The organism is Anoxybacillus mongoliensis (genome assembly GCF_014201515.1).
GTDB lineage: Bacteria > Bacillota > Bacilli > Bacillales > Anoxybacillaceae > Anoxybacillus > Anoxybacillus mongoliensis.
Genome location: NZ_JACHEQ010000002.1, coordinates 113,791 through 300,763, shown reverse-complemented (window position 1 = coordinate 300,763; position 186,973 = coordinate 113,791). Strand labels below are relative to the sequence as shown.

Genomic DNA, 186,973 nt, shown 5'->3' with positions numbered 1-186,973 from the left:
TCATAAGGGAGGTAATGAAAATTGGAAATCAGGTGGCTCATTTTTTATGTGATCGAACCCTTCAAAAGTGGCTCAACTTTAAATTATCAAATACACTTTTAACGCTGTAGACGGAGAAAGAACCTCGACAATGAGTGTCGGTGCGTCTAAACAGCCGTTTGGTGTTAAGTTGTTTCGATTGCAAATGACTGAAATATCTGGTTGCACAACATGTTTTGCATACGTGTAGTCGTCGCTTTCGGAGAGACGAACATCAAACGGAGCTATGGCAACGTAGCAATTTTTATTTTGAAAATGCGAACGAAACGCAAACGATAGTTCCATGACGGCAAATTGATGCTCCCATGTTGGTGAAGGGCTCATGTTGTAAGCTTTCCCGTCAATGAGCTCCCAACGCCCGTCCCATTGAACATAATCGGCATACGTATACAGTTTGGATGATTCTGGATTCATCGCGTATCCCTCGCTTTTTTCACCATTATATCACACATCACTTCATCATTGACCATTCCGTGTTTTATCGTTATATTATTAAATAGTTAAACAATTGAACTATTTTGACAGGAGGCATGAAGTGTTGGAGAGAAGCATACAACAATTTATTGAACGTTATTTATCCGTTTCGTTTCTTGTTCATAAACGAGGGGCTGCGTTGATGAAATGTGAATTGGACGATATTACGCACGATCAATATTATGTATTGCGCTACATACATAAGCGTGGGGTGTGTACATCGACGGAATTGGCGGACGTGTTTGCGGTGAATAAAAGCGCGATTACGGCGATGACAAACCGTCTTGTCGAAAAAGGAATGATTGCACGTGGCAAAGATGAAGATGATCGTCGTGTTATTGCACTTTCGCTGACAGAAAAGGGAAGGAAATGGCTTGAAGAAACAGAGCAAAATGTGTATGAACTTGTGGAAACAATTATGACAAAACTTTCACATGAAGAAATTGAGCAGTTTATTCAAACGTATGAGAAACTAGCGATGATTTTACAAGAAATGGAGGAAAACAAATGAAAACGATTATTCGCGGAAAATGGGTCGTTTTACTCGCGTGGGTTGTCGCCACTGTCGTGCTCGTTATGACTGCTCCGAATATGGCGCAACTTGTGCGCGAAAAGGGGCAAATTACCGTTCCAGACGGTTATTCGTCTTCGCTTGCAAGCGAGTTATTAAAAGAAGTACAAAAGCAAGAAAATAAGGAGGGGGAAATGAGTGCCGTCCTCGTTTTCCATCGCAAAGAGAGATTACAAGAAAAAGATTGGAAAGAAATAGAGAAAGCTGTTGAACAACTGCAAGCGAAAAAAGAAGCGCTCGGCTTAATACAAATTGTGTCACCGCTTGATGACGGACAGCTAAAAGAAAAACTGGTGTCAAAAGACGAGACAACAGCGCTTGTTTCACTTCAATTAGAACGAAATGGGCGAACCGCGAAAGAAATGAGCACAGCGCTTTATGATGCCGTGAAACATATTCAAGTGCCCCACTATTATACAAGTAGCTGGATGATTGATGAAGATGTTATTGAAAGTTCACAAGAAGGATTGAAAAAAACGGAAGGCATTACTGTCGTTTTTATTTTAGTTGTTTTATTTCTTGTGTTCCGTTCGCTCGTTGCTCCGTTTGTGCCGTTATTAACGGTCGGATTGACGTATATCGTGTCGCAAGCGATTGTCGCTTTTCTTGTTGATCGTGTTGATTTTCCACTTTCTACGTTTACACAAACATTTTTAGTTGCTGTTTTATTCGGAATTGGAACAGACTATTGCATTTTACTGCTTAGCCGTTTTAAAGAAGAGCTGGCGAAACGAGAAGATCGAATCGAAGCGATTATTGCGACGTATAAAACAGCAGGAAAAACGGTGATTTTCAGCGGACTGGCGGTCATGATCGGCTTTGCGTCCATTGGCTTATCGACGTTTAAATTGTATCAGTCTGCTTCAGCCGTCGCGGTCGGTGTTGTTGTGCTGCTTGTTGCTCTTGTGACGCTTGTGCCGTTTTTCATGGCTACACTAGGTGAAAAGTTGTTTTGGCCGATGAAAGGTGCACTAGAGCATAAACCGAGCAAATTGTGGGATGTGGCAGGTCGTTTTTCTTTCGCTCGTCCGTTATGGGCGCTTGTGGTTGTCGCCATCATCACATTGCCGATTTTATTGACATATGACGGAAAACTTTCGTTTAACTCGATGGCGGAAATTGGCGATCGTTATCCTTCCGTCAAAGCGTTTAACATCATTTCTTCTCACTTTAGCGAAGGAGAAGCAATGCCGACGAAAATCGTCATGAAAAATGACGAAGCGATGGATGACGAGCAATACTACTATTTAATAGAAAAAATTAGTCGCGAAGTAGCAAACATTGATGGTGTGAACGCTGTTCGTTCGGTGACCCGCCCGCTCGGAGAGCCGATTGATCAATTGTTTGTCACAAAACAAGCGGAACAGTTAAAAGAAGGGCTTGGAAAAGGAGCGGACGGCATTGGACAAATTCGGTCTGGTTTAAGCGAAGCGAGCAGCGAAATGGCGAAGTCCGCTCCAAAGCTAGCGCAGGCGACGGGTGGCATTCAGGAGCTTGTCAACGGAACGACAAAATTGAAAACGGGAATGACTGATTTACAGCAAGCGTTAAAGCAATTAGAAGATGGGGTACGAAGCGGAGCGATTGGTGCCGCTGATCTTGAAAAAGGATTACAGACGATACAAACGAATATGAAAAAGCTGCATGATGGAGCGGATGAATTACGAAAAGGATATGAGCAAGCAACCGGTGGACTGCGTCAACTCGGCGAACAGTATGAACAAATTGAAAGTGGATTGCAAGCCATTTCTGAACAGTTGCCGCTTCTTTCTCAGTCGTTAAACCGTATTGAAGAACGTCATACGGGCTTGCGTGAAGATGCGGAGTATGCCCATGTGAAGCAAGCTGTTCAACAGATGAGCGCACAAATGAATACGTTATCTAATGCACTTGTTCAAGTGAACGACGCGTTACAAAATGTTCAATATGGTTTACAACAAGCGAATGAATCGTTTGTGACAGTAGTAAATGGACAGCAAGCGCTTATTACGGGAATGGATCAAGTGGTCGTTGGACTTGAAAAGCTTCGTTCTGGATTAGAGCAAGCAGCAAATGGGCAAGGGCAAATCGTTCAACGTTTGCCGGAAGTGACAAACGGGCTAGCGAAAGTAAACGACGGACAACAGCAATTGCTTACAGGTTTTTCACAACTAAATAGTCAAATGGATCAACTCATTTCAGGACTAAATCAAAGCGTCAATGGATTGCGACAAGTAGAAAATGGATTGCAGTCCGCAAAACAGTACGTTTCTGACTTAGCGAATGCGCCAGATGAAGAAATGGCAGGATGGTATATGCCGCCACAATTGTTGACGAGCGAGGAATTTGCACAAGCGAAGGAAGCGTATATGTCGAAAGACGGGAAAGTCGTGACGTTTGATGTTGTTTTCTCATCCAATCCGTATGAAACGAAAACGATGAAAAAAATCGCGGAAGTGAAAGAAGCGATTGCTCGAGCGGTAAATGGTACAAAACTTGAGCATGCGAAAGTAGGCGTTGGCGGCGTAACAAGTATATATTCGGATTTAAATGATATTTCTGCTGCCGATTATGCTCGAACATCGGTATTTATGCTTGCAGGGATTGCGATCATTTTAATTGTTCTTCTTCGTTCGTTTATTATGCCAGCGTATTTAATGTTATCGCTTATTTTAACGTATTATACGTCGATGGCATTTACTGAACTTGTGTTTGTGAATATGCTTGGATACGAAGGAATAAACTGGGCGGTTCCGTTTTTTGCGTTCGTCATTTTAATGGCGCTCGGCATTGACTATAGCATTTTCTTAATGGATCGCTTTAATGAATATCGCGATAAAACCGTTCAAGAAGCGATGCTTGAAGCGATGCGTCATATGGGGACGGTCATTATTTCCGCGGCGATCATTTTAGGGGGAACGTTTGCGGCGATGTATCCATCTGGCGTATTATCGCTATTGCAAATTGCGACGATTATTTTAACAGGTCTTTTCTTATATGCACTTGTCGTTTTACCGTTATTCATTCCGGTGATGGCAAAAACGTTTGGACGGGCGAATTGGTGGCCATTTATGAAATAAGAGCGGGTGTCGATGCCCGCTCTTTTGTGATATAATGTGAAAAATAGTTGTTGGAGTGAAACGAAGTGAGAAAAATGAATATGTCTGAACTAAACGATTGGATTTTTTCACGCAAAGGAAATGTGGAACGAGATATATTAAAAGATGGAAGAGAGCAACATGTACGTTTACGTCCACGCGACAAAGAGGAAATGCGTATATTAGATGAATTATGCATAAAACGATGGAAAAAAGCGGAGCAAGAAGGAAAAATTAAATATTTGAACGAACGAGTGTGGTATTATGAGTTCGATTAAAGAGGCGAAAGAAAAACTTCAGTCGCTTCGAACGAAAACATCGTTTGAAAAAATGGTTCAAGTTACAGCCATTTTAACGAAGCTGTTGGAGCCACACCGCATACGTCCGATTATTGTTGGCGGGCTTGCGGTTGAAATATATACTCGTGGAGATTACACGACCGTAGACATCGATTTAATTGTTAGTGATCGTGAAAAAGCGGGACAATTGCTTCACCAACTTGGTTTCACTCCGTCAGGAAGACATTGGTATCACGATGAATTGTTTGTTAGTGTGGAAATTCCAAACGATGTACTAGAAGATGCTGATGATGATAAAGTAATTGAGTTGAAGTTAGAAGATGGGTTGCATGTATATGTCATCGGAATTGAAGACATTATATTAGATCGCCTGCGCGCATGTGTCCATTGGAAATCGAAATCTGATTGCGAATGGGCAAAAAGAATGGTTCTTCTTCATAAAGAGCGGCTAGATTGGGCATATATGAAACAAGTAGCGAAAAAAGACGGAACGAGCGAACAACTGGAGCAATGGTTTTAGATGAGAGCGGGTGTTGATGCCCGCTCTTCTTTTCGTATATCTTTTCATGTATCTACAAATCATGTTAAGATAAAAGGTAGAATTTTGCCGAAACGGGAGATCGGATGAATGGGGGAAATAGTTTGGCGGAGCAGAAAAAAACGCGCATTACGGTAGATATATACGGACAGCAATATTCGATTGTCGGAACAGAAAGTTCAAGTCATATTCGGCTCGTTGCTTCCATTGTTGATGATAAAATGCGTGAAATTAGCGCGAAAAATCCGACGCTTGATACGAGTAAACTTGCTGTATTAACGGCTGTAAATATCGTTCATGAATATATTAAACTAAAAGATGAATACGAACGCCTTTTGCGAAAAATGAATAAAGAAAAGGATGATGACAGCGATGATTGATTTGCTCATTTGTTTCATCCTTCTTATGGGACTGATGATTGGATTGAAACGAGGATTTATTTTGCAATTTATTCATATGACAGGTTTTTTGATCGCGTTTATCGTTGCATACAACTATTATGATCAACTAGCACCAAGACTAAAATTATGGGTGCCGTATCCGAGTTTCGGTGATGGCGAAACGATGAAATTGCTCATTGAAAGCACAAATTTAGATGAAGCATACTACCGTGCGATTGCATTTGCTGTTTTATTTTTTGCTGCAAAAATTGTGATGCAAATGATCGGTTCGATGTTAGATTTCGTCGCTCAGTTGCCGCTTTTAAAAAGCGTCAACCGCTGGGCAGGTGGAGCGCTTGGATTTATGGAAGTGTATTTGCTTTTATTTGTGCTTTTATATGTGAGTGCACTTGTTCCTGTTTCTGCAATTCAACAACCGCTTCACAACTCATTCATTGCTAGTTTCATCGTCAAGCACACACCGATTTTATCAAATTTCGTAAAACATATGCTTGTACAATATATGGCGTGAAAACTTCTCCGTTTGTGAGAAGTTTTTTCGTCGAAAGGAAGGGGATAAAATGGAAAAAAGTAAAAAAGAAGCGATTCGTTTGCTTGAAACAATCGCTTTATATATGGAGATCAAAGGAGAAAATCCGTTTAAAGTGTCCGCCTTTCGCAAAGCAGCTTCAGCGCTAGAACGTGATGAACGTGCCTTAACAGACATTGATGATTTTACATCGATTGCAGGCATCGGGAAAGGAACAGCAGCCGTTTTACAACAATGGCTAAAAACAGGAACGAGCGACGTGCTTGAACAATTAAAAAAAGAAATTCCCGCAGGGCTATTCCCACTTTTAAAATTGCCGGGACTTGGCGGCAAAAAAATTGCTAAACTGTACCATGAGCTAGGTGTGACCGATATCGAAACATTAAAAGAAGCATGTTTAGCCCAACGTGTGCGACAATTAAGCGGCTTCGGTGCGAAAACAGAAGAAAATATTTTAGCTGCACTTGCCCACATGAATGCACGCCCTGAGCGGTTGCCGATTGCGTTTATGTTGGAAGTTGCTTCCGACATCGAGCGTCAGCTAGAAAACTTCGCTGGCATTATTCAGTTTTCACGAGCAGGTAGTTTACGGCGCGTATGTGAGACGATCAAAGATTTAGATTTTATTATTGCAACAACAGACGATGCGCTCGTTCGTAAGCAGTTGTTGCAACTCGAACATATTTATGACGTTGTCGCAAACGGTGAAACGAAAGTATCATTGCAATTGCAATACGATTATGTTGTCAATGTCGATTTTCGTCTCGTTTCTCCTAAACATTTTGCTACAACGCTTCATCATTTCACCGGATCAAAAGACCATAACGTCCGCATGCGCCAATTAGCAAAGGAGCGCGGTGAAAAAATTAGTGAGTACGGTGTTGAAAACATTCAAACAGGCGAAGTGAAAACGTTTACGACAGAGGAGCAATTTTTTGCCCACTTTCATTTGCCATTCATCCCACCAGAAATGCGTGAAAGTGGAAAAGAGGTCGACGCATATGATGGGACACCACTCCTTTCTTTAGCTGATATACGCGGGGATTTGCATATGCATACGACGTGGAGCGACGGGGCGTTTTCAATTGAGCAAATGGCAGAAGCATGTCGACAGAAAGGGTATCGGTACATTGCGATTACCGATCATTCACAGTTTTTAAAAGTAGCAAATGGATTAACTGTTGAACGACTAAAACGCCAACAAGAAGAAATTGCTCGCTTGAACGAACAATACGATGACTTTGTCATTTTATCAGGCATTGAAATGGATATTTTACCAGATGGAACGTTGGATTTTCCAGATGATGTATTACGAACGGTCGATTTTGTCATTGCGTCGATTCATTCTGCTTTTTCGCAACCGCAAGAAACGATTATGAAACGATTGAAAGAAGCGCTTATGAATCCATACGTTCATATGATTGCTCATCCGACAGGAAGATTAATTGGGGAACGAAGCGGATACGATGTAAATATAGACGAATTGTTGCAGCTTGCGAAAGAAACAAATACGGTGCTAGAACTAAATGCAAATCCACATCGTCTTGATTTAACATATACCTATTTACAAAAAGCACAGCAGCTTGGTGTGAAAATTGCGATTAATACAGACGCACACAACGTTCGTATGCTTGATGATATGGAGCTTGGTGTGGCGTTTGCTCGAAAAGGTTGGATTCGGAAAGAAACGGTCATCAATACATGGGATATCCAACAACTCATGTCTTTTTTGCGAAAATAAACAACTGGAGGGTTCATCGGTGCATGCCAAAACATTACATATTCTTGAATTTGATAAAGTGAAAGCACAGCTTGCGGAATATGCGTCTTCCTCGTTAGGAAAAGAAAAAGTTGTGGCGCTTACGCCGTCATCATCTGTTGAGGAAGTTGTACGTTGGCAAGAAGAAACGGATGAAGCAGCAACGGTTCTTCGTTTGCGCGGTCACGTTCCGCTTGGTGGTATATTTGATGTTCGTCCTCAGACGAAACGCGCAAGCATCGGGGGAACGCTCAGTCCACATGAGCTACTCGATGTCGCGAGTACGATGCGAACGGCAAGACAGTTAAAAAAATTTTTAGAAGCGATGGAGGCCAACCTGCCACATATCATCGCATATGCGGAGCAAATTGTTCCTCTAAGCGAGCTCGAACAACATATATATCATTGTATCGATGAAAGCGGTGATGTACTCGACGAAGCAAGCGACCGGCTTCGTTCGCTGCGCCACCAACTGCGCACGATTGAAGGACGAGTGCGCGATAAGTTAGAGAGCATTATTCGCTCATCATCCGCGCAAAAAACATTGTCGGATGCAATCATTACGATTCGTAACGACCGGTACGTCATCCCGGTTAAACAAGAATATCGTCATACGTACGGTGGAATTGTACATGATCAGTCCTCATCTGGGGCTACGTTATTTATTGAGCCGCAATCGGTTGTAGAACTAAACAATGAACTGCAACAATTGCGCGTTAAGGAAAAGCAAGAAATCGAACGCATTTTAAGCGAATTATCCGCTTTTGTCGGTGAGCAGGCGACAACAATTACACAAAATGTCGAGTTGCTCGCTCACTTTGACTTTTTATTTGCAAAGGCGAAATACGCGAAAACGATCAAAGCAACAAAACCAGCGATCAATGAGCGCGGATATATTCGTCTTATGCAAGCGCGTCATCCGCTCATCCCACCTGATCAAGTCGTTCCAAATGATATCGAACTAGGAAGCGATTATACGACGATGGTGATTACCGGACCAAATACGGGGGGAAAAACAGTCACGTTAAAAACGATCGGCTTGTTTACAATTATGGCACAAGCAGGATTGCAAGTGCCAGCGTTAGACGGATCACAATTAGCGGTATTTCGTGCGGTATATGCTGACATTGGGGATGAACAATCAATCGAACAAAGTTTAAGTACGTTTTCGTCTCACATGGTCAATATTGTTGATATTTTAAAACAAGTGGACGAGCATAGTCTTGTGTTGTTTGATGAGCTTGGAGCAGGAACGGATCCGCAAGAAGGTGCAGCTTTAGCGATTGCTATTTTAGATGAAGTGCACAACCGCGGAGCACGCGTTGTAGCGACGACGCATTATCCCGAATTAAAAGCATATGGCTACAATCGACAAGGTGTCATGAATGCCAGCGTCGAATTTGACATCGAAACGTTAAGTCCAACGTATAAACTGTTGATCGGTATTCCTGGTCGAAGCAACGCACTTGATATTTCTCGCCGCCTCGGATTAGACGAACGTATTATTGCCCGTGCCCGCACATATATTAGCGCTGAAAGCAATGAAGTTGAAAATATGATTGCTTCATTAGAGCGAAGTAAAAAGCGAGCTGAAGAAGAATGGGAGCAAGCAGAAAAACTTCGTGAAGAAGCAGAGCGGTTGAGAAATGAATTAGAGCAACAGTGGAACGAACTAAACGAACAGCGCGAGCGTTTGTTAGAAAAAGCGAAAGAAGAGGCGGAACTCATTGTAAAAAAAGCGATGAAAACAGCAGAAGAAGTCATTCAAAACCTTCGTGATATGCAAAAACAACAAGCAGTTGCGATGAAAGAACATGAACTGATCGCTGCGCGTAAAAAGCTAGAAGAAGCCATACCGCAAATCGACACGAAAAAGAAAAAGCGAGTGCAGAAAGAAAAGCAACTTTTACATCCTGGTGACGAGGTGAAAGTCACTCATCTCAATCAAAAAGGACAACTTATTGAGAAAGTATCGAACAACGAATGGCTCGTGCAAATTGGGATTTTAAAAATGAAAGTGCATGAAGAAAACTTGGAGTATGTAAGCAGTCCAACGCCAATGGAAACAAAACCAATCGCGACTGTAAAAGGACGCGATTATCACGTTCCGCTTGAGCTAGATTTGCGTGGCGAACGATATGAAGATGCGTTGCTTCGCGTTGAAAAGTATATTGATGACGCAGTATTAGCAGGGTACCCACGCGTGTCCATTATTCATGGAAAAGGGACAGGAGCACTTCGCAAAGGGGTGCAACAATATTTGCAAAATCATCGCTCAGTAAAAAGCATTCGATTTGGTGAGGCGACTGAAGGGGGAACAGGCGTCACCATTGTCGAATTACAATGACGGGAGGAACTATGAGCGCTTTTTGGGAAAACGAAATGATTCATATTGCTGCCAATTTTAGTGTCGTGATTTTATGTTTAGTTTTATTTTTAGCTATTTTTGAACTTGTGACGAAATATAAAAATTGGGAAGAAATTAAAAAAGGAAATATGGCCGTAGCGATGGCGACAGGCGGAAAAATATTTGGCATTGCGAATATTTTTCGTTATTCGATCGATCATCACGATTCGCTGTTAACGATGATCGGTTGGGGCGTTTACGGCTTCGTTTTATTGTTAATCGGTTATTTTATTTACGAGTTTTTAACACCAAAGTTTAACATTGACGATGAAATTGCTAACGATAATCGAGCGGTAGGATTTATTTCCATGGTTATTTCGATCGGTTTGTCGTTTGTCATCGGAGCAAGTATACGGTGAGGAGAGAAAAAATGGAAACGCTAGCGAAAGTATTGCTCGTATTGTGCGGTGTATTTTTGCTTATTGGTGTCATATATCTCACATTTTTTGCATAAAAGGATGTCAGTAGACGTCCTTTTATATTTTTTTGATACAAAAATTTCTGAAAATATTATAAAATATAAATAATCTTATAGAAAAAGGGGGAAACGAAATGGAGAAGCCATGGCTAGCGTTATATCCTCAGCAAGTTCCTCATTCGATTGATTATCCGCGCAAGCCGTTGCAACAATTTTTGCGGGAAGCGGCGGAGCAGTTTCCGCACAAAACAGCCATTCACTTTTTAGGAAAGGAGCTGACATATAAAGAAGTATATGAACAAGCACTTAAGTTAGCATCGTATGTGCAACAGCTCGGTTTACAAAAAGGTGATCGTGTATCCATTATGTTGCCGAACTGTCCACAAGCGGTCATCAGCTACTATGCTGTTTTATTTGCAGGTGGTATTGTCGTACAAACAAACCCATTATATACCGAGCGAGAGTTGGAATATCAGTTAAATGATAGTGGTGCGAAAATCATTATCGGTCTTGATTTACTCTATCCAAGAATCATGAAAGTGAAAGCGCATACAAAAATTGAGCATGTGATCATTACAAGTATAAAAGATTATTTACCGTTTCCAAAAAACGTGTTATATCCGTTTGTACAAAAGAAACAAACGGGGATGATTGTACGCGTCAAACATGAAGGATATTGCCATTTATTTACCAAAGCATTATCGCTTGCGAGTGGGAAAGTAAAAGAGACGAATGTGGATCCAGTCGAAGATGTTGCGCTTCTTCAATATACAGGCGGAACAACTGGATTTCCGAAAGCGGCGATGTTGACACATCATAATTTAACGTCCAATACGCTCATGTGCACGAAATGGATGTATAAATGTGAACGCGGGAACGAGTCGATTCTGGGTGTGCTTCCGTTTTTCCACGTATACGGGATGACGGCCGTCATGAACTTATCCATTATGGAAGGATATAAAATGATTTTGCTGCCGAAGTTTGATGTGGAAACGACGTTAAAAACGATCGAAAAGCAACGGCCAACGCTATTTCCAGGTGCACCAACGATTTATATCGCGCTACTCAATCATCCAAATTTAAAAAAATATGATTTATCATCAATTAAAATATGTATTAGCGGCTCAGCCCCGCTTCCAGTTGAAGTGCAAGAACAATTTGAAACAGTAACAGGTGGAAAAATCATTGAAGGATACGGCTTAACTGAAGCATCTCCGGTAACGCATTCGAATTTCATTTGGGATGGAAAACGAATCAAAGGAAGTATCGGTGTGCCTTGGCCAGATACAGAGGCGATGATCATCTCATTAGAAACAGGAGAAAAAGCTAACGTAAATGAAATCGGTGAAATCGTTGTACGTGGTCCACAAGTAATGAAAGGATATTGGAACCGCCCAGAAGAAACTGCTGCAACGCTTCGTGATGGTTGGTTATATACGGGCGATTTAGGGTATATGAATGAAGAAGGCTATTTCTTTGTCGTCGATCGAAAAAAAGATATGATTATCGCAAGTGGCTATAACGTATATCCACGTGAAGTAGAAGAAGTGTTGTATGAGCATCCAAAAGTGCAAGAAGCAGTCGTCATTGGCGTACCAGATGCTTATCGCGGTGAGACGGTAAAAGCGTTTATTGTGCTCAAAGATGGAGAACAGTGCACAGAAGAAGAACTTGATCAATTTATGAGAAGTAAATTGGCTGCTTACAAAGTGCCACGCATTTATGAATTTAGAAAAGAATTGCCTAAAACAGCGGTCGGTAAAATATTGCGTCGAGCCCTTGTTGAAGAAGAAAAAGAAAAACAAAAATAACCTTTGTACGTTTTTTCTTGACACGCTTTTGGCCTCTCTTTAAAATAAAAATATGAATGATTGTTCATTCATATTTTTGAAAGGGAGAATGCGAAGTTGAAACGCGATAAACCGAAGTTTAAACAAATTATTGATGCAGCTGTGATCGTCATCGCTGAAAATGGTTACCATCAAGCACAAGTATCGAAAATTGCCAAACAAGCAGGTGTAGCTGACGGTACGATCTACTTGTATTTTAAAAATAAAGAAGATATTTTAATTTCACTGTTTCAAGAAAAAATGGGTTACTTTATCGAAAAAATTGAAGAAGAAATAGAAGGAATTTCGAGTCCGTCGGAGAAATTGTTTTTGTTGATTCAAAAACATTTTCAAATGTTAGCGGCAGATCCTCATTTAGCGATCGTTACCCAATTGGAACTTCGCCAGTCGAATAAATCGTTGCGTCTGAAAATTAATGAAATTTTGAAAGGATATTTAAAAGTTGTGGATCGTATTGTGCAAGAAGGGATTGACAAAGGGGAATTTCGTTCAGATTTAGACGTACGGCTTACCCGTCAAATGATTTTCGGGACGATTGACGAAATGGTAACAACATGGGTAATGAATGAGCAAAAATATGATCTCGTTGCATTAGCGAAGCCAGTTCATCAATTGTTAACGAAAGGTTGTTGTGTTTAAAGCACAACAACCTTCCGACATACATGAAGGAGGGAGAATATGTTTTCCGTTCAACAAGAGGGGTATGTGACGATTTTGACACTTAACCGCCCGCCAGCGAACGCTTTGGCATCTTTTGTTTTGAAAGAGCTTTCAGAACGACTTGATGCATTAAAAGAAGATGGCGAAGTCCGTGTTATCGTTCTCCATGGAGAAGGAAGGTTTTTCTCAGCTGGTGCGGATATTAAAGAATTTACGGCAATTGAGGCAAGCGAACAAGCAGCTGAACTCGCTCGAGCGGGACAGCGAATAATGGAGAAAATCGAACAGTTTCCAAAACCGATTATCGCAGCTATCCACGGTGCTGCGCTTGGCGGAGGGCTCGAGTTGGCGATGAGTTGCCATCTACGTATCGTAGCGGAAAACGCCAAACTCGGTTTGCCAGAATTGCAGCTTGGCATCATTCCTGGTTTTGCAGGAACACAACGATTATTGCGCCATGTCGGCATGGCAAAAGCGCTAGAAATGATGTGGACGGGCGAGCCAATCACAGGTGCAGAAGCTGTTCAATGGGGACTAGCGAACAAAGCGGTTCCAGAAGAACAGTTGCTTGATACAGCCAAGCAGCTTGCACAGAAAATTGCTCAAAAGAGCCCGATTTCCGTTCAAGCAGTATTGCAACTTGTCAACGAAGCACGAACAAAAACATTTCATGAATGTGTTGAAAAAGAGGCGCAACTGTTTGGACAAGTATTTGTGACGGAAGATGCGAAAGAAGGTATTTCAGCATTTATCGAAAAACGGACACCACAGTTTCAAGGAAAATAAGAGGGGGAGAGAAGCATGAACATTTTCGTATTAATGAAACGTACATTTGATACGGAAGAAAAAATCGTCATTCAAAACGGAAAAGTAAGTGAAGAAGGGGCAGAATTTATCATTAACCCATACGATGAATATGCGATTGAAGAAGCGATTCAAGTGCGCGATCAGCACGGCGGTGAAGTGACGGTTGTTACAATTGGGAACGAAGATGCAGAAAAAGAGCTTCGCACGGCACTTGCGATGGGAGCAGATAAAGCAGTGCTTATTAACATTGAAGACGATGTAGAAAATCGTGACCAATATACAACGGCAAAGGTGCTTGCGGAATATTTAAAAGATAAAGAAGCCGATTTAATTTTAGCTGGAAATGTAGCGATTGACGGCGGTTCTGGGCAAGTTGGACCGCGCGTTGCGGAATTGCTAGGTATTCCTTATGTAACAACAATTACGAAGTTAGAAATTGACGGAACAAACGTAAAAGCAGTGCGCGATGTTGAAGGTGACGAAGAAGTCATTGAAACATCGTTACCGTTACTAGTTACGGCGCAACAAGGGTTAAATGAGCCGCGTTATCCGTCATTGCCGGGGATTATGAAAGCGAAAAAGAAACCGCTTGAAGAGCTAGAGCTTGATGATTTAGATTTGGAAGAAGACGACGTAGAAGCGAAAACGAAAACGATTGAAATCTTTTTGCCGCCGAAAAAAGAAGCGGGAAAAATTTTGCAAGGAGACATTGCGGATCAAGTAAAAGAACTCGTTTCACTTCTTCATACAGAAGCAAAAGTCATTTAATAGGGGGATGGGGAGCATGGCAAGAAAAGTATTAACATTAGCAGAAGTACGCGATGGAGCATTGCGTAACGTATCGTTTGAGGCAATTTCTGCTGCGAAAACGATCGCTGAAGGCGGAGAGGTTGTTACTGTCGTTGTCGGAGCGAGCGTTCGCTCATTCGCTTCTGAGCTTATTGCTTACGGTGCAGATCGGGTTATTGTTATCGAACATGAAAAATTAGCTACGTATACACCAGATGGTTATGCTCAAGCGTTGCAAGCTGTTGTAGAACAAGAGAAACCAGAGGGAATCGTTTTTGGTCACACAGCGCTCGGAAAAGATTTATCGCCGAAACTTGCTGCTAAATGGCAATCTGGTCTTGTGTCCGATGTTGTTGCTGTTGAAGAAACGGGAGGAAATATCGTCTTTACAAGACCAATTTATTCGGGTAAAGCGTTTGAAAAGAAAATTGTTACAGATGGTCTCATGTTTGTTACGGTTCGTCCGAACAACATTGCTCCGTTTGAAAAAGATGAAAGTCGTACAGGTGCCGTTATGGATGTACAAGTTGATATAAAAGATTTACGCACAATCGTTCGGGACATTGTGCGAAAAACAGCGGAGGGCGTAGATTTATCTGAAGCGAAGGTGATCGTTGCAGGCGGTCGCGGCGTGAAAAGTGCGGAAGGATTTGAGCCGTTGAAAGAATTAGCAAACGTGCTTGGCGGTGCAGTTGGAGCATCGCGTGGGGCGTGCGATGCAGGATATTGCGACTATTCGCTTCAAATTGGTCAAACAGGGAAAGTCGTTACGCCAGATTTATATATTGCGTGCGGTATTTCAGGAGCGATTCAACATTTGGCTGGTATGTCTAACTCAAAAGTCATCGTGGCGATTAATAAAGACCCTGAAGCGAATATTTTCAAAGTAGCAGATTACGGCATCGTTGGTGACTTGTTTGAAGTCGTTCCGCTTTTAATTGAAGAATTTAAAAAATTAAAAGTTCATTCATAAGGCGAGGCATGATGCTTTGCCTTTTCTTTTCAGCATATTTTTTTGCGACATGGAAATAGTAGAAGCGAAGCAAAAGATTGGCGTAATGAATACGTTCAATGGTATACTATGTGCATGGAACTGAAATGTTTAAGGAGGAATGAACAATGGCAATTGTCAATGCAACAGATCAAACGTTTGTGAATGAAGTAAAAGAAGGGGTTGTGCTCGTTGATTTTTGGGCACCTTGGTGCGGACCTTGCAAAATGATTGCACCTGTATTGGAAGAAGTAGATCGCGAGCTTGCTGGTAAAGTGAAAGTAGTAAAAGTTAATGTAGATGACAACCCAGAAACGGCTGGAAAATTTGGTGTGATGAGCATTCCAACATTATTTGTCTTTAAAAACGGTGAAGTGGTAGATAAAACGGTTGGCTTCCAACCAAAAGAAGCGCTTGTTGGTCTTTTAAGCAAGCATTTATAATCGACATGCCTCGGAGAGATCCGAGGTATTTTTTTTGAAATTTTATATTGACATTGAAAATCGTTCTCTACTATAATGGTAACGGTTAATGATAATCGTTATCAAAAAGGGGGATACATACGAAATGAAAAAACGTCAATTAAAAGCTGTATTTGCCATGTTTTTATTAGCAGGTGGTGTGCTTGCTGGTTGCGGAAATGCGGAGAAAACAGAAACGACAGAGAAGAAGGAAGAAACAAAAGTAGAAGAAAAACAAAAAGAGCAACAAGCTGAAACTGAGCAAGTAGAAGAGCAAGTAAACGTTCAAGCGTTCATTGATGCTTATAAAGCGATCAAAGCTGAAACAGAAAAGGCGAAAGAAGGACAATCGGTTGATTGGAACCTTGTAGAAAAAACATATACAGAGCAACTGCAGAAGCCAATTAACGAACTAGATGGTACATTTGCTCAAACGATTGAAGCGGCGATTCAAGGTGGAAAAAGCGGAGAGCTAAACGTGCATCCAGCGCGCCAAATCGTAGATAAAGTGACGCAATCATATTTTTATCAGTTGCAAAAGAAATTGCAAAAAGATGTTGTAGCTGCACTTGAAGCTGGCGACCAACAAAAAGCGACAACATTGTTCGAACAAATTAAGTTGCTAGCAGCGGAAATTTTCGTCCCAACAGCGATGAAACGTGATGAATATTATCAATTAACAGGAGAATCTAGCCTTGAACAAAGCATTAACGCTGGTTTAACAGCGCAAGAAGAAGCGTTAAAAGCAAATAACGTAGATGATTTTAAAGTGTACATTCAGTTAACGGATAAGTCGATCTATCGTAGCTACTATTTAGCGTCAAAATCATATGCTGAAAAAATTGAAGCAGGTGTGAAAGAAGGGAAGGCAGAAGATGAGCTAAAAGGTCAACAAGCTGAAGCATGGGGCTTTTTACAAGCGATCAAAGGCTCTTTAGCTGAAGGAGATGAAGCTGCGACAGCACGCTTAGATGAAATTTTATCATTAAATAATGATTACAAAAACATTAAAGCAGAAGAAGTAGGGGCATTATTTGCAAAAGCGTTGTTTGGTAAAATGAAAGGCTATCATGAAAAAGCACCGGCACAGTTAGACGAAAATAACGTTGTCGAAGCGAAAGTAAAAGCGTTAGAAGGAAACATGTTCTTAAAAGCGATTGAATTAGATGTGAAAGCAAAATTAGGCGATGAAAAAGCAGCGGAAGTATTTGCGACAGCAGAAAAATGGTATAGCGCAATTGCAGAAAATAAAAAAGATGAAGCTGCTCAATATAGCAAAGCTGTGCTTGATGCTGTAAGTGCTATTGTTCAATAAACATAAAAAAGCCGCGCATGACAAGCGGCTTTTTTGTTGTGATACAATAGTAGGGCGATGAACGATGAAGGAGTTATACAAATGGCAAAAGTATGTATCACAGGTGGAGCAGGATTTATTGGTAGTCATCTAGGAAAAGAATTGCTTAAACTTGGGCATGAGCTTGTTGTGATCGACAACTTCCACTCATATTATTCAATGTGCCGAAAACAACGCCAGCTTCAACAAATAAAAGACGTCGGTTTTTTTCATTTTTATCATGTAGATATTTTACAGTCAGATGCACTCAAGCAAATTTTTTTACATCATCGCCCTAATGTTGTATTCCATCTAGCTGCGTTACCAGGCGTACAACCATCGCTATCGGAGCCATTAGCATACATTGATTACGATGTGAAAGCGACAGTAAACGTATTACAGGCATCAGGGGAAGCAGGAGTTCAGCACGTGCTATTCGCCTCTTCTTCGTCTGTGTATGGTGACCGAGCGTTTCAACCATTAAAAGAAGAAATGGCAAATGGACAAGTCGTTTCCCCGTATGCAGCGGCAAAATATAGTGCGGAATCGTTTTGTCATGCGTACGCACATATGTATGGGTATACGATGACGATTTTTCGTTATTTTACTGTATACGGACCGTGGGGACGGCCGGATATGGCGATTAGTAAATTTATTCGTCAATTGTTGCGTGATGAGCCGATTACCGTTTACGGCGATCATACGGCACGCGATTATACGTATATTGATGACATTGTTGCTGGAATGATTCAAGCGCTAGAACGAAAAGAAAGTGACGTATTTAACCTTGGGGCTGGTCAGCCTGTGACGATGAAGCAATTGCTTGCGGAGTTGCGTACTCATTTTCCACATATGCGTGTTCATTACGAATCACCTCGCCTTGGTGATGTTGTTGCCACATGGGCTGATATTACGAAAGCGAAAGAGAAAATCGGGTACGAACCGCGCATATCGTTGCGAGAAGGATTAGCAAAGACAATTGAATGGGCGAAGCAATATGAAAACTAAACGAATAAAGATTTTGATGCGACTCATTAGCTTGATATGTATTGTAGCGTTTATATGGATGACGATTCACCATTTTGATGCACGACTGTTGTTTGAGCTTATGCACAGGCTTGTTTCGCAACCGTGGCATGCGAGTTATATGTTCATTATGTATGGGCTCGCCTTTGTGTTACGTGCTATAGCATGGAAATCGTATTTGCCTCAGGCTCGCTTTCAAACGTGTATCGATGGATTATTTGCTAGTTTATTTATTAATCACATTTTCCCGATTAAAATGGGCGATGTTGCTCGCATTGGTATATGTGCAAGGAGAGATCGCATCCCATTTATGATTGTTGCCGAGTCTGTTATTATATTACGCCTTCTGGATTTGATCGTTTTGTTTTTCTTTGCTTCTTTTGGTGCAATCGTTTATATGCACACCGTTATTCGTTCCGCCATAATTGTCCCCCTCATTTTTGGTGGGGGCGTTGTTTTGTTTTTCGTCCTTCGACGCATCGATTTGTCATGGTTACAAAAATATAAACAACATTGGAACATGATATGGAAAAGCCGTCGCTTTGTACCGATTGTTGTTGCTATTGTTTTTAGTTGGGTATGTGAAGCGGTCGTTTTGTTTGAAATGACGAAAATGATTGCTTTTCCTCTGGTATTTACTGAGGCGTTATGGGTAAATAGTATGGTCGTTGGTGGACAAGTATTTCAAATGACTCCAGGGGGATTAGCGACATATGAGGCTGTCATGGCGTTTGCATTAACGCGCATTCACTCAGATTGGGAACAAGCATATGCTCTTGCGCTAGCAACCCATTTATTTAAATTTTTATTTTCCTATGTCGCTGGGCTATACGTATGGTGGCGCATCCCGACATTATGGACATTCATTCGAAAGGAGGACGTAGCGTGAAAAAAGCATCGAAGTTTGAAAAAATAGCAGCAAGGTGTTGGAATTTATTAAATGAAGGAAAACCATTTACTCCAATTTTTGTTATCGGAACGATGGTTCTTTTCCATTTATTTGATGGCATCACGTTGGAAGAAATAAAGCGATTAGGGAGTAGCTTGTTGTTAACGATCCCTCTTTTCGTTTTATACTATGTATACGACTACCCGTTATTTTTACGCAACTATTTGTGGATTCCGTACATCATTTTTTTAATGATTTGGTCGTTCGTACCGACGAATTTACTTTTACTTGCTGTTAGTCTTTACTTCTTTTTTACCGTTTTCTTCTGGGGAACATTATACTATCATTTACGTATTGGAACGACATGGTTGAATTTTACTCGTTTTTGGAAACTTGTGCTGAAAAATAGCGACTCAACGAGCGGGAATGCGCAAGAGCAATTGCCAAAAGCATTACTCCTTCTTTCTGTATGGGAATACGGGGTACACCATGATGTACATACTCCGTCATTTATCGCTTTTTACGTATTCGTTTTTGTATGGTCGTTTATTTTGCATCGTTATTTATTTGATTGGAAACCAAAAATAATCGATCATTACACAAATAACGTGCCGCCAAATGAGAAACCGTTAAGCGATCGCGTCATCGTGCTCGTTGTTGATGGAATGAGAAAAGATCGTTTTGAACAAGCAAACGCCCCATTTTTAAAGTCGCTTCGTGCCAATGGAACGGATTTTACGCAAATGGAAACGGTATATCCAGCAAGAACGGTTGTATGCTTTACATCGATGCTCACAGGAACATATCCGTTTGAACACGGCATTCGTTCAAATATGGTATGGAAACTAGGGATTCGTGTCGAAAGTATTTTTGATGCTCTCCGAAAAGTAGGAAAAAAAGGAAAAGTTCTCGGTATCGCTCATCTTGTCGATTCCCTAGGAAATGATGTCGAAACCGTTACAGCTGTCATGCATAACGATGTCGCAGACCGTAACATTATGGAGCGAGCGAAACAAATCATGACAGAACAAGATTTACATTTATTCGTCGTTCAATTCATTGGAACGGATCAAACAGGACACAGCCGCGGTGTACATTATGATGAGTATGTGCAAAAAATTGAAGAAGTGGATCAATTGATTCAACAATTTGTTGAATGGTTGCATGAACAAGGGAAAATGGACAACACGACGCTTATCGTTTGTGCGGATCATGGACAAGCGGACGGAATCGGTGGACATGGTCATTTAGATGAAGGAGAACGATACGTTCCATTTTTCATGTACGGTCCGATGATCGAAAAAGGAAAGCGGATTGATGAAAAATATAGCCTCGTTTCTCTTGCTCCAACGATCGCTTATTTGTTAGGAGCGCCATATCCGAGCCATAGCCGTGGCCCTGTGTTAGTTGAAGCGCTAAAGAAAGAGGGGGAGCGATGAAAGTAATTGTATTTTTACCTGCACACAATGAGGAGGAAGCAATTGGGGAAGTCATTCGTCGTATTCCAAGATATATTCACCCGAATATAGAAGTACAAGTTCTTGTTGTAGACGATGGATCAACGGATCGTACTGTTGATGTAGCGAAACGAGCGGGAGCGGATTTTATTTACCGACACGAACAAAATCGAGGGCTAGGTGCAGCTGTGCGTACCGGTTTACAACAATGCATTAAACTCGGTGCGGACATTGGTGTAATGATTGATGCCGATAACGAATATCCACCAGAGCAAATTCCTGACCTTATTATGCCTATTTTACGTGACGAAGCGGATTACACGATGGGGTCCCGTTTTTTAGGAACGATTTATGGGATGAAATGGCATCGCCGCATCGGAAATTATATATTTACGTTCCTTCAATCGTTGTTATTAAAAACGTGGATTTACGACGGTCAATCGGGCATGCGAGCATTTTCGCGTCAAGCGATGGAAGAAGCAGAAATTATTCATGATTACAACTATGCACAAGTATTGACATTAAATTTAGTGCGCAAAGGATTTCGATTAAAAGAAGTGCCGATTGTATATCAAGTGCGAACGACAGGTCAATCGTTTATTAAGTTTACAGCTTATCTCAAACATGTCGTTCCTGCGATCGTGAAAGAAATGTGTCGCCCGGTGAAACGAAAACAAATACGTTCTGTTCAGCAACGCTAGAGAGATTCTCTAGCATTTTTTCTTGACAACATTTATGATAATTATTATCATTATCATCGAAGGAGGAGATCGGTTTGAGAACGATATTATTTTTTTGTTTGTCATTGATATTAATTTTCACTTCGGCCCCTATGTCTTCGTTCGCTTATTCGTACGGCGACCCGAACGAAGAAGCAGTTGCTGAAGCGTATAAAGAAATGGTCGCGAAAGTGCAAGAGAAAAAATTTGATGAAGTGAAAGTGATTTATGAAACGGTGCAAAAAGAAATCGATATGCATATGGGACCTGAACCGTCCACCATCATTTTAGAGGCGATTGAAAATAAAGATGCAGATACAATTGTTTCAGCGATGCAAAAAGTGCTCGTGCTCAATGTAGCACGCCGTTTAGAAAATGTAGAGAAAAATTTCGATCATTACGATACGAGCAAGCGATTATTAGCGAAAGCATTTGCTACATATAAAGCCCTTTCCCCAATCGTGCAACAAAAAGATGCGGAGCTAGATAAAAAATTAAAACAACAGTTTGATGTTGCCCTTCAATCGCTCGGAAATCCTGGATTGTTTGGAGTAGGGAAAAAAGAGTCAAATATCGATCAATTCAAAGAAAGTAAAAAAACTATTTTACAAGCGTTACAAGATCAATTTGAATTAGAGGATGTTGAAACAGGTCATTTTACAGAAGAGGATTTAGACCGATTAGCTGCAGCGAAAAAGAAGGAATGGACAGATTTGTCTGATTTAAAAAACTGGATACCGATCATTGTAATTATCGGAGTTATTATTGCTGTTGTAGTGTACGCGATAAGAAAACGAAAGTAAAGAAAGGGGTCGTGTAGATTGGAAGTTCAAGCACTGCTCATTACATTTCGTGAAGCATTAGAAGCACTATTAATCGTAGGGATTATTACATCGTACTTAAAACGCATTGATCAATCACGCTATGTGAAATATGTTTGGCTCGGTGCAGGATTAGCTGTGTTTGCAAGCGCGATCGTCGCTTTATTATTCCAAGTTGTGCTAACCGGCTTTTCAACGATGGCGAGTGAAATGTATTTAAAGGTAAGTATTATTTTCATTTCTTCCATCTTGTTGACACAAATGGTTTTTTGGATGGCGGAACATAGTAAAGACATAAAAAGTAGTATGGAAGGAAAAATGAGCAAATACGTATCCAAAGGGGACGTATTTGGCATGGTGATGCACTCATTTTTAGTTGTTTTGCGCGAAGGGGTCGAAACGGTCTTTTTCTTTGCGGCGATTACAGGGGGAAATATCGGAGCCGCAGTACAAGGATGGGGGGCAATCACAGGGTTAACGATTGCAGCTATTGTAAGCTACACGTTCTTTAAAGGAACGATGCGCGTGCCGTTAAAAACGTTTTTTAAAGTGACTGGTGCGTTTATTATTTTGATTGCGGCCGGCTTGCTTGTGCAAGGTGTTTCGATGCTACAAGATTTGAAAATCATTGGTAGCGTCATGCCGCATGTATACGACATTACGTGGTTTATGCCGGAACATCCGATTGACCATGAGCATTTTGTACGCGACACAGGACATGAACCAATTATTTCTGGCGACGTAGGCATTTTTCTTAAAGCATTATTTGGTTATTCGTCGATGCCATCCTTGGAAGAAGTATTAGCATACGTTGGTTATTTCGTTGTTATTTATTTACTCGTAAAAACACGTTATGGTGCAAAAGAAGGAAAAAAAGAAAAGAGCGAAAAAAATGAGCAGGTGCTTGAACAACAAGTGATGTAAAGTACAAGGGGAAGCCTTGTACTTTTTTGCTTAGGAGGGTTTTGATTGTGAGAATGGTTTCCATTGTTTTGTTGCTTATTGTCTATATATCATACATCGTATATGCTAGTCCATTCGCTGCAACATGGGACGAAGTAGATTTTGCTTTAGCGCTTGATCGGTATGATTTGCTTGCGATGCAACCGCATTTTCCGGGATATCCGTATTTTATTTTTGGAGGGATGCTCGTTCATTCACTTGTCGACAATCCTGCCAAGGCACTGGCGATTTGGAACGGTTTGCTTATGATAAGTGCCACAATTCCAATATATTTGCTTGCAAAAACATTTGTGAAAAAAAAATACACGTGGGTTGTTACTGCACTTGTTCAATCGCTTAGTTATGTCACGCTTATCGTTTCACAACCGATGTCGGAAGGAAGCGCACTCGCTGTTTTATGGTGGTATGTATGGAGTTTACAACGTGCGATTCACTCGGATCGGCTTTATGCGCAGTTGCTACCGCTATGGCTATTTAGCGTTATGCTCGGCATTCGTTTATCTTACGTTCCTTTTGGCATCGGTATTTTATATGTTTGGTGGAAGCGGAAGTATCGTGTAAAACAGCTTTTGCTATACAGTTTGGTAGCGATTGCTTTTCAATTCATTTGGATTAGTGCAGTCGCTGCAACAGAAGGTACAGGGTTTTGGCAGTTGGCTCTTTCATTCACAACAGGTCATTTTACGCAATGGGGGGGAACGGTGTCGACAGATGAAGCGCCGTTTTGGCAACGAGCTGTTGTGCTTATCTTTTATAATATCATTTGGACAGGCATGGCGAAACAGTCGATATGGCTACTAAGTTGTTTTGTTATTTTGTTAGCTATGATGTGGAAACAAATAGCGATTCCACCTTTATATCGTCTACTTTTACTGACGTATTTTTTATGGGCGTTGTTTGCACAAAACATTGAAAAACCAAGACATATATTGCCGATTATCGTTATTGTTTCATTCTTTTTGTTCGTTAGTGCCCTTCAATCGCCATCACGTCTACGGCTTACCGTGGTGTTTGTTTTGCTCCTCTCACAAACGATGCTCGGCATGCAAGCGGTCAAGCATCAAGCGACACAGTTGCCAGCGACGTATCAGTTGGCGTATGATTTTGAACAGAAAGAAAAGCCTTTTATTATATTCACATGGGAAGAGACGCGTGTTTTTGAATATTTAAGCGTTTCTTTTCCACATGAACGCGTATTTTCATTTGACGTTTTCCAGCGAGAAAAAGCGGCATTCCCACATGCGAAAGTGTATGTCACCGATCATGTCATTAAAGGGTTTCAAGCGCAAGGAATAGACGTTCGACCATATATTCACCCAGTTCGAACGTATGAATCGAGCTTATTATCTGATCCTGTGTATGGGCACATCACCGTATATGAATGGCGAGAGGGGGAAGAACGTGAATGAGCGATTGAAAGAAAAGTTAGCTATTTTGCCCGATCAACCGGGATGTTATTTAATGAAAGATGCCAATGGAACGGTCATTTACGTCGGAAAAGCGAAAGTGTTGAAAAATCGTGTCCGTTCTTATTTTACGGGTACACATGACGGAAAAACGCTTCGGTTAGTCAATGAAATTGCTGATTTTGAATATATTGTGACGTCTTCCGATTTAGAAGCGCTTATTTTAGAAATGAATTTAATAAAAAAATACGATCCGAAATATAACGTCATGTTAAAAGATGATAAAAGCTATCCGTTTATTAAAATTACTGGAGAAACGCATCCGCGTCTTATCATCACCCGAACGGTGAAAAAAGATAAAGGGAAATATTTTGGGCCGTATCCGAACGCTCAAGCCGCGCACGAAACGAAAAAACTGCTCGATCGTCTATACCCATTAAGAAAATGTGAGAAGATGCCGAAAAAAGTTTGTTTATATTATCATATGGGGCAATGTTTAGGACCGTGCGAATATAAAGTGTCAGAGGAAGAAAATAAACAAATTGTTGAACAAATTACTCGTTTTTTAAACGGTGGGTATAAAGAAGTAAAAGAGGCATTGACAGAAAAAATGATGGAAGCGGCCGAACAGTTACAGTTTGAGAGGGCGAAAGAATATCGGGATCAAATTGCGTATATTGAAACATTAATGGAAAAACAAAAAATGATTTTGCACGATTTCGTGGATCGCGACATTTTTGGATATGCATATGATAAAGGATGGATGTGCGTACAAGTATTTTTTATTCGCCAAGGAAAGCTCATCGAACGAAACGTGTCGATGTTTCCTTTGTATCAAGAACCAGAGGAAGAGTTTTTAACGTTTTTAGGTCAGTTTTACAGCAAAGAGTATCATTTAAAGCCGCGCGAAGTTGTATTGCCACGCGACATCGATGGCGAAATGGCGACAAATTTGCTTCAGGTGAACGTCACACAGCCGAAAAGTGGCAAAAAGAAAGAGCTCGTTGATTTAGCTTGCAAAAACGCACAAATTGCTTTGCAAGAAAAGTTCTTTTTAATTGAACGTGATGAAGAACGGACGATTCGTGCAGTTGAACGATTAGGTGAAGCGATGGGGATTCAAGCTCCCCATCGTATTGAGGCGTTTGACAATTCAAATATTCAAGGGGCAGACGCTGTTGCAGCAATGGTCGTATTTATTGACGGAAGACCAGAAAAAAAAGAATATCGTAAATATAAAATAAAAACGGTGCAAGGAGCAGACGACTATGAGTCGATGCGGGAAGTGATTCGCCGACGATATACGCGCGTGTTGCGCGAACGTCTACCGCTTCCTCAATTAATCATTGTCGATGGTGGGAAAGGACAAATGCAAGCCGCAAAAGAAGTGTTGGAATGCGAACTAGGGTTGTCGATTCCTGTTGCAGGTTTAGTGAAGGATGATAAGCATCGCACATCACATTTATTGTTTGGTGATCCACCGAACGTCATTCCGTTAGAAAAAAACAGTCAAGAATTTTATTTGTTGCAGCGCATTCAAGAAGAAGTGCATCGTTTTGCGATTACATTCCATCGACAAGTTCGTTCCAAATCTACATTTCACTCCATTCTTGATCAAATTCCAGGGGTTGGTACAAAAAGAAAACAAGCGTTATTCCAACATTTCGGATCGATAAAAAAAATGAGAGAAGCAACGGTTGAACAGCTACAAGAAGCAAACATCCCAAAACATGTCGCGCAAAAAATTTACGAAGCGCTCCGAACGTATGAAAGCTGACCATCGTCGGTCAGCTTTCATCTTTACGATCCCATTTGACAGTGAATAAAACGGTTTTGACGCGTCGCTTTTGCTGTTCAAACGCTTCCGTTACATATCCTTTTTGCTGTTCGAACTGTTGAGCAAGAAAACCCGCTTCAAGTTGAAACGTGCACTCTCCACCATAATCGAACCGCATGGCAACGAGCGGACCATCGAGTTGGAGCTCGCATTGATCTTTTTTCTCCTCAAGTAGTGATAAATTCCCCCAACCAGCTTGTTCGAAAAAAGTAATGACATCATCGATTGTAGCTAGCGGGTACTTTCTCGCTAACTCTTTTCCTGCCCAATATAAAATAAATGGAGTTTCTTTTCCAAATAAATTTGGTAGTAGTTCTTGCCGAAACAAAAAGTCGCTAAAAGCAGAAATATTCGTTTGTTTCCATTGTTCGTATCCGCTCACGATCAATTCCCCTCTCTATTTTTCATTATAGCGATCAACAACGTGAAAAACAGTATTGACTTTTCTCTTATTTCGGACTTCACTAGAAGTGTAGTTATTTTAAAATTTGAAATGATTGAACATTTCGTGAACACCTTTTCTTGACGCTCCTACATTCTGGGAGTACAATGAATGTGACAATGATCAATGGAAATGGAAGTGTTTACACCTCTGTTGATCATAGTCTAGTAGATGTGGATGGGAGCGCATAGAAAAGGAAGATGAAAAATTTAAGGGGGGTTATGTATGGCACAAAATCGCGAGTTTTTTTATCGTCGACTCCACTCATTGCTCGGAGTCATTCCAGTCGGGCTGTTCTTAACACAGCATTTAGTAGTTAACCATTTTGCAACAAGAGGAGCAGAATCGTTCAACAGAGCGGCAGAGTTCATGGAGCAACTACCGTTTCGGTACTTTTTAGAAATTTTCGTTATTTTTCTTCCGCTATTGTTCCATGCCATCTACGGACTGTACATTGCATTTACAGCACAAAACAATGTAAGTCGCTACGGATATTTCCGTAACTGGATGTTTATGTTGCAACGCTTAACCGGGATTATTACGCTCATTTTCGTCGTCTGGCACGTATGGGAAACGCGCGTTCAGGCTGCGTTTGGTGCAGAAGTAAACTATGACATGATGGCGAACATCGTTGCGAACCCGTTTATGCTTGCATTTTATATTGTCGGAATCGTTTCTGCAGTATTTCATTTTGCGAACGGGTTATGGTCGTTTTTCGTTAGCTGGGGTATTACAGTGACTCCTCGTTCACAACAAATTTCTACATACGTGACAATGGGGATTTTTGTCGCGCTTTCGATCGTTGGTATACGCGCGATTTTAGCATTCGTTTAATCCACAAGAAGGAGTGAGGAGACATGAGTAAAGGAAAAATTATTGTCGTTGGTGGAGGTCTTGCCGGTTTAATGGCAACCATTAAAATCGCCGAAGCAGGTGTAAAAGTAGATTTATTTTCATTAGTTCCCGTGAAACGGTCTCACTCTGTTTGTGCACAAGGTGGCATTAACGGTGCGGTCAACACAAAAGGGGAGGGAGACTCTCCGTGGGAGCATTTCGATGATACAGTATATGGTGGGGACTTTTTAGCTGACCAACCTCCGGTAAAAGCAATGTGTGAAGCTGCCCCTGGCATTATTCATTTGCTTGATCGCATGGGCGTCATGTTCAACCGTACGCCCGAGGGCTTGCTTGACTTCCGTCGTTTTGGAGGCACACAACATCACCGTACAGCATATGCAGGAGCAACAACAGGACAACAGCTTCTTTATGCGCTTGATGAACAAGTGCGCCGTCATGAAGTGGCAGGTCTTGTAACAAAATATGAGGGTTGGGAGTTTTTAGGTGCTGTTTTAGACGATGAGCAAGTATGTCGCGGTATTGTCGCACAAAACTTGACAACAATGGAAATTAAAGCATTCCCTTCTGATGCAGTCATCATGGCAACAGGTGGTCCAGGAATCATTTTTGGTAAGTCAACAAACTCCATCATTAACACAGGTTCGGCAGCGTCGATCGTTTATCAACAAGGGGCATATTATGCAAATGGGGAATTTATTCAAATTCACCCGACAGCCATCCCGGGTGACGATAAGCTTCGCTTAATGAGTGAATCAGCTCGTGGAGAAGGTGGACGAGTTTGGACGTATAAAGATGGGAAACCTTGGTATTTCTTAGAAGAAAAATATCCAGCTTACGGAAATCTCGTTCCACGCGACATTGCAACGCGTGAAATTTTCCATGTTTGCGTAGACTTAAAACTCGGCATTAACGGCGAAAACATGGTTTATTTAGACTTGTCACATAAAGATCCGAAAGAGCTGGATATTAAGTTAGGCGGTATTATTGAAATTTATGAGAAATTCATGGGTGAAGACCCAAGAAAAGTGCCGATGAAGATCTTCCCAGCAGTTCACTACTCGATGGGTGGATTATGGGTGGACTACGATCAAATGACAAATATTAAAGGATTGTTTGCGGCGGGTGAGTGTGACTTCTCAATGCACGGTGCCAACCGTCTCGGTGCAAACTCGTTATTATCCGCCATTTATGGTGGAATGGTAGCAGGTCCAAAAGCAGTTGAGTATATGAAAGGGCTTGAAAAATCAGCCGATGCGATGCCTTCTTCCTTATACGATCGCTATTTAAAACAAGAAGAAGAGAAATGGGCGCAAATTATGGCGATGGATGGTACAGAAAACGCATACGTCTTGCATAAAGAGCTTGGTGAATGGATGACTGATAACGTCACAGTCGTTCGCTATAACGATAAACTATTGAAAACAGATGAGAAAATTCAAGAATTACTTGAACGGTATAAAAATATTAACATTAACGACACAGCGAAATGGAGCAACCAAGGAGCATCGTTTACACGCCAACTTTATAACATGTTGCAACTTGCTCGCGTCATTACGCTTGGTGCTTACAACCGTAACGAAAGCCGTGGAGCGCATTATAAACCAGAGTTTCCTGAGCGAAATGATGAAGAATGGTTAAAAACAACGATGGCAAGCTTTACACCGGATGGTCCATCGTTCCATTATCGCGAAGTAGATACATCACTTATTAAGCCGCGCAAACGTGACTACACGAAAAAGAAAGGGGAAGTGAAATCATGAGCGAAAATAAAACGATTCGGATTATCGTCACAAGACAAGACCGTCCGGATACAGCCCCTTATGAAGAAGAGTTTGTCATCCCGTATCGTCCGAACATGAACATTATTTCGGCGCTCATGGAAATTCGGCGCAATCCGGTCAATGCAAAAGGGGAAAAAACGACGCCTGTTGCTTGGGAAATGAACTGTTTAGAAGAAGTGTGTGGTGCTTGTTCAATGGTGATTAACGGAAAACCACGCCAATCGTGTACCGCACTAGTTGATCAGCTCGAGCAACCGATTCGTTTAGAACCGATGCGCACATTCCCTGTTATTCGCGACTTGCAAGTGGATCGTAGTCGCATGTTTGACTCGTTGAAAAAAGTAAAAGCGTGGATTCCAATCGATGGAACGTATGATTTAGGTCCGGGACCGCGTATGCCAGAGCGCAAACGGCAATGGGCATATGAGTTATCAAAATGTATGACGTGCGGTGTATGTCTAGAAGCTTGTCCAAACGTCAATAGTAAGTCAAACTTCATCGGTCCAGCACCGCTTTCGCAAGTACGTTTATTTAACGCGCATCCAACAGGAGCGATGCATAAAGCGGAGCGCCTTGAAGCGATTATGGGTGATGGTGGACTAGCGAACTGCGGAAATTCACAAAACTGTGTGCAATCTTGTCCGAAAGGCATTCCGCTTACAACATCGATTGCGGCATTGAACCGTGCAGCAACTATTCAAATGTTTCGCAATTTCTTCGGTAGCGATGAAGTGTAACAACAAGGTCGACTCTTCAGGAGTCGGCCTTACGTTTCATATATGATATATGATAATAAGTCGCTTTTATAGAGGGGGAGAAGGAAAGTGAAAATATCGTATATTAATGACATAAAAGAATGGGGACAACGTTTTTCTTTTTTTCATCCGGTACGTGTCCGCTTTTCAGAAACAGATATGTTTGGTCATTTGAACAATACGGTACCTTTTGTATATTTTGAAGAAGCGCGCATCGCATTTTTTGAACATCTCGGCTTTATGAACGACTGGTTAGGAAAAGAACATGATGCGATTCCAGTCGTTGCGAATTTACAATGCGATTTTTTACAACAAGTGTATTTTGGTGAACAGCTACAAATCGGTGTCAAAGTTGCACACATCGGCAACTCTTCTGTTGATTTACATTATGTTGGAAAAAAGCAAAATGGAGCAATTGCGTTTACAGGGCGTGGGACGATGGTGCAAATGTCAAAAACGACAGGAAAAGGAGTGGCATGGGACGAAGAAGCGCGAGCGCGATTAATAGAAAACATGTAACCGTTAACGCCCTTCTTGCATACGATATGTTGACTAAATATATACCCATCCGTTTCGGTCTGGTAAAAGCAAGGAGGGTTATTCACTTGAATCAGAAGCCGCTGCTTACAAAAAGAGAACGAGAAGTATTCGAACTGTTGCTGCAAGACAAAACAACGAAAGAGATTGCTAGTGAACTATTCATTAGCGAAAAAACAGTTCGCAACCACATTTCGAATGCGATGCAAAAGCTTGGAGTAAAGGGGCGTTCCCAAGCTGTTGTTGAATTGCTTCGAATGGGGGAACTTAAACTATAGAGAGAACCGGCTCGCCTTTTCGTTTTAGGCAGCCGGTTTTCTATTGATTTGATATATGTTATAATGAAAAATGTTTTGTCATACATCAACAAAGAATGAGGCGAATACATTGGAAAGACCAATTGGAGTGATTGATTCAGGTGTTGGTGGATTAACGGTCGCAAGGGAAATTATGCGCCAGTTACCAAAAGAACAAATTGTATACTTAGGAGATACAGCACGCTGTCCGTACGGACCGAGACCACGGGAAGAAATTCGGCAGTTTACGTGGGAAATGACGAACTATTTGCTCGGTTATGATATGAAAATGCTTGTTATTGCATGTAACACCGCCACAGCTGTCGCTTTAGAAGAAATTCGCGATACGCTCAACATCCCTGTGGTTGGTGTCGTCCATCCGGGTGCACGCACGGCGTTAAAAATTACAAAAAACTATCATATCGGTGTCATCGGCACGATCGGAACGGTAAAAAGTGGGGCATACGAGCAAGCATTGAAATCCATTAATAGCGACGTGATCGTGGAAAGTTTAGCTTGCCCAAAGTTCGTCCCTTTAGTTGAAAGTGGACAATTTGAAGGGGAAGAAGCAAAACAAATTGTTGCTGAGTCCCTTGAACCATTAAAAGACCGACCGATTGATACGCTTATTTTAGGATGTACGCATTACCCACTTTTAAGCCCATTGATTCAACAATATATGGGAGAGCATGTCAAACTCATTTGTTCTGGTGATGAAACAGCACGCGAAGTGAGTACGATTTTACATCATAGCGGTCTGCTTTATACGGGAACTAAACGCCGCGAGCATATATTTTTCACTACTGGATCGAAAGAAACGTTTCAACAAATTGCTTCGAAATGGTTCGGTCACCCCATTGAACATGTCGAAACCATTCAATTATCTTAAAATCCTTCGCATTAGCCGAAGGATTTTTTGTTCTATTTTTTTGGACGGCTCGTATACATAGTAGTACAAACCGTATGAGGAGGGGAGTCCATGCGTCGCGTATGGGTTATTGCCACAATGTTTATATTTATTCTTTCAGGATGTGGGCTGTTCGGAGGTGAAAAAGCAACGAAAGAAATTGACCCACCAAAAGATGTAACGTATGTAGAAGATGAGCAAGCGTTGCAAGAAAAAGAAGCAGCGGAAAAAGAAAAAGCGACAGAAACGGTGCAACGCGAACTGTATTTAATTGATAAAAACGGCTTCGTCGTTCCACAAACGTTTGCCTTACCAAAGACAAACGCAGCAGCCAAACAAGTACTTGAATATTTAGTGGAAAACGGCCCGATTTCAGAGTTGCTCCCGAACGGATTTCGTGCTGTGCTTCCGGCAGATACGCAAGTATTGAGCGTCAATTTAAAACAAGACGGCACACTTGTCATCGATTTTTCAAAGGAGTTTGCGAACTATCGTCCAGAAGATGAAAAACGTATTTTACAAGCAATCACATGGACAGTGACGCAATTTGATAATGTAAAGCGAGTGAAAATTCGTATGAACGGCCATGATCAAAACGTTATGCCGGTCAATGGAACGCCAATTAGCGAAGAACTAAGCAGAGATGACGGAATTAACATTGAAACGAACGGTGTGGTCGATATTACGAATACGCATCCTGTTATCGTCTACTTTTTAGCACAAGACGGAAAACAAACGTATTATGTGCCGGTAACAAGACGCGTGCCGAATAGCGAGCAAGATGAGTTAGCTGCAGTTGTGAAGGAACTTATTAAAGGACCAAGTTACGGCTCCGGGTTGTTAAGCGATTTTCAAGCAGATGCGAAATTGTTAGAAGCGCCAAAATATGAAGATGGAAAAGTGACGTTGAACTTTAATGAAGCGATTTATGGTAGCGTGGAGAAAAATGTCGTGTCTACGCATGTGCTCAATTGTTTAGTTTTGTCTTTAACAGAACAGCCAGGGGTAGAGAGCGTCGCCATTACAGTCAACGGAAAAGCAGAATTGGTCGACGAAAGTGGAAAACCGTTATCAGAACCTGTCACCAGACCGCAAAATGTGAACACAGGTAGTTTTTGAAACCAATTTTTTGCTATACTATATAAAGATTCATCGTCGAGAGGCAGTGTTCCTGCCTCTTATTTCGTGAACATATATTGAGGAGGATTTTGTGTGAGAGTAGATGGTAGAACAAATGACGAACTTCGTCCTGTACATATTGAGCCGAACTATTTAAAACATCCGGAAGGGTCTGTACTTATTTCGATTGGCGATACGAAAGTCATTTGTACAGCAAGCATCGAAGACAAAGTTCCACCGTTTATGCGTGGAGGTGGAAAAGGGTGGATTACCGCAGAATATGCGATGATTCCTCGTGCGACAGAGCAACGAAATATTCGCGAAGCAAGTAAAGGGAAGTTGTCAGGACGAACGATGGAAATTCAACGATTAATTGGTCGTGTACTCCGTTCTGTTGTTGATTTGCAAAAATTAGGGGAAAAAACAATTTGGATTGATTGCGATGTCATTCAAGCGGATGGTGGAACGCGTACAGCATCAATTACAGGGGCGTTTGTTGCCATGGCATTGGCGCTCGGAAAAATGGTTGAAGAAAAGAAATTGTCGGCAATTCCGATTACAGATTTTTTAGCTGCTACATCTGTCGGAATCGATGAAGAGCATGGCATTATTTTAGATTTAAATTACGTTGAAGATTCAAAAGCACATGTCGATATGAATATTGTCATGACAGGATCGGGGCGCTTTGTTGAAATTCAAGGAACAGGGGAAGAAGCGACGTTCTCTTATGAGCAATTGCTCGATTTATTAACGGTTGCTGAAAAAGGCATTCATGAGCTTATTATCCTTCAAAAAGAAGCGCTTGGCCCGATCGCTGAACAGATTATGCAACATCGTTCGGAAGGGGAGAAGACGAAGTGAAGCGAATGATTATTGCCACAAAAAACAAAGGGAAGGTAGCGGAGTTTCAGCAGCTCTTTGCAAAAAAAGGAATCGAACTTCTCTCTCTTCTTGACTATAATGACATACCAGATGTTGAAGAAACGGGAACGACGTTTGCAGAAAATGCTATACTAAAAGCAACGACGATCGCCAATATGCTTCATGAAACAGTGATTGCAGATGATTCTGGATTAATCGTTGATGCGTTAGACGGTGAGCCGGGCGTATACTCGGCTCGTTACGCCGGCGAAGGAAAAAATGATCAAGCAAACATTGAAAAAGTGCTTAAAAAACTGCAAGGCGTGCCTTTTGAACAACGAACAGCTCGTTTTCATTGTACGCTCGCTGTTGCCAAACCAAACGGAGAAGTGACGACAGTAGATGGCGTATGTGAAGGATATATAACAGAAGAACCGATAGGGGAAAATGGTTTCGGGTACGATCCGATTTTTTTTGTTCCTGAAAAACAACGAACAATGGCCCAACTAACAAAAGAAGAGAAAAATGAAATCAGCCATCGGGCAAAAGCGTTACAACATCTTTTACATATATGGGACAAGCTGTTTGAAAAGGGGAATGAGTCGTGAATGTATTAATTTTAAGCGATAGCCACGGATTGACAAACGAATTACAAACGATCGTTTCACGTCACAAACAACATGTCGATGCAATGATTCATTGTGGTGACTCCGAGTTAACAAGCGACCATGCAGCTTTGCAAGGCATGCTTGTTGTGCGAGGAAACTGTGACTACGAGCGTCGTTTCCCAACGGATCTTGTTGAAGAAATCAAAGGCGTTCGCTTTTTCGTTACACACGGTCATTTATATAACGTCAAAATGACGCTTATGAACGTATATTATAAAGCGAAAGAAGTCGGAGCTGGCATCGTCTGCTTCGGTCACTCACATATTGCAGGATGTGAACAAATCGATGACGTCCTTTTCATCAACCCGGGGAGCATTTATTTGCCGCGCATGCGCCGTGAAAAAACATACGCCATGCTCCACATAGATGAAAAAAATACAACCGTACATTTTTACAATATCGACGGCCAACTGCTTCATGATTTAACAACGACATACACAACACAATAGGGGCAAGAAAATTCTAATGCCCCTATTGACTTTTTTTATAAACATCATTACAATAACAATTGTCCAAACCACGATAATATGTCCCAGTAGCTCAGCTGGATAGAGCAACGGCCTTCTAAGCCGTCGGTCGGGAGTTCGAATCTCTCCTGGGACGCTAAAGATCCTCTTGCTTGGGCAAGGGGATTTTTATTTTACATGCTCAGCTGGATAGAGCACGTCTGATTCCGCTTCATCGAATAAACATCAGCGTACCGCACGAGCTGCATCGTGGATAAGCAAGCTGAGTGCGGGATGACAAAGCCTTCTAAGCCGTCGGTCGGGAGTTCGAATCTCTCCTGGGACGCTAAAGATCCTCTTGCTTGGGCAAGGGGATTTTTATTTTACATGCTCAGCTGGATAGAGCACGTCTGATTCCGCTTCATCGAATAAACATCAGCGTATACACACGCTAACAAACCTCTTGCATAAGCAAGGGGATTTTCTTTGGTCAAAAAATGTTCAAAAATTTTTACATCTTTTCTTTTCCTTGATATATCAATTATGTAAGCGGATACATAACGTTTAAACTAATCTAAATAATCAAAAAATTCAATGAAATAGTATTGACTGTTTTGGTAAATGGGCGTATGATAATTTTCAAATAAATCTAACAAAAGTCGCAATCAACAGAAGAAGCAAGAGACGGCGAACAGGGGAAGAGGGGAAAAACATTGAGTGAACAGTGGATTTTTCTAAACGATGAATTTGTTACAAAAGAAAATGCAAAAATCTCTGTATATGATCACGGTTTTCTTTATGGGGATGGAGTGTTTGAAGGCATTCGTGTGTATAGCGGCAACGTGTTTCGCATGAAAGAGCATATTGACCGTTTATACAATTCAGCGAAATCGATTTTATTAAACATTCCGTACACAAAAGAAGAATTAACAAATATTATCGTTCAAACGGTACAAAAAAACGGCTTTGAGGATGCATACATTCGCGTCGTTGTGTCACGAGGGGTTGGCGATCTTGGGCTCGATCCATACAAATGCCCAAAGCCACAAGTTGTTGTTATTGTTGAACCGTTAGCAATCTTCCCAAAACATTTGTATGAAACGGGCATCGAAGTGATCACTGTAGCGACAAGACGAAATCGTCCAGATGTATTAAGCCCGAAAGTAAAATCGTTAAACTACTTAAACAACGTATTAGTGCGAATTGAGGCGCATTTAGCAAACGTCAGCGAAGCGCTTATGCTCAACGACCAAGGTTATGTCGCTGAGGGATCAGCAGATAACGTATTTATCGTCAAAAATGGCGTGTTATATACACCACCAGGATATGTCGGGGCTCTTGAAGGTATTACGCGCGATGCGATCATCGACATCGCCAAAGACCTCGGCTATGTCGTCAAAGAAGAGCCGTTTACTCGTCACGATGTGTACACAGCAGATGAAGTGTTTTTAACAGGAACTGCAGCAGAAGTCATTGCCGTCGTCAAAGTCGACGGTCGAGTGATCGGTGACGGTGTGCCTGGTGAACATACGAAACGATTGTTAGAACAGTTTCGCAAACGAGTTGTTTCTGAAGGCGTAAAAGTATATGCTACACAAAATGTTAATGCTGGATAACAAACGAATAAAGAAAAAGCGTTGAAGAGGATAAGTAGCGAACGGGTTAGACATCTACAGAGAGCCGGGGTAGCTGGGAGCCGGTGATGTCTCCGTTCGTGAACTCCCCTCGGAGTGCCGTCCTGAACGATACAATCCAGTAGGGACGGACGGGTGCACGTCACTCGTTATTAAAACGAGCGTTGCGACGATAGTTGCACGCTCCTGAGGTGGCTTTGCCACGAAGAAGGGTGGTACCGCGGGAAGGATGCAAGCCTTTTCGCCCCTTTGGTCCACATGGACCGATGGAGGGGTGAGAAGGCTTTTCTTATTTCACATTTTTTTAGGGGTGAAAAAATGGCAGCGAATATGAAAGTGAAAGAAAGAGTGGCAAAAAAGCAAACGTTATGTGGAGCACTTATGTTGATTGAAGCGCTCAAAGCAGAAAACGTGAAAGTGATTTTCGGTTATCCAGGAGGGGCTGTATTACCGATTTACGACAAGCTGTATGAGTCAGGTGTGTTTCACGTGCTCACACGTCATGAACAAGGTGCCATTCATGCAGCGGAAGGATATGCGCGCATTTCTGGAAAACCTGGTGTTGTCATTGCTACATCAGGACCAGGCGCGACAAATATCGTGACAGGTTTAACGGACGCGATGATGGATTCTATTCCGCTCGTCGTTTTTACAGGGCAAGTAGCATCAAATGTCATCGGTTCAGATGCCTTTCAAGAGGCTGATGTATTAGGAATTACGATGCCAATTACGAAGCATAGTTACCAAGTACGCGATGTACATGAGCTGCCAAAAATCATTAAAGAAGCGTTTCATATTGCAACGACTGGACGTCCAGGCCCTGTATTAATCGACATCCCAAAAGATATGTCTGTCGCAGAAGCGGAGTTTGATTATGAACAGGAAGTCCAGTTACCAGGTTATCAGCCCACAACCAGACCGAATCATTTACAAATTCGCAAGCTTGTCGAGGCAGTTAGCCAAGCGAAACGGCCGGTCATTCTAGCTGGAGCAGGTGTTCTTCATGCGAATGCTCATGAACAGTTGAAACAATATGCTGAACAACAACATATTCCGGTGATCCATACACTCTTGGGACTTGGCGGATTTCCTGCCGATCATCCGCTATTTCTTGGAATGGCAGGAATGCATGGAACGTACACTGCAAACATGGCGTTGTACGAATGTGATTTACTCATTAATATTGGTGCACGATTCGATGATCGGGTGACTGGAAATTTGGCTCACTTTGCACCAAAAGCGACAGTGGCTCATATCGACATTGATCCAGCAGAAATCGGAAAAAATGTACCGACAAAAATTCCGATCGTTGGCGATGCGAAAGAAGCGCTTATTCAGTTAATTGAACAAAACGGAAAGCGACCAGATGTATCAGAGTGGCTTAACAAGCTAAATGAATGGAAAAGAGAATATCCGCTTATGTATAAACGAGAACCGGGCGTACTAAAACCACAGCGACTCATTGAAATGATTCATGAATATACAAATGGTGAGGCGGTTGTCACGACAGATGTGGGTCAACATCAAATGTGGGTTGCTCAATATTATAAATTTAAACATCCGCATCGTTGGGTCACATCAGGCGGACTAGGGACGATGGGATTTGGGTTGCCAGCGGCAATCGGGGCGCAATTGGCACAACCAGAAGCAACGGTCATATCGATCGTTGGCGACGGAGGATTCCAAATGACTTTGCAAGAGCTATCTGTTATTCAAGAGTTAAATTTGCCGATTAAAATCGTCATCGTCAACAATCAAGCGCTCGGTATGGTTCGTCAATGGCAAGAAATTTTTTACGAAAAACGATATTCTCATTCACTCATTCCGAATCAACCCGATTTTGTCCGTTTAGCGGAAGCATACGGCATCAAAGCGATGCGGGCGACGACGGAGGAAGAAGCGGAATACGTACTGAAAGAAGCGCTTGTGACGAACGCACCGGTTTTACTCGATTTTCACGTTCATCCAGGTGAAAACGTATATCCGATGGTTGCGCCAGGAAAAGGATTACATGAGATGGTGGGGGTGAAATGGTGAAGCGCATTATTACAATGACGGTCAATAACCGTCCGGGCGTATTAAACCGTATTACAGGTTTATTTACAAAACGGCATTACAACATTGAAAGCATCACAGTTGGTCATACCGAATCGGAAGGCATTTCACGCATGACGTTTGTCGTCAATGTAGATGATGAACGCATTGCCGAACAAATTACAAAACAGCTAAACAAACAAATTGACGTATTAAAAGTTGTCGATATTACCGATCAAGCAATTATTGTTCGAGAGCTGGCCTTAATTAAAGTGGCGGTCACGCCGGCAACGCGCGGGGAAATTTATACGCTTATTGAACCGTTTCGTGCCGCAATTGTCGATGTAGCACGCGATAGTCTCGTCGTTCAAGTGACAGGTGAGCCAGAAAAAATTGATGCGCTCATTGACTTATTAAAGCCATACGGATTAAAGGAAGTTGCAAGAACAGGAACAACGGCGTTTCCGCGCGGCTCACAACGCGCATCATCAACAAATAAATCACTATTTATTATTTAAAAGGAGAGGATTTTATTATGGTAAAAGTATATTACAATGGCGATGCAAACGAAGCTTACATTCAAGGGAAAAAAGTAGCAATTATCGGATATGGTTCTCAAGGTCATGCCCATGCACAAAATTTACGCGATAGTGGTGTTGATGTCATCATTGGATTGCGTAAAGGAAAGTCATGGGAAAAAGCAGAGCAAGATGGATTTGTCGTCTTACCGGTTAGTGAAGCAACAAAGCAAGCCGACATTGTGATGATTTTACTTCCAGATGAACATCAACCGAAAGTATATAAAGAAGAAATCGCACCAAACTTACAGCCTGGGAACGCGCTCGTGTTTGCGCACGGATTTAATATTCACTTCAATCAAATCGTTCCGCCAAGCGACGTTGACGTCTTTTTAGTTGCACCAAAGGGTCCTGGTCATTTAGTACGTCGCACATATACAGAAGGAGCTGGTGTGCCGGCGTTAATTGCCATTTATCAAGATGTGACTGGTGAAGCGAAAGAAACGGCGCTGGCGTATGCGAAAGCGATTGGTTCTGCTCGAGCAGGTGTTATTGAAACGACGTTTAAAGAAGAAACAGAAACGGATTTATTTGGTGAACAAGCGGTTCTTTGCGGTGGATTAACTGCTCTTGTTAAAGCAGGATTTGAAACGCTCGTTGAAGCGGGATATCAACCAGAAATTGCATATTTTGAATGTTTACATGAGCTAAAGCTGATCGTTGATTTAATGTACGAAGGCGGTTTAGCAGGTATGCGTTATTCCATTTCTGATACAGCACAATGGGGCGACTTTGTGACAGGGCCACGCATTATTAACGACGCAGTAAAAGCGGAAATGAAAAAAGTGCTTGAAGATATTCAAACAGGCAAGTTTGCGAAAGGTTGGATTTTAGAAAACCAAGCGAATCGTCCAGAGTTTAACGCGATCAACCGTCGAGAAAACGAGCATTTAATTGAAATTGTTGGTCGCGAATTACGAAAAATGATGCCGTTTGTCAACGCTAAACAGAAAGATGTGGTGACGGTCGGTGCGAAAAATTAACATTTTTGATACGACGTTGCGTGATGGCGAGCAGTCTGCGGGTGTCAACTTAAACTTGCATGAAAAGCTAGAAATCGCTCGGCAGTTAGAACGCCTCGGTGTTGATATCATCGAGGCGGGATTTCCTGCCGCATCCAAAGGTGATTTTCAAGCCGTTCAAGCGATCGCGCAAACGGTTCGCAATTGTTCGGTTACAGGTCTTTCTCGCTCTGTTCAGTCGGACATTGATGCGGCGTGGGAGGCGCTAAAAGATGGGGCGGAACCACGATTACACGTATTTATCGCAACGTCACCTATTCATATGCAATATAAATTGCGGATGACACCGGAACAAGTTATTGAAACAGCTGTTGAGTCTGTTCGTTACGCGAAAAAATATTTCCCGATTGTACAATGGTCAGCAGAAGATGCATGTCGAAGCGATCTTCCGTTTCTTGCAACGATTATTGAGAAAGTCATTGAAGCGGGAGCGAACGTCATTAACATTCCAGATACAGTCGGTTATATTACTCCAAAACAATATGGTGACATATTCTCTTTTTTAAAGAAAAATGTTCGGAATATTGAAAAAATTAGTCTATCTGCCCATTGTCACGATGATTTAGGTATGGCTGTCGCGAATTCGCTTGCTGCTATTGAAGCAGGAGCGACGCAAATTGAAGGAACGATTAATGGCATTGGCGAACGGGCTGGAAACGCAGCAATTGAAGAAGTGGCGGTGGCGCTTTATATTCGAAAAGATTACTACCAAGCAGAGACGCGTTTGAATTTACAAGAAATTAAACGAACGAGCAATTTAGTAAGCAAATTAACAGGAATGATTGTGCCGCCAAATAAGGCGATCGTCGGTAAAAACGCTTTTGCTCATGAGTCAGGCATTCACCAAGACGGTGTGTTAAAAGAAAAAACAACGTACGAAATTATATCCCCACAACTTGTCGGGGTGCAATCAAATTCGATGGTGCTCGGAAAACATTCGGGACGCCATGCGTTTCGCACGCGCATTCAAGAGCTTGGCTACTTATTGACGGAGGAAGAAGTGAATCGTTTATTTGTTCGTTTTAAAGATTTAGCAGATAAAAAGAAAGATATTACGGATGATGATTTAATTGCACTCATTTTAGATGAAAAACTAGATACGTATAAAAATTTTTATCAATTATGTTCGATTCAAGTGCAATACGGAACAAATCAAATTCCAACAGCCGTTGTTGTATTAAAAGATGGGGAAGGAAACGACATTCAAGAAGCGGCGACAGGGGCTGGTAGTGTCGAGGCGCTATATAATGCTTTAGAAAAAGCGTTGCAATTACCGGTGACGTTGCTTGATTATCGCATTGAATCTGTCGGAAGCGGACGGGATGCGTTAGCGCAAGTATATGTGAAAGTATCGCTCGACGGAAAAGAAGCAAGCGGTCGGGGAACGGCACAAGATGTGCTAGAAGCATCAGCAAAAGCATATATTCATGCAGTCAATCGCATGTTTGTCATCGAAAAAATGAGAGAAGAACAAGCGCTCGCTGCGCAATAACAAAGGGGGATGTTTTTTATGTATCGTATCGCTGTGTTACCTGGGGATGGCATTGGAAAAGAAGTGACAAAAGGAGCGGTAAATATTTTACAGGCGATTGGTGATCGTTTCGGTCATACGTTTCACTTTTCATACGGATTGATTGGCGGAGAAGCGATTGACCGTGAAGGAACGCCGCTTCCAGAACAAACGCTTCATTTATGCAAACAAAGCGATGCGGTATTGCTTGGTGCAGTTGGGGGACCGAAATGGGATAATAATCCACCTCACGTTCGGCCAGAAAAAGGGCTATTGCAAATTCGGAAAGAAATGAATTTGTTTGCCAATATTCGTCCTGTTACGTTTTATGAGAGTCTAGCCGCTTCTTCTCCGCTTAAACCACATGTTATTGAAGGAGCAGATTTTGTCATCGTACGTGAGTTAACCGGAGGCTTGTATTTTGGGAAACCGAGTGAGCGACGCATAGAAAAAGGCGAAGAAGCTGTTGTTGATACGTTGTTTTATAAACGAGCAGAAATCGAGCGGATCATTACGTTCGCTTTTACACTTGCACAAAAGCGGAAGAAAAAAGTAACTTCTGTTGATAAAGCAAATGTGTTAGAGTCAAGTCGGATGTGGCGGGAAGTAGCTGAGCAAGTGGCTAAACGTTTTCCAGACGTTCAACTTGAACATATGCTTGTCGATAATGCTGCGATGCAACTCGTCCGCTCGCCAAAACAGTTTGACGTCATTGTCACAGAAAACATGTTTGGTGATATTTTAAGCGATGAAGCATCGATGTTAACCGGTTCGCTTGGCATGCTTCCATCGGCAAGCTTATCTGTTGACGGACCTGCATTATATGAACCAATTCATGGCTCTGCACCAGACATTGCAGGACAAAACAAAGCGAATCCGCTCGCAACGATTTTATCAGCAGCGATGATGCTTCGTTTATCATTTGGACTTACAGAAGAGGCGGATATCGTTGAACGAGCAGTCAAGCAAGTGTTAGATGCTGGGTATCGCACAGCTGACATCGCTAAACATGGCGATTGTGTATTATCAACGACAGAAATGGTCGAAAAAGTAAAAGATGCGATTTTAGATGATGTAGCGATTGAACGCATTATGCAAGTGTATGTGTAGGAGGGATGATGGTGGCGCCAAAGACGATTATTGAAAAAATTTGGGATGAACATGTTGTTTATCGTGAAGATGGAAAACCGGATTTATTATATATTGATTTACATCTCGTTCATGAGGTCACATCGCCGCAAGCGTTTGAAGGATTGCGGCAAAAAGGGAGAAAAGTGCGCCGCCCAGATTTAACGTTTGCGACGATGGATCATAATGTGCCAACGGTCAATCGTTTTGTCATTGAAGATGAAGTGGCGAAAAATCAAATGACGGCATTAGAGCGAAACTGTCGCGAGTTCGGCGTTCCGCTTGCCGATTTAAATAGTCCTGAACAAGGTATTGTTCATGTCATCGGTCCCGAACTTGGGTTGACACAGCCGGGGAAAACAATTGTGTGTGGGGATAGCCACACGTCTACACATGGCGCTTTTGGGGCATTAGCGTTCGGTATCGGAACGAGTGAAGTCGAACACGTATTAGCGACGCAAACGTTATGGCAACACCGTCCGAAGACGATGCAAGTGAACGTTACAGGCTCGTTAGCAACGGGCGTATCAGCAAAAGATGTCATTTTAGCGATCATTGGCAAGTTTGGTGTAGATTTCGGCACAGGATACGTGCTTGAGTTTACAGGCGATGTGATTCGTCGTATGTCGATGGAAGAGCGGATGACAATTTGTAACATGTCGATTGAAGCGGGTGCACGAGCTGGGTTAATTGCCCCAGATGACGTGACGTTTGCATATTTACGAGGAAGAAAATACGCTCCAAAAGGAGAGGCGTTTGAACAGGCGGTTGAAAAGTGGAAACAATTACGTACGGATGAAGGAGCGGTATATGATCGAGTCGTTCATATCGATGGAAGTGAAATTGCTCCAACAGTGACATGGGGAACAACGCCAGCGATGAGCTCTCCAATTGATGGAACGGTCCCTTATCCAGAACAGTTTGCGACAGAAACGGAACAAAAAGCGGTGCAGTTAGCGTTGGAATATATGGGGTTAAAACCAGGAATGAAAATGACGGATATTGCGGTGCAGCATGTGTTTATCGGATCATGTACAAACTCACGCATGAGCGATTTACGGGAAGCGGCGCAAATTGTAAAAGGAAAAAAAGTCGCACCAGGCGTCAGAGCGCTTGTCGTTCCGGGCTCGCAACAAGTAAAAAAACAAGCGGAAGAAGAAGGAATTGCGCAAATTTTTATTGACGCAGGTTTTGAATGGCGTGATTCGGGTTGTAGCATGTGTCTTGGAATGAATCCGGATACTGTTCCAGCCGGGGAACATTGCGCTTCAACGTCAAACCGCAATTTTGAAGGGAGACAAGGAAAAGGGGCGCGTACGCATCTTGTCAGTCCAGCAATGGCAGCAGCAGCTGCGATTTACGGACATTTTGTCGACGTGCGCACGTTATATCAAGAAGTGGTGAGATAGGAGGGGGAAAATTGGAACCATTCGTCGTTCATAAAGGAAAAGTAGCTGGATTAGATCGAGCCAATGTAGATACCGATCAAATTATTCCGAAACAATTTTTAAAACGCATTGAACGCACCGGATTTGGTCGATTTCTTTTTTACGATTGGCGTTATTTGCCGGACGGAACGCCAAACCCACATTTTGAGTTAAACCGTCCTGAAAACGAAGGAGCGACGATTTTAGTGGCAAACGAAAATTTCGGATGTGGTTCATCGCGCGAACACGCCCCTTGGGCGCTTGCGGATTACGGATTTCGTGCTATTATCGCGCCTTCGTTTGCCGATATTTTTTACAATAACTGTTTAAAAAATAGTTTGCTCCCTATTAAACTTCCAAAAGAAGATGTTGCTTATTTGTTAAAACAGGCGGAGCGGTCAGACTACGAGCTGACGATTTCGCTTGAACAACAAGTTGTTTTTGATGAAGAAGGATTTACGAGCTCGTTCGATATCGATCCGTATCGAAAACAGCTCCTTTTAAAAGGCTGGGATGAAATTGATTTAACATTCGTGTATGAGCCATATATTATCGCTTACGAAAAAGCACGCTCTTGACGACTCGTCGAGAGCGTTTTTCGTTGAGTTTGTCGGCAAACATTGCTACACTTAAAGACAAATGTGAACGAAGGTGAGTATATGTGAAAAATCGAAAAATCGTCCCGCATCCTTATTTAAAAGAGCGGTTGTTAGCGGAAGGAATGGATGCGTTAAAAGGAAAGCGATATAAAGAAGCGTATACGTATTTCGTACAGTTAGAGCAACTGCAATTGCATGATGATGATGTGGAAATGGCACTTGTCGTTTGTTTGTTTGAAATGGGACAGGCAGAAGAAGCGAAAGAAAGATGTGAACAGCTGTTAGAGCGTGGCAAAGGGGATTGGGCGATATACATTTCGATGCTCGTCCATTTACAACAATACGACGAGGTGGTTGCAGTTATTCACAAACTTCAACGAAAAGGAATCGATTGCACTCCGTTTTTACCGCTCTTACAGTTTAGTGAAAAAATGATTCGTTCGCATGACGATCATCTGACAAAACAATACGAATCGATTTTTCAAGGCAATGAATGGACGAAACAACTTCGTATCCTTCAGCAACTTGATTTGCGTCTCGTTTCACACCTAGCGCCAATATTCGTTCGTTATTTGCGTGATGAAACGAAACACCCGATTGTGAAAACGACAATGTTACACATATTAAAGAGAGAACAAGTGACAGAACCGATGACCGTAAAAAAATTCGGTCAAACGATGACTGTTGTTCCAGCCGGAATTGATGAACAAAAACAAAAACAATGGACGAAACAAGTGCTTGACATTGTTGAACAAACGTGGTCGAAGCAAAATCCGACAATGTATGAATGGTGTGAACAAATATGGCTTCGTTATATGTTTGTGATGTATCCATTTCTTCCAACAGAGTCGGCACAACAATGGGCGAATGCGCTATATACATATGTTGAGCAATGTGAAACAGGGCAAACGATATGGACAAATCCGCTCGTTTCCAAACTTTATGAAGCAGAAAAATTATGGCTCTCTGTTGAAAGTATATAATTGTATGGTATAATATAGTGGTTGTATTACACATAAAACCGTGTATGCCTACATATATGTAGTTCATTTACATGAATTTTTGAAGTTGGAGGGAAAGAAGCATGTCGGCGAAATGGGAAAAACTCGAAGGCAACCAAGGCGTTCTTACAGTAGAAGTAGACGCTGAAAAAGTGAATGAAGGATTAGATGAAGCGTTTAAAAAAGTAGTGAAAAAAGTACAAATTCCAGGATTCCGTAAAGGTAAAATTCCTCGCTCTTTATTTGAAAAACGTTTCGGCGTTGAATCATTGTACGCAGATGCGTTAGATATTTTATTGCCAGAGGCATACGCAAAAGCTGTTGAAGAAACAGGTATTGAACCAGTTGATCGTCCGGAAATCGACGTCGAGCAAATGGAAAAAGGAAAAAGCTTAATTTTCACTGCGAAAGTGACTGTGAAGCCAGAAGTAACACTTGGCCAATATAAAGGGCTTGAAGTTGAAAAGTTAGATGACACTGTAACAGATGAAGATGTAGAACAAGAATTAAAACGCTTGCAAGAGCGTCACGCTGAGCTTGTTGTGAAAGAAGAAGGAACAGTAGAAAACGGTGATACAGTTGTCATCGATTTCGAAGGATTCGTTGACGGTGAGGCGTTTGAAGGCGGCAAAGCGGAAAACTATTCCCTTGTCATCGGTTCAGGCACATTTATCCCAGGATTTGAAGAGCAATTAATCGGCATGGCTGCTGGGGAGGAAAAAGATATTGAAGTAACATTCCCAGAAGAATATCATGCAGAGCAATTAGCTGGTAAACCAGCGGTATTTAAAATTAAATTGCATGAAATTAAAACAAAACAACTTCCTGCGCTTGACGACGAATTTGCAAAGGATGTAGATGAAGAAGTCGAAACATTAGATGCGCTAAAAGAAAAAATTAAAGAGCGCTTAACAAAAGAGAAAAAAGAAGAAGCCGAAGCAGCACTTCGCGATGCGGTTGTTCAAAAAGCGACAGAAAACGCACAAATGGATATTCCAGAAGTGATGGTGAAAAATGAAACAGATCGCATGATTCGCGAGTTTGAACAACGTTTACAAATGCAAGGATTAAACCTTGACTTATACTATCAATTCTCTGGACAAGATGAAGCTGCACTTCGCGAACAAATGAAAGAAGAAGCAGAAAAACGTGTTCGCGTAACATTGACGCTTGAAGCGATCGTCAAAGCAGAAAACATCGACGTCACAGAAGAAGAAGTAGAAAAAGAATTGCAAGAAATGGCGAACTTATACAGCCTATCTGTTGATAAGTTAAAAGAGCTTTTAGGCACAGTGGACGGCTTAAAAGAAGATTTAAAAATGCGTAAAGCGATCGATTTCCTTGTCGAGAACAGCAAAGTTGTTGCATAATGAGAAGAGAAAGAACAAGGTGCATGATGTGCCTTGTTCTTTCCACATATAGTTGCAGTAATGGAAGTTTTCTAACTTTTCGTACACATTTACGTTTTTATTGGCATACTTTTAAAGATTTATGATAAAATGACGAATACATAACGTTTTTCTTTTTCGTGTACATATGATCGTAAAGAAATAAGGGGTGAAATCATGTTTAAGTTTAATGATGAAAAAGGGCAGTTAAAATGCTCGTTTTGCGGCAAAACGCAGGAACAAGTACGCAAACTTGTTGCTGGCCCAGGTGTATACATATGCGATGAGTGTATTGAATTGTGCACAGAAATTGTGCAAGAAGAGCTTGGATCGGAAGAAGAAGTAGAGTTTAAAGATGTACCAAAGCCAAAGGAAATTCGTGACATTTTAGACGAGTACGTCATCGGACAAGACGAGGCGAAAAAAGCACTTTCTGTGGCGGTATACAACCATTATAAGCGCATTAATTCAAACAGCAAAATTGATGATGTCGAATTATCTAAAAGTAATATTTTAATGATCGGACCGACAGGAAGCGGAAAAACGTTGCTCGCTCAAACGCTTGCGCGCATTTTAAACGTACCGTTTGCGATTGCGGATGCAACATCATTGACAGAAGCAGGGTATGTCGGTGAAGACGTCGAAAATATTTTATTAAAGCTCATTCAGGCGGCCGATTATGATATTGAACGGGCAGAAAAAGGAATTATTTACATTGATGAAATTGATAAAATTGCGCGCAAATCAGAAAACCCTTCCATTACGCGCGACGTATCAGGTGAAGGTGTACAGCAGGCGTTATTAAAAATTTTAGAAGGAACAATTGCAAGCGTGCCGCCACAAGGAGGACGAAAGCATCCGCATCAAGAGTTCATTCAAATTGATACGACGAACATTTTATTCATTTGTGGTGGAGCATTTGACGGATTAGAACCGATTATTAAGCGCCGTCTCGGTAAAAAGGTGATCGGCTTTAGCTCCGATGTGCAAGCGGAAGTTGAAGAAAAAGATTTATTGTCTAAAGTGTTGCCAGAAGACTTATTAAAATTCGGATTAATTCCAGAGTTTGTGGGACGTCTTCCTGTGATTACAAGCTTACAACCGCTTGACGAAGACGCGCTTGTCGATATTTTAGTCAAACCGAAAAATGCGCTCGTAAAGCAATATCAAAAAATGCTCGAACTTGACGATGTCGAGCTTGAATTTGAAGAAGAGGCGCTTCGTGAAATTGCGAGACGTGCGATTGAGCGAAAAACAGGAGCGCGCGGTTTACGTTCAATCATTGAAGGCATTATGCTTGATGTCATGTTTGAATTGCCGTCGCGTGAAGATGTACAAAAATGCGTGATTACAGCAGAAACGGTGCGCGGAGAAAAAGCGCCGCTGCTTATTTTACAAGATGGAACAATTGTCGAGTACGAACGAAAAACATCTGCGTAAATGGAAAAAAGGTCGATTTTCCGAATCGGAAAGTCGATCTTTTTTTGTTTATTTCTCTCTCTGCTCGGAGATACTATGCGTACAATACATATGCAGGAGGAACGGCCATGAACTGGACAAACATTGCGCTACTTATTCAGTTGTTTTTTGGGATTATTATCGGCCTATATTTTTTGAACCTGTTAAAAAGTCAACGAACGCAAAAAATTTCGATCGATAAAGAAGCGAGAAAAGAGATGGAACAACTTCGGAAAATGCGTTCCATTTCACTCACGGAGCCGCTTGCTGAAAAAGTGCGTCCAAAAACGTTTGATGATATTGTTGGTCAAGAAGATGGCATAAAAGCATTAAAAGCGGCATTGTGTGGACCGAATCCGCAACATGTCATTATTTATGGACCACCAGGTGTCGGGAAAACAGCAGCCGCTCGTCTCGTGTTAGAAGAAGCGAAAAAAAATCCGTTATCTCCATTTCGAAAAGATGCTGTTTTTATTGAATTGGATGCAACGACAGCACGCTTTGATGAGCGTGGTATTGCTGATCCGCTGATCGGTTCTGTGCACGATCCAATTTATCAAGGAGCGGGTGCGATGGGACAAGCTGGCATCCCACAACCGAAGCAAGGAGCGGTGACGAACGCGCACGGTGGCATATTATTCATTGACGAAATTGGTGAATTGCATCCGATTCAAATGAACAAGTTGTTAAAAGTGTTAGAAGACCGAAAAGTATTTTTTGAAAGCGCGTACTATAGCGAAGAAAATCCGAACATTCCAAACCATATTCATGACATTTTTCAAAACGGATTGCCTGCTGATTTTCGGCTCGTTGGTGCAACAACGCGAACGCCAAATGAAATACCGCCAGCGATTCGGTCACGCTGTATGGAAGTCTTTTTCAGAGAGTTAGAACAAGAAGAAATTGCTAAAATTGTGGAAAAAGCAGCAGAAAAAGTAAACGTTCCGATTGAAGAACAAGCGGTTGATGAACTGGCGATGTATGCTCGCAACGGAAGAGAAGCGGTCAATACGTTACAAATCGCAGCTGGTATTGTCATTTCTGAGAAACGCTCTAAAATTTTACGTCAAGATATTGAATGGGTCATTCAATCAAGTCAATTATCGCCACGTTATGAGAAAAAAGTGGGACAGGAAGCGAAAGTTGGGTTAGTAAACGGATTAGCGGTTTACGGTCCGAATAGCGGATCGCTGTTAGAAATTGAAGTTGTAGCATTGCCAACGAAAGAAAAAGGGTCGATCAATATGACCGGTATTGTCGAAGAAGAACAAATTGGTGGTCAAGGCAAGTCGATTCGCCGAAAAAGTATGGCGCGCGGCTCGATCGAAAACGTCATTACTGTTTTACGTTCGCTCGGTGTGCCGGCAGATCAATACGATATTCATGTAAACTTTCCAGGTGGTGTCCCAATTGATGGTCCTTCTGCTGGTGTGGCGATGGCGGTTGGTATTTACTCTGCCATTTATCATTTACCGATTAATCCAACCATAGCGATGACAGGAGAAATTGGTGTACATGGGAACGTGAAGCCCGTTGGCGGCGTTTTTCCAAAAGTGAAGGCAGCAAAACAAGCTGGGGCGAAAACGGTCATTATTCCACGCGAAAATATGCAGTCGATTTTAAGACAAGTGACAGGCATTGAAATCGTTCCAGTCGATCACATTGGCGACGTTCTTTCTTTTTTATTTCACGAACACGTTCGTTCTATCCCGATGCGTCATCATTTACCGAAAACAGAACTCATGTAAAGGCAATCGGCTTCAACCGAGCGTTGAAGTCGATTTTTTACGATGAAAGATTTTACAAACGCTATAATGTACTATACAATAGGGCAATAGAAGTATGATGGAGGTGCGGGGTTGTGGCGAAAAAGAAAAATAAAGTCATTCCACTCTTGCCGTTAAGAGGATTACTTGTGTTTCCGACGACAGTATTACATTTAGACGTTGGGCGAGAAAAATCCGTACAAGCGTTAGAAAAAGCAATGGTTGAAGAAAATCTTGTGTTATTAACATCGCAAAAAGATGTACAAATTGATGATCCAGAACTTGAAGATGTATACGAAATGGGAACGATTGCACGTGTGAAGCAATTGTTAAAGCTACCGAACGGAACGTTTCGTGTGCTCGTTGAAGGGGTCTCGCGCGGAAAAGTAGTGAAGTGGGTAAGCGAAGAGCCGTGTTACGTCGTGCAAGTGGAGCCGTTTGTTGATAACGAAAAAGAAGATATAGAATTTGAAGCGTTGCGCCGAACGATGCTTGAATATTTTGAGCAGTACATAAAGCTGTCCAAAAAATTATCTGCAGATATTTATACGTCTGTCATGGACATTCAGCAAGCGGGACGCATGGCGGATATTATTGCGTCACATTTGCCGTTAAAGCTTGAAGAAAAACAAAAATTGCTTGAAGCGGTCGATGTGAAAGAGCGTGTCCATCAAATCATTCAAATTCTTCATAATGAAAAAGAAATTTTGCATTTAGAAAAACGAATTAGCCAGCGCGTTAAACAATCGATGGAACGAACGCAAAAAGAATATTATTTACGCGAACAAATGAAGGCGATTCAAAAAGAGCTCGGTGAGAAAGAAGGAAAAGCTGGCGAGATTGATATGTTGCGTGAAAAAATTGAGCAAGCAGGCATGCCGGAACACGTGAAAGCAACGGCATTAAAAGAACTAGAACGATATGAAAAAGTGCCAGCTGCCTCTGCTGAAAGCGGAGTCATTCGCAACTATTTAGATTGGTTGTTGGCGTTGCCGTGGACAAAACAAACAGAAGATATTCACGATATTCATCGCGCTGAAAAAATTTTAAACGAAGAACATTATGGACTTGAAACAGTAAAAGAACGCGTGTTGGAATATTTAGCTGTTCAGCAATTAACACATTCATTGCGAGGACCAATTCTTTGTTTAGTAGGTCCACCTGGTGTTGGAAAAACATCTCTTGCTCGTTCGATCGCAAAAACGTTAAATCGAAATTTTGTTCGTATATCGCTTGGTGGCGTGCGCGATGAATCAGAAATTCGTGGTCATCGTCGCACGTACGTTGGTGCTTTGCCAGGTCGTATTATTCAAGGAATGAAAAAAGCAGGAACGATTAACCCTGTATTTTTACTTGATGAAATTGATAAAATGTCGAGCGACTTTCGCGGTGATCCGTCTGCTGCACTATTGGAAGTGTTAGATCCGGAACAAAACCATTCGTTTAGCGATCATTATATTGAGGAGCCATATGACTTATCTAAAGTCATGTTTATTGCAACAGCGAATACGCTCGCAACAATTCCGCGCCCGCTGCTCGACCGAATGGAAGTCATCACGATTCCAAGCTATACGGAAATTGAAAAGCTGCATATCGCAAAGGAACATTTATTGCCGAAACAAATGGAAGCGCACGGTTTACAAAAACGAATGCTTCATATGCGCGATGAGGCGATTATGCAAGTTATTCGTTATTATACGCGTGAAGCAGGTGTGCGCAACTTAGAACGTCAGCTCGCTTCCATTTGCCGCAAAGCAGCGAAAACAATCGTATCAGAAGGGCGAAAACGAATTGTTATCACAGAAAAAAATGTGAGCGAGTTTTTAGGAAAACCGAAATATCATTACGGACAGGCGGAGAGCGAAGATCAAGTCGGCGTAGCGACAGGGCTTGCATATACGGCAGCTGGCGGAGATACGCTAGCGATTGAAGTGTCAATTGCGCAAGGAAAAGGGAAACTGACGTTGACGGGGCAATTGGGAGATGTGATGAAAGAATCTGCTCAAGCAGCATTTACATACATTCGCTCGAAAGCAAAACAATTAGGCATTGATCCAGAGTTTCATGAAAAACTAGACATTCACATTCACGTGCCAGAAGGGGCGGTACCAAAAGACGGTCCATCTGCAGGGATTACGATGGCAACAGCGCTCATTTCTGCTTTGACAGGGAAACCGGTCAGCCGCTTTGTCGGTATGACAGGAGAAATTACGTTGCGCGGTCGCGTGCTTGCGATTGGCGGCGTGAAAGAAAAAGTGTTGAGCGCTCATCGTGCCGGATTAAAGAAAGTCATTTTACCGAAAGAAAACGAAAAAGATTTAGAAGATATTCCAGAGATCGTAAAAAAACAATTGCAGTTTGTTCTCGTTTCACATATTGATGATGTACTTGAACATGCTTTGGTAGGTGGAGATAAATGAAAATTACAAACGTAGAAATGGTCATTAGCGCTGTGAAGCCAGAACAATACCCAGCAGGCCAACTCTCGGAGTTTGCGCTTGCTGGGCGCTCGAATGTCGGAAAATCATCGTTTATTAACAAAATGATTAACCGAAAAAATTTTGCGCGCACATCGTCAAAACCGGGGAAAACACAAACGTTAAACTTTTATCGTATTAATGATGCTTTTTATTTCGTTGACGTACCGGGGTATGGCTTTGCGAAAGTATCTAAAACAGAACGTGAAGCGTGGGGGAAAATGATTGAAACGTATTTTACGACGCGCGAACAATTGAAAGCCGCGTTGCTGATTGTTGATTTGCGTCATCCTCCGACGAAAGATGATGTGATGATGTATGAGTTTTTAAAGCATTACAACATTCCGACGCTCGTCATTGCGACGAAAGCGGATAAAATTCCGCGTGGAAAATGGCAACAACATGCGAAAATAGCAAAAGAAACATTGCGTCTCATTCCAGAGGATGAACTCATTATTTTTTCAGCGGAAACAGGACAAGGGAAAGATGAGGTATGGGGCGCACTACAAAAATGGATATAGAGAAAAAATGTGGGTGAAATTGCCCACATTTTTTGTATAATTATCCTTTTTTCACGAACAATAAGTACAATCCAAGTAAAATGAACGCCAATGGCCAAATGTGGATGAGTGAATCAAACGTTACGGATGTCACCGCTTGTTGTAACGGATGAGAAAATAAAAAAATGAATGATAAAGCAAAAAGTAAAATGGTAGGAAGTAAAGCTTGTTTCGTTTTTACGTATTGTAAAAGCAACCCAAGCGCCACAATTAACGTCAATACGCTTACATCATCTGGCCACGACGAAAGGCGAGAAGAAAGATAAAAATGAACGCCAACCCCTGTAAACACAACACCGGATAAAATGGCGGAATAATCTTTTCCGATATACGCCTGACCTAAAAAAGCGATCCCGATAATAAACAGCAATGTTGACCACGTATGAAAAGATGGAAAAAGCAAAAAGCGTTCAAGTAAAAAGTATGTCCCAAAACCAATTAAAATGATGCCGGAAAAAATACCACGTTTTTTCATTGAAATTCCCCCAATTCCGTGCGACACTTAAAACAGCATCTGTTCACTAGTTTACTAAATGAGCGCCATTTAAGAAAGATCGAAAGTTGTCAAATTGTATTCACACTTTATAAGGAAAAAACAACATAGACGTGCTATAATGAAATGAGATGACTTAAAATTCGGGGTGATGGGAAATGTATGTCGTTGTTGTCAGCGTGAACTATCGTACAGCCCCTGTCGAAATTCGTGAGAAATTGACGTTTAATCAAACGGAACTTGCTGAAGCGATGAAAGCGCTACAAAAGCAAAAAAGTATGTTAGAAAACGTCATTGTATCGACATGTAATCGAACGGAAATTTATGCGGTTGTCGATCAATTAAACACAGGGCGTTATTATATAAAAACATTTTTAGCGGATTGGTTTGGGCTCGATAAAGAACAAATCGCTCCGTATTTGCGCATTTATGAAGAACGTGAAGCGATTGAACATTTATTCCGCGTTGCCTGCGGTCTTGATTCGATGATTTTAGGCGAGACACAAATTCTTGGGCAAGTGCGCACAAGTTTTCTTTTAGCGCAACAAGAAAACACAATAGGCACGGTGTTTAAACAACTATTCAAACAAGCGATTACGCTCGCTAAACGCGCGCATGCGGAAACAGAAATCGGTGCAAACGCGGTATCTGTCAGCTATGCAGCGGTGGAACTGGCGAAAAAGATTTTTGGCGATTTAAAAAATAAACATGTGCTTATATTAGGTGCCGGAAAAATGGGAGAATTGGCATTGCAAAACTTGTACGGTAGCGGTGTCAAACGCGTGACGGTAGTGAACCGCACGTTTGAAAAAGCACAGCAGCTTGCCGAACGATTTAATGGGGATGCTAAGCCATTATCACAATTGCAATGCGCATTATTAGAGGCGGACATTTTAATTAGTTCTACGGGTGCAAAACAATATGTCATTACAAAAGAAACGATGGCAGTCATTGAAAAAATGCGCAAAGGTCGCCCGTTTTTTATGATTGATATTGCCGTACCGCGCGATTTAGATCCTGCGCTTGCTGAGCTAGATAGCATCTTTTTATATGATATTGACGACTTACAAGATATTGTTGAAGCGAACTTAGCCGAACGGAAAAAAGCAGCGGAGCAAATCGAGCGCATGATTGCTGAAGAAATGGATGAGTTTCAACAATGGCTGCATATGCTTGGTGTTGTGCCAATTATCGCAGCTTTGCGTGAAAAGGCGATGCTCATTCAGGAAGAAACGATGAAAAGCTTAGAGCGAAAATTACCGCATTTATCAGAACGAGATAAAAAAGTGTTAAACAAGCATACGAAAAGTATCGTCAACCAATTGTTGCGCGATCCGATTTTGCGCGCAAAAGAATTGGCTGCAGAGGACAATGCAGAAGAAGCGCTTCAGTTGTTTATGAAAATTTTCAATATTGAACAACAAGTGAAGCAGCAACAAAAAGAGATGAGCTGTGTTCATGAGCGAGCAACAGAACCATCTTTTCAATCGTAAGGAAGATCGTATATGTTTGATATGACGAGATGGTACGAACTCTCGCTTCTTTTACATGCATCGTCCGTTTTGTTTTATTTTATCGATTTTCTTCATCACAACCGGAAGGCAAATCGTATTGCTTTCGGGTTGCTTTCTATTGTTTGGGGGATGCAAACATTTTTCTTTTTTGCGAGAATGGTCGAGACGGGGAGATTTCCTGTTTTAACGCTTGCGGAGGGGCTATCGTTTTACGCGTGGCTGCTTATTACGTTGTCGCTTGCGATTAACGGATGGTTGCGCGTTGATTTTCTCGTCTTTTTTACAAACGTCTTAGCGTTTTTTATTCTTTCATTGCACACGTTCGCACCGACGCCGTACACCGTTGGCATCGCGGAACAATTGATGTCTGAACTGTTATTTATTCATATTACGATGGCCATTTTATCGTATGGAGCGTTTTCAATTTCGTTTATGTTTTCCCTTCTATATTTACTTCAATATGAGTTATTGAAGAAAAAAAAGTGGGGAAAACGATTATGGCGGCTTGGCGATTTAGCCAAGTTCGACGATCTTTCCTATGTGTTAAACGGTGTCGGCGTGCCAGTATTATTATTAAGTTTAATTTTAGGTATTGTTTGGGCATATATGAAAGTAGATCATTTCGTTTTATATGACGCGAAAGTGCTCGGTTCGTTTACTGTATTTGCAACATACAGTTTTTATTTATATAAGCGAGCTGTCAAAGGAATACAAGGAAAAGAAATGGCATTTTGGAATATTGGCTCCTTTCTTATTTTACTAATTAACTTCTTTTTGTTTGGTACGTTATCGCAATTTCATTTTTAGCGATTGTTGGAGGAAAGAAAAATGAGAAAAATTATTGTTGGTTCGCGCCGGAGTAAGTTAGCGCTAACTCAAACGAATTGGGTCATTGAACAACTGAAACAACTAGGTGCCCCGTTTGAATTTGAAGTGAAGGAAATCGTTACAAAAGGCGATCAAATTCTACATGTGACGTTATCGAAAGTCGGGGGGAAAGGACTGTTTGTAAAAGAAATTGAACAGGCGATGTTAGACGGAGAAATTGATTTTGCCGTTCATAGTATGAAAGATATGCCTGCTGTTTTGCCTGACGGATTAATGATCGGATGCATACCGAAGCGTGAAGATCATCGTGACGTGCTTATTTCGAAAGGGCATATTCCGTTTGAGCAATTGCCAAGCGGAGCGGTTGTTGGAACGAGCAGTTTACGCCGTTCCGCGCAACTGTTAGCCGTTCGTCCGGATTTACAAATTCGATGGATTCGCGGTAACGTCGATACTCGTTTAGCTAAATTGCAAACAGATGAGTACGATGCGATTATATTAGCAGCTGCTGGGTTGCATCGCATGGGTTGGGAAAAAGAAGTGATTACACAATATTTACCAACAGACATATGTGTTCCAGCCGTTGGACAAGGGGCGTTGGCGATTGAGTGTCGAGAAAATGATGAGGAACTATTGCATTGGCTAAACAAGTTAACCGATGAACAAACAGAACGTGCTGTTCGTGCTGAACGGGCATTTTTACAGCGCATTGAAGGTGGTTGTCAAGTACCTGTTGCTGGATATGCATATGTTGATGGAGATGTCGTCGTCCTTACAGCCCTCGTTGCTACGCCGGATGGAACAGAAGTGTTAAAAGAAATTGTGCGCGGAACAGAGCCAGAACAAGTGGGGATCGAAGCGGCACAACGTTTAATTGAACGTGGTGCAAAACAATTGATTGCTCGTGTGTTAAAGGAGATGCAATAAATGCTTAAGGGGAAAAGGGTGCTTGTAACGCGTGAGAAAGCGCAAGCAAAAGCGTTATCGCAAACGTTAGAACGATACGGTGCGATTCCGATTGAATTACCATTGATTCGCATTGGACGAGCGAAACAAGTGGATCAACACTTATTGCATGAATGGCATACGTTTGATTGGATCATTTTCACAAGCCAAAACGGTGTAAAATATTTTTTTGAACTGATTGGGGAAATAAATCCGCCAACGTGGCCGAAAGTGGCTGCAGTAGGAGAAAAAACAGCGAAAGCATTGCAAAAACGAAACGTTGTTGTCGATTTGATTCCAAACGACTTCGTTGCCGAGAGCTTAGCGGAAACGTTACAACCTTTGCTTTCTACCGATACGCGCGTGTTGCTTGTGAAAGGAAACTTAGCGCGCGATACGTTGCGAGAACAATTAAGTAACATGGCAGACGTGACAGATTGGGTCGTGTACGAAACGACGTACAATGAAGAAGCAAAGCCACAACTTATTCATTTTCTTCAGCAACGAATGATTGATGCGATCACATTTACAAGCTCATCGACGGTACATAGTTTTGCACAAGCGATCGCAGGGGAAAACGTTGATTTGTCTTTCGTCACAATCGCATGTATCGGTCCGATTACGAAACAAACAGCCCTTGATTTAGGCATTTCTGTTCACGTTTGTCCACATACATATACGATAGATGCAATGATTGAAGAACTTAATCAATACTTTACAAGGGGTGAATAATATGCAATTTGCACGTCATCGCCGTCTGCGCCAAACGGCTAATTTACGAGCTATAGTACGTGAAACACATCTGCATATAGAGGATTTGATTTATCCGATCTTTGTCGTCGAAGGGGAGAAAATAAAAAATGAAGTTCCTTCGATGCCTGGCGTGTATCAACAGTCGCTTGATTATGCGCTTGAAGACGTGCGCGAGGCTGTTCAATTAGGCGTGCGTTCTATTATTGTGTTTGGTGTACCAAACGAAAAAAACGAGGTCGCTTCACAAGCATATTGCGAACATGGAATTGTTCAACTCGCTATTCGAGCTATAAAAAATGCGTTTCCGGAACTTGTCGTTATTGCGGATACATGTTTATGCCATTATACGAGCCATGGGCATTGTGGTATCGTAGAAAACGGAACGATTGTCAATGACGATACGCTTGAATTGTTGGCGAAAACAGCAGTAAGCCAAGCGAAAGCCGGAGCGGACATTATCGCACCGTCTAATATGATGGACGGATTTGTCGCGGCGATTCGCCAAGCGTTAGATGAAGAAGGATTCACATATGTACCGATCATGTCTTATGCGGTCAAATATGCTTCGGCATTTTACGGCCCGTTTCGTGATGCTGCTCATAGTGCCCCGCAGTTTGGCGATCGTAAAACGTATCAAATGGATCCGGCTAATCGTCTAGAAGCGTTTCGTGAAGCGCAAGCGGATGTAGATCAAGGAGCCGACTTTTTAATGGTGAAACCGGCACTGTCTTATCTAGATATTATTCGCGACCTCAAAAATCATTTCCATTTGCCGATCGTTGCTTACAATGTGAGCGGAGAATATGCGATGGTAAAAGCAGCCGCTCAAAATGGTTGGATTGATGAAAAAGCAGTTGTGCTAGAAATGTTAACAAGCATGAAACGAGCAGGAACGGATTTAATTTTAACGTATTTTGCAAAAGACGTTGCTCGTTGGTTAAAGGAGGATAAATAATGCGTAGCTATGAACGTTCAAAAGCGGCATATGCCGAAGCCGTAAAGCTTATGCCTGGTGGTGTAAACAGTCCAGTGCGCGCATTTAAAGCGGTGAAAATGGATCCAATTTTTATGGCGCGCGGAAAAGGGTCAAAAATTTATGACATTGACGGCAACGAATACATTGATTACGTCTTATCTTGGGGACCGCTTATTTTAGGTCACGCAAACGATCAAGTTGTCGAGGCGCTCAAACGGGTAGCAGAAACAGGGACAAGCTTTGGGGCTCCAACGTTAATTGAAAATGAACTCGCTAAACTTGTCATGGAGCGTATGCCGTCTATTGAAATCATCCGCATGGTAAGCTCAGGAACTGAAGCGACGATGAGCGCTCTTCGCCTAGCGCGCGGTTATACAGGACGAAATAAAATTGTAAAGTTTGAAGGCTGCTATCACGGGCATGGAGACTCGCTTTTAATTAAAGCAGGGTCAGGTGTTGCGACGCTCGGTTTGCCGGATAGCCCAGGGGTGCCGGAAACAGTTGCCCAACATACGATTACTGTACCGTACAACGACTTACAAAGTGTGCGTTATGCGTTTGAAAAGTTCGGTGAAGATATTGCGGCAGTTATTGTCGAACCTGTTGCAGGAAACATGGGAGTCGTTCCGCCAGAGCCAGGCTTCTTACAAGGTTTACGGGATGTGACGAACGAATACGGTGCGCTTCTTATTTTTGATGAAGTGATGACAGGTTTCCGTGTTGACTATTATAGCGGCCAAGGATATTACGGTGTCACCCCTGATTTAACATGTCTTGGAAAAGTCATCGGTGGTGGGCTACCAGTCGGTGCGTATGGTGGTCGGGCTGATATTATGGAGAAAATTGCGCCGAGCGGTCCGATTTATCAAGCGGGTACGTTATCAGGAAATCCGATGGCGATGACAGCAGGGTATGAAACGTTGCGTCAGTTGACGCCAGAAACGTATGAGCAGTTTAAGAAAAAAGCGAATCGCTTAGCGGAAGGATTAAGCGAAGCGGCAAAAGCATATAACATTCCACATACGATTAACCAAGCTGGTTCGATGATCGGCATGTTCTTTACAAATGAGCGTGTCATCAATTACGAAACAGCGAAAACATCCGATTTAGACTTATTTGCTCGTTATTATCAAGAAATGGCGAACGAAGGCATTTTCTTGCCACCGTCGCAGTTTGAAGGCATGTTTTTATCGACTGCACATACCGATGAAGACATTGAAAAAACAATTGAAGCAGCACGCCGTGCGTTTGCGAAACTAATGTCTTAAAAGGGAAGCAAATGGTTACAAGAAGCAGAGAGCGTAAGTAGCTCTCTGTTTTTTATCAAAAATATAGAAGGATAGAACAAAATTTTTATTGACAGAATTGATGTTTTTTTTTTTATTATTCAATCATCATTCGATTACATGCGAAAGGAGTGGTTTTTTTCATCGAGCATGGCTTATCAACGAACGTTGTTTTAACAAAAGGACAGCGTCAAAGGAGCGGGAGAGATGTCTTTTTGGAGTTCATTAAGCAAATTAGGACATTTTGTCGAGAAAAAGGTAGAACAGACGGTAAAGCATGTCGCAAATGACGTCAAAAAAGTAGAGAAGACCATTCAGCAAACCGCTCAGCAAGTAGAAAAGAAAGTCGAGCCAGTGGTGAAACAGGTCGTAAAAGATACAGTACACATTAGCCAAAAGGCAAAGGAAGCTTTTCATCAAGCGGAAAAGAAAGCGGAACAAGCGGTAAAGCACGTTATCCACGAGGTGAAACAAACGGAGAAAGCAGCTCAAAAGATCGAAAAGAAAGTGGAACGTTCCGCGAAACAAGCAGTGAAAGATACGGTACATATTAGCGAGAAGGCACAAAAAGCGTTTCACGAGGCGGAAAAGAAGGCGGAGCAAGTGGCAAAGCACGTCGTTCACGATGTGAAAAAAGCTGTGTCCGAAGTGGTTTATCCGATTGGACATAAGATAAAGCAAGAGATCAAAGATACGGAGAAAACGATCGAACGCGGTGCACATCAACTAGAAAAGAAAGCAGAGCATGCCGCTAAGCAGGCGCTTCATGGTATAATCAATGCAGGACAAAACGCCGAGCGAACGGTTCGGCAAGTAAGAAAAAACATCGAAAAATCCATCCACGAGTTTTCAAAACACCCGATCGACAGCACGATAGAGTTTGTTAGAGGCGCAGGCGATGCAGCGTTGGCGGATGTAACATTTAATGCTGTGCAACAAAGATTTTACGATCGCAAACACCCTGTCGCATACGAAGCAGGTCAGATGGTAGGGCATGCGGTATGGACGATAGGTGGGATGAAAGTAACTGAGATATCCTCTGTGATCGGAGCAGGTGGAGCAGTAGTTAGTTTGAGCGGAGGTGGAGCGTTTGCTGGGGTTCCTGCAATGGCTGCCGGTGCTGCAGGAATGACTGTTGGAGGAGTGATGATGAAAACAGGAATCACAAACTTCTCCAAAAGTGCAAGCGATTTGTCCCAGCAACTAAGTCGGAATGAAGGTGTTTCAGAGAAAGCTTTCAAGGGAATAGAGAATATTAAATATGGTGAACAATACACAAGGATCAATCGTAAAAAGGCGTTAAAGTCAAATGTAGAGTACGCAACAAAAGAAGGATATCGATATACTACGGATGATAAGGGGCGTATTTCTAGCGTTGAAGCTAAATTAGAGTTAGGAAAAGCTGGCCGAAATTCATACGCCCAAAAAGTAGTAGGAAGGGAAGATAGATTTCCAAACGATGAGGGTGGTCATTTAATAGCAAGTATATTTAAAGGGTCTGGCGATATTGATAACTTAGTACCAATGAATGCTACGCTAAATAGGAGTGAGTATAAGACCCTAGAGAATACTTGGAAAAAAGCTTTAGAAGAGGGGAAAACGGTTGAAGTAAAAATTGAACCTATTTATAAGGGAGATTCTTCGCGTCCTGCTAAATTCGAAGTGGAATACAGGATTGATGGAAAGAAATACGAAGTTACCTTAACTAATTATGCAGGGGGGAAATAGATTTGGAAACTAAAAATATGGAAGTATTATACCAAAAAATTGCGAATATCTTAATTGATATGATTCCAGAAGACTGGGAAAAAATATTGCTGTACGCTGAAGTTAGGGAAGGATTTTCTCAAGTATATTTTTATTACTATCCAGTAAATAGAGCAGAGCCTGTATATAGCTTAGATATCCCGGATATTTTTCAAGTAGACAAACGCTTTTATAAAGAGTTAAAGCGAGAGCTCAATGAATGTTTTGAAGAACTCTGGAATGAGTTCAGAGTGCAAAACCAAGAACCATGGACAAATTTAACTTACATTTTGGATAACACAGGTCGAATGAGAATCAACTACGGATATGACGATCTTTCAGAAATGAGCCCTGTAGAAAAACAAGAAAAGTGGGAAAATGAATATTTAAATTAAAGAACATGGCAGGATACATTCCTGTCACCGTTGACGAGCATACGGATGAAGACATCGAAAAAACAATAGAAGCAGCGCGTCGTGCGTTTGCGAAAATGAGCGATTGCCTATAAGGCGTCGCTTTTTTTATGCATACTTCTTTTTTCCTTCTCATACTCATAGTAATGTGAAATGACTTGGACGTTGAAGGAGAGATGAGCATGTTGCGTTTTTCAATTGAAGAAGCGATTGCCTTTCGGCGTGAACATCACGTTGATCAGTTATTATCGATTTCGCTACAACCGACCGTTACGATTGAGGAAAAAGAAGATTATGTGTATATTCGCGGGGTGTTGGAACTGTCAGGGGAGTATGCGAAACGAGAAGAAGATGGAGAGGACGATCCATCGGTTGAGGCCGTTCGCTACGTTGAGCATGTCCGTATAAATGATGAACAAATTGGTGAATTTTTGCATCAATTTCCGATTGACGTTACCGTACCAAAAGAGCGAATTGACGACCTCGAACAAGTATATGTATGGATTGAATCGTTTGATTATGATTTAAAGCAACATGAATTACGTCTTATTGCAGAAGTGGCCATTCATGGTATTCAAATGGACGATGATGGTGAAGATGATGAATGGGAGCCATACAATGTAGACGATTTCGAGCCGTTTGAAGTCGTTGCACGGCAAGAAGCATATCAACAGCAAGAAGAAGAAACGGAAGAAGAAGAGAATATCGTTAACGTCCCACCATTTTATATGTTTCATGAAGAAAATGAACAAGTAGAAGATCAACATGAAGTAGAACGAGCTGAACAACAAAAAGAAGAAAAACAATCGTTTCAACTTGAAATGAAAGGGAGAGATACAAACGAAAAACGAAATGAAAACGCCTTATATTTAACAAAACTATTCGAGAAAAACGAAGAACAGGCGTTTGCACGTTTGAAAATTTGCATCGTCCAACAAGGTGATTCGTTGGACAAGATTGCCGAGCGATACGACGTATCTGTCCAACAGTTGTTGCGGACAAATCATTTAGAAAGCGGTGCAGATATACACGAAGGGCAGTTGTTATACATTCCAACGCCAAGTAAAGTGTAAAAGGGTTGCATGATGATGAAAACGGTGCAACGACAACATGAACGTATACAAAAATGGGAAATGGCAAATAGAACATATGCGCTCAAACGAATCGATTCATTGGCACATTGGCAGGCAATTGAACAAGCTCATCGCTTACGCATCCCTCTTGCCATTCCGATTTACGAAACGAAAAAGCGAGATGGGCAATGGTATTATATGATGCCTTGGTTAAAAGAAAAAACGGATCCAACATCGTCATTTTTTCACGATTTGGCGCGATGGCATAAACATTCGTTAAAGGAAATGCAAACGATGGAAACGGAAATTGAATCGTATTATAACGAACGAAAAAGCTCACTTGAAAAAACAAAACAAACATTAACTCAGTATATTGAACAATGTGAAAAACAATGGTATATGTCGCCATTTCAACTGCAATGCTGCACCCATTTTCTCGACGTTATGCGCGCTATTTCGTTTTCTGAACATACGTTAAATGAGTGGCGTGAGCGAATGAGAGAAAAAAAGACGGTGCGCATTTGCTATATTCACGGTCGCCCATCGTTTCGCCATTATGTCGAGCGAGATGATGGCACATCGTATTTTATTAGTTTCGAACGAGCACGCTGGGCACCTCCATTTCATGATTTACTTTTCTTTTTTCGCCAATATTTGCACACGTATCCGATAGCATGTGATGAAGCAGTACCATGGCTTTCACAATATGAACAAACATTGGCGCTTGAAGAAGATGAGCGGTTACTATTTTTTCATTTACTTGTTGATCCTCATCGTTTTGTTCGTCTCATTCATCGGTACGAACAACAACGTCATGAGCGACAGTTCATCGCCGTTTGGCAACAGGCGTATTGGCAAATGAAAAATATCGAATATGTCATTGGAAAATGGGAAGAAGAAAAACAAACGAATCAAATCCAATCATAATGTAAGGCGAATGAAAGAAGAATGAAAATAGCAAGTAAAATGACATCAATTGTTGTTGGAAATAAAATCGTGCGAATTGCTTGAACAACGGTAATCGGAATGATGCATTGTTCAGCAATGAAGCGAAGTTTTCTTAACCACGGTGGCCAAGCGTACGGATTGTAACGCTTACGCATATGCTCACTTCCTTTTCAAATGGTTAGCTCCATATGTTGGAGCTTTTCTTTTTTATCATATGTATAAAGGAGTGAAAATGTGGCAAACCTTATTGACGATTCATATGATTTTTATATAGTATTATGTATGAATAGAAAAAAAGCGAAGATGGGGAAGAGTACGGCGCAACCCGCCTGGCAGAGAGGGAAATCAGTAGCTGCGAGATTTCCTAGGTTTGTGGTCGTCGGAAGGTCGCCCTGGAGCTGCTTCTTCGAACGAAAGTAGAAGAAGCCGGTGCATCGCCGTTATCGATTTGAGTGCTTAAGCGTAGCTTAAGAAAAAAGGTGGTACCGCGAAAGAGTCTCCTTTCGTCCTTTTCGGATGAAAGGAGTTTTTTATTTGAATGAAGGAGGGATTTTTATGTTATCGCCAAAATATGACCACCGTACTGTTGAGGCAAACCGTTATGAATGGTGGTTAAAAGGAAAGTTTTTTGAAGCAACAAGCGATGAAACGAAAAAACCGTTTACGATCGTCATTCCACCGCCAAACGTGACAGGGAAACTTCATTTAGGACATGCGTGGGATACGACGTTGCAAGACATTATTACGCGCATGAAGCGCATGCAAGGATATGACGTTTTATGGCTTCCGGGCATGGACCATGCGGGGATTGCGACGCAAGCAAAAGTAGAAGAAAAGCTTCGCAACGAAGGGAAAACACGTTACGATTTAGGTCGCGAAAAATTCGTCGAAGAGACGTGGAAATGGAAAGAAGAATATGCAGGGCACATTCGCTCTCAATGGGCGAAACTAGGGCTTGGTCTCGATTATACGCGCGAGCGCTTTACGCTTGATGAAGGATTATCAAAAGCGGTGCGTGAAGTATTCGTTTCCCTATATAACAAAGGACTTATTTATCGTGGCGAATACATTATTAACTGGGATCCGGTTACAAAAACAGCATTATCGGACATTGAAGTCGTGTATAAAGATGTGCAAGGTGCCCTATATCATATGCGCTATCCACTTGCAGACGGCTCAGGCTATATCGAAGTGGCAACGACTCGTCCAGAAACGATGCTCGGCGATACAGCCGTTGCTGTTCATCCAGAAGACGAGCGCTACAAACATCTTATCGGAAAAACAGTCATTTTACCGATCGTTGGTCGTGAAATTCCGATTATTGGTGATGAGTACGTCGATATGTCTTTCGGTTCCGGAGCGGTGAAAATTACGCCAGCACATGATCCAAACGACTTTGAAATCGGAAACCGTCATAACTTGCCGCGCGTTCTTGTCATGAATGAAGACGGTACGATGAACGACAATGCGCTTCAATATAAGGGACTCGATCGTTTCGAATGCCGTAAACAAATTGTCAAAGATTTACAAGAACAAGGTGTGCTATTTAAAATCGAAGAGCATATGCATTCAGTCGGTCATAGTGAACGAAGCGGTGCTGTCGTAGAACCGTATTTATCGACACAATGGTTCGTCAAAATGAAGCCGCTTGCTGAAGCTGCGATTGAACTACAAAAAACAGAAGGAAAAGTGAATTTCGTTCCAGAGCGATTTGAAAAAACGTATTTACATTGGATGGAAAATATCCGCGATTGGTGCATTTCTCGCCAACTTTGGTGGGGACATCGCATTCCAGCATGGTATCATAAAGAAACAGGCGAAGTATATGTTGGACACGAGCCACCAGCAGATATTGAAAATTGGGAACAAGACCCAGATGTATTAGATACGTGGTTTAGCTCAGCGCTTTGGCCATTTTCAACAATGGGCTGGCCAGATGAAACATCGGCAGACTATAACCGTTATTATCCAACAGATGTGCTTGTTACAGGCTATGACATCATTTTCTTCTGGGTATCGCGCATGATTTTCCAAGCGCTTGAGTTTACAGGCAAACGACCGTTTAAAGATGTTCTCATTCACGGACTAGTACGCGATGCACAAGGACGAAAAATGAGTAAATCGCTTGGCAATGGCGTCGATCCGATGGATGTCATTGATCAGTACGGTGCCGACTCGCTTCGTTACTTTTTAGCGACAGGAAGCGCACCTGGTCAAGACTTGCGCTTTAGCACCGAAAAAGTTGAAGCGACATGGAACTTTGTCAATAAAATTTGGAACGCTTCTCGTTTTGCGCTTATGAACATGGAAGGATTCACGTACGAGGATATCGACTTACATGGTGAAAAATCGGTTGCCGATCATTGGATTTTAACACGCTTAAATGAAACGATTGAGACGGTGACAAAACTTGCCGATAAATACGAGTTTGGTGAAGTCGGTCGCGTGTTATATAACTTCATTTGGGACGACTTATGCGACTGGTATATCGAAATGGCGAAATTGCCACTATACGGTGACGATGAACAAGCGAAGAAAACGACGCGCTCTGTTCTTGCTTATGTGCTTGATCAAACGATGCGTCTCCTTCATCCGTTTATGCCGTTTGTGACGGAAGAAATTTGGCAACAGCTTCCGCATGAAGGAGAGTCGATTACGGTTGCTCCGTGGCCAAAAGTTCGTCCTGAACTAAGCAATCATGAAGCGGCTGAACAAATGCGTTTGCTTGTTGATATTATTCGAGCGGTGCGTAACATTCGTGCAGAAGTGAATACGCCGTTAAGCAAGCCAATTACGTTGCACATTAAAGCAAAAGACGAGCAAATTGCGAATACCCTTCAGAAAAACCGCTCATATATCGAGCGCTTCTGTAACCCTAGTGAGCTTGTCATCGACACGACGATTCCAACCGTTGAAAAAGCGATGACAGCTGTTGTGACAGGTGCGGAACTAAGCTTGCCGCTCGAAGGATTAATTAATATTGAAGAAGAAGTGAAACGCCTCGAAAAAGAGTTACAAAAACTCGATCAAGAAGTGGAGCGTGTGCAAAAGAAACTAAGCAATGAGGGATTTTTAGCGAAAGCGCCAGCACATGTTGTCGAAGAGGAGCGGAAAAAAGAGCGTGACTATATCGAAAAACGCGAAGCTGTCCGCGCCCGTCTTGCGCAATTAAAACAATAGTTTTATGATGAAGACGAATCCATTTTGGATTCGTCTTTCACTTTGATAGAAGGGGGATTTTTCATGGTTCGTACATATAAAGAAGCAGTTGAATGGATTCATGGACGGTTAAAGTTAGGGGTCAAACCGGGACTAAAACGAATGGAATGGATGATGGAAAAGCTCGATCATCCAGAGCGTCGCATCAAAGCGATTCATGTCGGTGGGACGAATGGAAAAGGATCAACCGTTTGCTTTTTACGTCATATATTACAAGAAGCAGGGTATCGTGTCGGAACGTTTACATCGCCGTATGTTGAACAATTTAATGAACGCATTAGTATAAACGGGCAGCCGATTAGCGATGTCGATCTGATCAAACTAGTGCAAATCATTCAACCTTTAGCAGAGGAGTTAGAACAGACGGAATTAGGTGGGCCGACAGAATTTGAAGTCATTACCGCCATGGCGCTTTACTATTTTGGGAAAATGAACGTGCAAGACGTCGTCATTTTTGAAGTAGGGCTTGGGGGCCGTTTAGATTCAACGAACGTTATTTATCCGCTTTTATCAGTGATTACAAACGTCGGCTACGATCATATACATATATTAGGGAATACACTTGAACAAATTGCGTTTGAAAAAGCGGGAATTATTAAAGCAGGAATCCCTGTTATTACTGCGATCAATCAGCCGGAGGCGCTACAAGTAGTAGAAGAAAAAGCGGCATCTGTGCGAGCAAAAACGTATGCGCTCGGTCGTGATTTTACCGTTTTCTCCCATGAACCAACGGCAAGTGGGGAACGTTTTTCGTTACAAACGCCGTTTACGACATATCACGATATAACGACAACGATGCTTGGGGCACATCAAGTGAAAAATGCCGCGCTGGCGTTAATGGTTGCCGATTATTTACGAACGTATTATTCGTTTTTGATTGAACGTGAACATATGTATCACGGTATTCGAAAAGCGGAGTGGCTCGGACGATTTGAAAAGATGAACGATCGTCCATTGATCATCATTGATGGAGCACATAACGAAGAGGGAATTGATAGCCTTGTGGCGACGATGAACGTTCACTATCCGAATCGTCGTGTGCATGTTCTCTTTACAGCGCTAGGTGATAAACCGGTCACAGCGATGATTCGAAAGCTAGAATCGATTGCCGAAACGATGACGTTTACAACGTTTGATTTTCCACGTGCCCTTTCCGCCGAGCAACTTGCGGAACAAGCGATGCATCCGAATGTACAATACACAAATGACTGGAAACAATGGCTGAAAGAAAAACGAAAACAAATCGCAAAGGACGATATCATTTTAATTACAGGTTCACTTTATTTCATCTCAAACGTACGAAATTTTATAAAAAATAAATATAAGTAAGACGAAAATTGCTGGTATAATAGATAAAAAGTAGGATTTTTGAAAGGGGGAGAGGTAGGTGAAAAGGGCTGTTTCGGTATTTTTAACGCTTCTTTTACTCGTTCCATTATTCATTCCTGTCATCACTGTACGTGCGAACGACAATATCACATACAATGTTCTTGAAATTGTCAGTCATGCCAACCAATTATCTTCATCACCGTTAAAGCAAGAACTAGGAAGTACGTCCAATATTAACGTGACGACGATGACGATGAAACGTTTTGTCGCTTTGCGTGATGAATTAGACGGTAAATATGATGCGATTGTGATTTCGAGCGGAGATTATAATCCAACAAAACTAGGCATGACCACGAGCAGCAATAGAAGTGCATCCCATAATACAACGAATATTTTAAACGATGTGACAGATTTGAAAGCTGGACAAATAAAACAATTTTATATTGACAAAGGATTGCCTGTTTTTCTTCATGACAGTAGCGTAAAAAAATATCCAACAAGTAAATTGTATAGTTACTCTCAATCCAATGCATGGAAGTCAAAAACAAACGTCATTTTCTTTACAACGAATACGAATATGAAAAACTATTTTGCGACAAATGGCACGAAACGTCCTCATTTTGTGTTAACAAATGCTCCATCTTCGACACAGGTGTATACAAAAGGAGATACGTTGTCATTTGCATATCAAATTACGAATTATACACAATTTCAAAATAAATTACTGACTGTCAACTTATATATCGACTCCGATTTTAACGACAAATATACGAGTGAAGAAATTGTTGCATCAAAGCAAGTGCAAGGAGCAACAGGAACGATTTCGTACACACTCCCAGCAGGTTATTCTGGTCCGCGTTATTGGAAAGTGGAAATTGTTGATGAAACAAGCGCGTTAAAAGATTATGAAAAAGGGTTTGTGAAGTTTCAAAATGTACCAGCAACGATCAAAGTATTACAAATACGCAAAGGGAACGATGCGAGTTCATTATTAAATACAAAAAACATGAACCCGAATTTTTTAAGTCGTGCAAACGAATATAGCATTAGCATTGACGTAACAACATTAACAGATTTTCAAAAAAGCAAGGCGTACGAGCCAAATTATTCACATGAAGTCATTAATGGAAAATATGACATGATTATTTTCGGGTTTGCCGATTGTTATAACGGATGCGGTTCTGTTGTTTCTTTAAATCAAAATACAGTTCAATCCGTTAAAAACTTTATTCAATCTGGTCAAAGTGTCATGTTTACACACGATGTGATGTTTGGATCAAATAACGTATGGGTAAATGAATTCGGCCCGATTGTGCAACAAATTCAACCGCAAACGGATTTAGGAAACGGTGCGCCAAATGCATCGACAAGTACAAAACAAGTGAATAGTGGTTTAATGACAAACTATCCATTTGCCTTAGGTGATAGCATTACAATCGCAACAACGCACAACCAATACTATACATTAAATTTAGAAAATGAGAGTGTGATCCCTTGGTACAATATTGACGGATCTCCTCGTGATGTATACGATAGTTGGAACCATTATTATACGTATTCCAATGGAAACGTCACATATTCAGGAACGGGGCATGTAGGGACAACAGCAGCATTTCCAGACGAAGAACAAAAACTATTCGTCAATACAATGTATCGTGCGTTTTTCGGTTCGAACCATGCACCGCAATTAACGGTTATTACGCCGCAAGAAAACGAAAAAATTCCGAGCAATCAGCCAATTGAACTATCGTATAAAGTAGAAGATTTAGATTTAGTCGACCGAACGTTTTCTACGAAAGTATGGTTAAACGATCAAGAAGTGTATGCACAAAACAACGTACCAAACGGCACAACGATTATTCAATCGCTTCCACACAACATGCCAAACGGTGGAATAGCGAAAATGAAAATTGAGGCAACTGATGCACGCGGTGCAAAAGTAACGAAAGAATTTCAAGTGATTATTGAAAAAGTATCGGCAAATATTGAAGTGAGTCGAACGATTTCAAAAACGCTTACTCCAGTCGATGAATCGATTGCGATGCAGTATACAATCACACCAAAACCATTATCGTTATTGACGAATACGTTGTTAAAAGTGACAAACGTTGCATTTGAAGAAAAATTGTCAGCAGGCATTGAAGTCGTTTCTTTGCCGAATGGATTTACAAAACAAGGGACAATCACAGAAGGATATACAATTAAAGGGGTATTGCCAGACATTTCGTTTATCAAATCAGGAACGACGTATATCGCTGAACCACAAACGTTCGCGATTCAAGTGAAACCGACAACAAAAGGAACGTTTTCGTTATCGCAAGCAAAACTGACGTACAAAGATGTGAATACACAAGTCGTCAATTTAACGTTTAACGCTCTGTCGTTCGTTTCCGATTATAAAATTACAGATATTACGTTACCAAGCACGATGTTTGTAAATCGTGGTGTGCCGAAAAATGCGCGTTTATTGTTAAACGTTTTGCCGCAAGAAGCAACGATCGCCTCAGTGGAGTGGAGCGAAAACAGTAACGGACAAATCATTTCAATCGATCAAAACGGCGTCATTACCGCAGTACAAGAAGGAACGGCACAAGTGACAGTAAAAGTAAAAGATATGTTTGGTAACGTAAAAACAACAACGATGACGGTGATCGTACGCATCCCAGTTGATTCGATGACAATAAACGATTTTACCGTTCATGTTGGTGAAACGATTCCAATTCCAATTACCGTATCACCGGCAGATGCGAAAAAAGCCGTATCTTATTCACTAGGAAATAGTTTGTATGCTGAAATTAACGGTGCAAACGGCACAATTACCGGATTAAAAGAAGGAGTAACAACACTAACCGTTCAAGCGTTTAATCGAAATGATGAGCTCATTGAAAAAACGGTTACTGTCACCGTTCAAGCGATCCCAGTAACTGCCGTTATTGTATCGCCAACAGTTGCGAATATAAATATTGGCGAAACAACTACGCTCACAGCAACAGTTGCGCCAAATAATGCGACGTATCAAGCGGTGGAATGGCGGTCATCGAATCCGAATATCGCTTCGGTTGATGAAAATGGAAAGATTACAGGTGTGAGCACAGGACAAGTGACAATTACCGCGCAAGCGCATAACGGTGTCATTGGAACAGCCATTGTTCATGTCGGCTCACCGTTAACAGGTATTTCGCTTCCATCCACATTAGTTGTACAAAAAGGAAAAACGATCAATGTATTACCGTACATTGTACCAATTCCAGCAAATGCGACAACAAAAATTGTGAGCCGTTCATTTACAATCGAAAACAGCTACTATGCCGTTGTTGATCAAAATGGAGAGGTAACTGCGAAACGTCTCGGTGAAACGCCATTAACAGTAAAATTGACCGATGAAAACGGTAAAACGTGGACGGCATCAACGGTCATTCGCGTCGTTGAACATGCGACAGACCCAACGAAAGGCGGAAATAAAAACGGCTGGTTGTACTAACGAAGGATGTGAACACGTATGAAAAAAGTGATGACGCTATTTGTCATCATCAGCTTGCTAAGCGGATGTTTTTCATCGAAAGAAGAAAAACAACAACGATTTATACAAGCGATTGAGAAAGGAAACATTCAAGCGGTGCGCGACTATATGGAAAAAGAAAAAAATATTAATTTTAAAATAAAACATGAAACACCGCTTGATGTGGCGATGCGTACCGGTCAGCGCGATATTGCAGCACAACTATTAAAAGCTGGAGGAAAGTCGGCTGTTATGCCGCTTCCTCCCCTACATTTTGCACTTGCTTCATCTTTAGCCCAAGGAAATGAAGAAAATATAGAAATCGTAAAACAAATCGTAAATGAACAAACGGTTCGTGAAAAAGATAAACAACATAATACTCCATTGCATATTGCGGCAGGGAGCGGGAATCTTGCTCTTGTACAGCTCGTTTGTCAATACGACGTTGACGTCAATGCGGTAAACAAACATGGCGAAACGCCGTTATTGCTTGCGGTGCAAGCGGGAAATATCGATGTTGTTCGCTTTTTATATGAACATGGCTCAAATGTAGAGCTGGGGAATAAAGCGGGGGAAACGCCGCTATATAAAGCGGTGGAACGAAACTTTATTGATGTAGCCACATATTTATTAGAGAAAAAAGCAAAGGTGGATGCGAAAACAAATATCGGAAAAACGCCATTAATGGTTGCAGCCGAGTATGGTTATGATGAATTAGTGACGCTCTTGCTTCGCTACGGAGCTGATGTGCATGTGAAAGACAACACTGGCAACACCGCACTTTCCCTCGCGCAATATTGGAAACACGACAACATTATAAAGCAGCTAAAGGAAAAAGGAGCCAAGTAGCTCCTTTTTTCATTGTACGCGTATTTCATCAACGATAACGGCGAGTTGTTTAACAAGCGGCAATCCGAGACCGCGGTTAATAAACACATCTTTATTATGTTTCACGACAAAACGTGCATATTGTTTTTGTTCTTCTTCTGATGAGATAGGCGTTTGAAACGAAAGATTTGTTCCGTTATCATTCGTTTCGCCGCGATACGTATTCACAATCAGCCCGTTTTCATCTGTGTACGGAATCATGGAGCTATTGCCGCGAGCAAATAGCCCACCTTCAATATTTATATATGATCCGACAGCATAAATCATGGCATTGCTGTCTGTATAGAAAAATCCTTTTAAGTTTGGTGTTGTGAATGAAAAATTGTTTGTAAATTCATTGACACGAGCAATTTCGAGTTCCCCTTTTGTTAATAACACAACTTCTTTCCCATTTAAGCCGCTAATTGTTGTATTGTAAATGGACGTATTCCCATTGACGTATACGGTAGAATCGAATGCCACTTGTCCTGTAATCGTTAAATTGCCGAGTACAATCATGTTTCCTTTCATTTGTAAAGGGGAACTGCCTGCATTTTCTAAAGTCAAATCGCCGTTTACAATGAGCCATTGCTCATCATTTAAAGTTAACGACGTAATATCGACATACGGAACGGTACTTGTATCAAGAAAAATGGATTTCCCGCTAGCAATCGCACTTTCTAATGCGGTTGGTAAATCGCTTGGGTCATTCACAACAACAGTCACAAATGACGATTTTATTTGTTCGACAAGCTCGGATAATGGTAAAGAAATAAGAGTTTGATATTGCGCTTGTTTGCTCGGGTCAAATCCATCAATACCAGCCGCTGATAGTAGTTTGTCTTTTAATGTCAAATCAAAATTTACGTCAATAAAGTCATCTTGTTCTTTTTGAACGCTCGGTCCTTGATATTGGAACGATAGTGAATGTGCTGTAAAATCATTCATGTTTTTTGTAAATGCAGTTGATATGGTGTAACAACTTCTCGCTCCATTTCCATGATCGCACGCATAGCGGTTGCCTTCAACAAACAATATACTTTTTTCACTTGTCGTTGGGAATGTTGTTTTTACGGAATAAAGCGTCGAGTTGTAAATATAGTTAGTAACGTTTGTGACATATATATCTTTTCCCGTGTATATATTGCCGTCAATATATGCTCCGCCATTTAATGTGACATTTTCACGCGAACCAAGGGCATATTTTAAAAAGCTCGGTGCGTTCGTAATAATGACTTCACGTGTAACGGTTTTGTTTCCGTACGGGGCAGATATACGAAAAACGCGTGTAAATAATTTATTACGCACGATTCCTTTTGCATCGGTGATATCTTCAATTGTGACGCTATGGCGTTTTATGAGTTCACTCAAAAAACCAGCTTGTGCATTTCCTAAATCGAGATCAAGTTGTGTGGGGGTAGATAACGTTAACTGTTCGACTTTCGCTTTCAGCTCAGCAACCGTTTCTTCTACGTTTTTGACGGCATCGTGAAGCGATGTGACATCCTCTACGCGCACTTGAGTAAATTTTGCTTGATATATGCTAACGGATAAAATCGTAACTCCAATAATAAAAAAGACAGTGACTGTTAACATAACGAGTACAAGACTATACCCTTTCTCGTTCACCTCTCTCCCCCCTTAAAACCCGAATTGTGATTGCAACGTAAACGGTTCAATATATAGCGGATCGTCGGGATCTCGATGATCGTTATCTTGAATCGATAACCGAATCGAAATGACGCCGCTTTTACATATGTTTTGTTGTTCTTGTACGCACGTATAAGTGAGCGTTGATTGTTCAGGAACGATACGTAAATTGCTTGATGTGATTTGTTTGTCATTTATTTGTAATGTTCCCGTTGTTTGATCTATCTTGATTTGCAACGTTTGACCTTCTTTTTCTTTTTCTTCGACAAGACCTGTATTTGTATCAATTTCTTTTTTTATGTTATTGACAAACGTCAGTGTATGCTCGTTTGATTCATTTTTGTTTAAGCCGTCTGGCGCGAGGGCGTATAGTTCGTTAAAAATCGTTGTCATCAATATATCTGCTTCACTTCGCAATTGACTTTCAATACCAATCCGTTTATACGCCTTCGTTCCGGCTGTAAATACGCCATATGCAGAAGCAGCAATAATCGATGTGATCGCTAAACCGACAAGTAGTTCAATAAGTGTTAATCCTCGTTCATTAGCGAATACTTTCATTGGCGATCACCCCTTTTAATACGATCACTTCGTTATTTGAGCGGACGGTGATATATAAACGAAGTAAATAGTTGCTTACATTTTCTTTTATATCTTTCTCGTTTTGAATCGTTTGCTTTAAAGGGTCAGGAAACTCGTTCGGTGGGTTTGTTTTTATTTGTGACCATATGGCTTGATCGTATGGAATTAACCAAGCTTGTACGTCTTCTTCATCATATGTTACGTTGTTAACCGTTGGTGCAAAAACAGCTTGGCATACGTCTTCGTTAGGAAATAACGATGTATTGGAACATGACGAAGCATCGAAGCGTATGAACGGTGTTTGTTCTGTCATATGGTCATGAACATAGGCGTTGATCGTTTGGAAATCGAGACGTTCCATATAATGAATAACCCCACGAGCGATATTGACGGCAACGGTTTTTGATTGGCTATACGCTGTGTATGTCATCGCATTAGTGAAAAACATGAACATGCCGCTCACAACAAATGATAAAATAACAATGGATAATAGTACTTCAATTAACGTAAAACCATGTTTATCATAAAAAATATTCATTTTCTTTTGACACATTTTCCTTCCCCTTCTTTTAAAATACATAACTTTATTATACAATATGTTAGAGTTAGGTGTTGTATCATTTGTGAATGGGGGGAACAAGTTGTCATATTTATTTTTCACTATCTTCTTTCTCATCTTAATCCCCATCTATATTCGGTTGCCTTTTGGGTGGACAAAAAAAGGGATCGTGGTTTTATTAACGGTCGCTTGTTTATTAAGCGTCTTTGGCATGATTGCTGTAAAACAATTTCCACTTTGGCAAGCGGTATTATTTCTTTTACTTTTAGTAATTGCTAGCACATATTTACTTGAACAAAAGCTCGGTCATTTATTTTATGCACGTATTCATGAGCACGATTTAATTGTAGTGAACGATGTAGAAGGTGAGCAGAAAGAAGAACCGCTATTTATCATCAAAGAAGTGGCGGAAGAAAAGCAGGAAGAAGAACGTGACCTCCAACAAAAACAAACGGAAGAAATGGAATTCGAGTGGCTTGAAAGTAACGGGCTAGAAGAGGTTGAACAACATGGTTCCGTTGAGCCTCTTCGCAATAATGAATACGATCATATCATTGAACCATTAGCCGAAATGGACGATGTGATTGAACCGCTACATATAGTGGACAATGACGGTACAGATGTAAATAACGAACATCATGAGCTGGACGATGAACAATGGGTTGATTTGTCAGACGAAGAAAACGATGAGCTAACATATAATCAACCTTTGTTTGAAACAGAAGAAAATGAGTTGCTTAACATGGACGAGCTTGTTGTTGACGAGATGACTGAGTATTTTGTCGATGAAAAAAATGAAATCGAGACAGTTATAGAAGATGATGGCATAGTAGATGAAAAGAAAAATGAGATGGAAATGATTCCAGTCATCGAAGGAGATGCCATTGGTGAAAAACAGCAAGATGAAGCAGAAAGCATACCGATTGTCGAAGAAGCCATCGTGTATGTGGACGAAGAACCATCTATATATGATGAAACAATAGCGATAGAAGAAGACGATGAAGCGATACGCATGCTTCCAAAACCGTTCATGAAAAATTTACTAGCTTCTTTATACGCCATGCGTCCGTTGTTATCGGACGAGGAATATGAACAGCTAATTTATAAACATTTACATCCTCGTTTACATGAGCAAGATTATTATACATTTGCGAATGTATTAATGGAGCATTACGTTGCTTCGAAACAATATGACAAGTTATATGATGTGGCGAAACAATTGTACGGGCAATATGAGCCTTATCCAATTATTCAACAACAATTAGCACACATGATTCATTACGCTGAACAAAAAATGGGGTGGAAAAAATGAAAAGTAGTGCACAAGTTATTGGTCTTCCAGTCATTAGCATTCAAAACGGAGTTCAACTTGGACAAGTGAAGTCACTTGTCATAAACCCAGAAAAAGGAACAGTCGACTTTTTAATTGTTGATCAAGAAAATTGGGAAATTAGTATGAAAGCGATTCCGTTTCGAAATGTGATCGGAATTGGCGAATTTGCGGTAACGGTTGAAGAAGAAAGAGCTGTTCTCGATTTAAACGTCATTCCTATTGCGAATGAGCTTGTCAATAAAAAAATTGCGATTAAACAAGCGAAAGTGATGACGAGAAAAGGACAATTGCTTGGGGAAGCAACAGAATTTTATATTGACGAAGAGACGGGACAAATTACAGGTATTGAAGTACAAATCGGAAACGACTCTCGTGTTGTTCGTGCCGATCATGTCATTACATACGGAAAAGATTTATTAATTGTTCATGAAGATGCGCAACAAACGCTTGTTTCCAATGTTGATGCGTTGTTGTCACTAAAGGGAACACAAGTAGAACCGCTCATTGAACAAATTGTTCCAAAATCATTTGAAAATGAGATTGATGAACTGCGCAAAAAACAAATCGACATGTTAACAGGAAAACGAGTATTAAAAGATATTTTTGACGCAAATGGTCAAGTGCTTATTTCAAAAGATACAATTTTAACGAAAGAAGACGTCATGCGCGCGCAAGAAGAAGGACCTGATGTTGTTATTGAATTGTCTATGAACGTTGAATAAGGAGGCGTATGCCGTGCGCCGAATCGTTTCATTCAAGCTATTTTTTACGTTACTCATTACCGTTTCATATTTACTTGCTAGTACAAAATTGGCAACGTGGGCGTACGAGTCGTTTGCTAGCGGAGACAAATTTGCCGAAGGAACGATGATCGGACCGATTGACGTATCCAATCGTTCATATGAAGAAGCGCATGAACAAATGAGTCAAAAAGTGAACGAATGGAAGCAATCAGCAAAGATGGCGCTTGTACTGGAAGGAAAAGAGGTAACGGTACAAACGAATCATTTTACGTTTCATATTGAGGAGAGCATGAAACAAGCGGTGAGCGGGAAGCACGCCCCTCTCCTCGTTTCTGTTGATGCCGAAGCATTGCAAGATGCCATTTCTTCTATCGGTGCATCAAAAGATTGGATTGACGTGGAAAAGGTGAAAACTCATTTGGAACAAGCAGCTGCCTCACTCACATCTACTCAACTATCGCTTGTTCAATACGTGCGGGAAGACATGCAACAACAAACAATATTGTCGCAAGCTGTTATTCCTTTACATGAAGAGCTTCGTATAATTCCGACATCAACAATTGTTATTGAGCCAAAGCAAGTATTTTCTGTTTTGGACTTTTTCAAAAAACAAGGAATAAGTTTATCAAAAGAAGCAATGACGTTATTTGCGTCAGTTTTATATGAAGTGATTGTACCAACGAACTTTGAAATTGTTGAACGTCATACGAGTACCGTATTACCAAACGGAGTCAAAGCAGGATTTGAAGCAGCTGTTGAACAAGACAAAAAAGATTTTATTTTCTTTAATCCAAACGATCGGGCATACACTTTTGAGTGGGGGATCGAAGGAAATGACATGCGAGCGTCTTTAATCGGTGCGCCATTTATATATCAATACGTATTAAAAACAGATCCTATTGAGTACTATGATCCGAAAACAATTGTGCAATATAGCGCATTGCTGAAGCCGAACGAAAAGCGAATAAAAGAAGAAGGAAAAAAAGGAATGCTTATTCGCTTATATAAAGAAGTGTACGATCGAAACCGCACGTTAGTTGAAACGGTTCTCGTTTCAGAAGATTTTTATCCGCCTGTTCATCGCGTCGAAGTGCGTGGATTACGAGCGGGAGCAAATAACGAAGCGAGTCCAACCCCAAGTGAGACACCTTCAGCACAACCATCACAACAAGAAGATATATGGGGAAATGAAAACGAGCAAATCAAAGGAAATGAGGATGAGACCTCATGAAAAAACAAGAGCGAAAACGATTAGGTGATTTGTTAATTGAAGCAGGGCTCATTACGAAAGAACAGCTTGAAGAAACGTTAAAAGAAAAAGCCCCTGGGCAAAAATTAGGCGATGCGTTATTGCAACGCGGCTATATTACCGAACAACAATTAATTGAAGTATTAGAGTTTCAGCTCGGCATCCCGCACGTCAGCTTATATCGGTATCCGATTGATCCGAAATTAATGAACCTTGTACCAAAAGAATTTGCGAAACGCAATATGCTCATTCCTTTAAAGCAAGAAGGGGATCGGCTATTTGTCGCCATGGCAGACCCGATGGACTTTTTTGCGATTGATGATTTGCGTCTATCGACCGGTTTTCATATTGAAGTGGCGATCGCATCAAAAGATGATATTTTACGGGCAATTAATAAATATTACGATATTGATGATTCGGTTGAAGAATTTTTAAACATTGCATCGGTCCAAGAGCCTCGCGAACAAGAGAAACTTGTTGAAGACGATTCGCCGATTGTGCGGCTCGTTAATCAAATTTTACAAATGGCTGTAGAACAACGAGCAAGCGATATTCATATCGACCCCCATGAGACAAAAGTCGTCATTCGTTATCGAATTGACGGAATTTTACGTACAGAACGAGCGTTGCCGAAACATATGCAAGGGATGTTAACGGCACGCATTAAAATTTTAGCAAATATGGATATTACAGAACATCGCGTGCCACAAGATGGGCGCATTAAAATGAATATTGATTTTCATCCAATTGATTTGCGCGTATCGACGTTGCCGACGATTTACGGTGAAAAAATTGTTATGCGCGTGCTTGATTTAGGAGCAACGTTAAACGACTTAAACAAACTTGGATTTAATAAACTGAATTTACAACGGTTTATTCAACTGATCGAACAACCAACAGGTATCGTGTTAATTACGGGACCGACCGGTTCAGGAAAATCGTCCACGCTTTATGCGGCATTAAACCGATTAAACGGTGAACATGTGAATATTATTACAATTGAAGACCCTGTCGAATATCAGCTTGAGGGGGTTAACCAAATTCAAGTGAATCCAAATGTCGGGATGACGTTTGCAGAAGGGTTGCGCTCGATTTTACGGCAAGACCCGAACATTATTATGGTCGGGGAAATTCGTGATCGCGAAACAGCGGAGGTAGCCATTCGTGCGTCTTTAACGGGACATCTTGTGTTAAGTACGTTACACACAAACGATGCATTAAGCACGGTCGCTCGTTTAATTGATATGGGCGTGGAGCCGTTTTTAGTTGCGACATCACTTTCAGGAGTTGTTTCCCAACGTCTCGTGCGTCGTGTTTGCCGCGATTGCCAAACAGAACACGAACCGACGAAGCGAGAAATAGATATTTTTGCCCGGCGTGGTTTGAAAATTGAAAAAGTGATGCGCGGTCGGGGCTGTCCGACGTGCAATATGACCGGGTATAAAGGGCGTATCGCGCTACATGAACTAATGGTTATGTCTGATGACATGAGGAAAGTCATCTTAAATGGGGAACCACTTTCGAAATTACGTGAAATCGCGATAAAAAATAAAATGATTTTTTTAATTGATGATGGTCTACTAAAAGTAAAGCAAGGACTGACGACAACAGAAGAAGTGTTGCGTGTAAGTATTGGCTAGGGTGATGAAGATGAAACAAAAAGTAGATGCGATGTTGCGTGCCGCATTTGAGTTAAAAGCATCCGATATTCATTTGACGGTCGGTATTCCCCCTATTTTTCGCATTAACGGAGATTTGAAAAGATATGGGCAAGACATGTTGTCATCAGTCGATACGGAACAAATGGCAAAAGCGATCGTTCCTGAAAAAATGTGGTCTTATTTTGAAGAGCACGGGGAGCTGGATTTGTCATATAGCCTCGCAGGCGTTTCGCGTTTTCGTGTTAACGTGTTTAAACAACGAGGCTGTATATCGCTTGCGATCCGTATTGTGCCGACAAAAATTCCGACGCTTGACGAATTGCAACTACCAGATGTATTGAAAAAGATGGTAACAAAACCCCAAGGGCTGATTCTCGTCACAGGACCAACGGGAAGCGGAAAATCGACGACGTTAGCTGCGATGATTGACTATATGAATAAAACGATGCGCAAACATATTATTACGCTTGAAGATCCGATTGAATATGTGCATAAACATGGGGGATGTGTCATCGATCAGCGCGAAGTTGGGACCGATACGAACAATTTTGCAAACGGTTTGCGGGCAGCACTTCGGCAAGATCCGGACGTCATTTTAGTCGGTGAAATGCGCGATTTAGAAACGATTCAAACAGCAATTACCGCCGCAGAAACAGGACATCTCGTATTCGGTACGCTCCATACGTCAAGTGCGCCTGCGACGATTGATCGAATCATTGACGTGTTTCAACCAGAACAGCAGGCACAAATTCGCATTCAGTTGGCGACAGTTTTAGTTGCGATTATTTCGCAACGATTATTTCCGCGCGCACAAAAAAATGGAAGAATTGCAGCGACAGAAATTTTAATCAACAATGCAGCTGTTGCTAATTTAATTCGCAATGGAAAAATTCATCAAATTCCGAGCGTCATGCAAACGAATCGCGCACTTGGTATGCATACACTTGAGGCAAGCATTAAAGAGCTTGTGCAGCAAGGATTGATCGCAAAAGAATCGGTCGAGCCGTATTTGCAGGAAGGATGATAAACATGGCGCAATTCCGCTATGAAGCGCGCGACGTGCGCGGGCGAGTGAAAAAAGGAACGATCGTTGCTTCGTCGCGTCGCGATGTGATGATAAAACTGCGTGAACAACGGTTGAAAGTCATTGATGTACGCGAAGTGCCACAAACGTTATTAACGAAAGAAATTACGTTCGGTAATCCCGTCAAACTGCAACATTTCGTTATTTATTTGCGTCAATTTGCGACGCTCTTAAAAGCAGGAGTAACGATTGTGGATGCTACACGTATTTTAGCGGAACAAACGGAAAGTAAAGCGTTAAAAAAGGCGTTGGCGCATATTGAAGAGCAATTACGAAGCGGTCAACCGTTATCTACAGCGATGACTAATCACCCAAACATTTTTCCACCGCTTGTCATCAATATGATTCGGGCTGGAGAAGCGAGCGGAAGTATGGAAGAAACGCTTGAGAGGCTTGCGGATCATTTTGAAAAAGTGCATCGGACACGCCAAAAAATTGTCTCCGCTTTGGCGTATCCCGTTGTTGTTGGGATTATTGCGGTCATCGTTGTCATCTTTTTGCTCGTTCAAGTCGTTCCGACGTTTGTTTCGATGTTTGCAGATTTTGGAGCGGAGTTGCCAGCGATTACGAAGTTTGTGCTACGTGCAAGTGAAGTGATGCAAACGTACTGGTGGGGCGTTATTTTACTTATGTTTATGATGTACGGCTTACTTCTGTTGTTAAAGAAGCAAAAAAAGACGAAATATTATTTAGATGTGATCGTATTACGCATGCCGATTTTCGGCAGCATGATGCAAAAAGCAGTGCTTGCACGTATGACACGTACATTAAGTTCCCTTTTTTCAAGCGCTGTCCCTATTTTACAAGCGCTTGCGATCGTTGAAGCAGTCGTTGAAAATGAAGTTGTTGCTCGCGTCATTCGCACATCGCGTGATGCGCTTGAGCGCGGAGAATCGTTAACGGAACCGATGAAGCGACATTGGGCGTTTCCTCCGCTTGTGACGCAAATGATTGCGATTGGAGAACAAACGGGTTCATTAGATGCGATGCTTGCAAAAGTGGCCGATTTTTACGAAGCAGAAGTCGAAGCAGCGACCGATCGGTTAAAATCATTAATTGAACCGCTCATGATCGTGTTGCTCGCTAGCGTCGTTGGGACAATCGTCACATCCATTTTAGTCCCGATGTTTGATATATTTAATCATATTCAACAATAAAACTAGTACTTTTCAACTAGATTGGTTATCGTGTAAAATGATGAGAGAAAACAAAAAATTGCAAAGGAGAGGAATTATGTTAAAGAAATTCATTCGCAACGAAAAAGGTTTAACATTAATTGAATTGCTGGCAGTAATCGTTATTTTAGGAATTATTGCAGCGATTGCGATTCCGAGCATTGGGGCAATTATTGATAACTCGAAAAAAGACGCTCATATCGCCAACGCTAAACAGCTTGTTAATGCAGCAAGAATAGCTGTTACAGCTGATGCTGCAAACGCAGCCAAAACATCCTTTACAATGAAAGAATTGGTTGATGGGGGATATTTAGAAAAGACACCGAAGTCACCTGGTGATAAAGGAAATTATGATGAGGATAACTGCAAAGTTTTCGTCACAAAAAATACAACAACAGGAAATTTCAGCTATGAAGTTGAGTTGGTTGATGATGGAAATCCAGCTCATAAGTATATCACAAAGAAAAACGTAGACGATTTAAAGAGAAGTGACGTTAAACTTGAATAGTGCATTATCTATTTCCTTCCTCCTCGGTCTTCTTCTCGGCTCGTTTTATAACGTTGTTGGGTTAAGGGTGCCAAAAGGGGAGTCGATTGTTGCGCCGCGTTCGCATTGTCCATCTTGTAAACGAACGTTGACAGCGTTAGAGTTAATTCCGGTTGTGTCGTATATGTTACAAAAAGGGAAATGTCGCGCGTGTTCGGCGCGCATTTCCTTTGTTTATCCGTTCGTTGAGCTGTCCACGGCTATATTGTTTACGCTCGCCCCGTTTCTTGTTGGTTGGTCAGCGGAAGTAGCCGTTAGTTGGACGCTCATTTCTTTATTCGTTATTATTTTCGTTTCTGATGTGCATTATATGATTATTCCAAACCGTGTTTTATTATTTTTTGCGCCACTTCTTTTCATTGAGCGCATATGGCTCGTGCCGCTTACTCCTTGGTGGGATAGTTTGCTCGGTAGTTTTGTTGGATTTATGATGTTGTTTCTTATTGCCCTTGTGAGTAAAGGTGGAATGGGCGGTGGAGATATTAAACTATTTGCAGTGATCGGTTTGGCGCTTGGGGTAAAATTAACGGTTTTAGCATTCTTTTTATCGACGTTCGTTGGAACGATGTTTGGTCTGATTGGCATGGCAATAGGGCGTGTGAAGCGTGGCGAGCCGATGCCATTTGGACCAGCCATTGTTGTTGGTACGCTGATCGCCTATTTTTTTGGTGAAGCGATGATTGATATGTATGTAAAGGTTATGATGTAAGGAGAACAAACTATGCGGCTTTTTTCGATGAAAAATAAAGTAGGCAACATTGTCATAAAAGACCACGTCATTCGCTATGTAGAGCTAAAACAACAAAAACCGCTCATATTGCATACATGCGAGGAATGGCCGCTTCCAGAAGGAATTGTGCGCGACGGGAAAATTGCTGATGAAGAGCAACTCGCTCACATTATGGAGCAATGCGTCGATATGTGGAACATAAAACGTCGTCGCGTCCGTTTTCTCGTGCCTGATCCGCTTATCGTCATTCGTAAAATTCCGTTACCGAAAGAAATGGAGCATGAAGATATACGCAGTTATTTATTTATGGAAATTGGCGCGACCATTCCACTTCCGTTTGAAGATGCGGTATTTGATTATGCGGTGCTTGAGAAAACGAAAGAAGCGCTCCACGTTTTATTATTTGCAGCTCCAGAAGCAAACGTGATGCAATATGCAGAACTGTTTGAAGCAGTTAAATTAAAACCGATTGTGGCCGATATTTCTCCGCTTAGTTTATATCGCTTATTTTACACGTTTGATTTAGCGAACGACATCGATCACTTTTTATTTGTTCAATTTGATTTATCATCGTTAAACGTCAGTGTCTTTCATCAGCATCGTCCGATATTTACTCGTCAGTTAGCGTTTGATTCACAATGGACATATTGGGAAAAAACGAATGAAGGATGGAAATGGTTAAAGGAAGGACAACCTGAACGTCAACTGGAAGATGTATACAAAGAGCTAGAGCGTGTCATGAACTTTTATCGTTTTTCACTGCAAAAAGGTGAGGCGCAAATTACCCGCATCGTTATTACTGGCGATCATCCGCTCATTCATACGTTTTCCCACTTGTTACAAGAGCGTCTTGATGTGGCAGTGGAAACGTTAACGTTGCCACTTTCGATCGACCCTACTTACTACTTACCAATTGGACTCGGATTAAAAGAGGGTAATGCACATGTTAGTAGAAATTAACTTACTCCCAAAACGAGAACGGAAATCCCGTTTCATGCCGCTTTTATCGATTGTGATAGCGGTCTTGTTCATTGTTGGTGCAACAACATTTTATTTCATTGTGCAGCGCATGGAACAACAAATTGCGCAATTAAAAACGGAGCTCGATCAAACGAAAGCGTTGCGCATCGCTGAAGAAGAAAAACAAAAAACAGCAACGAACGCATCCGTCGGAGTCCAGTTACAAGAAGCGATTCAATGGGCGGAACAATATCCGATTCATACGATCGCGCTATTGCACGAACTGATTGAACGGTTGCCTGAACGCGGCTTTTTAATGAACGTTTCGTATGCCCGTGACGGTGCCATTCAATTGACGGCTCAATTTGATACAACACGTGAAAGCGCCGCCTATTTACAAGCTCTAAAAGATGCATCGTTTATCACTGATGTAAAACTGACGAGTTTAACCGCAGTAGAAGAAAAGGCTGAAGAAGAAGGAACAATGCCACGATATATCGGACAATTTTCTATTCAATTAAATATGGAAGAATGGAAAAAACAGCAACAAGGAGGGGGAAAATGAGAAAAGGACTTATCGTGACGGTCGCCCTCTTGTTGCTTACGCTACTATCATTTGCGCTATATATATATGTGTACAAACCGCTTGATGACCGAAAAGAACAACTGGAAACAGAATTACAAACGGAAAAAAAGTTGTTACAAACGCTACAAAGTAAACAAACATCGGACGAATTGCGTACGAGCCTCGTTGAACTACAAAAACGTGTTCCTGTTCAACCGTTTGTTGAGCAATTTTTATTAGACATTGAAAAAGCAGAGGTCGTATCAAATAGTGAAGTATTGTCGCTTACTTTTCAAGAAGGAGAAAACGTTGAAGGACCTCCAACGCCGATTCAAAAATTGACAGTCAATCTATCTGTTCGTTCTCCTTCTTATTTTGCACTTGAACAGTTTATCGACGTGTTAGAGCGATCAAAGCGCATCGTTTCCGTTGATTCGCTATCGTTCACAGGATATGAGGAGTGGACGACGGTCATGGATGAAGTGCCACAACTGTCTTATTCCTTAACTGTGTCAACGTTTTACGCACCAGAATTGCGCCAATGGATTGAGCAATTGCCACCGCTTGATTTACCGCAACCGAGCGAAAAGCGAAATCCGTTTCCTTCATTAACGGAACAATAAAGGGGTCGGTTGGATGCAAGATGAACGAGGAATGACGCTAATCGAACTGTTAGCTGTCATTGTCATTTTAAGTATTTTAGTCATGATTGCGACTGTGTCTGTCGTTGAGGTCATTAAAAAGTCGCGTGATCGGGCGTTTGTTGCGACAGCGTATACGCTCTATGAAGCAGCACGGCTTCACGTTGGTGCGCAAAAAGTAGAGTTTTTAACGCCAAATCAAAGTGAGATATTGACGTACAAACAATTAGTTGATGATGGGGTTCTCGAAGGGATTATCGATCCATACACATCGAAACGTTTGCCACCAAATGACGATTCATACGTCATTGTGACAAAGCAAAGTGATGGTACGATCACATATGCCGTTTGTTTAAAAGGGGAAACGAAGCAAATTTGTAAAGAAAACGGTGTGCCAGTTGAACAATTGTCGGTCAACGACATCCAAGAACGATAGTGCGAAATTTGACGAAAACCTTCCGCAACGAGACGACAAATGTCTCGTTTTTTTTTTTCTTTTTTATGTTACGATGGGCGAAGAATGACAGCGGGAGGGAAAAAAATGGACAAGCCAGCGAAAAAAGCGATCGTGATTAAAGTGAACGGAAAAGAGCAACCGTACACGTCAGTGACAAATACATTGCCCCAATGGTCGAACGAGGAAAGCAATGAACAAAGTGAAAAACAAGATGAGCTCATACCATTTGAAATGAGTAAACGATATACAAGATCACCTTGGCGCTCCTTTGTATTAGCGATCGCTTTAGCGGTTGTTCTTGGGACAAGCTTCGGCTTACTTGTATTAACAATCATCCCGACAACAGAGAGCAAACCGACTTCAACAACGACGTTACAACAAGAACAAAATGAAGAAGTGCCAACCTCACAACGAACAGAGACGATTTTCGTCGTTCAAGGTGGGGTGTTTCAAGATGAAAAAGCAGCAAATGTATATGTACAAAAAATAAAGGCACAACAACGTCCGAGTGTAATAATTGGAAAACAGCCTGTTTATGTATTTTTAGGCATGGCATTGACAAAAGAGGAGGCAAAGCAGATCGCAAGTTTATATGAATCGCTCGGAATTGACACATACGTAAAACCGTGGAATGTATCCATCGATGAAAAAGAAAGTGAACCTTTTGTGATGATCGTGTCCGTTATTAGTCGATTGTTGAATGGACAGCAACTTCAAAATGAACAATGGAAACGGCTACAATCGTATTCGCCTCACAATGAGCAAGTGAAAAAAGCATATGAAGCGCTTTTTACTTTTCGTCAATCAAATGACCAAAAGCAATTATGGGAAGCACAGCAACATATATTACACGTCTTACATTAAGAAGCGAACAGCTTCTTTTTTTTGTCGAACCGTTGTATATTGTGTATAAATTTGGTACGATACAAGTGTATCTTCCTTGAAACAAACGCTCATGACAGAAAGGTGATGACGATGCAACTTGTATTAGCTTCTAGTTCTCCTCGTCGCAAACAACTTCTTCGTATGCTTGGACTTCCGTTTGACATCCTCGTCAGCGATGTCGATGAATCATTTGATGCTAAGTTATCCCCAGATGAAATTGTACAACAGCTCGCGTATAAAAAAGCAAATGCGGTATGGCAACAAGCAAGTGATGCGTGCGTCATCGGTGCTGATACGATTGTCGTATGTGAAGGAGAAGTGCTTGGAAAGCCAACAAGTGAACAAGACGCCTTTCGGATGTTGAAACGTCTATCTGGAACAACACATGAAGTATGGACAGGGGTAGCGATTTGTACAGCAAACGAGTGCGTGACGTTTGCTGTAAAAACGAACGTTACATTTTGGCCACTTTCAGATGAAGACATTCGGGCTTATATTGCGACAAAAGAGCCACTTGATAAAGCGGGAGCATATGGCATTCAACAGCGCGGAGCACTTTTTGTCCAAAAAATTGAGGGTGACTATTTTTCCGTTGTTGGTTTGCCGATCGCAAGGCTCGCTCGTGAATTAAAAAAATTCGGATTTTATCCATTTCGCTAAAAAAAGGTTAAAATAGAGGGGGGGAACGTATGCTTATTCGCCATGTTCCGCCCGATGAACGCCCGCGTGAACGCTTGCTTTCCGAAGGACCGCAAAGCCTATCAAATCAAGAATTGTTAGCTATTTTGCTTCGCACGGGGACAAAACAATATTCCGTTCTCACGCTCGCACAACATTTACTCACCCATTTTGAAGGACTTCGACAGCTAAAAGATGCGACAATTGAAGAAATGACAAGTATTAAAGGAATCGGAAAAACAAAAGCGATTCAAATTATTGCAGCGCTTGAACTCGGTCGTCGTGTGCATCAACTTCAATATGACGACCGTTACGTCATTCGTTCTCCAGAAGACGGTGCAAGATACGTCATGGAAGATATGCGTTTTTTGAGCCAAGAACATTTCGTTGTGTTATATTTAAATACGAAAAACCAAGTGATGCATAAAAAGACTGTATTTATCGGTAGTTTAAATGCATCGATTGTCCACCCGCGCGAAGTGTATAAAGAGGCAATTAAACGTTCAGCAGCATCCATTATTTGTATTCATAATCATCCGTCAGGAGACCCAACACCGAGCCGCGAAGATATTGAAGTGACGCGCAGGCTCGCAGAATGCGGTCGTCTCGTTGGCATTGAGTTGCTTGACCATTTAATTATTGGCGACAAAACATATGTAAGCTTAAAAGAAAAAGGATATGTGTAAATCATTCTCTTTTCATTGCAATTGCGTTATAATAAATGTCATGAGTTTTTGAAAGCATTTTGTTTCAGAAAGGAAGATACGAATATGTTTGGCATTGGATCAAGAGATCTCGGAATAGATTTAGGCACTGCAAATACGCTCGTATACGTCAAAGGAAAAGGAATTGTTTTGCGTGAGCCTTCTGTTGTCGCGCTTCAAAAAGATACGAAACAAATTGTGGCGGTTGGAAATGAAGCAAAACAAATGATCGGACGTACGCCAGGAAATGTTGTTGCGCTTCGTCCGATGAAAGACGGGGTCATTGCAGATTACGAAACGACAGCGATTATGATGAAATACTACATTAAACAAGCAACGAAAAATAGCGGATTGTTTGCTGGAAAACCATACGTCATGGTGTGCGTACCGTCAGGGATTACGGCAGTAGAAGAGCGTGCAGTCATCGATGCGACTAGACAAGCAGGTGCTCGCGATGCTTATACGATCGAAGAACCGTTTGCAGCGGCAATCGGGGCAAACTTACCAGTATGGGAGCCAACAGGAAGCATGGTTGTCGACATCGGGGGTGGCACAACGGAAGTTGCTGTCATTTCTTTAGGTGGCATTGTGACGAGCCAATCGATTCGCGTTGCGGGTGACGAAATGGATGAAGCAATTATCCAATATATCCGCAAAACGTACAATTTAATGATCGGGGAGCGTACAGCGGAAGCGATTAAAGTTGAAATTGGTTCAGCAGGAAATCCAGAAGGAATCGGAAGCATGGAAATTCGCGGTCGCGACTTGTTAACAGGCTTGCCAAAAACGATTGAAATTCATGCGGAGGAAATTGCTGAAGCGTTGCGTGATACCGTATATGCGATTGTTGATTCTGTGAAAAATACGCTAGAAAAAACGCCTCCAGAGCTTGCTGCCGACATTATGGATCGCGGAATCGTTTTAACAGGTGGGGGAGCGTTGTTACGGAATTTAGATAAAGTCATTAGCCAAGAAACGAACATGCCAGTCATTATTGCTGAAAATCCTCTCGACTGCGTCGCGATCGGTACAGGAAAAGCGCTTGATCATATCCATTTATTTAAAAATAAAGCGCGAGACCATCGCTAATGTGTAAGAAGGTGTTCTCATGCCGAAGTTTTTCTTAAATAAACGGCTCATTATATTGCTTGTCAGCATCATGGTTCTCGTTGCCTTGATCGGCTTTTCATTAAAAGAGCGAAACGAACTAAGTTGGATGGAAAAATTCGTGAAAGACACCGTTGTTTTTATGCAATCGATCGTGCATAAGCCCGCACAGTTTGTTGCGGGCTTCTTTGAAAATGTGAATGATTTGCGCCATACATATGAAGAAAACAAACGTTTAAAAGAACATTTAGAGCAATACGTTCTTTTGCAATCAGAAGTGGAGTCGCTAAAAAAAGAAAACGAACGTTTACGTGAGCTTTTGAATAAAAAGGAAAGTTTACGTGACTTTGTTGCTATTCAAGCGACAGTCATTGGGCGCAATCCAGATCGTTGGGAAGAGACGTTAATTGTCAATAAAGGGTCGCAGCACGGTGTGAAAAAAGATATGGCTGTTATTACACCTCAAGGGTTAATCGGCAAAGTGCGCAGCGTCTCCCCATTTAGCGCAACGGTGCAATTGCTGAGCGCAAAAAATCGACAAAACCGCATTTCCGCATTTATTCAAGGAGATGAAAACGTATTCGGCTTAATAGAAGGATACGATGAAGAGAGAGAAGCGTTGCTGTTAAAGCGCATTCCATATGATGCAAAAATAGAAAAAGGGCAGCGCGTATTTACATCAGGACTTGGTGGGATTTTTCCAAAAGGATTGTTTATCGGAGAAGTTGAAGAAGTCGTTGCGGATGAATACGGGCTTACACAAATTGCCTATATCAAGCCAGCAGCGAATTTTTATGACATTGATGATGTGATCATTGTGAAACGAAAAATTGAAATGTCGCAAGAGGAGGAAGAACAATGAGCCGCTTGTTTCTTCCTTCCCTTGTGACCGTTATATTTTTATTAGAAAGCATTATTGTTCAATTGGTTTCACAGCCATTATTTGATGTTTATTTGCTTGTACCGCGTATGTTGCTCGTTTTTATCGTGTTTATTACGATTTTTATTGGACAAACAGAAGGAATGATGTACGGATTCATCTTCGGTCTATTATACGATGTAACATATACGGAACTATTAGGTGCTTATGCCTTTGCCTTTTCGCTCATTGCTTATTTAATTGCAAAAGCGATGAACGTTTTGCATAAAAACGCATGGACAGCTTCTTTTTTTGCCATTGTGGCGATCGCATGTGTGGAATGGTATGTATACGCCATTCAGCTCGTTATTGGTGGAACGACTATGTCTGTTTCAACGTTTTTTCAAGCACGCTTTTTGCCAACGTTGTTTATTCATACAATTGTCATTTTGCTCATCGCCTATCCGCTAAAGCAAACGTTGTTAAAGTGGCATGAGAAACGGGATGAATCGTCGCCAGTGTGAAGGAATACAAAAAAAATGCGGAGAAATATGTATTGAGGTGAAAGTCGTGGCTGGCAAAGAGAAAAGAGCATATGTGTCGATGAAAGGGACGAAAGAAGGGTTGACGCTGCATCTCGATGATACGTGCGCCTATGACGAACTATTAAAACAAGTGGACGAATTGTTGGTGACGACAACCCGTGACGAGGAAGGTCCGCTTGTTGCGGTGCACGTGCATGTTGGCAACCGATATTTGACGCGTGAACAAGAAGAGAGATTGCGCGACGTCATCCGAATGAGAAAAAATTTAATCGTCCACTCGATTGTAAGCAATGTCATGACGAAACAAGAGGCGTTGGAGTGGAAAAAGAAAAATGAAATTGTGTCTGTTGCGAAAATTGTTCGTTCTGGACAAGTGCTACATATCGATGGGGACTTGCTTTTAATCGGTGATGTGAATCCTGGCGGAACCGTCATTGCGACAGGAAATATTTTTGTGTTAGGAGCGTTACGTGGCATTGCTCATGCAGGGTATGATGGAAATCGTCAAGCGATCATTGCTGCTTCAGTCATGAAGCCAACACAGTTGCGCATTAGCGATGTGATGAATCGAGCACCAGACTATCGTACTGACGAAGGAAATGAAATGGAGTGTGCTTATATTGACGAACATGATCAAATTGTTGTCGATCGACTCCAACTATTAATGCATTTACGTCCGCATTTAACTCGGTTAGAAGGGAGTTTTTGACAGTGGGAGAAGCGATTGTTATTACTTCTGGCAAAGGTGGCGTTGGCAAAACAACAACGACAGCAAATCTCGGAACGGCGCTAGCACTATTAGGAAAGCGCGTCTGTCTTGTTGACACCGATATCGGTTTGCGCAATCTTGACGTCATTATGGGGTTAGAAAATCGCATCATTTATGATCTTGTCGATGTTGTCGAAGGGCGTTGCACCGTGCAAAAAGCGCTCGTGAAAGATAAGCGGTTTGAAGATCGTCTGTATTTATTACCAGCTGCCCAAACGAGCGACAAATCTGCGGTTACGCCGGAACAAATGAAACAGCTCATTGACGATTTGAGACAAGATTACGATTATATTTTAATTGATTGTCCTGCAGGCATTGAACAAGGATATAAAAATGCTGTTGCGGGAGCGGATGAAGCGATTGTTGTTACAACGCCAGACATTTCGGCTGTTCGCGATGCTGACCGAATTATCGGTCTGCTTGAAAAAGAAGAGCATATGAAGCGACCGCGTTTAATTATTAATCGTATTCGTAGCCATATGTTAAAAAATCATGATATGTTAGATATTGATGAAATTGTCATGCACTTATCGATTGATTTACTTGGTATTATTGTTGATGACGAACATGTGATTAAAGCGTCAAACAATGGTGAGCCGATTGTTCTCGACCCAAACAGCAAAGCATCGTTAGCATATCGCAACATTGCTCGGCGCCTGCTCGGCGAATCAGTGCCGCTCATGTCGCTTGATGATGAAGAACAAAAAGGCTTTTTCTCGAAAATTAGAAAATTGTTTAGCGCTCGCTAGCACTTCCGGTTGGAGGTGCTTTTTTCATTCATATCTTCCCGATTTCCCCATACATATAATACAAATAGGACGAGAGGGGTGGGAGTGTGAGCGATCGAATTGAACATATTCGAAAACGAATTGCCAAGCGGAAAAAGGAGCGTGAACGTTACGTTCAAACGATGTTGACGAATTGGAACGAAGATGAAAAATACGGGAGTCCAACGGTTGTGACGTACGAAGGGGAGCGTGAATCGTCGCTGTTTCGCAAAGATATATTTTTATTTAAAAGCTTCCTAGCGGCACTATTATTTTTTAGTGTTGCGATTTTATTTCAATATGACTCACCGAGAATGGAAGGAGCTCGTACGTTTGTCAAACAAGTGATGGAAAAAGATTTTCAATTTGCAACCGTTGCTCAATGGTATGAAAAAACATTCGGCAAGCCTCTTGCGTTTTTTCCAGTAAAAAAGCAACAAGAAACAACAGCAGCATATGCTTTCCCTGCTTCAGCGCGCGTTGTAGAAACGTTTGAACATAATGGACAAGGCGTTGTTATCGAAACTGATGAAACGGTTAAAGCAGTCGAAGAAGGGATTGTCGTATTTGCAGGAGTGAAAGAACCGCATGGAAAAACAGTCATTATTCAACATGCAGATGGAAGTGAAACGTGGTATGGAAAATTATCAGCTATTTCTGTAAAGCTATATGATTTTATTGAGGCGGGGAAAGAAGTAGGAAAAGCGGAGGAGAATGATCAAAAGCGTATATTTTATTTTGCTGTTAAACAAGGGGATCATTTTATTGATCCGGTTCAGGTGATTTCCTTTGAATAAATGGTTATCTATTTTCATGAACATTCATATTCATCCGCTTTTTTGGTTCATTGCGCTTATGGCGATTATGACTGCTCAATTTCAGATGCTCCTTTTGTTGTTTTGGATTGTGCTTTGGCACGAACTTGGACACGTTATAGCGGCACATTTGTTTTCGTGGCGCGTGAAACGCATCTTACTTTTGCCGTTTGGTGGGGTAGCTGAGATGGATGAGCATGGGAATCGTCCGTTCCATGAAGAATTAATCGTCATACTGGCAGGTCCATTTCAGCATATTGTTATTTTTTTTATTGCATATATAGCACATAGCGCCAACATATTATCGGATGAGTGGTATAAGCAACTGCTTGAGTACAATTTATCCATTTTACTTATTAACTTATTACCGATTTGGCCGCTCGATGGAGGAAAGTTATTGTTCCTTTACCGCACAATGCGTACATCGTTTCGACGCGCGCATGAACAAACGCTTTATGCGTCATCCTTGTTTTTAATCGCATGTTTTATTGCTTTATTTATTTTTGTGCCGTTGCAAATCAATTTATGGATTATCGGTCTTTTTTTAGCACATGCTATTTGGGTTGAATGGAAGCAACGAACGTACGTATGGATCCGTTTTTTACTTGAACGTTACTACGGAAAACGAATCGAATATCGGGCGTTAAAGCGTCTTGTCGTCGATGCAAATGATCCGTTATTTCGCGTTCTTCTTTTGTTTCATCGCGGAAAAAAACATGCGATCCTCGTAAAGAAAAATCAAATGGAAATGGAGCTCGATGAAAATGAATTGTTGTATGCTTATTTCCATGAGAAACGAACGAATGAACCGATCGGCCATTTAATTTATATGTATTGACAATTGTTTTCTTTTTATGCTATCATCTTCTATGTTGTGTAGCACCCGTGCTACAACCGCTCAGCTAAGGCTATTTAAGCGTTCGCTTGAACCGCCTCGCAGCTGGCGAGTCTGAGTCTAATTTAGGAGGTGCAAATATGTACGCGATTATTGAAACTGGTGGAAAACAAATTAAAGTGCAAGAAGGCCAAGCAATTTACATCGAGAAAATCGATGCAGCGGAAGGCGAAACAGTAACATTCGACAAAGTGTTATTTGTAGGTGGCGAAAACGTAAAAGTTGGTAATCCTACAGTCGCTGGCGCAACAGTAACGGCGAAAGTTGAAAAACATGGTCGTCAAAAGAAGATCATCGTTTTCAAATATAAGCCAAAGAAAAACTATCGTCGTAAGCAAGGTCATCGCCAACCATACACAAAAGTTGTCATCGAAAAAATTAACGCATAAGGCGTAAGCGATGATTCGTATAACGATTAATCGAACGGCAGAAGGGACGATCCGTTCCTTTACCATTAGCGGACACGCTCAGTTTGCGAAGCGTGGACAAGATATTGTATGTGCAGGTGTATCAGCTGTTTCGTTTGGTGCGGTCAATGCAATCGTCGCCTTGACGAATGTGAAACCGATCATTCAACAAGGAAAGGACGGCTATCTTCATTGCGAGCTTCCGACAATTGAAGATGCCAAAGTGCTAGCCGATGTGCAACTTCTTCTTGAAGGAATGATCGTGTCGCTCCAAACGATTGAGCGTGATTACGGTAAATACGTCAACATAACGATGAAAACGTTGTAGGAGGTGACACGACATGTTGCGTTTAGATCTTCAGTTTTTTGCATCGAAAAAAGGGGTAGGTTCAACAAAGAACGGTCGTGATTCGATCGCAAAACGTCTTGGCGCGAAGCGTGCAGACGGTCAATTCGTCACAGGCGGTTCTATTCTTTACCGTCAACGCGGAACAAAAATTTACCCAGGATTGAACGTAGGACGCGGTGGCGACGACACACTTTACGCGAAAGTTGACGGCATCGTTCGTTTTGAGCGCATGGGTCGCGATCGTAAAAAAGTGAGCGTTTATCCTGTTGTAAAAGAAGCATAAAGAAGTGGAAAACTCTAACCGACTTGGTTAGGGTTTTCTTTTTGTTCACGTATGCTATAATTATAGTCAAACTGTTTATGGGAGAATGAATGATGGAGAAGCGGTGGACGGTTGTGGAAGCATTGCGTCATTCCAGGCACGATTGGCTCAATAAAATTCAGTTAATTAAAGGAAATTTATCTTTGCAGCGGATTGATCGAGTGAATGAGATCATTCAACAAATTATCATTGAGGCAGAAAATGAAGCGAAGCTAACGAATTTACAAATAGAGCGGTTCGCTGAATTGCTTATGACGTACCATTGGCAAGCACGTCATATTCAACTGGAGTATGAAGTGTTAGGAGAGCCACGTTCATTACATGCATATGATCATATGCTCGTTACATGGTGTCAAACATTTTTACATATGCTTGAGGAATGTTGTTCACCACATGTTGAAAACTATATAACGATTACGATCGATTTAACAGAGAAAAATGTACGATTATTTTTTGATTATCGTGGCATGCTCCAACAGCTAGAGACGGTAAAAACATGGATTCAAAACCATAAGCAATATGATGCGCTCACACTTTGTGATTGCGTCATTCAAGAACACGAACTAACGATATGTGTAACTATTTCATCTTTTTAAATAAAAGGTGAAAAGATCGGAGGAGGAAAACGATGTTTGTTGATCAAGTGAAGATATATGTGAAAGGTGGCGACGGTGGAAACGGAATGGTCGCGTTTCGGCGCGAAAAATACGTTCCAAAAGGCGGTCCAGCAGGGGGAGACGGTGGAAAAGGCGGGGATGTCGTATTTGTTGTTGATGAAGGATTGCGAACGTTAATGGATTTCCGCTACCAACGTCATTTTAAGGCGCCACGTGGTGAACATGGCATGTCGAAAAATCAACATGGAAAAAACGCCGAAGATTTAATTGTCAAAGTGCCACCAGGAACGGTTGTTATTGATGATGAGACGAAAGAAGTCATTGCTGATTTAACAGAACATGGGCAACGATTTGTCGTAGCAAAGGGTGGTCGCGGTGGACGGGGAAATACTCGATTTGCAACCGCATCGAATCCGGCGCCAGAAATTGCTGAAAATGGTGAGCCGGGACAAGAACGATACGTGACGTTAGAATTAAAACTGCTTGCCGATGTCGGACTTGTCGGTTTCCCAAGCGTTGGTAAATCTACGCTATTGTCCGTTGTTTCAGCAGCGAAACCAAAAATTGCAGACTATCATTTTACGACGATCGTTCCGAATTTAGGTGTCGTTGAAACGGAAGATGGTCGTAGCTTTGTTATGGCTGATTTACCAGGTCTCATTGAAGGTGCTCATCAAGGAGTTGGACTAGGTCATCAATTTTTACGTCATATTGAACGAACACGCGTCATCGTTCATGTCATTGATATGGCTGCTATCGAAGGACGAGATCCGTACGAAGATTATGTAGTCATTAACGAAGAATTAAAACAATATAATTTACGTCTAACAGAGCGACCGCAAATTATTGTGGCGAATAAAATGGATATGCCACATGCGGAGGAACATTTGCAACAATTTAAACAAAAATTAAACGAAGATGTGCCGATTTTCCCTATTTCAGCAGTCACTCGTCAAGGGATTCGTGAACTGTTATTTGCCATTGCTGATTTGCTTGAGACGACGCCAGAATTTCCTCTTTATCCACAAGAAGAAGAAGCGATTCATCGCGTTGTTTACAAGCTCGAAAAAGAAGAAGCCCCGTTTCATATTACGCGCGATGATGATGGAACGTTTATTTTATCAGGGGAAAAGATTGAAAAGCTGTTCAAAATGACCGATTTTTCACGAGAAGAGTCCGTGCGTCGTTTTGCGCGTCAGTTGCGCTCACTTGGGGTGGATGATGCGCTGCGCGCTCGCGGAGCGAAAGATGGGGATATTGTGAAGCTGTTGAATTACGAATTTGAATTTGTTGATTAATGCGGAAGGGGGCGCTTGTGCGGTGGATAAAAAGTTTTACCTAGTGCGTGAAGATGTATTGCCTGAGGCGATGAAAAAAGTATTGGCTGCAAAAGAATTAATTGAGCGAAAAAAAGTTGATTCCGTCGCTGACGCTGTGCAACTTGTTGATGTGAGCCGAAGCGTTTTTTATAAATACCGCGACGCCGTTTTTCCATTTCATACGATGGTTCGTGAACAAATTATTACGCTTTTTTTCCATTTAGAAGACCGCTCAGGCACCCTTTCAAAGCTATTAAGCGTTGTTGCAGCAGCCAACTGTAACGTGCTTACGATTCATCAAACGATTCCGCTTCAAGGGCGTGCAAATGTGACGCTATCGATCAGTACAAGCGAGATGACGATGACAATTGATGAGCTACTTTCGCAACTAAAACAGCTACCTTTTGTTGAAAAAGTAGAGATTCTTGGATCAGGGGCGTAGAGAGGAGAAGACATGTGAAAATCGGATATTTAGGACCAAAAGGGACGTTCACGCATGCGGCTGTTGAAGCCGTTTTCCCTCATATCCCGAACGTTCCATATCATACGATTCCGCAATGCATGGACGCTGTGCGTGACGGTGAAGTAGAGCTGGCCGTCGTTCCGTTAGAAAATGCGCTTGAAGGTTCTGTCAACTTGACGATTGATTATTTAATTCATGAATGCAATTTGCCAATTGTAGGGGAAATTATCGCACCAATTGAGCAACATTTGCTTGTTCATCCATCCCAATTGGAACATTGGTTACATGTTGAATGCATTTATTCACACTCACACGCCATTGCACAATGCCATAAGTTTTTACATCGCCATTTAAAGCATGCAACGTACGAATACGTCACTTCAACAAGTGCAGCAGCTAAATATGTGAGCGAACATCCGAATGAAAAAATCGCAGCGATTGGCAATCGTCTTGCTGCAAAACAATACGGTTTAGCGATTGCGAAAGAAAACATTCATGATTATGACTACAACCATACGCGTTTTATTGTTTTGCATCGTGAACGTTGTTTATTGCCTGTAAAAGATCAAGAAGACGGTTTTAAAACAACGTTGATGGTTATGTTGCCGAAAGATCAAGCAGGAGCACTTCATCAAGTGTTATCGGCGTTTGCGTGGCGAAAGCTCAACTTAACAAAAATTGAATCACGACCAGCGAAAACAGGACTTGGAAATTACTTTTTTATCATCGATATCGATCAAAAAATGGATGACGTTTTAATCCCTGGAGCGATTGCAGAACTAGAAGCACTTGGCTGTACGGTGCAACTATTAGGTAGTTATCCGTATTATACGGTGAAAAAAACATCCCTCGTGTGAAAGGGATGTTTTTTATTCGATCAAAAATCCTGCTTGTTTTAAAGCAGCGCATGCTTCATCTAACTTTTCTACGCAATCGGCTTCAAGTGTGTGCAAATGCACGCCGTCGGTCAGTTGAGATAAATAGGCGGATTTCGTCTCGTTAATTTTCCGAATAAACTCATCCACTTCTAACCGATTGCTTACCATAATGGATGCTGTCAAGTCACCATATACCGGATGTTCAATTTTGACGTCCTTAACAGTGACGCCATGGTCGACAATCATATACAGTTCTTCTTTCGTCTGTTCGGGTGTGTGACAACAAGCGATCACGCGCGTGTGCATATGAGTAGAAGATGATGATAAATATAAGTACCCTTGACTTGTTGCAATAATCGGTTCGTTTCTTGCTTTTAATAAGGAAATATCTTGAACAATGACTTGACGACTTACGTTTGTTTTATTCGCCAATTCCGTGCCTGTCATCGGGCGGTGATTTTCCTTTAGCCATTGCAAAATAAGCGCCCGTCGTTCTTCCCCTAGTAATTTTTTTTCTTTTTTCATGTTGACATCCTTTCTTTTTGAAGCTGTTCAAGTACAGAAACAACCGTTTCTACATCATTTTTTGTTGTACGTACACCAAACGATAGACGAATGAATTGCTTCGCTTCATCTTCCTCCTTACCGATCGCGATCATCGTTTTTGAAGGTGCTTGTTTTCCAACTTGACATGCGCTGCCAGTAGAAATCGCAATTCCATGACGATTGCAGTGCAACATGACATATTGCCCTTCAAAGCCGTGAACGAGACAGCCAACGATTTGTGGCAATTGGTCAGTTGGATGCTCAAACACGGTTATCGGCAGTTGTTTTTGGGCGATTTGTTCAACAAAGTACCGACGCAATTCACTCATGTGTTGTTGAACTGTTTTTCGCTTGTTTTCGGCTTCAAGCGCAGCGGTTGTAAATGAAGCGATGCCCGGCACGTTGACAGTTCCCGGTCGAAATCCGCCTTCATGTGTTGTGTTTGGTAGCCACATGTGCCAACGCACGCGTGGGTTCATGTAAACAGCACCTACCCCTTTTGGACCATAAATTTTATGGCTAGAGATAGATATGCTATCGAGATGGAACTGTTTCACATCTATCGGTATTTTACCAAAAGTTTGTACACAATCGCTATGAAAGATGATTTGTTTTTTCTTTAATAACTCTCCAATTCGTTTTAACGGCTGAATCGTACCGATTTCGGAATTCGCATGTTGAATAGACACAAGAATCGTTTCCTCTGTCAATGCCCGTTCAAGCGCTTCAATATTCACTTGCCCGAAACGATCAACGGGCACGTACGTAACGGTAAATCCTTCTTGCTCAAGCTGAGCAAATACAGCATGAACAGAAGCGTGTTCGACGGTTGAAGTGATAATATGTTTCCCTTTATGACAGTAGGCATAAGCGAGCGAACGAATGGCGAGAACGTTTGCTTCTGTTCCTCCACTTGTGAAATATACTCCTTTTTCTTCACCACCAACGAGTTGAGCGATTTGTTTTCGGCAAACGGTAAGCAGCTCATTTGCCGTTGTTCCGATATCATGAAGACTGCTTGCGTTTCCGAAATATTTTTTTGCACTTTCTACATAGACGGCTAATGCTTCTTCACTCATTGGCGTCGTTGCAGCATAATCTAAATAAATCATCACGTTCACCAACTTCCAAAACAAAAGTCTTGTCATCAGTTTAAATATATGTCAATATAGGTGTCAAGACAGTATGAAATGGAGGAACATCCATGCGTGAAGCGGATGTGATTATTGTTGGTAGCGGCCTTGCGGCGTTAATGGTTGCCTACCATTTATGTGAGTATAAAAATGTGATTATTTTCACGAAGTCAAATAAAGAAACAAGTAATTCTTGGCTTGCTCAAGGGGGAGTGGCTGCTGCCATTCATCCGAATGATCATTGGTTGTCTCACCATGAAGATACAATCATCGCAGGATGTGAACACAATAATGATGAGGCGGTACGTATTTTAGTTCAAGAAGGACGTGAGGCAATTCAACATTTTATGAACATCGGTTTTTCATTTGATGTGGATGAACGTGGACAGCTCCTTTTTGGGCAAGAAGGTGCGCATCGCATGAAGCGTATTTTACATGCTGGAGGCGATGCGACTGGGAAAAATATGGTATCATTTTTATTTAAGAAGCTTTCCGGACGCGTGACGTTTATTGAAAACGATCCTGTGATTGATTTACTCGTTTCCGATGGATATTGTGTGGGTGTACAAACGAAACATAGAACGTATACCGCCAATGCAACGGTTATTGCAACAGGTGGAGTTGGACAGTTGTACACGTTTACATCGAACGTTGAAACGGCAACAGGTGACGGAATTGCCATGGCGTATCGCGCAGGTGCAGCTGTTACGGATATGGAGTTTGTGCAGTTTCATCCGACGATGCTTTACGTGAATGGAAAGGCGGTTGGTCTCATTTCCGAAGCGGTGCGCGGTGAGGGAGCCATTTTAGTGACCGATGACGGTCGTCAAGTGATGGATGGGGTGCATCCACAAAAAGATTTGGCTCCACGTGATGTCGTATCCCGGGCGATTGACAATGAAATCAAAAACGGTCATCGCGTATTTTTAAATATTTCTATGATTCCACACTTCCCAACCCGTTTTCCGACGATCACATCTCTTTGTGAGCGCTATCACATCGATTGGCGTAGTGGACTCATCCCTGTTGTTCCGGGAGCCCATTTTTTAATGGGAGGGATCATGGTAAATATGGATGGGGAAACGACGTTACCGGGATTGTATGCAGTTGGAGAGGCGGCATGTACAGGTGTACATGGTGCAAACCGTTTAGCGAGCAATTCGCTGCTTGAAGCGCTTGTCTTTAGTAGAAGATTGGCTTTTCACTTATTGCAAAAAACGGGACAATATCGGACGTTAAAGAAAAGTGAAAGAAAAGAAAATCACTTACGTATCGTGTTACCAACGAAAGACGAAATTCAGCATGTAATGACGCAATATGTCGGCATTGTTCGCGATTATGACCAATTGTTTCAAGCAAAACAATGGTTTGAACAATATTCAATTCATGAACTTGTAAACATGGCACCTGAGCATGACGATGAGAAGCGGACGATCGTATATATGTTAATCGTTGGATGGCTTATCACGACTTCGGCTTTGCAAAGAAAAGAAAGTCGCGGTGCTCACTACCGAAGCGATCAACCGTTTGAAAAAATGTATTGGGAAAAGCGACGTATCATACGCACGAAAGCAGAGCATCTCATGAAGGAGGGCTTCCGTTGAATGAGCTAAAGTTAAAAGAACTACTCAAACAGTTTTTTTTAGAAGATATTGGAGAACGTGATATGACGAGCGAAACTATTTTTTCTCCGATGGATGAAGGAAGGGCGATATTTATTGCCAAGGAAGATGGAATCATCGCAGGTGTATCGATTATTGAGATCGGATATAAGTTATTACACCCATCCATTGTATGTCAATTATATAAACGGGACGGAGAACACGTGAAAAAAGGGGAACCGATTGCTGTCGTTTCCGGCCCAATGATTCCCCTTTTATCAGGTGAGCGCGTCATTTTAAACTTACTTCAGCGCATGAGCGGTATTGCCACATTGACAAACCAAGCCGTTCGAGCACTTAACAGCAATCATACACGCATTTGTGATACGAGAAAAACAACACCAGGGCTTCGCATGTTAGAAAAGTATGCGGTGACATGCGGTGGTGGATATAATCATCGCTTCGGTTTATATGATGGAGTGATGATTAAAGATAATCATATTGCGTTTTGCGGATCGATTAAAAAAGCAGTAGAACGTGTTCGTTCCCAACTTGGTCATATGGTAAAAATTGAAGTAGAAACGGAAACGAAACAGCAAGTCATCGAAGCGGTTGAAGCAGGAGCGGATATCATTATGTTTGATAACCGTACACCAGAAGAAATTCGTGAATTTGTCCAACTCGTTCCATCGTCGATCATCACAGAAGCTTCAGGCGGAATTACGCTTGAAAATATTGCACAATACCGGGATACAGGGGTTGACTACATTTCGTTAGGCATGTTAACGCACTCAGCAAAAGCGCTAGACATTAGTTTAAACGTGCAGTAGGAGGAATAAAGAATGAACGTATTACAATTGATGCAACAACAAGATGCGATGCCAGAGACGTATAAACAGTTGTCGGTTGAAGAAATGGAAGAACGAGTGGCTCGTGTCAAACAAAAACTCGGCGCTCGTTTATTTATCCCAGGCCACCATTATCAAAAAGACGAAGTCATTCAATTTGCAGATGCGACAGGCGATTCATTACAATTGGCGCAAGTGGCAGCGAAAAATAAAGAAGCTGAATATATTGTATTTTGTGGCGTACATTTCATGGCGGAAACGGCTGATATTTTAACGAGTGACGAACAAATCGTCATTTTGCCAGATATGCGTGCAGGCTGTTCGATGGCTGATATGGCAGAAATTGAACAAGTTGAACGAGCGTGGCCAATATTGCAACAATTGTTCGGAGATACGATTTTACCGTTAACGTACGTCAACTCTACAGCTGCGATTAAAGCGTTTGTCGGTTTGCATGGTGGGGCAACAGTGACATCATCAAATGCGAAAAAAATGGTCGCATGGGCGTTTACACAAAAGGAACGTATTTTCTTTTTGCCTGATCAACATTTAGGAAGAAATACAGCATACGATCTTGGCGTTCCACTAGAACAAATGGCTGTATGGGACCCGGCTACAAATACATTACAATACGAGGGAGATGTTCAACAGATTAAAGTAATTTTATGGAAGGGGCATTGTTCTGTTCATGAAAACTTTACAGTGAAACATATTGAACATATTCGAAAAACAAAGCCAGATATGAAAATTATCGTTCATCCAGAATGTAGCTGGGAAGTGGTGCAACAAGCGGATGATGCGGGGTCGACGAAATACATTATCGAAACGATTGCTAACTCACCAGCAGGAAGCAAATGGGCGATCGGAACAGAAATGAATTTAGTGAATCGCATCATTCAGCAACATCCAGATAAAGAAATCGTGTCGTTAAATCCGTATATGTGTCCATGTTTAACGATGAATCGCATTGATTTACCGCATTTACTTTGGGCGCTCGAATCGCTCCTTGAAGGAAAAGTGGTAAACCGCATTACCGTGTCAAAAGACGTCGCAGAAGGCGCAATGTTAGCACTTGAGCGCATGTTAGCCCGTGCATAAGATCGGCATTTTTTTGCCGGTCTTTTTTATTTTTATCATAAAAAAAGCTTTCTGCTCATAAGTTATGTTGAAGCCTAGTAGCGACAAGCTGAACATGACATACACGTCACGTCTGAACATAGGAGGGGGAAACACGTGAAAATTCATATCGTTCAAAAAGGGGATACGCTTTGGAAAATCGCGGAAAAATATGGGGTCGATTTTGAAGAGCTAAAAAAAATGAACGCTCATTTAAGTGATCCGAATTACATTATGCCAGGTATGAAAATTAAAGTACCAACACCAGCCACACCAGTAAAACCTGTCAAAAAGGAAACACCGAAAGTTTCAGTTGATGTGGATATTCATGTAAACAAAAAAGAGCAACCATTACAACAACCGCAAAACGTTGAACCGATAGCAAAAGAAATTCCAATTGCAAAGGCACCAGAAAAAAAAGAAGAACCGAAACAAGAGATGCCGCTTTTGCCACCGAAGCCGCCAAATATTATGCCAAATATGATGGAGCCTGATGAAGATATGCAAATGCCGCCATTTTCAGACATTCCACCGATTCCAACAATACAAGCGCCAATCATGCAGGAACAACCACAACAACCGATTCAGCCACAGCCGCAACCTGTTCCAATGCCTTGCATTCCCATTTCACCAATCATGCCGGGATACGGTTTTTATCCGTGGTTTCCACCGATGTATCCAATGATGCCGTGGACATATCCACAAAACATGGCAAACAACGATGATTGCGGATGTGGTGAGCCGAAACCGACACCATACATGCCACAAATGCCAACAGGTGAATATTCTCAACAGTCGCAACCGATGATGCCGCAGATGCCAACAGGTGCAGGGGAGTATTCACAACAATCGCAACAAGCATCATATCCACAACAAATGTATGGTGAAAACGTGCCGATGATGCCACAGCAAATGTATATGCCATATGGTCCGTACGGATGGCAACAAGGGTGGCAGGGGCAACCGCATGGAATGAATCCATATTTTTCTGTTCCTTATCGTGAGGAAGAAGAGGGGCAATAAGTCGCCTCTTTTTCTTTTTGTTGTTTGTGTGATAAAATGAACATGATGATGTGAAAAAGAAAGGGATGTACATACATGGAACAAAAAATTGAAAAATTAATTGCATGGCTTCGTGAACGTGTACAAGAAGCAGGGATGAACGGAGCCATTGTCGGCATTAGTGGTGGCATTGATTCGGCAGTTGTTGCTCATTTAATTAAGCGAGCGTTTCCTAATCACTCGTTAGGGCTCATTATGCCATGTAAAAGCAATCCAAAAGATCAAGAAGATGCATTAAAGGTTGTGGAAAGTTGCGGCATTGACTATCATGTCATCGACTTAACCGAAACGCATCGTGTATTATTTGGTGAAATCAAGAAGCAGTTAAAAGAAAAAGGACAATGGAACGAGCAAGCTGCTCGCCTTGGTGATGCGAATACACGCGCACGGTTGCGCATGACGACGTTGTATGCGGTCGCTAACAATTACGGCTATCTTGTTGTCGGAACGGACAATGCGGCAGAATGGCATACAGGATATTTCACAAAATACGGTGACGGTGGCGTTGATTTAGTCCCGCTCGTCCATTTTACAAAAGGCGAAGTGCGCGAAATGGCTCGTATTCTTGGTGTACCTGAAGAAATTATTACAAAAGCGCCTAGCGCAGGTCTTTGGGAAGGACAGACAGATGAAAACGAAATGGGTACAACATATGATATGATTGATAAATATTTAAAAGGCGAGCCTATTCCTGAACGCGACCGCGCGATTATCGAACGGCTTCATGAACGTTCGCATCATAAGCGGCAATTAGCGATCGCCCCGCCAAAATTTTAACAGCGATAAAACCTCTTTTTTGCGACAAGCTAATGATGTAGACGGTAGTCTACAAAAGCAAAAAGGGGGTTTTTCCTTTGCGGAAGCGAATTTTCGCTCTTAGTGCAGTCATCGCACTTAGCGGGTTAGTTGCTTGTAATAACCAAGCGTTTGATACACGTTATACCGATCGCGCACGTCCGATTGGATATTACTCAAACGAAAACGATATGACTGGATTTCAATACGGCCGTTACGGTACAGAGCGTCTAAACGGAAACGTTCGTCAAGTGCGTGACAACGACGGACCGATTACAGAAATGCTCGATCGCGGCATGGATCAAACGATGCGAACACCGCAAGTGGATCGCAATTTCAGTCGCGCTGATCGCAACTATCACGGGCATTTAAATGCGATGGATGAACGTACGCGCCCATCGTATTACCGTAACTATAACGGAGCGTTAGCTGAAAAAATTGCGAAACGTGCTGCAAGCGTTGCTAAAGTAAAAGACGCCCGTGCCGTCGTTTCAGGGGAACGTGTCGTTGTTGCAGTATCAACGACAGAAAAGAATACAACGCAAATTGAACGTCTCGTCCGTCAAGCGATCGCTCCATATACGGCGGGCAAAAATGTCCGCGTGGTTGCAAATGAAAGCATGTACAACCGTATTCGTACGCTCGATAACGATATTCGCGACGGTGGTCCAATGGATCAACTAGAGCGTGATATTCGCGACATATTTAACGATATGGGCGACGTGATCGAACGTCCATTCATGAATCGTGGATAAAAGAACAGGGGCTCCCCCTGTTCTTTTTTATACATTTTTGTTATAGTTTTTATGGACATTTTTCACATATGAGAGGGGATCCGAATGGCAGGACATTCTAAGTGGAAAAATATTCAACGTCGCAAAAACGCACAAGATGCGAAACGCGGAAAACTGTTTATGAAGTTGGCGAAGGAAATTTATGTGGCGGCAAAAATGGGCGGTGGCGATCCAACAACAAACGCTACGTTGCGCCTTGCGATTGAAAAAGCAAAATCAGCGAACATGCCGAATGAAAATATTGAACGTGCAATTAAAAAAGCAACAGGAAATCAAGAGCATACACATTATGAAGAAATTCGTTATGAAGGGTATGGACCAGGCGGCGTAGCGGTCATGGTTATTTGCTTAACTGATAATAAAAACCGGACGGCTTCTAACGTTCGTGTCGCATTTTCAAAAAATGGCGGAAACTTAGGGGAAACAGGATGCGTTTCGTATTTGTTTGACCGAAAAGGGTTAATAGTCATCGCACGTGAAGATTTAGATATAGATGAAGATGAGATGTTGTTACAAGCGATTGAAGCAGGGGCAGATGAAATGGAAACGACAGAAGATTCATTTGAAATTTATACATCTCCAGAACAGTTCGAGCAAGTAAAAAATACGTTAGCTGCGCAAGGATTTACGTTTGCGACAGCCGAAATAACAATGATTCCGCAAACGTACACGACGTTAACGGGTGACGATTTAACGAAAATGTTAAAACTGATTGATATGCTTGAAGATGATGACGATGTACAAGAAATTTACCATAATTTAGATGAATCCATGTTAGAATAACGGTCTTGCGGTAGCAAGACCGTTTAATTTTGGAGAAAATGGTCAACATATGAATGAGGTGAAAATCATGATCCTTACACTATTGTTCAGCTTATTTATTGCACAACATACGCCACCTGTGCACATGACAATCATTTTAGAAACAGTATATATGGATGGGGAAGTGAGTGAGGAAATAAGGGAAGAAACGGTGACATCGATGAAAGACGTTTGGAACAAATATAAAGATTGGCATCTGATCAATATGGATGACGAGCAAATTGTTTTTCAACGATATGTTGACGATTTATCCCCATTAACGAAAGCAGGATATTTCGGTCTTACTAAAGATGGCACACTTTCTATTTTTGAAGGGAAGCCAGGTGAATCATCTCGCGTCATTCAATCGTTTTTTCAAATCGATGTAAAAAAACTTGAAAGTCACGAACGGGAGAAATTAGAAAAAGGCATTTCTGTTCGTTCGAAAAGAAATTACAAACGTGTCATTGAAGCGTACGAGCCGTTTGGAAAATAAGCCCGCACATCAGCGGGCTTTCTTATATGTTTGATTGTGCCTTACCCTACGCTTTCCGCTTTTCTCATCTTATGTTAAAATGAAAGGCGTGAGAAAAGGAGGACGAGATGTTGATTGAATTTATTCGTGGATACGTTGATTACGTTTGCCCGGAATATATCGTCGTTGAAAATAATGGCATAGGCTATCAAATATTTACCCCAAATCCGTTTTCATTTCAAATCAACAAACAGGAACAAATCATCATTTATACATATCAGTACGTACGTGAAGATGTGCTTGCACTTTACGGATTTCACACTCGCCAAGAGCGAATGTTATTTGCTAAACTATTGCAAGTATCAGGCATTGGACCAAAAGGGGCGCTCGCCATTTTAGCGGCTGGTCAGCTTGAACAGCTTGTTGAAGCGATCGAAGCAGAAGATGACAAGTTCTTATGTAAGTTTCCAGGTGTCGGAAAGAAAACAGCGCGACAAATGGTTTTAGATTTAAAAGGAAAACTGCAAGCCATTGTGCCTGATGCTTTCCCAAATTTATTTACAGAACCGTTTGAAGCGACAGATTCGCTTTCTGAAGCGCTCGAAGCGTTAAAGGCGCTCGGTTATTCGGACAAAGAAATTCAAAAAGTCGTGCCGACTTTAAAACAAGAGCGGTTATCGACAGAAGGATATATTAAGCTCGCTTTACAAAAACTACTGAGGTAAGTAAGGGGGATGCATGATGGAAGAGCGTCTCATTTCAAGCGAAGCCGACTATGATGATGCATCGCTTGAATACAGTCTTCGCCCCAAACAGTTGCGGGAATATATTGGACAGCAAAAAGTAAAAGAAAATTTAACCGTATTTATTGAAGCGGCGAAAATGCGTGGAGAGACGCTTGATCATGTGTTGTTGTATGGACCGCCGGGGCTTGGAAAAACGACGCTTGCCGCTATTATTGCAAATGAAATGGGTGTGCAATTGCGTACAACAGCCGGACCAGCGATCGAGCGACCAGGGGATCTAGCTGCGATTTTAACAACGCTTGAGCCTGGTGATGTACTATTTATTGATGAAATACATCGTTTGCCGCGGGCGGTGGAAGAAGTATTGTATCCAGCAATGGAGGATTTTTGTTTAGATATTGTCATCGGCAAAGGGCCAGCTGCTCGTTCCGTACGTCTCGATTTGCCGCCATTTACACTCGTAGGGGCAACGACAAGATCTGGTGCACTCTCAGCTCCGCTTCGTGATCGTTTTGGTGTGTTAAGTCGTTTAGAATATTATACTTCGGAGGAACTCGCCCATATTGTAAAACGAACAGCGCACATTTTTGCGGTAGAAATTGAGGAAGAGGCGGCGTTTGAAATTGCACGTCGCTCGCGAGGTACGCCGCGTATCGCAAACCGATTGTTGCGACGTGTACGTGATTTTGCTCAAGTGCGCGGGGATGGAACAATTACGTTTCTTTTAGCAAAGGAAGCACTCGAGCAATTACAAGTCGACCGTTTAGGATTAGACCATCTTGACCATAAACTACTAAAAAGCATGATGGAAAAATTCCGAGGTGGGCCAGTCGGATTAGAAACGATTGCAGCAACGATTGGGGAAGAAGCGCAAACGATTGAAGATGTATATGAACCGTATTTGTTGCAAATCGGCTTTTTACAACGAACACCGCGTGGACGAATTGTTACACCGCTTGCATACAACCATTTCGGTTTGGAGGTGCCGCAATGACGAACTTACCAAAAACAATCATGCTCATTGGTGTTGTTCTTATCATTGTCGGTTTTTTGATGCAATTTATTAAACTTGGGCGTTTGCCAGGAGACATCGTCATTAAAAAAGAAAATGCAACATTTTATTTCCCGATCATGACATCAATCATTTTAAGTGTCGTTTTATCGCTTATTTTTTACATTATCGGTCGTTTTCGCTAATGGAATAAAGAAAGGAACGTGGATATGAAAGTCGATTTATTTGATTTTTATTTGCCTGAAGAACTCATTGCTCAAACCCCCCTTCCAAATCGCGAAGCGTCACGTCTCATGGTGCTCGATAAAAGAACAGGCGAAGTGACGCATGAGCCAACATTTCGTTCCATTTTATCTTATTTGAAAGAAGGCGATTGCCTTGTTTTGAACGATACGCGCGTATTGCCAGCTCGTCTGTACGGAGAAAAAGAAGGGACAGGGGCACATATTGAAGTGCTTTTATTAAAACAGCTTGATGGCGATCAATGGGAGACGCTTGTCAAGCCAGCGAAGCGTGTAAAAGTCGGAACGACGCTTTCATTTGGTGATGGTCGTTTACGTGCAACATGTGTAGCAGAGCTAGAACACGGGGGACGCATTCTTTCGTTTTCATATGATGGCATTTTTCTTGAAGTACTTGAGTCGCTTGGCGAAATGCCGCTTCCTCCGTACATTAAAGCACAACTTCATGACCGCGAACGATATCAAACGGTTTATGCACGTGAAGCGGGCTCAGCCGCGGCTCCGACAGCAGGGTTACATTTTACAGAACAACTTCTTGAAGATGTACGGAAAAAAGGGGTACATCTTACTTTCATTACGTTGCACGTCGGATTAGGGACGTTTCGCCCGGTGAACGTAGAAAACATTGAAGAACATGACATGCATGCAGAGTTTTATCAAATGTCAGAAGGTACTGCGAACTTGCTTAACGATGTAAAAGCAAAAGGCGGACGCATTATCGCTGTCGGGACGACTTCAACACGTACATTGGAGACGATCGCATCCCGTCACGATGGCACGTTTGTTGCTGAAAGCGGTTGGACGGATATTTTTATTTATCCGGGCTATACGTTTCGTGCCATTGACGGAATGATTACAAATTTCCATTTGCCAAAGTCAACGCTCATTATGCTCGTTAGTGCGTTAGCAGGTCGAGAGCATGTGTTGCGCGCTTACGAAGAAGCAGTAAAAGAGCGTTACCGATTTTTTAGCTTCGGCGATGCGATGCTTATTATATAAGTTGAGAAAGGGGACTATATGTGACACCAATTCGTTACGAACTCATTAAAACATGTAAACAAACGGGAGCGCGTCTCGGCATTCTTCATACGCCGCATGGCTCGTTTGAAACACCGATGTTTATGCCTGTCGGTACACTTGCGACTGTAAAGACGCTTTCGCCCGAAGAATTAAAGGAAATGGGAGCAGGCGTCATTTTAAGCAATACGTATCATTTATGGCTCCGACCAGGGCATGACATCGTCAAAGAAGCCGGTGGTCTCCACTCATTTATGAACTGGGATCGTGGCATTTTAACGGACTCTGGTGGGTTTCAAGTGTTTAGTTTAAGCGAATTTCGCCGCATTGAAGAAGAAGGCGTATATTTCCGAAATCATTTGAATGGCGATAAATTATTTTTATCACCAGAAAAAGCAATGGAAATTCAAAATGCGCTTGGGTCTGATATTATGATGGCGTTTGATGAATGCCCACCATATCCTGCAACGTATGAATATATGAAGCGGTCAGTTGAGCGAACGAGCCGCTGGGCAGAGCGATGCTTAAAAGCGCATCAGCGCCCGAATGAGCAAGGTTTATTTGGCATCGTCCAAGGTGGCGAGTTTGAAGATTTGCGTAAACAAAGTGCGCAAGATTTAGTGTCTCTCGATTTCCCAGGATATGCGGTCGGTGGCTTGTCTGTTGGCGAACCGAAAGAAGTGATGAATCGCGTATTAGAATTTACAACGCCGTTATTGCCAGCGAATAAACCGCGTTATTTAATGGGTGTCGGTTCACCAGACTCGCTCATTGACGGAGCGATTCGTGGTATTGATATGTTTGACTGTGTGTTACCGACGCGCATTGGTCGTAACGGAACGGTCATGACAAGTGAAGGTCGCGTCGTCATCAAAAACGCCAAATATGCGCGTGATTTTTCACCGCTTGATCCAAACTGTGATTGTTATACGTGCCGCAATTATACGCGTGCATATATTCGCCATTTAATTAAATGCGATGAAACGTTTGGTATCCGCCTTACATCTTACCATAACGTGTACTTTTTGATAAAATTAATGGAGCAAGTGCGACAAGCGATTCGCGAAGATCGTCTTGGTGATTTCCGTGAGCAGTTTTTTGAACAATATGGTTTTAATAAGCCGAATGCGAAAAACTTTTAGAAAGGGGTGAAAATATGCAAAACTTAGCAAGCTTACTACCAATCATTTTAATGTTTGCGATTTTTTACTTTTTGCTAATCCGTCCGCAACAAAAACGTCAAAAGGCTGTTCAACAAATGCAGGCGAACTTGCAAAAAGGAGACAAAGTCATTACGATTGGCGGATTGCACGGCATCATCGATTCACTTGATGAAAATACGGTCGTCATTCGCGCGGGTGACGGCTCACGTCTTACATACGACCGTGCAGCCATTCGTGAAGTCGTGAATGAAAAATAAGACAGGTTTGTTGCCTGTCTTATTTTTATGCGCTTCGTGAACGAGATGTCGCTACGTTAACACCAATCATCCCGCCGATGATGGCTGTGACGAGAAACCCTGCGTGGTATCCCCACTGTTCGATTGAAAACGTTCGGTCCATGCCGAGAAATTGAAATAAAAAAATGATTGTTGTAAAGATGATGCCAGTTGCTCCACCAAGCATCCAACCGCGCTCTTTCCCTTTTCCACCTGCAATAAACCCACCAAAAAATAACGATAAAAATGCGAGACCGTGCATGACCCATTGCAATGATGTTTCATCATAACTTGTCAATTTCAACAAAAGAGCGAATATAAAGCTACATAAGATAGAGCTTATAAAAATCGTTATGACCCCATGAAAAATAGCGCGAATCATTCGTCCCCCTCCTTCCTGCATTTAGTACAAACATATTCGGTCGTCCATTTGTTTAGAATAAAAACGTAGAACAAAGAAGGGGGAATCGTCGTGGAGTACGTAACGATTATTTTACGGACGTTATTGTTGTATGGCGTTATTTTATTTATTTTTCGTGTCATGGGAAAGAGAGAAATTGGCGAGTTGAGCATCTTAGATTTAGTTGTTTTTATCATGATTGGGGAAATGGCAGTCATTGCGATTGAACAGCCGAGAGACCCGATTTTTCACACGATTGTGCCGATGATTGTATTGACGATTGCCCAGATTGCTTTTGCATATTTTTCTTTAAAAAGCGAAATGTTTCGTCGTCTCGTTGATGGGTCACCGACGGTCATTATTAACAACGGAAAAATTGATGAAAAAGCGATGCGAAAACAACGATACAACTTTGATGATTTGCTTATTCAATTGCGTGAAAAAAATATTAAAAACATTGCGGATGTCGAATTTGCCATTTTAGAGCCGTCTGGCAAACTGTCCGTATTTGAAAAAGAAAAAGGAAAAAAGAAAACACCGTCTTTAGCGCTGCCGCTTATTAAAGACGGTATTATTCAAGAAGAACATTTAGCGCTCATCAATCGAACGAGTGCATGGTTAATGAAGCAACTAAAAAAGCGCGGATATGAGCGGATTGATAACATTTCGTATTGTACATATGAAAATGGAATGTTTTATATTGACGAAAAAGATGAGTGACTATCGGAACAATTGGCGAAACTCATCTTTTTCAATTAGGCGAAACGCTTGAGCGAGAGTGAGATATATGAACGTCATGATCGTGATGGCGACAATGGTTTTGACAAGCAATGAAAATGGTAAAAACGGAACGATCCAATGCCCAACCGTCGCCACAGAAACGATGACGATGAAATGCGCGACATATAGTTTTACGTGCAAAGAAGGCGAAATGGCTTTCATGATCGTTGCTGCATGTAACAATGTAACAATCATGATACCAACCGTGATAGCTAGCGCAGCCCCCATGATGCCAAGCGATGGTTGGGAGGCGAGCCAAAAAATAAGCGCTGTTTTGACGATAGCACCGATCAAGCTATTTGTCATTGCTTCTTTTGCTAAATCGAGCGCTTGCAATACAGCTTGCAACGGACCTTGTAAGTAATAAAAGATGAAAAACGGGGCCATCACTTTGACAAAAATCGCCGCTTCATTTGCCCCATACATGAGTTGCATCATTTCTTCTGCCAATACGTACAACACAACAATAGACAGTCCCCCGGCTAAAAGTGATAACCGTACAGATTGATGTAGGCGATACTCGATTAGACGATATTGTTTTTGAGCAGCCGCTTCACTAATAGCCGGAACGAGTGAAGTGGCGAGCGCATACGTAATAAATGATGGAAGCATCAAAAGGGGCAGCGCATACCCAGTAAGCTCGCCGTATTGTTTTGTCGCATGGATGGCAGTGATGCCGGCAAGAGCCAAACTTTGTGCAACAACAATCGGTTCAAAAAACCAAGCGATGGATCCAATCATTCGGCTTCCAAGCGTGGGCACAGCAATGCGCATGAGTGAAACGAACGTATCCTTTCCTTCTTTTACGTAAGCGAAAAAGCGATAACGAATGCGAATCGGTTTTTTTCGTTTAAACGTAATGAATAAATAACCGAGTGATACAAACTCCCCAACGACTGCAGAAACCATCGCCCCTGCTGCTGCATATTCAACCCCATATGGCAAAAAAGCGGTTGTAAAAGCAGCGATAAGCGTGATGCGCACTGCCTGTTCAAGTAATTGAGAATACGCATATGGTTTCATCTGTTGTCTTCCTTGAAAATATCCACGCAAAACGGAAGACACAGCGACAATTGGGACGACCGGTGCAACGGCAACGAGCGGGTAATAAACGCGCGCATCTGTAAACAATGTGTTAGAAAGAATGGGAGCGATGGCGAGTAGGGCTGGGAAGAAGATGACACTTAAAACAATTGTAATGGATAAAGATACAACTAATATTTTTTTTACTTTTCGTCTGTCGCCCACCGCTTCTGCCTCGGCGACAAGCTTTGAAATAGCGACAGGGAGGCCGAACTGTGTAATCGTAATCGCTAATACAAGTGTCGGAACTGCCATCATATATAAACCGACGCCTTCTTCACCAATGAGACGAGCAACGACGATGCGATTAATAAAACCAAGTATGCGTGTTAACAATCCTGCAACAATTAAAATGATCGTTCCTTTCAAAAATTTGGACATGTTCCTCCCTACCTTCTCAAATGAGGTCATCTTTTATACAATGAAATATATGCACATGTTGGCCAAGCATGACAAAATGGAGGAGATGAATGTGGATCGAGAACAATTAATGCCAGCGCTACAAAGTAAAGTAGATGAGTTAAAGTTGCTCGGTTATGAGCAAGCAACGATTGAAGATGTATGGAATTGTTTAATGGTTAAAAAATGGAAAAAAAACAAAGAAGAGAAGCGGTTGTATGAGTTTGTAAACGACGTTTTATCGTTGCGTGCAAGCGATTATATGGCGTATGTTGTCCAAAAGGAGCAAAAACACGATCGTTGGTTTACAGAAGAAGGGCTTTCGGAATTACAACAATTGTTTTAATTGTTTGTTTGTAAATTGACAGAAAGTGTACTGTCATTCATAATTTGTTTTGTTGGTAAAAATTCTGGCAAGTGCCAGAATAGAGGAGGATTTTTATGGTAAAACGTAGTCGCATCATTGCTTTTTTCCTTCTTGTCGTTTTACTAGGCGGCATGATGGGAACAACAGCAGAGAAAATCGTAAAAAACATTAAGCTCGGCTTAGACTTGCAAGGTGGCTTTGAAATTTTATACGAAGTGAAGCCGACAAAAGAAGGAGAAAAAATTACGAAAGACGTGTTGCTTAGTACGGTAAGCGCGTTAAATAAACGCATTAACGTGCTTGGAGTGAGCGAACCACGCATTGACGTAGAAGGGAACGATCGTATTCGCGTTCAATTAGCAGGGGTGAAGGATCAAAATAAAGCTCGTGAAATTTTATCTACAGAGGCGAAGTTAACGTTTCGTGATGTACATGATAACGTATTGATGGATGGGAGCGACCTCGTTGAAGGAGGCGCAAAACAAACGTTTGACGATAAAGGAAAACCAAGCGTTGCAATTAAATTAAAAGATGCCAACAAGTTTAAAGAAGTCACACAAAAAGTATTAAGTATGGCACCAAACAACGTGCTTGTCATTTGGCTTGATTTCAACGAAGGTGTTGACTCGTACGCAAAGGAAGTCGGGAAAGAGCATCCGAAGTTTATTTCAGCAGCACAAGTTAACGAAGTGTTCAACCAGACAGATGTTTCAATCGTTGGGAATTTCACCGTTGAAGAGGCAAAACAATTAGCTGATTTATTAAATGCAGGTGCACTCCCTGTTGAGTTAAAAGAAATTTATTCCACATCAGTCGGCGCGCAGTTTGGTGAACAAGCGTTACAAAAAACGATTTTTGCTGGTGTCATCGGCATTGCGCTTGTCTTTTTGTTTATGCTTATTTTTTATCGTTTGCCGGGAATTGTCGCTGTCGTTACATTAAGCGTATATATTTATCTCATCTTGCTTGTCTTTGATTGGATGAACGGAGTGTTGACGCTACCGGGAATTGCGGCGCTTATTCTCGGGGTTGGTATGGCGGTCGATGCAAACATTATTACATACGAGCGGATAAAAGATGAACTAAAGCTTGGAAAATCGCTCATGTCAGCATATCGCATCGGTAATCGCGGTTCTTTCGGTACCATTTTAGATGCAAATATTACAACGATTATTGCTGGTGTGGTTTTGTTTGCGTATGGGACGAGCTCTGTCAAAGGATTTGCGACAATGCTCATCATCAGCATTTTAGCGAGCTTTATTACAGCGGTGTATGGGACGCGTGTATTGCTTGGCTTATTGGTGAAAAGCCGTTTATTTGATAAAAAACTACATTACTTTGGCGTCAATCCAAAAGACGTATTAGACATTGCGAAAGTGACAGACGATACAGATGTGCCGACGAAGTTTGAGCGTTTCGATTTTGTGAAACGAAGTAAACTATTTTTCATCATTTCAGGAGCCATGTTTGCTATCGGGCTTGTATTATTGCTAACGGCTAAATTGAATTTAGGAATCGATTTCTCTAGTGGTACGCGCGTTGATTTAATGAGCGAAAAATCATTAACGACAGAAGAAGTGAAGCAAGAGTTAAAACAATTGCAACTCGAACCGAAAGATATTGTTCTGTCTGGCAATAACAACGAAATGGCGATTGTGCGTTTTCTCGGGGTACTTGATCAAAAAGAAATTTCAAAGTTGAAATCGCATTTTAAAGAAAAATACGGGGTAGAACCGAACGTAAGTACCGTATCGCCGACAGTCGGAAAAGAATTGGCGCGCAATGCGTTTATTTCCGTACTCATTGCGTCTATCGGTATCATCATTTACGTAACGGTTCGCTTTGAAATGTATATGGCAATTGCAGCTATTGTTGCGCTATTGCATGATGCGTTTTTTATCATTGCTTTCTTTAGTTTAACTCGTTTAGAAGTCGATTTAACGTTTATTGCAGCTGTGTTAACGATCGTTGGTTATTCAATTAACGATACGATCGTGACGTTTGATCGTATTCGTTATTTAATGAAAAAACGGAAAGTGAAAACGGTTGACGATTTAAAAGATGTCGTCAACAAAGCGTTACAACAAACATTTGGACGCTCTGTAAATACGGTTTTAACCGTTGTGTTTACCGTTGTCGCACTTTTATTGTTCGGTAGTGAAGCGATTCGCAATTTCTCATTCGCATTGCTTGCTGGTTTAATTTCCGGCACATATTCTTCGCTCTTTATCGCAGCACAATTATGGCTTATTTGGAAAGCAAAGCAATTGAAAAAGGGAAAACAAAAACGCGACCAATTAGAAGCAGAACCAGAAGTATAAACGTCGTGGCGCATGCCGCGACGTTTTTTCATAGCGTGAATAGGATACACTAAAAAAAACACAAGGGAAAGGAAGCGAATGGGGTGAATGAACAAGAGCGTTTTCGACAAGCTCAATTTGCCGCGATGATTGGCGTTGTCGGCAACGTCGTCTTAGCGGTAATCAAAGGATGGATTGGAGTGATTGCAAACAGTAAGGCGTTGATCGCTGATGCGGTACATTCTGCTTCTGATGTAGCAGGATCGCTTGCTGTATGGATTGGGTTACGTGTCGCAAAACAACCACCCGATGATGATCATCCGTATGGACATGGGAAGGCGGAATCGATTGCTGCCATTATTGTGGCGGTTTTGCTTTTTCTCGTCGGAGTAGAAATTGGTACTTCTTCTTTTTCTTCATTTTTTCACTCGATTGAACCGCCGAAGATGATAGCTGTATATGCGGTCATCTTATCCATCATCGTAAAAGAAGCGATGTTTCGTTATAAATATGCGTTAGGGAAAAAAATTAAAAGCGATGCCATTATTGTAAATGCGTATGAGCATCGCTCGGATGTTTTTTCTTCCATTGCGGCATGCATTGGGATTATCGCCGCAATGTTAGGTGAAACCTTACATGCACCATGGCTCGTTTATGCCGATCCCGTTGCGGGGCTATTCGTTTCGCTACTTGTTTTAAAAATGGCGTGGAAGCTAGGAGCAGAGTCGATTCATCATGCGCTTGATCATGTGTGGCACGAAGAAGAAACGATACATTTGCGTGAAGCTGTTCTTTCGTTTCCAGAGGTCAAGCGTATCGACTCCCTTTTTGCACGCCAACATGGTCATTACGTTATTGTTGATTTAAAAATTGCTGTCGCACCACATTTAACTGTTTCAGAGGCACATGAAATTGGGAAGAGGGTAAAAGAAAAACTGTTGTCGCTTCCACAAGTGCATAATGTGATGGTGCATATGAATCCATATGATGAACAATAAATTGCCCCACAGCGTATTGTTTTGTATAATAAAAAGGTTGAGGGGTGAATGATATGTTAGCATCGAAAACCCGCTGGAACATCAAACAAGTAAACGAACAACAAGTGCAAATGATTGCGCAAGCGTTACATATAGCTCCGCTCGTTGCTTCATTGCTTGTCAGCCGCGGCTATCATACCGTTGAAGCCGCTCGTTCTTTTTTTGAGCGAAAGCAATCGTTTCATTCGCCATTTTTGTTAAACGACATGGAAAAAGCGGTCGAGCGAATAGAGAAAGCAATTGCAAATGGCGAACGTATTCTTGTTTTCGGCGATTATGACGCCGATGGAGTAAGCAGTACTGTTGTGATGGTCAGCGCATTACGAGAAAAAGGAGCGAATGTGTCTTTTTACATTCCGAATCGCTTTTCCGAAGGGTACGGGCCAAATGAACAAGCATTCAAATTTGCGAAGGAACAAGGGGTATCGTTAATTATTACAGTTGATACAGGTATTTCTGCTTTACATGAAGCTAACGTAGCCAAACAGCTCGGTATCGATTTAATTATTACGGACCATCACGAGCCCGGTCCGGTGTTGCCGGAAGCATATGCAACGATTCATCCAAAAATAAGTCCAAACTATCCGTTTAAACATTTAGCGGGCGTCGGGGTAGCATTTAAGCTTGCTCATGCGCTCATTGGGCGCGTGCCGTATGAATGGCTGGACGTTGTCGCAATTGGAACGATTGCTGATCTCGTTCCGCTTCAAGACGAGAATCATTTACTTGCTCGGTTAGGGATTGAGCAATTTCGTCAAACGAAACGCCTCGGTCTACAAGCACTTTGTAAACAATGCGGTGTATCACATACAGATGTGACGGAAGATACGATCGCCTTTATGATTGGTCCGCGCATTAATGCAGCAGGACGTCTCGATTGCGCTGATCCAGCTGTTCAGCTGTTGTTGACGACAGATGCAAATGAAGCGGACATGCTAGCTGAGCAAATTGATGCGATGAATCGCGAGCGCCAACAACTCGTCAATGAGATAACGGAAGAAGCGATTCAACTTGTCGAGCAACATTATAGAGATGATCGCGCGTTAGTTGTGGCGAAAGAAGGTTGGAATGTCGGTGTCATTGGCATTGTGGCATCTCGTTTAGTCGAAAAGTTTTATCGCCCGACGATCGTGTTAAGCATTGATCAAGAAAAAGGGATAGCCAAAGGATCAGCGCGGAGTATTGAGGGATTTGACTTATTTGCGAATTTATCAAACTGTCGCGACATTTTACCCCATTTCGGCGGACATCCGATGGCTGCGGGTATGACGCTTTCTTTTCATGATGTAGATGAATTACGTCGTCGCCTAAACGAAGCAGCGAAGCAACAATTGACAGCAGAACACTTGATTCCTGTTACACATGTCGATCTGCGTTGTTCGATTGCCGATGTTTCGATAGAATTAATTGAACAAATGAATCGGCTTGCACCGTTTGGGATGGGAAATCCGAAACCGCGTGTCCTTTTCCAACATGTACAACTAGATACGTTGAGAAAAATCGGAACGGATCAGAACCACTTAAAATTGTTGCTAGCGGAAGATGGAAAAACGTTAGAAGCGATCGGATTCGGCTTCGGACATGTTGGGGATGAAATTGCACCGAACGCTCGTCTTTCGGTCGTAGGAGAGCTGACCATTAACGAATGGAATAACTTTCGAAAGCCGCAGTTAATGATTCAAGATGTAGCTGTGGATGAATGGCAATTGTTTGATATGCGCCACATTCGTCATCCAAGTAAGTTTATAGCATCGCTCCCAAAAGACAAACGTTTATTTATCGCTTTTCATCACGACACGGTAGATGTGCTGCAGTTGGCGGCATATGCCGACGAAATTGTGCATGTACAAAGCGAGCAAGAAGCGACGATTGATGTGAGTGGAAAATATGTCGTTTTTCTTGATATGCCTCCGTCACAGCAAATCGTCAAAGTTTTATTAAGTTGTAGTTTACCTGAACGCATTTATGCGTTATTCTATCAAAGGGAGAATCACTTCTTTAGTATATTGCCGACGCGTGAACATTTTAAGTGGTTGTATTCCTTTTTGCATAAGCGTAGCCCTTTTGATATGCGACGTTACGCTGACGATTTGGCTCGCTCGCGCGGGTGGACAAAAGAAGCGATTTTGTTTATGATTCAAGTGTTTAAAGAGCTTGGATTTATTACAATTGAAAACGGGATCGTCTCTTTAGCCCGTCATGTGCAAAAGCGGGATCTAACAGAATCGCCTTCTTACCGATTAAAGCAAGCGCAGGCCGAACTTGAGCATATGTTTTTATACTCATCTTATTCCCAACTGAAACGTTGGTTTGATTCATTGTATGAGGAGGAAAATATCAATGGATTTAAAACAATACGTCACGATTGTTCCTGATTTCCCAAAACCAGGTATTCAATTTAAAGATATTACAACCATTATGGACAAAGGGGAAGTGTACAAATACGCAACAGATCAAATCGTCAATTATGCACGTGAAAAGAAAATTGATGTTGTTGTGGGACCAGAAGCACGCGGGTTTATTATCGGTTGTCCAGTTGCCTATGCGCTTGGCGTTGGATTTGTCCCTGTTCGTAAGGAAGGCAAATTGCCTCGTGAAGTCATTCGTGTCGAATACGGCTTAGAATACGGCAAGGACGTATTAACGATGCATAAAGATGCGATTAAACCAGGACAGCGCGTCCTTATTACAGACGATTTATTAGCAACTGGCGGCACGATCGAGGCGACGATTAAGCTTGTTGAACAGCTCGGTGGTGTTGTTGCAGGCATTGCATTTTTAATTGAGTTAACGTATTTAGAAGGTCGCGAAAAATTAAAAGGATACGATATTTTAACGTTAATGCAATTTTAATGAAGGAGGGGCACAACGCTCCTCTTTTTCGCATGTTGCTCTTTACATTTGAAAAAATTTTCATGATAATATTGTAAATACGTTTAAAATAAAAGGTGATTGCATGGCAAATGAACAAGTATTAACGGCAGAACAAGTCATTGAAAAGGCGAGCCGTTATTTGTCGGAAGACGACGTACAGTTTATCGAACGGGCATATAAGTTTGCGAAAGAAGCACATCGTGAGCAATATCGGAAGTCTGGCGAACCGTATATTATTCATCCGATTCAAGTAGCAGGTATTTTAGTCGACTTAGAAATGGATCCTGCGACAATTGCGGCTGGATTTTTGCATGATGTCGTCGAAGATACACACGTGACGAAAGAAGATTTAGAAAGAGAATTTGGAAAAGAAGTGGCGATGCTCGTTGATGGTGTAACGAAGCTAGGGAAAATTAAATATAAATCACATGAAGAACAACAAGCAGAAAATCATCGCAAAATGTTTTTGGCGATGGCGCAAGATATACGAGTCATTTTAATTAAGTTGGCGGACCGTTTGCACAACATGCGCACGTTAAAACATTTGCCGATTGAAAAGCAACGTCGCATTGCGAATGAAACGCTTGAAATTTTTGCACCGCTTGCGCATCGACTTGGAATCTCAAAAATTAAATGGGAGCTTGAAGATACAGCCCTTCGCTATTTAAACCCGCAACAATATTATCGCATCGTCAATTTAATGAAAAAGAAGCGAGCGGAACGTGAGCAATATTTAGAAGAAGTTATTCAAGAAATGCGTGCACGGTTACATGAAGTTGGTATTCAAGCTGAAATTTCTGGACGTCCGAAGCATATTTATAGCATTTATCGCAAAATGGTTTTGCAAAATAAACAATTTAACGAAATTTACGATTTGCTTGCTGTGCGCATTATTGTTGAAAGCATTAAAGACTGTTATGCGGTACTTGGCATTATCCATACATGTTGGAAACCGATGCCAGGGCGTTTTAAAGATTATATTGCCATGCCGAAGCCGAATATGTATCAATCGCTTCATACGACCGTTGTCGGTCCGAAAGGCGAGCCTCTTGAAGTGCAAATTCGGACGTTCGAAATGCACCATATTGCAGAATTTGGAATTGCTGCTCACTGGGCATATAAAGAAGGAAAGACGATTCGCCCGAACACGTTTGAAGAAAAACTATCATGGTTTCGCGAAATTGTCGAATGGCAGAACGAAACGAACAACGCGGAAGAGTTTGTCGAAACGTTGAAAATGGATTTATTTTCCGATATGGTGTTTGTTTTTACACCAAAAGGTGATGTCATCGAACTTCCAGCTGGTTCAGTGCCAATTGATTTTGCGTATCGTATTCACTCAGAAATCGGAAATAAAACGATTGGGGCAAAAGTAAACGGAAAAATGGTTCCGCTCGATCACCCACTACAAACAGGAGATATTGTTGAAATTCTAACGTCCAATCATTCATACGGTCCGAGCCAAGATTGGTTAAAAATTGCCCAAACATCGCATGCGAAAAATAAAATTCGCCAATTTTTCAAAAAGCAACGCCGTGAAGAAAATGTGGAAAAAGGGAAAGAGCTTGTTGAAAAAGAAATTCGCAACATGGGCTTTGATGTAAAAGAAGTGCTCACCGTTGAAAATATGAAACGGGTGGCAGAAAAATTTAACTTTGCTAATGAAGAAGATATGTATGCTGCTGTTGGATATAACGGCATTACAGCTGCTCAAGTCGCGCATCGTTTAACAGAAAAGTGGAGAAAACAACGCGATTTAGAAGAACAAGCGAAACGCTTGTCGGACATGCTCCAAGAGGCGAAGACCATTACCCCAATGAAAAAACGTGATTTTGGTGTATGCGTCGAAGGAGTAGATAATTTACTTATTCGTTTATCTCGCTGTTGCAATCCGGTGCCTGGCGATGAAATTATCGGTTTTATTACAAAAGGACGTGGTGTTTCTGTTCATCGTGCCGATTGCCCGAATGTACTCGCAGAGGAGGCGAAAGAGCGACTTATTCCTGTTCAATGGGAGAGCGGGGCGAACTGTCAACGAGAATATACAGTCGATATTGAGATTACTGGTTATGATCGACGTGGCTTGCTTAATGAAGTATTGCAAGCTGTCAATGAGACGAAAACGAACATTTCAGCTGTTTCTGGAAGAACGGATCATCGCAACAAAATGGCGACGATTCATATGACGATTTTTATTCATAATGTGAGCCATCTTCAAAAAGTAGTGGAACGCATTAAACAAATTCCAGACATTTATTCAGTGAGACGGATTATGAACTAGAAAGGGTTGACGCAATGAGAGTCGTTGTTCAGCGAGCAAAACATGCAAAAGTAACAGTAGCCGGAGAAGTGGTCGGGGAAATTGAGTTTGGGCTTGTACTATTAGTTGGCATTACTCATCATGATACCGAGGAGGATGCGGCATTTGTTGCCGACAAAATTGCTCATTTGCGCATATTTGAAGATGAACATGGCAAAATGAACCTTTCCCTTTTAGATGTAGGCGGATCGATTTTATCGATTTCACAATTTACGTTGTACGGAGACTGTCGCAAAGGACGAAGACCAAATTTTATGGATGCGGCAAAACCAGAGCACGCGAAACATATTTATGAGGCGTTTAATGAGCAATTACGCCAAAAAGGAATTCACATAGAAACAGGTGTATTTGGCGCGATGATGGATGTAGAACTGACAAACGTTGGACCGGTGACATTAATCGTTGAAAGCAAATAAAAACCGCGCTCGCATGTGGACGAGCTCGGTTTTTTTTATCCTCGTGCTAAATATTTTTTTATTTTTTGTACATCACGAAGAGTAAGCCCAAATTCAGAAGCGAGTTCGAACGATGTGAGCTCGCTTTCTTTTTGAACAAATGCATGAAAATCGACGTGCATAAGTGGTGATTGTGAATGAATAAATTCCCCTTTTTCACTATGGCGCATCATTAAGCTCCTTTCGCGTCAAATATCGTTCGTATTATTCCCAATTTTTCTACCTTTTCATTCAAAGAAGGATTTTTTTTGTTTGTGAAGAAATAAAGTAGCGACCATTGACAACGTAGGGGGATTTGCAACATGAAAAAATCGCTTATGACGTTACTATTCGTTTTTTGTTGTTTGTTGCTGATCGTACAAACGGCGGAAGCAGCGATGAATGTGCGCATAGCTGTTAACCAACTCAATGTCCGTACCGGCCCGGGATTTACGTTTGCGGTACAAGAAAAAGTAGCAAAAGGAAAGCAATATCCTGTCGTTCAAAAGCGAGGAGAATGGCTACAAATCCGGCTCGCCTCAAATCGAACAGGTTGGGTGCATGGAAAATACGTTCAAATGCAAAACGAATCGGTTGAAGCGAAAAAACAAATACAACAACTTGTCGTATGCCAAGTAGATGGTTTACGTATTCGCAAAGGACCAGGAACGACATATGCGGTCATCGGTTATGTCAATCGCAACGAGAAAGGAACGGCGACGATGACACAAAGTGATTGGATATACGTACGCTGGGAAGGAAAAGAAGGATGGGTGAATCGGGCGTATGTAGCAAACGCTGAGCAAAATAGTGAACAAATGACATACGATACATATGTTCAAATGTTATACGACAATACAAATATTCGTTCTGCCCCTTCTACCCAATCGCCTGTGATTTCGAAAGCAAAACGTGGCGATCAGTTCGGAGTCATTCGAAAAGAAGGGCAATGGTATGTCATTCAAGTGGATGCTGAAACGATTGGATATGTGGCCGAATGGGTCGTTCAAGTAAACCAAACATCCACTCCTTCTCAAAATCAAACAATAGTAGGAAAAACGATTGTCATTGATGCAGGACATGGCGGAAAAGATTACGGTACAACAGGTATTAATGGGACAATTGAAAAAATGTTAACGTTACAAACAGTGCTGTTGTTAAGTGAAAAACTGAAGCAAATGGGGGTTAACGTCATTTTAACGCGCGAAGACGATCGATTTTTATCGTTAAGTGAGCGAGTACAAATAGCTACGAACAATAAAGCAGATGCGTTCATTAGCATTCATTACGACAGCGCGTTAAATCGCACGGCGAGCGGATTAACGGTATATTACTATAAATCAATCGATCGGTCGCTTGCAGATGCGCTTTTTCATCCCCTCAGTCGCTTAACAGGCATTCAGCAACGTGGGGTTCGTGTAGGAAATTATCATGTTTTGCGCGAAAATAGCCGTCCTTCTGTATTGCTTGAGCTCGGCTATTTAAGCAATCCGAATGAGGAGCTGTTCGTCGTATCCCCAACATATCAACAGGCAGCGATAGAAGCGATTTGTAGCGGATTGCTTCGTTATTTCGAAAAATAAAGGTCGTCTTGACAAATGGTTTGTTCGTACGTAATATAAAAGAAAATTCAACATCTCGCCGATGATGGAGAAAAGTAGTTAAGAGTACACATGGCCAGAGAGGAAATGCCGTAGGCTGGAAGCATTTCTCCATGATGACTTAACGAACGAACACTCCGTAGGTTTCTCTTTGAACGCGTCATCGTTAGTAGGAGAGAACGCTTTCCGAGCGTTATCGGATGAAAGTGGAAGCATGCGCTTCAACTAGGGTGGCACCACGGGAATTCATCTCTCGTCCCTAATTTATTAGGGGTGGGAGATTTTTGTTTGCATAAAAACTAAAGGAGGGAATGATATGTCATTTCAAATTCCGCGCGGGACGCAAGACATTTTGCCAGAACAAGCGGCAAAATGGCAATATATTGAACGAATTGCACGCGAACTTTGTCGTCGTTACAATTATCAAGAAATTCGCACGCCAATTTTTGAACATACGGAACTATTTTTACGTGGTGTCGGCGATACAACGGATATTGTTCAAAAAGAAATGTACACGTTTGAAGATCGTGGCGGTCGCAGTTTAACGCTTCGTCCAGAAGGAACGGCAGCAGTCGTCCGTTCATTTGTTGAAAATAAAATGTACGGATATCCGAATCAACCGGTGAAACTGTATTACATGGGGCCGATGTTCCGTTACGAACGTCCACAAGCAGGTCGTTTTCGTCAGTTTGTCCAATTTGGTGTCGAAGCGCTCGGAAGTAACGATCCAGCGATTGATGCCGAAGTCATTGCTTTAGCGATGGATATATATCGCTCACTCGGACTGAAAAAACTGAAACTTGTGATCAATAGTTTAGGCGATGTCGAAAGTAGAAAAGCGCACCGACAAGCGCTCATCGATCATTTCCAACCTCGCATTCATGAGTTTTGCGATGATTGCCAAGCGCGGTTACATAAAAATCCGATGCGTATTTTAGACTGTAAAAAAGATCGCGACCACGAACTTATGCGCACAGCTCCGTCGATTCTTGATTACTTAAATGAACAGTCGCGCACATATTTTGAAAAAGTGCAAATGTATTTACAAAAGCTTGGCATCGCATTTGAAGTCGATCCTCGGCTTGTACGTGGTTTAGATTATTACAATCATACAGCGTTTGAAATTATGAGTGAGGCAGAAGGATTTGGAGCCATTACGACATTATGCGGCGGTGGACGTTATAACGGTCTCGTTCAAGAAATTGGCGGGCCTGAAACGCCAGGCATCGGATTCGCTTTAAGCATTGAGCGCTTGCTTGCTGCATTAGAGGCTGAGGGTATTTCATTACCGATTTCAGAAGGAATTGACTGTTATGTTGTGGCATTAGGAGAACAAGCAAAAGAAGAAGCGGTTGCTCTCGTCGCTGCCCTTCGTCAAGAAGGCATCGCGGCAGAAAAAGATTATCAAGATCGAAAAGTAAAAGCACAGCTGAAAGCAGCCGATCGTTTGCATGCGGCATACGTTGCTATTTTAGGTGAAGATGAATTGCAAAAAGGCGTCATTAACGTCAAACATATGGCAACAGGGGAACAGCAAGAAGTATCCCTTGACATATTTGTTTCACATATGAAAAACGTATTGCAATAGGAGGGGAAAGTATGTTCGGAAGGACGCATTACTGTGGAGAAGTAACAGATACAGCGATTGGTCAAACGGTGCGCTTGAAAGGATGGGTGCAAAAGCGTCGCGACCTAGGAGGGCTTATTTTCATTGACTTGCGCGACCGCACAGGCATTGTTCAAATTGTGTTTAGTCCAGATGTCTCGAAAGAGGCGTTGCAAGTCGCAGAAACGATTCGCAGCGAATACGTGTTAGACGTAGAAGGAACGGTCGTTCAACGAGAAGAAGGGCAAGTCAATCCAAATTTACCGACTGGAACAGTTGAAGTACATGCGACACATGTGACGATTTTAAGTGAAGCAAAAACGCCGCCGTTTCCAATTTCAGACAAAACGGACGTATCAGAAGATGTTCGCTTAAAATATCGTTACTTAGATTTACGTCGCCCGGTGATGTTTCAAACGTTTCAAATGCGCCATCAAGTGACGAAAGCGATTCGCGACTTTTTAGATGAAGAAGGCTTTTTAGAAGTAGAAACGCCAATCTTAACGAAAAGTACGCCAGAAGGAGCACGCGATTACTTAGTGCCAAGCCGTGTACATCCAGGCGAGTTTTATGCGTTGCCACAATCACCACAAATTTTTAAACAACTATTAATGGTCGCTGGCTTTGAACGATACTATCAAATTGCTCGTTGTTTCCGCGATGAAGATTTACGTGCTGACCGTCAACCAGAATTTACACAAGTCGATATTGAAACATCATTTATGAGTCAAGACGATATTTTAGCAATGATTGAGCGCATGATGGCGCGCGTCATGAAAGTCGCAAAAGGCATCGACATTTCTATTCCATTTCCGCGCATGTCATACGATGAAGCGATCGCTCGCTTCGGCTCGGACAAGCCAGATACGCGCTTTGGACTTGAGCTTGTCGATCTATCTGAGCAAGTGAAAGATTGTGGCTTTAAAGTGTTCGCCAGTGCAGTGCAAAACGGTGGACAAGTGAAGGCGATCAACGTCAAAGGCGCAGCGGACAAATATTCTCGCAAAGATATTGATGCGTTAACGGAATATGTCGCTCGTTATGGAGCAAAAGGATTAGCTTGGTTGAAAGTTGAAGCAGACGGCCTGAAAGGTCCAATTGCTAAGTTTTTTAATGAAGATGAACAAAAGCAAATGATGCAAACGCTTGAGACAGAAACAGGCGATTTGTTGTTATTTGTTGCTGATAAGAAATCAGTCGTGGCAGATGCGCTCGGTGCGTTGCGCTTAAAATTAGGAAAAGATTTGAAGTTAATTGACGAATCAGCGTTTCATTTCTTATGGATTACAGACTGGCCGCTTTTTGAGTACGATGAAGAAGAAGGTCGCTATTATGCGGCACATCATCCGTTTACCATGCCTGTTCGTGAAGATGTGCCAAAATTTGAAACAGATCCAGCGAGCGTTCGTGCACAAGCGTATGATCTTGTGTTAAACGGATATGAGTTAGGTGGAGGATCGCTCCGTATTTTCGAGCGCGATATACAAGAAAAAATGTTTAAAACGCTCGGTTTTACTGAAGAACAAGCGCGAGAACAGTTTGGCTTTTTGCTTGAAGCGTTTGAATACGGTACACCTCCGCACGGTGGAATTGCGCTTGGATTAGACCGTCTTGTTATGTTGCTAGCGGGTCGTTCTAACTTGCGTGATACGATTGCCTTTCCGAAAACAGCAAGTGCTAGCTGTCTGTTAACAGAAGCACCAAGCGCAGTAAGTGAAGCGCAATTAGATGAATTGCATTTACAAGTGAAGGACGTTCAAAAAGTAGACTAAATTTGTAACGTTGCAAATGCATGCGAAGTATGCTAACATACAAGTAACAACAAGTCCTGATGTGTTTGTCGTATCACCTATTGTTTTGACCGAACAATGTGTGATACGGGAGTCCGGGTTTTCAGGTGGCGTACATGCCTCATTTACATACCGAGGACGTACATAAGCTTGAAACAGGGCACCCACCTGTGAGAGAGCGGGTTCAAAACAAAGGCCATCAGCGACGGCACGATTGGGACTTAAGCAACAAAAACGAATAAAGCCTTGACGTAAAGAACATGCTTTACGTTGAGGCTTTTTTTGTGCCATAATGCATGTATATCCGATTGAAATACTTACATATTAGGAGGAAAAACATGTTACATCAATTTTCTCGTAACGAACTTGCGATCGGAAAAGACGGATTAAAACGACTAAGTGAAAGTACCGTTGCGATTCTCGGTATCGGTGGTGTCGGCTCGTTCGCAGTCGAGGCGCTTGCTCGCTCAGGTGTTGGACGTCTTATTTTAATTGACAAAGATGATATTGACATTACAAACGTCAATCGTCAAATTCATGCCCTATTGTCAACTGTCGGACGTCCGAAGGTAGAAGTGATGAAAGAGCGCATTGCTGACATTAATCCAGCGTGTGAAGTGATTGCGTTAAAAATGTTTTACACGGAAGAAACGTACGAACAAATTTTTTCGTATGACATTGACTATGTCATTGATGCATCGGATACAATTTCGTATAAAATCCATTTAATGAAACAATGTTTAGAACGCAATATTCCAATCATTTCAAGCATGGGAGCAGCAAATAAAATGGATCCAACTCGCTTTCGTATCGCTGATATTTCAAAAACGCATACGGATCCGATTGCAAAAGTCATTCGCACAAGATTGCGAAAAGAAGGAATTAAAAAAGGTATTACCGTTGTTTTCTCAGATGAAAGCCCAATCGTCATTCGAGAAGACGTTCGCAAAGAAGTAGGAAACGATGAAGCAACGATTCGCAAGGCGAAAATGCCGCCGTCATCGAATGCGTTCGTTCCATCTGTTGCAGGTCTCATTATGGCTGCACATGTCATACAACAATTATTAAAAGACATTCCGATTCAACGTGTGGATCAACAATAAGCGCAAGGGAAAAAATCCTTTGCGCTTCTTTATAGCACATTATTAGTTGCAAAGGAAAGGAAATTGAATTATAGTGAAAATGTGACTGTATGGTCGTAATAAAACGACTGTTTGGTCATATTTTGAGAAAGAAAGGAAGAGCGGGATGAACTTTTTAACGAGGTTTAGTTTAAAAAATGCGGTCGCCGTATTTATTATTTCATTTCTACTCATATTAGGCGGACTATATTCATTTTCTTCTTTAAAAGTCGATTTGTTGCCAAATATTGAGTTTCCACAACTATCTGTGGAAGTCATTTATCCAGGCGCTTCACCAGAAGATATGAACGAGCAAGTGACGACAAAGCTAGAAGAAAAGTTTAAAGCAATCGAAGGGGTGAAGAAGCTTCAGAGTACATCATTTGAAAGTATTTCTATTATTAACCTAGAGTTTCCGTTCAACACGGATATGGACGAAGTTGAACGACAAGTTGAATCGCTCATGAAAGAAGCCAATTTACCAGAAAACGTGCAAACAAAAGTGAATCGGTTCTCGTTTGGTACGTTCCCGATTTATAACATTTCTTTGTTTGCAAAAGGGGATACGAACGTACAGCAGTTGTTAGATGATACAATTATTCCAGAGTTGAAAAAAATTAATGGCATTAACTCCATTTCTGTCGGTGGAATGGAAGAAGACATTGTTCAAATTACAGTTGATAAACAAAAAGCATTACAGTATGGCTTAAGTTTAACGCAAATTAAAGAACAAATTAATGAAAAGTTTTTAGCGTTCCCTGCCGGAAATGTTCAAACAGAAACGGTACAAATTCCGATTCGCGTACAACAAAAAATTGAAACGATAAAACAACTTGAAAATTTACCGTTGTCTTCGCCAATGATGAACGCATCACCAGGGGCACCAGCAAGTGGCCAGCAAGCTTCTGCAAAAATTACGTTAAAAGATGTTGCAACGATTGAAGCAGTGACAGAGCAAGGAGAAATTACACGCTACAACTTAAAACCATCTTTATCAATGGCGATTACGAAAAAGCAAGATGCGAACACGGTTGAAGTGGCGGAGAAAGTGCTAAACGTGCTTGACAAATATAAAGACAAAATCGACTATGCCATAGGATTTGATTCTGCTGAAGGAATTAAAAAGTCCGTTGAAACGCTTGTGAGAGAAGGATTGCTCGGTGCATTGTTTGCATCCATCGCAGTGCTTGTCTTTTTAAGAAACGTGCGTGCAACGATCATTGCAATTGTTTCCATTCCACTTTCATTATTAGTCGCATCTATTTTCTTACAGCGGATGGATATTTCTTTAAACATTATGACGTTAGGTGGAATGGCGGTTGCGGTCGGACGTGTCGTAGACGATAGCATCGTTGTTATCGAAAACATTTTCCGACGCGTGCGCAAATCGAAAACGGGGATGACAGATGAACTTGTTGAAGACTCAACGAAAGAAATTTTGAAGGCAATTACATCGTCGACCATTACAACAGTCGTTGTGTTTTTACCTCTCGGCCTTGTTGGTGGTGTGACAGGTGAGTTTTTCTTACCATTTGCGTTAACGATTGTGTTTTCGCTTTTAATGTCGCTCGTTGTTGCCATTACGATTGTTCCAATTTTAGCGAAATTTTCGTTTAAAAAAGTGCCGCCAGAAGAAAAAGAAGGGGCATTGCAACGAGCTTACGGTAGAGCGATTGAATGGGCGTTGAATCATAAAAAAACCGTCTTGCTTTTGTCTGTTTTATTGCTCGGTAGTTCATTCGCTATTGTACCGAAGTTAGGCTTTACATTTATTCCAAACGAAGAACAAAAATCGTTAATCGCTGCCGTCGAACTTCCATCGTCTACTCCATTAGAAAAAACGAACGATGTATCGTTGGAAATTGAAAATATGTTTGCTTCAATGAAGGAGATTGAAGAAGTTACTGCAGGAATCGGTAGCCGCGATTTCCGTAGCGGATTAAAGCGGAAAAACCAAGCGAACTATTTTATCACATTGAAAGAAGACACGAACGTGAGCGCATTTATTAAAAAGTTAGAAAAAGAAATGGAAACGATCGCTCAAACGGAAGTAAAAGGTGCAAAAATCGGTGTTCAAGAGTTGCAAACAGGCGGGCCGCCGTCAAACAATAACGTAAATATTGACTTGTACTCGACCAACTTAAATGCGTTACAACAAGCAGCGAAAGATGTAGAAGCGTATCTAAAGACGCGCGACGATTTGAAATATGTCACAAATAACTTTACAGATAAACAAAAGCAAGTCGTCGTTAACATTGATACGAACAAAGCAATGGAATACGGTGTATCAGGATTCCAAATTCTCGGTACAATTGCCGATCAAACTCGTCCCGTTCAAGTCGGTACGTTGACGTTAGACGAGGAAGAACGGACGGTACAATTGTCATATGATAAACAAATGGCATCGATAGAAGAGTTAGAAAACACGCTTATTTTCACAAAGTTCGGTCCAGTGCCAGTAAAGCAATTAGCAGACGTGCAAGAAGTTGATACATTTACATCGATTCAAAAACTCGACGGAAAAGTGTTCGCACGTGTGTCTGCTCAAGTCGTTGGTGACAACATTCAAAAAGTCACACAAGATGTCATCAATGGCGTGAAAAAAGAAATTGATTTACCAAAAGACGTCTCATTTGAAGGCGGCGGTGGAAGCGATGAAACAGTAGAAACGTTCCAACAGCTCGGTTTAGCGATGGTTGTAGCCATTGGGCTTGTGTATATTACGATGCTTATTACGTTCGGAAAAGCGCGCATTCCGTTTATTATTTTATCATCGCTTGTATTCGTTCCAATCGGTTCGTTGCTCGGCTTATTTATTGCGAATGAACCGATGTCCGTCAGCGTCATGATTGGTTTACTCATGCTCATTGGAATTGTTACAACGAATGCGATCGTTCTCGTTGACCGCATCGGGCAAAATCGTGAGCAAAAAGGAATGACGATTCGTCAAGCGCTCATTGAAGCAGGAAAAACGCGTTTACGTCCAATTTTAATGACAGCATTTGCGACGGTTGCCGCACTCATTCCGCTTGCGCTTACGAAATCATCAGGGACGCTCATTTCTAAAGGATTAGCGATTACGGTCATCGGTGGATTGACGTCATCAACGTTATTAACGTTAATTCTCGTTCCTGTTGTATATGAACTATTTTTCTTCCGTCAAGCGAAAAAAGAACGACAAGCATAATGGATGGCAGGCTGACTGAAATTCGGTCAGCCTGTTATGTTATAATAGAACGAGAAATGAACAATAAGGATGAGGTCGAGTGAGCAGAAAAGAGCAAATTATTGAAGTGGCGATGAAACTGTTTGCTGAAAAAGGATATCACGCCACAACGATGCAAGAAATTGCTGAACATAGCCAGTTAGCAAAAGGATCGCTATACAATTACTTTAAGTCAAAAGAGGAAATTGTGCTGTCCATTTTTCAATATCATTACGATCAGCTGTTTCAACAATTTGCACGTATCGCTTCTGATCGATCGCTGACAGCACGTGAAAAATTTTTAAAACAACTTTCTTTACAAATTGAAGCGTTTGAGCAACACAAAGAAATTGTGCAAATGCATATGGGCGATCATGCACAAAAAGTTAGCGAAGACGTTCACGCGCTTGTTTTACGTATTCGTTCCCATTTATTTGACTGGTACGTTCAATCACTTATCGATGTATACGGGGAACGTATTCGTCCGTATGTGCTTGATTGTGCCGTGATGTTAAATGGCATGTTAAAAGAATATTTATTTTTTGCCCTTTTTGAACAAAAGGCGTTTCCTTTTCAACGATTAGCCCCTTTTTTAATCGAGCGACTTGATACTCTTGTCGACAGTTTACAGCACGACATGCCGCTCCTTAGTCACGATGCTCAAGCGGAAAAAACACGTGCATTTGTGCTTATTGAGGAGATGATCGAAGAAGCAGGTGATCATGATATCGTGGAGCTACTAAAACAATTAAAAAAAGAAGTAGAACGAGATGAACCGCGAAAAGCGATTATTGATGCGTTTCTTTTATATTTACAACATAGTAATATGTGCCAGTTTGTTCCTGCCTTACGTGCAGCGCTAGCATTGTGAGGTGAGAAAATGATGTTGTTTGCTCAAGAGCCGCTTGCTTATCGTATGCGTCCACGCACCATCGATGAGGTGGTCGGACAAGATGATGTCATTGGTTCACATACAGCGCTATATCGAATGATTAAAAATGGCTATGTACCATCGTTGTTGCTTTACGGACCGCCTGGCGTCGGCAAAACATCGCTCGCTTATGCGATTGCTGGAACGATGCAACGACCGTTTTATACGTTAAATGCGACAACGGCAGGAAAAAAAGAAATCGAAGAAATTGTGGCAGATGCTCGCCTTGAAGGCAACGTCATTTTATTTATTGATGAAATTCATCGTTTTACGAAAGCGCAGCAAGACTATTTATTGCCACATGTCGAAAACGGTCTGATTACGCTTATTGGAGCAACGACGGAAAATCCATTTCATTCGATTAATCCGGCTGTTCGAAGTCGTTTAGGACAAATTAAACAGTTGAAGCCATTAACAAAAGAGAAGACGCTCGAATTATTACACCGCGCTCTAACCGATCGTGAACGAGGATTAGGTGATTGGCATATTGACATTAGCGATGAGGCGCTTTCGATGATTGCTGAAGGAGCAAACGGCGATGCGCGCACAGCGTTAACGTTATTGGAAGAAGCGGTATATGCAACGAAGCAAGACGATCAACGTGCCGTTGTAGATTTACATACCGTTTCGTTTTGTGTAGAAAAAAGGGCATTGACGTATGATAAACAAGGAGATACGTATTATTCTTTACTTTCCGCTTTTCAAAAAAGTATTCGTGGTAGCGATGTTGATGCTGCGCTTCACTATTTAGCAAGGCTTCTTGAAGGCGGAGATCTTACCGCTGTTTGTCGTCGCCTCGCGGTTATAGCTTATGAAGATATTGGATTAGCGAATCCGCTGATCGGCGTGAAAGTGATGAGCGCGATCGAAGCCGCAGAACGTCTCGGTATGCCAGAAGCACGCATTCCGCTTTCAGTTGTGACGATCGACATGTGTTTATCGCCGAAATCAAATAGCGCCTATAAGGCAATCGATCAAGCGCTAATGGATGTGCGGAGCGGCAAAGGCCAATCCATTCCCCTTCATTTGCAAGATGCCCATTATAAAGGCGCCACACTTCTTGGACGGGGAGTAGGATATAAATATCCGCACGACTATGCGTACAGTTGGGTGGCACAACAATACTTGCCTGATGATTTAATCGGGGTGCAATATTATCAACCGAAACAAAACGGAGAAGAAAAACAGCTCGCTCATGTGTACGAACGGCTAAACGAACGAAAAAAGCAGTAACGTTCCTCTGTTTCGCATTTTTATGTTATAATGGCTTGTGTTTCTTTTGACAGTTGATGAGGGGATGATTCGTTTGAAAATATCTACAAAAGGTCGATACGGTTTAACGATTATGATTGAGTTGGCTAAACGATATGGAGAGGGACCGATTTCATTAAAATCGATTGCTCAAATGAACAACTTATCCGAGCATTATTTAGAACAACTCATTTCCCCATTGCGAAATGCTGGTTTGGTGAAAAGTATTCGCGGAGCGTATGGAGGTTATATTTTAGCGGATGAACCGTCAAAAATTACTGCAGGTGATGTCATTCGTGTGTTGGAAGGACCGTTGCAAGTCGTTGAAGAACTAGAAGATGAAGAACCAGCGAAGCGGGAACTATGGATGCGTATTCGCGATGCGGTAAAAGAAGTGTTAGATAGCACGACGTTAGAAGACTTAGCAAGCCATACGGACGACCATGGTGATGCATATATGTTTTACATTTAAGAAAGGAGAATGTATTTGGAGCGCACTTATTTAGATCACGCAGCGACGTCTCCTGTCCATCCGCAAGTCGTGGAAGCAATGATACCGTACATGACAACATATTTCGGCAACCCATCAAGCATTCATTCGTTCGGGCGCGAAAGTCGCCGAGCGCTTGATGAGGCACGGGAGACGATTGCAAAAACGGTTGGAGCAAAAGCGAACGAAATTATTTTTACAAGCGGTGGAACGGAGGCGGATAATTTAGCGATCATTGGTGTAGCGATGGCGAATCGCGAAAAAGGACGACACATCATTACAACGTCTGTCGAACATCACGCCGTATTAAATACGTGTAAATATTTACAAAAGCAAGGATTTGATGTGACGTATTTGCCTGTGGATGAGCATGGTATGATTTCAGTTGAACAAGTAAAAAGTGCTTTGCGCGATGATACAATTATTGTATCCATTATGTTTGGTAACAACGAAACAGGCGTATTGCAACCGATTCACGACATTGGCCAATTACTTCGCGACCATGATGCGTATTTTCATACAGATGCGGTACAAGCGTATGGTCTCGTTCCGATTGATGTGCACGAACTCGGCATCGATTTACTTTCCGTATCTAGCCATAAAGTGAACGGACCAAAAGGAGTCGGCTTTTTATACGTACGTGAAGGGGTTCGTCTGATGCCACACATATACGGCGGAGAGCAAGAAAGAAAACGACGTGCAGGGACAGAAAACGTACCCGGTATTGTCGGATTTCAAAAAGCAGCTGAACTCGCACAACAAACGATGTCTGAAAAACGAGCGTTATATGAACAGTTTCAACATATCATGTTGACGACATTTGAACGAGAAGGGATTGATTATGCGGTGAACGGTCATGAAACAAATCGTTTGCCACATGTATTAAATGTTGCATTTTTCGGAACAAATGTAGAAGCATTGCTTGTCAATTTAGATTTAGCAGGTATTGCTGCATCAAGCGGATCAGCATGTACGGCTGGCTCCATTGATCCGTCACATGTGTTAGTAGCGATGTACGGAAATGATTCCGAGCGTATTCGTTCTTCTGTCCGTTTTAGCTTTGGATATGGAAATACGTTGGAACAAATAGAACGTGCTGCGTATGATATTGCAAAAATTGTGAAGCGACTAACAAAAGCGTGAAAGGAGGGAAAATAATGACAAGAGTTGTTGTTGGAATGTCCGGTGGAGTTGACTCATCGGTAGCAGCATTATTGTTAAAACAACAAGGATATGATGTCATCGGCATTTTTATGAAAAACTGGGACGATACCGATGAAAACGGGGTATGTACCGCAACAGAAGATTATGAAGATGTTGTGCGTGTGTGCAACCAAATTGGTATCCCGTATTATGCAGTTAATTTTGAGAAGCAATATTGGGAAAAAGTATTTACGTACTTTTTAGATGAATATAAAGCAGGGCGCACGCCGAATCCAGATGTGATGTGCAATAAAGAAATTAAATTTAAAGCGTTTTTAGAACATGCGATGGCGCTTGGTGCGGACTATTTAGCAACAGGGCATTATGCGCGCGTTGCTTATCGTGATGGAGAATACAAATTGTTGCGTGGATTAGATGCAAACAAAGATCAAACGTATTTTTTAAATCAGCTCGGGCAAGCACAATTATCGAAAGTGTTGTTTCCAATCGGTGAATTACAAAAGTCCAAAGTGCGCGAAATCGCCAAAGAAGCGGGACTTGCGACAGCAGGAAAAAAAGATAGCACAGGCATTTGTTTCATCGGCGAACGCAATTTTAAACAGTTTTTAAGCAATTATTTACCTGCACAACCTGGCGAGATGCAAACGCTCGATGGACAATTGAAAGGCAAGCACGATGGCTTAATGTATTATACGATCGGACAGCGCCACGGACTTGGTATCGGTGGTAGCGGAGAGCCTTGGTTCGTTGTTGGGAAAAATGTAAAAGACAACATTTTATACGTCGCACAAGGATTCGATAACGAATTGCTTTATTCTGATGCGATCATTGCGACAAATGTCAATTGGGTCAGCGATCGAAAACCGAATGAACCGATTTCATGTACAGCGAAATTCCGTTATCGCCAACCAGATGTACCGGTGACAGTAGAAATGATTAATGAGACGACAGCGCGTGTATCATTTAGCCAACGCGTGCGCGCAGTGACCCCAGGTCAAGCGGTTGTGTTTTATCATGGTGAACAATGTCTCGGCGGCGGAACGATCGATCAAGTATTTCGCAACGGTGAAAGACTGACATATGTTGGCTAACCTTCAACTCAACAGACGAGTTGAAGGCTTTTTTGTTATAATATGCATATGAGGTGAGAGAAATGGATTACAATGCGCAAGGCATTCAATATATGCAGCAAGGAAAATATGAAGAAGCGGTTAAATGCTTTCACGAAGCAATTGAACGACAACCAAACGACCCTGTTGGCTACATTAATTTTGGAAACGTATTAGCAGCGGTCGGGGAAGAAGAAAAAGCGATGCGCTTTTTTCACAAAGCGCTTGAACTTGATGAAAAAGCCGCAACCGCATATTACGGGCTCGGATCAATTTATTACAATCGTCAACAGTTCGAACGTGCAAAAGAACAATTTGAACGAGCGATTCAAGCGGGATTAACGGACGGCGATGTGTTTTTTATGCTTGGCATGTCGCTCATGTACTTAGAGCAACCGCGTTTAGCGATGCCGTATTTTCAGCGGGCAGTAGAATTAAATGAGCGTGATGTGGAAGCGACGTTTCAGCTTGGGCTTTGCTTAGCCCAATTGCAGTTTGTCGATGAGGCAATGACATATTTTGAACGGACGATTCATTTAAACGAGCAACATGCGGATGCGTATTACAATTTAGGTGTCGCGTATGCATACAAAGACGATCCGAAAACAGCACATGCGATGTTTGAAAAGGCGCTTGCCATTCAGCCAGATCATTTGCTAGCAGGTCATGGGAAAAAGCTAATGGAACAAGCATTACAGTAAAAAAGGGGGGGCTGGCGTTGCAACAACAGTTAGACTTCGACGGACGATCGTTTATTAAAGGCGTCCATGTCGGTACAATCTTTCATAACGAAGACAATTTATATTCGGTTATTCGTGTGCGTGTGGAAGAAACAAATGAAGCGCATATCGAAAAAGATGTTGTTGTAACAGGCTATTTCCCTTTGCTCGGTGAATATGACACATATACGTTTTTCGGCTCATTTAAAGAACATCCGCGCTTTGGGAAACAATATGTTGTCGATCATTTTCGAAAAGAGTTTCCTGAAACGAAAGAAGGAGTGATTCAATATTTATCGGGCGGCATGTTTAAAGGAATCGGTAAAAAAACAGCTACTGCGATTGTAGAAACGTTAGGTGAGCGAGCGATTTCAAAAATATTAGAAGATCCTGATGTGCTTGCAAGCGTGCCCAAGTTGACAAAAGCGAAAGCGAGACAGCTATATGAAACGTTGCGCGAACATGAAGGATTAGAACAAATTATGATTGCTTTATCGCAATTTGGCTTCGGACCGCAGTTATCGATGAAAATTTATCAAGTGTACAAAGATGAAACGTTACAAATCATTCGCACAAATCCGTATCAGCTTGTAGAAGATGTTGAAGGGATCGGATTTGGTCGCGCCGATGACCTCGGCTTGCAGCTCGGTATTTCTGGGAATCATCCGGATCGCATTCGGGCCGGTTGTTTATATGTTATTGAGCAACATTGCATGCAAGAAGGACATGTGTATATGACGTACGAACAGCTGCTTACAGAAGTAAAACAACTGTTAGAAGCAAAACGTCAAGAACTTGTCGATGTCGCTTGCATTTCCCGCGAAATGATTCATTTATCTGAAGAAGGAAAATTAATTGTGGAAGAAGACCGTTTTTACATTCCTTCGCTATATTTTGCGGAAAAAGGTATCGTGTCAAACGTAAAGCGACTGCTTGAGCAAAAGGGCATGACTACGTTTTCTGAAGCGGAATTTTTACTGGCGCTCGGTGAATGGGAAGAAGAAGCAAATATCCAATATTCGCAAAAACAAAAAGAGGCGATTCAGCAAGCGCTTTGTTCTCCGTTGTTCATTTTAACGGGCGGACCAGGCACAGGAAAAACAACGGTCATTAACGGCATCGTTCATTTATTCGCTAAATTACATGGATTATCGCTTGATCCTGCGAGCTATGATGCGGACGAGCCGTTTCCGATTTTACTTGCGGCTCCAACCGGACGAGCAGCGAAGCGAATGACAGAATCGACAGGCTTGCCGGCAATGACGATTCATCGTTTGCTCGGCTGGAGTGGTGATGGATTTCAGCGCGGAGAAGATGAGCCGATTTGCGGAAAGTTGTTAATTGTTGATGAAATGTCTATGGTCGATACGTGGCTAGCGAATCAGTTGTTAAAATCTGTTCCATCATCGATGCAAGTCATTTTCGTTGGCGATGAGGATCAACTGCCGTCTGTCGGACCAGGACAAGTGTTAAAAGACTTGCTTCGCGCAAATGTCGTTCCGACCGTTCGACTAACAGACATTTATCGTCAAGCGGAAGGTTCGTCGATCATTTCGCTTGCTCATGCGATTAAAGATGGAAACATTCCTCATGATTTGACGATTCCGCAAAAAGATCGTTCGTTCATTCGTTGCACGAGTGGACAGGTCGTTGACGTTGTAAAAAAAGTAGCTGAAAACGCAAAACAAAAAGGATATCGGGCGAAGGACGTTCAAGTGCTCGCACCGATGTATCGTGGTCATGCGGGAATTGATCGACTGAATGAAACGTTACAACAATTATTTAATCCAAAACATGACAATAAACGAGAGCTTACTTTTGGTGATGTCGTTTATCGTGTAGGCGATAAAGTGTTGCAGCTGGTCAATCAGCCGGATGAAAACGTATTTAATGGGGACATCGGTGAGATTGTTGCTATTTTTTATGCGAATGAAAATGTCGAAAAACAAGATCTCGTTGTCGTTTCGTTTGATGGAAATGAAGTGACGTATCCGAAACAAGAATTGCACCAAATTACGCACGCGTATTGTTGTTCGATACATAAATCGCAAGGAAGTGAATTTCCGATCGTCATTTTGCCTGTTGTCAAAAGTTATTATCGCATGCTGCGACGCAATTTATTATACACAGCCATTACGCGAAGTAAGCAGTATTTAATTTTATGCGGTGAAGAAGAAGCGTTCCAACTCGGGGTGATGAGAACAGATGACGGGACGAGACAAACGACGCTATACGAAAAATTAACAGCTACCATTTCTCCTGAACAACAACTGCTTCCGATGGAAGATGCAAACATTGGAATGGAAGGTGTTACCCCGTATGACTTTATGGAAAATGACGTAACATAACAATGGACACACACATATCGGCACGCTTCTTTTTCAATGATGTATGTTTACGTAAAAAAATGACAAAGATAGAAGAAAAAATAAAAAGGAGCGTGCCTTTTTATGTTAAAGTGTCCGAACTGTCAAAGTAAAGATTTAGGGAAAATCGGCGTCAATCAGTATTATTGTTGGAATTGTTTTATTGAGCTAACCGTTCAAAAAGGAATGATTTATACGCATCAAGTCGAAGAAGACGGAACGCTTAGCTCGCTTGACGATTTATTTAGCGAACATGAACGAACTTTGTTTTCGTAATGAAAGGAGAATGACGATGAATCGAGCAATCGCTTCTTTAATTGCGATCGGTGCAGGAGTAGCAGCATACCAATTAGCGCAACGAAACGGTGGCATGAATATGCGCAACGTGCGAAAAGTAGGCAAACAAATGTTACGTCCATTCATGTAATGAAAAACGGCAATCTCATTTGAGGTTGCCGTTTTTTGTATAACATCTTCTATTTGTACCCACACTATATGAGTAAAGGAGGGATCAGTTTGGAACACCCGCATCTCCATTTTTTCGTTCGGTTAACGAAGTTGCTATTCATTTTAGTTTGTTTATATTTTATTGTAAAGCTTAAGTCGATATGGCTCCCGTTTTTACATTTATTTATTAAAATTATGACCCCTTTTCTTATCGCCGCGTTTATTACATACTTATTGCATCCTGTCGTCGAATACGTTCATCAACGCGGCATGCCGAGAGCGCTCGCTATTCTTTCTATTTATGCGTTATTTTTTGGAGGAATCGGTTTTGCGGTTTATAAAGGCATGCCATTATTTATTGCCCAGCTTGAAGATTTAAATAAAAGTTTACCAATATTTGTCCGCACGTATGAACAATGGACGAATTATATTCATGAAGAAACGGTCACATGGCCTTACGATGTTCATAAACGAATTGAAACGATGATTACAGAAGCGGAAACGTTTATTAGCGGGGCGGTTACGGGAACAATTATCGGGTTAAAACAGCTAATTAATCGAGTCATCGTCTTTTTTATTATTCCGTTTATCGCATTTTACATGTTAAAAGATGTGGAGCTTATCAAAAAAGCGGCATGGGAATGGACGCCGAAAAAATGGCGCAATAAAGGTATGCAATTTTTACGTGATGTTGATCAAACGCTCGGTGGATATATTCGTGGACAACTGCTCGTCTGTTTATTGATCGGAACAGCTGCTACGCTTTCGTTTTGGCTCATTGATATGAAATATCCTCTTTTGCTTGGCATCATCGTTGGGGTCACAAATGTGATTCCGTATTTCGGACCAATTATCGGCGCCATTCCAGCAGCGATTATTTCCGCAACCATATCGGTAAACAAATTACTGCTTACTGTCGGCATCGTCTTTTTATTGCAGTTTATTGAAGGAAACATTTTATCTCCACTTATTGTAGGGAAAAGCTTACATTTACATCCGTTGATCATTATGTTTTCCCTATTTGTTGGCGGGGAAATCGGTGGTATCATCGGTTTAATTGTTGCTGTTCCAATCGTTGCGATTGGTAAGGCGACATTTGTGCATATTCGTTCATTGAAAACAAATTGACAAAAAAAAGGGGCTTGTCTATAATTTTCACAAGAGTAATACATACAAAAACGATGACGGATCGAGTATGTTACAGTCCATCTTAAAGCGCATGTTGGCGCACAGAGAGGAATTTCCGCGGCTGAAAGAAATTCCAGATGAAGGGTAACAGAACGCTAATCCTGAGTGCAGGCAAACCCTGCCGACGAAGCCACGTTACGGCGGTTGAGGTGATGGACGTTTGTCCATAAACAGGGTGGTACCGCGAGCAAGCTCTCGTCCCTGAGCAGGGATGGGAGTTTTTTATATTTTATAAGGGAGGAAGGAAACGTGAAAAAGCTAACATCTGCTCAAGTTCGTCAAATGTTTTTAGACTTTTTCAAAGAAAAAGGGCACGCAGTTGAGCCGAGCGCATCGCTCATTCCAATTGATGATCCATCATTGTTATGGATTAATAGCGGTGTGGCCACATTAAAAAAATATTTCGATGGTCGCGTCATTCCAGACAATCCACGCATTTGTAATGCGCAAAAATCGATTCGCACAAATGATATTGAAAACGTCGGAAAAACAGCACGCCATCATACGTTTTTTGAAATGCTCGGAAACTTCTCGATTGGCGACTATTTTAAGCGTGAAGCGATTCATTGGGCATGGGAGTTTTTAACGAGCGAAAAATGGATCGGCTTTGATCCGAATCGTCTTTCTGTTACGATCCATCCAGAAGATGAAGAAGCGTTTGACATTTGGCATAACGAAATTGGGTTGCCGGAAGAACGCATTATTCGGTTGGAAGGGAATTTCTGGGATATCGGGGAAGGTCCAAGTGGACCAAATACAGAAATTTTCTATGATCGCGGTGAACAATTTGGCAACGACCCGAACGATCCGGAATTATATCCGGGGGGAGAAAACGAGCGCTATTTAGAAGTGTGGAATCTCGTCTTTTCGCAATTTAACCATAATCCTGATGGTACGTACACGCCGCTTCCGAAGAAAAACATTGATACAGGCATGGGATTAGAGCGAATGTGCTCGATTTTACAAGACGTTCCGACAAACTTTGATACCGATTTATTTATGCCAATCATCCGCGCAACCGAACAAATTTCAGGTGAAACATATCGTACAAATGCTGAAAAAGACGTGGCATTTAAAGTGATCGCAGACCATATTCGTACTGTAACATTTGCGATTGGAGACGGTGCGCTTCCATCAAACGAAGGACGCGGTTACGTGTTGCGCCGCTTATTGCGTCGTGCCGTTCGCTATGCGAAACAATTAAACATTCAACGTCCATTTATGTATGAACTCGTTCCGGTTGTCGGTGAAATTATGGTTGACTATTATCCGGAAGTAAAAGAAAAAGCAGCGTTCATTCAAAAAGTCATTAAAAATGAAGAAGAGCGCTTCCACGAAACATTAAACGAAGGACTTGCCATTTTAGCAAGCGTCATTGAAAAAGAAAAACAACGTGGTAGCGATACAATTAGCGGTGAAGATGTATTCCGCCTGTACGATACATACGGCTTCCCTGTTGAATTAACGGAAGAGTATGCGGCAGAAGAAGGGATGAAAGTCGATCACGACGGTTTTGAGCGTGAAATGGAACGTCAACGGGAGCGAGCGCGTGCTGCGCGTCAAGATGTGGATTCGATGCAAGTACAAGGTGGCGTATTAGGCGACATTAAAGTAGAAAGTACGTTTGTCGGCTACGATCAACTTTCTGTTTCTTCTGTCGTTGAAGTAATCGTAAAAGACGGACAACTTGTCAACGAGGTAAGCGAAGGACAAGAAGCGCAAATCATTTTACGTGAAACGCCGTTTTATGCAGAAAGTGGTGGACAAATTGCGGATCGTGGCTGGATTGAAGGGGAAACAGGAAAAGCGTACGTAAAAGATGTCCAAAAAGCACCGAACGGTCAACATTTACATCACATCGTCGTCGAACAAGGGGTTATTCAAACAAACGGCACATATATCGCACGTATCGATGAAGAATCGCGCGTTAATATCGTGAAAAACCATACAGCGACCCACTTGTTGCATCAAGCGTTAAAAGATGTGCTTGGCATGCATGTCAACCAAGCCGGTTCACTTGTTGCGCCTGATCGTTTACGTTTTGACTTTACGCACTTCGGTCAAGTAAAACAAGAAGAGCTTGAAAAAATTGAAGCGATTGTCAATGAGCAAATTTGGCGCAATCTCCCTGTTGCGATCGACTATAAACCACTTGACGAAGCGAAAGCAATGGGGGCGATGGCGCTATTTGGTGAAAAATATGGCGACATCGTGCGCGTTGTACAAGTAGGTGATTATAGTTTAGAACTTTGCGGTGGTTGCCATGTCACAAATACAGCCGAAATCGGCTTGTTTAAAATCGTTTCTGAATCGGGCATTGGCGCAGGTACACGCCGTATTGAAGCGGTGACAGGAAAAGCAGCGTATCGTTTAATGAACGATCAAATTGCATTGTTAAAAGAAGTAGCGGAAAAATTAAAAACGAATCCGAAAGATGTGTTAACGCGCATCGATACACTCATGAACGATATGCGCGAATTGCAGCGCGAAAATGAATCGCTTGCTGCTCGTTTAAGCCATATGGAAGCAGAAAACTTAGTCAACCAAACGAAAGAAATCAATGGCGTTCAACTTGTCGTCAGCAAAGTAAATAACGCTGATATGAACAGCTTACGTGCAATGGTTGACGATTTAAAACAAAAATTAGGATCCGCAATCATTGTGCTTGCTTCTGTACAACAAAATAAAGTAAACTTAATTGCTGGTGTAACAAACGATTTAATCGACCGCGGCTATCACGCAGGGAAACTCATTAAAGAAGTAGCGACGCGTTGCGGCGGTGGTGGCGGTGGCCGTGCAGATCTAGCACAAGCAGGCGGAAAAGATGCGAATAAAGTAGACGAAGCGCTTAAATTTGTCGAACAGTGGGTAAAATCTGTTTAATAAACGGTGGAAATCGTGTACAATGGATGTAAGGATGGATATGCCAGATTTCGTGGAACGTGAGAGTGGGGTGCAAAAAAACGGTGAGTTCGTTTGATAATACAATGCAATTTAACTTTCCGGAAGAACCGATGGACGTCGATGTTCGGGAAGTGTTGCTTACCGTATACGACGCATTGCAGGAAAAAGGGTATAACCCGATTAACCAAATTGTCGGCTACTTATTGTCTGGTGATCCAGCTTACATCCCTCGCCATAAAGATGCCAGAAACTTAATTCGCAAAGTCGATCGCGACGAATTAATTGAAGAATTAGTGAAATTCTATTTACGAACACATCGTGAGGAATAGACACATGCGTATTTTAGGACTAGACTTTGGAACAAAAACGCTCGGTGTTGCCGTGAGCGACGAGCTAGGGTGGACGGCTCAAGGCATCGAGACGATTCGCATCGATGAAGAACACGGAGAGTACGGCTTTGAACGTTTGCGGCAATTGATTGAGCAATATGCGGTCGAAGAAATCGTGATCGGGTTTCCGAAAAATATGAACGGCACGATCGGACCGCGTGGCGAGGCGACACAAAGCTTTGCCGAAAAAGTGAAACAAACGTTTTCACTTCCTGTCGTACTGTGGGACGAAAGATTGTCCACGATGGCGGCAGAGCGCATGTTAGTCGCTGCGGACGTTAGTCGAAAAAAACGAAAACAAGTGATCGACAAAATGGCCGCAGTGATGATTTTACAATCGTATTTGGACTATAAACAATTGAGGTGAACATGATGGAACACGGTGAAAAACACATTACAGTCGTTGACGAAGACGGCAACGAACAACTTTGCGAAGTACTATTTACATTTGAATCTGAAGAGTTCGGAAAATCTTACGTCTTGTACTACCCAATCGGTGCAGAAGAAGATGACAACGAAGAAATTGAAATTCACGCATCTTCTTTTATCCCAGGAGAAGATGGGCAGGCAGGAGAATTGCAGCCGATCGAAACAGAAGAAGAATGGGATATGATTGAAGAAATGCTAAACACATTTCTCGGTGAAGAGGAAGAAGATGAAGAATAAGAGGCTGGCTATACGTCAGCTTCTTTTTTTATTTATGTCATGTCATTATTTGTAGTATAATGTCAAAAGTGAGGGGAGGCTTTTGACTGTTAATGATAAATGTATAAATATTTATAAAAATTTTATAAAAATCTGATGATCATTTTATGTGAAAAAAGTCAAAAAGGGGCTGGAAGAAGATGATTCGCACGTACAAAGTCATGCTTCTGCCCAATAATAAGCAAAAGACGAAGCTTTTCCAATGCGCAGGTGTTGCCAGATGGGCGTATAACTTTGCATTAGCACAACAACAAGAAAATGATAAACAAGGTGGCAAGTTTTTAAGTGATGGTGAATTAAGAAAAAGATTAACGCAGCTCAAACAAACGAAAGAGTACAGTTGGCTCAATCAATTCTCAAACAACATTACAAAACAAGCAATTAAAGATGCGTGTCAAGCCTACAAAAACTTTTTTGAAGGACGAGCGAAGTTTCCGAAGTTTAAAACAAAAAAGCGAACACGCCCAAGTTTTTATCAAGACACCGCCAAAATCAAAATCACCGACACGCATGTGAAACTAGAAAAACTCACCTCTTCCAAAAAGAAAAGGAAACAGACATTCAACTGGATACGCCTTGCGGAACGAGGTCGTATTCCTCACGGTGCAAATATAAAGTATGTCAATCCGCGCATCGTGTTTGACGGGATGAACTGGTTTTTAACGGTCGGTGTAGAGGAAGCGGAAGTGAAACATGGAACATACAACGAAGTCATCGGCATTGATTTAGGGATAAAATCGTTCGCTACCGTCAGCAATGGGATGACATTTCCAAACATCCATCACATGCCTCAAGTGAAAAAGCTTGAAAAACAAATGAAGCGAATGCAAAGAAAAATATCGCGAAAATATGAAATGAACAAAATTCAAACAGAAAGGGGGGAATACCGTTACAGAAAAACGGAAAACATCAAGAAACTAGAATTCCTTGTTTTGAAAAAACGCCGAAGGCTAAAACATATCCAGCTTAACCACACCCACCACATCACAACGACGTTGGTGAAAACCAAGCCAGCGTATGTCGTGATGGAAGACTTGAATACAAGCGGCATGTTAAAAAATCGGAAGCTATCGAAAGCGATTCAACAACAAACATTCCACGAGTTCAAGCGGCAAATGACGTACAAATGTGCATGGTATGGGATCGAGTTGATCGTGGCGGATCGTTTTTATCCGTCAAGCAAAAAGTGTAGCTGTTGCGGTCATGTAAAAGAGAAGCTTTCTCTATCCGAACGGACGTATCGCTGTGAAGCGTGCGGGATAGAAATGGATCGCGACCTCAACGCGAGCATCAACTTGAAAAACTATGCCAAGTAAAGCACAACATGTACCCATTCGTTAGTGGGGAAGTGAAGCCTTCGGAGCGCCAAGGAAACGAGAGTAGCGTTTCGCGAAATCGGGCGCGATGAACAAGGAAGGAAACATAGACTTTTATAAGTCTCTTATAAAGTCTTGTAAGTTTTCTGTAACGGATGAAGTATGTTACAAGAACACGAAGCGAAGACGGTGCGAAAAATTGTCTTGTATATTACCACGCCTTTGTTATTAGTGATAATTGCTGCATGCATTGGCTTGTTTGTATATATTCGTTCTGCCTTGCAGCCGGTTGATCCGAACGATAAAACACCAATTCAAGTAGAAATTCCAATCGGTTCATCGGTATATACGATTGCGAATGCATTAGAAAAAAACGGTGTGATTAAAAATGCGAACATTTTTCGCTATTATGTGAAATTTAAAAACCACGCTGACTTTCAAGCGGGCAATTATACATTTACAAAAGCCATGACGTTAGCGCAAATTGTAGACAAGCTAAAAACAGGAAAAGTCGTCAAAGAAGCGAAATTAAAAATTACGATTCCAGAAGGAAAACAGCTGACGCAAATTGCAACGATCATTTCGCAAAAAACAGGCTATTCATCAGAAGACATTATGGCGAAATTAACTAATCGTGTCTATATTGATGAACTAATAAAAAAATATCCCTCCGTTTTAACAACGGATATTTTAAATAAAAACATTCGCTATGCGCTTGAAGGATATTTATTCCCAGCGACATATTCCTTTACAGAAGAAAAACCTGCGCTCGAAGAAATCATTGAAACGATGATTGCCAAAACGGAAGAAGTGTTGGCGCAATATACAGAAGATATGGAAGCGCGCGGCATGACGGTTCATCAATTGTTAACGATGGCATCACTCATTGAAGAAGAAGCCACAGAAAAAGCGGATCGTGAAAAAATTGCAAGCGTGTTTTACAACCGAATGGAAAAAGGTATGCCGCTTCAAACCGATCCAACCGTTTTATATGCGCTCGGCAAGCATAAACAACGTGTATATTACAAAGACTTGGAAGTAAACTCACCGTACAATACGTATATACACAAAGGGCTTCCACCAGGTCCGATTGCAAATGCAGGTGAAATGTCGCTTTACGCTGCCCTCCATCCAGCTGAGACAGATTACTTTTATTTTTTAGCGACGCCAACAGGAGATGTCATTTTTACAAAAACACTTGACGAACATAATCGTGAGAAGGCAAAATATATCGGAAAGCAATAAAACGTTCGCATTTTGTTTTCAGTTATGATAGTATATATAAAGTTATGGATCGTGACGAAACAAGAGTTCAACTCGCTTGAACTCTTGTTTTTACGAGGAGGACGGTTCGTTGGTAAATCAGGAAATCATTCAATATATGGAATCATTACTTCCTAAAAAAGAGGAAGCAATTGTAGCGATGGAACAATATGCACGTGACCACGGCATTCCGATTATGGATGCGCTCGGCATCGAAACGATGTTGCACATTTTAAAACTTGTTCAACCGAAGCGCATTTTAGAAATTGGCACAGCAATTGGCTACTCTGCCATTCGGATGGCGAAAGCGTTGCCGAATGCAAAAATTGTCACGATCGAACGTGACGAAGAACGCTATAAGCAAGCGCTCGGCTATGTTTCGCAAACGAATACGAATGGACAAATGACGTTATTGTTTGGCGACGCGCTTGACATGAGCGATGAAGTAAAAAAGTATGCTCCGTTTGACGTCTTGTTTATTGATGCGGCAAAAGGACAATATCGCCGCTTTTTTGAGTTGTACGAGCCACTTTTAAGCGAACAAGGAATCATTATAACAGATAACGTATTGTTTAAAGGACTTGTCGCTACAAATGAATCAATTGAACAAAAACGGATACGCCAGCTCGTAAAAAAAATCCAAGCATATAACGAATGGTTGATGACACATCCGCACTATGAAACGATCATCATTCCGATCGGTGACGGAATGGCGATATCGAGAAAACGAGGTGAGTAAAATGAAAAAACCAGAATTGCTTGTTACGCCAACGAGCGTTGCACATATCGAGCAACTTGCTCAAGCGGGAGCGAATGCCGTCATCATTGGTGAACAACGGTACGGTTTGCGTTTAGCAGGCGAGTTTTCACGTCAAGACGTGGCAGATGCGATGCATGTGGCACGCAAGCACGGTGTGCGCGTGTATGTAGCGATGAATGCGTTATTTCATAACGATAAAGTGGATGAACTGAGTGATTATGTCCGCTTTTTAGCAGAACAACAAGTGGATGCCATCGTATTTGGCGACCCAGCGGTGTTAATGACGGTGCGAGAAGTGGCACCGCATATGAAGCTTCATTGGAATACAGAAACGACAGCAACAAACTGGTATGCGTGCAACTATTGGGGACGAAAAGGAGCGAAACGTGCTGTTCTTGCCCGAGAATTAAATATGGAAGAAATTATTGATATTAAACACCATGCGGAAGTGGAAATTGAAGTGCAAGTGCATGGGATGACATGCATGTTTCAATCGAAACGTTCTCTCATCGGCAACTATTTTGAATATCAAGGAAAGTTTATGGAAGTACAACAAATGAAGTATGCGAAAGGGCTCTTTTTATACGATAAAGAACGCGACAATAAATATCCGATTTTCGAAGATGAAAACGGTACGCACATTATGAGCCCAAATGATATTTGCATTATTGACGAGCTAGGGGACATGATTGACGCAGAAATCGATAGCTTTAAAATTGACGGTGTCCTTCATGAGTCGGATTATATTACAGAAGTGACGAAACTATATCGACGAGCCATCGATTTGTGCGCAGAAAACCGCGAACAATACGAAGAAGAAAAAGGTGAACTGCTTGCGCGCATTGAAGCGATTCAACCGAAGCATCGTCCATTAGACACCGGCTTTTTCTTTAAAGAAACGGTATATTGAAAAAGGAGGGAGACATATGAGCATATCACAAATCATTGACGGCAAGCGTGTCATTGTGAAAAAACCAGAGCTACTTGCCCCAGCTGGCAACTTAGAAAAGCTAAAAGTAGCGGTTCATTACGGGGCAGACGCTGTGTTTATCGGTGGACAAGAATACGGTCTCCGCTCAAATGCCGACAACTTTACGCTTGAAGAAATGGCAGAAGGTGTGCAATTTGCGAAACAATATGGAGCGAAAATTTACGTGACGACGAACATTTACGCCCATAACGAAAACATTCCTGGCCTTGAAGATTATTTGCGCGGTTTAGAGAGCGTTGGTGTGCACGGCATTATCGTTGCTGACCCGCTTATTATTGAAACCGCGCGTCGCGTTGCACCGAAACTTGAAGTGCATTTAAGTACTCAACAGTCGCTTACGAACTGGAAAGCAGTACAATTTTGGAAAGAAGAAGGACTTGAGCGTGTCGTTTTAGCCCGTGAAACTAGCGCAGAAGAAATTCGTGAAATAAAAGAAAAAGTCGATATTGAAATTGAAACGTTTATTCACGGTGCGATGTGTATTGCGTATTCTGGTCGATGTGTATTAAGCAATCATATGACCGCGCGTGATTCTAACCGTGGTGGCTGTTGTCAATCGTGTCGCTGGGATTACGATTTGTACAAGCTTGAGGGAGATCAAGCGCTGGCGTTATTTGACGAGACGGACGATCCGTTCGCGATGAGCCCGAAAGATTTGAACTTAATTCAATCCATTCCAAAAATGATTGAACTTGGTATTGATAGTTTAAAAATCGAAGGGCGCATGAAGTCAATTCACTATGTGGCAACGGTCGTTAGTGTTTATCGCAAAGTTATTGATGCCTACTGCGCAGACCCTGACAATTTCGTCATTCGAAAAGAGTGGTTAGATGAGCTCGATAAATGTGCTAATCGTGACACCGCACCAGCCTTTTTTGAAGGAGTTCCGGGCTATAAAGAGCAAATGTTTGGCACTCATAGCAAAAAAACGACGTACGATTTCGTCGGTCTTGTGCTTGATTATGACAAACAAACAGGCATCGTGACGTTACAACAGCGCAATTTCTTTAAACCAGGCGATGAAGTTGAATTTTTCGGACCTGAAATTGAAAACTTTACACAAGTTATTGAAAAAATTTGGGATGAAGAAGGGAATGAGCTTGATGCTGCCCGTCATCCGCTCCAAATTGTTCGTTTTAAAGTCGATCGAGAAGTTTTCCCATACAACATGATGAGAAAGGGGCACTAACATGAGGAAAAAACCGGTTGTCATCGGAGTTGCAGGAGGCTCCGGTTCGGGGAAAACGACCGTTACAAAAGCGATTTATGAACATTTTCAAGGGCATTCTATTTTAATGCTTGAACAAGATTTTTATTATAAAGATCAAAGCCATTTACCGTTTGAAGAACGATTAAAAACAAACTACGATCATCCGCTCGCTTTTGACAATGACTTGCTTATTGAACATATTAATAAACTGTTGAATTACGAACCAATTGATAAACCTGTATACGACTATACCCTTCATACGCGCTCAAACGAAGTCATTCGCGTCGAGCCGAAAGATGTGATCATTTTAGAAGGCATTCTTGTATTAGAAGACGAACGATTGCGCAACTTAATGGATATTAAAGTGTACGTTGATACGGATGCCGACATTCGCATCATTCGTCGTCTTTTGCGCGACATTAAAGAACGTGGGCGCACGCTTGAGTCGGTTATCGAGCAATACGTGAACGTCGTGCGTCCGATGCACAATCAATTTATTGAACCGACGAAACGGTATGCCGACATCATCATCCCAGAAGGCGGTCATAATCACGTTGCCATCGATTTAATGGTTACAAAAATTCAAACGATTCTTGAACAAAATTCTATTTTGTAATACCATAGCATAGATAATATGTAAACTTTTTGTCTTTGTACGAACCGCTCGTTCGTACATTTTCCATACATAAATAAAAGGAGTGAATGACATGTCAATGGAAAAAGAATACCCAATGACGAAAGCTGGGAAGGAGAAACTCGAGCAAGAACTTGAATATTTAAAAACAGTCAAGCGAAAAGAAGTCGTCGAGCGCATTCAAATTGCGCGTAGCTTCGGGGATTTATCAGAAAACTCCGAGTACGATGCGGCAAAAGATGAGCAAGCGTTCGTGGAGTCACGCATTCAAATGCTTGAAAATATGATTCGCAATGCGAAAATTATCGAAGAAGATTTAGAAAGTACAGACATCGTATCGCTTGGAAGAACAGTCACATTTGTCGAACTTCCAGATGGAGAAGAAGAGTCGTATACGATCGTTGGTAGTGCAGAAGCGGACCCGTTTGAAGGGAAAATTTCGAACGATTCACCGATTGCTAAATCGCTCATCGGTCGTCGCGTTGGCGAAGAAGTAACCGTTCATACGCCTGGCGGAGACATGGTTGTAAAAATCATCGCAGTGAAATAGGTTTTAAAATACGACACCTCGTCGACAATGAAGACGAGGTGTTTTTTATGGTAAAAAAACGGATGGTCATCATATTAACAATCATTCAACTAGTCATATTCAGTTTGATCGGTCGGCTCGTTCAACTGCAACTTGTAAGCACGGAGTCGTTTCATGGGATTAATTTAATTGAAGAAAGCGTCGCTCAACGAACGGAACAGCTCATTATTGATGATGGGCGCGGGATGTTCGTCGATCGCTATGGTCAGCCGCTTACCTATGAGTACATCCCTACGCTCGTCTTATTTCCGTTTTTAAAAAAAATGGATTGGCCCATCGATCAAATTGCCACGATCGTTTCCATGCCAAAAGAGACGATCAAAAGACAGCTTGAAGAGGCGAAAGGTCCAATCATTTTGCATAATGGTCAACAACCGATTCAACTTCAACCGTGGCAAATGGAACGTATTAACGAGCTGCATATTCCCGGTGTCATCGCTGTTCATAAACAGTATGAATTAGAACAAAAATATGCTCAACACGTCATTGGATTGCTTGGGGAAAATGAAAAGTTACTGAAAGAGCGATACCGAGATAGAACATTGTCACCGAAAACGAAAATTGGTGTATCTGGGCTACAAAGTTCTTTTGATGAATTTCTCATTCCAGATGGGGAGACGAAACTACTGTATCATGTCGATGCTCGCGGTGAACCGCTATTTGGCATGGATGTGAAATATACAGAGCAAGCAAATCCATTTTATCCGATTACAGTACAAACAACCATTGACCGTACCATGCAGCAACATGTCGAACAAATCATTGCTCAACATGGGATGGAAAAAGGGGCTGTCGTTTTGCTCGATGTTGAAACAAACGACATTGTTGCGCTTGCAAGCGCCCCGGCAATGGATGAACGAAATCCGTATAAAAACGAGGCGGCACAAAACAGAGCGCTTCTTCCTCAAGTACCGGGCTCTGTGTTTAAAGTAGTCGTTGCAGCAGCAGCGCTTGAAAACGGACTTGTCCATGGACAAACGTTTAACTGTGATCGAAAAATTAACGGTGAGCCGGAAGAAAAAAAGAAAGGCATGCGCTCATTTGAAGAGAGCTTTGCGATCAGTTGCAACAACACATTTGCGGAGTTGGGAAAACAGTTGATCGCTATGGATAAAAACATGTTTGATATATATGCTCAAAAGCTCGGTCTGCTTCCACGCGTCGGTTGGGAAGGAGATGTATATCATTTTGAATCGTTTCGTCCACTTCGCGAAGAGAAACAAGGGAAAATTTGGACGGATGAACGAGATAAACACGTTCCGCTTGCTGTTGCCCAAACGGCGATCGGTCAAAAAGATGTCCGTGTTTCACCGCTTGCGGTAGCGAATATGATGGCAACCATTGCTCGCGGTGGTGAGGCAAAACAAGTGCGCATCGCCCAAAAAATGATGTATAAGAACGGCACAACATTTTTCACTTTTGATGAAAAGCGACTAACAACCGACTCCTTGCGCCAAGAGACGATCGACAAACTACAAGAGCTGTTACAACTTGTTGTGATGCATCCAGAAGGTACAGGTCGTGCATTTCAATCATTGCCTTATACCGTAGCAGGAAAGTCAGGAACAGCAGAAACGGGGAAAGAAAAACTCGTAAACAAATGGTTTGCAGGTTATTTTCCAGCTGACCGTCCAAAATATGCGCTCGTTGTGGTACAATTAGAAACAGCATCAGCTGCCTCTGTCACGAACGCCATTTTTGCCGATATCGTTCGTGCCACATACGAGTTGGAACAGAAAGGAATGAATGAAGGGTGAGCAGCCGTTTTGCGAAACGTTCAAAACAAAGAAAAGTAAATCGTATATTGAATACGTTGATTGCGATCGTATTTGCGCTTATTTTATTTTTCGGATGGAAATGGTTGTTTGCTAACGACCGTTCAGTAAAAGAAACAAACACATCTCCGCAACTAGTTGAAGTCGAAACAAACGAATCAGAAGCGAATGAACAACCATCAGAACAACCATCAGAACAACAAGAAAACAATGAGAAAGTAGAAGAAACGGTTGTCGATGACCCAAATTCCAATGTCATTCGTGAAATTGTTAACCCATCATGGCAACCGATCGGTACAACGCAATCGGAACCGCATGTAACAACGTACGATAAAAACTCGGTTGACTGGAAAGAAATGATTGATGCGATTAGTTATGCGACAGGCATTTCTTCTTCTGATTTGATCGTTTGGTTTATTGGAAATGGCGGAAGCCCGAATCATGCTGTTGCTACGGTCTCCAAAAAAGATAAAACAGAACATTATAAAGTGTTTATCGAATGGGTGACAAATGAAGGGTGGAAACCAACAAAAGTGCAACAATTAAAAGAAATAGAGCGCCGTCCGTGACGCTCTATTTTTTTGCTTTAAAATGCACCATCGCACTATATAGACGTTGTCCGTTTTCTAACAGTTGCATGTGATACGAAACATGATGCACTTCAAGCATAATTGCTTTGTTATGTTCGATTTGTTCATTAATTTTTTTCTCTAACGTCGCTAAGTCCGTCGCTTCGAAAAATTCCACTTTATCTTGAATGAGATCAAACGTAATCATCGTTCTCCTCCTTTCTACACGTAGTTTAACATATTTCCATTGAACATCTAAAAAAAATGTGGTAGATTGAGAACAGCAGTACATTAAATTCATACTATACTTATAGGAATTATTATATTTTATGGAGTGTGACATCATGGGACGTGAATTTTTAGACATCTTTGAGAATTGGGCACAATCGTACGATTCGTCTGTATACGGGCACGATGAGCAATACCGTGACGTATTTGACGGATATGAAACGATTTTAAATACAGTTGTTGAAAAAAGCGGGAACGTCGTTTTAGAGTTTGGCGTTGGGACAGGAAATTTAACGAAAAAACTAATTGAGGCGAACAAAACGGTATATGGCATTGAACCGTCTGCACCAATGCGTGAACTTGCGAAAGAAAAACTTTCGAATGTGTCGATTGAAGACGGAGACTTTTTACATTTTTCTTTGCCGAATGAACCGGTCGATACGATCGTGAGCACATACGCTTTTCATCATTTAACAGATAAGGAAAAAGAAGAAGCGATCGGCAAATATAGCGCACTTCTTCGGAAAGGTGGTAAAATAGTGTTTGCTGATACAGCGTTCATTGATCGCGAGGCGTATGAGGCGATGATTGCAGAAGCAAAACAAAAAGGATTTGTCGACTTAGCAGAAGACTTACAACGTGAATATTACACGACAATTCCTATTCTTGAACGTATATTTACAATAAATGGTTTTACTGTCACTTTTACGCCAATGAATCGTTTCGTTTGGTTGATGGAAGCTGTCAAACAATAAGTGAAAGAGGTTGAAACGATGAAAATAGCAATCATTGGAGCGATGGAAGAAGAAGTGGCGATTTTGCGCGAAAAAATTGCCGATCGAAAAGAAACGACGGTGGCGAATTGTTCTTTTTATAGCGGCACGTTAGATGGGGCAAATGTCGTTTTATTAAAATCAGGCATCGGGAAAGTAAACGCGGCGATGTCGACAACCATTTTATTAGAACGTTTTGCGCCAGATGTTGTAATTAATACAGGCTCTGCTGGCGGTTTTGCTCCATCATTAAACGTCGGAGATATCGTCATTTCGACAGAAGTTGTTCATCATGATGTTGACGTCACTGCATTCGGGTACGCTTACGGTCAAGTGCCAGGCATGCCAGCGCGATATGTTGCCGATGAGCGATTAGTACAAGCGGCTGAAACGAGCGCAGCCCACATTCGTGACATTCAAGTGGCAAAAGGATTAATTGCGACAGGCGATTCATTTATGCACGATCCAGCGCGCGTCGATTTTGTGCGCACACAATTTCCAGACTTATATGCTGTTGAAATGGAAGCTGCTGCGATTGCGCAAGTATGCCATCAATTTGCCGTCCCGTTTGTCGTCATTCGCGCATTATCAGACATCGCTGGTAAAGAGTCTAACGTATCGTTTGAACAATTTTTACAAAAAGCAGCCCTTCATTCATCTGAACTTGTGCAATTGATGGTAAATGAATTAAACAAATAGGAGAGCCCCCCTCTCCTTCTTTTCATCTTTTGGGAGGTTACAACATGAAAGTAGCGAAAAGCGTGCATGAATTAATTGGACGTACCCCAATGGTTGAAATTACGCAATTTCCGCTTCCAAAAGGGGTGCGCCTATTTGCGAAGCTCGAATATTTAAATCCTGGGGGAAGCGTCAAAGATCGTCTAGGACAAGAATTGTTAAACGATGCGCTAGCGACAGGAAAGTTAAAAGAAGGCGGAACAATCATTGAGCCAACGGCAGGCAATACAGGGATCGGTCTTGCGCTTGCTGCGATCGGGAAAAACATTCGCGTCATTTTTTGCGTGCCAGAAAAATTTAGCATCGAAAAACAACAACTGATGCGCGCACTCGGCGCAACCATCATCAATACGCCAACGAACGAAGGAATGGCAGGGGCGATTCGAAAAGCGAAAGAGCTCGCCGCTGAAATTCCAAACTCCTATTGCCCGCAACAGTTTGAAAATCCAGCTAACCCACGCACGTACTATAAAACGCTCGGTCCAGAAATTTGGGAGCAACTGGATGGGCAAATTGATGTTTTCGTTGCTGGTGCTGGATCAGGCGGCACATTTATGGGAACGGCACAATTTTTAAAAGAAAAAAATGCACAAATTAAAACGGTTATTGTTGAACCAGAAGGATCGATTTTAAACGGTGGAGCACCGGGTCCACATCGCACCGAAGGGATTGGCATGGAATTTTTGCCACCATATATGGATACGAGCTATTTTGATGCGATTCATACGATTTTAGATGACGATGCGTTTCGGCGCGTCAAAGAGCTTGCGCAAAAAGAGGGACTGCTTGTCGGTAGCTCATCTGGTGCCGCGTTCCATGCCGCTTTACTCGAAGCGGAACAGGCGGAAGAAGGAACGAACATCGTCGTCGTTTTTCCAGATAGCAGCGAACGATATTTAAGTAAACATATTTATGAAGGCGGGATGTAACGTGAGAAGAAAAACGAAATTGATTCATGGTGGCATTGCCGGAGATGCGCATACAGGGGCTGTCTCTGTTCCCATTTATCAAGTGAGTACGTACAAACAAGAAGCGGTTGGCGTCCATAAAGGATATGAATATTCACGTACAGGTAATCCAACGCGACATGCGCTTGAGGAGCTCATTAAAGATGTGGAAGAAGGATATGCGGGCTTTGCGTTTAGCTCAGGTATGGCAGCCATTACTGCCGTCATGATGTTGTTTAATAGTGGCGATCACGTCATTTTAACTGACGACGTATATGGCGGCACATACCGCGTCATGACGAAAGTATTAAACCGTCTCGGCATTGAATCGACATTTGTCGATACGAGTGATATTTCTCAGATCGAAAAACATATAAAACAAAACACGAAGGCAATCCATATTGAAACGCCGACGAATCCGTTGCTGAAAATTACCGATTTACAAGCGGTTTCCGCGCTTGCGAAGCAGTACGGCTTGCTTACGATCGTCGATAATACGTTTAGCACACCGTATTGGCAAACACCGCTTGCACTCGGTGCGGATATTGTCGTGCATAGCGCAACGAAATATTTAGGCGGTCATAGCGACGTCGTTGCTGGACTTGTCGTTGTTAACTCGGAACAACTGGCGACCGACTTGCACTTTATCCAAAACTCGACTGGCGGCATTCTCGGCCCGCAAGATTCATGGTTATTAATGCGCGGCATCAAAACGCTTGGCATTCGCATGGAAGAACATGAGAAAAATACACGCAAAATCGTTGAATTTTTAACAAATCATCCAGCTGTTACGCGTGTGTATTACCCTGGGCTTCCGTCGCATCCAAATCACGATGTAGCGAAAAAACAAATGCGCGGCTTTGGCGGCATGGTGTCATTTGACGTTGGCAGCGCTGAAAAAGCGGAACAAGTATTAACGCGCGTCCGCTATTTTACGCTAGCAGAAAGTTTAGGAGCGGTCGAAAGTTTAATTTCTCTACCGGCAAAAATGACGCACGCTTCGATTCCGAAAGAGCGCCGCGATGAACTAGGAATTACCGACGGGCTCATCCGCATTTCTGTCGGTTTAGAAGATGCCGATGATTTAATTGAAGATTTAGCACAAGCTTTGGCATAAATTACATCGTCCCCTTTTTTCTTTTCTATGATACATTGAAAGAAGGAAAGGGGGACGGTTGTTTTGGAACAACAAAAGCGACATTGGTTAGGAAAAGCGCGTGACTATAAAGCATACAGCCTCGTTTTATTTGCGCTTAGTGCGTTTTTATATATCGGAACATTGATTCCAAACGCTATCGACGAAGCAAAGCGGCCGCTTGTGCTTGGAGCCGTGTTTATTCTCATGCTCGCCTCTATTTTTTTCTCTCACCGTTCACACATATATGCACGAAAAATAGAAGAAGAAGCATAAACCCCATTTTCGAACGAAACAAAAACGTGTAAAATAAAAGAAAATGGGCAAAGGGGGAATGCATGATGATGTGGATGATTACAGGCCTAGTCATTACAGCCGTCATCGGCTTTGTTATTATCGCGGAAGTGAACGCCGAAGCATAAAACAGTCTCCAAATCGGAGGCTGTTTTTAATACAATTCATTTGTGACAAACTTCACAACTGTCGTCGACCTCCAATCTTGCAAAAACCCCGGGGGATCGACGATAACTTGTATGTTGCAATTTTTTCAGTTGTATCAACGGATATAGACTATTGACTGAATTTTCAAATGTATGTATAATGACGTTGTATAGCTTTTCCATATGTTGATCTATCAACACTTTTTTGGTTTGTATCGTACCTATGAGGAATTGAAACCGTTGACGTTTCGGGAAAATGTGACTGATATAAAGGTTTTGTATCGTACCTATGAGGAATTGAAACTCTTTTAATGCGTTCATATTAGCTTGTGCTTTCGCGTTTTGTATCGTACCTATGAGGAATTGAAACTCAGTCGGGACTTGACCAGTCGCGTGTTCAATCTGCTTAGTTTGTATCGTACCTATGAGGAATTGAAACTATGCTGAAACGATCGGCAACGAGGAAAAAGCTGAAACGGTTTGTATCGTACCTATGAGGAATTGAAACTTCCGAGTAAGCGGACAAAAAACGAGCGTCAGCGAGTTTTGTTTGTATCGTACCTATGAGGAATTGAAACTAGGCATTTCGTTTAAAACAGCATGGATCGCATTTGTGTTTGTATCGTACCTATGAGGAATTGAAACAAGAATACTTGTTCAACCATACTTAACACCCTTTCTTATGTTTGTATCGTACCTATGAGGAATTGAAACTAAAGTTTCTCGATGTTCCGCCTTCTGCGCCGCGTTTCGGTTTGTATCGTACCTATGAGGAATTGAAACTACGTAATTTATATCATCCATTTGATCGGCAACAAGTTTGTATCGTACCTATGAGGAATTGAAACTATCGCATGCAATTTTTTATACATCCGCGTCATATCAAGTTTGTATCGTACCTATGAGGAATTGAAACCAGAACCAGCTGCACAACCGAGTGCTCCGCCAGCTGCACAGTTTGTATCGTACCTATGAGGAATTGAAACTAGATTCGGTGGTATTGCGGTTTTTTTCGATGGTCATACTAGTTTGTATCGTACCTATGAGGAATTGAAACAACCGTCAGATATGGAAATTTCCTCGAAGTGCCTAGCCTGTTTGTATCGTACCTATGAGGAATTGAAACGAAGGAATATGCACCATTCGAGATCGGACGAAGTGCGTTTGTATCGTACCTATGAGGAATTGAAACCTGTTCTCGTTTATTTCGTATTTTTTGCTTTGCAAACGAGTTTGTATCGTACCTATGAGGAATTGAAACCCCGCTGGAGCGCAGAGAAGTCAGCTTAACGAATGAAGGTTTGTATCGTACCTATGAGGAATTGAAACCAAAATCATTGCTGGACACAGTATCGCATGGTCGTTCGCGTTTGTATCGTACCTATGAGGAATTGAAACTGTTTTCCGATTCGAGAAAATGCTTCAGCCAAGAGTTTGTATCGTACCTATGAGGAATTGAAACTCCCATCTAATATCTGAAACATTTCCAACCAATCCCGGTTTGTATCGTACCTATGAGGAATTGAAACTTGTCTTCTGTAAAGGATGGCATGATGACCCAGCTAGTTTGTATCGTACCTATGAGGAATTGAAACAAAACTTTATCCACTCAAGACGATCAGAACGCTGAAAAGGTTTGTATCGTACCTATGAGGAATTGAAACCTTGTGCACGACCAACCACGTCAATATCCAGCAGAAGGGGTTTGTATCGTACCTATGAGGAATTGAAACTGCGATATGGATACACGAAGAACATTATAATTTAGGCAAGTTTGTATCGTACCTATGAGGAATTGAAACACCGCAATAAAGATCGGTACAAACCAAATAAACACTACGTTTGTATCGTACCTATGAGGAATTGAAACAACAAAGATAATGTAAGAAAATTTTTTAGGCTTGCTTTCAGTTTGTATCGTACCTATGAGGAATTGAAACAATCAAGTTGAGGTGTTAAAATTCGGATTGATTTCATGGTTTGTATCGTACCTATGAGGAATTGAAACCCTTGTGCAACCCCCAATGTATAAAACCATGCGGACAAAGTTTGTATCGTACCTATGAGGAATTGAAACCCTTCCGCCTGCCGACAGGATATGCGTCGCAAGTGGCCAGTTTGTATCGTACCTATGAGGAATTGAAACGATCATTTGCGCCAAATGGGCATTCAGGCGAAAGGAGAATTTGTATCGTACCTATAAGGATTAAAAAGCTGTTCCGAGCAACACTTCGGAACAGCTTTTATGTTGTTTATGCGTTCCAGAGACCTTTCTTCTGTTGGCGTGCTTTTCGTTCAGCCTCAAGAAAACGTTGTTGATACTTGACATTTGGTTGAATTGTCATCACGCGTGCGTATCCGTCTTTGACGAGCGTTTCGTTGTAAAGCTCTTTTCCAATCCAAACGTATGCTAGGAATCGACCGTATTTATCTTTTACCCCGACATCAAATTCGAGTGTGACAGTTTTGTTAGTTAATCGTTTTTTCGTATAGTTAGACGCTTCTTTCCCATATTTCTCGACTGGTTTTTGAGGATGGACGGTTTCTGGGGTATTAACACCAATGAAACGAACACGCGATGTTGCACCGTTAGAGAAGCGTACATCGATCGTGTCGCCATCTACTACACGAATGACTTTTACGATATGTTTTGAATTTACACGAATAGCAGGAACACCCGTGGCTTTACTTTTTTGGCGAATAATGTTGCCGTTTTTATCATGATAATGATACTCTCCCGTTTTTAGCCCCCATTTTTCACAATTTGTTCGACAAGTATGCCCGCCGTTTGCATCTGTTTTTCCGGGATGGGCGTATGCAGAAGAAGCAAAGAGAATAGTGAAAGAGATGAGAAAAGAAAATACGGCTCTAAACAAAATGAACTTCCTCCTTTGTCCTCTATATTTTTTGCTCCCGTTCCTATTATTTGTATATTTAAATATTATGTCAAGAAAATGAAGAAGATAGATGGATATTTGGGAGCTTCTGATTTCGAATTTATTAATATAATGATTGAATATGTCATGTTTTAAATTATGAAAATTTATTGAAATTTAGTTTTATTTGACAAAAAACGACAACATTTTCTTTTCTTTTTCGGTAGAATCGTTACATAGGATGAGATATAAAAATATCTTTTTAGACAAAATTTATTTTTATGCTATTTTGCACTGAAGTAGGTGGTTGCTATGATTAAAACTATTTACTCTCTAGGTCATAAGTATATGATCGATGAAAATCCTTCTATAGTACAAGCTATAACGTTACCGCTTGAAAAGCCGGATGATACTATAAAATATGCCGTTATCATCGATCTGTCACTGCAAACGAAAAAGGTTCAACTGTCCCTAAAAGAGATCGGATCATCTACTTCTACCGATCTCTTGTGGATCGGAACAGCAGATGGAGCAGCAAGCCCGCAGTGGTACGGTACTGTAAGAAACATCGAATATTTACTAGGACAAACAATTCCGAACTTACTTGAGCGCTGGGATCGAGAAGACTCTTATTATCGTCTTCTAAAAGAAGCTCATCAATTGTTCTTTCTTGATCTTGGCGCTACTAAAAAATCAGATGAGAGATATCGTTATGTGTTTAATCCAATCTATATTGGCGGTACGTTGACGGAAGTAGACGGAAAAAAAGCAGTTAGTGAGGTAGCTAAGCAGTTTCAGCATTTTGTTGAAAAAGAAGCACACGTAAACAGCAAAGATGTTCTTTTATATTCTTTAGCTATTGATGGCAAGCTTATTGTGAAGCAACCAGAGTACGAGAGATTGGTGATTTCTGAAAAGTTTAGTGTATTTAAGGACGCAGAAGAAGGTATATGTGCGCTTACAAATAAAAAAGCTCCTGTTACGGGCGAAACTACAAAATTAAAGTTTAACTACTACATAAATGATAAAATCAGCTTTGCGAGTGACTTGGATAAAAAATCGTTTGTAAAAAATTTATCAATTTCCAAAGAAGCCTATCAAGCAATTATGGCTGGGGAAGCATACATCCTTAGAGATTTTAACACCCGCTTTAGTGGCCTCCCTTGCTATATTATCCCAGACTTTTTATATGATGTTCCATTTGCGAACACACCTCTCCAAGACATTAGTGAACGTATCCGACGATTCATTCGTACAGTGAAAACAGTTGAGACAGCAGAGTTTTTGTATAGAGATATTGAAGATTACAAGTTATTTGAAGAGCAAATGGATAATTATATTTCTCTACATTTTCTTTTTTATACAAAATCGAAAGCTTCTCTAAAGATTAACAAACTGATATCCGACGTCCCTTTGACTTATCTACGAGCTCTGGGGAGAGGAATGAGAAATGTTGAAGATATTGGGCGTCGCTTTTTTAGTAGTGGAAAATTTAATTTAGGGTTAGATGCTATTTATTATTTAATTCCAATGCGTACCCAACGAGGAGAAAACTTAGAAAAACGAAAAATATTGTATGTTTATGAGTCTTTGTTAACAAATAAGTCTATTTCTTATCAATGGCTTGTCACGCAATTTGTGCAATTGGCTAAAGTTCATATGTATGCAAATTACGACCTTTATCAATACAATAGCAAAAAAGAATATAATGATTTTCAACTTATCGATTCGATGATACACGCACAGTTATTTTTGAAGCTCTTGTACAGGCTTAATTTAATAAAGGAGGGAAGAGAAATGACAGGTATTTTATATGATTTGCCTGATGCAGAAATGGCGGAATATATGGAAACGATGAACTATATGACTGCACAAAGAGCGTTATTTTTGCTCGGTTATTTAATTGCTCGAATTGGGGCAGAACAGGTTAAGAGATCTAACGAACGGTCAGAAGCTCTTGGACAAGCTAGAGCAGGGAAAACAGCGAGTAAACCTATTTTATCAAAAATTAATTACCATGGAATGAACAAGCAAAAAGTGATGATGCTTTCTACTGAAGTGTTTGAAAAACTTCGCCAACTGAAAATTGCGTCTTTGTATAATGAGTCGATTTATGCAGCGCACAAGCATTTACTAGATGTAGCACTACGGGAAAAATGGAGTTTGTCAGATCGTGAAAGCGTCTTTTATTTACTGTCTGGTTATGCTTATGGAACAAAACGAATTTTAGAAAACGCCAAAAAAGGCAAGACAGAATTAGATAATGAAGAATAATGTCGAAAGCGAGGAGAAGATGCGATGAACAATAGTGATATTTTATTTCTTTATGATGCGAAATTAACAAATCCAAATGGTGACATTGATGAAGAAAACCGTCCACGCATGGACTATGAACGCTCGATAAACTTAGTAAACGACGTTCGATTGAAGCGCTATATTCGTGATTACTTTGAACAAATTGGGAAAGAAATTTTTGTAGGGAAAGTGGATGGGGAGACGGTAAATGCGACAGAACGGATTAAACGTTTATTTGAGAAATACGATGGTAAAGTAAATATTAACAAATTATCAAAAGAACAACAAACATGGATGCTTGATCAATTGATCGACGTTCGAGTATTTGGAGCAACAATGCCATTGAAATCTGAGGATAAGGGAAGCTCCATGACTTTTATTGGTCCTGTTCAGTTCAACTGGGGATATTCATTAAATAAAGTGACGCTTGTGGAGTCAGCAAGTATTACTTCTCATTTTGGCTCGGATGATAAAAACGATGGCGGCAACATTGGAAAAGATTATCGTGTATACTACTCGTTTTTAGCATTTCATGGGGTAATTAGTGGTCATCGTGCAGCACATACAAGGCTTACAGATGAAGATATTCATCTTTTTGACAAGGCGGTTATCAAGTCTATTCCATTAAGTGCGACTCGCAGTAAAGTCGGTCAGTATCCACGCCTATATGTACGTGTGGAATATAACTCTCCGGAATTCCTTGTAGGGGACTTGCGAGATTTAGTGAGTTTAGCAGAAACAGAAGGATTGCGAAGCATTTCAGAGGTGCAACTTCATGTGGATGCGCTAGTAAACAAGTTGTTAGAAGTGCGTGATGAGATTGCGTATATTCATTACTGGCAGGATTCCAACTTATTGTTAAGTTATGAAGGGCTGCAAGGAAAATTGGTTGATCTTATACCGACTGAGTTGGCTGATAAGCTTGTTTCAGTGTTGTAAAAAAGGGTGACATTTATGAACATGCTTATTTTTGATTTGGTTGGGAAGATGGGACATTTTCGAAAGATAGATACGAACTCATCTTCTCTATCATATTTTTTTCCGCCGCGAACAACGGTTATAGGAATTATTGCGGGTATTTTAGGAATGGAAAGAGATAGTTATTATGAGCAGTTTTCAGAGAATCAATGCGATATCGCACTTTCTGTACGTACTCCCGTCCGGAAAATGGTTCAAACAGTAAATTATATGCTAGTAACATCTAAAAGTCATCTCAACAATAGTAAGGGGCATACACAAATCCCACTTGAGTTTGTTTTACCTAGGAAAGAAGAAGTACATTTGCGATACCGCATTTATTTTTCACATGATGATTCGTTTATTTATGAAAGTGTGAAGAAGCGAATACAAGAAAATCGCTATATTTATCCTCCATACTTGGGACTTTCTGAACTTATTGGGCAATTGGAATGGATTACCGAGGTGGAAGGGGTACAAAATGAGGCAGGTAGGTTAGTGCCGATTCATTCTGTTGCTCGCGTTTCCCAGTTACGTGAACGCTCAATTCAGCTATCTAATGAAATAAGGATTGTTAAAGAGTTCATGACTCGCCACTTCACAAAGGAAAGAATGATTCAAGAAACCGATTACTATTTGTTAGAGCAATCGCGGCAACTAGTAGCTACTCCCGAGGTACCGTATGTTACTGTCATGTACGGTGGGGAAAAAGAAAACGTGTTATTTATGTAGCGCAGCGACGTTCGAATTGCTGCGCTATTTTTAAGGGGGCGAAAACATGTATCTATCCCATACAAACCCGGATAAACAATTAGTTGTTCATTTATGGGAAGTGTATGAGTATTCGAGTGATATGCTGAAGCACGTGCCGTTATCCGAAGAAAATCGAGAAGTATTGCTATATATCAATAAGATTGTTTCTTTGACTCACGATTTTGGCAAATACTTATCCTATTTTCAAACCTATTTAAAAAACGGAGAAACGCAAGGGGACTTGCATCATCATTCATTTATTTCTGCTTTGTTTGCAGCTCACCTTTTATGTCGCTCAAGTTTCTTGGTAGCTTCTTGGTCTGAATTTGCTCCATTATTAGGATATTTTATAATTATGCATCACCATGGGAATCTGCGCGATATAGCATTAGATGTAACAAAATCACGAGATATTTATGAAGATAGTGTACAAGACTCTCTTCGCTATCGTATTCGTATTTTGAAGGAGCAGATTGAGGATGTAAAAAAACATATATCAGATATCACAAAGGATCTGCGTCCGCTATGGGAGAAGTTATGTGTCCCTCTCTCGTTGGAAGAGGAACTTCAAGACTTTACGCAGGACTACGAAAAAAGCTTTGATGAGGTATACCGTCAATACTATTTTATTAAGAAGAAAAGGAGAGGAGAGGTAACGGATAATTTATACTACTATACCTTATTGCTATATTCAGTACTAATTAATGCTGATAAACTGTCAGCTGCAAATATTAAAAGACAGCCACGTGTCCACATTCCTTCAGATCTTGTTGATCAATACCGTAAAATCCATTTCAATACAGAAGTAATAGAAGGGACGAATGGATGGCGCAATCGAATGTACAATGTTGTAATGGAGCGACTCCAATATATTGCGAACACAAAGCCAGAGCAACGATTGTTTACACTAACGGCACCAACTGGCGCAGGAAAAACATTGTTGTCGATTTCAGCTGCTTTGAAATGGAGAGAATATGCCGAACAGCATGAAGGCTATACACCAAAAATTATTTATGCATTACCGTTCACAAGTGTTATTGACCAAAACGAGAAAGTCATTCACGATTTGTTAAAACAATTGGAAGATTTCACATGGAACGAACAGCGATATTTTGTAAAGCACCATCATTTGTCTAATTTTCAGTATCGTACAAATAATGAAGAATTACCTGTTAGGCAGGCACTGTTGTTGACGGAAAGTTGGGAAGCTGAGTTTATTGTAACAACATTTGTGCAATTATTTTATACATTGATCGGTTATGAAAATAGAGCACTAAAGAAATTTCATCAAATTGCAGGAGGCATTATTATTCTTGATGAAATACAAAATGTACCTGTTGAATATTGGCCTCTGCTTCGCTCGGTATTATACAAAATGGCTGAATTATTTAGTTGCAAAATTTTATTACTAACAGCTACACAGCCTTTAATTTTTCCAAAAGATGAGACAATAGAGCTTCTAGAATCTGACATGATAAAGCCGATTAACTTCTTTAAGGAAATGGAGCGTGTGGAGCTTCATCCGTTTAGAGGAGAAAGAGGATTTTGTAATGTGGATGAATGGATTGAACAGTTTCAACTTCGATTTGAAGAGGGAAAAAGTTACTTATCCATTTTTAACACGATTAAAACGTCAATTGATGTATATGAACGATTAAAAGGTTGGCTAAAACAATACGGCTATCATGTGATATACCTTTCTACTAATATTGTCCCTTACGAACGTAGGCAACGGATTGAAACAATGAAGCAACTTTTAAAAGATAAGAAGAAGGTAGCTGTTATTTCTACACAAGTAGTCGAAGCTGGAGTAGATGTTGATTTTGATATTGTTTATCGTGATATAGGTCCAATTGATGCCATTGTCCAAGCTGCAGGTCGCTGTAACCGGAACGGAAAAGCAAGGGAGTTTGGCAAAGTGTATATTGTTCCGGTAGAAAGAAACGGAACTTTAGAGTCGCAGTACGTATACGGATCTGTTCATACGAAAATCGCAAAAGAATCGTTGCCGAAAGAGACAGTTTCAGAGCATCAATTTTTTGATATTATTTATCGGTATTTTGAGAGTGTACAAAATGCTAAATCATTTACTGTATCAGAAGGGATTATACGGGCGATAGAGGGATTGAGATTTGATGCAAAAGAAAAGAGCGAGTTCGACTATGTATCAGACTTTCAACTAATTAAAGATGTTCACCAGGCAGTAGATGTATTCGTTGAAGTAGATGAGCAAGCAATGGCTATTTGGGAAGAGTACATTTCAACGGTAATTGAAGAAAAAGATTTAGAAACAAAACTTGAAAACTATTTACACTTGAAGAAAGAGGTACGTCAGTATGTCATTTCTTCCCCAATCCAGCTTGTGAAAAATTTAGATCGTGACTTGTACGAGAAAACTCGAATGCTCCGATTACCAAATGACATATTAAACCAATATTATCATTGCGAATATGGATTAATTCGCTCAAGTGAGATGGTGGATGCATGGACTATGTAATGGATGTAAATGGTACACATATTTGGTATTACTTTATTTGCAAGCGTGAAGTCTGGCTTATTGTGCACCAAATAGCAGCTGATCAAGAAGATGATAACCTTGAAATAGGGCGGTTTATTTCTGAAACAAGTTATCAACGTCAGAAAAAAGAAATAATCATTGGAAATATTAAAGTGGATCGTGTACGCCGTGAAGGGGATACACTTGTTGTCGGTGAAGTGAAAAAATCATCCACTTATGAAAAAAGTGCATATTATCAACTCCTTTATTATCTTGATACACTTCGGAAAATGGGAATAACAGCTCAAGGAGAGCTTTTGTTTCCAAAAGAGAAGAAAGTGATTAAAGTGGAATGGACAGAAAAAGGGAAGCAAGTATTAGAAGAAGCCATTGCTGATATTCGCAGTATCGCCCGTTCACCTGTACCTCCAGAGCCGAAAAAGATCGGATTTTGCCGTAGTTGTGCTTACCGAGAATATTGTTGGGCGGAGGAATAGAAATGAAGAAAACGCTTTATATTTTTCAAAATGGAGAGTTGTTTCGGAAGGACAACAGTGTTTGTTTTGAAACATCTGAGCGGAAACGTGTGTTGCCTGTCGAGGATATTAACGATATTTACATTTTCGGTGAAGTGAATGTAACGAAAAAGTTTTTGGAGTTAATGGCACAAAAGCATATTTGTATCCATTATTTTAATCATTATGGTTATTACACCGGGACATTTTATCCTCGGGAGCACTTAAATGCGGGGCATGTTGTTTTGAAACAGGCTGAAGCGTATTTGCATCCTGAAAAACGTCTTATTCTAGCGCGAAAATTTATTGACGGATCTATCGGACAAATGATTCAAGTGTTGAAATATTATCAAAATCGCATACAAGAGAAAAATGATAAATTCAAGGAAATGATTTTAGATTTTCAGCAGAGCTGCTCCAAGCTGGAACAATGGACTAGTGTTGAAGAAATGATGGCAACAGAAGGGCATGTACGTGAGAAATATTATCGTATGTTCGATGACATTTTGAACAATCATCCAGACTTTTTGTTTGAAAAACGCTCGAAGCGCCCACCTCTAAATCGTTTAAATGCGATGATTAGTTTCGGAAATCATATTTGCTATACGATGTGTTTGAGTGAAATCTATAAAACATACTTAGATCCACGAATTGGTTTTTTGCATGCGACAAACTTTCGGCGGTTTTCACTTAATTTAGATGTTGCAGAAATTTTCAAGCCGATTATGGTAGATCGTTTAATTTTTACGCTTATTAATAAGAAAATGATAACGAAAAAAGATTTTGATAAGCATATGGAAGGAATTTTATTGTCTGAAGAAGGACGCAAAAAGTTTATTGAAGAGTTAGACAAACGGATGAAAACAACAGTTAATCATCGGCATCTCGGGAAATCCGTATCCTATCGACGGCTTATTCGGTTAGAGCTTTATAAAATTCAAAAACATTTACTCAGTGAAAAAGAATATGAGCCATATCGCTCATTATGGTAGGTGTCGATATATGTTTGTTATTCTTGTATATGATTTTGATAAGAGAAGGGTTTCAAAAGCATTGAAAATTGCACGTAAATATTTATACTGGGTTCAAAACTCAGTATTCGAAGGGGAGATTTCTGAAGCGAACTATGTGAAGTTAAAAGCGGAGCTGGAAGACATTATAGATCCAGATGTTGATTCAGTTATTTTTTATACATTCCGCACGCAAAAATATTCAAAACGTGAAGAATTTGGTTTGAAAAAAGGCGGAGAGGAATTTATTTTATAGAGGGGAAAAGACGAATGAGATTGACGATTACGTTACGGGGAATAGATGGGGCGGTCACATTGCCACTCCATTATCAGCAATACTTACAGGGGCTAATCTATCATTCGCTAAGCGACGAATCATTTGCTTACTTTTTGCACGAGCGTGGATTTCGCAAAGAAAAACGATCGTTTAAGTTGTTTACTTTTAGCCGCTTATTTGGCGAACATTATGTTCAATATGATGCGAAAACGATTACTTTTGTTGATTCGATTCAATGGCACATTGGAACAATACTTCCTGAATTAACGCAGCAGTTAGGGGAGTATTTGCTTCTTCAGCCGTATGTGAACATTGGCGATCAACGTGTTATCATTGAGCGAGTGGAAACCGAAAAGCGAGCGATTGAGCAGCGTGAAATTGAAATCGAAATGTTGTCACCAATGACTGTATACAGCACGTATGAAACGGTGGATGGGAAGAAAAAAACACAGTTTTTTGATCCGAGTGATGAAGTATTTCCGCATTTAGTTGAGCGGAATTTTCATAATAAATATGAAGCATATTACGGGATTCCACCAAGCGATCGGTTACTCATCGAACCTGTCGATGTTCGAAAAAACGATCGGATCGTAACGAGCTTTAAAGGCTTTTACATTACAGCGTGGAAAGGGCGGTATAAGCTTATTTCTTCTCCAGAACATTTAACGTTTTTGTATCGTGTGGGAATCGGTGGACGGAATTCACAAGGATTTGGTATGTTCCGTATTGTAAATAGAAAGTGAAGTATTTCACAACAGTCGTCGACCTCCAATCTTGCAAAAACCCCGGGGGATCGACGACAGTTTGTATTTTGCAACTTTTTTAGACGTATCAAGGCATAAAGACCATTGACTGAATTTTCGAATGTATGTATAATGAGTTTGTATAGCTTTTCCATGTGTTGATTTATCAACAGTTTTTTGGGTTTGTATCGTACCTATGAGGAATTGAAACCAAGAAAGTTATTCAGTCGCAAAGAGAGGAGCTTCGGAAAGTTTGTATCGTACCTATGAGGAATTGAAACCTATTCTTGTCGTAGCTTTCACGGATGACACGCAACGTTTGTATCGTACCTATGAGGAATTGAAACAAAGATAAAGTAGCTGTAGATGTTGCTATGGATATGACTGTTTGTATCGTACCTATGAGGAATTGAAACACTTGTTGCTGTACGCTTTTGAGTCGGTTCAATTTCGTTTGTATCGTACCTATGAGGAATTGAAACTGTCCGGACTTGATCAGAAAGTTGAACCTGTGCCAAACAGTTTGTATCGTACCTATGAGGAATTGAAACTATGCTGAAACGATCGGCAACGAGGAAAAAGCTGAAACGGTTTGTATCGTACCTATGAGGAATTGAAACCGTGAGAATCAGCCTTCTGATGTAAATATCGGTTGGAGTTTGTATCGTACCTATGAGGAATTGAAACCTTCGCCAGTTTCTAAAACTACGTACGAATCTTTGTGTTTGTATCGTACCTATGAGGAATTGAAACAAAACTTCGCCCCCGCAACTTGTAAATGAGTTTTTCCAGTTTGTATCGTACCTATGAGGAATTGAAACTAGATGAAGCAGGTAACTATTTTGCTCCAGAAGATTTCCAGTTTGTATCGTACCTATGAGGAATTGAAACAAAGTTGATATTTCTAATGACTTGTATGAAAAGCTCGATGTTTGTATCGTACCTATGAGGAATTGAAACTCTCCGTATTCTAACATCACAGGGATACCTTGTTGTAGTGTTTGTATCGTACCTATGAGGAATTGAAACCGAAGCGAGTTGAAAGCGGCCTTGGATGTTCCTGAAAAAGTTTGTATCGTACCTATGAGGAATTGAAACTGGCGTGCTATTGAGCGTGAAGAAGTGAAGTTGCGCGAGTTTGTATCGTACCTATGAGGAATTGAAACTTTGTTGCAACCTTCTGTTTCTTCACCGACAGGAAAACGTTTGTATCGTACCTATGAGGAATTGAAACTTCAAATGACCTCATCGCCGACAATATCAACTATGTCACGAGTTTGTATCGTACCTATGAGGAATTGAAACAGATCATCGGGAAGAGAATATGCGATGCTTGTGGAAGCGTTTGTATCGTACCTATGAGGAATTGAAACCCACCTGTTGCGTAGGTTGTGCTTGCGCTTTCTTTTGAGTTTGTATCGTACCTATGAGGAATTGAAACAGAACACATGGAACGACATCAAAGAGTATCTTTCATCTAGTTTGTATCGTACCTATGAGGAATTGAAACTGGGTGCAATTATGGACGAGGCGACGGACGGATTTTTGTTTGTATCGTACCTATGAGGAATTGAAACATGATTCTTCTTCTCGTGATGTTCTCTTTGGTTTTTCTGTTTGTATCGTACCTATGAGGAATTGAAACTGAGGCAACAATTGAACCGATTGCGATACAGATGAGTTAGTTTGTATCGTACCTATGAGGAATTGAAACTCAAAATTGGGACACAATCAAAGCGAAAGCAATTGAAAGTTTGTATCGTACCTATGAGGAATTGAAACGAAGACGATAACGAGCTGTATAAGTATGTTGAAAAACTGGTTTGTATCGTACCTATGAGGAATTGAAACGCTTTGAAGTGGCAATGACAATTTTGAAAAACGGCGGCAAGTTTGTATCGTACCTATGAGGAATTGAAACGTTTACTAATCTTACAAATAGAAGAATGTCATCATTGAGTTTGTATCGTACCTATGAGGAATTGAAACGTTCTTTTCGGGTTTGACAAAGACTTGAGTCAAGTTGTTTGTATCGTACCTATGAGGAATTGAAACAAAACACAGTTATATTTGCACTCCAACACTTTTTGTGTGTTTGTATCGTACCTATGAGGAATTGAAACAAAAATGCCCGCGTTATATCTGTTTCAGAGGGGAATGAGGTTTGTATCGTACCTATGAGGAATTGAAACAAGTTTTCAAGGAGCGTTTCTGTTAGAAAGGTTTTCAAAACATTTCTAGCGGGAGGTGAAAGTCTTGCCCGTGCATAAAGCGTATAAGTTTCGCATGTACCCGAACAAAAAACAAGAGGTGCTAATTAATAAAACGTTCGGATGCTCACGTTTTGTGTTTAACCATTTTCTCGTCAGATGGAACGACACATACAAAAAAACAGGGAAAGGACTGTCTTATCAGGCGTGTTCTTCGCAATTGACCAAGTTGAAAAAAGAATACACTTGGCTCAAAGAAGTGGACAGCATCGCACTTCAAACCTCGCTGAAACATTTGTCGGATGCATTCACACGATTTTTCCAAAAACAAAACGACAAACCTCGTTTTAAGTCAAAGAAGAACAAGGTGCAATCGTATACAACGAAATACACGAAAGGAAATATAGCGATTGTAGGTAACAAAATCAAGCTTCCGAAACTAGGATTCGTTCGTTTTGCCAAAAGTCGTGAGGTAGAAGGACGTATGTTATCCGTCACTATTCGACGCAATCCAAGCGGAAAATATTTCGTATCCATTCTTGTAAAAACAGATGTGCAACCACTCCCAAAAACACATACTGCTGTTGGTATCGACATGGGTTTAAAGAACTTTGTCATTCTTTCAGACGGAACAACGTATGCGAATCCAAAATTTCTTCGGAAACTTGAAAAAAATTAGTCAAAGCTCAACGCATTCTTTCTAGGCGCAAAATCGGGAGTTCGAATTGGCATAAGCAACGAATCAAGGTTGCTCGCATACACGAGAAAATCACAAATTCCCGAAACGACTACTTGCACAAAATCTCCACCGAGATCGTCAAAAACCACGACATCATCGGGATGGAAGATTTGTCAGTTGCTAGCATGCTCAAAAACAACAAACTCTCCAAAGCGATCTGCGAGGCGTCATGGGCAACGTTCAAAGCGATGATCGCATACAAGGCCAAGTGGTATGGGAAGCAATTGGTTGTGGTGGCGAAAAACTTCCCATCGAGCCAGTTATGCTCCCATTGCGGATATCAAAATAAAGACGTGAAACATCTCACTTTGCGTGAATGGCAATGCCCAAATTGCCATACCCGTCATGACCGAGATGTGAACGCAAGTATCAATATTAAGAATGAAGCCGTTTGGCTTCTAACCGCAGGAACTGCGGGGCTAGCCTACTAAATAACTGAGGGGTGCTTCGGTGTTTGTAGGAATCTCCTGCTTCAAACAAACCGTAAGGTTGTTAAGCGGCGAGTAGTTCAATTGAACGTAGTGGGATAAACATTCCCCCCCTTTCACCTCATTTTCACCATTGACTCGTACACTTACGGTATACGATAAATGATATGTGAATGCGGGGGGATATGTGTTGAAGAAAAATATTGTCAAAATCATCTTAGACGTAGCGATGGCGCTGACGTTTGTGCTGTTAATGAATCCGAGGGTGTTTAATGGATTGCCATTTCATGAAGTGACAGGGTTAGTGATTGGTGTGGCTGTTTTGGTTCATGTTGCATTAAACTACAAATGGGTTGTCCATACGGTGAAAAAAATGTTTGATCGTTCGCTTTCGGGGAAAACGAGATTTAGTTTTTTGTTAAATGTATTATTGCTTCTTTCGATGACGGGGATCATTGTGACAGGTATTCTGATTTCGAAAGTTGTGTTTCCACATCTTCTTAGTGGCGAAAATCATGCGTTGCGTGAGATACATGATGTGTTTGCGAACTTGACGCTTGTGCTTGTCGGCGTTCACATTGCATTACATTGGCAATGGATTATGGGTATGTTTCGGAAAATGTTTAAAACAAAAGAAGGGAGTTGGCGGAAAGGAGCGCTTGTGGCTTCTGCGTTGGTGCTTGCGTTATTTTTCGCAAGTATGCAGTGGCTAGCAGTCAATGTAAAACCAAATGAGGAGGCGTTTAAGCCGAAGTTTGAGCAAAAAGTAGCACAAGCGAGCAAAGCATTTCCACCACCCGAAAAGTTTCGTGAAGGGGAATTTACCCGTAAAGAACGTCACGGCAGTAGCCATCCGTTGCTTGTTATTTTTGGTCACTTTACATTTTGGGCAGTTGTGATTGTTCCTGTTTACTACATGGAAAAACGAATGCGTCATAAGCGACGAGTTCGTGTATGAAAAAAGGTGTCCCGAGTGTGTGGGACACCTTTTGTTTATGATCCTTTTTTTCCTTTATCATGTTTATAACATTCATGAAATAGCTTCATTAATGCACGTTTTTCGATACGTGAGACGTAGCTGCGAGAAATGCCGAGTTCTTTGGCGATTTCGCGTTGGGTGCGTTCAGGTTGCATGTTTAAGCCGAAGCGACTAACAATGACTTGGCGCTCACGATCGTCAAGGACGTGCAAATGTTGGGCGATGTTTTCGAGCTCATTATTTTTTTCAATCATATCGCTAATGTCCTCGTCTTCCGACTTTAATACATCTAGCAAGCTAATTTCGTTTCCGTCGCGATCTTGCCCGATTGGATCGTGAAGAGATACATCTTTTTTTGTTTTTTTGAGCGAACGTAAATGCATAAGTATTTCGATTCTAATATCAATAGTATGCGGTAAAAAATAACAATAATAAATAACAATCATGAACAAATAGACGCAAGCTTTGCACTAAGCATTTTATTTTCGATATAGTCCATCCGCCTTTCACAAATTTCAGCTGGCACACGGAACGTTTCCTGCATTTCATATACGATGAAGTCGCGTTTTTGTGAAAAATCGATATATGTAAGCATATGATAAGGGATCGCAGCGAATAACGTAAATCGCTTTGTTTGTGATTCTTGAAAGTATCTGAATGAGTCCGCCATTTTCGATTGATCGCCGACGTGCAAAAACAAATGCCCGACTTCATGAAAAAATACTTCACGGCGCTTGAGCAATTCTAAATCGTTGTGAAGCCCTACAATTTTCAAGTCGTCGCAGTATTCCGCAAACGATCCGAATTTTGACTCGACAAGCAAAATATCGAATTTCCTTGCGATATACTCTTCATCCAGCTGGGAAGGATAGATGATGCCGTTTTGCTGATATGCTTCCGAGATATGCTTTTCTAAGTCACAAGGCTTATATAAGTACATTCCACCTCATCCCCCACAAGTTTTTCTTTTATTATACAAACATACGTTCTTATTTACAAGAAAAAGAAAAATCCCTAAGTTTGACTAAAAGGGATTTTATTTTTTCGCAGCTGCCGCCTGGCGTTTAACTACTTCACGTTCTTTCCAAGCTACAATCTTGTTCTCAACAAATTCAATTGCAAAACAGTCGATATGATGTGTATCAGCTTCGGCAAGTGCGGCATTGGTATATGTTGTAGTAGCAATAAACCACCCTTTTATGCAACGATGATTACGTTTTGCCCCAACTAATTCGCGAATCTCTTTAACTGTAATTTGTCTTCCTGAATTTATATAGTGTTTGCATTGTACAGCGATTTTAAATTTTTCTTTCTTGTCTGTAAGAATTAAGTCAACCCCCTTGTCTTGTGCAGGAGGGGTGATTTCTGGATTGTAGCCCATTGCTTTGAAATATAAATAACAAAGCCGTTCAAATTCATAACCGTTTAGATCGCGTAACGGTAGAGAAATGATTTCATCATCCGATCGGACACCATATTTCTTTTTGTTCCCATTTAATGAGTTCTTAGCTGTTGATTTCTTTGTTGAAGCACTTTTCCGAGGAGTGTTTTTCTTTGGAGAATTTTTAGCTGGAAGCATTCTTTCAACTAAGGCAGGGATGACAATTATTCCAAACAATAACGTTCCCCAAAAAGCATATACGTTAGCGAACTTAGAATAGTTCAGCAGGATTACAGCGAGAAACGCGAATCCCACTAAACCAGCAATAAGTTGCCTCTCTTTTTTACCCATTTGTCTTCTCCTTTTCTTGTCGTGCTTTCCACTTAATGAATTCAATATGCTTCTTAATTTCCTCGATCTCTTGTTCTGTCAGCCCGTCCATGTCGAAAAAGAAAAGGTTTCTCCCTTCTTTACTATCGATAGTTTCATGTGGATTATCAGTCCGACCATAAAGATAATCTATTGACACTCCGAAAAAATCAGCGAATTTAGCTATTAATTCGATATCTGGTGTTCTTGATCCGTTTTCATATCCTGAAATTGTTGATTCGGCAAGCGAAAAAATTTTTCCAAATTCTTTTTGACTAAGTTTTTTTTGTGAGCGCAATTTTCTTAATCGTTCTCCAAATTTTTGATTCATGACAATCCCCCTATCATTTCAAAAAATATTATACCTTTGCAAAACGCAAACAAAAATATTTTTTAAAAAACTTCACAAAACGCGTTGACACTTTGCGTTTTGTGAAGTAATATAATAATTGAACAACGCAATACGCAAAGTATTATGGGAGGTGAAAGTAATGAACCTGCTAAAAGAAGCCAGAATTGCGGCTGGTTTAAGCATTGAAAAAGCCGCAGAGAAACTCAATATTTCGGCTGGATATCTTTCGCAAATTGAAAATGGACATCGACATGTGAGCGCAGAACGCGCAGAACAGATTGCAAAACTGTACAAAAAGCGTAAAGATGAAATTTTTTTACCTTCTCGCTACGCAGTACGCGAAGTTTCATCTAATCCAGCTTGAAAAAGAGGGTGATCTTTTTTGCAAAAATTCAAACGGGTATGGAACAGTTCAAACGGAAAGTATCGCGTTGTCGGGATACAGTTTGACGATGAGATAACGGCAACCATTTTCGTTCAAGTGGAAGGGCAGAAAACATCGTTGACGTATAACATGCGCACAAAAGAAAAACTTCCAAAATACGTTGTTGATGCATGTGAATCAATCAAACAAGAACTTACATTTCTTTGTAATCATTGTAAATCAAATTAAATATCGAAAGAAGGTGTCGAAATGCTCAAAAAAGGGTTCTATCTTGAAGAAATCGACAAGAAAAATAAAGCTTTATTGTGTATTGATTACATGCTTGAAGCGATTTTTAACAAAGATTATGAAACGGCAGAGATCGAAGCGAAAGAATTTTTAGCAGTGATTGGAATGCTCAAAGAAATTGAAGCAAAAAAAAAGCGTCGTTCAGAGCTTGAGCAATTAGTTAGCGAGATGCAGAAACGAGGAATAAAGATAGATTTTGCAACGAAGGTATATGCCTAGTTAGGAGGGGATTGGGGGTGAAAATCACCGTTGTAAAAGGACCGTTGTTCAACCAAGTGGAGAAAGAAGTGTATGCGTATTTGGCCAAAGTGCTTCCGGAACAGTATGAAAAAGCAAAAGGAAGCGAAAACAATGAAAAAGCGTCATAAAAAAAGCAGCAAGTGCGGCAACACTTACTGCAAGGCACAGAAAAAACATTCTTACTGAAAATATAACACGTTTCGCGGCATTTTTCCATATTCGGCTCTCTTTTTTGGGAGTCGCGCAATCAAAAAAGGGCGGTGTTTTCAATGAAAAAAGCAAAAACAAAAGAAAATCCGATGGAAAAATACGTTCCTGCGGTCATGCGATGGATTGAAAATACGTTTGATATGAGTGCAATTCAAGTCGAAGATTTTTCCGTTTTCCCAGCTGGAAAGCTCATTCGCGACGAAAACGGGCACACAATGGTTGTTTTCTATGACATTTGGACAGAGCAAGTCAAATACACATTTCCAACAGGAAAGTGAGGAACGAAAATGCAAGCAGCGATTGACTTACAAGCAGGACTTGAACGGCTTTTTCCTTCCGCGAAAAAGCCGTTGAAAATCATTCGTTTAATCGGCTATTCGCGTATGAACACGGAGAATGATCCAAACAAGGCGTATAGCGTCGCAAAACGACCGTGCATGAAAGGATGGCAAGACCTAAATCGTCCAGGTTTGACAGAAGGCGAGATTCGCTCTTGGTTGCGGCAAAAAGGATGGACAGGTCTTGTTATTCCGGACGGGTACGATTGCGTGGACATTGACGATCGAGAAGAAGGGGAGTTGATTTTCAAAGCTCTCCTTCGCGAGGGATACAAGTTTCATGCGATTCAAACAGTACGAGGGTTTCAATTTTTCTTTCGTTCAACAGGCGTAATAAAAGGGCAGGATGCCACGGTGCTTATGGCTGGCGGTTTCATCGGCGACTATCGACTTTCCGGGCGCGGGCAGATTGTTCTTCCAAACGAAAATACAGGCGGACGCGAATGGGTACATATAGCAGACGGGGAACTTTCGCCGATGCCGATCTATTTTGAGCGATTAAAAAAGATTGATAAAATGCAACGTCCTTTTCCGATTCCGATGCATGAGGGAGGACGGAACAACGCGCTGTACGCGCATTGCTGCCGTCTTGTCGAATTTGGTTATACACCAGAACAAGTTTCCGAGATTGCGAGTTTCTTAAACCGATATTTTTTCCTTCCTCCACTGGATCAGCGAGAATTTGCAAGCACACTGAATAGCGCACTCAAACATAAGCCAAGTGGAACGAACTATTCTTCTCCGCCACTGATGACTTTCCCAGCACGGAAAGAAGGAGAACCGAAAAAGTTCAACTTGACCGAAATGGGGAATGCCGAACGTCTTGTTGCTCGAAACGGTCAAAACCTGCGTTATTGCGTTGAGTTTGAGGAATGGCTGATTTGGGACGGAAAGACATGGATGGAGGATAAAAAGAAGCAAATTGAACGTATCGCGATTCGAACGTTTCGTGAAATGTACGCCGAAGCAGCACATGAAGAAAACAACGATGCACGAAATGAGCTACTTAAATGGGCGAAGGCGAGTGAAAAAAGTTCTGTATTCATAAATTCCATTGCTAGGGCGGAAGCGATGTTACCAATCAGTCAGGAGGAGTTGAACATGGACAAATTTTTATTGAATTGCGCAAATGGAGTGGTCAATTTACGGACAGGTGAGCTGTTGCCACATGATCGCAAATACATGATGACGAAAAACACACATATTCCATACGATCCAAATGCCAAATGTCCGACGTGGATTGCATTTTTAGAATCCATCTTCCGTGATGGTGGCGATGTAAAGCAAGACATTATTAACTTCCTGCAAAAAGCGATAGGATACACTCTTACAGGCGATATAAGCGAACAAGTGGTGTTTTTTCTATGGGGAACAGGGAGAAACGGAAAATCAACGTTTGTAAACACGGTGAAGGCGCTATTAGGAGATTACGCAAAGCAGACGAACTCGAACACTTTTACAGCGAAAATGAACGATTCGGGGATAAATAACGATATTGCACGTTTGCACGGTTCGCGTTTTGTATCAGCTGTTGAAAGCGAGGACGGTCAAAGGCTGAGTGAATCGCTCATCAAACAGTTAACGGGCGGTGAGCCGATTACAGCGCGCTTTTTGCGGAAAGAATTTTTCGAGTTTGTGCCTGAGTTCAAAATTTTCTTCACAACGAATCACAAGCCGATCATTAAAGGAGATGATGAAGGAATTTGGCGACGCATTCGTCTTGTTCCGTTCACCTATACGATTCCAAAGGAACAAGTGGACAAGCATCTTCCAGAAAAATTGATGAACGAACTTCCTGGTATATTGCGCTGGGCAGTCGAGGGATGCTTGAAATGGCAAAAAGAAGGCTTAGGAGAGCCGGAGGAAATCAAGAACGCAACGGATGAATACAAAGACGAAATGGATCTTCTTAGCAATTTCTTGAACGATTGCTGCGTGATCCATCCAGACGCGAAAGTGCAATTGAACGATCTTTACAAAGAATATATCGAATGGTGCGAGGAAAACAGTGAGATTGCGATGAAAAAGCAAAAGTTTTCGGCGCGTTTAGTGCTGCGAGGATTCGAAAAACGAAAATCCACCGGAAACAAAACATTCTTTTTCGGCATCGGTCTTTCAAACGAAAGTTACAAAGTTACCACTAGTTACTCAAATTCGGGTAAATCGCCTATAGGCGATACATTTACGGAAATACAGGAAAATAAGTCACTTAAGGTAACTAGTAACTTTGTTGAGGAGGAAATTTAGTTACTTAGTTACCATGAGTTACTCATTTCTAGGTAAATCTCATATATAGCGATATATAGGAAAATACCCTTTTTTAAGTAACTTGAAGTAACTAGGTAACTTATAAGGAGGCTCTATATGTTATATAAAATTTTTTGTGAAATAGATAATCTAAATATTCAAATAAAAATAAAAAACAAAAAACTAAGTTTGATATATGAAGAAGGCACATTGCCATTGGATTTAAAAAAACAAATCAAACAGCATAAACAACAGCTAATAAAGCGCCTGGAAGAAAACGAAATGGCACGTGAAAAAGGTTTTCTTGTCCATGCCTACGGTGAAATGTACGAGTTTCGCTACGGTGCTGGTGCATATCTTTTCATCGAGCGCGAAGGGGAATTTGCTTATGCCTGGCGTGCGAACTACATGCCGGAGGACAAGCAACCATACAAAACAAAAATTCTTGCTGAGCGTGTTCCATTTGAAAAAGCGTTCCAGGAGGCAGCCGGTTTCATTGACTGGCTGCAACGGCAAAAAAGGGGTGTAAAAGGTGCTTAAAAAAATGATTATGCCGATGGGCTTCATGTTAGTTTGCATAATGTTAGCAATGTATTCGGTAACAATTGTGAAGGATGAAATGGATCAAGTAATGATTATGAGTACTTTGTTTGGATATGGAGCAGGCTACTTTGTCTGCGCGTTAGGTAAAGAGCTAGAAAAGAGGGATGACAAATGACAAAAACATTCAAGTCCTATTTGCGTGAAGCCATTGAGAACGTGAAAGATAAACGAATTGGGCAACTCATTCAAATGGGACGAGTAAAGATGGAAGACGGTCGACAACTATATGAATTGACGATATCTGAACTAGAACATGAATACAGATGTATGAAGGAAAAGAAGGTGTTTTTGTGATATATCGTTTCTTTTGCGACAAATGTGACTTTGAAGTTTGGAGTATAAAAGTTATTCCTAAACTGAAATGTCAATGTGGTTTTTATGTGCTATGTGAAGAAAAGGAGGACTGAAAAATGCGACTGGACATATACACTTGTTCAACGTGCGGCGAAGGTTTTTCGGTTGAAGAGGACAAGCAACCTATCACTTGTCCTCTTTGTGAATCGAAATTATTTGAATTTTCTAATACAATCATCGGATCGAAAATCGAACTTGATTACGCTGATATGGAATTGTTCGAAGCATATCTACAAGATTTCTTACGTGATGTTAGAGGTATTGAAAAAATCGAAAGTGTTTTTACTGAAATATTGGATGAAATTTTCATTGAAAAGTCAAAAGAGTATGCAAAGAACCCTGCGAATAGGGGGGCATGCTGCAAATGGCCAGATGATGACCTTCCGTTTTAGAAAATAAAACAAGGGGGAGAGAATTGTGAGAAATACAATGAAAAACACAATAAAAGAAATCATAGAATCGATGGTGCTTTCTCTAATTTTCGCGTCTTTAACAGGAGTTTTTTTGTACTTTTTGACTTCCAGATAAGAGATAGGGGGAGATGAGATGTATTTGTCACAAGTGAAATCAAATGGAAAGCAATATATATATTTATGTTCATACGTTGGAACACAGGAATATTCAACAAGAAAAGAAAAACGTGTATATTCTTTTGGGGAAACAAAAAAAGCTTTGATAAAAATGAAACGCTGGAAAAGAAAATTCAACGAGTTTCCAAATGAATTACTAAAACTTGGATGTGGTATGGCAGAGCTAGAAGAGTGGATTAGAACAATAGAAACAGGCATAACGAAAACGGGAAGAAGTTTTAAAACGAACGTGAAACGTGCTGCGTTTTAAAGATGTTTATAACATCTACAAATTTTCACGACACACATCGATGAATGACACAATGCACCGAAAAATATCACTTATTTTTTTTGACCATCTAAAATCGAGTGATGCAAAATTCACTCGATTTTTGTCATAATATGACCAAAATTTTTTGGTGATATGAAAACGACAAAATTCTCTGTACATTTGAATTTGGAGGTGATATTCATGGATGAAACAGAAATTCAAGAAATTCAAAACGAAAATACTTCCAATGGCGATATACAAGGTGTTCAACAGTATGTCGACTTACGATCGCATACGACAATTGAAACGCCAGAGGGAAACATTCATATCATTCATGAAATCACACTCGGTGAAATTGTTATTTCTGTTTTGATCGCTGCAACACTCATTTTCATGTTTTTAGAACGCATGATGAGGAGGTAGAAAAATGTATTCCCTTGTCTTTGCGACGCCAAAGGACATTCTTGCGACATACCTCGTCATCATGGCATCCTGTATCGCATCATTTCCGATCGTAATGTTTCTCATATCTACCCTAAAAGGTGTGAAGCGATGGTGACGACTGGGACACTCGCAGCATACGCTTTCAAAACGGTTTTTGGAAATGCAGATGTGATGACAGGTATCGCCACATGGACAATATTTTTAACGCTTTTGTTTATATCTATCGCCATATATAAAGAAACGAGGAGGGAGTAATAATGTCGAGCATCGGGAACGTTTTTGACTGGGCGTTTTTCTGGGGTGTATTCGGATTTTTGTTGAAAACAGTTGCTCCCTTCATCATGTTGATTATAGCTATTGTGGCGGTAGGAATGCTTCTCCACGGTGTGATCGTAGCGATCAGATCGAGGTCGTGATATCATGCCAGAATTTCAAACATTTTTCACACCAGCACGACTAAATGAGTTTTGGTATTACGTCAAGTGGCTGCTCTTTTACGTTGCGCCAGCCATTATGATCGTTGCAGCAGCTGGAGCATTGTCTATGTTTATTGCGATGATAAAAAAATCATTTGCAAATACAAAGAAAATTGACGAAAACGATCAAAACGGCGAAGATTACGAAATTCGACGTTACTAAGTTTTCAACTAGCATTTGCTAGTGGAATATAAAAAATTTTAATTTTAAGGAGG

General features: G+C 41.4%; 185 protein-coding genes, 1 tRNA gene, 1 other RNA gene, 3 pseudogenes, 2 CRISPR repeat arrays and 4 other annotated features. Of the genes and pseudogenes, 172 read left to right on the top strand and 18 right to left on the bottom strand.

Features of this window, described 5'->3' with window-relative positions; translation table 11 throughout:
* Positions 1-96: 96 nt before the first annotated feature.
* A pseudogene (locus HNR43_RS03590) lies at positions 97-453 on the bottom strand (Uma2 family endonuclease); the annotation flags it as partial.
* Positions 454-577: 124 nt separating this feature from the next.
* Between HNR43_RS03590 and HNR43_RS03585 the strand changes: the two are divergent.
* From HNR43_RS03585 to uvrC, 24 genes are all read left to right on the top strand, one after another.
* A complete protein-coding gene (locus tag HNR43_RS03585) occupies positions 578-1,024 on the top strand; it encodes a MarR family winged helix-turn-helix transcriptional regulator (RefSeq protein ID WP_082180228.1) in 447 nt (148 codons plus the stop codon).
* Entirely contained in the window at positions 1,021-4,143 is a 3,123-nt protein-coding gene (locus HNR43_RS03580; protein WP_183241363.1) for an efflux RND transporter permease subunit, read from the top strand. The genes HNR43_RS03585 and HNR43_RS03580 overlap by 4 nt, the downstream gene beginning before the upstream one ends.
* 74 nt (positions 4,144-4,217) lie before the next feature.
* Positions 4,218-4,439, top strand: coding sequence for a hypothetical protein (locus HNR43_RS03575; protein WP_221248163.1), 222 nt, complete (start codon positions 4,218-4,220; stop codon positions 4,437-4,439).
* Entirely contained in the window at positions 4,426-4,980 is a 555-nt protein-coding gene (locus HNR43_RS03570; RefSeq protein WP_183241361.1) for a DUF6036 family nucleotidyltransferase, read from the top strand. The genes HNR43_RS03575 and HNR43_RS03570 overlap by 14 nt, the downstream gene beginning before the upstream one ends.
* Before the next feature lie 122 nt (positions 4,981-5,102).
* Positions 5,103-5,378 (top strand): cell division protein ZapA, encoded by a 276-nt coding sequence (gene zapA, locus HNR43_RS03565; RefSeq protein ID WP_041637971.1) that lies wholly within the window; start codon positions 5,103-5,105, stop codon positions 5,376-5,378.
* Positions 5,371-5,910, top strand: coding sequence for a CvpA family protein (locus HNR43_RS03560; protein ID WP_171334806.1), 540 nt, complete (start codon positions 5,371-5,373; stop codon positions 5,908-5,910). The genes zapA and HNR43_RS03560 overlap by 8 nt, the downstream gene beginning before the upstream one ends.
* A gap of 49 nt (positions 5,911-5,959) precedes the next feature.
* On the top strand, positions 5,960-7,669 hold the full coding sequence (gene polX / locus HNR43_RS03555) for a DNA polymerase/3'-5' exonuclease PolX (RefSeq protein ID WP_183241359.1): 1,710 nt from the start codon (positions 5,960-5,962) through the stop codon (positions 7,667-7,669).
* 19 nt (positions 7,670-7,688) lie between these two features.
* On the top strand, positions 7,689-10,034 hold the full coding sequence (locus tag HNR43_RS03550) for an endonuclease MutS2 (protein ID WP_183241357.1): 2,346 nt from the start codon (positions 7,689-7,691) through the stop codon (positions 10,032-10,034).
* Positions 10,035-10,045: 11 nt separating this feature from the next.
* Complete coding sequence (locus HNR43_RS03545) at positions 10,046-10,453, top strand: DUF350 domain-containing protein (RefSeq protein ID WP_183241355.1); 408 nt, start codon at positions 10,046-10,048, stop codon at positions 10,451-10,453.
* A gap of 193 nt (positions 10,454-10,646) precedes the next feature.
* Positions 10,647-12,323: a long-chain-fatty-acid--CoA ligase gene (locus tag HNR43_RS03540; protein ID WP_183241353.1), complete on the top strand. Its 1,677-nt coding sequence runs from the start codon at positions 10,647-10,649 to the stop codon at positions 12,321-12,323.
* Positions 12,324-12,419: 96 nt separating this feature from the next.
* Complete coding sequence (fadR, locus tag HNR43_RS03535) at positions 12,420-13,001, top strand: fatty acid metabolism transcriptional regulator FadR (protein ID WP_004889140.1); 582 nt, start codon at positions 12,420-12,422, stop codon at positions 12,999-13,001.
* Positions 13,002-13,040: 39 nt separating this feature from the next.
* A complete protein-coding gene (locus HNR43_RS03530; protein ID WP_183241351.1) occupies positions 13,041-13,808 on the top strand; it encodes an enoyl-CoA hydratase in 768 nt (255 codons plus the stop codon).
* Between the two features lie 15 nt (positions 13,809-13,823).
* Positions 13,824-14,597, top strand: coding sequence for an electron transfer flavoprotein subunit beta/FixA family protein (locus tag HNR43_RS03525; protein WP_183241349.1), 774 nt, complete (start codon positions 13,824-13,826; stop codon positions 14,595-14,597).
* 16 nt (positions 14,598-14,613) lie between these two features.
* Entirely contained in the window at positions 14,614-15,591 is a 978-nt protein-coding gene (locus HNR43_RS03520) for an electron transfer flavoprotein subunit alpha/FixB family protein (protein ID WP_183241347.1), read from the top strand.
* 146 nt (positions 15,592-15,737) lie between these two features.
* Positions 15,738-16,052, top strand: a complete 315-nt coding sequence (gene trxA, locus HNR43_RS03515) for a thioredoxin (protein WP_043965887.1) — start codon at positions 15,738-15,740, stop codon at positions 16,050-16,052.
* Positions 16,053-16,176: 124 nt separating this feature from the next.
* Positions 16,177-17,385: a hypothetical protein gene (locus tag HNR43_RS03510; protein ID WP_183241345.1), complete on the top strand. Its 1,209-nt coding sequence runs from the start codon at positions 16,177-16,179 to the stop codon at positions 17,383-17,385.
* 81 nt (positions 17,386-17,466) lie between these two features.
* Positions 17,467-18,411: an NAD-dependent epimerase/dehydratase family protein gene (locus HNR43_RS03505; protein ID WP_183241343.1), complete on the top strand. Its 945-nt coding sequence runs from the start codon at positions 17,467-17,469 to the stop codon at positions 18,409-18,411.
* Positions 18,401-19,318 (top strand): lysylphosphatidylglycerol synthase transmembrane domain-containing protein, encoded by a 918-nt coding sequence (locus HNR43_RS03500; RefSeq protein ID WP_183241341.1) that lies wholly within the window; start codon positions 18,401-18,403, stop codon positions 19,316-19,318. Before HNR43_RS03505 ends, HNR43_RS03500 begins: the two co-directional genes overlap by 11 nt.
* Complete coding sequence (locus HNR43_RS03495) at positions 19,315-20,757, top strand: alkaline phosphatase family protein (protein ID WP_183241339.1); 1,443 nt, start codon at positions 19,315-19,317, stop codon at positions 20,755-20,757. The genes HNR43_RS03500 and HNR43_RS03495 overlap by 4 nt, the downstream gene beginning before the upstream one ends.
* The gene (locus tag HNR43_RS03490) at positions 20,754-21,476 is read left to right on the top strand and encodes a glycosyltransferase family 2 protein (RefSeq protein ID WP_183241337.1); all 723 of its coding nucleotides are present in this window, start codon (positions 20,754-20,756) and stop codon (positions 21,474-21,476) included. Before HNR43_RS03495 ends, HNR43_RS03490 begins: the two co-directional genes overlap by 4 nt.
* Positions 21,477-21,550: 74 nt before the next feature.
* On the top strand, positions 21,551-22,297 hold the full coding sequence (locus tag HNR43_RS03485; protein ID WP_183241335.1) for an adenine nucleotide alpha hydrolase family protein: 747 nt from the start codon (positions 21,551-21,553) through the stop codon (positions 22,295-22,297).
* Positions 22,298-22,315: 18 nt separating this feature from the next.
* Positions 22,316-23,239 carry an FTR1 family iron permease gene (locus tag HNR43_RS03480; RefSeq protein WP_183241333.1) on the top strand — a complete coding sequence of 308 codons (924 nt, stop codon included), beginning with the start codon at positions 22,316-22,318 and terminating at the stop codon, positions 23,237-23,239.
* A 47-nt stretch (positions 23,240-23,286) separates the two neighbouring features.
* Positions 23,287-24,687 (top strand): nucleoporin-interacting protein, encoded by a 1,401-nt coding sequence (locus HNR43_RS03475; protein WP_183241331.1) that lies wholly within the window; start codon positions 23,287-23,289, stop codon positions 24,685-24,687.
* Positions 24,680-26,461 (top strand): excinuclease ABC subunit UvrC, encoded by a 1,782-nt coding sequence (uvrC, locus tag HNR43_RS03470; RefSeq protein ID WP_183241329.1) that lies wholly within the window; start codon positions 24,680-24,682, stop codon positions 26,459-26,461. The genes HNR43_RS03475 and uvrC overlap by 8 nt, the downstream gene beginning before the upstream one ends.
* A 10-nt stretch (positions 26,462-26,471) precedes the next feature.
* Here uvrC and HNR43_RS03465 read toward each other — a convergent pair whose 3' ends face one another.
* On the bottom strand, positions 26,472-26,903 hold the full coding sequence (locus tag HNR43_RS03465; RefSeq protein WP_183241327.1) for a DUF2507 domain-containing protein: 432 nt from the start codon (positions 26,901-26,903) through the stop codon (positions 26,472-26,474).
* Positions 26,904-27,188: 285 nt separating this feature from the next.
* Here HNR43_RS03465 and HNR43_RS03460 point away from each other — a divergent pair, with 285 nt between their 5' ends.
* The 25 genes from HNR43_RS03460 (at position 27,189) to yihA (ending at position 53,734) form a co-directional block, all read left to right on the top strand.
* Entirely contained in the window at positions 27,189-27,797 is a 609-nt protein-coding gene (locus tag HNR43_RS03460) for a succinate dehydrogenase cytochrome b558 subunit (RefSeq protein ID WP_183241325.1), read from the top strand.
* 23 nt (positions 27,798-27,820) lie between these two features.
* Entirely contained in the window at positions 27,821-29,581 is a 1,761-nt protein-coding gene (sdhA, locus tag HNR43_RS03455; RefSeq protein WP_183241323.1) for a succinate dehydrogenase flavoprotein subunit, read from the top strand.
* On the top strand, positions 29,578-30,339 hold the full coding sequence (gene sdhB, locus HNR43_RS03450) for a succinate dehydrogenase iron-sulfur subunit (RefSeq protein ID WP_009361787.1): 762 nt from the start codon (positions 29,578-29,580) through the stop codon (positions 30,337-30,339). The genes sdhA and sdhB overlap by 4 nt, the downstream gene beginning before the upstream one ends.
* Before the next feature lie 87 nt (positions 30,340-30,426).
* Positions 30,427-30,876 (top strand): thioesterase family protein, encoded by a 450-nt coding sequence (locus HNR43_RS03445; RefSeq protein WP_183241321.1) that lies wholly within the window; start codon positions 30,427-30,429, stop codon positions 30,874-30,876.
* A gap of 80 nt (positions 30,877-30,956) precedes the next feature.
* Positions 30,957-31,172, top strand: coding sequence for a helix-turn-helix domain-containing protein (locus tag HNR43_RS03440; RefSeq protein ID WP_183241385.1), 216 nt, complete (start codon positions 30,957-30,959; stop codon positions 31,170-31,172).
* A 109-nt stretch (positions 31,173-31,281) separates the two neighbouring features.
* The gene (racE, locus tag HNR43_RS03435; RefSeq protein WP_281380315.1) at positions 31,282-32,079 is read left to right on the top strand and encodes a glutamate racemase; all 798 of its coding nucleotides are present in this window, start codon (positions 31,282-31,284) and stop codon (positions 32,077-32,079) included.
* 90 nt (positions 32,080-32,169) lie between these two features.
* The gene (locus HNR43_RS03430; RefSeq protein ID WP_183241316.1) at positions 32,170-33,216 is read left to right on the top strand and encodes a GerMN domain-containing protein; all 1,047 of its coding nucleotides are present in this window, start codon (positions 32,170-32,172) and stop codon (positions 33,214-33,216) included.
* A gap of 93 nt (positions 33,217-33,309) precedes the next feature.
* The gene (gene rph, locus HNR43_RS03425) at positions 33,310-34,077 is read left to right on the top strand and encodes a ribonuclease PH (protein WP_183241314.1); all 768 of its coding nucleotides are present in this window, start codon (positions 33,310-33,312) and stop codon (positions 34,075-34,077) included.
* A complete protein-coding gene (locus tag HNR43_RS03420) occupies positions 34,074-34,685 on the top strand; it encodes an XTP/dITP diphosphatase (RefSeq protein WP_183241312.1) in 612 nt (203 codons plus the stop codon). The genes rph and HNR43_RS03420 overlap by 4 nt, the downstream gene beginning before the upstream one ends.
* The gene (locus HNR43_RS03415; protein WP_055440021.1) at positions 34,682-35,194 is read left to right on the top strand and encodes a metallophosphoesterase family protein; all 513 of its coding nucleotides are present in this window, start codon (positions 34,682-34,684) and stop codon (positions 35,192-35,194) included. The genes HNR43_RS03420 and HNR43_RS03415 overlap by 4 nt, the downstream gene beginning before the upstream one ends.
* A gap of 80 nt (positions 35,195-35,274) precedes the next feature.
* A tRNA-Arg gene (locus HNR43_RS03410) sits at positions 35,275-35,348 on the top strand.
* Positions 35,349-35,904: 556 nt separating this feature from the next.
* Positions 35,905-36,807 carry a branched-chain-amino-acid transaminase gene (ilvE, locus tag HNR43_RS03405; RefSeq protein WP_055440020.1) on the top strand — a complete coding sequence of 301 codons (903 nt, stop codon included), beginning with the start codon at positions 35,905-35,907 and terminating at the stop codon, positions 36,805-36,807.
* A 12-nt stretch (positions 36,808-36,819) separates the two neighbouring features.
* Positions 36,820-37,077 (top strand) — a binding site (T-box leader).
* A 66-nt stretch (positions 37,078-37,143) separates the two neighbouring features.
* Positions 37,144-38,862, top strand: coding sequence for an acetolactate synthase large subunit (ilvB, locus tag HNR43_RS03400; protein ID WP_183241310.1), 1,719 nt, complete (start codon positions 37,144-37,146; stop codon positions 38,860-38,862).
* Complete coding sequence (ilvN, locus tag HNR43_RS03395; protein ID WP_055440178.1) at positions 38,859-39,377, top strand: acetolactate synthase small subunit; 519 nt, start codon at positions 38,859-38,861, stop codon at positions 39,375-39,377. The genes ilvB and ilvN overlap by 4 nt, the downstream gene beginning before the upstream one ends.
* A gap of 17 nt (positions 39,378-39,394) precedes the next feature.
* On the top strand, positions 39,395-40,420 hold the full coding sequence (ilvC, locus tag HNR43_RS03390; protein ID WP_183241305.1) for a ketol-acid reductoisomerase: 1,026 nt from the start codon (positions 39,395-39,397) through the stop codon (positions 40,418-40,420).
* Positions 40,407-41,951 carry a 2-isopropylmalate synthase gene (locus HNR43_RS03385; RefSeq protein WP_055440017.1) on the top strand — a complete coding sequence of 515 codons (1,545 nt, stop codon included), beginning with the start codon at positions 40,407-40,409 and terminating at the stop codon, positions 41,949-41,951. Before ilvC ends, HNR43_RS03385 begins: the two co-directional genes overlap by 14 nt.
* Positions 41,952-41,969: 18 nt before the next feature.
* Entirely contained in the window at positions 41,970-43,079 is a 1,110-nt protein-coding gene (leuB, locus tag HNR43_RS03380; protein ID WP_183241303.1) for a 3-isopropylmalate dehydrogenase, read from the top strand.
* Between the two features lie 11 nt (positions 43,080-43,090).
* Positions 43,091-44,506, top strand: a complete 1,416-nt coding sequence (leuC, locus tag HNR43_RS03375; protein ID WP_183241301.1) for a 3-isopropylmalate dehydratase large subunit — start codon at positions 43,091-43,093, stop codon at positions 44,504-44,506.
* A gap of 11 nt (positions 44,507-44,517) precedes the next feature.
* Positions 44,518-45,102 carry a 3-isopropylmalate dehydratase small subunit gene (gene leuD, locus HNR43_RS03370; protein WP_183241299.1) on the top strand — a complete coding sequence of 195 codons (585 nt, stop codon included), beginning with the start codon at positions 44,518-44,520 and terminating at the stop codon, positions 45,100-45,102.
* An 83-nt stretch (positions 45,103-45,185) separates the two neighbouring features.
* Positions 45,186-46,106 carry a DUF3196 family protein gene (locus tag HNR43_RS03365; RefSeq protein ID WP_183241297.1) on the top strand — a complete coding sequence of 307 codons (921 nt, stop codon included), beginning with the start codon at positions 45,186-45,188 and terminating at the stop codon, positions 46,104-46,106.
* 101 nt (positions 46,107-46,207) lie between these two features.
* Positions 46,208-47,494, top strand: a complete 1,287-nt coding sequence (gene tig / locus HNR43_RS03360; RefSeq protein ID WP_032100248.1) for a trigger factor — start codon at positions 46,208-46,210, stop codon at positions 47,492-47,494.
* 195 nt (positions 47,495-47,689) lie between these two features.
* Positions 47,690-48,952, top strand: coding sequence for an ATP-dependent protease ATP-binding subunit ClpX (gene clpX, locus HNR43_RS03355; protein WP_055440012.1), 1,263 nt, complete (start codon positions 47,690-47,692; stop codon positions 48,950-48,952).
* Positions 48,953-49,059: 107 nt separating this feature from the next.
* A complete protein-coding gene (gene lonB / locus HNR43_RS03350) occupies positions 49,060-50,718 on the top strand; it encodes an ATP-dependent protease LonB (RefSeq protein WP_183241295.1) in 1,659 nt (552 codons plus the stop codon).
* Positions 50,719-50,831: 113 nt separating this feature from the next.
* On the top strand, positions 50,832-53,156 hold the full coding sequence (gene lon / locus HNR43_RS03345) for an endopeptidase La (protein ID WP_183241293.1): 2,325 nt from the start codon (positions 50,832-50,834) through the stop codon (positions 53,154-53,156).
* Positions 53,153-53,734: a ribosome biogenesis GTP-binding protein YihA/YsxC gene (gene yihA / locus HNR43_RS03340; protein ID WP_183241291.1), complete on the top strand. Its 582-nt coding sequence runs from the start codon at positions 53,153-53,155 to the stop codon at positions 53,732-53,734. Before lon ends, yihA begins: the two co-directional genes overlap by 4 nt.
* A 40-nt stretch (positions 53,735-53,774) precedes the next feature.
* On the opposite strand, the gene HNR43_RS03335 is transcribed toward yihA, so the two are convergent.
* Positions 53,775-54,248, bottom strand: a complete 474-nt coding sequence (locus tag HNR43_RS03335; protein WP_221248132.1) for a hypothetical protein — start codon at positions 54,246-54,248, stop codon at positions 53,775-53,777.
* A 176-nt stretch (positions 54,249-54,424) separates the two neighbouring features.
* Between HNR43_RS03335 and hemA the strand changes: the two genes are divergently transcribed.
* From hemA to HNR43_RS03285, 10 genes are all read left to right on the top strand, one after another.
* A complete protein-coding gene (hemA, locus tag HNR43_RS03330) occupies positions 54,425-55,759 on the top strand; it encodes a glutamyl-tRNA reductase (protein ID WP_183241287.1) in 1,335 nt (444 codons plus the stop codon).
* A gap of 12 nt (positions 55,760-55,771) precedes the next feature.
* Positions 55,772-56,587, top strand: a complete 816-nt coding sequence (locus tag HNR43_RS03325) for a cytochrome C assembly family protein (RefSeq protein ID WP_032100240.1) — start codon at positions 55,772-55,774, stop codon at positions 56,585-56,587.
* Positions 56,588-56,608: 21 nt separating this feature from the next.
* On the top strand, positions 56,609-57,535 hold the full coding sequence (hemC, locus tag HNR43_RS03320; RefSeq protein WP_183241284.1) for a hydroxymethylbilane synthase: 927 nt from the start codon (positions 56,609-56,611) through the stop codon (positions 57,533-57,535).
* Entirely contained in the window at positions 57,536-58,285 is a 750-nt protein-coding gene (locus tag HNR43_RS03315) for a uroporphyrinogen-III synthase (RefSeq protein ID WP_183241282.1), read from the top strand.
* A gap of 1 nt (position 58,286) precedes the next feature.
* Positions 58,287-59,261, top strand: a complete 975-nt coding sequence (gene hemB / locus HNR43_RS03310; protein ID WP_183241280.1) for a porphobilinogen synthase — start codon at positions 58,287-58,289, stop codon at positions 59,259-59,261.
* Positions 59,261-60,550 carry a glutamate-1-semialdehyde 2,1-aminomutase gene (gene hemL, locus HNR43_RS03305; RefSeq protein WP_183241277.1) on the top strand — a complete coding sequence of 430 codons (1,290 nt, stop codon included), beginning with the start codon at positions 59,261-59,263 and terminating at the stop codon, positions 60,548-60,550. The genes hemB and hemL overlap by 1 nt, the downstream gene beginning before the upstream one ends.
* Before the next feature lie 225 nt (positions 60,551-60,775).
* Complete coding sequence (locus HNR43_RS14120) at positions 60,776-62,296, top strand: DNA/RNA non-specific endonuclease (RefSeq protein ID WP_246346229.1); 1,521 nt, start codon at positions 60,776-60,778, stop codon at positions 62,294-62,296.
* A 2-nt stretch (positions 62,297-62,298) separates the two neighbouring features.
* Positions 62,299-62,709 carry an immunity protein YezG family protein gene (locus tag HNR43_RS03295; RefSeq protein ID WP_246346228.1) on the top strand — a complete coding sequence of 137 codons (411 nt, stop codon included), beginning with the start codon at positions 62,299-62,301 and terminating at the stop codon, positions 62,707-62,709.
* Positions 62,710-62,909: 200 nt separating this feature from the next.
* Positions 62,910-63,800 (top strand): LysM peptidoglycan-binding domain-containing protein, encoded by an 891-nt coding sequence (locus tag HNR43_RS03290; protein ID WP_183241274.1) that lies wholly within the window; start codon positions 62,910-62,912, stop codon positions 63,798-63,800.
* A gap of 15 nt (positions 63,801-63,815) precedes the next feature.
* Entirely contained in the window at positions 63,816-64,727 is a 912-nt protein-coding gene (locus tag HNR43_RS03285; protein ID WP_246346227.1) for a protein kinase family protein, read from the top strand.
* Here the strand turns inward: HNR43_RS03285 and HNR43_RS03280 are convergent.
* Complete coding sequence (locus HNR43_RS03280; protein ID WP_003396391.1) at positions 64,712-64,903, bottom strand: hypothetical protein; 192 nt, start codon at positions 64,901-64,903, stop codon at positions 64,712-64,714. The genes HNR43_RS03285 and HNR43_RS03280 overlap by 16 nt on opposite strands.
* A 136-nt stretch (positions 64,904-65,039) precedes the next feature.
* Positions 65,040-65,262, top strand: a binding site (T-box leader).
* Positions 65,263-65,303: 41 nt separating this feature from the next.
* Here HNR43_RS03280 and HNR43_RS03275 point away from each other — a divergent pair.
* The 4 genes from HNR43_RS03275 to HNR43_RS03260 all read left to right on the top strand — a co-directional run bounded on the left by HNR43_RS03275 (position 65,304) and on the right by HNR43_RS03260 (position 73,644).
* On the top strand, positions 65,304-67,928 hold the full coding sequence (locus HNR43_RS03275) for a valine--tRNA ligase (protein ID WP_183241269.1): 2,625 nt from the start codon (positions 65,304-65,306) through the stop codon (positions 67,926-67,928).
* Between the two features lie 63 nt (positions 67,929-67,991).
* Complete coding sequence (locus HNR43_RS03270) at positions 67,992-69,296, top strand: bifunctional folylpolyglutamate synthase/dihydrofolate synthase (protein ID WP_183241267.1); 1,305 nt, start codon at positions 67,992-67,994, stop codon at positions 69,294-69,296.
* A 58-nt stretch (positions 69,297-69,354) separates the two neighbouring features.
* Positions 69,355-72,777 carry an Ig-like domain-containing protein gene (locus HNR43_RS03265; RefSeq protein ID WP_183241264.1) on the top strand — a complete coding sequence of 1,141 codons (3,423 nt, stop codon included), beginning with the start codon at positions 69,355-69,357 and terminating at the stop codon, positions 72,775-72,777.
* Positions 72,778-72,795: 18 nt separating this feature from the next.
* Complete coding sequence (locus tag HNR43_RS03260; protein ID WP_183241262.1) at positions 72,796-73,644, top strand: ankyrin repeat domain-containing protein; 849 nt, start codon at positions 72,796-72,798, stop codon at positions 73,642-73,644.
* Between the two features lie 9 nt (positions 73,645-73,653).
* On the opposite strand, the gene HNR43_RS03255 is transcribed toward HNR43_RS03260, so the two are convergent.
* The 3 genes from HNR43_RS03255 to HNR43_RS03245 are packed head-to-tail and all read right to left on the bottom strand — an operon-like array spanning position 73,654 to position 76,447.
* On the bottom strand, positions 73,654-75,291 hold the full coding sequence (locus HNR43_RS03255) for a hypothetical protein (RefSeq protein ID WP_183241260.1): 1,638 nt from the start codon (positions 75,289-75,291) through the stop codon (positions 73,654-73,656).
* 12 nt (positions 75,292-75,303) lie between these two features.
* Complete coding sequence (locus HNR43_RS03250) at positions 75,304-75,873, bottom strand: PulJ/GspJ family protein (protein WP_183241257.1); 570 nt, start codon at positions 75,871-75,873, stop codon at positions 75,304-75,306.
* Positions 75,857-76,447, bottom strand: coding sequence for a prepilin-type N-terminal cleavage/methylation domain-containing protein (locus HNR43_RS03245; RefSeq protein WP_183241255.1), 591 nt, complete (start codon positions 76,445-76,447; stop codon positions 75,857-75,859). The genes HNR43_RS03250 and HNR43_RS03245 overlap by 17 nt, the downstream gene beginning before the upstream one ends.
* Positions 76,448-76,622: 175 nt before the next feature.
* Between HNR43_RS03245 and HNR43_RS03240 the strand changes: the two genes are divergently transcribed.
* The 29 genes from HNR43_RS03240 to pheA all read left to right on the top strand — a co-directional run bounded on the left by HNR43_RS03240 (position 76,623) and on the right by pheA (position 99,956).
* Positions 76,623-77,765, top strand: coding sequence for a hypothetical protein (locus HNR43_RS03240; protein ID WP_343055722.1), 1,143 nt, complete (start codon positions 76,623-76,625; stop codon positions 77,763-77,765).
* Positions 77,762-78,508, top strand: coding sequence for a PRC-barrel domain-containing protein (locus tag HNR43_RS03235; protein ID WP_183241250.1), 747 nt, complete (start codon positions 77,762-77,764; stop codon positions 78,506-78,508). Before HNR43_RS03240 ends, HNR43_RS03235 begins: the two co-directional genes overlap by 4 nt.
* Before the next feature lie 13 nt (positions 78,509-78,521).
* A complete protein-coding gene (locus HNR43_RS03230; RefSeq protein ID WP_183241248.1) occupies positions 78,522-79,760 on the top strand; it encodes a VanW family protein in 1,239 nt (412 codons plus the stop codon).
* Positions 79,757-81,418, top strand: a complete 1,662-nt coding sequence (locus HNR43_RS03225; protein WP_183241246.1) for a GspE/PulE family protein — start codon at positions 79,757-79,759, stop codon at positions 81,416-81,418. Before HNR43_RS03230 ends, HNR43_RS03225 begins: the two co-directional genes overlap by 4 nt.
* A gap of 10 nt (positions 81,419-81,428) precedes the next feature.
* Positions 81,429-82,463, top strand: coding sequence for a type IV pilus twitching motility protein PilT (locus HNR43_RS03220; RefSeq protein ID WP_183241244.1), 1,035 nt, complete (start codon positions 81,429-81,431; stop codon positions 82,461-82,463).
* A gap of 5 nt (positions 82,464-82,468) precedes the next feature.
* The gene (locus tag HNR43_RS03215) at positions 82,469-83,680 is read left to right on the top strand and encodes a type II secretion system F family protein (RefSeq protein WP_183241241.1); all 1,212 of its coding nucleotides are present in this window, start codon (positions 82,469-82,471) and stop codon (positions 83,678-83,680) included.
* A 76-nt stretch (positions 83,681-83,756) separates the two neighbouring features.
* Positions 83,757-84,206 (top strand): prepilin-type N-terminal cleavage/methylation domain-containing protein, encoded by a 450-nt coding sequence (locus HNR43_RS03210; RefSeq protein WP_183241239.1) that lies wholly within the window; start codon positions 83,757-83,759, stop codon positions 84,204-84,206.
* On the top strand, positions 84,199-84,954 hold the full coding sequence (locus HNR43_RS03205) for a prepilin peptidase (protein WP_183241236.1): 756 nt from the start codon (positions 84,199-84,201) through the stop codon (positions 84,952-84,954). The genes HNR43_RS03210 and HNR43_RS03205 overlap by 8 nt, the downstream gene beginning before the upstream one ends.
* 12 nt (positions 84,955-84,966) lie before the next feature.
* The gene (pilM, locus tag HNR43_RS03200; RefSeq protein ID WP_183241234.1) at positions 84,967-85,935 is read left to right on the top strand and encodes a type IV pilus biogenesis protein PilM; all 969 of its coding nucleotides are present in this window, start codon (positions 84,967-84,969) and stop codon (positions 85,933-85,935) included.
* Positions 85,919-86,500 (top strand): PilN domain-containing protein, encoded by a 582-nt coding sequence (locus tag HNR43_RS03195; protein ID WP_183241232.1) that lies wholly within the window; start codon positions 85,919-85,921, stop codon positions 86,498-86,500. The genes pilM and HNR43_RS03195 overlap by 17 nt, the downstream gene beginning before the upstream one ends.
* Positions 86,497-87,123 (top strand): type 4a pilus biogenesis protein PilO, encoded by a 627-nt coding sequence (gene pilO / locus HNR43_RS03190; protein ID WP_183241230.1) that lies wholly within the window; start codon positions 86,497-86,499, stop codon positions 87,121-87,123. The genes HNR43_RS03195 and pilO overlap by 4 nt, the downstream gene beginning before the upstream one ends.
* Positions 87,124-87,136: 13 nt before the next feature.
* Entirely contained in the window at positions 87,137-87,577 is a 441-nt protein-coding gene (locus tag HNR43_RS03185) for a type IV pilin protein (RefSeq protein ID WP_183241228.1), read from the top strand.
* A gap of 105 nt (positions 87,578-87,682) precedes the next feature.
* Positions 87,683-88,462 (top strand): SPOR domain-containing protein, encoded by a 780-nt coding sequence (locus HNR43_RS03180; RefSeq protein ID WP_183241225.1) that lies wholly within the window; start codon positions 87,683-87,685, stop codon positions 88,460-88,462.
* Positions 88,463-88,573: 111 nt separating this feature from the next.
* Entirely contained in the window at positions 88,574-89,143 is a 570-nt protein-coding gene (locus HNR43_RS03175) for a Maf family protein (protein WP_183241222.1), read from the top strand.
* Between the two features lie 29 nt (positions 89,144-89,172).
* Positions 89,173-89,847, top strand: a complete 675-nt coding sequence (gene radC / locus HNR43_RS03170) for a RadC family protein (RefSeq protein WP_009361735.1) — start codon at positions 89,173-89,175, stop codon at positions 89,845-89,847.
* A gap of 84 nt (positions 89,848-89,931) precedes the next feature.
* Positions 89,932-90,954, top strand: coding sequence for a rod shape-determining protein (locus HNR43_RS03165; protein ID WP_006320433.1), 1,023 nt, complete (start codon positions 89,932-89,934; stop codon positions 90,952-90,954).
* Positions 90,955-90,973: 19 nt separating this feature from the next.
* On the top strand, positions 90,974-91,834 hold the full coding sequence (gene mreC / locus HNR43_RS03160; protein WP_183241220.1) for a rod shape-determining protein MreC: 861 nt from the start codon (positions 90,974-90,976) through the stop codon (positions 91,832-91,834).
* Positions 91,831-92,355, top strand: a complete 525-nt coding sequence (mreD, locus tag HNR43_RS03155) for a rod shape-determining protein MreD (RefSeq protein ID WP_183241218.1) — start codon at positions 91,831-91,833, stop codon at positions 92,353-92,355. The genes mreC and mreD overlap by 4 nt, the downstream gene beginning before the upstream one ends.
* 79 nt (positions 92,356-92,434) lie before the next feature.
* Positions 92,435-93,085 (top strand): septum site-determining protein MinC, encoded by a 651-nt coding sequence (minC, locus tag HNR43_RS03150; RefSeq protein WP_221248154.1) that lies wholly within the window; start codon positions 92,435-92,437, stop codon positions 93,083-93,085.
* 2 nt (positions 93,086-93,087) lie between these two features.
* Entirely contained in the window at positions 93,088-93,894 is an 807-nt protein-coding gene (gene minD / locus HNR43_RS03145; RefSeq protein WP_183241214.1) for a septum site-determining protein MinD, read from the top strand.
* An 86-nt stretch (positions 93,895-93,980) separates the two neighbouring features.
* Positions 93,981-94,709: a peptidoglycan DD-metalloendopeptidase family protein gene (locus tag HNR43_RS03140; protein ID WP_183241212.1), complete on the top strand. Its 729-nt coding sequence runs from the start codon at positions 93,981-93,983 to the stop codon at positions 94,707-94,709.
* Positions 94,702-95,565 (top strand): M50 family metallopeptidase, encoded by an 864-nt coding sequence (locus HNR43_RS03135; RefSeq protein WP_183241210.1) that lies wholly within the window; start codon positions 94,702-94,704, stop codon positions 95,563-95,565. The genes HNR43_RS03140 and HNR43_RS03135 overlap by 8 nt, the downstream gene beginning before the upstream one ends.
* Before the next feature lie 44 nt (positions 95,566-95,609).
* Positions 95,610-95,688 (top strand) — a sequence feature (ribosomal protein L21 leader region).
* A gap of 14 nt (positions 95,689-95,702) precedes the next feature.
* Positions 95,703-96,011: a 50S ribosomal protein L21 gene (gene rplU, locus HNR43_RS03130; protein WP_003396311.1), complete on the top strand. Its 309-nt coding sequence runs from the start codon at positions 95,703-95,705 to the stop codon at positions 96,009-96,011.
* Positions 96,012-96,021: 10 nt separating this feature from the next.
* Positions 96,022-96,357, top strand: coding sequence for a ribosomal-processing cysteine protease Prp (locus HNR43_RS03125; protein WP_183241208.1), 336 nt, complete (start codon positions 96,022-96,024; stop codon positions 96,355-96,357).
* Between the two features lie 13 nt (positions 96,358-96,370).
* Positions 96,371-96,661: a 50S ribosomal protein L27 gene (rpmA, locus tag HNR43_RS03120; RefSeq protein ID WP_003396301.1), complete on the top strand. Its 291-nt coding sequence runs from the start codon at positions 96,371-96,373 to the stop codon at positions 96,659-96,661.
* Between the two features lie 92 nt (positions 96,662-96,753).
* Positions 96,754-97,296, top strand: a complete 543-nt coding sequence (locus HNR43_RS03115) for a Spo0B C-terminal domain-containing protein (protein ID WP_246346225.1) — start codon at positions 96,754-96,756, stop codon at positions 97,294-97,296.
* A 32-nt stretch (positions 97,297-97,328) separates the two neighbouring features.
* On the top strand, positions 97,329-98,615 hold the full coding sequence (obgE, locus tag HNR43_RS03110) for a GTPase ObgE (protein WP_183241203.1): 1,287 nt from the start codon (positions 97,329-97,331) through the stop codon (positions 98,613-98,615).
* A gap of 22 nt (positions 98,616-98,637) precedes the next feature.
* On the top strand, positions 98,638-99,078 hold the full coding sequence (locus HNR43_RS03105) for an ACT domain-containing protein (RefSeq protein WP_183241201.1): 441 nt from the start codon (positions 98,638-98,640) through the stop codon (positions 99,076-99,078).
* Between the two features lie 14 nt (positions 99,079-99,092).
* Positions 99,093-99,956: a prephenate dehydratase gene (gene pheA, locus HNR43_RS03100; RefSeq protein WP_183241199.1), complete on the top strand. Its 864-nt coding sequence runs from the start codon at positions 99,093-99,095 to the stop codon at positions 99,954-99,956.
* Between the two features lie 12 nt (positions 99,957-99,968).
* On the opposite strand, the gene HNR43_RS03095 is transcribed toward pheA, so the two are convergent.
* Positions 99,969-100,502, bottom strand: coding sequence for a transcription repressor NadR (locus tag HNR43_RS03095; RefSeq protein WP_183241196.1), 534 nt, complete (start codon positions 100,500-100,502; stop codon positions 99,969-99,971).
* Entirely contained in the window at positions 100,499-101,635 is a 1,137-nt protein-coding gene (locus HNR43_RS03090) for an IscS subfamily cysteine desulfurase (protein ID WP_183241379.1), read from the bottom strand. The genes HNR43_RS03095 and HNR43_RS03090 overlap by 4 nt, the downstream gene beginning before the upstream one ends.
* Before the next feature lie 92 nt (positions 101,636-101,727).
* Here HNR43_RS03090 and nadB point away from each other — a divergent pair, with 92 nt between their 5' ends.
* The 14 genes from nadB to yajC all read left to right on the top strand — a co-directional run bounded on the left by nadB (position 101,728) and on the right by yajC (position 113,585).
* Positions 101,728-103,260: an L-aspartate oxidase gene (gene nadB, locus HNR43_RS03085; RefSeq protein ID WP_183241195.1), complete on the top strand. Its 1,533-nt coding sequence runs from the start codon at positions 101,728-101,730 to the stop codon at positions 103,258-103,260.
* The gene (nadC, locus tag HNR43_RS03080; protein ID WP_183241194.1) at positions 103,257-104,087 is read left to right on the top strand and encodes a carboxylating nicotinate-nucleotide diphosphorylase; all 831 of its coding nucleotides are present in this window, start codon (positions 103,257-103,259) and stop codon (positions 104,085-104,087) included. The genes nadB and nadC overlap by 4 nt, the downstream gene beginning before the upstream one ends.
* Before the next feature lie 12 nt (positions 104,088-104,099).
* Entirely contained in the window at positions 104,100-105,203 is a 1,104-nt protein-coding gene (nadA, locus tag HNR43_RS03075) for a quinolinate synthase NadA (protein WP_183241193.1), read from the top strand.
* A gap of 135 nt (positions 105,204-105,338) precedes the next feature.
* Positions 105,339-106,244, top strand: coding sequence for a SafA/ExsA family spore coat assembly protein (locus tag HNR43_RS03070; protein WP_183241192.1), 906 nt, complete (start codon positions 105,339-105,341; stop codon positions 106,242-106,244).
* 75 nt (positions 106,245-106,319) lie between these two features.
* Complete coding sequence (nadE, locus tag HNR43_RS03065) at positions 106,320-107,060, top strand: NAD(+) synthase (protein WP_183241190.1); 741 nt, start codon at positions 106,320-106,322, stop codon at positions 107,058-107,060.
* Between the two features lie 77 nt (positions 107,061-107,137).
* Positions 107,138-107,833: a YhcN/YlaJ family sporulation lipoprotein gene (locus HNR43_RS03060; protein ID WP_183241188.1), complete on the top strand. Its 696-nt coding sequence runs from the start codon at positions 107,138-107,140 to the stop codon at positions 107,831-107,833.
* 84 nt (positions 107,834-107,917) lie between these two features.
* Positions 107,918-108,655: a YebC/PmpR family DNA-binding transcriptional regulator gene (locus HNR43_RS03055; protein ID WP_183241186.1), complete on the top strand. Its 738-nt coding sequence runs from the start codon at positions 107,918-107,920 to the stop codon at positions 108,653-108,655.
* Between the two features lie 67 nt (positions 108,656-108,722).
* Positions 108,723-109,169 (top strand): intercompartmental signaling factor BofC, encoded by a 447-nt coding sequence (locus HNR43_RS03050; RefSeq protein ID WP_246346224.1) that lies wholly within the window; start codon positions 108,723-108,725, stop codon positions 109,167-109,169.
* A 110-nt stretch (positions 109,170-109,279) separates the two neighbouring features.
* Positions 109,280-109,873, top strand: a complete 594-nt coding sequence (gene ruvA / locus HNR43_RS03045; protein WP_183241181.1) for a Holliday junction branch migration protein RuvA — start codon at positions 109,280-109,282, stop codon at positions 109,871-109,873.
* A gap of 16 nt (positions 109,874-109,889) precedes the next feature.
* A complete protein-coding gene (gene ruvB / locus HNR43_RS03040; protein ID WP_183241179.1) occupies positions 109,890-110,888 on the top strand; it encodes a Holliday junction branch migration DNA helicase RuvB in 999 nt (332 codons plus the stop codon).
* A complete protein-coding gene (locus HNR43_RS03035) occupies positions 110,885-111,091 on the top strand; it encodes a DUF2905 domain-containing protein (RefSeq protein ID WP_032100191.1) in 207 nt (68 codons plus the stop codon). The genes ruvB and HNR43_RS03035 overlap by 4 nt, the downstream gene beginning before the upstream one ends.
* A 24-nt stretch (positions 111,092-111,115) precedes the next feature.
* Positions 111,116-112,147, top strand: a complete 1,032-nt coding sequence (queA, locus tag HNR43_RS03030; protein WP_183241177.1) for a tRNA preQ1(34) S-adenosylmethionine ribosyltransferase-isomerase QueA — start codon at positions 111,116-111,118, stop codon at positions 112,145-112,147.
* A 20-nt stretch (positions 112,148-112,167) separates the two neighbouring features.
* A complete protein-coding gene (gene tgt / locus HNR43_RS03025; RefSeq protein WP_183241175.1) occupies positions 112,168-113,307 on the top strand; it encodes a tRNA guanosine(34) transglycosylase Tgt in 1,140 nt (379 codons plus the stop codon).
* A 14-nt stretch (positions 113,308-113,321) separates the two neighbouring features.
* Positions 113,322-113,585: a preprotein translocase subunit YajC gene (yajC, locus tag HNR43_RS03020; protein ID WP_183241172.1), complete on the top strand. Its 264-nt coding sequence runs from the start codon at positions 113,322-113,324 to the stop codon at positions 113,583-113,585.
* 25 nt (positions 113,586-113,610) lie between these two features.
* Here the strand turns inward: yajC and HNR43_RS03015 are convergent, their stop codons facing one another.
* Positions 113,611-113,985, bottom strand: a complete 375-nt coding sequence (locus HNR43_RS03015) for a TIGR04086 family membrane protein (protein ID WP_183241170.1) — start codon at positions 113,983-113,985, stop codon at positions 113,611-113,613.
* An 84-nt stretch (positions 113,986-114,069) separates the two neighbouring features.
* Here HNR43_RS03015 and HNR43_RS03010 point away from each other — a divergent pair, with 84 nt between their 5' ends.
* Positions 114,070-114,723: a DUF421 domain-containing protein gene (locus HNR43_RS03010; RefSeq protein ID WP_425486517.1), complete on the top strand. Its 654-nt coding sequence runs from the start codon at positions 114,070-114,072 to the stop codon at positions 114,721-114,723.
* Here HNR43_RS03010 and spoVB read toward each other — a convergent pair whose 3' ends face one another.
* Entirely contained in the window at positions 114,724-116,247 is a 1,524-nt protein-coding gene (gene spoVB, locus HNR43_RS03005; protein WP_183241165.1) for a stage V sporulation protein B, read from the bottom strand.
* 91 nt (positions 116,248-116,338) lie between these two features.
* Between spoVB and HNR43_RS03000 the strand changes: the two genes are divergently transcribed.
* From HNR43_RS03000 to dtd, 7 genes are all read left to right on the top strand, one after another.
* Positions 116,339-116,611 (top strand): post-transcriptional regulator, encoded by a 273-nt coding sequence (locus tag HNR43_RS03000; protein ID WP_343055721.1) that lies wholly within the window; start codon positions 116,339-116,341, stop codon positions 116,609-116,611.
* Positions 116,612-116,706: 95 nt separating this feature from the next.
* Complete coding sequence (secDF, locus tag HNR43_RS02995) at positions 116,707-118,953, top strand: protein translocase subunit SecDF (RefSeq protein ID WP_183241161.1); 2,247 nt, start codon at positions 116,707-116,709, stop codon at positions 118,951-118,953.
* A gap of 83 nt (positions 118,954-119,036) precedes the next feature.
* A complete protein-coding gene (locus HNR43_RS02990; protein WP_183241159.1) occupies positions 119,037-119,930 on the top strand; it encodes a cation diffusion facilitator family transporter in 894 nt (297 codons plus the stop codon).
* Between the two features lie 53 nt (positions 119,931-119,983).
* Positions 119,984-122,344, top strand: a complete 2,361-nt coding sequence (recJ, locus tag HNR43_RS02985) for a single-stranded-DNA-specific exonuclease RecJ (protein ID WP_183241157.1) — start codon at positions 119,984-119,986, stop codon at positions 122,342-122,344.
* Positions 122,310-122,822, top strand: a complete 513-nt coding sequence (locus tag HNR43_RS02980) for an adenine phosphoribosyltransferase (RefSeq protein ID WP_003396235.1) — start codon at positions 122,310-122,312, stop codon at positions 122,820-122,822. Before recJ ends, HNR43_RS02980 begins: the two co-directional genes overlap by 35 nt.
* Before the next feature lie 103 nt (positions 122,823-122,925).
* The gene (locus HNR43_RS02975) at positions 122,926-125,124 is read left to right on the top strand and encodes a RelA/SpoT family protein (protein WP_183241154.1); all 2,199 of its coding nucleotides are present in this window, start codon (positions 122,926-122,928) and stop codon (positions 125,122-125,124) included.
* 14 nt (positions 125,125-125,138) lie between these two features.
* The gene (gene dtd / locus HNR43_RS02970) at positions 125,139-125,579 is read left to right on the top strand and encodes a D-aminoacyl-tRNA deacylase (protein WP_183241152.1); all 441 of its coding nucleotides are present in this window, start codon (positions 125,139-125,141) and stop codon (positions 125,577-125,579) included.
* Positions 125,580-125,614: 35 nt separating this feature from the next.
* On the opposite strand, the gene HNR43_RS02965 is transcribed toward dtd, so the two are convergent.
* Entirely contained in the window at positions 125,615-125,788 is a 174-nt protein-coding gene (locus tag HNR43_RS02965) for a hypothetical protein (protein ID WP_183241150.1), read from the bottom strand.
* A gap of 132 nt (positions 125,789-125,920) precedes the next feature.
* On the opposite strand from HNR43_RS02965, the gene HNR43_RS02960 reads away from it, so the two are divergent.
* From HNR43_RS02960 to HNR43_RS02820, 29 genes are all read left to right on the top strand, one after another.
* Positions 125,921-127,180 (top strand): N-acetylmuramoyl-L-alanine amidase family protein, encoded by a 1,260-nt coding sequence (locus tag HNR43_RS02960; protein WP_183241148.1) that lies wholly within the window; start codon positions 125,921-125,923, stop codon positions 127,178-127,180.
* Positions 127,181-127,232: 52 nt separating this feature from the next.
* Positions 127,233-127,462 (top strand) — a binding site (T-box leader).
* Between the two features lie 52 nt (positions 127,463-127,514).
* Positions 127,515-128,786 carry a histidine--tRNA ligase gene (hisS, locus tag HNR43_RS02955; protein WP_183241146.1) on the top strand — a complete coding sequence of 424 codons (1,272 nt, stop codon included), beginning with the start codon at positions 127,515-127,517 and terminating at the stop codon, positions 128,784-128,786.
* An 11-nt stretch (positions 128,787-128,797) separates the two neighbouring features.
* A complete protein-coding gene (gene aspS, locus HNR43_RS02950) occupies positions 128,798-130,576 on the top strand; it encodes an aspartate--tRNA ligase (protein ID WP_183241144.1) in 1,779 nt (592 codons plus the stop codon).
* Positions 130,577-130,626: 50 nt separating this feature from the next.
* Positions 130,627-130,819, top strand: a non-coding RNA gene (gene ssrS, locus HNR43_RS02945) — 6S RNA.
* Between the two features lie 113 nt (positions 130,820-130,932).
* Positions 130,933-131,697 carry a tRNA threonylcarbamoyladenosine dehydratase gene (locus HNR43_RS02940; RefSeq protein WP_183241142.1) on the top strand — a complete coding sequence of 255 codons (765 nt, stop codon included), beginning with the start codon at positions 130,933-130,935 and terminating at the stop codon, positions 131,695-131,697.
* 145 nt (positions 131,698-131,842) lie between these two features.
* The gene (locus HNR43_RS02935; protein ID WP_183241140.1) at positions 131,843-134,902 is read left to right on the top strand and encodes an efflux RND transporter permease subunit; all 3,060 of its coding nucleotides are present in this window, start codon (positions 131,843-131,845) and stop codon (positions 134,900-134,902) included.
* Positions 134,903-134,981: 79 nt separating this feature from the next.
* Positions 134,982-135,791 carry a TetR family transcriptional regulator gene (locus HNR43_RS02930; RefSeq protein ID WP_183241138.1) on the top strand — a complete coding sequence of 270 codons (810 nt, stop codon included), beginning with the start codon at positions 134,982-134,984 and terminating at the stop codon, positions 135,789-135,791.
* 12 nt (positions 135,792-135,803) lie between these two features.
* On the top strand, positions 135,804-137,084 hold the full coding sequence (locus HNR43_RS02925) for a replication-associated recombination protein A (RefSeq protein WP_183241136.1): 1,281 nt from the start codon (positions 135,804-135,806) through the stop codon (positions 137,082-137,084).
* 73 nt (positions 137,085-137,157) lie between these two features.
* Positions 137,158-137,574: a cysteine metabolism transcriptional regulator CymR gene (gene cymR, locus HNR43_RS02920; protein ID WP_183241133.1), complete on the top strand. Its 417-nt coding sequence runs from the start codon at positions 137,158-137,160 to the stop codon at positions 137,572-137,574.
* A gap of 15 nt (positions 137,575-137,589) precedes the next feature.
* Entirely contained in the window at positions 137,590-138,735 is a 1,146-nt protein-coding gene (locus HNR43_RS02915) for a cysteine desulfurase family protein (RefSeq protein ID WP_183241131.1), read from the top strand.
* Positions 138,736-138,749: 14 nt separating this feature from the next.
* Positions 138,750-139,847 (top strand): tRNA 2-thiouridine(34) synthase MnmA, encoded by a 1,098-nt coding sequence (gene mnmA / locus HNR43_RS02910; RefSeq protein ID WP_183241129.1) that lies wholly within the window; start codon positions 138,750-138,752, stop codon positions 139,845-139,847.
* A 62-nt stretch (positions 139,848-139,909) separates the two neighbouring features.
* The gene (locus tag HNR43_RS02905) at positions 139,910-140,566 is read left to right on the top strand and encodes a tetratricopeptide repeat protein (protein ID WP_183241127.1); all 657 of its coding nucleotides are present in this window, start codon (positions 139,910-139,912) and stop codon (positions 140,564-140,566) included.
* 11 nt (positions 140,567-140,577) lie between these two features.
* The gene (gene recD2, locus HNR43_RS02900; protein ID WP_183241377.1) at positions 140,578-142,932 is read left to right on the top strand and encodes an SF1B family DNA helicase RecD2; all 2,355 of its coding nucleotides are present in this window, start codon (positions 140,578-140,580) and stop codon (positions 142,930-142,932) included.
* A gap of 102 nt (positions 142,933-143,034) precedes the next feature.
* Positions 143,035-143,226, top strand: coding sequence for a hypothetical protein (locus tag HNR43_RS02895; protein WP_032100167.1), 192 nt, complete (start codon positions 143,035-143,037; stop codon positions 143,224-143,226).
* Positions 143,227-143,236: 10 nt separating this feature from the next.
* Positions 143,237-143,377, top strand: a complete 141-nt coding sequence (locus HNR43_RS02890; RefSeq protein WP_183241125.1) for a YrzQ family protein — start codon at positions 143,237-143,239, stop codon at positions 143,375-143,377.
* An 89-nt stretch (positions 143,378-143,466) separates the two neighbouring features.
* Positions 143,467-144,525, top strand: a complete 1,059-nt coding sequence (locus HNR43_RS02885; RefSeq protein ID WP_183241122.1) for an AI-2E family transporter — start codon at positions 143,467-143,469, stop codon at positions 144,523-144,525.
* A gap of 309 nt (positions 144,526-144,834) precedes the next feature.
* Positions 144,835-147,468, top strand: a complete 2,634-nt coding sequence (gene alaS, locus HNR43_RS02880) for an alanine--tRNA ligase (protein ID WP_183241120.1) — start codon at positions 144,835-144,837, stop codon at positions 147,466-147,468.
* Between the two features lie 83 nt (positions 147,469-147,551).
* The gene (locus HNR43_RS02875) at positions 147,552-147,818 is read left to right on the top strand and encodes an IreB family regulatory phosphoprotein (RefSeq protein ID WP_004889315.1); all 267 of its coding nucleotides are present in this window, start codon (positions 147,552-147,554) and stop codon (positions 147,816-147,818) included.
* Between the two features lie 4 nt (positions 147,819-147,822).
* Entirely contained in the window at positions 147,823-148,245 is a 423-nt protein-coding gene (ruvX, locus tag HNR43_RS02870; protein ID WP_183241116.1) for a Holliday junction resolvase RuvX, read from the top strand.
* Between the two features lie 5 nt (positions 148,246-148,250).
* On the top strand, positions 148,251-148,544 hold the full coding sequence (locus tag HNR43_RS02865; protein ID WP_004889318.1) for a DUF1292 domain-containing protein: 294 nt from the start codon (positions 148,251-148,253) through the stop codon (positions 148,542-148,544).
* A gap of 179 nt (positions 148,545-148,723) precedes the next feature.
* Complete coding sequence (locus HNR43_RS02860) at positions 148,724-149,899, top strand: RNA-guided endonuclease InsQ/TnpB family protein (protein WP_183241112.1); 1,176 nt, start codon at positions 148,724-148,726, stop codon at positions 149,897-149,899.
* A gap of 162 nt (positions 149,900-150,061) precedes the next feature.
* Positions 150,062-151,144 (top strand): endolytic transglycosylase MltG, encoded by a 1,083-nt coding sequence (mltG, locus tag HNR43_RS02855; RefSeq protein ID WP_183241110.1) that lies wholly within the window; start codon positions 150,062-150,064, stop codon positions 151,142-151,144.
* 109 nt (positions 151,145-151,253) lie between these two features.
* Positions 151,254-151,901 (top strand): O-methyltransferase, encoded by a 648-nt coding sequence (locus HNR43_RS02850; protein ID WP_183241107.1) that lies wholly within the window; start codon positions 151,254-151,256, stop codon positions 151,899-151,901.
* A 1-nt stretch (position 151,902) separates the two neighbouring features.
* On the top strand, positions 151,903-152,832 hold the full coding sequence (locus HNR43_RS02845) for a peptidase U32 family protein (RefSeq protein WP_183241105.1): 930 nt from the start codon (positions 151,903-151,905) through the stop codon (positions 152,830-152,832).
* A gap of 16 nt (positions 152,833-152,848) precedes the next feature.
* Entirely contained in the window at positions 152,849-154,102 is a 1,254-nt protein-coding gene (locus HNR43_RS02840) for a peptidase U32 family protein (RefSeq protein ID WP_183241101.1), read from the top strand.
* A 1-nt stretch (position 154,103) separates the two neighbouring features.
* The gene (gene udk / locus HNR43_RS02835) at positions 154,104-154,739 is read left to right on the top strand and encodes a uridine kinase (protein ID WP_183241097.1); all 636 of its coding nucleotides are present in this window, start codon (positions 154,104-154,106) and stop codon (positions 154,737-154,739) included.
* A 91-nt stretch (positions 154,740-154,830) separates the two neighbouring features.
* Positions 154,831-155,307, top strand: coding sequence for a transcription elongation factor GreA (gene greA / locus HNR43_RS02830; RefSeq protein ID WP_035019996.1), 477 nt, complete (start codon positions 154,831-154,833; stop codon positions 155,305-155,307).
* 47 nt (positions 155,308-155,354) lie between these two features.
* The gene (locus HNR43_RS02825; RefSeq protein ID WP_183241095.1) at positions 155,355-157,103 is read left to right on the top strand and encodes a peptidoglycan D,D-transpeptidase FtsI family protein; all 1,749 of its coding nucleotides are present in this window, start codon (positions 155,355-155,357) and stop codon (positions 157,101-157,103) included.
* Complete coding sequence (locus HNR43_RS02820; protein WP_183241092.1) at positions 157,100-157,690, top strand: DUF1510 family protein; 591 nt, start codon at positions 157,100-157,102, stop codon at positions 157,688-157,690. Before HNR43_RS02825 ends, HNR43_RS02820 begins: the two co-directional genes overlap by 4 nt.
* 4 nt (positions 157,691-157,694) lie before the next feature.
* On the opposite strand, the gene HNR43_RS02815 is transcribed toward HNR43_RS02820, so the two are convergent.
* Positions 157,695-157,898 (bottom strand): DUF2536 family protein, encoded by a 204-nt coding sequence (locus HNR43_RS02815; RefSeq protein ID WP_032100156.1) that lies wholly within the window; start codon positions 157,896-157,898, stop codon positions 157,695-157,697.
* Between the two features lie 136 nt (positions 157,899-158,034).
* Between HNR43_RS02815 and HNR43_RS02810 the strand changes: the two genes are divergently transcribed.
* The 5 genes from HNR43_RS02810 (at position 158,035) to HNR43_RS02790 (ending at position 161,787) form a co-directional block, all read left to right on the top strand.
* The gene (locus HNR43_RS02810; RefSeq protein ID WP_183241091.1) at positions 158,035-158,673 is read left to right on the top strand and encodes a class I SAM-dependent methyltransferase; all 639 of its coding nucleotides are present in this window, start codon (positions 158,035-158,037) and stop codon (positions 158,671-158,673) included.
* 18 nt (positions 158,674-158,691) lie between these two features.
* Positions 158,692-159,390, top strand: a complete 699-nt coding sequence (mtnN, locus tag HNR43_RS02805; RefSeq protein WP_183241089.1) for a 5'-methylthioadenosine/S-adenosylhomocysteine nucleosidase — start codon at positions 158,692-158,694, stop codon at positions 159,388-159,390.
* Between the two features lie 44 nt (positions 159,391-159,434).
* A complete protein-coding gene (locus tag HNR43_RS02800) occupies positions 159,435-160,358 on the top strand; it encodes a PLP-dependent cysteine synthase family protein (protein WP_183241086.1) in 924 nt (307 codons plus the stop codon).
* A 1-nt stretch (position 160,359) separates the two neighbouring features.
* The gene (locus tag HNR43_RS02795) at positions 160,360-161,493 is read left to right on the top strand and encodes a bifunctional cystathionine gamma-lyase/homocysteine desulfhydrase (RefSeq protein ID WP_183241084.1); all 1,134 of its coding nucleotides are present in this window, start codon (positions 160,360-160,362) and stop codon (positions 161,491-161,493) included.
* Between the two features lie 63 nt (positions 161,494-161,556).
* On the top strand, positions 161,557-161,787 hold the full coding sequence (locus HNR43_RS02790) for a YrhC family protein (protein ID WP_183241082.1): 231 nt from the start codon (positions 161,557-161,559) through the stop codon (positions 161,785-161,787).
* Positions 161,788-162,159: 372 nt separating this feature from the next.
* Positions 162,160-164,165: direct repeats of the CRISPR family, unit length 30 nt; unit sequence GTTTGTATCGTACCTATGAGGAATTGAAAC.
* A gap of 38 nt (positions 164,166-164,203) precedes the next feature.
* Here the strand turns inward: HNR43_RS02790 and HNR43_RS02785 are convergent.
* Complete coding sequence (locus HNR43_RS02785) at positions 164,204-164,827, bottom strand: thermonuclease family protein (RefSeq protein WP_183241079.1); 624 nt, start codon at positions 164,825-164,827, stop codon at positions 164,204-164,206.
* 312 nt (positions 164,828-165,139) lie between these two features.
* Here HNR43_RS02785 and HNR43_RS02780 point away from each other — a divergent pair, with 312 nt between their 5' ends.
* From HNR43_RS02780 to HNR43_RS02735, 10 genes and pseudogenes are all read left to right on the top strand, one after another.
* The gene (locus HNR43_RS02780) at positions 165,140-167,101 is read left to right on the top strand and encodes a TIGR02556 family CRISPR-associated protein (protein WP_183241075.1); all 1,962 of its coding nucleotides are present in this window, start codon (positions 165,140-165,142) and stop codon (positions 167,099-167,101) included.
* Positions 167,102-167,125: 24 nt separating this feature from the next.
* Positions 167,126-168,061: a type I-B CRISPR-associated protein Cas7/Csh2 gene (gene cas7b, locus HNR43_RS02775; RefSeq protein WP_183241072.1), complete on the top strand. Its 936-nt coding sequence runs from the start codon at positions 167,126-167,128 to the stop codon at positions 168,059-168,061.
* 15 nt (positions 168,062-168,076) lie between these two features.
* Positions 168,077-168,811, top strand: coding sequence for a type I-B CRISPR-associated protein Cas5b (gene cas5b / locus HNR43_RS02770; protein ID WP_006320564.1), 735 nt, complete (start codon positions 168,077-168,079; stop codon positions 168,809-168,811).
* Between the two features lie 46 nt (positions 168,812-168,857).
* Positions 168,858-171,329 carry a CRISPR-associated helicase Cas3' gene (gene cas3, locus HNR43_RS02765; protein ID WP_183241070.1) on the top strand — a complete coding sequence of 824 codons (2,472 nt, stop codon included), beginning with the start codon at positions 168,858-168,860 and terminating at the stop codon, positions 171,327-171,329.
* Positions 171,317-171,826 (top strand): CRISPR-associated protein Cas4, encoded by a 510-nt coding sequence (gene cas4, locus HNR43_RS02760; RefSeq protein WP_183241066.1) that lies wholly within the window; start codon positions 171,317-171,319, stop codon positions 171,824-171,826. Before cas3 ends, cas4 begins: the two co-directional genes overlap by 13 nt.
* Positions 171,827-171,828: 2 nt before the next feature.
* On the top strand, positions 171,829-172,836 hold the full coding sequence (gene cas1b, locus HNR43_RS02755; RefSeq protein WP_183241063.1) for a type I-B CRISPR-associated endonuclease Cas1b: 1,008 nt from the start codon (positions 171,829-171,831) through the stop codon (positions 172,834-172,836).
* Between the two features lie 10 nt (positions 172,837-172,846).
* Entirely contained in the window at positions 172,847-173,110 is a 264-nt protein-coding gene (cas2, locus tag HNR43_RS02750; RefSeq protein ID WP_032100145.1) for a CRISPR-associated endonuclease Cas2, read from the top strand.
* Between the two features lie 14 nt (positions 173,111-173,124).
* Positions 173,125-173,874, top strand: coding sequence for a CRISPR-associated endoribonuclease Cas6 (gene cas6 / locus HNR43_RS02745; protein ID WP_183241060.1), 750 nt, complete (start codon positions 173,125-173,127; stop codon positions 173,872-173,874).
* 181 nt (positions 173,875-174,055) lie between these two features.
* Positions 174,056-176,066: direct repeats of the CRISPR family, unit length 30 nt; unit sequence GTTTGTATCGTACCTATGAGGAATTGAAAC.
* A 64-nt stretch (positions 176,067-176,130) separates the two neighbouring features.
* Positions 176,131-177,254: pseudogene (tnpB, locus tag HNR43_RS02740) on the top strand (IS200/IS605 family element RNA-guided endonuclease TnpB).
* A 184-nt stretch (positions 177,255-177,438) separates the two neighbouring features.
* The gene (locus HNR43_RS02735; RefSeq protein WP_183241059.1) at positions 177,439-178,209 is read left to right on the top strand and encodes a DUF4405 domain-containing protein; all 771 of its coding nucleotides are present in this window, start codon (positions 177,439-177,441) and stop codon (positions 178,207-178,209) included.
* A gap of 35 nt (positions 178,210-178,244) precedes the next feature.
* Here HNR43_RS02735 and HNR43_RS02730 read toward each other — a convergent pair.
* The 4 genes and pseudogenes from HNR43_RS02730 to HNR43_RS02715 form a co-directional block, all read right to left on the bottom strand.
* Positions 178,245-178,631 (bottom strand): annotated as a pseudogene (locus tag HNR43_RS02730) (sigma-70 family RNA polymerase sigma factor); the annotation flags it as partial.
* A 41-nt stretch (positions 178,632-178,672) separates the two neighbouring features.
* On the bottom strand, positions 178,673-179,170 hold the full coding sequence (locus HNR43_RS02725; protein WP_183241052.1) for an ImmA/IrrE family metallo-endopeptidase: 498 nt from the start codon (positions 179,168-179,170) through the stop codon (positions 178,673-178,675).
* Between the two features lie 96 nt (positions 179,171-179,266).
* Positions 179,267-179,962 (bottom strand): restriction endonuclease, encoded by a 696-nt coding sequence (locus HNR43_RS02720; protein ID WP_246346221.1) that lies wholly within the window; start codon positions 179,960-179,962, stop codon positions 179,267-179,269.
* Positions 179,955-180,311, bottom strand: a complete 357-nt coding sequence (locus HNR43_RS02715; RefSeq protein ID WP_043967616.1) for a helix-turn-helix domain-containing protein — start codon at positions 180,309-180,311, stop codon at positions 179,955-179,957. Before HNR43_RS02715 ends, HNR43_RS02720 begins: the two co-directional genes overlap by 8 nt.
* Positions 180,312-180,471: 160 nt before the next feature.
* Between HNR43_RS02715 and HNR43_RS02710 the strand changes: the two genes are divergently transcribed.
* The 14 genes from HNR43_RS02710 to HNR43_RS02655 all read left to right on the top strand — a co-directional run bounded on the left by HNR43_RS02710 (position 180,472) and on the right by HNR43_RS02655 (position 186,920).
* Entirely contained in the window at positions 180,472-180,696 is a 225-nt protein-coding gene (locus tag HNR43_RS02710) for a helix-turn-helix transcriptional regulator (protein WP_043967617.1), read from the top strand.
* 18 nt (positions 180,697-180,714) lie between these two features.
* Complete coding sequence (locus HNR43_RS02705) at positions 180,715-180,945, top strand: hypothetical protein (RefSeq protein ID WP_183241050.1); 231 nt, start codon at positions 180,715-180,717, stop codon at positions 180,943-180,945.
* 21 nt (positions 180,946-180,966) lie between these two features.
* Entirely contained in the window at positions 180,967-181,224 is a 258-nt protein-coding gene (locus HNR43_RS02700; RefSeq protein ID WP_183241048.1) for a hypothetical protein, read from the top strand.
* 17 nt (positions 181,225-181,241) lie between these two features.
* Positions 181,242-181,373 (top strand): hypothetical protein, encoded by a 132-nt coding sequence (locus tag HNR43_RS14255; protein WP_281380311.1) that lies wholly within the window; start codon positions 181,242-181,244, stop codon positions 181,371-181,373.
* A 141-nt stretch (positions 181,374-181,514) separates the two neighbouring features.
* Positions 181,515-181,733, top strand: a complete 219-nt coding sequence (locus tag HNR43_RS02695) for a hypothetical protein (protein WP_221248127.1) — start codon at positions 181,515-181,517, stop codon at positions 181,731-181,733.
* A 9-nt stretch (positions 181,734-181,742) separates the two neighbouring features.
* Positions 181,743-184,040 carry a phage/plasmid primase, P4 family gene (locus HNR43_RS02690; RefSeq protein ID WP_183241046.1) on the top strand — a complete coding sequence of 766 codons (2,298 nt, stop codon included), beginning with the start codon at positions 181,743-181,745 and terminating at the stop codon, positions 184,038-184,040.
* 117 nt (positions 184,041-184,157) lie between these two features.
* Positions 184,158-184,580 carry a hypothetical protein gene (locus tag HNR43_RS02685; protein WP_183241043.1) on the top strand — a complete coding sequence of 141 codons (423 nt, stop codon included), beginning with the start codon at positions 184,158-184,160 and terminating at the stop codon, positions 184,578-184,580.
* Positions 184,573-184,758, top strand: coding sequence for a hypothetical protein (locus tag HNR43_RS02680; protein ID WP_183241041.1), 186 nt, complete (start codon positions 184,573-184,575; stop codon positions 184,756-184,758). Before HNR43_RS02685 ends, HNR43_RS02680 begins: the two co-directional genes overlap by 8 nt.
* On the top strand, positions 184,755-184,937 hold the full coding sequence (locus tag HNR43_RS02675) for a Fur-regulated basic protein FbpA (RefSeq protein WP_183241038.1): 183 nt from the start codon (positions 184,755-184,757) through the stop codon (positions 184,935-184,937). The genes HNR43_RS02680 and HNR43_RS02675 overlap by 4 nt, the downstream gene beginning before the upstream one ends.
* Before the next feature lie 116 nt (positions 184,938-185,053).
* Complete coding sequence (locus HNR43_RS02670; protein WP_077428881.1) at positions 185,054-185,389, top strand: hypothetical protein; 336 nt, start codon at positions 185,054-185,056, stop codon at positions 185,387-185,389.
* Between the two features lie 154 nt (positions 185,390-185,543).
* Entirely contained in the window at positions 185,544-185,837 is a 294-nt protein-coding gene (locus HNR43_RS02665; RefSeq protein ID WP_183241036.1) for a hypothetical protein, read from the top strand.
* Positions 185,838-186,038: 201 nt separating this feature from the next.
* Positions 186,039-186,260, top strand: coding sequence for a hypothetical protein (locus HNR43_RS02660; RefSeq protein ID WP_183241033.1), 222 nt, complete (start codon positions 186,039-186,041; stop codon positions 186,258-186,260).
* Positions 186,261-186,538: 278 nt separating this feature from the next.
* Positions 186,539-186,697: a hypothetical protein gene (locus tag HNR43_RS14115; protein WP_012574467.1), complete on the top strand. Its 159-nt coding sequence runs from the start codon at positions 186,539-186,541 to the stop codon at positions 186,695-186,697.
* 4 nt (positions 186,698-186,701) lie between these two features.
* Complete coding sequence (locus HNR43_RS02655) at positions 186,702-186,920, top strand: hypothetical protein (RefSeq protein ID WP_077428875.1); 219 nt, start codon at positions 186,702-186,704, stop codon at positions 186,918-186,920.
* The last annotated feature ends 53 nt before the right edge of the window (positions 186,921-186,973 follow it).

Coding starts and splice junctions, on each gene's coding strand:
- HNR43_RS03115 (WP_246346225.1), top strand. CDS start 96,754: ATGGAGAAGCGGTGGACGGTTGTGGAAGCATTGCGTCATTCCAGGCAC.
- HNR43_RS03335 (WP_221248132.1), bottom strand. CDS start 54,248: ATGAAAAAACGTGGTATTTTTTCCGGCATCATTTTAATTGGTTTTGGG.
- HNR43_RS03570 (WP_183241361.1), top strand. CDS start 4,426: ATGAGTTCGATTAAAGAGGCGAAAGAAAAACTTCAGTCGCTTCGAACG.
- HNR43_RS03430 (WP_183241316.1), top strand. CDS start 32,170: ATGCGTCGCGTATGGGTTATTGCCACAATGTTTATATTTATTCTTTCA.
- HNR43_RS03580 (WP_183241363.1), top strand. CDS start 1,021: ATGAAAACGATTATTCGCGGAAAATGGGTCGTTTTACTCGCGTGGGTT.
- HNR43_RS14120 (WP_246346229.1), top strand. CDS start 60,776: ATGTCTTTTTGGAGTTCATTAAGCAAATTAGGACATTTTGTCGAGAAA.
- hemL (WP_183241277.1), top strand. CDS start 59,261: ATGCGTAGCTATGAACGTTCAAAAGCGGCATATGCCGAAGCCGTAAAG.
- ilvC (WP_183241305.1), top strand. CDS start 39,395: ATGGTAAAAGTATATTACAATGGCGATGCAAACGAAGCTTACATTCAA.
- HNR43_RS02810 (WP_183241091.1), top strand. CDS start 158,035: ATGGGACGTGAATTTTTAGACATCTTTGAGAATTGGGCACAATCGTAC.
- HNR43_RS03490 (WP_183241337.1), top strand. CDS start 20,754: ATGAAAGTAATTGTATTTTTACCTGCACACAATGAGGAGGAAGCAATT.
- cas7b (WP_183241072.1), top strand. CDS start 167,126: ATGAACAATAGTGATATTTTATTTCTTTATGATGCGAAATTAACAAAT.
- udk (WP_183241097.1), top strand. CDS start 154,104: ATGAGGAAAAAACCGGTTGTCATCGGAGTTGCAGGAGGCTCCGGTTCG.
- sdhA (WP_183241323.1), top strand. CDS start 27,821: ATGAGTAAAGGAAAAATTATTGTCGTTGGTGGAGGTCTTGCCGGTTTA.
- HNR43_RS03180 (WP_183241225.1), top strand. CDS start 87,683: ATGGACAAGCCAGCGAAAAAAGCGATCGTGATTAAAGTGAACGGAAAA.
- nadA (WP_183241193.1), top strand. CDS start 104,100: ATGAACGTATTACAATTGATGCAACAACAAGATGCGATGCCAGAGACG.
- HNR43_RS03460 (WP_183241325.1), top strand. CDS start 27,189: ATGGCACAAAATCGCGAGTTTTTTTATCGTCGACTCCACTCATTGCTC.
- HNR43_RS02905 (WP_183241127.1), top strand. CDS start 139,910: ATGGATTACAATGCGCAAGGCATTCAATATATGCAGCAAGGAAAATAT.
- HNR43_RS03235 (WP_183241250.1), top strand. CDS start 77,762: ATGAAAAGTAGTGCACAAGTTATTGGTCTTCCAGTCATTAGCATTCAA.
- HNR43_RS03280 (WP_003396391.1), bottom strand. CDS start 64,903: ATGCGTAAGCGTTACAATCCGTACGCTTGGCCACCGTGGTTAAGAAAA.
- HNR43_RS14115 (WP_012574467.1), top strand. CDS start 186,539: ATGTCGAGCATCGGGAACGTTTTTGACTGGGCGTTTTTCTGGGGTGTA.
- hisS (WP_183241146.1), top strand. CDS start 127,515: ATGTCATTTCAAATTCCGCGCGGGACGCAAGACATTTTGCCAGAACAA.
- HNR43_RS02720 (WP_246346221.1), bottom strand. CDS start 179,962: ATGGGTAAAAAAGAGAGGCAACTTATTGCTGGTTTAGTGGGATTCGCG.
- HNR43_RS03285 (WP_246346227.1), top strand. CDS start 63,816: ATGAAAACGGTGCAACGACAACATGAACGTATACAAAAATGGGAAATG.
- HNR43_RS03185 (WP_183241228.1), top strand. CDS start 87,137: ATGCAAGATGAACGAGGAATGACGCTAATCGAACTGTTAGCTGTCATT.
- HNR43_RS02925 (WP_183241136.1), top strand. CDS start 135,804: ATGTTGTTTGCTCAAGAGCCGCTTGCTTATCGTATGCGTCCACGCACC.
- tig (WP_032100248.1), top strand. CDS start 46,208: ATGTCGGCGAAATGGGAAAAACTCGAAGGCAACCAAGGCGTTCTTACA.
- HNR43_RS03175 (WP_183241222.1), top strand. CDS start 88,574: ATGCAACTTGTATTAGCTTCTAGTTCTCCTCGTCGCAAACAACTTCTT.
- recJ (WP_183241157.1), top strand. CDS start 119,984: ATGTTAGCATCGAAAACCCGCTGGAACATCAAACAAGTAAACGAACAA.
- HNR43_RS03095 (WP_183241196.1), bottom strand. CDS start 100,502: ATGAAAAAAGAAAAAAAATTACTAGGGGAAGAACGACGGGCGCTTATT.
- yajC (WP_183241172.1), top strand. CDS start 113,322: ATGCAAAACTTAGCAAGCTTACTACCAATCATTTTAATGTTTGCGATT.
- HNR43_RS02975 (WP_183241154.1), top strand. CDS start 122,926: ATGGCAAATGAACAAGTATTAACGGCAGAACAAGTCATTGAAAAGGCG.
- clpX (WP_055440012.1), top strand. CDS start 47,690: ATGTTTAAGTTTAATGATGAAAAAGGGCAGTTAAAATGCTCGTTTTGC.
- HNR43_RS03270 (WP_183241267.1), top strand. CDS start 67,992: ATGGTTCGTACATATAAAGAAGCAGTTGAATGGATTCATGGACGGTTA.
- spoVB (WP_183241165.1), bottom strand. CDS start 116,247: ATGTCCAAATTTTTGAAAGGAACGATCATTTTAATTGTTGCAGGATTG.
- polX (WP_183241359.1), top strand. CDS start 5,960: ATGGAAAAAAGTAAAAAAGAAGCGATTCGTTTGCTTGAAACAATCGCT.
- minC (WP_221248154.1), top strand. CDS start 92,435: ATGAAAGGGACGAAAGAAGGGTTGACGCTGCATCTCGATGATACGTGC.
- HNR43_RS02980 (WP_003396235.1), top strand. CDS start 122,310: ATGGATTTAAAACAATACGTCACGATTGTTCCTGATTTCCCAAAACCA.
- ruvX (WP_183241116.1), top strand. CDS start 147,823: ATGCGTATTTTAGGACTAGACTTTGGAACAAAAACGCTCGGTGTTGCC.
- HNR43_RS03245 (WP_183241255.1), bottom strand. CDS start 76,447: ATGTGTCAAAAGAAAATGAATATTTTTTATGATAAACATGGTTTTACG.
- HNR43_RS02685 (WP_183241043.1), top strand. CDS start 184,158: ATGTTATATAAAATTTTTTGTGAAATAGATAATCTAAATATTCAAATA.
- cas4 (WP_183241066.1), top strand. CDS start 171,317: ATGGACTATGTAATGGATGTAAATGGTACACATATTTGGTATTACTTT.
- HNR43_RS03225 (WP_183241246.1), top strand. CDS start 79,757: ATGAAAAAACAAGAGCGAAAACGATTAGGTGATTTGTTAATTGAAGCA.
- pilM (WP_183241234.1), top strand. CDS start 84,967: ATGCGGCTTTTTTCGATGAAAAATAAAGTAGGCAACATTGTCATAAAA.
- HNR43_RS02710 (WP_043967617.1), top strand. CDS start 180,472: ATGAACCTGCTAAAAGAAGCCAGAATTGCGGCTGGTTTAAGCATTGAA.
- HNR43_RS02675 (WP_183241038.1), top strand. CDS start 184,755: ATGACAAAAACATTCAAGTCCTATTTGCGTGAAGCCATTGAGAACGTG.
- aspS (WP_183241144.1), top strand. CDS start 128,798: ATGTTCGGAAGGACGCATTACTGTGGAGAAGTAACAGATACAGCGATT.
- mltG (WP_183241110.1), top strand. CDS start 150,062: ATGTTACAAGAACACGAAGCGAAGACGGTGCGAAAAATTGTCTTGTAT.
- HNR43_RS03315 (WP_183241282.1), top strand. CDS start 57,536: ATGCTTAAGGGGAAAAGGGTGCTTGTAACGCGTGAGAAAGCGCAAGCA.
- cas5b (WP_006320564.1), top strand. CDS start 168,077: ATGAACATGCTTATTTTTGATTTGGTTGGGAAGATGGGACATTTTCGA.
- ilvB (WP_183241310.1), top strand. CDS start 37,144: ATGGCAGCGAATATGAAAGTGAAAGAAAGAGTGGCAAAAAAGCAAACG.
- HNR43_RS03575 (WP_221248163.1), top strand. CDS start 4,218: ATGAATATGTCTGAACTAAACGATTGGATTTTTTCACGCAAAGGAAAT.
- mnmA (WP_183241129.1), top strand. CDS start 138,750: ATGACAAGAGTTGTTGTTGGAATGTCCGGTGGAGTTGACTCATCGGTA.
- rplU (WP_003396311.1), top strand. CDS start 95,703: ATGTACGCGATTATTGAAACTGGTGGAAAACAAATTAAAGTGCAAGAA.
- HNR43_RS02660 (WP_183241033.1), top strand. CDS start 186,039: ATGGATGAAACAGAAATTCAAGAAATTCAAAACGAAAATACTTCCAAT.
- sdhB (WP_009361787.1), top strand. CDS start 29,578: ATGAGCGAAAATAAAACGATTCGGATTATCGTCACAAGACAAGACCGT.
- dtd (WP_183241152.1), top strand. CDS start 125,139: ATGAGAGTCGTTGTTCAGCGAGCAAAACATGCAAAAGTAACAGTAGCC.
- ruvB (WP_183241179.1), top strand. CDS start 109,890: ATGGAAGAGCGTCTCATTTCAAGCGAAGCCGACTATGATGATGCATCG.
- HNR43_RS03125 (WP_183241208.1), top strand. CDS start 96,022: ATGATTCGTATAACGATTAATCGAACGGCAGAAGGGACGATCCGTTCC.
- mreC (WP_183241220.1), top strand. CDS start 90,974: ATGCCGAAGTTTTTCTTAAATAAACGGCTCATTATATTGCTTGTCAGC.
- HNR43_RS03560 (WP_171334806.1), top strand. CDS start 5,371: ATGATTGATTTGCTCATTTGTTTCATCCTTCTTATGGGACTGATGATT.
- HNR43_RS02845 (WP_183241105.1), top strand. CDS start 151,903: ATGAAAAAACCAGAATTGCTTGTTACGCCAACGAGCGTTGCACATATC.
- HNR43_RS03210 (WP_183241239.1), top strand. CDS start 83,757: ATGTTAAAGAAATTCATTCGCAACGAAAAAGGTTTAACATTAATTGAA.
- HNR43_RS03540 (WP_183241353.1), top strand. CDS start 10,647: ATGGAGAAGCCATGGCTAGCGTTATATCCTCAGCAAGTTCCTCATTCG.
- HNR43_RS03545 (WP_183241355.1), top strand. CDS start 10,046: ATGAGCGCTTTTTGGGAAAACGAAATGATTCATATTGCTGCCAATTTT.
- cas3 (WP_183241070.1), top strand. CDS start 168,858: ATGTATCTATCCCATACAAACCCGGATAAACAATTAGTTGTTCATTTA.
- HNR43_RS02815 (WP_032100156.1), bottom strand. CDS start 157,898: ATGATTACGTTTGATCTCATTCAAGATAAAGTGGAATTTTTCGAAGCG.
- trxA (WP_043965887.1), top strand. CDS start 15,738: ATGGCAATTGTCAATGCAACAGATCAAACGTTTGTGAATGAAGTAAAA.
- hemA (WP_183241287.1), top strand. CDS start 54,425: ATGTATGTCGTTGTTGTCAGCGTGAACTATCGTACAGCCCCTGTCGAA.
- leuB (WP_183241303.1), top strand. CDS start 41,970: ATGTATCGTATCGCTGTGTTACCTGGGGATGGCATTGGAAAAGAAGTG.
- HNR43_RS03090 (WP_183241379.1), bottom strand. CDS start 101,635: ATGATTTATTTAGATTATGCTGCAACGACGCCAATGAGTGAAGAAGCA.
- HNR43_RS02665 (WP_183241036.1), top strand. CDS start 185,544: ATGTATTTGTCACAAGTGAAATCAAATGGAAAGCAATATATATATTTA.
- HNR43_RS02715 (WP_043967616.1), bottom strand. CDS start 180,311: ATGAATCAAAAATTTGGAGAACGATTAAGAAAATTGCGCTCACAAAAA.
- HNR43_RS02670 (WP_077428881.1), top strand. CDS start 185,054: ATGCGACTGGACATATACACTTGTTCAACGTGCGGCGAAGGTTTTTCG.
- HNR43_RS03290 (WP_183241274.1), top strand. CDS start 62,910: ATGTTGCGTTTTTCAATTGAAGAAGCGATTGCCTTTCGGCGTGAACAT.
- HNR43_RS03250 (WP_183241257.1), bottom strand. CDS start 75,873: ATGAAAGTATTCGCTAATGAACGAGGATTAACACTTATTGAACTACTT.
- HNR43_RS02725 (WP_183241052.1), bottom strand. CDS start 179,170: ATGTACTTATATAAGCCTTGTGACTTAGAAAAGCATATCTCGGAAGCA.
- HNR43_RS03050 (WP_246346224.1), top strand. CDS start 108,723: ATGATCCTTACACTATTGTTCAGCTTATTTATTGCACAACATACGCCA.
- HNR43_RS03520 (WP_183241347.1), top strand. CDS start 14,614: ATGGCAAGAAAAGTATTAACATTAGCAGAAGTACGCGATGGAGCATTG.
- cas2 (WP_032100145.1), top strand. CDS start 172,847: ATGTTTGTTATTCTTGTATATGATTTTGATAAGAGAAGGGTTTCAAAA.
- HNR43_RS02695 (WP_221248127.1), top strand. CDS start 181,515: ATGAAAAAAGCAAAAACAAAAGAAAATCCGATGGAAAAATACGTTCCT.
- obgE (WP_183241203.1), top strand. CDS start 97,329: ATGTTTGTTGATCAAGTGAAGATATATGTGAAAGGTGGCGACGGTGGA.
- HNR43_RS03195 (WP_183241232.1), top strand. CDS start 85,919: ATGTTAGTAGAAATTAACTTACTCCCAAAACGAGAACGGAAATCCCGT.
- HNR43_RS02860 (WP_183241112.1), top strand. CDS start 148,724: ATGATTCGCACGTACAAAGTCATGCTTCTGCCCAATAATAAGCAAAAG.
- nadB (WP_183241195.1), top strand. CDS start 101,728: ATGCGTGAAGCGGATGTGATTATTGTTGGTAGCGGCCTTGCGGCGTTA.
- HNR43_RS03525 (WP_183241349.1), top strand. CDS start 13,824: ATGAACATTTTCGTATTAATGAAACGTACATTTGATACGGAAGAAAAA.
- HNR43_RS02890 (WP_183241125.1), top strand. CDS start 143,237: ATGACGATGAATCGAGCAATCGCTTCTTTAATTGCGATCGGTGCAGGA.
- HNR43_RS03015 (WP_183241170.1), bottom strand. CDS start 113,985: ATGATTCGCGCTATTTTTCATGGGGTCATAACGATTTTTATAAGCTCT.
- mtnN (WP_183241089.1), top strand. CDS start 158,692: ATGAAAATAGCAATCATTGGAGCGATGGAAGAAGAAGTGGCGATTTTG.
- queA (WP_183241177.1), top strand. CDS start 111,116: ATGAAAGTCGATTTATTTGATTTTTATTTGCCTGAAGAACTCATTGCT.
- HNR43_RS03505 (WP_183241343.1), top strand. CDS start 17,467: ATGGCAAAAGTATGTATCACAGGTGGAGCAGGATTTATTGGTAGTCAT.
- HNR43_RS02940 (WP_183241142.1), top strand. CDS start 130,933: ATGTTACATCAATTTTCTCGTAACGAACTTGCGATCGGAAAAGACGGA.
- HNR43_RS02935 (WP_183241140.1), top strand. CDS start 131,843: ATGAACTTTTTAACGAGGTTTAGTTTAAAAAATGCGGTCGCCGTATTT.
- cas1b (WP_183241063.1), top strand. CDS start 171,829: ATGAAGAAAACGCTTTATATTTTTCAAAATGGAGAGTTGTTTCGGAAG.
- HNR43_RS02895 (WP_032100167.1), top strand. CDS start 143,035: ATGTTAAAGTGTCCGAACTGTCAAAGTAAAGATTTAGGGAAAATCGGC.
- HNR43_RS03275 (WP_183241269.1), top strand. CDS start 65,304: ATGTTATCGCCAAAATATGACCACCGTACTGTTGAGGCAAACCGTTAT.
- HNR43_RS02825 (WP_183241095.1), top strand. CDS start 155,355: ATGGTAAAAAAACGGATGGTCATCATATTAACAATCATTCAACTAGTC.
- hemB (WP_183241280.1), top strand. CDS start 58,287: ATGCAATTTGCACGTCATCGCCGTCTGCGCCAAACGGCTAATTTACGA.
- HNR43_RS02800 (WP_183241086.1), top strand. CDS start 159,435: ATGAAAGTAGCGAAAAGCGTGCATGAATTAATTGGACGTACCCCAATG.
- cas6 (WP_183241060.1), top strand. CDS start 173,125: ATGAGATTGACGATTACGTTACGGGGAATAGATGGGGCGGTCACATTG.
- nadE (WP_183241190.1), top strand. CDS start 106,320: ATGGAACAAAAAATTGAAAAATTAATTGCATGGCTTCGTGAACGTGTA.
- yihA (WP_183241291.1), top strand. CDS start 53,153: ATGAAAATTACAAACGTAGAAATGGTCATTAGCGCTGTGAAGCCAGAA.
- hemC (WP_183241284.1), top strand. CDS start 56,609: ATGAGAAAAATTATTGTTGGTTCGCGCCGGAGTAAGTTAGCGCTAACT.
- HNR43_RS02840 (WP_183241101.1), top strand. CDS start 152,849: ATGAGCATATCACAAATCATTGACGGCAAGCGTGTCATTGTGAAAAAA.
- HNR43_RS02960 (WP_183241148.1), top strand. CDS start 125,921: ATGAAAAAATCGCTTATGACGTTACTATTCGTTTTTTGTTGTTTGTTG.
- HNR43_RS03500 (WP_183241341.1), top strand. CDS start 18,401: ATGAAAACTAAACGAATAAAGATTTTGATGCGACTCATTAGCTTGATA.
- HNR43_RS03220 (WP_183241244.1), top strand. CDS start 81,429: ATGAAACAAAAAGTAGATGCGATGTTGCGTGCCGCATTTGAGTTAAAA.
- HNR43_RS03055 (WP_183241186.1), top strand. CDS start 107,918: ATGGCAGGACATTCTAAGTGGAAAAATATTCAACGTCGCAAAAACGCA.
- lonB (WP_183241295.1), top strand. CDS start 49,060: ATGAACTGGACAAACATTGCGCTACTTATTCAGTTGTTTTTTGGGATT.
- rpmA (WP_003396301.1), top strand. CDS start 96,371: ATGTTGCGTTTAGATCTTCAGTTTTTTGCATCGAAAAAAGGGGTAGGT.
- HNR43_RS03260 (WP_183241262.1), top strand. CDS start 72,796: ATGAAAAAAGTGATGACGCTATTTGTCATCATCAGCTTGCTAAGCGGA.
- HNR43_RS02865 (WP_004889318.1), top strand. CDS start 148,251: ATGGAACACGGTGAAAAACACATTACAGTCGTTGACGAAGACGGCAAC.
- HNR43_RS02965 (WP_183241150.1), bottom strand. CDS start 125,788: ATGCGCCATAGTGAAAAAGGGGAATTTATTCATTCACAATCACCACTT.
- HNR43_RS03510 (WP_183241345.1), top strand. CDS start 16,177: ATGAAAAAACGTCAATTAAAAGCTGTATTTGCCATGTTTTTATTAGCA.
- HNR43_RS02690 (WP_183241046.1), top strand. CDS start 181,743: ATGCAAGCAGCGATTGACTTACAAGCAGGACTTGAACGGCTTTTTCCT.
- HNR43_RS03035 (WP_032100191.1), top strand. CDS start 110,885: ATGACGAACTTACCAAAAACAATCATGCTCATTGGTGTTGTTCTTATC.
- HNR43_RS02700 (WP_183241048.1), top strand. CDS start 180,967: ATGCTCAAAAAAGGGTTCTATCTTGAAGAAATCGACAAGAAAAATAAA.
- mreD (WP_183241218.1), top strand. CDS start 91,831: ATGAGCCGCTTGTTTCTTCCTTCCCTTGTGACCGTTATATTTTTATTA.
- greA (WP_035019996.1), top strand. CDS start 154,831: ATGTCAATGGAAAAAGAATACCCAATGACGAAAGCTGGGAAGGAGAAA.
- pilO (WP_183241230.1), top strand. CDS start 86,497: ATGAGAAAAGGACTTATCGTGACGGTCGCCCTCTTGTTGCTTACGCTA.
- HNR43_RS02780 (WP_183241075.1), top strand. CDS start 165,140: ATGATTAAAACTATTTACTCTCTAGGTCATAAGTATATGATCGATGAA.
- HNR43_RS03215 (WP_183241241.1), top strand. CDS start 82,469: ATGGCGCAATTCCGCTATGAAGCGCGCGACGTGCGCGGGCGAGTGAAA.
- HNR43_RS03325 (WP_032100240.1), top strand. CDS start 55,772: ATGTTTGATATGACGAGATGGTACGAACTCTCGCTTCTTTTACATGCA.
- HNR43_RS02655 (WP_077428875.1), top strand. CDS start 186,702: ATGCCAGAATTTCAAACATTTTTCACACCAGCACGACTAAATGAGTTT.
- radC (WP_009361735.1), top strand. CDS start 89,173: ATGCTTATTCGCCATGTTCCGCCCGATGAACGCCCGCGTGAACGCTTG.
- secDF (WP_183241161.1), top strand. CDS start 116,707: ATGGTAAAACGTAGTCGCATCATTGCTTTTTTCCTTCTTGTCGTTTTA.
- HNR43_RS03530 (WP_183241351.1), top strand. CDS start 13,041: ATGTTTTCCGTTCAACAAGAGGGGTATGTGACGATTTTGACACTTAAC.
- HNR43_RS03165 (WP_006320433.1), top strand. CDS start 89,932: ATGTTTGGCATTGGATCAAGAGATCTCGGAATAGATTTAGGCACTGCA.